The sequence below is a fragment of the Bacillus sp. Y3 genome (assembly GCF_008123875.1).
GTDB lineage: Bacteria > Bacillota > Bacilli > Bacillales > Bacillaceae > Bacillus > Bacillus altitudinis.
The window spans coordinates 692,059-922,744 of the sequence record NZ_VSSC01000001.1 but is presented as its reverse complement, the minus strand read 5'-3'; the positions used below and the strand labels follow the sequence as shown (position 1 = coordinate 922,744).

At 41.3% G+C, this 230,686-nt stretch carries 218 protein-coding genes, 4 tRNA genes, 3 pseudogenes, 4 riboswitches and 1 other annotated feature (2 of these 230 running past the window's edge); of the genes and pseudogenes, 162 read left to right on the top strand and 63 right to left on the bottom strand.

The window, feature by feature from the left end; genetic code table 11:
• The 4 genes from FXF70_RS04680 to FXF70_RS04665 all read right to left on the bottom strand — a co-directional run.
• Positions 1-352, bottom strand: the 5' end (the start) of a protein-coding gene (locus FXF70_RS04680; RefSeq protein ID WP_148779913.1) for an iron-hydroxamate ABC transporter substrate-binding protein. It extends 614 nt beyond the left edge of the window; the window shows 352 of its 966 coding nt (coding positions 1-352); its start codon is at positions 350-352; its stop codon lies beyond the left edge, outside the window.
• A 98-nt stretch (positions 353-450) separates the two neighbouring features.
• Positions 451-2,076 (bottom strand): ABC transporter substrate-binding protein, encoded by a 1,626-nt coding sequence (locus FXF70_RS04675; protein WP_148779912.1) that lies wholly within the window; start codon positions 2,074-2,076, stop codon positions 451-453.
• Between the two features lie 209 nt (positions 2,077-2,285).
• Complete coding sequence (locus FXF70_RS04670; protein ID WP_148779911.1) at positions 2,286-3,167, bottom strand: alpha/beta hydrolase; 882 nt, start codon at positions 3,165-3,167, stop codon at positions 2,286-2,288.
• Positions 3,168-3,665: 498 nt separating this feature from the next.
• Positions 3,666-4,523 (bottom strand): hypothetical protein, encoded by an 858-nt coding sequence (locus FXF70_RS04665; RefSeq protein WP_017359891.1) that lies wholly within the window; start codon positions 4,521-4,523, stop codon positions 3,666-3,668.
• A gap of 109 nt (positions 4,524-4,632) precedes the next feature.
• Here FXF70_RS04665 and FXF70_RS04660 point away from each other — a divergent pair, with 109 nt between their 5' ends.
• From FXF70_RS04660 to FXF70_RS04645, 4 genes are all read left to right on the top strand, one after another.
• Positions 4,633-5,580 carry a DUF4885 family protein gene (locus tag FXF70_RS04660; RefSeq protein ID WP_148779910.1) on the top strand — a complete coding sequence of 316 codons (948 nt, stop codon included), beginning with the start codon at positions 4,633-4,635 and terminating at the stop codon, positions 5,578-5,580.
• Positions 5,577-6,485: a DUF4885 family protein gene (locus tag FXF70_RS04655; protein ID WP_148779909.1), complete on the top strand. Its 909-nt coding sequence runs from the start codon at positions 5,577-5,579 to the stop codon at positions 6,483-6,485. The genes FXF70_RS04660 and FXF70_RS04655 overlap by 4 nt, the downstream gene beginning before the upstream one ends.
• Positions 6,486-6,815: 330 nt before the next feature.
• Positions 6,816-8,180, top strand: a complete 1,365-nt coding sequence (dnaB, locus tag FXF70_RS04650) for a replicative DNA helicase (protein ID WP_003214779.1) — start codon at positions 6,816-6,818, stop codon at positions 8,178-8,180.
• Positions 8,181-8,309: 129 nt separating this feature from the next.
• The gene (locus tag FXF70_RS04645; RefSeq protein ID WP_008347509.1) at positions 8,310-8,723 is read left to right on the top strand and encodes a VOC family protein; all 414 of its coding nucleotides are present in this window, start codon (positions 8,310-8,312) and stop codon (positions 8,721-8,723) included.
• Positions 8,724-8,755: 32 nt separating this feature from the next.
• On the opposite strand, the gene FXF70_RS04640 is transcribed toward FXF70_RS04645, so the two are convergent.
• Positions 8,756-9,961, bottom strand: coding sequence for a cytochrome P450 (locus FXF70_RS04640; RefSeq protein WP_148779908.1), 1,206 nt, complete (start codon positions 9,959-9,961; stop codon positions 8,756-8,758).
• A 137-nt stretch (positions 9,962-10,098) separates the two neighbouring features.
• Here FXF70_RS04640 and FXF70_RS04635 point away from each other — a divergent pair, with 137 nt between their 5' ends.
• The 4 genes from FXF70_RS04635 (at position 10,099) to FXF70_RS04620 (ending at position 13,681) form a co-directional block, all read left to right on the top strand.
• Complete coding sequence (locus FXF70_RS04635; protein ID WP_304414256.1) at positions 10,099-10,680, top strand: TetR/AcrR family transcriptional regulator; 582 nt, start codon at positions 10,099-10,101, stop codon at positions 10,678-10,680.
• A gap of 216 nt (positions 10,681-10,896) precedes the next feature.
• Entirely contained in the window at positions 10,897-12,192 is a 1,296-nt protein-coding gene (locus FXF70_RS04630; protein ID WP_007497400.1) for an adenylosuccinate synthase, read from the top strand.
• Between the two features lie 131 nt (positions 12,193-12,323).
• Entirely contained in the window at positions 12,324-13,457 is a 1,134-nt protein-coding gene (locus tag FXF70_RS04625; protein ID WP_148779907.1) for a DUF418 domain-containing protein, read from the top strand.
• Positions 13,458-13,471: 14 nt separating this feature from the next.
• Positions 13,472-13,681 (top strand): hypothetical protein, encoded by a 210-nt coding sequence (locus FXF70_RS04620; RefSeq protein WP_148779906.1) that lies wholly within the window; start codon positions 13,472-13,474, stop codon positions 13,679-13,681.
• A gap of 30 nt (positions 13,682-13,711) precedes the next feature.
• Here the strand turns inward: FXF70_RS04620 and FXF70_RS04615 are convergent, their stop codons facing one another.
• Positions 13,712-14,236, bottom strand: a complete 525-nt coding sequence (locus tag FXF70_RS04615) for a peroxiredoxin family protein (protein ID WP_148779905.1) — start codon at positions 14,234-14,236, stop codon at positions 13,712-13,714.
• 332 nt (positions 14,237-14,568) lie between these two features.
• On the opposite strand from FXF70_RS04615, the gene FXF70_RS04610 reads away from it, so the two are divergent.
• The 11 genes from FXF70_RS04610 to FXF70_RS04560 all read left to right on the top strand — a co-directional run bounded on the left by FXF70_RS04610 (position 14,569) and on the right by FXF70_RS04560 (position 22,702).
• Positions 14,569-14,644: transfer RNA gene (locus FXF70_RS04610), tRNA-Lys, on the top strand.
• Positions 14,645-14,650: 6 nt separating this feature from the next.
• Positions 14,651-14,722 (top strand) — tRNA-Glu (locus FXF70_RS04605).
• An 81-nt stretch (positions 14,723-14,803) separates the two neighbouring features.
• Positions 14,804-14,880 (top strand) — tRNA-Asp (locus FXF70_RS04600).
• A gap of 26 nt (positions 14,881-14,906) precedes the next feature.
• Positions 14,907-14,979: transfer RNA gene (locus FXF70_RS04595), tRNA-Phe, on the top strand.
• A 347-nt stretch (positions 14,980-15,326) separates the two neighbouring features.
• Complete coding sequence (gene yycF, locus FXF70_RS04590; protein ID WP_017359978.1) at positions 15,327-16,034, top strand: response regulator YycF; 708 nt, start codon at positions 15,327-15,329, stop codon at positions 16,032-16,034.
• Positions 16,035-16,041: 7 nt separating this feature from the next.
• On the top strand, positions 16,042-17,880 hold the full coding sequence (gene walK / locus FXF70_RS04585) for a cell wall metabolism sensor histidine kinase WalK (protein WP_007497390.1): 1,839 nt from the start codon (positions 16,042-16,044) through the stop codon (positions 17,878-17,880).
• On the top strand, positions 17,870-19,249 hold the full coding sequence (yycH, locus tag FXF70_RS04580; RefSeq protein WP_017368443.1) for a two-component system activity regulator YycH: 1,380 nt from the start codon (positions 17,870-17,872) through the stop codon (positions 19,247-19,249). Before walK ends, yycH begins: the two co-directional genes overlap by 11 nt.
• Entirely contained in the window at positions 19,236-20,099 is an 864-nt protein-coding gene (locus FXF70_RS04575; RefSeq protein ID WP_024718467.1) for a two-component system regulatory protein YycI, read from the top strand. The genes yycH and FXF70_RS04575 overlap by 14 nt, the downstream gene beginning before the upstream one ends.
• 6 nt (positions 20,100-20,105) lie before the next feature.
• A complete protein-coding gene (locus tag FXF70_RS04570; protein ID WP_007497388.1) occupies positions 20,106-20,900 on the top strand; it encodes an MBL fold metallo-hydrolase in 795 nt (264 codons plus the stop codon).
• Positions 20,901-20,978: 78 nt separating this feature from the next.
• Positions 20,979-22,169 (top strand): S1C family serine protease, encoded by a 1,191-nt coding sequence (locus tag FXF70_RS04565; RefSeq protein ID WP_395947857.1) that lies wholly within the window; start codon positions 20,979-20,981, stop codon positions 22,167-22,169.
• A gap of 68 nt (positions 22,170-22,237) precedes the next feature.
• Positions 22,238-22,702 (top strand): GNAT family N-acetyltransferase, encoded by a 465-nt coding sequence (locus FXF70_RS04560; RefSeq protein WP_017359973.1) that lies wholly within the window; start codon positions 22,238-22,240, stop codon positions 22,700-22,702.
• 39 nt (positions 22,703-22,741) lie between these two features.
• Here the strand turns inward: FXF70_RS04560 and FXF70_RS04555 are convergent, their stop codons facing one another.
• Positions 22,742-23,623 carry an ABC transporter ATP-binding protein gene (locus FXF70_RS04555; RefSeq protein ID WP_148779904.1) on the bottom strand — a complete coding sequence of 294 codons (882 nt, stop codon included), beginning with the start codon at positions 23,621-23,623 and terminating at the stop codon, positions 22,742-22,744.
• Positions 23,624-24,313: an ABC transporter permease gene (locus tag FXF70_RS04550; RefSeq protein ID WP_025208317.1), complete on the bottom strand. Its 690-nt coding sequence runs from the start codon at positions 24,311-24,313 to the stop codon at positions 23,624-23,626.
• Positions 24,314-24,505: 192 nt separating this feature from the next.
• Positions 24,506-24,776 (top strand) — a binding site (T-box leader).
• A 110-nt stretch (positions 24,777-24,886) separates the two neighbouring features.
• Here FXF70_RS04550 and FXF70_RS04545 point away from each other — a divergent pair.
• From FXF70_RS04545 to FXF70_RS04495, 11 genes are all read left to right on the top strand, one after another.
• The gene (locus FXF70_RS04545) at positions 24,887-25,747 is read left to right on the top strand and encodes an SAM hydrolase/SAM-dependent halogenase family protein (RefSeq protein WP_007497378.1); all 861 of its coding nucleotides are present in this window, start codon (positions 24,887-24,889) and stop codon (positions 25,745-25,747) included.
• Between the two features lie 14 nt (positions 25,748-25,761).
• Positions 25,762-26,319 (top strand): ECF-type riboflavin transporter substrate-binding protein, encoded by a 558-nt coding sequence (locus tag FXF70_RS04540; protein ID WP_024718471.1) that lies wholly within the window; start codon positions 25,762-25,764, stop codon positions 26,317-26,319.
• Between the two features lie 19 nt (positions 26,320-26,338).
• Positions 26,339-28,054, top strand: a complete 1,716-nt coding sequence (locus FXF70_RS04535) for an ABC transporter ATP-binding protein (RefSeq protein ID WP_144683164.1) — start codon at positions 26,339-26,341, stop codon at positions 28,052-28,054.
• Entirely contained in the window at positions 28,045-28,872 is an 828-nt protein-coding gene (locus tag FXF70_RS04530; protein WP_024718473.1) for an energy-coupling factor transporter transmembrane component T family protein, read from the top strand. The genes FXF70_RS04535 and FXF70_RS04530 overlap by 10 nt, the downstream gene beginning before the upstream one ends.
• A 164-nt stretch (positions 28,873-29,036) precedes the next feature.
• Positions 29,037-29,207, top strand: a complete 171-nt coding sequence (locus tag FXF70_RS04525; RefSeq protein WP_008360116.1) for a CxxH/CxxC protein — start codon at positions 29,037-29,039, stop codon at positions 29,205-29,207.
• 80 nt (positions 29,208-29,287) lie between these two features.
• The gene (gene rlmH / locus FXF70_RS04520) at positions 29,288-29,767 is read left to right on the top strand and encodes a 23S rRNA (pseudouridine(1915)-N(3))-methyltransferase RlmH (RefSeq protein WP_148779903.1); all 480 of its coding nucleotides are present in this window, start codon (positions 29,288-29,290) and stop codon (positions 29,765-29,767) included.
• A 79-nt stretch (positions 29,768-29,846) separates the two neighbouring features.
• Entirely contained in the window at positions 29,847-31,781 is a 1,935-nt protein-coding gene (locus FXF70_RS04515; protein ID WP_148779902.1) for an ORC-CDC6 family AAA ATPase, read from the top strand.
• 374 nt (positions 31,782-32,155) lie between these two features.
• Positions 32,156-33,709, top strand: coding sequence for a restriction endonuclease FokI C-terminal domain-containing protein (locus FXF70_RS04510; protein WP_041508067.1), 1,554 nt, complete (start codon positions 32,156-32,158; stop codon positions 33,707-33,709).
• Positions 33,710-33,806: 97 nt separating this feature from the next.
• Positions 33,807-34,976 carry a DNA cytosine methyltransferase gene (locus tag FXF70_RS04505; protein WP_041508066.1) on the top strand — a complete coding sequence of 390 codons (1,170 nt, stop codon included), beginning with the start codon at positions 33,807-33,809 and terminating at the stop codon, positions 34,974-34,976.
• A 412-nt stretch (positions 34,977-35,388) separates the two neighbouring features.
• Positions 35,389-37,218, top strand: coding sequence for a hypothetical protein (locus FXF70_RS04500; RefSeq protein ID WP_148779901.1), 1,830 nt, complete (start codon positions 35,389-35,391; stop codon positions 37,216-37,218).
• Positions 37,219-37,272: 54 nt separating this feature from the next.
• A complete protein-coding gene (locus FXF70_RS04495; RefSeq protein WP_007497345.1) occupies positions 37,273-38,121 on the top strand; it encodes an MBL fold metallo-hydrolase in 849 nt (282 codons plus the stop codon).
• A 69-nt stretch (positions 38,122-38,190) separates the two neighbouring features.
• On the opposite strand, the gene FXF70_RS04490 is transcribed toward FXF70_RS04495, so the two are convergent.
• Positions 38,191-38,433, bottom strand: coding sequence for a hypothetical protein (locus FXF70_RS04490; RefSeq protein WP_148779900.1), 243 nt, complete (start codon positions 38,431-38,433; stop codon positions 38,191-38,193).
• Positions 38,434-38,447: 14 nt separating this feature from the next.
• Entirely contained in the window at positions 38,448-38,696 is a 249-nt protein-coding gene (locus tag FXF70_RS04485; RefSeq protein WP_058214389.1) for a hypothetical protein, read from the bottom strand.
• A gap of 100 nt (positions 38,697-38,796) precedes the next feature.
• On the opposite strand from FXF70_RS04485, the gene FXF70_RS04480 reads away from it, so the two are divergent.
• The 5 genes from FXF70_RS04480 to FXF70_RS04460 all read left to right on the top strand — a co-directional run bounded on the left by FXF70_RS04480 (position 38,797) and on the right by FXF70_RS04460 (position 41,808).
• Positions 38,797-39,387, top strand: coding sequence for a Crp/Fnr family transcriptional regulator (locus tag FXF70_RS04480; protein ID WP_058214381.1), 591 nt, complete (start codon positions 38,797-38,799; stop codon positions 39,385-39,387).
• Between the two features lie 71 nt (positions 39,388-39,458).
• On the top strand, positions 39,459-39,797 hold the full coding sequence (locus FXF70_RS04475; protein WP_039962871.1) for a darcynin family protein: 339 nt from the start codon (positions 39,459-39,461) through the stop codon (positions 39,795-39,797).
• A gap of 108 nt (positions 39,798-39,905) precedes the next feature.
• Positions 39,906-40,412, top strand: a complete 507-nt coding sequence (locus tag FXF70_RS04470; protein ID WP_007497338.1) for an LURP-one-related/scramblase family protein — start codon at positions 39,906-39,908, stop codon at positions 40,410-40,412.
• A gap of 15 nt (positions 40,413-40,427) precedes the next feature.
• On the top strand, positions 40,428-40,934 hold the full coding sequence (locus FXF70_RS04465) for a hypothetical protein (RefSeq protein WP_025208302.1): 507 nt from the start codon (positions 40,428-40,430) through the stop codon (positions 40,932-40,934).
• A gap of 13 nt (positions 40,935-40,947) precedes the next feature.
• The gene (locus tag FXF70_RS04460; RefSeq protein WP_060781594.1) at positions 40,948-41,808 is read left to right on the top strand and encodes a LysR family transcriptional regulator; all 861 of its coding nucleotides are present in this window, start codon (positions 40,948-40,950) and stop codon (positions 41,806-41,808) included.
• Between the two features lie 39 nt (positions 41,809-41,847).
• Here the strand turns inward: FXF70_RS04460 and FXF70_RS04455 are convergent, their stop codons facing one another.
• Complete coding sequence (locus FXF70_RS04455; protein ID WP_148779899.1) at positions 41,848-42,744, bottom strand: PhzF family phenazine biosynthesis protein; 897 nt, start codon at positions 42,742-42,744, stop codon at positions 41,848-41,850.
• A gap of 257 nt (positions 42,745-43,001) precedes the next feature.
• Here FXF70_RS04455 and FXF70_RS04450 point away from each other — a divergent pair, with 257 nt between their 5' ends.
• Entirely contained in the window at positions 43,002-43,565 is a 564-nt protein-coding gene (locus FXF70_RS04450; RefSeq protein ID WP_187424754.1) for an Imm64 family immunity protein, read from the top strand.
• 38 nt (positions 43,566-43,603) lie between these two features.
• On the opposite strand, the gene FXF70_RS04445 is transcribed toward FXF70_RS04450, so the two are convergent.
• On the bottom strand, positions 43,604-44,314 hold the full coding sequence (locus tag FXF70_RS04445) for a GntR family transcriptional regulator (protein WP_008347432.1): 711 nt from the start codon (positions 44,312-44,314) through the stop codon (positions 43,604-43,606).
• A gap of 156 nt (positions 44,315-44,470) precedes the next feature.
• Between FXF70_RS04445 and FXF70_RS04440 the strand changes: the two genes are divergently transcribed.
• The 13 genes and pseudogenes from FXF70_RS04440 (at position 44,471) to FXF70_RS04380 (ending at position 60,587) form a co-directional block, all read left to right on the top strand.
• Positions 44,471-46,369, top strand: a complete 1,899-nt coding sequence (locus FXF70_RS04440) for a beta-glucoside-specific PTS transporter subunit IIABC (RefSeq protein WP_148779897.1) — start codon at positions 44,471-44,473, stop codon at positions 46,367-46,369.
• Between the two features lie 9 nt (positions 46,370-46,378).
• Positions 46,379-47,818, top strand: coding sequence for a 6-phospho-beta-glucosidase BglA (gene bglA / locus FXF70_RS04435; RefSeq protein WP_113746797.1), 1,440 nt, complete (start codon positions 46,379-46,381; stop codon positions 47,816-47,818).
• A 373-nt stretch (positions 47,819-48,191) separates the two neighbouring features.
• Positions 48,192-49,427 carry a TerD family protein gene (locus FXF70_RS04430; RefSeq protein ID WP_148779896.1) on the top strand — a complete coding sequence of 412 codons (1,236 nt, stop codon included), beginning with the start codon at positions 48,192-48,194 and terminating at the stop codon, positions 49,425-49,427.
• 240 nt (positions 49,428-49,667) lie between these two features.
• Entirely contained in the window at positions 49,668-51,221 is a 1,554-nt protein-coding gene (locus FXF70_RS04425) for a ribonuclease YeeF family protein (protein ID WP_148779895.1), read from the top strand.
• A 21-nt stretch (positions 51,222-51,242) separates the two neighbouring features.
• On the top strand, positions 51,243-51,560 hold the full coding sequence (locus FXF70_RS04420) for a hypothetical protein (RefSeq protein ID WP_017359949.1): 318 nt from the start codon (positions 51,243-51,245) through the stop codon (positions 51,558-51,560).
• 233 nt (positions 51,561-51,793) lie between these two features.
• Positions 51,794-52,800, top strand: a pseudogene (locus FXF70_RS04415) (pre-toxin TG domain-containing protein); the annotation flags it as partial.
• 31 nt (positions 52,801-52,831) lie between these two features.
• Positions 52,832-53,194 (top strand): hypothetical protein, encoded by a 363-nt coding sequence (locus FXF70_RS04410; RefSeq protein ID WP_046344848.1) that lies wholly within the window; start codon positions 52,832-52,834, stop codon positions 53,192-53,194.
• 157 nt (positions 53,195-53,351) lie between these two features.
• Positions 53,352-53,666, top strand: a complete 315-nt coding sequence (locus FXF70_RS04405) for a hypothetical protein (protein ID WP_017359944.1) — start codon at positions 53,352-53,354, stop codon at positions 53,664-53,666.
• A 249-nt stretch (positions 53,667-53,915) separates the two neighbouring features.
• Positions 53,916-54,410, top strand: coding sequence for a YxiF family protein (locus tag FXF70_RS04400; RefSeq protein ID WP_148779894.1), 495 nt, complete (start codon positions 53,916-53,918; stop codon positions 54,408-54,410).
• A gap of 413 nt (positions 54,411-54,823) precedes the next feature.
• Positions 54,824-56,698, top strand: a complete 1,875-nt coding sequence (locus FXF70_RS04395; protein ID WP_148779893.1) for a beta-glucoside-specific PTS transporter subunit IIABC — start codon at positions 54,824-54,826, stop codon at positions 56,696-56,698.
• A gap of 35 nt (positions 56,699-56,733) precedes the next feature.
• Entirely contained in the window at positions 56,734-57,582 is an 849-nt protein-coding gene (gene licT / locus FXF70_RS04390; RefSeq protein WP_048002019.1) for a BglG family transcription antiterminator LicT, read from the top strand.
• A gap of 13 nt (positions 57,583-57,595) precedes the next feature.
• On the top strand, positions 57,596-59,065 hold the full coding sequence (locus FXF70_RS04385; RefSeq protein WP_148779892.1) for a glycoside hydrolase family 1 protein: 1,470 nt from the start codon (positions 57,596-57,598) through the stop codon (positions 59,063-59,065).
• Between the two features lie 328 nt (positions 59,066-59,393).
• Complete coding sequence (locus FXF70_RS04380) at positions 59,394-60,587, top strand: MFS transporter (protein WP_148779891.1); 1,194 nt, start codon at positions 59,394-59,396, stop codon at positions 60,585-60,587.
• Between the two features lie 46 nt (positions 60,588-60,633).
• Here the strand turns inward: FXF70_RS04380 and FXF70_RS04375 are convergent, their stop codons facing one another.
• The 3 genes from FXF70_RS04375 to FXF70_RS04360 form a co-directional block, all read right to left on the bottom strand.
• On the bottom strand, positions 60,634-61,536 hold the full coding sequence (locus FXF70_RS04375) for a shikimate 5-dehydrogenase (RefSeq protein WP_017368407.1): 903 nt from the start codon (positions 61,534-61,536) through the stop codon (positions 60,634-60,636).
• A gap of 18 nt (positions 61,537-61,554) precedes the next feature.
• Complete coding sequence (locus tag FXF70_RS04370) at positions 61,555-62,736, bottom strand: MFS transporter (protein WP_144610840.1); 1,182 nt, start codon at positions 62,734-62,736, stop codon at positions 61,555-61,557.
• 529 nt (positions 62,737-63,265) lie between these two features.
• Positions 63,266-64,282 carry a LacI family DNA-binding transcriptional regulator gene (locus FXF70_RS04360; RefSeq protein ID WP_039164885.1) on the bottom strand — a complete coding sequence of 339 codons (1,017 nt, stop codon included), beginning with the start codon at positions 64,280-64,282 and terminating at the stop codon, positions 63,266-63,268.
• 276 nt (positions 64,283-64,558) lie between these two features.
• Positions 64,559-64,638, top strand: a riboswitch (glycine riboswitch).
• A 162-nt stretch (positions 64,639-64,800) separates the two neighbouring features.
• On the opposite strand from FXF70_RS04360, the gene FXF70_RS04355 reads away from it, so the two are divergent.
• On the top strand, positions 64,801-66,147 hold the full coding sequence (locus tag FXF70_RS04355; protein WP_008347408.1) for an amino acid permease: 1,347 nt from the start codon (positions 64,801-64,803) through the stop codon (positions 66,145-66,147).
• Between the two features lie 47 nt (positions 66,148-66,194).
• On the opposite strand, the gene FXF70_RS04350 is transcribed toward FXF70_RS04355, so the two are convergent.
• Positions 66,195-66,875 carry a DUF3169 family protein gene (locus FXF70_RS04350; RefSeq protein WP_148779889.1) on the bottom strand — a complete coding sequence of 227 codons (681 nt, stop codon included), beginning with the start codon at positions 66,873-66,875 and terminating at the stop codon, positions 66,195-66,197.
• Positions 66,872-67,078 carry a helix-turn-helix transcriptional regulator gene (locus FXF70_RS04345; RefSeq protein ID WP_008347396.1) on the bottom strand — a complete coding sequence of 69 codons (207 nt, stop codon included), beginning with the start codon at positions 67,076-67,078 and terminating at the stop codon, positions 66,872-66,874. Before FXF70_RS04345 ends, FXF70_RS04350 begins: the two co-directional genes overlap by 4 nt.
• Before the next feature lie 170 nt (positions 67,079-67,248).
• Between FXF70_RS04345 and FXF70_RS04340 the strand changes: the two genes are divergently transcribed.
• Positions 67,249-67,872 carry an NUDIX hydrolase gene (locus tag FXF70_RS04340; protein ID WP_138826757.1) on the top strand — a complete coding sequence of 208 codons (624 nt, stop codon included), beginning with the start codon at positions 67,249-67,251 and terminating at the stop codon, positions 67,870-67,872.
• Between the two features lie 10 nt (positions 67,873-67,882).
• Here the strand turns inward: FXF70_RS04340 and FXF70_RS04335 are convergent, their stop codons facing one another.
• Both FXF70_RS04335 and FXF70_RS04330 read right to left on the bottom strand, forming a co-directional pair.
• Positions 67,883-68,371 (bottom strand): DUF4188 domain-containing protein, encoded by a 489-nt coding sequence (locus tag FXF70_RS04335; RefSeq protein WP_148779888.1) that lies wholly within the window; start codon positions 68,369-68,371, stop codon positions 67,883-67,885.
• Positions 68,372-68,375: 4 nt separating this feature from the next.
• Entirely contained in the window at positions 68,376-68,927 is a 552-nt protein-coding gene (locus FXF70_RS04330; protein ID WP_065461415.1) for a PadR family transcriptional regulator, read from the bottom strand.
• A 182-nt stretch (positions 68,928-69,109) separates the two neighbouring features.
• Between FXF70_RS04330 and FXF70_RS04325 the strand changes: the two genes are divergently transcribed.
• The 5 genes from FXF70_RS04325 to FXF70_RS04305 all read left to right on the top strand — a co-directional run bounded on the left by FXF70_RS04325 (position 69,110) and on the right by FXF70_RS04305 (position 75,548).
• Positions 69,110-70,003: a hypothetical protein gene (locus FXF70_RS04325; protein ID WP_148779887.1), complete on the top strand. Its 894-nt coding sequence runs from the start codon at positions 69,110-69,112 to the stop codon at positions 70,001-70,003.
• Between the two features lie 111 nt (positions 70,004-70,114).
• Entirely contained in the window at positions 70,115-70,993 is an 879-nt protein-coding gene (locus FXF70_RS04320) for a hypothetical protein (protein ID WP_116306550.1), read from the top strand.
• Positions 70,994-71,337: 344 nt separating this feature from the next.
• A complete protein-coding gene (locus FXF70_RS04315; RefSeq protein ID WP_148779886.1) occupies positions 71,338-73,197 on the top strand; it encodes a beta-glucoside-specific PTS transporter subunit IIABC in 1,860 nt (619 codons plus the stop codon).
• A 4-nt stretch (positions 73,198-73,201) separates the two neighbouring features.
• Positions 73,202-74,668 (top strand): glycoside hydrolase family 1 protein, encoded by a 1,467-nt coding sequence (locus tag FXF70_RS04310; protein ID WP_148779885.1) that lies wholly within the window; start codon positions 73,202-73,204, stop codon positions 74,666-74,668.
• 31 nt (positions 74,669-74,699) lie between these two features.
• Positions 74,700-75,548 carry a PRD domain-containing protein gene (locus tag FXF70_RS04305; protein ID WP_008347382.1) on the top strand — a complete coding sequence of 283 codons (849 nt, stop codon included), beginning with the start codon at positions 74,700-74,702 and terminating at the stop codon, positions 75,546-75,548.
• A gap of 93 nt (positions 75,549-75,641) precedes the next feature.
• Here the strand turns inward: FXF70_RS04305 and FXF70_RS04300 are convergent, their stop codons facing one another.
• The 5 genes from FXF70_RS04300 to FXF70_RS04275 form a co-directional block, all read right to left on the bottom strand.
• Positions 75,642-76,820 carry a response regulator aspartate phosphatase gene (locus FXF70_RS04300; protein ID WP_056703965.1) on the bottom strand — a complete coding sequence of 393 codons (1,179 nt, stop codon included), beginning with the start codon at positions 76,818-76,820 and terminating at the stop codon, positions 75,642-75,644.
• A gap of 658 nt (positions 76,821-77,478) precedes the next feature.
• On the bottom strand, positions 77,479-78,240 hold the full coding sequence (locus FXF70_RS04290) for an ABC transporter ATP-binding protein (protein WP_041508039.1): 762 nt from the start codon (positions 78,238-78,240) through the stop codon (positions 77,479-77,481).
• A gap of 13 nt (positions 78,241-78,253) precedes the next feature.
• Positions 78,254-80,581 carry an FtsX-like permease family protein gene (locus FXF70_RS04285; RefSeq protein ID WP_148779884.1) on the bottom strand — a complete coding sequence of 776 codons (2,328 nt, stop codon included), beginning with the start codon at positions 80,579-80,581 and terminating at the stop codon, positions 78,254-78,256.
• Entirely contained in the window at positions 80,578-81,831 is a 1,254-nt protein-coding gene (locus FXF70_RS04280) for an MFS transporter (RefSeq protein ID WP_148779883.1), read from the bottom strand. Before FXF70_RS04280 ends, FXF70_RS04285 begins: the two co-directional genes overlap by 4 nt.
• A gap of 69 nt (positions 81,832-81,900) precedes the next feature.
• The gene (locus tag FXF70_RS04275; RefSeq protein ID WP_008347371.1) at positions 81,901-82,551 is read right to left on the bottom strand and encodes a TetR/AcrR family transcriptional regulator; all 651 of its coding nucleotides are present in this window, start codon (positions 82,549-82,551) and stop codon (positions 81,901-81,903) included.
• Positions 82,552-82,711: 160 nt separating this feature from the next.
• Between FXF70_RS04275 and FXF70_RS04270 the strand changes: the two genes are divergently transcribed.
• From FXF70_RS04270 to FXF70_RS04240, 7 genes are all read left to right on the top strand, one after another.
• Entirely contained in the window at positions 82,712-83,824 is a 1,113-nt protein-coding gene (locus FXF70_RS04270; RefSeq protein ID WP_148779882.1) for a CdaR family transcriptional regulator, read from the top strand.
• 117 nt (positions 83,825-83,941) lie between these two features.
• On the top strand, positions 83,942-85,213 hold the full coding sequence (locus FXF70_RS04265; RefSeq protein WP_035703981.1) for a GntP family permease: 1,272 nt from the start codon (positions 83,942-83,944) through the stop codon (positions 85,211-85,213).
• A 29-nt stretch (positions 85,214-85,242) separates the two neighbouring features.
• Positions 85,243-86,382 carry a glycerate kinase gene (locus FXF70_RS04260; protein WP_125589250.1) on the top strand — a complete coding sequence of 380 codons (1,140 nt, stop codon included), beginning with the start codon at positions 85,243-85,245 and terminating at the stop codon, positions 86,380-86,382.
• 91 nt (positions 86,383-86,473) lie between these two features.
• The gene (locus FXF70_RS04255; RefSeq protein WP_017359922.1) at positions 86,474-86,812 is read left to right on the top strand and encodes a zinc ribbon domain-containing protein YjdM; all 339 of its coding nucleotides are present in this window, start codon (positions 86,474-86,476) and stop codon (positions 86,810-86,812) included.
• Between the two features lie 328 nt (positions 86,813-87,140).
• Positions 87,141-88,070, top strand: a complete 930-nt coding sequence (locus FXF70_RS04250; protein ID WP_081038934.1) for an ABC transporter ATP-binding protein — start codon at positions 87,141-87,143, stop codon at positions 88,068-88,070.
• Entirely contained in the window at positions 88,067-89,017 is a 951-nt protein-coding gene (locus FXF70_RS04245) for an ABC transporter permease subunit (protein ID WP_035390029.1), read from the top strand. The genes FXF70_RS04250 and FXF70_RS04245 overlap by 4 nt, the downstream gene beginning before the upstream one ends.
• Positions 89,018-89,043: 26 nt before the next feature.
• Entirely contained in the window at positions 89,044-89,472 is a 429-nt protein-coding gene (locus tag FXF70_RS04240) for a DUF4064 domain-containing protein (RefSeq protein WP_148779881.1), read from the top strand.
• 43 nt (positions 89,473-89,515) lie between these two features.
• Here the strand turns inward: FXF70_RS04240 and FXF70_RS04235 are convergent, their stop codons facing one another.
• From FXF70_RS04235 to FXF70_RS04200, 7 genes are all read right to left on the bottom strand, one after another.
• Positions 89,516-90,844: a CitMHS family transporter gene (locus FXF70_RS04235; RefSeq protein WP_148779880.1), complete on the bottom strand. Its 1,329-nt coding sequence runs from the start codon at positions 90,842-90,844 to the stop codon at positions 89,516-89,518.
• 294 nt (positions 90,845-91,138) lie between these two features.
• Complete coding sequence (locus tag FXF70_RS04225; RefSeq protein WP_148779879.1) at positions 91,139-93,205, bottom strand: beta-galactosidase; 2,067 nt, start codon at positions 93,203-93,205, stop codon at positions 91,139-91,141.
• Positions 93,206-93,228: 23 nt separating this feature from the next.
• Positions 93,229-94,437: a glycoside hydrolase family 53 protein gene (locus tag FXF70_RS04220; RefSeq protein ID WP_008347353.1), complete on the bottom strand. Its 1,209-nt coding sequence runs from the start codon at positions 94,435-94,437 to the stop codon at positions 93,229-93,231.
• An 11-nt stretch (positions 94,438-94,448) separates the two neighbouring features.
• Positions 94,449-95,291, bottom strand: a complete 843-nt coding sequence (gene ganQ, locus FXF70_RS04215; RefSeq protein ID WP_007497274.1) for a galactooligosaccharide ABC transporter permease GanQ — start codon at positions 95,289-95,291, stop codon at positions 94,449-94,451.
• Position 95,292: 1 nt separating this feature from the next.
• The gene (locus tag FXF70_RS04210) at positions 95,293-96,531 is read right to left on the bottom strand and encodes a carbohydrate ABC transporter permease (RefSeq protein ID WP_045033662.1); all 1,239 of its coding nucleotides are present in this window, start codon (positions 96,529-96,531) and stop codon (positions 95,293-95,295) included.
• 145 nt (positions 96,532-96,676) lie between these two features.
• Positions 96,677-97,942 carry a galactooligosaccharide ABC transporter substrate-binding protein GanS gene (gene ganS, locus FXF70_RS04205; RefSeq protein WP_008347347.1) on the bottom strand — a complete coding sequence of 422 codons (1,266 nt, stop codon included), beginning with the start codon at positions 97,940-97,942 and terminating at the stop codon, positions 96,677-96,679.
• A 172-nt stretch (positions 97,943-98,114) separates the two neighbouring features.
• Positions 98,115-99,110 carry a LacI family DNA-binding transcriptional regulator gene (locus FXF70_RS04200; protein WP_060781579.1) on the bottom strand — a complete coding sequence of 332 codons (996 nt, stop codon included), beginning with the start codon at positions 99,108-99,110 and terminating at the stop codon, positions 98,115-98,117.
• 172 nt (positions 99,111-99,282) lie between these two features.
• Here FXF70_RS04200 and FXF70_RS04195 point away from each other — a divergent pair, with 172 nt between their 5' ends.
• Both FXF70_RS04195 and FXF70_RS04190 read left to right on the top strand, forming a co-directional pair.
• Positions 99,283-100,176: a LysR family transcriptional regulator gene (locus FXF70_RS04195; RefSeq protein ID WP_148779878.1), complete on the top strand. Its 894-nt coding sequence runs from the start codon at positions 99,283-99,285 to the stop codon at positions 100,174-100,176.
• Positions 100,177-100,244: 68 nt separating this feature from the next.
• The gene (locus FXF70_RS04190) at positions 100,245-101,276 is read left to right on the top strand and encodes an acyltransferase family protein (RefSeq protein WP_148779877.1); all 1,032 of its coding nucleotides are present in this window, start codon (positions 100,245-100,247) and stop codon (positions 101,274-101,276) included.
• Positions 101,277-101,313: 37 nt separating this feature from the next.
• On the opposite strand, the gene FXF70_RS04185 is transcribed toward FXF70_RS04190, so the two are convergent.
• The 3 genes from FXF70_RS04185 to FXF70_RS04175 form a co-directional block, all read right to left on the bottom strand.
• Positions 101,314-102,990, bottom strand: a complete 1,677-nt coding sequence (locus tag FXF70_RS04185) for a hypothetical protein (protein ID WP_148779876.1) — start codon at positions 102,988-102,990, stop codon at positions 101,314-101,316.
• A gap of 82 nt (positions 102,991-103,072) precedes the next feature.
• Positions 103,073-103,483: a hypothetical protein gene (locus FXF70_RS04180; protein WP_148779875.1), complete on the bottom strand. Its 411-nt coding sequence runs from the start codon at positions 103,481-103,483 to the stop codon at positions 103,073-103,075.
• Between the two features lie 12 nt (positions 103,484-103,495).
• Positions 103,496-104,983 carry a lipase family protein gene (locus tag FXF70_RS04175; protein ID WP_262368774.1) on the bottom strand — a complete coding sequence of 496 codons (1,488 nt, stop codon included), beginning with the start codon at positions 104,981-104,983 and terminating at the stop codon, positions 103,496-103,498.
• Positions 104,984-105,095: 112 nt separating this feature from the next.
• On the opposite strand from FXF70_RS04175, the gene FXF70_RS04170 reads away from it, so the two are divergent.
• From FXF70_RS04170 to FXF70_RS04130, 9 genes and pseudogenes are all read left to right on the top strand, one after another.
• On the top strand, positions 105,096-105,596 hold the full coding sequence (locus FXF70_RS04170) for a DUF1433 domain-containing protein (protein ID WP_041092634.1): 501 nt from the start codon (positions 105,096-105,098) through the stop codon (positions 105,594-105,596).
• Between the two features lie 61 nt (positions 105,597-105,657).
• Positions 105,658-106,141 (top strand): annotated as a pseudogene (locus FXF70_RS04165) (DUF1433 domain-containing protein).
• A gap of 81 nt (positions 106,142-106,222) precedes the next feature.
• Positions 106,223-106,702 (top strand): DUF1433 domain-containing protein, encoded by a 480-nt coding sequence (locus FXF70_RS04160; protein WP_146271823.1) that lies wholly within the window; start codon positions 106,223-106,225, stop codon positions 106,700-106,702.
• Between the two features lie 44 nt (positions 106,703-106,746).
• Positions 106,747-107,229, top strand: coding sequence for a DUF1433 domain-containing protein (locus tag FXF70_RS04155; protein WP_148779873.1), 483 nt, complete (start codon positions 106,747-106,749; stop codon positions 107,227-107,229).
• A gap of 93 nt (positions 107,230-107,322) precedes the next feature.
• On the top strand, positions 107,323-108,258 hold the full coding sequence (locus FXF70_RS04150) for a nucleoside hydrolase (RefSeq protein ID WP_035704018.1): 936 nt from the start codon (positions 107,323-107,325) through the stop codon (positions 108,256-108,258).
• A gap of 116 nt (positions 108,259-108,374) precedes the next feature.
• A complete protein-coding gene (locus tag FXF70_RS04145; protein WP_039165382.1) occupies positions 108,375-109,208 on the top strand; it encodes a MurR/RpiR family transcriptional regulator in 834 nt (277 codons plus the stop codon).
• Positions 109,209-109,393: 185 nt separating this feature from the next.
• Positions 109,394-110,938 carry a gluconokinase gene (gene gntK / locus FXF70_RS04140; protein WP_148779872.1) on the top strand — a complete coding sequence of 515 codons (1,545 nt, stop codon included), beginning with the start codon at positions 109,394-109,396 and terminating at the stop codon, positions 110,936-110,938.
• A 24-nt stretch (positions 110,939-110,962) separates the two neighbouring features.
• Complete coding sequence (locus tag FXF70_RS04135; protein WP_008347326.1) at positions 110,963-112,291, top strand: GntP family permease; 1,329 nt, start codon at positions 110,963-110,965, stop codon at positions 112,289-112,291.
• Positions 112,292-112,399: 108 nt separating this feature from the next.
• Positions 112,400-113,500: a DNA alkylation repair protein gene (locus FXF70_RS04130; protein ID WP_395947856.1), complete on the top strand. Its 1,101-nt coding sequence runs from the start codon at positions 112,400-112,402 to the stop codon at positions 113,498-113,500.
• Positions 113,501-113,718: 218 nt separating this feature from the next.
• Here the strand turns inward: FXF70_RS04130 and FXF70_RS04120 are convergent, their stop codons facing one another.
• Positions 113,719-115,056 carry an amino acid permease gene (locus tag FXF70_RS04120; protein WP_007498042.1) on the bottom strand — a complete coding sequence of 446 codons (1,338 nt, stop codon included), beginning with the start codon at positions 115,054-115,056 and terminating at the stop codon, positions 113,719-113,721.
• Positions 115,057-115,374: 318 nt separating this feature from the next.
• Between FXF70_RS04120 and FXF70_RS04115 the strand changes: the two genes are divergently transcribed.
• The gene (locus FXF70_RS04115; RefSeq protein ID WP_148779869.1) at positions 115,375-116,889 is read left to right on the top strand and encodes a methyl-accepting chemotaxis protein; all 1,515 of its coding nucleotides are present in this window, start codon (positions 115,375-115,377) and stop codon (positions 116,887-116,889) included.
• A 41-nt stretch (positions 116,890-116,930) separates the two neighbouring features.
• Here FXF70_RS04115 and FXF70_RS04110 read toward each other — a convergent pair whose 3' ends face one another.
• Positions 116,931-117,914 carry a Gfo/Idh/MocA family protein gene (locus FXF70_RS04110; RefSeq protein ID WP_148779868.1) on the bottom strand — a complete coding sequence of 328 codons (984 nt, stop codon included), beginning with the start codon at positions 117,912-117,914 and terminating at the stop codon, positions 116,931-116,933.
• Positions 117,915-118,058: 144 nt separating this feature from the next.
• Positions 118,059-118,418 carry a MerR family transcriptional regulator gene (locus tag FXF70_RS04105; protein ID WP_007498034.1) on the bottom strand — a complete coding sequence of 120 codons (360 nt, stop codon included), beginning with the start codon at positions 118,416-118,418 and terminating at the stop codon, positions 118,059-118,061.
• Between the two features lie 311 nt (positions 118,419-118,729).
• Here FXF70_RS04105 and yidA point away from each other — a divergent pair, with 311 nt between their 5' ends.
• The gene (yidA, locus tag FXF70_RS04100; RefSeq protein WP_146271032.1) at positions 118,730-119,542 is read left to right on the top strand and encodes a sugar-phosphatase; all 813 of its coding nucleotides are present in this window, start codon (positions 118,730-118,732) and stop codon (positions 119,540-119,542) included.
• A 35-nt stretch (positions 119,543-119,577) separates the two neighbouring features.
• Here the strand turns inward: yidA and FXF70_RS04095 are convergent, their stop codons facing one another.
• Complete coding sequence (locus FXF70_RS04095) at positions 119,578-120,585, bottom strand: helix-turn-helix transcriptional regulator (protein WP_148779867.1); 1,008 nt, start codon at positions 120,583-120,585, stop codon at positions 119,578-119,580.
• A 125-nt stretch (positions 120,586-120,710) separates the two neighbouring features.
• Between FXF70_RS04095 and FXF70_RS04090 the strand changes: the two genes are divergently transcribed.
• The 3 genes from FXF70_RS04090 to FXF70_RS04080 all read left to right on the top strand — a co-directional run bounded on the left by FXF70_RS04090 (position 120,711) and on the right by FXF70_RS04080 (position 123,977).
• A complete protein-coding gene (locus tag FXF70_RS04090; RefSeq protein WP_148779866.1) occupies positions 120,711-121,418 on the top strand; it encodes a class I SAM-dependent methyltransferase in 708 nt (235 codons plus the stop codon).
• Positions 121,415-122,512: a saccharopine dehydrogenase family protein gene (locus FXF70_RS04085; protein ID WP_148779865.1), complete on the top strand. Its 1,098-nt coding sequence runs from the start codon at positions 121,415-121,417 to the stop codon at positions 122,510-122,512. The genes FXF70_RS04090 and FXF70_RS04085 overlap by 4 nt, the downstream gene beginning before the upstream one ends.
• Positions 122,513-122,705: 193 nt before the next feature.
• Positions 122,706-123,977, top strand: a complete 1,272-nt coding sequence (locus FXF70_RS04080) for an MFS transporter (protein ID WP_148779864.1) — start codon at positions 122,706-122,708, stop codon at positions 123,975-123,977.
• A gap of 95 nt (positions 123,978-124,072) precedes the next feature.
• Here FXF70_RS04080 and FXF70_RS04075 read toward each other — a convergent pair whose 3' ends face one another.
• On the bottom strand, positions 124,073-125,896 hold the full coding sequence (locus tag FXF70_RS04075) for an acyltransferase family protein (RefSeq protein ID WP_148779863.1): 1,824 nt from the start codon (positions 125,894-125,896) through the stop codon (positions 124,073-124,075).
• A gap of 239 nt (positions 125,897-126,135) precedes the next feature.
• Here FXF70_RS04075 and FXF70_RS04070 point away from each other — a divergent pair, with 239 nt between their 5' ends.
• The 11 genes from FXF70_RS04070 to FXF70_RS04020 all read left to right on the top strand — a co-directional run bounded on the left by FXF70_RS04070 (position 126,136) and on the right by FXF70_RS04020 (position 136,624).
• Positions 126,136-127,011: an aldose 1-epimerase family protein gene (locus tag FXF70_RS04070; protein WP_148779862.1), complete on the top strand. Its 876-nt coding sequence runs from the start codon at positions 126,136-126,138 to the stop codon at positions 127,009-127,011.
• A 60-nt stretch (positions 127,012-127,071) separates the two neighbouring features.
• Positions 127,072-128,016 (top strand): DNA-binding transcriptional repressor DeoR, encoded by a 945-nt coding sequence (locus tag FXF70_RS04065; RefSeq protein ID WP_046526802.1) that lies wholly within the window; start codon positions 127,072-127,074, stop codon positions 128,014-128,016.
• An 84-nt stretch (positions 128,017-128,100) separates the two neighbouring features.
• Positions 128,101-128,772, top strand: a complete 672-nt coding sequence (deoC, locus tag FXF70_RS04060; protein ID WP_017358631.1) for a deoxyribose-phosphate aldolase — start codon at positions 128,101-128,103, stop codon at positions 128,770-128,772.
• Between the two features lie 167 nt (positions 128,773-128,939).
• On the top strand, positions 128,940-130,121 hold the full coding sequence (locus FXF70_RS04055; RefSeq protein ID WP_017358632.1) for a NupC/NupG family nucleoside CNT transporter: 1,182 nt from the start codon (positions 128,940-128,942) through the stop codon (positions 130,119-130,121).
• 24 nt (positions 130,122-130,145) lie between these two features.
• The gene (locus FXF70_RS04050) at positions 130,146-131,447 is read left to right on the top strand and encodes a pyrimidine-nucleoside phosphorylase (RefSeq protein ID WP_035702607.1); all 1,302 of its coding nucleotides are present in this window, start codon (positions 130,146-130,148) and stop codon (positions 131,445-131,447) included.
• 352 nt (positions 131,448-131,799) lie between these two features.
• Positions 131,800-132,243 carry a MarR family winged helix-turn-helix transcriptional regulator gene (locus FXF70_RS04045; RefSeq protein ID WP_045033720.1) on the top strand — a complete coding sequence of 148 codons (444 nt, stop codon included), beginning with the start codon at positions 131,800-131,802 and terminating at the stop codon, positions 132,241-132,243.
• 13 nt (positions 132,244-132,256) lie between these two features.
• On the top strand, positions 132,257-132,895 hold the full coding sequence (locus FXF70_RS04040; RefSeq protein ID WP_025208240.1) for a nitroreductase family protein: 639 nt from the start codon (positions 132,257-132,259) through the stop codon (positions 132,893-132,895).
• A gap of 25 nt (positions 132,896-132,920) precedes the next feature.
• Positions 132,921-133,214: a putative quinol monooxygenase gene (locus tag FXF70_RS04035; RefSeq protein WP_148779861.1), complete on the top strand. Its 294-nt coding sequence runs from the start codon at positions 132,921-132,923 to the stop codon at positions 133,212-133,214.
• Between the two features lie 189 nt (positions 133,215-133,403).
• On the top strand, positions 133,404-135,785 hold the full coding sequence (locus FXF70_RS04030) for an immune inhibitor A domain-containing protein (protein WP_007498008.1): 2,382 nt from the start codon (positions 133,404-133,406) through the stop codon (positions 135,783-135,785).
• 207 nt (positions 135,786-135,992) lie between these two features.
• Complete coding sequence (locus FXF70_RS04025) at positions 135,993-136,256, top strand: ORF6C domain-containing protein (RefSeq protein ID WP_008345710.1); 264 nt, start codon at positions 135,993-135,995, stop codon at positions 136,254-136,256.
• Positions 136,253-136,624, top strand: coding sequence for a DUF1304 domain-containing protein (locus FXF70_RS04020; protein ID WP_007498006.1), 372 nt, complete (start codon positions 136,253-136,255; stop codon positions 136,622-136,624). The genes FXF70_RS04025 and FXF70_RS04020 overlap by 4 nt, the downstream gene beginning before the upstream one ends.
• 143 nt (positions 136,625-136,767) lie before the next feature.
• Here the strand turns inward: FXF70_RS04020 and FXF70_RS04015 are convergent.
• Positions 136,768-136,962, bottom strand: a pseudogene (locus FXF70_RS04015) (hypothetical protein); the annotation flags it as partial.
• A 224-nt stretch (positions 136,963-137,186) separates the two neighbouring features.
• Here FXF70_RS04015 and FXF70_RS04010 point away from each other — a divergent pair.
• From FXF70_RS04010 to bglH, 11 genes are all read left to right on the top strand, one after another.
• The gene (locus tag FXF70_RS04010) at positions 137,187-137,843 is read left to right on the top strand and encodes a type 1 glutamine amidotransferase domain-containing protein (RefSeq protein WP_017358640.1); all 657 of its coding nucleotides are present in this window, start codon (positions 137,187-137,189) and stop codon (positions 137,841-137,843) included.
• 141 nt (positions 137,844-137,984) lie between these two features.
• Entirely contained in the window at positions 137,985-139,112 is a 1,128-nt protein-coding gene (locus FXF70_RS04005) for a hypothetical protein (RefSeq protein ID WP_008345703.1), read from the top strand.
• A 56-nt stretch (positions 139,113-139,168) separates the two neighbouring features.
• A riboswitch (TPP riboswitch) is annotated at positions 139,169-139,272 on the top strand.
• Positions 139,273-139,359: 87 nt separating this feature from the next.
• A complete protein-coding gene (gene tenA, locus FXF70_RS04000) occupies positions 139,360-140,046 on the top strand; it encodes a thiaminase II (protein ID WP_148779860.1) in 687 nt (228 codons plus the stop codon).
• Entirely contained in the window at positions 140,043-140,642 is a 600-nt protein-coding gene (locus FXF70_RS03995; protein ID WP_019743666.1) for an ECF transporter S component, read from the top strand. Before tenA ends, FXF70_RS03995 begins: the two co-directional genes overlap by 4 nt.
• Positions 140,617-142,209 (top strand): ABC transporter ATP-binding protein, encoded by a 1,593-nt coding sequence (locus tag FXF70_RS03990; RefSeq protein WP_148779859.1) that lies wholly within the window; start codon positions 140,617-140,619, stop codon positions 142,207-142,209. Before FXF70_RS03995 ends, FXF70_RS03990 begins: the two co-directional genes overlap by 26 nt.
• Positions 142,199-142,933 carry an energy-coupling factor transporter transmembrane component T family protein gene (locus tag FXF70_RS03985; RefSeq protein ID WP_041091251.1) on the top strand — a complete coding sequence of 245 codons (735 nt, stop codon included), beginning with the start codon at positions 142,199-142,201 and terminating at the stop codon, positions 142,931-142,933. Before FXF70_RS03990 ends, FXF70_RS03985 begins: the two co-directional genes overlap by 11 nt.
• 149 nt (positions 142,934-143,082) lie before the next feature.
• Positions 143,083-143,922: a methyl-accepting chemotaxis protein gene (locus FXF70_RS03980; RefSeq protein WP_148779858.1), complete on the top strand. Its 840-nt coding sequence runs from the start codon at positions 143,083-143,085 to the stop codon at positions 143,920-143,922.
• Between the two features lie 173 nt (positions 143,923-144,095).
• Entirely contained in the window at positions 144,096-144,911 is an 816-nt protein-coding gene (locus FXF70_RS03975; protein WP_148779857.1) for a YwqG family protein, read from the top strand.
• Between the two features lie 224 nt (positions 144,912-145,135).
• A complete protein-coding gene (licT, locus tag FXF70_RS03970; protein WP_017358647.1) occupies positions 145,136-145,969 on the top strand; it encodes a BglG family transcription antiterminator LicT in 834 nt (277 codons plus the stop codon).
• Between the two features lie 325 nt (positions 145,970-146,294).
• Positions 146,295-148,202 (top strand): beta-glucoside-specific PTS transporter subunit IIABC, encoded by a 1,908-nt coding sequence (locus FXF70_RS03965; RefSeq protein WP_148779856.1) that lies wholly within the window; start codon positions 146,295-146,297, stop codon positions 148,200-148,202.
• Positions 148,174-149,592, top strand: coding sequence for an aryl-phospho-beta-d-glucosidase (gene bglH, locus FXF70_RS03960; protein ID WP_135226474.1), 1,419 nt, complete (start codon positions 148,174-148,176; stop codon positions 149,590-149,592). Before FXF70_RS03965 ends, bglH begins: the two co-directional genes overlap by 29 nt.
• Before the next feature lie 54 nt (positions 149,593-149,646).
• Here bglH and FXF70_RS03955 read toward each other — a convergent pair whose 3' ends face one another.
• From FXF70_RS03955 to FXF70_RS03935, 5 genes are all read right to left on the bottom strand, one after another.
• Complete coding sequence (locus FXF70_RS03955) at positions 149,647-150,771, bottom strand: 5-methyltetrahydropteroyltriglutamate--homocysteine S-methyltransferase (protein WP_148779855.1); 1,125 nt, start codon at positions 150,769-150,771, stop codon at positions 149,647-149,649.
• 87 nt (positions 150,772-150,858) lie between these two features.
• Positions 150,859-150,971: riboswitch (SAM riboswitch) on the bottom strand.
• An 81-nt stretch (positions 150,972-151,052) separates the two neighbouring features.
• On the bottom strand, positions 151,053-152,372 hold the full coding sequence (locus FXF70_RS03950) for a gluconate:H+ symporter (protein ID WP_008345676.1): 1,320 nt from the start codon (positions 152,370-152,372) through the stop codon (positions 151,053-151,055).
• Positions 152,373-152,422: 50 nt separating this feature from the next.
• Positions 152,423-153,844, bottom strand: coding sequence for a four-carbon acid sugar kinase family protein (locus FXF70_RS03945; RefSeq protein ID WP_148779854.1), 1,422 nt, complete (start codon positions 153,842-153,844; stop codon positions 152,423-152,425).
• A gap of 6 nt (positions 153,845-153,850) precedes the next feature.
• Positions 153,851-154,744, bottom strand: coding sequence for a 2-hydroxy-3-oxopropionate reductase (gene garR / locus FXF70_RS03940; RefSeq protein ID WP_148779853.1), 894 nt, complete (start codon positions 154,742-154,744; stop codon positions 153,851-153,853).
• Between the two features lie 200 nt (positions 154,745-154,944).
• The gene (locus FXF70_RS03935; protein WP_187424753.1) at positions 154,945-155,802 is read right to left on the bottom strand and encodes a MurR/RpiR family transcriptional regulator; all 858 of its coding nucleotides are present in this window, start codon (positions 155,800-155,802) and stop codon (positions 154,945-154,947) included.
• 161 nt (positions 155,803-155,963) lie between these two features.
• Between FXF70_RS03935 and FXF70_RS03930 the strand changes: the two genes are divergently transcribed.
• The gene (locus tag FXF70_RS03930) at positions 155,964-156,641 is read left to right on the top strand and encodes a DUF3298 and DUF4163 domain-containing protein (protein WP_017368341.1); all 678 of its coding nucleotides are present in this window, start codon (positions 155,964-155,966) and stop codon (positions 156,639-156,641) included.
• A gap of 78 nt (positions 156,642-156,719) precedes the next feature.
• Here the strand turns inward: FXF70_RS03930 and FXF70_RS03925 are convergent, their stop codons facing one another.
• Both FXF70_RS03925 and pepT read right to left on the bottom strand, forming a co-directional pair.
• Positions 156,720-156,899, bottom strand: a complete 180-nt coding sequence (locus FXF70_RS03925; protein ID WP_008345664.1) for a hypothetical protein — start codon at positions 156,897-156,899, stop codon at positions 156,720-156,722.
• A 288-nt stretch (positions 156,900-157,187) separates the two neighbouring features.
• Positions 157,188-158,420 (bottom strand): peptidase T, encoded by a 1,233-nt coding sequence (pepT, locus tag FXF70_RS03920; protein ID WP_008345662.1) that lies wholly within the window; start codon positions 158,418-158,420, stop codon positions 157,188-157,190.
• Positions 158,421-158,646: 226 nt separating this feature from the next.
• On the opposite strand from pepT, the gene FXF70_RS03915 reads away from it, so the two are divergent.
• The 5 genes from FXF70_RS03915 (at position 158,647) to FXF70_RS03895 (ending at position 162,043) form a co-directional block, all read left to right on the top strand.
• Entirely contained in the window at positions 158,647-158,970 is a 324-nt protein-coding gene (locus tag FXF70_RS03915) for a WXG100 family type VII secretion target (protein WP_048001180.1), read from the top strand.
• Between the two features lie 4 nt (positions 158,971-158,974).
• Positions 158,975-160,171, top strand: coding sequence for a DUF6861 domain-containing protein (locus FXF70_RS03910; protein WP_148779851.1), 1,197 nt, complete (start codon positions 158,975-158,977; stop codon positions 160,169-160,171).
• 12 nt (positions 160,172-160,183) lie between these two features.
• Positions 160,184-160,942, top strand: a complete 759-nt coding sequence (locus FXF70_RS03905) for a hypothetical protein (RefSeq protein ID WP_039165050.1) — start codon at positions 160,184-160,186, stop codon at positions 160,940-160,942.
• Between the two features lie 21 nt (positions 160,943-160,963).
• Complete coding sequence (locus FXF70_RS03900) at positions 160,964-161,491, top strand: YfjD family protein (RefSeq protein ID WP_148779850.1); 528 nt, start codon at positions 160,964-160,966, stop codon at positions 161,489-161,491.
• A gap of 96 nt (positions 161,492-161,587) precedes the next feature.
• Positions 161,588-162,043, top strand: a complete 456-nt coding sequence (locus tag FXF70_RS03895) for a helix-turn-helix domain-containing protein (RefSeq protein WP_017368337.1) — start codon at positions 161,588-161,590, stop codon at positions 162,041-162,043.
• 51 nt (positions 162,044-162,094) lie between these two features.
• Here the strand turns inward: FXF70_RS03895 and FXF70_RS03890 are convergent, their stop codons facing one another.
• A complete protein-coding gene (locus FXF70_RS03890) occupies positions 162,095-162,442 on the bottom strand; it encodes a helix-turn-helix domain-containing protein (protein ID WP_017368336.1) in 348 nt (115 codons plus the stop codon).
• Positions 162,443-162,648: 206 nt separating this feature from the next.
• Between FXF70_RS03890 and FXF70_RS03885 the strand changes: the two genes are divergently transcribed.
• The 6 genes from FXF70_RS03885 to FXF70_RS03860 all read left to right on the top strand — a co-directional run bounded on the left by FXF70_RS03885 (position 162,649) and on the right by FXF70_RS03860 (position 168,373).
• Complete coding sequence (locus FXF70_RS03885; protein ID WP_017358664.1) at positions 162,649-163,638, top strand: asparaginase; 990 nt, start codon at positions 162,649-162,651, stop codon at positions 163,636-163,638.
• 28 nt (positions 163,639-163,666) lie between these two features.
• Positions 163,667-165,088, top strand: a complete 1,422-nt coding sequence (gene aspA, locus FXF70_RS03880) for an aspartate ammonia-lyase (protein WP_017368335.1) — start codon at positions 163,667-163,669, stop codon at positions 165,086-165,088.
• 143 nt (positions 165,089-165,231) lie between these two features.
• Positions 165,232-166,638, top strand: coding sequence for a Na+/H+ antiporter NhaC (gene nhaC / locus FXF70_RS03875; RefSeq protein WP_017358666.1), 1,407 nt, complete (start codon positions 165,232-165,234; stop codon positions 166,636-166,638).
• A gap of 295 nt (positions 166,639-166,933) precedes the next feature.
• Entirely contained in the window at positions 166,934-167,359 is a 426-nt protein-coding gene (locus FXF70_RS03870; protein ID WP_017358667.1) for a YwqH-like family protein, read from the top strand.
• A gap of 37 nt (positions 167,360-167,396) precedes the next feature.
• Positions 167,397-167,663: a YwqI/YxiC family protein gene (locus FXF70_RS03865; protein WP_008345634.1), complete on the top strand. Its 267-nt coding sequence runs from the start codon at positions 167,397-167,399 to the stop codon at positions 167,661-167,663.
• Positions 167,664-167,947: 284 nt separating this feature from the next.
• Positions 167,948-168,373 carry a YwqH-like family protein gene (locus tag FXF70_RS03860; protein ID WP_007497950.1) on the top strand — a complete coding sequence of 142 codons (426 nt, stop codon included), beginning with the start codon at positions 167,948-167,950 and terminating at the stop codon, positions 168,371-168,373.
• A 48-nt stretch (positions 168,374-168,421) separates the two neighbouring features.
• On the opposite strand, the gene FXF70_RS03855 is transcribed toward FXF70_RS03860, so the two are convergent.
• Positions 168,422-168,619 (bottom strand): hypothetical protein, encoded by a 198-nt coding sequence (locus tag FXF70_RS03855; protein WP_017358669.1) that lies wholly within the window; start codon positions 168,617-168,619, stop codon positions 168,422-168,424.
• A 137-nt stretch (positions 168,620-168,756) separates the two neighbouring features.
• On the opposite strand from FXF70_RS03855, the gene FXF70_RS03850 reads away from it, so the two are divergent.
• From FXF70_RS03850 to FXF70_RS03815, 8 genes are all read left to right on the top strand, one after another.
• Positions 168,757-170,715, top strand: a complete 1,959-nt coding sequence (locus tag FXF70_RS03850; RefSeq protein WP_148779849.1) for a BglG family transcription antiterminator — start codon at positions 168,757-168,759, stop codon at positions 170,713-170,715.
• 89 nt (positions 170,716-170,804) lie between these two features.
• The gene (locus tag FXF70_RS03845) at positions 170,805-172,115 is read left to right on the top strand and encodes a PTS sugar transporter subunit IIC (protein WP_007497945.1); all 1,311 of its coding nucleotides are present in this window, start codon (positions 170,805-170,807) and stop codon (positions 172,113-172,115) included.
• A 15-nt stretch (positions 172,116-172,130) separates the two neighbouring features.
• Positions 172,131-173,195 carry a mannonate dehydratase gene (gene uxuA / locus FXF70_RS03840; protein WP_041091556.1) on the top strand — a complete coding sequence of 355 codons (1,065 nt, stop codon included), beginning with the start codon at positions 172,131-172,133 and terminating at the stop codon, positions 173,193-173,195.
• Positions 173,192-174,625 carry a glycoside hydrolase family 1 protein gene (locus FXF70_RS03835; RefSeq protein ID WP_148779848.1) on the top strand — a complete coding sequence of 478 codons (1,434 nt, stop codon included), beginning with the start codon at positions 173,192-173,194 and terminating at the stop codon, positions 174,623-174,625. The genes uxuA and FXF70_RS03835 overlap by 4 nt, the downstream gene beginning before the upstream one ends.
• Before the next feature lie 12 nt (positions 174,626-174,637).
• Positions 174,638-174,961, top strand: a complete 324-nt coding sequence (locus FXF70_RS03830; protein ID WP_008345616.1) for a PTS sugar transporter subunit IIB — start codon at positions 174,638-174,640, stop codon at positions 174,959-174,961.
• A gap of 19 nt (positions 174,962-174,980) precedes the next feature.
• On the top strand, positions 174,981-175,310 hold the full coding sequence (locus FXF70_RS03825) for a PTS sugar transporter subunit IIA (protein ID WP_008345614.1): 330 nt from the start codon (positions 174,981-174,983) through the stop codon (positions 175,308-175,310).
• 65 nt (positions 175,311-175,375) lie between these two features.
• The gene (locus FXF70_RS03820) at positions 175,376-176,230 is read left to right on the top strand and encodes a polysaccharide deacetylase family protein (RefSeq protein ID WP_148779847.1); all 855 of its coding nucleotides are present in this window, start codon (positions 175,376-175,378) and stop codon (positions 176,228-176,230) included.
• 170 nt (positions 176,231-176,400) lie between these two features.
• Positions 176,401-176,766: a VOC family protein gene (locus FXF70_RS03815; protein ID WP_017368328.1), complete on the top strand. Its 366-nt coding sequence runs from the start codon at positions 176,401-176,403 to the stop codon at positions 176,764-176,766.
• Between the two features lie 69 nt (positions 176,767-176,835).
• Here FXF70_RS03815 and ribD read toward each other — a convergent pair whose 3' ends face one another.
• The 3 genes from ribD to FXF70_RS03800 are packed head-to-tail and all read right to left on the bottom strand — an operon-like array spanning position 176,836 to position 179,546.
• Positions 176,836-177,927: a bifunctional diaminohydroxyphosphoribosylaminopyrimidine deaminase/5-amino-6-(5-phosphoribosylamino)uracil reductase RibD gene (gene ribD, locus FXF70_RS03810; RefSeq protein WP_148779846.1), complete on the bottom strand. Its 1,092-nt coding sequence runs from the start codon at positions 177,925-177,927 to the stop codon at positions 176,836-176,838.
• On the bottom strand, positions 177,914-178,675 hold the full coding sequence (locus tag FXF70_RS03805; protein ID WP_008345606.1) for a GTP cyclohydrolase II: 762 nt from the start codon (positions 178,673-178,675) through the stop codon (positions 177,914-177,916). Before FXF70_RS03805 ends, ribD begins: the two co-directional genes overlap by 14 nt.
• Positions 178,653-179,546 carry a VOC family protein gene (locus FXF70_RS03800; RefSeq protein WP_148779845.1) on the bottom strand — a complete coding sequence of 298 codons (894 nt, stop codon included), beginning with the start codon at positions 179,544-179,546 and terminating at the stop codon, positions 178,653-178,655. Before FXF70_RS03800 ends, FXF70_RS03805 begins: the two co-directional genes overlap by 23 nt.
• 179 nt (positions 179,547-179,725) lie before the next feature.
• Here FXF70_RS03800 and FXF70_RS03795 point away from each other — a divergent pair, with 179 nt between their 5' ends.
• From FXF70_RS03795 to cydC, 15 genes are all read left to right on the top strand, one after another.
• Positions 179,726-180,058 carry a winged helix-turn-helix transcriptional regulator gene (locus FXF70_RS03795; RefSeq protein WP_007497926.1) on the top strand — a complete coding sequence of 111 codons (333 nt, stop codon included), beginning with the start codon at positions 179,726-179,728 and terminating at the stop codon, positions 180,056-180,058.
• 372 nt (positions 180,059-180,430) lie between these two features.
• Positions 180,431-180,889, top strand: a complete 459-nt coding sequence (locus FXF70_RS03790; RefSeq protein ID WP_007497924.1) for an NEAT domain-containing protein — start codon at positions 180,431-180,433, stop codon at positions 180,887-180,889.
• A gap of 20 nt (positions 180,890-180,909) precedes the next feature.
• The gene (gene isdC, locus FXF70_RS03785; RefSeq protein ID WP_035702537.1) at positions 180,910-181,566 is read left to right on the top strand and encodes a heme uptake protein IsdC; all 657 of its coding nucleotides are present in this window, start codon (positions 180,910-180,912) and stop codon (positions 181,564-181,566) included.
• A gap of 19 nt (positions 181,567-181,585) precedes the next feature.
• Positions 181,586-183,394 (top strand): NEAT domain-containing protein, encoded by a 1,809-nt coding sequence (locus FXF70_RS03780; protein WP_148779844.1) that lies wholly within the window; start codon positions 181,586-181,588, stop codon positions 183,392-183,394.
• A 76-nt stretch (positions 183,395-183,470) separates the two neighbouring features.
• Positions 183,471-184,358, top strand: a complete 888-nt coding sequence (isdE, locus tag FXF70_RS03775) for a heme ABC transporter substrate-binding protein IsdE (protein ID WP_148779843.1) — start codon at positions 183,471-183,473, stop codon at positions 184,356-184,358.
• 33 nt (positions 184,359-184,391) lie between these two features.
• Complete coding sequence (locus tag FXF70_RS03770) at positions 184,392-185,378, top strand: FecCD family ABC transporter permease (protein WP_007497915.1); 987 nt, start codon at positions 184,392-184,394, stop codon at positions 185,376-185,378.
• The gene (locus FXF70_RS03765; RefSeq protein ID WP_024719523.1) at positions 185,365-186,135 is read left to right on the top strand and encodes an ABC transporter ATP-binding protein; all 771 of its coding nucleotides are present in this window, start codon (positions 185,365-185,367) and stop codon (positions 186,133-186,135) included. The genes FXF70_RS03770 and FXF70_RS03765 overlap by 14 nt, the downstream gene beginning before the upstream one ends.
• Positions 186,136-186,161: 26 nt before the next feature.
• Entirely contained in the window at positions 186,162-186,911 is a 750-nt protein-coding gene (srtB, locus tag FXF70_RS03760) for a class B sortase (protein WP_017358682.1), read from the top strand.
• A gap of 18 nt (positions 186,912-186,929) precedes the next feature.
• Positions 186,930-187,868 carry an ABC transporter substrate-binding protein gene (locus FXF70_RS03755; RefSeq protein ID WP_008345587.1) on the top strand — a complete coding sequence of 313 codons (939 nt, stop codon included), beginning with the start codon at positions 186,930-186,932 and terminating at the stop codon, positions 187,866-187,868.
• Positions 187,865-188,878: a FecCD family ABC transporter permease gene (locus FXF70_RS03750; protein WP_099496941.1), complete on the top strand. Its 1,014-nt coding sequence runs from the start codon at positions 187,865-187,867 to the stop codon at positions 188,876-188,878. The genes FXF70_RS03755 and FXF70_RS03750 overlap by 4 nt, the downstream gene beginning before the upstream one ends.
• A 1-nt stretch (position 188,879) precedes the next feature.
• Positions 188,880-190,001 carry a heme oxygenase gene (gene isdG / locus FXF70_RS19335; RefSeq protein WP_035389921.1) on the top strand — a complete coding sequence of 374 codons (1,122 nt, stop codon included), beginning with the start codon at positions 188,880-188,882 and terminating at the stop codon, positions 189,999-190,001.
• A gap of 327 nt (positions 190,002-190,328) precedes the next feature.
• Positions 190,329-191,744, top strand: coding sequence for a cytochrome ubiquinol oxidase subunit I (locus FXF70_RS03740; protein ID WP_017368320.1), 1,416 nt, complete (start codon positions 190,329-190,331; stop codon positions 191,742-191,744).
• Complete coding sequence (gene cydB, locus FXF70_RS03735) at positions 191,731-192,747, top strand: cytochrome d ubiquinol oxidase subunit II (RefSeq protein ID WP_017368319.1); 1,017 nt, start codon at positions 191,731-191,733, stop codon at positions 192,745-192,747. Before FXF70_RS03740 ends, cydB begins: the two co-directional genes overlap by 14 nt.
• On the top strand, positions 192,747-194,483 hold the full coding sequence (cydD, locus tag FXF70_RS03730; RefSeq protein WP_048001165.1) for a thiol reductant ABC exporter subunit CydD: 1,737 nt from the start codon (positions 192,747-192,749) through the stop codon (positions 194,481-194,483). Before cydB ends, cydD begins: the two co-directional genes overlap by 1 nt.
• Entirely contained in the window at positions 194,473-196,209 is a 1,737-nt protein-coding gene (gene cydC / locus FXF70_RS03725) for a thiol reductant ABC exporter subunit CydC (RefSeq protein ID WP_148779842.1), read from the top strand. Before cydD ends, cydC begins: the two co-directional genes overlap by 11 nt.
• A 57-nt stretch (positions 196,210-196,266) precedes the next feature.
• On the opposite strand, the gene FXF70_RS03720 is transcribed toward cydC, so the two are convergent.
• Entirely contained in the window at positions 196,267-197,298 is a 1,032-nt protein-coding gene (locus FXF70_RS03720; RefSeq protein ID WP_017358687.1) for a pectate lyase family protein, read from the bottom strand.
• Positions 197,299-197,787: 489 nt separating this feature from the next.
• Between FXF70_RS03720 and sigY the strand changes: the two genes are divergently transcribed.
• From sigY to FXF70_RS03660, 13 genes are all read left to right on the top strand, one after another.
• Entirely contained in the window at positions 197,788-198,318 is a 531-nt protein-coding gene (gene sigY, locus FXF70_RS03715; protein ID WP_007497895.1) for an RNA polymerase sigma factor SigY, read from the top strand.
• Positions 198,318-198,629 carry a YxlC family protein gene (locus tag FXF70_RS03710; RefSeq protein WP_035702515.1) on the top strand — a complete coding sequence of 104 codons (312 nt, stop codon included), beginning with the start codon at positions 198,318-198,320 and terminating at the stop codon, positions 198,627-198,629. Before sigY ends, FXF70_RS03710 begins: the two co-directional genes overlap by 1 nt.
• Complete coding sequence (locus FXF70_RS03705; RefSeq protein WP_017368315.1) at positions 198,626-198,838, top strand: hypothetical protein; 213 nt, start codon at positions 198,626-198,628, stop codon at positions 198,836-198,838. The genes FXF70_RS03710 and FXF70_RS03705 overlap by 4 nt, the downstream gene beginning before the upstream one ends.
• A 308-nt stretch (positions 198,839-199,146) precedes the next feature.
• Complete coding sequence (gdhA, locus tag FXF70_RS03700; RefSeq protein WP_148779841.1) at positions 199,147-200,517, top strand: NADP-specific glutamate dehydrogenase; 1,371 nt, start codon at positions 199,147-199,149, stop codon at positions 200,515-200,517.
• A gap of 83 nt (positions 200,518-200,600) precedes the next feature.
• Entirely contained in the window at positions 200,601-200,714 is a 114-nt protein-coding gene (locus FXF70_RS19160; RefSeq protein WP_008345567.1) for a hypothetical protein, read from the top strand.
• Positions 200,715-200,825: 111 nt separating this feature from the next.
• Positions 200,826-202,208, top strand: coding sequence for a hypothetical protein (locus FXF70_RS03695; RefSeq protein WP_035702513.1), 1,383 nt, complete (start codon positions 200,826-200,828; stop codon positions 202,206-202,208).
• Between the two features lie 68 nt (positions 202,209-202,276).
• Positions 202,277-202,891, top strand: coding sequence for a class F sortase (locus tag FXF70_RS03690; protein ID WP_017368312.1), 615 nt, complete (start codon positions 202,277-202,279; stop codon positions 202,889-202,891).
• Between the two features lie 242 nt (positions 202,892-203,133).
• Positions 203,134-205,077: a BglG family transcription antiterminator gene (locus FXF70_RS03685; RefSeq protein WP_148779840.1), complete on the top strand. Its 1,944-nt coding sequence runs from the start codon at positions 203,134-203,136 to the stop codon at positions 205,075-205,077.
• 121 nt (positions 205,078-205,198) lie between these two features.
• Positions 205,199-205,504: a PTS sugar transporter subunit IIB gene (locus FXF70_RS03680; RefSeq protein WP_007497889.1), complete on the top strand. Its 306-nt coding sequence runs from the start codon at positions 205,199-205,201 to the stop codon at positions 205,502-205,504.
• Between the two features lie 14 nt (positions 205,505-205,518).
• A complete protein-coding gene (celB, locus tag FXF70_RS03675; protein WP_007497888.1) occupies positions 205,519-206,868 on the top strand; it encodes a PTS cellobiose transporter subunit IIC in 1,350 nt (449 codons plus the stop codon).
• Positions 206,869-206,894: 26 nt separating this feature from the next.
• The gene (locus tag FXF70_RS03670) at positions 206,895-207,221 is read left to right on the top strand and encodes a PTS lactose/cellobiose transporter subunit IIA (RefSeq protein WP_008345561.1); all 327 of its coding nucleotides are present in this window, start codon (positions 206,895-206,897) and stop codon (positions 207,219-207,221) included.
• Complete coding sequence (locus FXF70_RS03665; RefSeq protein WP_148779839.1) at positions 207,218-208,546, top strand: 6-phospho-beta-glucosidase; 1,329 nt, start codon at positions 207,218-207,220, stop codon at positions 208,544-208,546. The genes FXF70_RS03670 and FXF70_RS03665 overlap by 4 nt, the downstream gene beginning before the upstream one ends.
• Positions 208,547-208,663: 117 nt before the next feature.
• A complete protein-coding gene (locus tag FXF70_RS03660; RefSeq protein ID WP_048001158.1) occupies positions 208,664-209,062 on the top strand; it encodes a hypothetical protein in 399 nt (132 codons plus the stop codon).
• 320 nt (positions 209,063-209,382) lie between these two features.
• On the opposite strand, the gene FXF70_RS03650 is transcribed toward FXF70_RS03660, so the two are convergent.
• The gene (locus tag FXF70_RS03650; RefSeq protein WP_148779838.1) at positions 209,383-210,474 is read right to left on the bottom strand and encodes a branched-chain amino acid aminotransferase; all 1,092 of its coding nucleotides are present in this window, start codon (positions 210,472-210,474) and stop codon (positions 209,383-209,385) included.
• 359 nt (positions 210,475-210,833) lie between these two features.
• Between FXF70_RS03650 and FXF70_RS03645 the strand changes: the two genes are divergently transcribed.
• The 5 genes from FXF70_RS03645 to ywaC all read left to right on the top strand — a co-directional run bounded on the left by FXF70_RS03645 (position 210,834) and on the right by ywaC (position 217,085).
• Positions 210,834-212,261, top strand: coding sequence for a DUF1565 domain-containing protein (locus tag FXF70_RS03645; RefSeq protein WP_017358694.1), 1,428 nt, complete (start codon positions 210,834-210,836; stop codon positions 212,259-212,261).
• A 117-nt stretch (positions 212,262-212,378) separates the two neighbouring features.
• Positions 212,379-212,488: riboswitch (SAM riboswitch) on the top strand.
• Positions 212,489-212,660: 172 nt separating this feature from the next.
• Entirely contained in the window at positions 212,661-213,779 is a 1,119-nt protein-coding gene (locus tag FXF70_RS03640) for a sugar ABC transporter substrate-binding protein (protein WP_007497873.1), read from the top strand.
• A 72-nt stretch (positions 213,780-213,851) separates the two neighbouring features.
• Complete coding sequence (locus FXF70_RS03635) at positions 213,852-215,348, top strand: sugar ABC transporter ATP-binding protein (protein ID WP_007497871.1); 1,497 nt, start codon at positions 213,852-213,854, stop codon at positions 215,346-215,348.
• Positions 215,345-216,358, top strand: a complete 1,014-nt coding sequence (locus FXF70_RS03630) for an ABC transporter permease (RefSeq protein WP_148779837.1) — start codon at positions 215,345-215,347, stop codon at positions 216,356-216,358. Before FXF70_RS03635 ends, FXF70_RS03630 begins: the two co-directional genes overlap by 4 nt.
• Positions 216,359-216,452: 94 nt before the next feature.
• On the top strand, positions 216,453-217,085 hold the full coding sequence (gene ywaC / locus FXF70_RS03625) for a GTP pyrophosphokinase YwaC (protein ID WP_007497867.1): 633 nt from the start codon (positions 216,453-216,455) through the stop codon (positions 217,083-217,085).
• 52 nt (positions 217,086-217,137) lie between these two features.
• Here the strand turns inward: ywaC and FXF70_RS19005 are convergent, their stop codons facing one another.
• Both FXF70_RS19005 and FXF70_RS03620 read right to left on the bottom strand, forming a co-directional pair.
• Positions 217,138-217,287, bottom strand: a complete 150-nt coding sequence (locus FXF70_RS19005) for a hypothetical protein (RefSeq protein WP_017368302.1) — start codon at positions 217,285-217,287, stop codon at positions 217,138-217,140.
• A gap of 19 nt (positions 217,288-217,306) precedes the next feature.
• Positions 217,307-218,392: a response regulator aspartate phosphatase gene (locus FXF70_RS03620; protein WP_007497864.1), complete on the bottom strand. Its 1,086-nt coding sequence runs from the start codon at positions 218,390-218,392 to the stop codon at positions 217,307-217,309.
• A gap of 529 nt (positions 218,393-218,921) precedes the next feature.
• Between FXF70_RS03620 and FXF70_RS03615 the strand changes: the two genes are divergently transcribed.
• The 3 genes from FXF70_RS03615 to FXF70_RS03605 all read left to right on the top strand — a co-directional run bounded on the left by FXF70_RS03615 (position 218,922) and on the right by FXF70_RS03605 (position 221,126).
• Positions 218,922-219,686 carry a transporter substrate-binding domain-containing protein gene (locus tag FXF70_RS03615; RefSeq protein WP_007497862.1) on the top strand — a complete coding sequence of 255 codons (765 nt, stop codon included), beginning with the start codon at positions 218,922-218,924 and terminating at the stop codon, positions 219,684-219,686.
• Between the two features lie 70 nt (positions 219,687-219,756).
• Positions 219,757-220,401 carry an amino acid ABC transporter permease gene (locus tag FXF70_RS03610; protein WP_007497860.1) on the top strand — a complete coding sequence of 215 codons (645 nt, stop codon included), beginning with the start codon at positions 219,757-219,759 and terminating at the stop codon, positions 220,399-220,401.
• A complete protein-coding gene (locus tag FXF70_RS03605) occupies positions 220,398-221,126 on the top strand; it encodes an amino acid ABC transporter ATP-binding protein (RefSeq protein WP_025208197.1) in 729 nt (242 codons plus the stop codon). Before FXF70_RS03610 ends, FXF70_RS03605 begins: the two co-directional genes overlap by 4 nt.
• Positions 221,127-221,214: 88 nt before the next feature.
• Here FXF70_RS03605 and FXF70_RS03600 read toward each other — a convergent pair whose 3' ends face one another.
• Entirely contained in the window at positions 221,215-221,598 is a 384-nt protein-coding gene (locus FXF70_RS03600; protein ID WP_008345541.1) for a glyoxalase GlxA, read from the bottom strand.
• A 117-nt stretch (positions 221,599-221,715) separates the two neighbouring features.
• Between FXF70_RS03600 and FXF70_RS03595 the strand changes: the two genes are divergently transcribed.
• Positions 221,716-222,897, top strand: coding sequence for a class I SAM-dependent rRNA methyltransferase (locus FXF70_RS03595; protein ID WP_017360158.1), 1,182 nt, complete (start codon positions 221,716-221,718; stop codon positions 222,895-222,897).
• Between the two features lie 37 nt (positions 222,898-222,934).
• Here FXF70_RS03595 and FXF70_RS03590 read toward each other — a convergent pair whose 3' ends face one another.
• Positions 222,935-223,615: a CidB/LrgB family autolysis modulator gene (locus tag FXF70_RS03590; protein WP_007497850.1), complete on the bottom strand. Its 681-nt coding sequence runs from the start codon at positions 223,613-223,615 to the stop codon at positions 222,935-222,937.
• Complete coding sequence (locus FXF70_RS03585) at positions 223,609-223,992, bottom strand: CidA/LrgA family holin-like protein (RefSeq protein WP_017368298.1); 384 nt, start codon at positions 223,990-223,992, stop codon at positions 223,609-223,611. The genes FXF70_RS03590 and FXF70_RS03585 overlap by 7 nt, the downstream gene beginning before the upstream one ends.
• Positions 223,993-224,157: 165 nt before the next feature.
• Between FXF70_RS03585 and cidR the strand changes: the two genes are divergently transcribed.
• The 4 genes from cidR (at position 224,158) to FXF70_RS03560 (ending at position 227,252) form a co-directional block, all read left to right on the top strand.
• The gene (gene cidR, locus FXF70_RS03580; RefSeq protein WP_008345526.1) at positions 224,158-225,045 is read left to right on the top strand and encodes a cidABC operon transcriptional activator CidR; all 888 of its coding nucleotides are present in this window, start codon (positions 224,158-224,160) and stop codon (positions 225,043-225,045) included.
• A 17-nt stretch (positions 225,046-225,062) separates the two neighbouring features.
• Complete coding sequence (gene thiM, locus FXF70_RS03575; protein WP_148779836.1) at positions 225,063-225,887, top strand: hydroxyethylthiazole kinase; 825 nt, start codon at positions 225,063-225,065, stop codon at positions 225,885-225,887.
• Positions 225,874-226,563 carry a thiamine phosphate synthase gene (gene thiE, locus FXF70_RS03570; RefSeq protein ID WP_125589341.1) on the top strand — a complete coding sequence of 230 codons (690 nt, stop codon included), beginning with the start codon at positions 225,874-225,876 and terminating at the stop codon, positions 226,561-226,563. The genes thiM and thiE overlap by 14 nt, the downstream gene beginning before the upstream one ends.
• 314 nt (positions 226,564-226,877) lie before the next feature.
• On the top strand, positions 226,878-227,252 hold the full coding sequence (locus FXF70_RS03560; RefSeq protein WP_017368295.1) for a nuclear transport factor 2 family protein: 375 nt from the start codon (positions 226,878-226,880) through the stop codon (positions 227,250-227,252).
• Positions 227,253-227,601: 349 nt separating this feature from the next.
• Here FXF70_RS03560 and FXF70_RS03555 read toward each other — a convergent pair whose 3' ends face one another.
• The 4 genes from FXF70_RS03555 to FXF70_RS03540 form a co-directional block, all read right to left on the bottom strand.
• Positions 227,602-227,940 carry a DUF4288 domain-containing protein gene (locus FXF70_RS03555; RefSeq protein ID WP_046526774.1) on the bottom strand — a complete coding sequence of 113 codons (339 nt, stop codon included), beginning with the start codon at positions 227,938-227,940 and terminating at the stop codon, positions 227,602-227,604.
• Between the two features lie 296 nt (positions 227,941-228,236).
• Entirely contained in the window at positions 228,237-229,775 is a 1,539-nt protein-coding gene (locus FXF70_RS03550; protein WP_017360150.1) for a solute symporter family protein, read from the bottom strand.
• Positions 229,772-230,086, bottom strand: coding sequence for a DUF485 domain-containing protein (locus FXF70_RS03545; RefSeq protein WP_025208191.1), 315 nt, complete (start codon positions 230,084-230,086; stop codon positions 229,772-229,774). The genes FXF70_RS03550 and FXF70_RS03545 overlap by 4 nt, the downstream gene beginning before the upstream one ends.
• 335 nt (positions 230,087-230,421) lie before the next feature.
• Positions 230,422-230,686, bottom strand: partial view of a hypothetical protein gene (locus tag FXF70_RS03540; RefSeq protein WP_048001151.1) — the 3' end only. 407 nt of this gene lie beyond the right edge of the window; 265 of the gene's 672 nt are visible here — the last part of the coding sequence; its start codon lies beyond the right edge, outside the window; the stop codon is at positions 230,422-230,424.

The following is a 230,686-nucleotide window of genomic DNA, read 5'->3' as shown; positions in this document are numbered from 1 at the left end:
TTAGTTTTAAGATTTTTTCTAGGTTCGGTTCTGTTTTTTCCCCAATGCCTTCTGTTTTTGCTGTAATGTCTTTAAATAATTCAGGGAAAGTGCCGCCGACAGTAGAAGCACCAATAGGGTCGATACCAAGTAGTTTTGCATCTTCCATCGATTCTAGGCTTCCAGCAATGACGATTCGTTTCACTGGTGTTTTCAGTTTGTACGTTTGATCTAAGTATTTGATGTTTGTTTCTGCTGCTTCAGCTGACTTGCTTTTGGTTGTGTTTGAAGCCGGTTTATTTTCTGCAGCACCACAGGCTGCTGCGGTGATCGTCATGATACAAAGGATAAGCAATGCGAACCATTTTTTCATTTTTTTTCTCCTTTAACTGATAATTGTTCTCAATTAAAGATTGTAGTAGTCATTCGTCCTTTTATCCATAGACAATGATCTGTCTAGTGATGGACTTTTTACGGAAAAAAAGATAAAAGGTCCTGAATGACTCGTTGATGACTGGCTGCTGTGTATTCACGCCAAGGGTCAGAAGCGAGTGGATAGACGGCTTGTTGCGTCACAGCCTTGAGATTTTGCCAAGCCTCCTGTTGCTTTAATTTTTGATAAAAAGCAATCGTTTTTGGTTCTTTATGCAACAAAAGGAAGATGGCATCTGGGTCTAACTGCTGTATAGAGTGAATGCTGATTTTTTTTTCGATGAGCTGGCCATCATTCTGAAAAGCTGGCAGAAGGCCAATGTCATGAAAAATTACTTCTGACATGGTGCGATTGACAGATAAGTAGAGCTGATCTTGAAAGATACGAAGAGGCAGGACGGTTCTTGGTGGATGATCAATAAGGCATGCCTTTTTCGCTTGAATGACGAGTTCTTCGTAATGAAGGAGCCATTCTTCTGCTTCCCTCGTTTCGTTTAAGAACAGAGCTGTTTGTCTGAATTGAGCGCGCCAATCCAATTGTGTGAATGGAACAAAGTGAACAGGACAGATGGTTTTCAACACTTGTTTTTCTTCCTCTGTCACATGATCATTGGCAATGATCAGCTCAGGTTGTGCTTCCTTCAATTGCTGTAAATTGGCTTCAGCGTGTTCGTTGATACGATGTGCACTCAGATGAATCGGAATTTCTTCTGCATAATGCTCAAAATCATGTGCTGTCCATTTAGGGTGAAGAGGGGCAGCATATGGGATGATATGAATAGGTGTGAGCTGCCCGAGTATGGAATGGCCATAGGCAGCCATTTTCCGTTGACGGCTTTTCATATAAGCAGAAGGAGTGATACCCGTTTTTTTCTTAAAGATGCGGCTAAAGTAATAGGGGTCTTGATAGCCGATGTCCTGTGCAATGTCTTTGAGTTTTGCATGACCTTTCGCCATGAACTGTTTGGCTCTAGCCAGTCTTTTCTTGGTGATATAATCAGTGACACTCACATCAAAATGCTTTTTAAATAACTCGCTGTAATGATTGGCGCTGATACCAGCCATATGAGATAGACTTGTAAGGCTGAGAGGTTCTTCGGAATGTTGATCGATATATTGTTTTGTTTTGAAAAGGGCGTGTGTTGTGTCACAAATGTCTTCTTTATGCAGTGTGAAAAGCTGCAGGATGAGCTGTTGAAAAAGGGTTTGGCTTCTAAAAAAGCTAATGGATTCAGGTTTTTGCCATTTTGCTGTCATGTCGGACAGTAAAGAATGAATGTGTTCAATCGAGCTAATATCGATAAATTGCCATACATTCAGTAAAGATCGGGCTTGTTCAGTTGATACTTCTTCTATGCTTTGACCTTGTGGCGTGTACATCTGAAAGCGAAACAGATAGAGCTCGTGTTTTTGATGTGGCTCTGTTTTCAACATAAATGTTTCCCCAGGCATCATCGTATAGAGTGTCAGATTTTTCAATCGCCATCTTTGATCATTCAATGTAAGTAAACCGCTGCCGCTTATGTTAAAGAGGAGGCAGAAAGTATCTGAAAACTGCTGCTCCGTATGTGGAAGATCTGCATTATTTATTTTTTTAGTATATGTTAATCGATAAATGCAGTGTTCAGCATTTACCTTTGTACATAATTGATGATTGTTTCCCATAAAACCACCTGATCTCTTATTAATTGATAAATATTCTCAATTGAATTGTATCAGAAAGAGCTGGAAAATGGTGTGTTTATTCTGTCAAAAAAGCACCCTGATGGAGATCAGGGTGCGTAGGGTGTAGAGAAACACTTGTATTCGCTGTCTGTCCTGCGCCTGTGATAAGGGCAATCTTTTGAGATAGATCACTATGTTTCGTGTGTTCGCTAGCTTTTTTTCATGTCTGTGGTTGTTAATGGATCATCATGATAGAGTGCAAAACGAAAAGCATAATTCATCAGCACTGACAAAACGGACGTATGTCCTTCTTCAGGGAACTCGTGATAGGCCGTATGCAAGCCGTATGACGATAAAGGCAACATACGATTTGCTAGTGAATTGGCATGATCATTCATTTGACATGGATGATGTTTTTCTAACTCACCTACACCTACAAGCAGCCTGACATCCATAGTCACTTGACGTATATAGTTGGTGAATTGGTGTTCTTTTTCTAGAAATAATTTTTTGTTCCAGTGGATAGAAGGGCTCCCTGCAATATATGTCTGATAAGCATCAGGGTGCTCAAATAGTGTGTGTAATACAAAAAGACCGCCAAGAGAATGCCCAAACAGTGTTTGACGACTTTGGTTGATTGGAAAGCGTTGTTCGATATAGGGCTTTACCGTCTTTTCTAAAAAAGAAAAGAAAGTAGAAGCGCCGCCATATGTATGGTTGGAGAAGTCCTTTCTTTTCCTCCCAATGGAAGCATCAGGGGCGGTAAGAGTGAGATCATAATGCCTAAGCGGATGATAGGGCGCTTCTGTCTGATAGCCAATTCCAACAATGATAGCAGGTGCGACACCTGTTTTTTCAGGTCTTCTTGACTGTAAACGGATGGCTTCGACCATTGTGCCAAAAAGTGAATTCCCATCAAGCACGTACATGACTGGAAAACCAGCCGCTGGAGGAGTGGTAGTCGGTTTAAATATAAAAAGTCTGTATGGGTGTGCTGTGATATCTAGTTGCTCCGTCCCAGGTATAAAAAAGGGACGGCTTTCTCCGAAAAGTGAATTCTCAGTACCCATTCCTTCAGGGCGTTTCAACATATATAAAAATTCCCTTCCTCAAAATGATCCTCATATGGTGATAAAAGCAGACTTGTGAATATTAGTTGGATGAGAGTATTACTTGAAAACTTCAAATGAAAATGATTCTCAATTATCATGTGAGCAAACCAAATAATAATAGTTATTAATTATAAAGTCAAATGTTCATAAAGTTGTATAAATGTTAATTTTGCCCAATTGATTGATACGGCCTGCTCTGCTTCTATATTTTGCGTCGGCAGCCGGTCATCGAGAAGTTCCGCCATACCAAGCACCGTCCTTTCATACAAAAATACACTACTCTTCTTTTTAACATTTTCATTCATAACAAAATGAAATGTTCAGTCGGGGTTCTGCTAGAGAGCGTGTTGAAAGAGGAGGGGCTGTTTTAAAAGTGGCGAAATAACATATAACATCAAAAATGAGGCAATAAAAAAAGTAAGGGATGTGCCCTTACTCTTTGATCAATTGGTGCACATATCTGTTAACATCATTCACTTAAAATCCATCTGTGACATCATATTCGTAACGGATATCGGCTTTGACATTGCTCATAGTAGATCTCGCGGTAGCTTTTGCGTTGTACTTAAAGCTCCATTTTTGAGCGACTCTTAATTGATCATCCAGAGATATACGATAAGAACCACTTGTTGCAGAGGAGAAAAGTGATTGATACCAAATGTTACTTTCACTATCCATTAATTTGTGTGTGACATTCCCTTGGTTAGGTGTTTGAGTGCTAGTTGTCGTAATCGATTTAACGATTGCACTTTTAGGAATAGAAGAATTATTCGTTAAATCCATTGTAATGACAGAAGAATCAACTCCTAAAAAATTTAAAGAAGAATTCCCCAAGTTTGTAGCCGTCCCCGTAAAATTGAATGTCCCATTTCCAGATTTAATACGATCTTGAATGGAAACAGTAAAATACATATTCCCAGTATATGTACCACGGGTCACTTTCACAAAATAAGTTTCTGAAGTTGAAGTCACGTCACCAGTATTTGCAAAAATAAAGGGCGTTACTGAATCAGGATTAATGACTCTAGACCTCCCATCAGAATTTTTTGAATTATACACCTCGATTTTCATACCCGTATATTGCTTATTATACGAACTTCTGACATAAACTCTTTCCCCTTTATTGATCGTAAACTGATAATACGCTTCATTTTCACCTTCAGGTAAGATTGTCGTGTCTGAACGACTATTTTTCCAATATCCCATTGAACTTGCAGTGTTAGGACTGTTATTCCCGGTAATTGCTGCTTCTGCTGACGTAGGTGCGAAAAAACTAGTAACAAGCGCCAATAATAATGCTGGTAATAATAAACGTTTAAAGATAGTATTTGTCATATATTAACCCTCCTTGTAATAATTACTATATCGACATTAAACTAACAAATTTTAACTGAAATGCCGATATATTTAATAATCACTATTTTCTTAAAAAAGGAGAATCAAAATGAATATTAATACGTCATACACAGCCAGTTCTTCGAACAATTTGAACCAAATAGACTCTAAAGGCCAATCAGCTATTAAAAGTACAAACGAAGTGATGACCGAATCTGATAGACGAATGAAAATATTAGATGAAAAATACGAAAAAATAAATGAACAAAATAAACGATTTAAAGATCCTCATGGTCATATATACGATAAGTATCGAAATCAACACTCCCCTTATTTCAGAAGTGATTTAACCAAATCGGAAAGAGAAGCGGCTTACTCTATTGAGATTGGTTGGGCTAATAATGGAACAGGAGGACATTATAATTCTAATGATGCCGCCTTCCGTAATGAAAATCGGTACGACCCTACCCAGGAAAGTGTCGAAAAGAAACTATTAAATCGTCAAAAGGTGAACGAACAACTGCAAGCTTTGTTTTCTACCAATGGTTTGAATATTCCTAAAAACGCCAATTTAACTTTTACCATTGACCCAAATCATTTCAAATTAGTGGTGAGTGGATCAACTGATGAATCACTGATCAAACAAATAGAAGACATATTAAATACAAGCAACAATACAAGAGAACTATTTTTTCATATTATGAAAAGTAGAAATGATGATTCGACTCAATTCACGCCGGATTCACTTGCAAAGTTCCACCTTGTCAATCAAATCAAAACGGTGACAGGCTACAATTTAAAAGATTTAAGCATTGTAAACGGTCAATTTGTAACGGATACCGGAGCGAATATTTTTGATATCTACAAAGAAGAACTTCTGAAAAACCCATACACAGCAGAAAATGCCCGCATTGCTGCATCACATTATGGTGCACAGCTCTTTGATCTAGCGAAGAACGGGTATGATTCTATTCCCGATTTGGTGTTATCTATTGGGTATGAAAACGGGTCTTTATATGACATTGGACAAAAGGTGAATTATGGAGTATCAAAGTGAAGATCAATACATCAAACGCAGCAACTGTTCTAAACAATCAGAACTTTACCGACTTCAATAGCCAATCAGTTATTAAAAGTACAAACGAAGTGATGACCGAATCTGATAGGCGGATGAAAATATTAGATGAAAAATACGAAAAAATAAATGAACAAAATAAACGATTCAAAGATCCTCAGAGCCATATATATGATAAGTATCGAAATCCATACTCTTCTTATTTCAGAAGTGATCTAACTAAAGTGGAGAGAGAAGCTGCTTATACGATGGAAATGAGTTGGGCAAGGAATAATAAAGGTGGACAATATGACTTCAATGATGCTATCTTCCGTAATGAAAAACGGTACGATCCTACCCAAGAAAGTGTCGAAAAGAAACTATTAAATCGTCAAAAGGTGAACGAACAACTACAAGCTTTGTTTTCTACCAATGGTTTGAACATTCCTAAAAACGCCAATTTAACTTTTACCATTGATCCGAATCATTTTAAATTAGTGGTGAGTGGAACAACAGACGAAACCCTAGCCAAACAAATAGAAGACATATTGAATACAAGCAACAATACAAGAGAACTATTTTTTCATATTATGAAAAGTAGAAATGATGATTCGACTCAATTCACGCCGGATTCACTTGCAAAGTTCCACCTTGTCAATCAAATCAAAACGGTGACAGGCTACAATTTAAAAGATTTAAGTATTGTAAACGGTCAATTTGTAACGGATACCGGAGCGAATATTTTTGATATCTACAAAGAAGAACTTCTGAAAAACCCATACACAGCAGAAAATGCCCGCATTGCTGCATCACATTATGGTGCACAGCTCTTTGATCTAGCGAAGAACGGGTATGATTCTATTCCCGATTTGGTGTTATCTATTAGTTATCAAAATGGCTCCTTATAAGACATTGGGCAACAGGTGAATTATGGAGTTAAGAAAACGATAGATTAAAAAACGCACCTGATATTTTCAATATTTGATCATGTGCGTGTTCATGCCATGTTGGAGTATCGATCACATGTGTGAACAACAGCTACAAATTCCATTAGCGATACAAAGGACTCTATAACAATTTATGTTACAGAGTCTTTTCTATTTGAAGTGTGATGTTTCGCTGTTCAATGAAACAACCACATGGTAATTTTGACTATAGTTGATGTTTTTCACTTTTTTATTGATGAAAATGTTAAAATGATGAGTAGCGTATTTTTTTATGAAAGGACGGTGCTTGGCATGACGGAACTTCTCGATGACCGGCTGCCGCCGCAAAATATAGAAGCCGAGCAGGCCGTATTAGGTGCTGTTTTTTTAGAACCATCTGCGCTAACGCTCGCTTCTGAAGTATTAATTCCAGAGGATTTCTATAGAATGTCGCATCAAAAGATTTACAATGCGATGCTTGTACTTGGTGATAGAGGGGAACCAGTTGACCTTGTCACGGTGACATCAGAACTTGCCAATACAGACTTACTAGAAGAGGTAGGCGGGATTTCGTATTTAACAGATATTGCGAACTCTGTCCCAACTGCCGCAAACATTGAATATTATGCAAAAATTGTAGAAGAAAAATCCATTTTAAGGCGTCTGATCCGTACAGCGACAACCATTGCACAGGATGGATATACGCGTGAGGATGAAGTAGAAGATCTATTGAGTGATGCTGAAAAAACCATTATGGAAGTGGCTCAGCGTAAAAACTCAGGAGCTTTCCAAAACATTAAAGACGTTCTTGTTCAGACATATGATAATATTGAACAGCTTCATAATCGAAAAGGTGATATCACTGGGATTCCAACGGGTTTCTCAGAGCTTGACCGGATGACAGCTGGCTTCCAGCGAAATGACTTGATTATTGTAGCGGCTCGTCCGTCCGTAGGGAAAACAGCCTTCGCGTTAAATATTGCACAAAACGTTGCGACCAAGACAGATGAAAGTGTCGCCATCTTTAGTTTAGAGATGGGCGCTGAGCAGCTGGTCATGCGTATGCTTTGTGCCGAGGGAAATATCAATGCACAAAACCTAAGAACCGGTAATCTCACAGAAGAGGACTGGGGTAAGCTGACAATGGCGATGGGTTCGCTATCAAACAGTGGGATTTTCATTGATGATACACCTGGTATCAGAGTAAGTGAGATTCGCTCGAAATGCCGCCGTTTGAAGCAAGAAAACGGGCTTGGCATGATCCTGATTGACTACTTACAGCTCATCCAAGGGAGTGGACGATCAAGCGATAACCGTCAGCAAGAGGTATCTGAAATTTCTAGGGCTTTAAAGTCACTAGCAAGAGAACTTGAAGTGCCGGTCATTGCCTTATCACAGCTTTCTCGTGGGGTAGAGCAGCGTCAGGACAAACGTCCGATGATGTCTGATATTCGTGAATCAGGAAGTATTGAGCAGGATGCCGATATTGTGGCGTTCCTTTATCGTGATGATTACTATGACAAAGAATCAGAGAATAAGAACATTATTGAAATTATTATTGCGAAACAGCGTAACGGTCCAGTTGGAACGGTATCACTGGCTTTCGTGAAAGAATATAACAAATTCGTCAACTTAGAAAGAAGATTTGACGATGCGGGTGTTCCGCCCGGTGCTTAAAGCCCAGCTCAAGAAGCTGGGCTTTTTTTGATCCATCTACATCGAAAGAATGACTGAAAAACATTCGAAATGAGGAGGAGAGACAGAAATACAGATCGTATACTAAAGGGAGAAAAGGAGTGATGACTGATGAAGTTTCAACAATTCGAAGCCGCTCAATTACGCATCGCACGTCCGACCGTCAACATGAAAGAGGTTGTTTCTTTTTATGAAGAAGGTTTAGGGCTGAAACGAATTGGCTCATTTGATCAGCATGAAGGGTATGATGGGGTCATGCTTGGGCTTCCTCACCAGCATGTTCATCTGGAAATCACCAAACATGAAGAAGACGAAAGCTTGCCTGTTCCCCACCCAGAGCAGCTGCTTGTATTCTATATTCCGAATGAAGAAGAATTTCAGCAGATGAAAAAGAGACTGATCGCATTTGGTGGACGGCATGTCACCTCTACGAACCCGTACTGGGATCGAGGAGGCGTGACGATTGAAGATCCAGATGGATATCGAGTGGTGCTCATGAATACAGAAGGAATTACACCTGATTAAGAAAGACTCCCATCTCGTGGGAGCCTTTTTTGTTAGGAACGAGGCGTGACACGGAGCTTCAGTTCTTTTAGTCCATACATACCGCTGCTTGTCATTGGGACGTAAGAGAGAAGCTCTAGTGATTCATATCGTGACTGTATGGCTTTGATGGCAGTGCAGGCTTCTAGGCGAGCAAGTGGTGCGCCTAGGCAGAAATGAATGCCGTGGCCGAAGCCAATATGAGGATTAGGGTGCCTGTGTATATCGTACTCATGTGCGTTTGGAAATTGACGCTCATCCCGGTTCGCAGAAGCAAGAAAGACAATCACACTGTCTCCCTTTTTCAAGACTTTCCCTCCAAGTTCGGTGTCTTCTGTGACATACCGGACAATTGTAGGCGCAGGGGCACGAAAACGGACAGCCTCCTCCACAGCTCGAGGAATGAGGTCAGGTGATTGAGCGAGCGCTTCATACGACCCCGGATTTTCTAACAAACTAAAGATCATATTGGAGATCAGGTTGGTGGTCGTTTCGTTGCCTGCTAACAGGAGAAGATTGCAGAAAGGAATTAATTCGTCTGCGGACAGCTTATCTCCATCTTCCTCCGCTTGGATTAAAAGCGAAATCAAATCCTCACTAAGGTTCTGCCGCTTCTCTTCAATGATGTCAGCAAAAAACGCCATCATGTCCGCTTCGCTTTGATCCCGTGTTTTTTGCCATTCAACGACATCTTTTTCATGTTCACTTTTAGGCATGCTGACGAGGATATCGGACCATTCTTTAAAGGATTGTTTATGTTCTGTTGGCACACCTAAAAGCTCTGCAATGACTATCACAGGAAGCGGATAGGAGATGTCTTGAACAAGATCAATCTCTTCCTTACCTTCTATTTGTCCAATGAGATCATCCATTAACTCTTGAATGCGTGGTTCCCACAATTTCATCACCCGGGGTGTAAACGCTTTGCTCACAATGGAACGGATTCGTGTATGTTTTGGCGGGTCCATCATGACCATTGTTTTCATCAGTGAATGTTTCCGGTGGTCTTGAGGAGGTTGACTAGAAAAGGTATCTTTATCGATGGTGACGCGCTTTGCTTCTTCATAGGTGAAGACACTCCATGTTTGGCTGTGTTCATCAAAATGAACAGGAGATTCTTGACGCATTTTGGCGTACCAATCAAATGGGTGATACGGGTCCTGCTTATTTTTCCCTCTTAATAACGCTTTTTGAACGGCACTAGGTGTTGTTGTTTCCATGATCATCACTCCTTATGGGTTGTCAGATGATTCCTTTTTTTTACTGTGTTAGATTTAAAGGTAATTCATCAGGAGAAAGGATTCAACCAACAGAAAAGCGAAATCTGTTGAAGAAAATGGGAAGGGGAGAGCGGCTTGTGGCGGACTGCTACAGAGGGGATAAGCGCGCAACTGAATCAAAGCAACAATTAAGAAAAGCATTATTTCAGTTATTAAAGGAGAAGGAATGGGGGAAGATTTCTGTACAAGATTTGACGAACAAGGCAGGGATCCATCGCACAACCTTCTATCAGCATTATGAGGATAAGTTTGACTTAGCTCAGCAGGTCATGGATGAGATGTTTGATGTCATGAAAACCGCTATTTTTGCTCCTGTACATGAAAATGAGTGGAAGAGCGACCATGCAGCATATGTGTATATTTATCGCTTTTATCAGCATTTGCAGGAACATGAAGAGGAGTATCAGATTCTCTTGAAAAGGGGAAAAGAGCTTAATATTCATCAGACGGCCAGTGCTTTTTTTGAAGAAAGCTTTACTTTGGGGCTCGAAGAAGTTACAGGTTCACCACCTGATCCACAACACGTTCCTCTCGAAATGCAGAAGCAATTTGTCATTTCTGCTTATGTTGGAACAGCTGAGTGGTGGCTGAGAAAAGGTAGACCATATTCACCCGACTTTATGGCAAGTTCGATGATTCAATTGATTGAAAATCACTGAACAAACGGAAATGAGAAAAACAGTAATTTTGATCGAAATCTTCTTGTTTAAGCGTAGAATGAGCAATTAAAGCGCTTTTCCTCACATGTAAAACGAACAAAATTTGATTTCGAGATATTAATGTTCGGATTTCACGTTGACTTTTTCATTGTCCATTGATAAAATAAATGTGTTTGAAAGAGATAACGTTTTGAAAGGTTAACGGAGGTGCACGATATGTCTTCAGTAGTCGTAGTAGGTACGCAGTGGGGTGACGAAGGGAAAGGGAAAATTACCGATTTCCTTTCAGAAAATGCAGAGGTGATTGCCCGTTATCAAGGGGGAAACAATGCAGGTCACACAATCAAATTTGATGGAGTGACTTACAAGCTACACCTCATTCCGTCCGGTATTTTTTACAAAGAGAAAACTTGTGTCATCGGTAATGGAATGGTGGTTGATCCTAAAGCGTTGGTCACTGAGCTTGCGTATCTTCACGAACGGAATGTGAGTACAGATAACCTCAGAATCAGCAATAGAGCCCATGTCATTCTGCCTTATCACTTAAAATTGGACGAGGTAGAAGAAGAGCGGAAAGGGGCTAACAAGATCGGTACGACGAAAAAAGGAATCGGACCAGCTTATATGGACAAAGCTGCCCGCGTCGGAATCCGTATCGCAGATTTATTAGATCGTGAAGTATTTGAAGAGAAGCTTGCCCGTAATCTAGAAGAGAAAAATCGTCTTTTAGAGAAAATGTACGACACAGAAGGCTTCAAAATTGAAGATATTTTAGATGAGTATTATGAATATGGTCAGCAAGTGAAAAAATATGTCGTGGACACATCTGTTGTATTGAACGATGCTCTAGATGAAGGCCGCCGTGTTCTTTTTGAAGGGGCACAAGGCGTTATGCTTGATATCGATCAAGGAACATATCCGTTCGTGACGTCATCTAACCCAGTGGCTGGAGGCGTGACGATTGGTTCTGGTGTAGGTCCTACGAAAATTCAACATGTGGTCGGCGTATCAAAAGCTTACACAACTCGTGTAGGTGATGGCCCATTCCCGACAGAACTCCATGATGAAATTGGCGATCAAATCCGTGAAGTTGGCCGTGAATACGGTACGACAACTGGCCGCCCGCGCCGTGTTGGTTGGTTTGACAGTGTTGTTGTCCGTCATGCACGCCGTGTGAGCGGAATTACAGATTTATCTCTTAACTCCATCGATGTACTGACAGGGATTGAGAAATTGAAAATCTGTGTCGCTTATAAATTGAACGGAGAAATCACTGAAGAATTCCCAGCAAGTCTAAATGAATTAGCGAAATGTGAACCTGTCTACGAAGAAATGCCAGGTTGGACAGAGGATATTACAGGTGTGAAGAATTTAAGTGAACTGCCTGCAAATGCCCGTCATTACTTAGAGCGCATTTCACAATTAACAGGTATTCCACTTTCTATTTTCTCAGTCGGACCAGACCGTTCCCAAACGAACGTTGTCCGCAGCGTGTACCGTCCATCATTATAGACTGATCAGACACCAGTAAAATCACACATTTTACTGGTGTTTTTTTGTTTAAATATTCCTTAATTTCTACGGAACGCTCTTCCTGTCATTACCAAAATGTGATAACTGTATAAAAAGGAAGGAGCGTTCTAGTGAAAGAAAGAATACGATTATTAGATATTTTACGAGGTTTTGCGATATTAGGTACATTGGGTACAAACGTCTGGTTTTTTGCATACGCAGGGGATACCTTTGCGACAGATCAGATTGCGGATGAATATGAAAATGGTAGTTTTCTTGAAAGTCTTGTCTCTATGTTCGTTTATGGCAAAATGCTATCGCTGCTCACAATCATGTTTGGCGTAGGGCTAGAGCTGAAACACCAGCAGGCGAAAAGAAAAAATACGACTTGGCCGGGTACATATTTATGGATTCTTTTATTTTTATTTATTGAAGGCTTTGTCCATTTTGCGCTAGTGATGGAATATGATGTGCTCATGAGTTACGCCGTCACGGGTTTGCTTGTGGCGTTTATTGTCCGTGGAGGAAGTCGGCGCATCAAAAAAGGCATGATTGTCTCGGGTGTCATTCATTTGTTGGTGACGGCTTTTCTCGTTGTATTTTCTTTCTCCGAATTGGAAACTGAATCCTATGACGAGAGCAGTGAACCAGCGTACGAAGAACAACTGCCGGAGACATGGATATCTCAAGTTCAAGACCGATTACAGCACTTTTTGATGTACCGAGAAGAAGCGATCTTTATTATCCCAATGAATACCTTTTTGTTTTTATTAGGTGTGCGGATGATGAGAGCTGGTGTATTTTATGCAAATGAGCGTGGGCAAACTCTGCGGAAAACATTGTTCCGAATGGGTTTGTGGATTGGACTGCCGCTGAATGCGCTCGTCTTTGTACCAAATGACATAGTGGAATTCGTGGTGCGCTATGTGTTTTCGCCATTCCTCTCTATTTTCTATATTGCTGTCGTGGCGAAGCTTCTAGCACGCACGGAGTCATGGTTCATGTGGACTTGGTTTGAATATGTAGGGAAAATGGCGCTTAGCTGCTATATCCTGCAAAATGTCATCTGCTTGATCCTTTTTTACAGCTGGGGATTGGGTCTTGGCGGGCAAATCAACGCCCCCCTTATCGTCTTGTCATGGTTGTTGATCTCCCTGCTGCAAATCGCCATTTCAGCATGCTGCTTAAACGTCTGGGGAATCGGGCCAATGGAATATATTCGTTCACGGGCACTTCGCCGGGTGACGATGAAAAAAGCATCATAAAGGGGATAGACACAATGTTTTTTAAAAAAATGACGAAAAGAGAACAAGTCAATGCACAAAAAGCAGCAGGATCGGCGTTTGTTTTTTATCTTCTAGCATTAGGAGGACATGCGTCTTACGCTTTTTTTCAAGGTGAGAGTACACCTGTGACTTTTGTGATTTTAATGACAGGTCTTCTTGTGTTTTTCACCGCAGATTGGCTATACAACAAAAAACATTCATAAAAAAGAAGCCCTCTGATGAGAGCTTCTTTTTTATTTTAGGCTTTTATATTGGCCTTTTAAATTTTTACGAATGTATTGAATGATTTTGCGCAGTTCGTTTGCATGCGGTCTGCCAAATGGACTTGTTTGTCTTTGCTGATAGAGGACTTGGCCTTTTTCATTTAATAAGAAATAGGCAGGTTCTCCGTGCACCCCGTGGTCTTCGTATGGGGCATCTTCCCCGTGATAGAAGACTTCATAGGCTTTCAATGATGTGAGGTCTTGGTCAGACATGATGGGGAAAGAAAGTCCCTCTTTGTCTGCAAATTCTTTCAAGTCTTTAGGGTTATCCGTTGAAATCGTCATTAAGTGAATATCCTTTTCTTGAAAATAGGATTGCTGTTTTTCCAGCTCTTTTAATTCCTCGACACATACTGGGCACCATGATCCTCTAAAGAAAACGATAAGGTGCCAGCTTTGATGCTCCTCTAAATGTTTGTAAAACTCAATGTGATCGCCCTGCACTGTTGGCAGTGAAAAATCGGGCATTTTATCTCCTAATTTAAATGAACTCATCCTATGCTTCCTCCTTTTTCAATCACCATGCTGTTTGTTTCTTGTATAACCAATATTGGTCGGAATCAAACATTTCTGTGTGCTGGATTGGGCAGTAGCCATTGATTGAATGAAGGCGCTTTCGGATTTAGGCGATGTAACAGAAGATATCAAATCCGACACTTTTTTTAAAAAAATGTCGAAAAACGTATTGCCATATGTAATTACTCTATGATATTATAAATCTCGTTGTTGCAAAGGTCTCTGAAACTTGTTAAGATGCGATTTTCCAGCTTTTAAAGCGATTGGTTTGACGCAATACAGCTTCTTCAGATTCACTTTTCACAAACCGAGAGCCATTAGCTCAGTTGGTAGAGCATCTGACTTTTAATCAGAGGGTCGAAGGTTCGAGTCCTTCATGGCTCACCATGTTTTGGCCCGTTGGTCAAGCGGTTAAGACACCGCCCTTTCACGGCGGTAACACGGGTTCGAATCCCGTACGGGTCATTGATTTACTTTAGCGTTAAGCTAATTTTTCCTCACTTGCTTGAAGGAGCACCACGATTGCTTTTTCGGGCAAGTTACTGAGGTCCGGTAGTTCAGTTGGTTAGAATGCCTGCCTGTCACGCAGGAGGTCGCGGGTTCGAGTCCCGTCCGGACCGCCATTTATACATATTCATCTTTTGATGATGGCTCGGTAGCTCAGTTGGTAGAGCAACGGACTGAAAATCCGTGTGTCGGCGGTTCGATTCCGTCCCGAGCCACTTCCAAACGCATCTGCAAGCGCAGGTGCGTTTTTCTTATGAAAAGAAGGCATAAAAAGGGAGAAGCCGGACCTAGGTAGGGCCCGGCTCCATAAGAAGAAGACGTTACATGTATATAGACGTTTGGTGACTGGAAAAGTTTCAATAAAAAAGGAAAAAGTCATCAAATCTTTTGGGCGGGGTTCTTCTATCCAACGTTTACTAGCAAAGAAAGCCGTTATTATTTTTATCTTTGCCTCGTAAAACGTTATAATAGACAGTGAGCCTTTTTTTCGTAAATGAAAAAGGCGTAATGAGACATGCAAAATGGAATGACATAGATGCTAAAAATGCAGGAGGAAATCACAATGGAAAAAAAGATTCTTGTCGTAGATGATGAAAAGCCGATTGCGGATATATTGGAATTTAACTTAAGAAAAGAGGGCTACGAGGTTCATTGTGCGTATGACGGAAATGAAGCCCTTGAAATGGTAGAAGAAATTAAGCCAGACATCATTTTGCTCGACATTATGCTGCCGAACAAAGATGGCGTTGAAGTATGCCGTGAAGTGAGAAAGAAATATGACATGCCGATTATCATGCTGACAGCAAAAGACTCTGAAATCGATAAAGTCATTGGTCTTGAGCTTGGCGCAGACGATTATGTCACAAAGCCATTCAGTACACGCGAGCTGCTTGCACGTGTAAAAGCAAATTTAAGAAGACAGACGGCTGCTCCGCAATCAGAGGAAGAATCTGAATCAAATGATATCGAGATTGGTTCACTTGTGATCTACCCAGATGCGTATGTCGTGTCTAAGCGTGACGAAACGATTGAGTTAACGCATCGTGAGTTCGAATTGCTTCATTACTTAGCGAAACATATTGGACAAGTCATGACACGTGAGCACTTACTGCAAACGGTTTGGGGCTACGATTACTTCGGAGATGTCCGTACAGTAGATGTGACAGTCCGCCGTCTTCGTGAAAAAATTGAAGACAACCCTAGCCACCCGAGCTGGATCGTGACAAGACGAGGCGTCGGCTACTATTTAAGAAACCCAGAGCAGGACTAAGATTCTTATGAGTAAAGTAGGTTTTTTTCGCTCGATTCACTTTAAATTGACCTTGATTTATGTGCTGCTGATCATTGTCGCCATGCAGATCATTGGCGTGTACTTTGTGAAGCAGCTAGAGCAGTCCTTAATTAATTCCTATGATAATTCCTTGAATCAGCGAATCTACTCGTTATCGTATTACCTAGAACAAGATTCATCGAAAAGCAAGGCGGAATTAAAAGAGGATGCTCAAAAGATATTAAACGATTTTAACAACAAAGATGAGTCTAATGAAATTTCTGAAGTCAGCTATATTGACGAAAGCAGAGAGGTCATTGCCTCTGTGAATAACGGCAGTCAAGAGATTGCCGGGAAGAAAATCACAGATCAAATCATTAGCCGTATTTTCGCGGTTGGCAAAGACTACGAGAAAAAATTCTATGACCCAGAATCGAATAAACGAGTCCGCATATCAGCAACAGCCGTGAAAAATGAGAACCAAGAAACCGTTGGTGTCATTTATGTGGTCTCATCCATGGAAAGTGTTTTTAACCAAATGCGAACGATCAACACCATTTTGGCGACAGGTACACTCATCGCACTTGGGACGACCGCTCTACTTGGTATATTCATATTCAGAACCATTACACACCCAATTTCGGATATGAGAAAGCAAGCGATCGAGCTCGCCAAAGGGAACTTTTCCAGAAAGGTTCGGAAGTATGGACATGATGAGATTGGTCAGCTAGCGACGACATTTAACCATCTGACGAGAGAGCTGGAGGAAGCGCAGCTGATGACAGAGGGTGAGAGGAAAAAGCTTTCTTCTGTTATCGCCTATATGACCGATGGCGTCATTGCCACGAATCAAAACGGGGCCATTATTCTATTAAACAGCCCGGCACTAGAGCTTTTGAATGTTTCACGTGAAACAGCTCTAGAGATGCCGATCACGTCCTTGCTTGGCTTAGAAGAAACTCATACATTTGAAGATCTAGTCGAAAATCAAGACTCCATGCTGCTAGAAATTGAACGTGAAGATCAGCTGTCTGTTTTGCGTGTGAATTTCTCAGTGATTCAGAAAGAGCATGGGAAGATTGATGGTTTAATTGCAGTCATTTATGACGTAACCGAGCAGGAAAAAATTGATGCGGAACGTCGTGAATTCGTGGCGAACGTATCGCATGAGCTGCGCACACCGCTTACGACGATGCGAAGCTATCTTGAGGCTCTCGCTGAAGGTGCGATTGGTGATAAAGAGCTTGCGCCAAGGTTCCTCAGTGTCACGCAAAATGAAACAGAGCGCATGATTAGACTTGTGAATGACCTGCTCCAGCTGTCTAAGTTCGACAGCAAGGATTATCAATTCAATCGTGAGTGGACGAATTTTATCAGGTTTATCTCGCTCGTCATTGATCGTTTTGAAATGACGAAGGAGCAGCATGTCGATTTCATCCGCAACTTGCCGCAGCGTGAAATATATGTGGAAATTGATCAAGATAAAATCACTCAGGTGCTCGATAATATCATTTCCAATGCCATGAAATACTCGCCAGAGGGTGGACACATTACGTTCACTGTCGATTTGGATGAGGAGCAAGGTCTTGTGTTATTCAGTGTCAAAGATGAAGGAATCGGTATTCCGAAGAAGGATATGGATAAAATCTTTGAACGTTTTTATCGAGTGGATAAGGCAAGAACAAGAAAGCTTGGCGGAACCGGCCTAGGCCTTGCGATTGCAAAAGAAATGGTTCAGGCTCATGGCGGAGATATTTGGGCTGACAGCATTGAAGGAAAAGGAACAACGGTAACCTTTACCCTTCCGTACAATGAAGAACAAGAGGATGATTGGGATGAAGCGTGAGACCTTTAAAACCATTATATTGACAATCCTAATTGCGATCAGTCTTGTGTTTACGTGGAATATTTGGATGTTCCAGCCCGTCATGCAGGATCAGGCGGATGCCGGCACACAGGTCGTGGAAACGAAGAAGATTTCAAGCGACGAGCCTCGGAGTCTCATTGATGTCGTGAAACCGCGTGAGATGTTCATCCATTCCAATGGAGAGCATTTCAAAGTGGATCAAAAGGAACTCTTCCAAAACTTTTGGAATGATGTGAGCCTGTGGGATGTCAAAGAGATTGCCGATGTGTCGGACCAATATTCCGAGCAGAAATTTAAGAATTTCTTCTATGGACGCGAGGGGCAAGGCAAAACATTGGATCTTGTGTTCAATGATCCGATTCCGATTGATATTTTCCAAGCGCTGTTTAAATGGCCGAATAAATCCATTGAATACAACTCATTTGACCGGATGATTGTGCCGTTCGCTCAGCCGGATAAGGCCAATAAGAAAGTCTATTTGGTTTCATACAGCAAGGAAACGGTGCTTGAGCTGACGATTGAATCAGCCAACTATCGTAATCTGATGGATAGTATTGCAGCCGCTCAAAACGAGATGCCGCGCTATGATCTATATACTTTCTCTACGAATTCAAAACGAGATTTCCTTCTGCCGCAGAAGCAAAAGCAGCTTGAAGCGAAAATGTTCTTTATCGAAACGATTAAGACAAGCAAATTCAAGGACGCTTTGTTTACAGACCCAAGTCTAGTTGGGGAGGAATCTAATTTAAACCGGACGGTGTATACGGATGGAACGAGTCGTCTTGAAGCAAATCAAAAAGACCACCGCATCCAATATCAGCATCGTAATATCAATTCTAGTACCGTATTCCAAACGGGAGATTTGATCAAGCGAAGCGTGAAGTATTTCAATGATACCGGAAGTTTTACCGATAATTATCAATACTTCGGCATTAACAGCAACCAGCAGCTGTCCTTTAATATGTTTATGGATGGACTGCCGATCGTCAACAGCACAAAACATCCATTTGGTATGACATCACTTGAAGTACAATGGGCGAATGATGACATCTTGAGTTATAAGCGTCCAAACTACATTCTCGGCAACAAAGCGAGTCAGAGTGAACAGGTCAAACTGATGAATGGGACAGAGCTGAAAAACTTGATCATCAAGCAGACGAAGTATGATGATTTAGAGAAAATTGAACAGATTTTCCCTGCCTATCAAGCGACATCCACGGCATCAGATCAGGATCAAGCGATGTTTGTCTGGCTAGAGCCGGTATGGTGTATGAAATATAACGGAAAAACCGTCATTTTAACGAATGATTTGCTGACAGAGGGGAGCGAGAATCATGGAGTGGAATAAGACCAAAACGATCTTTATCCTAGCCTTTCTCGTTCTCGATATCTTTCTAGGTTTTCAATACTTTGAAAAGCGATCGACCGATCATTTTGCGATTATCGAAAAAACAGATACGCTGGAAGAAATGAAGGCAGACGGAATCAAATATGGCAATCTATCAGATGAAGCGAAGATTGGATACCGCATTACAGCTGAGAAAAAGCAATATACGAAAAAGGATGTCGACGGATTAGCTGATCAAAAGACGAAAAGCACATTCCCGAAAACCGAGAAAGATGATCCTGTCACCCTGCTTGAAATGACCTTCAATAAACCAGTTGCATTGCCGAAAAAAGATATGAAAACAGCAGCGACCAATCTTGTGAGCCAGCGTTTACTGGATGGCAAGAATTATAAGCTCTGGAGCATCGATGAAGAAACAGGTGAAATCGTCTTTTTCCAAACGTATAAAGGAAAATACATCTTCCAAGAAGGTCTTGATGACACCGAAACCATCGGGAAGATCACATTGGATGTGAACGATCAAAACGAGGTCGTCTCGTATCGGCAGTCGATGGTGACATCGATTAATGAAGTGAGAAAAGAAACCCTTGTCCCGGCGCTTGAAACGGTGAAGGACTTATATACACAAAATATGCTGAGCCAAAACACGACAGTGAAAAAAGTGGAGCTTGGCTACTACACGCAATACCCAGGTGCAAGCACTCAAGTCATGGTTCCTGTATGGCGAGTAGAGATTGAAGGCGTGGCAACTGGTTCAAAGAAAAAGACAGAAGAAGAATATTTGATCAATGCCATTGATGGCTCAACACTTGATCATATAGAGAAAGAAGACAAATCTTCATTGGAGTGAGAGAACATGAGCTTGCAGTTCAGTGTACTAGCGAGCGGAAGTACGGGGAACGCTTTTTATTTAGAAACAGACGAGCATGCTTTTTTAGTAGATGCGGGCTTAAGCGGCAAACAGATGGTGGAGCTGCTTGGTCAAATCGATCGCAAGCCTGAAGACTTGGACGGAATTTTTGTCACACACGAGCACTCAGATCATATTAAAGGACTCGGTGTGATGGCAAGAAAGTACAAGCTTCCTGTTTATGCAAATGCGAAAACATGGAAGGCGATGGAGTCACATATTGGGAAAGTGGATACGGAGCAGAAATTCCACTTTGATATGGAGACGGTTCAATCATTCGGCGGTCTCGATGTTGAATCATTTGGCGTATCACATGATGCGGCAGAGCCCATGTTTTATGTATTCCATTATGGCGGGCGTAAACTTGCCCTCATGACGGATACAGGCTATGTGAGTGATCGAATGAAAGGAATTATTAAATCAGCCAATACGTTCGTATTTGAGAGCAACCATGATGTCGGCATGCTGCAAATGGGGCGCTACCCATGGAGCATTAAACGCAGAATTTTGAGCGATGTCGGACACGTATCCAATGAAGATGCAGCTCTTGCTATGACAGACGTGATTGGAGACGCCACCTCACGCATTTATTTGGCTCACTTGAGTCAAGACAACAACATGAAGGACTTAGCTCGTATGGCGGTCCAGCAGACGCTTGAAATGAAGGGCTTTGTTGTAGGGGACGGCTTTGATTTATATGATACGGACCCGAAAAAAGCAACCCCGCTTTGCGCCGTATGATTTTTACAATCGTATGATTAAGATAAGAGCTTCTTACCAACACTATATACATCATCTATTCACTGAAAGGAAGGAAACATAGTGGATTATCGCGATGTAGAGTGGAAGCCGAGACGAAGCAGAAAAGGATATTTCCTATCTGGTCTGATCGGTGTATTGGTAGGAGCTTTTTTAATGGGATTCTTTTTCCCCTATGTATCTGGACAAAACGGCAGCCCCTTTGGCTGGCAGTCAGCTGGAGATCAGCAGGCATCAGAGGGCCCTTTAAAGACCGTCAATGTGAACGTGAATGATGCGGTCACAAAAGTGGTATCGAGTATGTCAGATACAGTTGTCGGCGTCATTAACATTCAAAAGTCGAGCTTCTGGGAAGAAGGCGGTGAAGCAGGCAGCGGGTCAGGTGTGATTTATAAAAAAAAGGGTGACACCTTTTATATCGTGACCAACCATCATGTCATCAAAGGCGCAAACCAGCTTGAAGTGAGCCTTCAGGACGGGACAAGGATCGGGGCAAATCTTGTCGGCAGTGATCAGCTGATGGATTTAGCGGTACTCACGGTCAAAAGTGATAAGATCAAGAAAACCGCCGCCTTCGGCAATTCAGACCATGTCAAACCAGGTGAGCCTGTCATCGCCATTGGAAATCCATTAGGCCTTGAATTTGCTGGCTCCGTCACACAAGGTGTGATTTCTGGAACGGAGCGTGCGATCCCTGTTGATTCTAATGGGGATGGACAGACGGATTGGAATGCGGAAGTTTTGCAAACGGATGCCGCCATTAATCCTGGGAACAGCGGCGGAGCTTTGATTAATATGGACGGCAAAGTAATCGGTATCAATTCAATGAAGATTGCTGAGTCAGAGGTGGAAGGGATTGGGCTGTCTATTCCTGCGAATCTGGTGATCCCTGTCATAGAGGATTTAGAGCGCTATGGAGAGGTTAAGCGTCCGTACCTTGGTGTTGGGATGAAATCACTAGCAGATATTGCGAGCTATCATTGGCAGGAAACGTTAAAACTGCCATCAAAGGTCACAACCGGAGTCGTCGTGATGAGTGTCGAGCCTTTGTCTCCAGCAGGAAAAGCGGGGTTAAAAGAGCTGGATGTCGTGACGTCGTTTGACGGCAAGGAAGTACAAAATATCGTCGATCTGCGTAAATATCTTTATCAAAAGAAAGTCGGCGACAAGGTAAAGGTGCAATTTTACCGAAGCGGAAAGAAAAAATCAGTCGAGATCAAACTCTCCCAAACCGATCGGTTCGGAGGCTAGCCAGTTCCTATAGGGGACTGGCTTTTTTGACATGCCCGGCATATGATAAAGGAAAGGGGGAGATACGTTTGGTCACATTACAGCCGATGTCACAAACGGATTATGACGTCTTGATAGAGGCATCCATTAAGAGGTACGCAGAAGAAAAGATACTCGCAGGGACGTGGGGTCAGGAAGAAGCGCAAAAGAACGCAGAGGAACAATTTGAGCGGCTGCTACCTGAAGGTCTTCAGACAGAGGATCATGAGCTGTGGACATTCATGCATGGAGACGAATCCATTGGGTGGGTATGGCTTTGCTATGATCCAGATCATCCCCAGCATGAAGGATTTATTTATAATTTTATTTTGTTTGAAGCGTATCGAGGAAAAGGGTTGGCAAAACAGGCCATGGCGGCATTAGAAGAGCAGGCAAAGTCATTAGGTGTGAAGAAACTATCGCTGCATGTCTTTGCCCATAATCAGATCGCCCGCTCACTTTATGAGAAAACGGGATTCGCTGAGACTGGGATTTACATGAGCAAGCCTTTATAAAAAAAGAGAAGTACCGTGCGGCGAGCGTACGGTACTTTTTTATGTGGACATCATGGCATCTTGCGCCGTGACTCGGTATAGATCGACTTTGCATTTCACAAACGCACGGATGATGGCTGGGACTTGAGCTTCTGAACGAATCAACAATGAGGTCTCGTCATCTCTGATCACAAGGTCTGTTCCCACACTTTGTAAGTACTGCGTGAGAACAGGCTTCACCTCATCATCAATCCATGCATGCTTGAAGGTGGCACGAATGGTTGAGGACGTGATGGTTTTCTCTTGAGGATGAGTACTTGAGGACACGATTTTTCCTTCAGATATGAAAGCTGTTTTGGTACAAATAGGCTGGGTGAACCTTGGCTCGTCTGCTGTTAAAAAGACAGTTTTTCCTTCAAATTTTAACGATTCAATCACCCGCTGGATATGTAAGATAGAATCTGCATCAATATCCGCAAAAGGCTCATCAAGTAAAATAAAGTCAGGCTGATGAGCGATGGCCTGAGCCATTCCGAGCCGCTTCTTCATCCCAGGTGTAAAGGCACCGACTTTCTCTTGATGATAACGATGTAAGCCAACAAATTCGAGTAATTCTTCATAATAGCTCGTTTTCTGGCGAGTACCCGTAATTTTCGATAAATAGGCAATATGCTCAATAGCAGTCAGCCCTTCATATAAATCCGTATATTCAGGCAGAACACCGATATGATGACGTACTTTTTTTAACGACGTCATGTTCATCATGATAAATGTGCCAGAGGTGGGGCGGGAGATCCCTGTAATGATATTAAAGAATGTTGTCTTACCAGCATCCTTCGGTCCAATGAGGCCGAAGATATCCCCTTGATGGATATCAAGATCAATATGATCTATTGCGACTTTTGTCCGATATTTTTTTGTCAGCCCTTTTGTGTGAAGCACTTAGACATCCCTCCTCTGAAACAGTAGTGCAGTTCCAATGAGTAAGACAACTGTCAATGCGGCATTCATCAGCACATAGGTCAGCGGTTCACTCCAGCGCGCATAATAATAAGGCGTCACGTATTGGAACCAGTGAATCAACCGTTCTGAAGAAAGAACAGACATCATGCTCATGATCGGAAATAAAAAGGAAAACAACATGCCAACAAACATCGATTTCTGTGGTGTTGGAAAGAGCATGGACAAAAACAAAGCACAGGAGATGCCGACACTGATAAATGTTAATATTTTTAAGGCATCGGAGAACAGAAAACGATGTGAAATCACCATATTTAAGATATATGTGGTCATAATGCAACTGAGCCAAAACAGCATCAGCCCAAGATATTTCCCGATGACAATGTTTAAACGGGTCGTTTTGCTGACGAGAAAACGAATGGTTTTTAAATGAATTTCGCGGCTCAAAATATCATGAGATAATAAAAAAATAAGGAAGAAACCAAATAACGAAATCACTAGTTCATTCCCAATGGAATAAGGGTCCTTTGCCTGTTCCCACTTCCCTTGATAAGCAGCTATAAATGGAAGACTTGATACAAAAGTAGATAAAATGAAAATAATAACAATTGTTAAGATGGATTTTGTGCTTTTGAAGAGCTGCTTAAATTCATTCATACAGATGGTCCACACACACTGTACCTCCCTTCATCTTTATTATACCTCTAGAAAAGAAAGACACCATATCTCGCTCTTTAACATTTGCTTAAATTTTATAAAAAAGAAGACTCTTCCAGAACAGTTAACTCATTTTTAGAAATGTTCAGAAAAATATCTTGATTTATCAAAAAACATCATGTATGATAGCTTTAATTCAAGATAGTTAAACAGGCAATGACGAGAGAAAGTACAATCATCAATTTTTCCACAGAGAGCTTCGGCAGCTGAAAAGAAGCAAAAATAATGATTCGAAAAATGGTCTCTGAGCCTCGTGCTGAACATATCCATGATATTAGTAGGTGACGACGAGAGTTGGTACTCGTTATCAAAACCACAGTATATGAGCCAAATTGGAGCTTTGTACTTGTAGAGGCTGTTTAGCGCGAGCAAACAGTAAATAAAGGTGGTACCACGAGACAAATACCTCGTCCTTATGATTCATAGATAAGGATGGGGTATTTTTTATTGTCCACTTTTTTCATACAAATGTTCAAATGTTCCACGTGAAACACCACAACCATTTTTTCAAATGAAAGGGAGATTAACATGAGTGAACATGCATTGGTTTTACAATCAGATTTCGGTATTGATGATGGAGCGGTCAGCGCAATGTACGGCGTAGCCAATACAGTGAGCAGCGGCATCCGCATTTTTGATTTAACTCACAACATTCCCCAATACGACATTTGGGAAGCGTCTTATCGCTTGCTTCAGACGGTCACATATTGGCCGGAAGAAACGGTATTTGTCTCCGTTGTTGATCCAGGCGTTGGATCAGAGCGAAAGAGCCTCGTCGTCAAAACAACAAGCTCACACTACATCATCACACCTGATAATGGGACACTTACGCATGTCGCACAGGATATTGGTATCGTGGAGGCTCGGTATTTAGATGAAACCATCAACCGTCTGCCGAAGTCAGGAAAATCACATACTTTCCATGGTAGAGACATTTACGCCTATACAGGCGCGAGAATTGCTTCAGGTGTGATTTCTTTTGAAGAGGTCGGGCCAAAGGCGAATATAGAGGACATTATTCACCTTCCAGTCGTACAAGCTTATGCGGAAGAAGAAGTGATCACAGGGACGATTGATATTTTAGATGTGCGGTTCGGAAACCTATGGACAAACATTCATCATACGTTATTTGAACAGCTTTCAATCAATTATGGGGATGCAATAGAAGTTACCATTGCCAACGGGCCAAAAAATGTGTATAAAAATATCATGACCTATGGACGATCTTTTGCCGATTTAAAGGTAGGCGAACCACTCGTATATGTCAATTCACTCGATCATTTAGGCGTGGCGATCAATCAAGGGTCATTTGCAAAGGCTTATAACATCGGTACAGGCACAGGCTGGCGCCTTTCGATTCGCAAAGCTCCGCGCATTATATACGAATAAGAGGAGGAAACATCATGGCAGGTAAACAACTTTCAACGAAAACTGTCGTTGCCATCGGGATTGGCGCAGCCGTCTTTGTCATTTTAGGACGCTTCGTCTCCATTCCAACTGGGATTCCGAATACACAAATTGAAACATCGTACGCGTTCCTTGCATTAATGGCCGTGTTATTTGGTCCTATTGCAGGCGCATTGATTGGATTTATTGGTCATCTCATTAAAGATGCCACCACATTTGGACCTTGGTGGAGCTGGATTATCGTTTCGGGTGTTGTTGGTTTATTGATCGGCCTCATTTCGAACCGTTTAAAAGTAGAAGAGGGCGACTTTGGCTGGAAAAAAATCACGCTCTTCAACGCCGTCCAAGCCGGCGCACAAGCATTAGGCTGGTTTGTCATTGCGCCGGTACTCGACATTGTGATCTATGCAGAACCTGCAAATAAAGTGTTTGTTCAAGGCATCGTAGCAGGAATCTCAAACATCATCACAGTCGGTGTACTAGGCACCATCATCATTGCGGCTTATGCGAAAACAAGAAGCAAAAGCGGCAGTCTATCGAAAGAAACATCATGAAGCAAGGTGGAACACATAAATGAAGAAACCGATGATTCAATTCGAACATTTCGGATTCAAGTATCGCAGTCAGGCAGAACCAACATTGAAAGATATCAACCTGACCATCTATGAAGGAGAAAAAGTCCTCATCGCAGGCCCGTCTGGATCGGGAAAAAGCACACTAGCCCATTGTATCAATGGGCTAGTTCCTGCGTCTTATAAAGGTTCTATGGAAGGAAGTCTCCACATCGGCGGAAAAAATGCAGAGAAAGAGAACATTTTCTCCCTCTCACAGCTCGTTGGGACGGTGCTGCAAGACCCTGATGGACAATTTATCGGGCTAACCGTAGGAGAAGACATCGCATTTACACTTGAAAATGATCAAGTCACACGCGAAGAAATGAAAACACGTGTCGAAAAAGCGGCAAAATTAACAGAGGTAGACGGCAAACTCGCATCGTCCGTACATGAGCTGTCAGGCGGTCAAAAACAACGTGTCGCCATCGCAGGCGTACTTGTCAACGATGTTGATATTTTGCTATTCGATGAGCCACTGGCAAGCCTTGATCCCGCAACAGGCAAAGAAGTGATCGATCTCATTGACCGTCTGCAAAAAGAAACGAAAAAAACGGTCGTGATGGTGGAACATCGATTGGAAGACGTCCTCTTCCGCCATGTCGACCGCATCATCGTTGTCAATGACGGCACGATTGCAGCGGATATGACACCAGATGAATTACTCGCCTCAAATGTATTAGAAGCGGCGTATTTACGTGAGCCTTTATATGTGAGAGCGATGAAATATGCAGGTATTCCGGTTGAAGCAGGAGATCAGATCGCTAATTTACAGCATCTCACCTTAAATGACGAGGCAAAAGAGAAAATCGAACAATGGATGGAAGCATCTGAGCCATCAGTCGAGCAGAATGAAGCGCCGGATTTACTAGAAGTGCGTGAGCTGAGCTTTGATTATCCGACAAGACCCAACACACTGAACAATATCTCTTTTACCGTCAAAAAAGGAGAAATGATCAGCATCGCCGGTGCCAATGGCGCAGGCAAGACGACACTATCCAAGGTGCTTTGTGCATTTGAAAAGCCAACAAAAGGGACAATCCTTTTAAATGGCGATGACATCACAGGAGACACCATCAAGCAGCGCTCCGAACGAATCGGCGTCGTCATGCAAAACCCAAATCAAATGATTTCGAAACAAATGATTTTTGATGAAGTCGCCCTCGGTCTCGTTTTAAGAGGCGTAAAGGAAGACGACATCAAGGATCGTGTAGAGCGGGTTTTAAAAGTATGCGGGCTGTATCCATTTCGAAATTGGCCGATCTCAGCACTCAGTTTTGGACAGAAAAAACGCGTCACCATCGCATCCATTCTTGTGTTAGAGCCAGAAATCATCATCCTAGACGAGCCAACCGCCGGACAGGATTTTAGACATTACACAGAGATGATGACATTTTTAGAGCAATTAAATCAGCAGGGCGTCACGATTTTGATGATCACCCATGATATGCATCTCATGCTCGAATACACAACAAGAACCATTGTCATTTCAGATGGAGAAAAAATCGCAGACGATACACCAGCTAAAGTACTGACAGATCAGTTGCTAGTCCAAAAGGCGAGCTTAAAGGAAACGTCGCTGTATGAACTGGCGCTAAAAGCAGACTGGCCAAATCCAAATGAACTCGTGGATCGCTTCATTGAGGTTGACAGAAAGGAACGAATGACATGGCTGTAGACATGCTGTCTTATATCGATCGCCCGTCGCCAATTCACCGGCTGACAGGGGCAACCAAACTCATTTGCTTTATCCTCTGGTCATCCGCAGCGATGCTCACGTATGATACAGGCGTATTAGTGTTTATGCTAGTTGCCAGTATCGTGTTCTTTCAGCTATCAAACGTACGATTTCGTGATATCTCTTTCGTAGTGATTGTCTTGGCGATTTTTCTTGTCATCAATAACATCGCCATTTACGTTTTTGCGCCTCAGCAAGGTGTCGCCATCTATGGAGCGAAGCACGAGTTGTTTCATATTGCAGGCTGGTACAACGTCACACTTGAACAGCTTTTCTATCAGTTAAACATTACACTGAAATACGTGACTGTGATGCCAGCAGCACTTTTATTTATCGTGACAACAAATCCAAGTGAATTCGCCTCATCGCTCAGCAGAATCGGGGTCAGCTACCGGATTTCGTATGCGGTAGCGATTGCGCTGCGCTACATCCCAGATATTCAGCGTGATTTTCGAACGATTGCCATTTCTCAGCAAGCAAGAGGCATTGATTTATCGAAGAATGAAAAACTGGGAAAACGGATTAAAAATGCGCTGTCGATTGTGATGCCGCTGATTTTCTCCAGCCTAGAGCGGATTGAAACGATCAGCAATGCGATGGAACTGCGCGGGTTTGGAAAGCATAAAAAGCGCACATGGTTTACGGCGAAAGACTTTCAAAAAGCAGATTATGCGGCGTTAATCTTTGTTGGAGCGGTACTGATTGTGTCGCTAGTGATTACATTTGTTAGAGGAACGAGATTTTACAATCCGTTTTGATAGAAGGAAGCCTTCACAGGAGTGGAGGCTTTTTTATTTGGTTTGTGGACAAAAGGTGTGGGAAATGGTAAAAGACTATTAACATGTGAATAAATCGGTTATATTGAACAATGAGCGAAACACTTGTGAATAACCAAACAACATATTGGAGGAATTAGAAACTTATGAACAAATCACTTTATGCTTGTGCAGAACATATAGAAACCGTACTAGACATGTACATAGATGATCACGAAACACCGCCAGAATTCAGAAAAATCGAACATACACACAGCTTATCCACAACCTGTGAATTGTGCGATGAACCTGCAATATATATAGTGGGGAACGAATGATCGGACACAAAATACACAAATTTTATCCACAATTGTTGATAACTTATATGAATAACTTGTTCTTAAGGTGGGGATGACCTGTGAATATATCAATTATCACAGTAGGAAAATTAAAAGAGAAATATTTAAAGCAAGGCATAGCCGAATACACAAAACGATTACAAGCATACGCAAAAATCGAGATCATTGAGCTCGCAGACGAAAAAGCACCCGAGAATCTCAGCGAGCAAGACATGAAAATCATCAAAGACAAAGAAGGCGAACGCATCCTAAGCAAAATCAACCCAGACGCCCACGTCATCGCCCTCGCCATCGAAGGAAAAATGAAAACTTCCGAAGAATTAGCCGATACAATAGATAAGCTGGCAACATACGGAAAAAGTAAGGTGTGTTTTGTCATAGGGGGATCCCTTGGGTTAAGCGATGCTGTGATGCAGCGTGCGAATGAGAAACTGTCGTTTTCGAGGATGACGTTCCCGCATCAGTTGATGAGGCTGGTGTTGGTGGAGCAAGTTTATCGGGCGTTTCGGATTGTGCGGGGGGAGCCTTATCATAAATGAGTGATAGAATCGCAATTGTTAACAGATACGATTTTACTTATTGAAAATTATATTATTATTTATGTAAGGGGAGGATATTTTGAATACTATTACTAAAGAGAAAACTAATATTAAAGATGCTTTTGAATCTATCTTAAGGGCAGATTATATTTCTATAGATGGATTTGATCAACTAGATAAATTAGAAAAGTATTATATTGATACATTTAATAACCTTGGATTACTTTTACAAAGACAAGATAATTATTTAGCTGGAAGACGTGGTACAGGAAAAACTACTCTTTTAATGCGTGGGTATTATGAATGTTTAAAGTCAATCTCTCCAAAGTTGAGTAAAAAAGAAAATTCTTTAGGGGATAAAAAGATATTACCCATTTACATAGATTTAACTAGTTGTAATGATCTATTTAATTCAGAAAATGAACTTGAATCATTAGAATTACATTTTATAAGACAAATTATAGCTAATTTAAAGAGTCAGCTTGAGGTTATGTTTGATGAAAAATATCTAATGATATTTAAAAAGGAAAATCCAGCATTAGATGATTTAGATTATATAGAAACAATATTAGTAGAAGGTTTAAAAATCAAGGAATCTTCTAATATCGCTGTTCAAACAACTATGTTTGACGCCAGGGAATCTAGTGTTAGAGGAAATTTAAATTTAGCTAATCCAAGTTTGCAATCTAATTTGAAGCAAAATTATAGTACTAACCAACAAAGAGAATTTAATGAGGTTAGGGGAATAAATATACAAGAGTTTCTAAAAAAAATTAGTGATATTAAAAAGAAAGCAAATATCGATTCAATCTTTATTTTTTTGGATGAGTTTTCAGATTTAAATAATGAAGCTCAATTAAAATTATCTTCAATAATTAAGAGTTTGCTAGGAAATAAAATAAATATGTTTTTCAAAGTCGGCGTTATTACAGACAGGTATACATTTGGCGATAAAATAATTTTAGGAAGAGATTTATATCCAATTTCTTTAGATTTAAATGATGTGGTTGAAAAATTAGATGGTGCAGTGAGTACGTTAAAAAAATTAGAATTACATATAGGGGATTTAATTGAGAAACGATTAAGTGCTTTTTGTTCAGGTGTTACATATAGTACTATTTTTGATATAAAAAAAGAAGTTTTATGCCATAGATTAGCTAGAGCATCGTTAGGTGTTACACGTACATTGGGTTGGGTATTGCAAAATGCATGGATGCAATGTACAAATTCAGATGGAACCTTTGGAAAAATAAAAATGCAAGATTTAAATTTTGGAATTAGAAGTGCTAGGAAAATGCATTCTAAGCAATTTCAAGGTAGCATTAAAGGAAATTTAATACCAGGTTATTACATGGATATGTGGAATAGAATCATAGAAAAAGCAATGAAAGAGAAAAACAAGCATCCTGATAGGCCGGCTAGTCATATCTTATTGGATCCAATTCGTAAAGATTATATGAATAAATTTTGTGAAAATTTTATGTTAACTCTTTTAGAAGAAGGGCGATCGTCTAAAGCTGGTGGGAATTATAATCTATATGCGATAGATTATGATATTTGCACAGATTTTAATATTAAATTTGCTGAGGAGAAAGATGAGTTCACAGCAATTAGATTTATTTATGATGATGTTTTAAGTGAATTTGATCCATATTTTGTGAAGGATAAAATAAAAAGTTATAAATGCCCCGAATGTGGAACTATTTATGAAGAAAGTGAAGTTGCACATGTTAAGGTAAAACGATGTCATGAAGATGACGAAAAGTTGGAAGAAATAATTCATAAAGAGGTCCCCATGAGTAAAGGGAACTTTGTTGAGGTAGAAACAAAAATATTGGGTTTAATAAATGATTTAGATGAGCAAGAGGCTATGAGTGCTCAAGAGATTGCAGATGTTGTAGGGTGTAGTAGACATAAAGTATCTAACTGGGGTTCAAAAGTACTTGCGAAACAAAATTTAATTAATATAAAGGTAAAAGGCAATAAAAACTATTATTTTTCCAATAATATTTAATAACCGCATTAAGAACAGTAACGGTAAGCCGTATCATAAGTAGCCTCAAGAGTATTTTTGAAAGAACGAGCCTCAACTTCCTGTGCCTCAAATCTAATGCAATATTGCTATTGGGTAATGATTTTTATGATTGAGTGAGGAAACTATTCTTAAGCTCTATTTCTGCTTTTCGAAAGTTCTTAACAGAGTTTAATAGTGTGTTTTTTGATTTTGGGTCTAATAAACTCCGGGTTAATTAGGATAATTTTGTATTAAATAAATATTGTAAAGTAAAAATGCCCCATAAGATACGAGTTCTACAAGAGAAAAGTAACTTAAATTTGGTGAGATTTGATACAATATAACTACAGTTTATATGAATCGGAGTGATATATATGATTAATAATTGGCAAGTACCTCGAAATAAACGAAGACTTTATCCTGTTGTAGATATATTATCATTATTCACATTACAAAATTTAGGTGAGAATTGGAGAGGAAGTTTATCACGTCAATTAGATTTTGAAACGGAATTGGAAAGATATGGATTGAAAAGAGTGGGACAACGTAGGGATAGGAGAGCTGGTGGGGCGAGAACATACGAATCGTGGTTATACAATTTAGGTCTTGTCTATATAGAAACAGAGACTAACATCACTCGTACTACATTAGCAGGAGATGCATTGCTTTCTGGTCAGCCACCAGTTCCTATTGTCACAAATCAATTAATGAAGTTACAGTATCCTTCTCCTTACTCTTTAAGAAGAAGAGTAAATATCAATAAGCGCTTTCAAATTCGACCATTTCGCTTTCTATTAAAACTCCTATTAGATAATCGTGTACATACTTTGTCTAAAGAAGAGATTGGGAGATTTGTAATTACAGAAGGAGAAAACGAATCACAAGGGTGCTTTGAAAACGTGGTACAACGTATTTTAGATTACAGGTTACTGGGGGATGCTGTTTTACCCGAGAACTTTGAGGAGCTATATCCAAGTAGTACGACTGGTGTTAGAAGTCGAGAGAAGACTATCAGTGGATTAGAGGATATTGCTAATACCCTAATCAATTACTTGGAATACACTCAGTTCATAAGCAGGAATGATAATGGAAGTATATTTATTTTGCCTGAGAGAATTGTAGATGTGCAATCGATTATGACTGACGGGACCACATTGAGAAGGTTAGACGCTAATCATCAATTTGGCATAGAAAACTTTCAAAGAAACTTTGGATTAGCTCCAGGTCAAAATCGTGATAATCGTAATTTTGGTGGGCAAAACATTACAGATAATATATACAGAGAGAGGCGAATTCGGAGTGAACTTCTGCACATAGCGGGTACGACTCCAATATCCACCATAACCGATGACATATTAAACAGGATTTCGTCTGCGACCGGTTATACGACAAATGAGGTAGCAAGAGCTCTAGATGGATTTCGACCGGATACTTTTTCGCTGTTTGAAGCTACCTATATGAACATGGCTGTCAGCGGAAGAGAACTTGCTACCGAGTTTGAGTTGGCTACCCAAAATGTTTTTGAAGAGTTAGGGTTTAATGCCCAGCATGTGGGGGCTAAACCACTACATCCTGATATCTATGTAGAATCACCGTTGAACTATTCGGGAATCATTGATACTAAGGCTTACAGAAGGTACTCGATTACAAATGACCATAGAAATCGAATGGTCAGGAACTACATACCAACCTATAGAGATGATGACTTCACATTCTTTATGTACGTAGCAGATGGATTTGGTTCTAATATTTCTTCACAGATACAAAGTATTGCTGAAGAAACAAATATCAATGGAACGGTGATTACTGCATCTAATATAATGAGGCTTCTACAAAGGAATCAAGTCGCTACAATTGATCACGCTTCTCTTAGAAACTTGTTCACAAGCAACGAGGTAGTCTCGATTTCTGATATTAATTCATTGTAATAGAGAGTGTTCGTACTACAATTATTTTCAACCGTTTAACTATGGTGTATAATAAATAAAAGCGAACAAAAGTACGAACACTTGGAGTTGTGAAGTAATGATATTTAAAAAAGGCGAGCTCTTTTGTGGGCCAGGAGGATTGACGCTTGGGGCAAGAGAAGCTCAGATTGAAAAAAATGGTGAAGTATTCAAAGTAGAGCACCAATGGGCTAATGATTACGATGAAGCGACATGTAATACGTTTAGACATAACATATGTCCTGGAAATCCTGAATCAGTTATTTGGGAAGATGTTAGACAGTTAGATGTCACAAAGTTACCAGCAATAGATTGCTTTGCATTTGGCTTCCCTTGTAATGACTACAGCATAGTAGGCGAATCAAAGGGCTTGGAAGGTGAATACGGTCCTTTATACACTTATGGTATAAAGGTATTAAAGCATCATAAACCCAAATGGTTTATAGCAGAGAATGTAGGTGGGTTGGAAAGCTCCAATGAAGGAAAAGCATTTATAAAAATAATGCAGGAAATGGAAGAGTCAGGGTACAACATTACTCCTCATTTATACAAGTTTCAAGAGTATGGCGTACCGCAAGCTCGACATAGAATTATAATAGTCGGAATTAGGAAAGATTTTGGTTGGAAGTTTAAAGTGCCTAAAGCTCCTTTTAAGAGTCCTACACAGTGGAAAACAACAAGAGAAGCACTGGAAAATCCACCTATACCAGCAGATGCTTTTAACCATGAGTATACAAAACATAAAGGCAAGGTAATAGAGATGTTAGAGTCAATACCACCTGGTGAAAATGCATGGTTTGAAGGTATTCCAGAGCATTTGCGATTAAATGTAAAAGGTGCAAGATTATCTAACATCTATAAAAGGCTTAATCCTGATACCCCTGCTTATACGGTCACTGGTTCAGGTGGGGGTGGTACTCACATGTACCATTACGATGAGCCAAGAGCTTTGACTAATAGAGAGCGAGCGAGATTGCAAACTTTTCCAGATGACTTTGAGTTTTTGGGTGGGAAAGAAAGCGTCAGAAAGCAAATAGGCATGGCAGTTCCTCCAGACGGAGCAAAAGTTATAGTTGAAGCAATACTCAAATCTTTTGCAGGTATTGAATACGAATACGAAACTTCAAAATGGGAATATGAACTAAGTGAGATGTTACTTACTGGTCAAACTAAAAAGAGCAGAAAAAAGTCAAAATCCATTGAAGAAAAAGTATTAGAAGATGTAGTGCAAACAAAATTGTTTAAGTAATCTCATTAAAAAGTATCGTTTGAGGTAGTGTCCTTAGACGATACTTTTTTAAATTTCGGTAATTGAAGAAATTATAAAAAACATAGCATTCATACTTAGTTAAAGGAATATTTTATCTAGAGATAATATTATTTCTTTAAGAGCCCATATCAGTGATCATAAAGTAGATGTCTTTACTATTGGTCCTGATTTCAAGTTTTCCCACTTTATATTCTATAATTTGAAATGAGTAAAGGTTTTTTAAGTAGTTTGGTAAATCACCTAGTAAAGTGAAGTGGTAATTGGTATGGTTAGTGTCTGCCAAATTTTTATAGTAAAGTATATATTGGAAGATAAGAAGAATTATTTATTGTTTAAAAGAATCTCTTATAACGGAGATTAAGGGAGATCAATAGAATTAAAGGAGACTTCCATGAGTTTTAAAGAAAACTTTAAACATGAAATACGTAACGTAATAAAAGACGTAGAAAAAGAAATAACTAAAAAATGGAAAATGGATTATAAAGGGCATTCTATAGAAATTACAAACCAGATAAAAGAAGAGCAACTAATCATTGATGGTGTGACAGTTGATAAAAAACAACGAAAAAGTTTATTGACTCATATGATCCCTTATTCAAAATTGTCAGGGATATTGGAGCTTCAAGATGGTACAAAACACAAAGTGTCCGTTAAACTTGGTGGGTATGTACGATTTCGTTGTATTGTGAAAGTAGATCATGAAACGGTTTTAGATGATTCAATGAAGATAGAATTTCTACCATGGGATCATAAAGAGAAAATCGTTCCCTTTATTCAACAACAAATTCAAACACATCATAAAATAGTAGATGATCGTTTACCCGATGAAGATTATTTATTTGACGAAAATGAACCACGATTGGCTCCCGGTTTATCTGATTATTATGTAGATGAACGACCTGCCCCTTTTTATGTGAAGAAACTATTGAAGCTTTTTGAAATACAACTGAATCATCCTACAAATGAAACTAGAAAAAAAACATATGAAAAAATCATTTCTAACAATATGGCGAGTCGCAACAGTGAGCTAATTGAACGATTTCAGCAAACACAATGGGATGAATCCCGTGTACAGCAAGAAGCGTTATGGCTTCTTGAATATGCGGCACATCGGGAGGTCGTCAAATTTGCAGTTATGATACTGGGATGTACAAACTGTGAAAAATACAAAGAGCTTTTATTCACAATAGGTATGCATGAAGAATTTACTTCTTATGTCGTGTTTGCATTGAAGAATGGCACAATTCAAGGAAACGAACATGTTTGGCGTCTTGCAAAGTCCGTCGATGGATGGGGGAAGATTTCGGCTGTTGAGCAATTGGAAGCATCGACGCCAGAAATAAAACGATGGCTCCTAACAAAGGGCTGCGAAAATACAATCATGAATGAATACTCAGCTTATACTTGCGCTCTTAATGGTGATCTGGAAACAGCTTTATCAGAAGATGAAATTTCCAAAGAATTATACGATGGAGCGAGTCTCATCATTCAAGCATTATTAGAAGATGAGGTATCTATCTACGGAATCGATGAGTATTCAAATGCAAGCTCAGTTCTCTGCCGATTTATTCACCATGCTCATATGCACTGCCAAACAATTGAGGGCTTTTATCCAATATTGAAAATAAATGAGTTTTTAAATGATGAACAAGAGATTTGGGACGACCGATTGAATGCTTCATGGAAACAGGACGATTATAAGGCTATCCAGGAAGCTGTTCAACCGTTTATCAATGACAGTAGATGGCCAAAGCTTGCAATCGATTCGTTACAACAGGGTTTTAGCTCCCAAGCACTTGAAATCGCTCTCTTTTATCGTTTAGATGTGATTGAGCATCTATTTGCTTTACTTGAGAAAGATCCGGCAAATAGTGAAATATACTTTGCTGTGATGGACACAAATCATCACCAGCATATTAGAGAGCTTTGCACATTTGCAGAAACACATTTATCGTTATCAAACCTCTCAGATGATGAAGTGGCTTGTCTACAATATATTGTGCAAGATTTATATGAACACGACGGTGTAGGATTGCCATTGATTCAAGCTGCACTTAGATCAAATGATGGAAATTTACAGTATCATGCTTTAAGTGTATTAAAAGAATGGTCTCCTTCGTATTCGCAGCAAGCGGCCACAAGAGAATTGATTGAACATATTGCCGTGAAGACAAAGGATAAGGAAGATCGAAAGTTAGCCAAATACTTATTAAAGAAATAGGCTTCGGTTTACCTTCGCACTACGAGAATAAAAATATTAGAAAGCAGGCACACCATGCACACAATCAAAAAAATAGGCAAAACCTTCTCCTACATCACACCAGTATCACTCACCGACCGCCCCATCCTAGGCATGGTCGAAGGCGATAACAAAACATTAATGATCGATGCAGGTAATTCAGAAGATCATGCGAACTATTTTATCCAAAAGACCTTAAAACAAGAGAACGCCACGCCGGATATGGTGGTCCTCACTCATTGGCATTGGGATCATATTTTTGGTCTGCCTGCGCTTCCTGATTCGGTTGCAATTGCTTCGGCAAAAACCAGAAAGGAAATGGAGAAGCTTCTTCCGTTTTCTTGGTCAGATGAGGCGATTGATGAGCGGGTGAGGGAAGGAACGGAGATTGATTTTTGCGCGAAGGCCATCAAAGAAGAATATAAGAATCATCGAGAGATTCAGGTCGTTTTACCGGATGTGACGTTTGATCGTCGGATGGAGATTGATCTTGGCGGGGTGACTTGTGTTGTGCAGCATGTTGGAGGCGATCATGCCGCAGATTCAGTGATCGTGTATGTGAAAGAGGAAAAAATCCTGTTTCTTGCTGATTGCATTTATCCGAAAATGTATGCTGAAAAAGTACATTATACGGTAAAAGAAATCTTGCGTCTTTTAGATGAGTTAGATGCATTTGATGCTGAAACGTATATTCCTTCACACCAAAGACCATGGACAAAAGAGGAGTTTCGTCAGGAAACAGATAAGCTTCGAATGATGGCGAAATACACGGATCTTTATGGTGGAGATCAGGAGAGAATCAAGAGTGAATATCAAACACATGTGAACAGAGAGCTAAAAGAAGATGAGTTAGAGACAATCGCTTATTTTGTAAATGGTTATTAAATAATTATGGTGACTAAAACAGAAAAAGTCTCATTTGAGTGATTTTCCTCAAACGAGACTTTTTTATTTCTATGGTAAACCTACAAAGTCTTCTGCATCACGAACTGTGATAGACATCTGTTTTGCATTAATAATAATGACACAATCCCAAGTGGGCTTTATTTGCAGTTCATCATTCTCATCAATACAAATAATTCCTTTAAATTCAACAGTCTGTTCTAGAAAGACCATTTTCTTTTCTGTATCATCTTTGACGGCTGTTAAATGTTCAGGATAGTGAACTGTCCAATCATAAAAAGTGGTTTTCTTCATAGTTCCTCCTATTTTCATTCGTACACATCTCCGAATACTTCTTTTGTTTGCCGGATTGTCAGTGATTTATTGGTTGGATCAATTGAAATGACACAATCCCAAGTAGGTTTGATTTGTAGCTCGTTGTTGTCGTCTATCCAGATGATGCTATTTAGTTCAATGGATGGCTCTAAAATAACCATTTTCTTTTCATGATGATCGGTAATCGCTGTTAAGTCTGCTTGTAAATGGATGGTCCAGTCAAAAAAAGTGATTTTTTTCATTGTTTCTCCTCTCATCATCGCTTATATTTCCATTATAACTTGCGTGTTTTCTGACACTATTTTATATCAAGTCTTCTATTACTAGAGAGGTAACTTACAGATGGACAAAATAACTAACCCATACGACACGTTCAAAACCAAAATATCGAAATATCCAATTGAACAAAATCATTGGCAAGTCTTCAAAGATGGAACAACGATTAAACAATTAAAAGCAGGTACATGCATGATCAAGGCTGGCAATCCAGTGAAGCATGCTTATTTCTGCATAACGGGGCTCTTCCGTCTTTACTATTTGTTACCGGATGGAAGGGAGTACAACGTGGCTTTTACGTTGGAAGATGATTTTGCTACTTCTTATGCAAGTATGATCAACGGGCAGCCTTCTCCTTATTCGATTGAAGCGATGGAGGATTCTATCGTGATTGAAATTCCGTATGATCTGCTTCAAATGTTGATGGACAGCAGTCATATGTGGGAGCGGTTTGTTCGGGTGAGTGTAGAAAGGCTGTATACGAGAAAGGAAGAGCGTGAGAGGGAACTGCTCTATTTGCCAGCCATTGAGCGATATCAGGCGTTTTTATTGAAATATCCCGGGTTACATCAGCGTATCGCTCAATATCATATTGCCTCATATATCGGTATTTCTCCGGTTTCGCTGAGCAGGCTGCTGCATCCTGCTGAACATTAACCTATGTTAATGCGCATTCTCTAGATCTGGCGTACAATCATCACATCATAGAAGAATCGAGGGGCTTGATGATGAAATATATGATGGTTGTTTTATTAGAGTTCTATCCATCTTGGCTTGCATTACCACGAGAGGAGCGAAGAACCCATGCGGCTTCGCTGCAAGAATTGATGCAGAAATATGAGGAACATGTGACGGTGCGCTTTTTTGATGCTGAAGCTCTTCCAGGTAAGGATTACACAGATTTTGTGATGTGTGAAACGGATGACCTGAAGTTCTATCATTTTATGTGGGAAGAGATTAGAGATTCTATTCCTTACACAAGTGGTTATGTCAAAATTAAAGAGGTCATCATGGGAATGGAAGATGCTTTTCAAACATATGAAAAAGAATCTTTGAAAATGGATTAGTAATCGAAAACCACCTGCTATCAGGTGGTTTTTTGCACATTCTATTTTTTGGTATAATCAGGGGTAAGGGAAGAACGGATAAATTTTTGAACTGAATCGGAGGTACTTATGAAGCAGCTGTATATGAAGCAAAAGGTATTTAGTCTGAGCGGCAGATTTACGGTAAAGGACCAACAGGAGAATGATGTATATGAGGTCGAAGGCAGCTTTATGAAGGTGCCAAAGACGTTCACCATTTTGAATACAGAACGAGACGTCATCGCTGTAATTACGAAGAAAATGTTTAGCTTTTTACCGAAGTTTTTAGTAGAAGTCGGTGGACAAGAGGTATTGACGATCAAAAAAGAGTTTACGTTCTTCAAAGCCAAATATTCAATTGATGCTGCTGGTATCGAAGTACAAGGGAACTGGTGGGATATGAATTTCCAAGTGCTGCAAAGCGGCGAAGTGATCGGCCAGGTGAAGAAGGAATGGTTTACTTGGGGTGACAGCTATAAGGTTGATATTTTGAAAGAAGAGATGGAGCCTGTGATGATTGCATTGGTTGTTGCGATTGATTGTGTGAAAGCGGATGAAGCGGCGTCTAGGTCTTCGTCGACGACAATGAATAATTAATTGGAGGGTTTAAAGTTGGACAATCTCACCCGCATTTTAAGATTAAGAGATGCAGAGATATGGGAGTATGAATTTCTCGATAATAAAGACATCATCGTTTATTTCTCGATTACAGATTTAAATAGAAAAGCAACGATTCATGATAACCCTCTGGCCACTCAAGAAGAACTGGATGAAAGAGATAATTACATATCAATGGATGTGCACAGCCATCTAGATCTCAAGAAAACGCTAGCAGAAGATATATTCGATGATTTTATCACCAATATCTCAGCTTTAGTAGAGCATATGCATGATTTTCACAATGCGCATGTTTTTATTCACATGCATGTTCATGACAAAATCGAATTAACAGATTTTCAGTTAGAAGAAGATGAAGAGATGCATGGCGATGAAAAAGAACAACTCTATACATTTAAACGTTTATGGATTCAGCAGGCATGTTTTCAATTGGTCGAACAACAATTAAATCGAAAAATCACAGACATGTCTAACAGTAGGTTTTGCCAAGATCTAAAGTGAGGTGAGCAAACGAATGACATTCCCATACAAAGTATTTCAAACAGTCGTCGAATGCGGCAGTTTTACAAAAGCTGGTGAGAAGCTTGGGCTGACGCAGTCTGGGGTGAGTCATAATATGGCGAAGCTTGAGTCAGAGCTTGGGATTGTGCTGCTTCATCGGAATCGAAACGGGCTGTCGCTGACAGATGCAGGTGAGCGGGTGATGCCCCATATTCGCCAAATCATTCATCATGCGTCATTGCTTGAGCAGGAGGCGGCGTTGATTCAAGGGATGGAAGTGGGGAGTATCAAGATCGGCACGTTCTCTAGTTTTTCTTCAAAAATGCTTCCGCAGCTCATTCATCGTTTTACGAAAAGTTATCCCAATATCCAATTGGAGTTATACGAAGGCGGCTATGAAGAGATTGAAGAGTGGATCGCGTCTGGCACAGTTGATCTTGGGTTTTTAACACAGCCATCTAGAGATTTGGAAACTGTTCCACTGTTTCAAGATGAATTGGTAGTGCTCATGCAAGAGAGTCATCGTTTCCATACAAAGAAGGTGATGGAAGTGGCTTCGTTCCAAGATGAACCATTTATTATGCCAAAAGCGGGCTGTGATCAACTCATTAAGAAATTATTAAAAGAAAGCGGCGTAAAACCCCATGTTTTATTTGAGATTGGGGACAACAATACGCTCATCTCTATGGTTCAGGAAGGCCTTGGGCTCACGATCATTCCGAAATTGATGTTGCCGCCTCAGGTGCCTCATGCGAACGTAATTCCACTTGAGACCCGTGTTTATCGCGAAATCAATATGGCGTTTAAATCTTTTAACGCAGCCTCTCCCTCTACTAAAAGATGGATTGAAGCAGTCAAAGATCATTTTAAATAGATTCAGCTTGAACGAGAGTCTCTATTCAAGCTGATCAATTTATAGCGTGACCACCCCGCGAATGGTAATAACCGCTGCACCTGCTACTTTAATGACCGGCTTTGTTTCATTCGGAATGACCGTGATACGAAGCAATCCTGGTCTGCTGATTGCATCACCTTGAGCAATGCGTAGATGAGTGGTTTCTTGCTGAGAAATGATCCCTTCCAAATACAGATATCCGGCCAATGCCCCGTTGGCTGCTCCCGTTACAGGATCTTCGGGTATACCAATGCCAGGTGCAAAATCCCTTGTATAAAGATCACAGTCTTTTGTGGATTGAAACGTATAAAGATGAGTCGTTGTGATATCCTGCTCTTTATTCATTTTTCCTAAAGCTTCCAAGTTTGGTGCTGCTTGATCAATGTCATTCTGGTGTTTCAGCGGAACCAGAAGATGCCAGTTTCCGGTGTTTGCTAATTTTATAGGATAGGATGGATCAATCCTGTCACTGCTTATACCGAGAATATCACTAAGCTCTTCTACATCGATGATAAAATCTCGCGTCTTTGGTGTGACCTGTGTCATCTCGACATCCACAACTTTGCCATTCTCTTCGTGCCATACAACGGGAACATGGCCGATCTTTGTTTCTAACACAACCCCTGATTTTTCTTTAGCCATCCCTAGCTCCGTCGCTAAAAGCCAAGTCAACCCAACCGTCGCATGCCCGCAGAAATTGACCTCTTCCGTTGGAGTGAAATATTTCACTCGATAATCGGCTTTCTCATCATGTGCCGGCAGCAAGAAAACGGACTCGGGTAAGTTCAACTCCTTGGCGATATTCTGCATCTCATCCTCCGTTAACCAATCCCCATCCAACGCCACCCCAGCGGCATTACCTCCAAATTTCTCAGTTGTAAACGCATCGACATGATACACCCTAATATCTTTCATCTGACGAATCCTCCTAAACATGTTGTTATGTTCATCATAAGTGTGTAGGATGCATTCGTAAAATGAATCTTTTGAATGTGATGAATTGGAATTGTTCATGCAATACAATATCAAACAACTAGGCGCTAAGGCTGAAAAAAATAATGATAGTTCAAAAGGCAGGTTCAAAGAGAATCTGCTTTTTGTAGTATGCTTGAACAAAACAAAAAGAAAGCGAGGGGGTCAGCATCGCTTTAGGAGGATATATCAATATTGGATTGGTATTCTATGATGACATTCATTTAACAACCACTTTCCACCAACTAATTGACTATTTAACAAAGAAAGGCATTTCAATAACGAAAGTAAAGTTTAGTCAAGATGCTAATGGCGAAGCATGGATCGAACATGATGTAAAAGAGAATAAAATCAAAAACAATTACTTGGAAGGCTATTATACAGAATTTGAATTGACGGGAACATGCCTAAAACATACGACTATCAACATACAAAAAGAAGCTGGTTTTGTGGGATTCGTTCTATATTTAAAGTGGACAGAGGTTGTTTCACATGATGTCGTTCGTATTCAACAGGAGATCGAACAGTGTCTTGTAGAACTTTATCATACTCTTCCGTTTGAGTATGCATTCATTGGTCATGAAATGGAAGTCGAGCTTCATCCAGATGATGTTGAAAAGAGTCTGCAAGAACACCATGCTTTTCCAGTTGTTCTTATAGGTAAAGGGGATTATTTAGTCACTTTTTATGGTGATACTGCCATTGACGGGCTAACTACTCAAGAGAGAGGGAAGAAATATTTAAAGGTTAAAAGAGAACAGTAGAAAAGCCTCCTGAATGTATCAGGGGCTTTTTCCTTTCATCACCCATAATAATTATTCGCCTGAATAAAAAATTGGGATTGCATGTAGTTATAAGTGATTTTCGAGAAGTCGAAAGGCTGGCCGTTTGTGAGATGAAAGACGGTTTCGACACGAAGAGCAGGATCATTTTGCTTAAGTCCGAGGTGCTTCGCTTCAGTTTCGTTTAGTTTGCCTACTTGTAAGTACATATCCGAGAAGCCCACTTTAAGACCAAGGCCTTCACTAATGAATTTAAATACAGAATCGGCTGCAATTTCTGTGTTGAGGTAAGGAATAATGGTTTTCCGGTAATAGGACTCTTCTAAACATAAAGTTTGTCCATTGATGTAACGAATGCGTTTAAGGTAGAAAACATCCTCATCTAGTTCAATGTTTAAATTCAGCGCAGCTTCTTCTGGCGGTTTGATGGTATCTAACGTGAGAACTTCTGATGTCAGTTGAAATTCCTCTAAATCTTTTTTGAACCCTTGGTTGGATAAAAGGCTGATATAGCCTTTGCGCCTGTGCCTTCTCACAAAGATGCCGCTGCCCCTCACCTGATAGACAATCCCTTTTCTTTCGAGTAAATCTAATGATTTGATAATTGTACTTTTGCTCACAGCAAATTGATTCATGAGCGTCTCAAGCACAGGAAGTTTGTCTCCTTGCTGTAGCTCATGTGTGACAATATATTTTTCAATATCGCTCGCAATTTGTTGATACTTTAACATAGCCATTCCTCTTTGTTTTCACGATTTATTGTCTTTGTATTATAGCACATCCCGATTTCTCTTTGATATGCAAACTAAAATTATATATGTATTGATAAATTGTACCGGTATAATTATAATGTACATATACTAGTAGTGATAAAGGGGGGGTTTTATATGTCAAAAGTGAGGGATTATCAAAAGCTTGCAGAAGACATCTTAGAAGCAGTTGGCGGAGAAGAAAATGTGGTGAGTGCCGCAAGATGCGCCACGAGGCTGCGTTTGGTGTTGAAGCGTTCTAATCCAAAGGCAAAAGAAGCAGTCAACGCCATGCCTGGCGTCATTACAGTGGTGGAAAATGGTGGTCAGTTTCAGGTTGTGATCGGTCAGCATGTAGGTGAGGTATATGAGCATTTTTCCAACCTTGTTCAGCTCCAAACGTCGGATGATGATCAGCCGAATGAAAACAAAGGAACGATACTGAATCGGGTCATTGCGACCATGTCCGCTGTGTTTGCGCCATTTGTGTATATTTTAGCCGCAGCTGGTATTTTACAAGGTGCACTTATCTTAATAAATTTGATATTTCCAAGCTTCTCGAAAACAGGAACTTATGAAGTGTTTAGCTTTATTTCTTGGGCACCGTTTACGTTCTTGCCCATTTTTATTGCGATCACTGCAGCCAAGCATTTCAAAACAAATATGTATATCGCGGTTGCTTGTACAGCAGCGCTTGTCAGTCCTTCTTGGACAGAGATTGCTGGACGTGTAGCATCAGGGGAAGGTGTGACCTTTTTAGGGATTGCGTTATCTGAAACGGTTTATACATCATCCGTCTTGCCACCGCTTTTCTTAGTATGGATTCTTTCCTATGTAGAAAAATTCTTAAACAAACGAATTCATGAGGTTGTCAAACCGCTATTTGTCCCATTTCTATGTATGGTCGTCATGGTTCCGTTAACCATTCTATTAATCGGTCCTCTTTCGACAGCAGGTGCAAATGGGATTGCAAACGGATACAATATCTTAGCTGAAAATGTACCAGCTCTGGCAGGGGCCATTATCGGCGGTTTCTGGCAAGTACTCGTGATTTTCGGTGTTCACTGGGGCATCACGCCAATGGTACTTGCGAACTTTGAACAATATGGACGTGACTCCTTTCAGGCATATCAAACCATCGCTGTTATCGCTCAAGTCGGTGCGGTGCTGGGAGTTATTTTAAAAGCAAGAAATCGGGAAACACGGAAAGTTGGGGTTTCAGCTGGAATCACAGGACTCTTCGGTATTACGGAGCCTGCGATTTACGGTGTCACCTTACGTTTTAAAAAGCCGTTTATTTTCGGGTGTATTTCAGGAGCGGTCGGTGCCGTTGTAGCCAGCTTCTTTACGCCTTATTACTTTGCATATGCAGGGCTGCCTGGTCCGCTGACCATTGTGAACGGAATCAGTGCAGATTATCCAACGTCTATCATTGGTATTTTGATTGGTGTGGCCATTGCGCTGATTTTACCAGTTGTGCTTATTCAAATGTTCGGATATGGAGAAGATACAGTAGAACAGTCAGCTAGTGAAACATCTATTAAAGATCAAGACGGAGAAACGACACAAGCTTCTATGAACAATGAAGAAATGATCACGGCTCCACTTACAGGAAAGGTGCTTTCGTTATCTGAAGTGCCAGATGCCGTATTTAGCTCTGGGGCGATGGGGAAAGGTTTTGCCATTCATCCGACCGATAACAAACTGTTTGCACCGTTTGATGGCAGTGTCGTCATGCTTGCACCAACAAAACATGCGATTGGTCTGCGTTCTGAATTTGGTGTAGAGTTACTTGTTCATGTAGGAATTGATACGGTCTCTCTAGATGGATCGGCATTTACACTCAATATCAAAGAAGGCGACAAGGTGAAAAAGGGTGACTTGTTGATGACATTTGATCAGGAAGCAATTGAAAGCAAAGGATTACAAACAATCACACCTGTTATCATTACCAATACCCAAGCATACGAAGATGTGATTGTAGAGGAACGTTCGACATGTCAGCCAACTGACGTCATGATGACAATTGTGAAATAGGAGGAATAGATAATGACTTTACCAAAAGATTTCTTATGGGGCGGGGCATTAGCCGCTCATCAATTCGAAGGTGGATGGAATGCAGCTGGCAAAGGGCCGAGTGTTGTAGATGTGATGACAGCAGGTGCTCATGGTGTACCAAGACAGATCACGGAAACGATAGAAGAAGGAACTTTTTATCCAAACCATGAAGCCATTGATTTCTACCATCGTTACAAAGAAGATATCGCCATGTTTGCTGAAATGGGATTAAAATGCTTGCGAACATCGATCGGCTGGAGCCGAATTTTCCCTAAAGGGGATGAAGAAGAGCCGAATGAAGCAGGCTTACAGTTTTATGATGATGTGTTTGATGAGCTGATTAAACATGGAATCGAGCCTGTCATTACACTGTCTCACTTTGAAATGCCCCTTCATTTGGCAAGAGAATACGGCGGATTCCGAAGCAGAACAGTCGCTGAATATTTCGCGAAATTCGCGGAAGTATGCTTCAATCGTTACAAGGACAAGGTTACGTACTGGATGACATTTAATGAAATCAATAACAAAATGGACGTCAACAACCCGTTGTTCCTTTGGACAAATTCAGGGGTATCTGTCAAAGAAGGCGAAAATGCCAAAGAAGTCATGTATCAAGCGGGACATCATGAATTGCTTGCAAGTGCATGGGCAGTGGCAAAAGGAAAAGAGATCAATCCGTCCTTTCAAATTGGAGCGATGGTGTCCCACGTGCCAATTTATCCATATTCCTCAAACCCAGAGGATGTCATGCTGGCAGAAGAATATATGAGACAGCGCTATTTCTTCCCAGATGTCCAAGTGCGTGGCTACTATCCAAGCTACGCGTTAAAAGAATTTGAGCGCGAAGGCTATCACATTCCATTTGAAGAAGGCGATGAAGAAAGTTTAAGAAAAGGAAAAGTAGATTACCTTGGCTTTAGCTATTATATGTCAACAACGGTCAAAAGCGATGCAGTATCTGATCACAACGGAGACATTGTCAATGGAGCACTGCCACATGGTGTAGAAAATCCGTATATCAAATCAAGTGACTGGGGCTGGTCCATTGATCCGACAGGTTTAAGGTATACATTGAATCGTTTTTACGATCGCTATCAAATCCCGCTATTCATTGTGGAAAATGGCTTTGGGGCCATTGATCAAGTGGAAGAAGACGGTTCTATTCATGACCCAGAGCGAATTCAATATCTCGCTTCTCATATTCAAGCACTGAAAAAAGCGATTGAATATGACGGTGTGGACCTCATCGGCTACACACCTTGGGGCATCATTGATATCGTGTCATTCACAACCGGTGAAATGAAAAAACGCTACGGCATGATTTATGTTGACCGCGATAACGAAGGTAATGGTTCAATGAAGCGTCTTAAAAAAGATTCGTTTACTTGGTATCAAAACGTCATCGCAACGAATGGTGAAGAAGTGTAATAAAGAAATGACTGGCCCGGATGAGCGTGGGATGCGCTTGTTCGGTTTTTTTTATTTCCTATGCTTCAATGTGGCCTGAATACAAAGAAAAAAGAGAGTGATCACAATAAAATAATTCATTGGATTGTGGAAGACATTGATACTAAATGCTAATTGAAGAAGAATCCAAAAACCGAATATCACTGTAACAGCTGGGATGATTTTTTTATACACATTGATTCTCCTTTCGAGAGTAGTTTGTTTTTAGGTGGCATTGTCTCATATCATTGTAGAGATGAAAAGAGAGAAAGATATTAATAGGTTCTATTGCACTATTTGGTATAATTGGTCTATAAAAACGATAAATGGTAGATAAAGAATAGGAGTTGTTGAAATGAATCAAACTCTGCAAATGGGTGCCAATACCGTACTAAACTCTCCAAAGGGGCAATTATTCATCAGTTATGAAGTGTCATCTGCAATTGATATTTCTTTAACGGCGTTTCTCTTAACAGGTTCAGATCTAGTTCAAGGAGATAATGGCATTATTTTTTACAATCAGCCGGAGAGTACTACGGGTGTCGCAACACTTTTACCAGCAGAGATATCAGATCAGTTGAAAAGACATCAATTGAATTTTGATATGAGCAAAGTGCCTGTCGGAATCACAAAGATGGCTATTACACTAACAGAGGATCGAGGAATCGGCTTTTCTCATGTGAAGAATCTGCAAGCAGAAATTCGAACAGGTGATGAGGTGCTATACCTAACACCAGTAAGCTTTACAAATGAAAAGGGTATTGTCGTAGTAGAGCTATACATAAGAAATAGTGAAACGAAAGCACGATCCATCTGGCGTGGCTTCGATTCTGGATTGGAAGGGCTATGCAAGCTTTATGGGGTGGAGGTTGAACCTGATGAACAGGATGTTTCTACACCTCCTCAAATGGTTTCTGAAAAACAAATTAATGAGCCTGCTCCAATGAAAACAGCCGCTAAACAGAAAGTCGCTGCACCTATTAGCTTAGAGAAAGTTCAAGGTAAAATTAGTTTAGACAAAGGTCATAAACCGATCATCATTGAAAAAACACCAGAGATTACGGCTACAGTATCTTGGGAGTCTGGCACCGATTATGATATCTACGCATTGGTCTATACGAAGTCAGGAAAACAAATAGATGTGGCCATGTTTGGCGCAAAAGGTGTTCCCGCTCTCAAAAGTTACGGTAACGGGGCTGTTGAGCATATGGGAGATGTCGGTAGAGATCGTGAATCAATGAAAACAGAAGTCATTAAACTAAGGTTAAATGATGATATCCTTGCGGTGGTACCCGTTGTTTACTCTGCTCAATCAAATGGAACAGGTTCTTTCTATAGATATAGAGTGTCTATGAGTATCGATAATCATCAAGGAACGTCTGTCACGATTCACGCAAAACATGCAAATGACAATGATCGAATTTATTCTTGTGTTCCAGGTATACTTCAAAACACAAATGATGGCGTGATCATCCGTCCCCTAGAGCTTTACAGTAAACCAAACTCTGAGCGTAGACCGAAGTTAAAAATGAAATATTCAAATGAGATCGATGTTTTGATGGATAAAGGACCAATCAATGACTATAAGTAACGTGAACATGTGGCTAGACAGAGTATAATGAACTGTCTGGCCTTTTCTATATCTCTACAATGGATAAACTCGTTTATCCAAATGAGAGGGTAAATTGAATAGAGAGTCCATTCCATTTTTTATGTCATTTAGCCTATTTTTCCGTTTTGGAGGTCACGGTAAAATAGACTTTATGATCAATAATGGAGGGAGTGGCTTCTTCTGGGCAAGATACTTGATGCAAAAGCACTAACCAGTGCCATGGATACAAGGGCAAAACACTATCAGGAACTCCGCGAACAAATGATAGATTTAAAAAAGGCATTACAAGGTGTTGCCAATCTCGGTGACGACTTCACTGGAAAAGGTGCCGATAACATTAAAAGCTTCTACAAAGAACTCGCCGGAAATGTGGACATGTTTATTAGCTTTATTGATAAACAAAAAGCCTTTCATGAAGGTGTTTCTGGGACACTTGATGATACAAACTTTGGCGGCGACACCTTTGTAGAAGAACACTTTTTAGACAACGCTGTACATATGGGAATCAAAAATGCCAAAAGTATTGTAAAGGATCAAAAAAAGGCACTCAAAACGATTTTTCAAGATGTTGATGACCTCATTTCTCTGGAGGTATTTGATAGTAAAACTTTTGACGAAAAGATTGCTGATGCGGAAGATGAACGGAAGAAAACGGTTAAAGATTTAATAGAACTTGATCAAAATCTAAAAGATGAATATGCTTTGTCAGAGACTGAGGAGAAGGCTACAATGGCATTGTACGCAGAAATGATCAATGCCACAAATGACGGAAAATCCATTTCGCCTATGAATTTTGACAAGAAAGCGTATCAAAATAGCGAAATCTACAAGGCAAAAAGCGATATTGAGAAGCAAACTTCTGAATATCTAAAAATCAAAAAAGATCAAGAAGAAGCCCGCAAGATCGCAAAGGAACAGGAAGCGCTCGCCAACCGTCCTTGGTATGAAAAAGCTCTTGATTACGGTGGGAATATCGTTAATGAGCTGACAGGCGTGAACGATGCAAAACGTGCCGCAACAGGTGTCGATCCGATCACAGGTGAAGAACTCACCGCAGGCCAGCGAGTCGCCGCAGGCGGCATGGCAGCAGCAGGCTACATCCCGATCGTCGGCTGGGCGGGCCGTATTTTCAAAGGCGGAAAAGCCGTCTATAAAACGACTCAAGCCACCTCAGCCGCAGTAAGAGCGGTCGACATTTACAAGACATCACAGAAGTCTTTCGATGCGTTGAAAACATCACAAAAAGGCTTATATGGCCTCACCGCAACAAACGGCTTCAGCGAAGCGATTACAGGTCGAGATATGTTTGGAAATAGGATCTCGAAAGAACAGCAGGAAGCGAGTATGAATGCGGCTTTGGGGATGCTTTTGCCATTTGGGGCGAAAGGGTTTCATGGTAAAATGGGGATTAAGGGTACGGGTGAAATTGGTTGGAATATGTCAAAAGGCGGAGGAGAAATAAATGGAAGAAGTTATTCTCAGCATGCTTTGGAAAGAATGGCACCTGATAGTCCTGAAGTAAAAGCTACTTTAACAAGTAGAGCAATTAAAAAAGCTGAAGAATTAGGGTTTAAACCACAAACAAAAGAATTTAGTGATTTCATCAAAAAATATGTTGATCCAAGAAATATTCCACCTTCAGTTATTGAAGACGCTATAATGAATACGAAAAAGATACCTGGTAATAGAAGTGGAACGTTTGTTCATGAAACACTGGATGTTAAAGTTATTATAAATGAAGCAGGCGATGTTATCACAGTTATACCGAAATAATTAATAAAAGGATGAATACGAATGTTTATTAAGTATGATGAATATGATCTATTAGAACTTTTCCAAAGTGAGCCGGTGAGTATAACAGGCAATATAGATGATGGAGAATTAATTTATACTTACAAAGATGACCAAAATTTCAAGGTGATTTTAACTTTAGATGTATATAAGCAAACGAGTAGTCTAAGTATTACATTTAATGATTCTATAGTATTTACAGGTGATTTTAATAATGTAACAAGTATAAAAAAAGATGAAAAAGCTATGGTAATGAACGTGGACGAAGAAGAGAGGTTAAAAGTTAAATTTTATAAACAAGTTGGAGTGGAGTTACTTTAAAATAGCCTTATTGTATTAGAAAGAAATATAAAACAATTATGATATTCTCTCAGATAAATCAGTAGGTGAAGTAGTTGTTACTTCTAAATATAATGTTATTGTTATCATACCTTGACTGGCTATATGCCTTTCAAGGTTTTTGTGTTTATTGGCCTTCATACCGAGAAAAAACGATAAAATGGGGATTTTTTTCCTGAGTGGATCATCGTATGATAGAGACAAGCAAAACGAACGCATTGAGCACTATTGAGAAGCACACTTCTGAATATCTAAAAATCAAAAAAGATCAAGAAGAAGCCCGCAAGATCGCAAAGGAACAAGAAGCGCTAGCCAACCGTCCGTGGTATGAAAAAGCTCTTGATTACGGAGGAAATATCGTCAATGAACTGACAGGCGTGAACGATGCAAAACGTGCCGCAACAGGCGTCGATCCGATCACAGGTGAAGAACTCACCGCAGGCCAGCGAGTCGCCGCAGGCGGCATGGCAGCAGCAGGCTACATCCCGATCGTCGGCTGGGCGGGCCGTATTTTCAAAGGCGGAAAAGCCGTTTATAAAACGACTCAAGCCACCTCAGCCGCAGTAAGAGCGGTAGACATTTACAAGACATCACAGAAGTCTTTTGACGCCCTGAAAACATCTCAAAAAGGATTAATGGACTCAACGCCACAAACGGATTCAGCGAAGCGATTACGGGTCGAGATATGTTTGGAAATAAAGTCTCGAAAGAACAGCAGGAAGCGAGTATGAATGCGGCTTTGGGGATGCTTTTGCCATTTGGGGCGAAAGGGTTTCATGGGAAGATGGGTGTAAAGAGTTCAGGTATACCTAATATTTCAAAAAGGCATGATGAAATTGCTCATAAAAGTTATTATGGTAGAAAAGATTTTAGAATAAAGATAAATAGCGCAGTGTATTCTCATCATGATAATAAGCATTTAAAGGCTAGAACTGCTGAAGAAGCGAAACGTTTTAGTGAAACCGGAAGACGAAATGCTCAATACCTACCTGAAATAAATAATAAAGTGATAGAAAAAGAAGCTCTTCAAAGAGGGCATATCATTGATAATGGCAATAATAATTTTTACTTCATTTATGATACTGGTAAAGTTGTTGGTTATGATAATGGAAAATCTACTAGTTGGATTAGAGGAGAACTAACGAGTGGTAATGTGTATCACGGTCATCCAATAGCTGGTGATAGATTAACTAAGTATTTAAACAAATTAGGAATAAAATAACTATAAAATTAACAAAGAGGTCGGATAAAGAATGAGAAAGCATGTGAAACTTGATATTCCGGAAGTAAACATTCATCCCTTGAGGATAACTGAAGGTTGGAATGTCCGTTATAATCATTTTTGGGAAATTGACCCTAGAAAATTAGAAACAGAAGATGAAAGATGGTTTATGTTCACTGAAAGTTTGTTACAGCTTTATCATGAGAAATCATCAATAACATTGGACTTAGGTTGGTATCCCGATTTATCTTCAGATGGCAACTATCTTGTTCTAATAGTTAAAAATACAGATTGGGACAATCCTATTCAGGAGTTTAGCTCTAATGACTATAGCAAAGTGATAGATTTTATAGAATTTCATTTAAAAGAAATTACATCTAACTGGTGGAAATAAAACTGTATGTATTTCTACGAGGTTAATAAGGCTAGTGCTTCTCTGTTTTGCCGTTTCTAAGAGCAGTACATGCTTGATGGTGGTGGTCTTATAATGAATAAAAACCAAACAATGCTTAAAAAGAAAAATATGTGGAACCATAATTGGAGCATTAAAAATGTATATAGAACTGGATAAACTTTTATCCGCTGATACAACGGTAGATTCTTGGTACGATGAAGGGTATATACTAGTAAGTGAGATACTCTCGTATTTTAGCCTAAACGATTGGGGAGAACTATCAAAACAGGTACTCAATAAACCGATAGAGTGGCAGCGAAAAATTGCGTACTGTCTCGATAATGAGTGCAATGAATATGAGTTTCATATTTTATTGGATTTGCTGAATACTAATGATGTTGAATTATTTGAGATTTGTATTGATACATTAAGAAGTTATCCTATTGAAGAGGGTACAAAAATAGTACTTTGATTGGTTTTATACTGATCAAGATTATTTAATTTACACTTTTATTCGGATTTTAAACAACATAAGATTCGTTATTACGTACATTTAATTATACAAAGTCCCCATTTATATTGATTTCCTAGATTTATATCCGGAAATTTTGAAAAAAAGCATAGTTATCTAGAAATCAGTTCATTCCACCGTGTAGCCTGGTGGAATTTTCAAAGGGGAGATGTCTAGAGAGCAATGTTTACGCATTGTGGAGGTGCTCCTATGAATAATAAAGGAAAAACTAAAATCGAAACCTTAAAAAGAAAAAGCAGAAGAAAGCACTTAATAAACGAATTAAGCTATATGACACTTCCAGAACCCCCTTTTTTGGAGGTCGAAGAGAATCAATTTTTTTGTCAGAAGGTATTTATTTTCCTGCAATCGAGAGAACATAAAAGTCAAATACATGGAGACAACGATCTAGAGCATATTGAAAAGTCTACACAAATGTTAAATGAAATGGTCGGGAGGATAAAAGAGACTCCTAAACAAGGGAGATTGCTTTTTTTCCGAGATCATGAAATTGAAGCGCTTTTAGTGAATGTGGATGAAGTGTTTCATCATTTAAATCAACTTCTTGAGCAAACCAAGTTTTTAAGTGGATACGGAGATTTCATTTTAATAGCAGAGGATTTTCATTTTGGATTATGCATAGAGCGTACAGAATATTTTTATGAGTTTAGTATTTGGGGCTGTGAGATTAAAAGTGGGATGTAGAGACGAAGAGATAAGGTTTTCTTGATAGTCAGGGTTTCTCAATGGTGTCAGGTTGACATCGTTTTTAGTTTGTTTTATTCTTTCTCACTCTATCAGTCATCTGAAAAGGTACATTTGGTTGATAAAAACAGACTCTTTGATCTATATTTATTCATTTTTTATTTGATTTTTAAGAAAAATGTTGCTTTTGTTTAAAAAATTACTTACTATAGTGATATTAACATGTTAAAAGCGGTTTCATGAAACGATGAAAATTTAAAAATAGAATAATGCGTACATTCAATAAGGCGTGTTACTGTTCGGCAGGCAAGACCTAGATTGGATGGGATATCTGTATTTGTATATTCCCACCCAATCCAGGTCTTTTTTTGTTGCCTGAGCTCCTATAATTAAAAATGAAAGCGGTGACTTTGATGAACCATAAAGACTTAGCTCAAGACATTCTAAAGCATATTGGTGGAAGTGAAAATGTTCAAAATGCGATCCACTGTATGACGAGATTAAGGCTGACTTTAAAAGACTCTTCACGTGCAAACTCTGAAGAAATTAGTCGTCTTGATGGCGTTATTCAAGTAGCTGATACAGCAGGTCAGTATCAAATTATTATTGGAAATGATGTAGGTTATGTCTATAAAGAATTTGCAAAGCTTATTGATCACAACCCAGAAGCAAGCGGGCAAATTGTCCAGAATAAAGATCATAGCTTCAAAGGATACTTCAATCGTTTTGCCAATTTAATCACTGGCATTTTTGCACCGATTATCCCTGCAATTGCCGGTGCTGGTATGCTGAAGGCTTTGTTGATTTTGTTGCCGATGCTGAATTTGATGAAAGAAGATAGCCAGACCTATTTGGTGTTGAAAATCATTTCAGATGCGGCGTTCTTCTTCTTGCCGATTTTGTTAGCCTATACAAGCTCGCAAAAATTTGGCACAAACCCTATGGTATCCATGGCTTTGGCTGGGGTTTTATTACATCCTAACTTAACAGCTTTGTTTAGCAGTGGCGATCCAGTTGCTTTTGCTGGAATACCATTGAAAGCTGTATCTTATGGCGCATCGGTTATTCCAATTATATTGATTGTTTGGCTTATGTCCTATGTTGAAAGGCTTGCGGATAAATTATCACCGGGACCCGTCAAAATATTTATGGTTCCTTTAATCACAATGATCATTGTCGCGCCGATTGGTTTACTGTTTCTAGGGCCGCTCGGTATGTATCTAGGCGCAGGATTAGCAGCGGGAGTGCTATGGATACAACAAACTGCGGGATGGGCGGCTGTTGCAATTTTAGCTGTTTTCTTACCTTTTATCGTGATGTTTGGCATGCAGAAGGTGTTCTATCCAGTTGTTATCGCTTCCCTTGCTTCGCCTGGATATGATGCGCTCATTGGAGTAGCCATGTTAGCGGCGAATTTTGCACAAGGTGGAGGTGCTTTGGCAGTTTCATTTAAAACAAAAGATCCTAAGTTAAAACAAATTGCGATGTCCGGAGGCATTTCTGCTTTATTTGGCATCACAGAACCTGCATTATATGGTGTCCATTTAAAGCTTAAGAAAACATTACTCGCATGTATGATTGGAGCAGGGGTTTCAGGTATATTTGTTGGATTAATTAAACTGAAAGCGTTTGTCATGGTTTCACCTGGAATTGCCACTATGCCGATTTTCATTGAAAAAGGGACTTCAAACTTTACGTTTGCCATTATTGGTGCAGTCATTTCAGCGGTAGTCGCATTTATTGCTGTTTACGTCATTGGCTTTAAAGATGCAGAAAATGAAGTCGTCCAGAAGAGCAATGAGCCTATCTCTACAACAGAAAACACAAGAAATCGTGAGGTCATTTATGCACCGATCAAAGGAGCTGTCATCCCATTAGCGAAAGTAAATGATAAAGTATTTTCTGAAGAAGTGATGGGTAAGGGGGCAGCGATCCAACCTAGCGATGGAAAAGTAGTAGCTCCATTTGATGGGCAAGTAGAAATGATTTTCCATACAAATCATGCGATTGGTCTAAAGTCAGACTTAGGTGTTGAAGTTCTTATTCATATTGGGATTGATACCGTTAACTTAAATGGACAATATTTTACTTCACATGTTCAAAAAGGTGATACAGTAAAGCAAGGCCAGCTTTTAATTGAATTTGATGATCAGAGTATACAAAAGGCTGGTTATGACACAACAACACCAGTGATCATTACAAATTCGGCTGATTATTTAGAAATTTTAACCCAAGAGGGAAAAACCAATCCTTCTGGTCATCAGCAGCCACTTTTAACTGTCTTATAAATAGATTTTGAATGTAACCAGGAAGGTGATATGGTATGGAAATTATAAAAGTGCTGAATACCAGTGTGGTTCTCGCTAAACGAGATGATGGAAAGGAAATCATCGTAATGGGGAAGGCGATCGGGTTTAAAAATAAGCCTGGCAGTCTTATTCAAGAGGAAGATATACAAAAGATTTATGTGCTAGAAGATCAAGGCACGTCAAATGATTTAGCTGAGCTCATGAGAGAGACTCCAGAGGAATTTTTAATCATAACGGATGAGATTATTTCCTATGCGAAGCATCGATTATCCACACACTTAAATGAGCATCTTTATATTTCTCTAACTGATCACCTTTTTATGGCTACAAAGCGCTTTAAGGAACATCTCACGATACAAAATCGCCTGCTTTGGGAAGTGAAGAAATTTTACCCTGAGGAATTTAGCATTGGTATGCACGCACTCGATCTAATAAAAAAACAACTAGGTATTCAATTACCTGAAGAAGAAGCAGCGAATATTGCTTTTCATCTAGTAAATGCGCAGCAAACCGAAGACAATTTGAATCAAATCGTGATGATGACCAATATGGTCAAAGATATTCTAAACATCATTAAAATGCATTATAAGATCGATATTCCAACAGATACAATTAATTACTCTAGGTTTTTAACACATTTACAGTTCTTTGTTCAGCGGTTGCTGGAGAACAAAATGCTTGAAACAGATGACCATGATTTAATCGATCAAATCATGAGGAAATACCCTGAAGAAGTGAAATGTGTGGAGAAAATCGAGAAATATATTAAAACAAATGTGGATTACACCATATCGAATGACGAAAAAATGTATTTAATTATACATGTCAATCGAGTGGTTTTAAGAAATAATGGATCGTCTTAAGGGAGGAAGAGAGATGTCTAATCAAGTTAGAAAGTTTCCAGAAGGTTTTTTATGGGGTGGCGCTATTGCGGCTAACCAAGCAGAAGGTGCATGGAATGTAGACGGAAAAGGGCTATCGACTGCTGATGTGGCGATTTTTAAAAAAGGCCTCAGCAAGTCTGACTATAAAAAGCACAATAAAGTGGATGAAGAACAAATTCAACAAGCGATGCGTGCAGATACCGCTGAAGGTTATCCGAAACGAAGAGGTGTCGATTTTTATCATCGTTATCCAGAAGACATGGCGCTCTTCAAAGAGATGGGATTAAAGACGTTGCGTGTCTCGATTGCCTGGACACGTATTTTTCCAAATGGAGATGAAGAAGAGCCGAATGAAGCGGGATTATTGTTTTACGACCGCTTATTCGATGAAATGAAGAAACATGATATTGAACCACTCGTTACGCTATCTCATTATGAAATGCCGCTATACTTAGTCAATCAATATGGTGGATGGTCTCACCGCATTGTTGTTGATTTCTTCGTGAAATTTAGTCGAGTGGTATTTGATCGATACAAACATAAAGTCAAGTATTGGCTGACTTTCAATGAAATTGATAGCATTGTTCGCCATCCGTTTACAAGTGGAGGAATCGTGTCAGAGCGTTTTGATAATGTAGAGCAGGCTGTTTATCAAGCGCTACATCATCAATTTGTTGCAAGTGCTCTGGCAGTGAAGTATTGCCATGAAATGATCCCGGGGTCAAAAATTGGCTGTATGCTGACGAAATTAACAACGTATCCTTATTCTTGTAATCCAAAAGATGTTTTAAAGGCATCGAAGAACAATCAATTTAATATGTTCTTCACAGATGTACAGGTGCGCGGGGAGTATCCACGTTTTATCCATCGACTGTTCAAAGAAAAAAACATTCACATTGAGAAACAGCTAGGAGATGACGAGTTATTAAAGGTTCATACCGTCGATTTCATTTCTTTTAGTTATTACAATTCACTTGTTGCTACTGAAAACAGTGAAGGGATGGAAACGGTCAGCGGAAATACGATAGGTGGCGTAAAGAATCCTTATTTAGAAGTGAGTGAGTGGGGATGGCAGATCGATCCTATTGGTATTCGTATTTCTTTAAATGATCTATACGACCGCTATCAATTACCGCTATTTATTGTTGAAAACGGATTAGGAGCAAACGATCAGGTGGAGCAGGATGGAACGATCAATGATGATTATCGTATTAGTTATCATGAACAGCATTTCCAGCAGATGTTAGAAGCGATTGAGGATGGAGTCGAATTGATGGGGTACACGAGCTGGGGGATTCTTGATTTAATCAGCTATTCATCGTCAGAAATGGAAAAACGTTATGGGTTTATCCATGTTGATCAAGATAACGATGGAAATGGAACATTAAATCGCACACCTAAGAAAAGTTTTTACTGGTACCAGAATGTGATTCGTCAAAATGGACTGGAAATGAAGGAATAGATGTGTCAGAAATCTTTTAAGGAGTGGTATACCCACTCCTATTTTTTATTGATGAATGTTTCAGCTCGTAAAAGAAAAGATATGCATATGGATATGCATTTCCCTCAAATTTAAGCAATTCACTATCATTACCTTTCACATTCATATAAAATAAGAGCTAGTGAAAATTTGAAGAGATGCTTGATAAATGAAGGGCATGTAAGCTGCATGAAATGATGAGATGTTTCAAGTACGTGAAGGTTGCAAAGCTGTTTCTCCTCACGCATGAATCTTGTAAGCGTAACCATTATTTGTCACTTCATTGCAATGTGTTGAGGGGTGTGTCAGCATGAGGAATCCGTATTTGAGAACGGCTTCTAGTCTTTATATCAATTATTTTTTATTAGGTATGGTCAATATTATTTTGGCTTCTAATATGCCATTTTTGATCAAACAATTAGATACAAATAGTGCGGGGATAAGTTATATGATATCTGCACTCGGTATTGGCAGGGTGCTCACGTATGGTTTATCGGGCGTACTGTCAGATCGTTTTGGACGAAAGCCGGTCATTTTGGTTTCGGGGGTGCTGATGGCGGTGTTCCTCATTGGAATTCCATTGTCTCCGAATTATCAAATTGCGTTTGCGTTTGCGATTTTGGCAGGGGTGGCGAATTCGGCGATGGATGCAGGGACGTATCCGGCTTTAATGGAAGCTTTTCCTCAAAACTCGGGATCTGCAAATGTGATGGTGAAGGCGTTTATTTCGATTGGGGCGACCATTCTGCCGCTCGCTATTTTCTTTTTAGCAGAGCATGATCTGTTTTATGGATTTGCGTTTTTTGTACCTGCTTTTATCTATTTAGTGAATGTGATCATGCTGTGGACATTGCCATTTCCGAATCATCGCAAGGTGGAGCAAGTTCAGGTGACGGAGCATGATGGACTTCCACGTTTCTCATCAGAGCCTACGTTTTGGAGAGAAGGGGTCGCACTGATTGTGATCAGTTTTACATCAAATGGTCTGTACGCATTGCCGCAAATTTGGCTGCCTACGTACGGTGAGGAAATATTGGGAATGGCTTCTGGCAGTGCTGTGAAGCTGCTTAGTTACTATAGCATGGGCGGTTTGCTGTCTGTCTTATTGCTCGCATTTCTTTTGCGCCGCATTGTTCGTCCGGTCACCGTGCTGCTACTCTATCCGATTATTACATTAGCCTCTATCTGTGTGCTATTGGTCGTGAAGTCTCCAGTCATCGGGACCGTCAATGCATTTGTATTGGGCTTTTCAACAGCGGGTGTCTTTCAGCTGACGTTAACCGTAATGGCTGAGTTCTTCTGGAAAAACAAAGGGACGATGACAGGAATTATCTCAACAGCAGGCGGAGTGTCCGCCATTGTGATTCCGGTCGTCACTGGTTTGATCGAAACCCACTCGACGATTTTGCAAATCTTTATATTTGATGCGGGTGTGGCTGTTGTGGCGATCCTTGGTGCGGTGTATATCCTTTATCGATATCGCCGTGTGATGATACACGAATAAAAAAGACGACTTCCAAAGCGGAGGTCGTCTTTTTTCTGTGTTTCGTTTAGAAACGGTCATTTTCAAATAGAATTTGTTTCACTTGTTCAACAGGCATATCCTCGCCAGTAAACAGTTTGTACGCAAGGGCACCTTGCCATAGCATCATGCCAAGACCGTTAATCGTTTTGGCACCAGCTTCTTGTGCTTGAGCAAGAAGTTTTGTTTTTTGCGGGTTGTAGACAACATCTGTCACGATTAAGTCTTTGCGTAATACATCAAGGGTATCGTCAATAATGCTAAGCTCATCTAATGGTTTCATGCCAAGGCTTGTCCCGTTTGCTAAGATCGCACTTTCAGCTACTTCACGACGGAAAGCGTCTTTGTCTTCAAGTGGGAAGATATTCGCTTTGACACCGAATGATTTCATTTCGTTGTTGATGTAATTTACATTTTCCTCTGCTTGAACAAAGTATTGATCATTACGAGCAAAAATACTAATTTCACGAATACCTGATTGTGCAAGCTGAATGGCAATCGGAGTTGCAGCGCCGCCAGATCCAACGAGTGTAACCTTTTGTCCAGCTAATTCAACGCCATGTTCAATTAAGTTTCTTACGTAACCAAGACCATCTGTGTTGTAGCCAACCAGCTTGCCATCTTTGTTTACAACTGTGTTGCTTGCTCGAGTATGTCTTGCAGAATCATCTAGTTCATCTAAGTAATCAAGTACTTTCATTTTGTTCGGCATGGATACGTTAAATCCAGCTGCACCCATTGCTTTCATCCCGTTTACTGCTGCTTCTAGTTCATCATTTCCTACCTCAAAAGCAAGGTAAGCATAGTTGATTCCTGTTAGTGTATAGCCAAGGTTGTGCATCCGTGGTGACAGGCTGTGCCCGATTGGTGTTGCAAGAAGACCGACTAATTTTGTTTTTCCATCAATATTACGTTCGTGTATGTTTGTCATGATTGACATCTCCTTTAATTATCTAAACAATTTTTTCATGCGTCGTAAAACAAAGACTGCTAACAATACGCTGATGACCGCAATGATCATATCGAAGAATAAAGTCATTTTAATATCGTACGTGCTAACGAGTCCGCTTGTAATCAGCGGAACAAGGATAAATGCTGAACTTGCCGCAATGTTGACATATGATGAAGCCGTTGCTTTGTTTGTAGGGAATAATTTCATCATGATACTCATCGCCAACTGGAAAATGCCGGCTGTAAATAATCCTAAGAAAAAGGTACTAACAATGACAATGCCGTATGTTTCGATTTGAAATAGTGAAAGCATGGCAAGGAATGCCCCAATTGGGTAAATAATGGCGACCATAATCGGTGAAATGAATTTATCTAATACGATTGAAAGCAATAGAACAGATACGAGTGCACCGATACTAAAATAAGAAAGAAGCTGTGTCGCTTGTCCTGAGCCAAGCCCAATCAATTTCAACCCGAGCTGTGGAAGCCAAGTTTGCCATACGACAAATAATGCAGTAGACGTGAATCCCATAAGTACAACAGCTAAACCTTCACCAAACATTTTCGGTTCTTCCTTCATTTGCTCTTGAACGGGAAGATCGTTTTGAGAAGCCGTTTGCTTATGATTTGGGAACGGCATAAAGATCAAGTAAATGCCTACAAGTAAATAAAGAAGTCCTAGCCCAAAGAATGCCCAGCCCCAGAAGATGTCATGTGCAATAAGGAATGCCAAGATAAATGGAAGAACAGTCGCACCAATTGATACAGACGCCTTCACTAATACAGAAGCTGAACTTGCTTTTTTAGGAAATGATTCTGTCAAAGCAGGATATGTTCCTGAATCAAGCAATGAGTTTGCAATCCCTGCGGAAATTGCGAAAATGAAAGCCAATGTATAATTGGTCGTTATTGGAATCCCCATTAAGAATAATAAGTAGAGAAAGTTACCTGTAATAATGACAGGTTTTCGCCCCCAGCTGTCTGCAAGCCGGCCAGAGAAAAAGAGAGCAATTAATTTACCGATCCCGATTGCTGATACAAGCAAGCTGATTTTTGGAATATCTACATGGTAGCGTTCAGATAAGCTTTCCATGTTTGATGCCACAATAATATTGATCATGCCTAGCATGAAATAGTTTAAGTACATGCCAAGTGATGATTTAATGTATGGATTTTTCATGTTCCCACTCCTATATTTGAAACCCTGTTCGGGCCAAATTCTTGTTACCCTTTGTTATTTCCTTAAACGTAAATAATAATAAGTCCATCACAACACCCCTTGTGTGATTGATGAAAAAATAATGAATATTCATCTGTTCTTCAAATAAGTACATCGTTCTACTAAATAATTAAAAATAATAACAGTTATCATAAGTTGATGGACTTCCTCGATTTGATCAGAATCAAAAGATCCATCTTTAACTGTAGTTGATATCATAAATAACGATATGTTCATAAAAGGTATAACGATATACTAAAAGAAGCAACGAGATAAATATACTCCTGTGTATAAAATGTGTCAAGTTTATGACTTTGTGATTTAAAAAAAGAAAAATGTAATAAAGAAATAGTTGACTTGCTCAATAAAAAAAGGAGAATCGCTTTGCAATTCTCCTTTCAGCGTGTAGACAAACCCTCGCATTCTTTGTCAGTCCTGCGCTCCGGTGCTCACGAATGTCAAATTCGCTCTGCAATTCTCCTTTTCATGATCATGTCGAGGTTTCTCGAATATGAAGTTGAGGCTTTAATATCAATCGCTGCAGTTCTTCATCCTGCTCGTTCATTTTATGATACAAAAGGTTGGCTGCTTTGACTCCAATGGATCGTGGAAATGATGAGACTGTGGTGAGCGGCGGGTGATACATCTCCGCTTCAGGGATGTTATCGAACCCAACTACATCAATGTCTTTACCAGGCTTGATGTCACGCGCTGCCAATTCTTGAATCACCCCAAACGCCACTAAATCACTGAAGCAAAAAATAGCAGTAGGTGGTTCGGGAAGGTCAATCACTTGGGCAAGGGCTTCTTTCCCGCCTTCTCGGGTAGGCACCATATCGATAATAAGAGATTCATCCATCGTTAGGTCTTCATCATCATGGGCTCTTTTGAACCCTTTCATCCGTTCAATCCAAGTTGAGGAGGATTTGACTCCGCCTAAGAAAGCGATGCGGCGATGCCCTTTTTGAAGAAGATGACGGACCGCCATCCAAGTGCCTTGTTCATAATCAACGCCGACATAATCACAATGGACATCTGCTAATTCACGATTTGCCAATACTTTTGGTGTGCGAATGTTGTTTAATTGTTTCACTGTTCGTGTCGAACTTTTCGATGCTGGATTTAAGATGATTCCACCCACTCGGTGCTCTACCATTGTGGAGATGAGACGCTCCTGCTTATCTACACTATCAAAGGTTGTCCCAAGTAAAACGGTATAGCCAAGTGACTCAAGGGTGGTTTGCACACCGATTAAAAATTCAGAAATAAAGGTGTTTGAAATATCCGTGACGATCACACCTACAATATTTGAACTTTTCGACCGCATGTTGGCAGCGACGCGATCGTACACGTATCCCAAATCCTCCATGGATTGCAGCACTTTTTTCCGGGTGGCTTCAGATATCCTAGGGTTGTTGCGAACAACGAGTGAGGCCGTTGAAGTCGATACACCGGCATGCCGAGCGACTTCTTGTAATGTCACACGCTGTTTGTTCATTTTTTTCATTTGTCTTCACCAACTTCATTGGATTGCCTAACTATGGTTCATCATCAAGATGGATGTCTCCACCAAACGAGCCGAACATTCTTTGTTTCATTATACCTTAATCAAGGGGTGTTGATGAAGTGATGTCATATCAGCTTCAGATAAGGAGGAAACAACATCTTAAAAGATTACCATTGACAGCTTTCTTTTAGAGGCGTAAAATATAAAATTATTCAGAAATAGCAACATTTAAAGTAAATATCGAAGGCTATGATTGCTGTGGGTCACACTATGGCAGGAGCAGCTTCTGGAGAGACCGCATGTATGTGCGGCGCCGAAGGGTTCACAATCTCAGGCAAAAGGACAGAAGAGTACGAAATATTGTATTTGTGATGCATGGATCATACTGTGTATTGCTTTTCTCTATTTTGCTATTCTTTTATGACCGTGAGATTGGAGCGCATCCAATCTCTTTTTTTATGGACTTTTTGATAGTTCATTATTTCAGTATAGGATCGTGTCGTAGGAGGGTGTTGAAATTGGCACAACAAGAGTTAAAGCGAGATTTATCAAACCGTCATGTTCAATTAATTGCCATTGGCGGAACGATTGGAACTGGGCTGTTTTTAGGGTCTGGAAAAGCCATTCAATTGGCAGGACCATCGATCATTTTTGCGTACTTAATTGTCGGAATGGCCATCTTTTTTGTCATGAGGGCACTTGGAGAATTGCTCTTATCTAAGGCGGGCTATCAGTCTTTAACGGATATAGCAGAGGATTATCTTGGACCGTGGGCTTCCTTTGTGACAGGATGGACGTATTGGTTTTGCTGGATTATGACAGCGATGGCGGATGTTATTGCGGTCGGGGTGTATGTGCAGTACTGGTTTGATATTCCGCAGTGGATTCCTGCTATTATTTGTTTATTGATTTTGCTAGGATTTAATTTATTAACGGTGAAGCTTTTTGGAGAAATGGAATTTTGGTTTGCACTGATTAAAGTGATTACGATATTACTGTTGATTGGCGTTGGAATTGTCCTGTTAATCATTGGTTTCCAAACAGATGCAGGGCCCGTGACGGTAACGAATCTGTGGTCACACGGAGGATTATTTCCAAATGGTGTGACAGGCTTCTTATTGTCATTCCAGATGGTGATTTTTGCGTATGTGGGCGTGGAACTTGTCGGTGTGTCAGCAGCAGAAACAGCGAATCCGCAAAAAAATATCCCGTCTGCGATTAATAAAATTCCATTAAGAATTCTCTTTTTCTATGTAGGTGCGATTTTTGTATTACTATGCATCAACCCATGGACAGAACTCAGTGCATCAGAAAGTCCTTTTGTGAAAACCTTTGGGCTCATTGGGATACCAGTAGCGGCGGGACTCATCAACTTTGTCGTCCTGACATCTGCGGCGTCTGCTTGTAATAGCGGTATGTTCTCAACGAGCCGAATTTTGTATAATCTCAGTCATCAAAAACAAGGACCGGCATCTTTTGGCCGACTAAATAAGCATGCTGTTCCAAGTAATGCCCTGTTTGTGTCGACGATTGTGGTGTCAGTAGGGGCTCTTTTAAGCAAGCTGATTCCTGAACAAGCCTTTGGTATTGTGACTACGATCAGTGCCATTTGTTTCATTTGGGTATGGAGTATTATTTTAATATGCCATCTGAAATATAAGAAGACACGTCCTGAACTGCATAAGGCGTCTACCTTTAAAGCGCCATTTACACCTTTTGTGAATATAGCGGTTCTTGTGCTCTTTGCTGCCATTCTTGTCATCATGCTTTTCGCTGATGCTACACGTCCAGCGCTGTTATTGACACCCGTATGGTTTGGGTTTCTATTTTTGATTTATGCACGAAAGAAACGCCGTTCAGCATAATGAACGGAAAAAGCACAGCCTTTTTAAATGGCTGTGCTTTTGCTTATTTAACGATTTCGAATCTTTAACATATAGTATGCATTAAGAATGATCAGTACAAGTCCAACGACGATGATGGAGAAGAGTTGAGAGTGATTGGCGCCAAGAGAATAGACAATCAAAATAAACATGGCACCGGTCAATAAAATATTCATCATTTGGAAAGTGTGAAAAAGTCCATCGAGCATCACATGCTTTTCGCCTTCATCAGAAATGGCGAGCAGTTTTTTGCCATAATCTTTATCGGTTGGACTAGGTAGTTGACGATTAGGATAGACGAGCTTTAGGACAGAGATCGATGCATAAGAAAGAATGACGGTGATCAAAAATAAGGCAGCATTTACGAGAATCAGCCAGAGTGGCTGCTCGGTTACGATGGAAATACCAATTGCAATGATCGATAAAATGGTACTCACCGTATTAGCTAACGTTACATCAGTAAAGGTTCGGTACTGTTTTACCTCTAGTTCATCTTCCTCATCACCAGATACTGAAAGAGAGACTCTTTTCTTCATGCGTGAAATGCCTGAAAAACAATAAATGATGAATAGAACTGTCAAGCCAGTGATGACAAGAGTTGCTTCAAATGCAGCTTGCAGAAGTGTCAGCTCAAATTCGGCTGCCAGCAAACAGTAAGCACCGAGAAAACCAAGGAGAGCACCTAAGAGCATTTTGTATACAGTTTTCATGTGAGTTCATCCTCCTCGAATAGAAAAATATGTTCAATGGGTTCTTGAAAAATACGTGAAAGCCTCATAGCAAGTAAGAGAGACGGCATTAATTCATCTCGTTCCATTAAGCTGATCGTCTGGCGGGAAACCTTTGCCCGTTTCGCAAGCTCCGTCTGGTTTAAACCATCACGTGCCCGCAACTCTTTTAGCCGATTTTTCATTCTGTCACCTCAACTCTGATCAAAATGTTATCTTGATTGTAAAGTATTATATTCATTTTGACAAGTATAGTTGTCAAAATGATAAAAATAATTGTCAGAAAGATCGTCTTTATTCAAAAGGGAATCAATGATACGCTAAAGAAAAGAGAAACAGAAAATAGGTGATGCCCATGTTCATTGATCAATTAAAAAGTGATTTACATCAATCACAGCCGCTATTTATCGGAGAAGAGACAGCGTTCAAAGCGGCAGTCCTTGTCCCTTTGGTGCAAGTAGACGGGGAATGGCATGTTTTATTTGAAGTGCGATCACTGACGATGAGAAAACAGCCTGGCGATATTAGCTTCCCAGGAGGCAAACTCGACGGCGGGGAAACCGCACAAGAAGCTGCACTGCGGGAAACATATGAAGAACTAGGAATTCCGCCCGAATCCATCAAGGTTTTAGGGCAGCTCAGCCCTTATATTGCCTCACCATCCTTTGTGGTATATCCATTTGTCGGGATTATTGATGAACAGCAGGTCAAACATTCCTTTAATCAAGAAGAAGTAGAGGAGACCTTTACTGTGCCTCTATCATGGCTCAGCCAATATGAGCCATACTTACACCATGTATCGGTGCAGCCAACACCAGGAGAGGACTTTCCTTATGAAAAAATCATGAATGGTGAAAAATACAGCTGGGGGAGTCGTTCGATTGAGGAGTGGTTTTATGATTACGATCGTTACACCATTTGGGGATTAACTGCCCGCATATTAAAACATTTTGTGATGGTTGCAAAAAGAAATTCCTAGAGAATCAGCTCTAGGAATTTGTTGTAGAAAGGCGTTCTTTTGCGGTTTCTTTTCCTTTCCCTTTTCCAATTAGGATGGGCGCTTTCGCTTGGCTCAATCCATATGAAGGCATGTTCACGTAGATAGATTCATATGAGCCGGCTTGAATTTGATACGTTTCATGATAAATTCCGACCGCGTCATTATGTCGTGCTCTTTGGTTGAATCCTTTCCAAGCAGTCAAATGCTTCTCCATCTTGGCGTAGGCAAGGAGGTCCTCTGTTGATTTCCAATATTGGATCATGGTGGTGGTGCGTAAACCGAAGTAATTTTCTGTCCCGAGAAAACCAAGTTCATCTTGATGTGTATAAAGTTCTTTGATCATCCCCGGCATCGCCTTAAATACTGGCAGCCATTGATGGACAGCCCAGCGTTTATTGATTCTCATTCCGATAATGAACACAACAATCGGCTCAGAATTGTCTGTTGTATACCTGCCAGCACGTATATTTTTTTTCATTTGTTCACCCTTCTTCCTTCATCGATTCACAGGTCTCCACGCACCAATCAATTCCAGCCTGCGCCACTTTCTTTCCGTAATCTAACGTATACAGCCAATACTTCGCATCAGCTTCATCTGGATACAGCTCTTGAATGTTTTGTTCAATCGCAACATATGTCTCATAACGGATACGGAGCTGCCTCTCATAATCCTGTAAAAGCACCAATTTTTTCTCAAACGAAAGATATTGACCAAAAAATAACTTTAATAACACCTCATTTCGTTCTGATGGTACTTGATCGAGCGGCTGCGCCAGCCATTGCCTCAACGTGTCCAGCCCTTTTTCAGTTAGATGATATTCTCGCTTGTCTGAGCGGCCAGTTGTAGAAGTGGGTGAAACCTTCGCAAGCCCTTCCTCGACTATTAACTTTAAAGCTGGATAAATTTGTCCATAACTAATTTTCCAAAAGTGATGCAAGCTCCTATCAATTAATTGCTTCACTTCATACCCAGACTTACAATCTGTCGTTAAAATCCCCAAAATCGCATACGTCGTATCATTGTATTTTTTCATTGATCAACACACCTATCTAAAAGATATATCATTTAGATATATAATAAACGATGTATAACTGCAGATACAAGAGGTATGAGAAAAAAATAAATGCTAGAAAGGAGGTGAAGAGATCACTGATTTGTTAATCAATGAGATGAATCCTTCATATAGAATGAACGATCATAGTTTGGAGGGGACATATGAGTAAATCGAAAATCTGGATCATGACTATTCTGGCGGTACTACTGATTGGTGGAGGCGGCTGGATAGCCTATCAAGCAATCGCAAAAAAGAGTGGTTTGAATCATCCCTACGCCTTTGCATATAAGACTCATGATCGTGTGAACTGGTTCAAGGTAACGGAGAGAAACGGAAAAGTAACAGGCCAGCTGAACGAAACCATTTTAGAGGAAAATCCGAAAAGGCATTATGATCCCAATCTATTTATCAACAAATATCAATTAACCGGAAAATCAATTGAAAACGGTTACGAATTTTATGTGAAGCAAGGGAAAGAAACGGTCACATATGAAGTTCACCTTGCCGAAAAAGATCTTTCTGTGAAAAAACAAGGTGAAAAGCACAGCATCACATACAAAGCAGTTGATCAAAAAAACCTACGTGCTGTTCAACAGGACATTCATACTCGATATGAGAAACTGATGGATGACACGGAAAATAGATTTCATGATTATGTACGAAACTTCATTAAGAAAGTAACAGGCGCTTATGGTTATCTGTATACAGCAGAGGATGGTTCATACCAACTATTTTTAAAAGTAAAACGAATGTATATGCAGTCTGAATGGGCAGGTTCTTTTCTAATGAGAAAGGTTCCAGGAGATGGTGGTGAACCATATAAAGAAACGAAACATACAGCCGGTGGAGTTTCAGATGGGATAATGTTTGATTTGAGTACTTATCCTGCAATTGAAAAGGGTTTTATTTTAGGGGAAACTGACCGAGACGCAACATACATTAAATTTCCTTTTAAAATGGCAGGCGGGATTATAGAATTTAAAGCGGTCACGAAAGAGGAATATCAAGAACAAACGGAAGCATTCAAAAAGAAGGCGAAAGAATGGCAAAAATAGATCGTGTTGGAACAGATGATTGTTGTGAATGGCATTTCAGGACGATCAGAATTTAGTTGAATAAATAGGGATAATGAAGATTTTTTAAATCATATATTAGTGGAGGTACCTATGAGTAAATTGAAAATGTGGGTCGTGTCTATCCTGGCAGTACTCGTCTTAGGTGGAGGCGGCTGGACAGCATATCAAGCAATCGCACAAAAGAATTCATTGAATCATGCCTATGCATTTGCGTATAAAACGAAGGATAAAATGAGCTGGTTTGAGATATCGGAGAATAAAGGCAAAGTAACGGGGCATTTGAATGAAAAGTATATAGAAGAAGTAAGGTGGGATCCGCAAATCTATAAAAAACAATTTGTCGTATCTGGCAGTTCAAAAGAAAATGGGTATGAATTCAAAGTCACACAAGGTAAAGAAACGATCGTATACGAAGTTCACTTTTCAGGAAAAGACCTTTCAGTAAAAAAACAAGGCGAAAAGAAAAGTATGATATATAAGGCAATCAATCAAAAAAAGCTAGATAAATATCATAAAGAGATTCAAAAACGATATGATTATCTATTCGATACCGCTGAAGATAGGTTTTATGATAGTATGAGAAACTTCAAGGAGAAAGTGGCAAAGGTATATGGCTTTCTCTATACGGCAAAGGACAAACAATTATTTTTACAGGTGAAAACCATGCATATTGAGATTGGATGGACCGGCTCCCTTCTAATCACAACTGTTCCTGAAGAAGATTGTAAGTCTTATAAAGAAATGAGATTAGAAGTCTCGGGTGAAACGGATGGAAGAACTTTTTTTATGGGCTATGAGCCTTCAATTGAAGATGGAATCATTATAGGTTCCACTGATCGAGATGTAAAATCAATCAAACTTCCATTTAAAATGACAGGCGGTACTGTAGAGTTAAAAGCAGTTACGAAACAGGAATACCAAAAACAAGCGAAAGCATTCAAAAAGCAGGCGGAAGAAAGAAAAAAATAGATGATAAGAAACCAGATGAGTGAACTTATCTGGTTTTTTATTAATAAAGAGTTCTTATTGATGATAAAAAATATTGGTGTATAAAAAAAGTGAGAAAGGTTGCTTCAACTAAATTAAAGAAAATTAATTTAGGTATATAGACCTTAATAATTTTTAGAAAAATAAATGTTGACGCTTTCATATAATCAATATATACTAAAAACAAATCCAATATAAATAAATTAGACATGTGACTGGTCATGCAGGCAGGATCTAAAAACGATGAATTTCTTTAATTTGTCGTTTTAGATCCTTTTTTTATTGCCAAAATATAGGTCCCGTGTATGAGAAAAGGAGGAGAAAAAATGGATTACACACAAGTCGCCAAAGACGTTTTACAGCATGTAGGTGGTAAAGAAAACATTGCGCACCTTGAGCACTGCTCAACAAGACTTCGCTTCACACTAATTGATCAGAAAAAAGCAGATGTGCCAGCATTAGAAAAAACACCAGGTGTCATAGCTGTCAGAATGTCAGGACAATGCCAAGTGGTCATTGGAAATGACGTGATTGAAGTGTATCAACAGGTAACAAATTTAATGGGAGGCAGCTCGTCTGGGCAAGGCGTGCCATCCAATCAGCCAAAAGAAAAAAGAAAAGTAGGCACAGTTCTATTAGATTTCATTGTGGGTGTCTTCCAGCCGCTTGTTCCGGCTATCGCAGGCGGAGGGATTTTAAAATCATTTCTTCTCCTTTTCTCTTTATTAGGCTGGGTTGATGCAAAAGGCCAAACCTATCAAATACTGAACATGGTGGGTGACGCACCACTATACTTCCTGCCATTACTAGTCGCTGTCACAACGGCAAATAAACTAAAGGTAAACCCACTGGTCGCATTATCAGCAGTCGGTGCACTCCTTCTTCCGAACATGACAGCCATGCTTACTGAAGGTGCGCAATTAATGTCATTCGACGTAAAAAATATAGCTTATGCGTATCAAGTGTTTCCAGCAATCCTTTCTGTATTGCTTTACGCTCAAATGGAAAAATTCTTCACACGATTTTCACCAAAACCAATTCGGATTTTCTTTGTCCCAATGATGTCATTAGTCATTACTGTACCCGTTACGTTACTGTTATTAGGACCACTTGGTTTTACAGCAGGACAAGGGTTTTCATCCGTTATTCTTGCGATGTTTAATACAGTAGGTTGGGTAGCTGTCGCAATTTTAGCAGCGGTACTCCCGTTTATGGTTGCATCAGGCATGCACAAAGCAATGGTCCCTTATGCAGTGACAACGATGGGGAACCTCGGGAAAGAAGCACTTTATTTACCAGCATCACTTGCGCATAATATTGCGGAAAGTGGAGCATGTTTCGCAGTGGCACTACGCACGAAAGACAAGGTACTCAGATCAACAGCCATTTCGGCAGGAATTTCAGCATTTTTTGGCATCACAGAGCCTGCTTTGTATGGTGTGACACTTCAAAATAAACGCGTACTTGGAAGTGTCATGATTGGTTCATTTGTTGGTGGGATATTCATTGGATTAGTTGGTATACAAGCATTTGTACTTGTTGGCCCTGGATTAGCCAGTATGTCGATGTTTATATCAGATGAGCTTCCACGAAATCTAATGTTTGCTGTCATTGGAGCTGTCATTTCCTTCGTTGTTGCTTTTATCGCTGCTTTTGTATTAGGTAAGGATAAAAAAGTAGAAGAAAAGTCAAATGATCAAGAAGCATTTGCTGAACAAATTGGAGCAGGGGAAACTTTCAAAAGCCCTGTGATTGGTCAAATGATCTCTCTAGCTGAAGTAAAAGATGATATTTTCTCTTCAAAGGTCATGGGAGACGGAATTGCCATTGTTCCTTCAGAAGGAGCGTTATATGCACCAGTAGATGGTGAGGTCACCTTGCTGTTCGAAACAAACCATGCACTTGGTATGAAAACGGACAAAGGGGTGGAAGTATTATTCCACATTGGCATTGATACTGTACAGTTGGAAGGACAGTATTTTTATCCAAAAGTGCAGGCAGGAGATCGTGTACAAGCAGGGGATTTACTCATTGAATTTGATGTAGGAAAAATCATGGAAGCAGGATACGATCCAGTTACGCTTGCTGTCATCACGAATACAGATCAATATGATATTAAGGTACAGCCATTACAAGAGGTCAATCGCCAAGATACATTGATGGTTATCACCCAATTAGGAGGCTAAACATATGACGACAATAAAAGGTTTTCCAAAAGGATTTTTATGGGGCGGCGCCATTGCCGCCAACCAAGCAGAAGGCGCTTGGAATGTAGATGGAAAGGGCCCGTCTGTTGCTGATATTGCGATGTACCGGTCTAATTTGAGTGTAGAAGATTATGAAGGGCATCTAGCTGTTACTTCTGAAAATATAGATCGATCGATGAAAGACCCAGATGATAAAAAGTACCCAAAACGCAGAGGTGTTGATTTCTATCATCACTATAAAGAGGATTTGGCTCTATTTGCAGAAATGGGTTTTAAAACTCTTCGCATCTCTATTGCATGGAGCCGTATCTTCCCAACTGGAGAAGAGAACGAACCAAATGAAAAAGGACTCCAATTTTACGATCGTTTATTTGCAGAAATGAAAAAACACAACATAGAACCGATTGTGACGCTGTCACATTATGAAATGCCGTTAGCACTGAGCGTGAAATATAATGGCTGGGTTGAAAGAAAAGTCGTTGATCTCTTTGTTAAGTTCGCCAATGTATGTTTTGAACGCTATAAACATGATGTGAAATATTGGCTGACCTTTAATGAAATAGATAGTATTCACCGCCACTCTTTTATTACAGCAGGAATTATTCCTGATCGCTGCCCAGAAGGGAAAGAGGAAGAGACGGTTTATCAAGCACTCCATCATCAATTCATTGCCTCTGCACTCGTAACAGCAGATTGTCATCGCATCATACCAGGCAGTCAAGTAGGGTGTATGCTGACAAAATTAACAACGTATCCGCACACTTGTCATCCGAATGATGTGGAGCGGGCATTGAAACAAAACTTAGAAAACTATTTCTATGCAGATGTTCAGGTATTTGGTGAATACCCTCCGCTTATCAAGCGCATGCTTGAGAGAAAAAACATTCATATCCAAATGGAATCAGATGATCTTTCTATTTTAAAAGAAAATACAGTAGATTTTATCTCGTTCAGCTACTATATGTCTTTAACTGAATCAGCTGATGAAGGATTAGAAAAAACGGATGGAAATACCATCCGTGGGGTCAAAAATCCTTACCTTCCATCTACTGATTGGGGATGGCAAATTGATCCGGTTGGTCTGAAAATTTCTTTAATAGAATTATATGATCGTTATCAAAAACCACTGATCATTGTAGAAAACGGCATGGGTGCAAAAGATGTTGTTGAAAGTGATGGATCAATTCACGATGATTATCGTATTAACTATTTCAAAGAGCATTTCCGCCAAATGAGAGAAGCGGTGGAAGAAGGCGTTGACCTCTTCGGATATACGAGCTGGGGCTCAATTGATATTATTAGTGCAGGTACATCACAGATGTCAAAACGATACGGGTTTATTCATGTAGATCAAGATGACGATGGAAACGGTACATTAAAACGTTCTCGTAAAGACTCATTTTATTGGTACAAAAAGGTCATTGAAACAAATGGTGAATCGCTTGATTGAAAAACCACAATCATGAAAACAGGTGATGACGATGTTTAAAATCAAAAAAGTTTTAAACTCGAGTGTGGTTCTGGCTGAAGATCAGAACCAACAGGAGATGGTTCTATTCGGCCGGGGGATTGGTTATGGACAAAAACCAGGTCAAATGATTGAAGAAAAGAAGGCAGATCAAGTGTTTATGTCTGTCGATAACATGAGAGCGAAGGAATTTCTCCAACTGTTAGATTCAATGCCGCAAGAGTTTATCGATTTAACTCAGCATATTGTTCAATATGCTGAAAAACGCTTAAACTCAAGTCTGAATTCTGGTGTCTATTTTACCTTGATGGACCATTTGAATTTTGCAGTAGAACGGCACAAGAAGAATATTAATATTACAAATCGAGTATACTGGGAAATCAAAAACTACTATACCGAAGAATTTGAAGTAGGTAATTATGCGCTTGAGTTAGTCAACAATACATTGGGCATACAATTACCAAAGGAAGAAGCGGCCAATATCGCCTTCCATTTAATTAATGCGTTAGGTGAAGAGTCCGATTCCAAAGATGGCATGAAGTATGCCAAGATGATCGGAAGTATTGTGAATCTCGTCCGCTATACGTTGAATATGAAAATGGATCAAGAGAATATTCATTACAGCCGATTTATTACACATGTGAAATTCTTTGTTGAAAGATTTTACGCAAATAAATTATTATCAGATCAAGAAAATGAGTTGTTTGAACAAATTGCACACTTGTATCCTCAAGCGATGGATGTGGCTTTCAAAATCAAAGATTATATTAAACAGGTGCACAGTATTGTTATTCCAAATGACGAACTTACGTATCTGGCGGTACATATTCACCGCCTCATTTCTTATCAAGAACTGAAATAAATGTGGACCACTTGCCTTGTAATGAGGCAAGTGGTTATTTGTATTGTATCGGTTTATGTTCCGATAGGTCGTTCTGTTGGGCCAAGATTTGTATCATTTAACGAATTGTAAGACACCGTTTGTCCGAAAACAACGATGGCTAAAGCGAAAATGAGTAAACTCACTTTTTTCATCATAATTCCTCCAATTAAGTGTAGTGTGTTCCAATTGATAGGCATCCTTCAAAAAGAGGTATGCTTGGTGAATTGAACCCAGCTCTTCAAAGTGTTTGGCAGCTAGTGCACTTAATTCACGGGCACCTTCAACATCCTTTAATTCTTTCAGAATACTGATGTCATCGAAACAGGTTTGAGCTTTTTTGGATATGTCTTCAGTGAAATATAGGTGATAGAGAAAATTCATTTTTGCTGTATAGATGGGGTTTCTGTCTATTTCTTGTTTTTGTTTGACTAATTCAAAATAATAGAGAGCTTGCGACTTTTCATCAATGGAGAGCAGCTCTTTTAGTAACATAAACATGGAGTGTTCGAAATAACAAGATGAAAGGTAGTCATCATCACTAAGAGCCTTTTCTAGGGCATCAATACATTTTTTTGATTCTCCAGCTTCGGCATATAGAATACTGATATTGTGATAAAGCTGTGATGCTAGAAAATGATCGTTTAATTGGTTTGAGATGTGTAATGCTTTTGTGTAGTAATTCTCAGCTCTTTTGAAATCGCCAATATCCATGAAGTTGGTGGCTGCGATCACAAAAGCTGCTGCCAGTCTTCTTTCATAGCCATCATGACCTTTGAAAATATCGATAGCATTCTGAATATAATGAAGTGAAATCAGGCTTTGGCGAAGCATCATATATAGGTTTGCGACCTTCGTATGGAATTCTGCTACTTCTATTTCATCAGGAATGTTTTGTAGTTTTTTCTCAGCAATTTTAAACAGTCCGATGGCTGATGCATAGTCTCTGTTATATGAAGCGTAAAGAGCTTTATATAGGTAAAAATAGTATTCAATTAAGTCGTTTGTTTTAGAAGGGTATTCTAGCACTGTCGGTTCATTTAGTTTTTTACCTCTTCGTTCATATAACATGAGCTTAAACTTGCCTTCTAGCAATGAATAGTAGGTCAAGACCTCCTGATTCTCTTCCATCTCTTGAAGTAATTCCTTTAATTCTGTGTAGATTGTCTTTGCATTGTGTACATCATGCTTACGAATGGCAATTCGCCAATCATTTAAACGATTCCCCACCTGTTCAGCTGAAATGATTTTCATGGAAATTTCACCTCTTTAACATCCTTTCGCCTGTTTCAATAAAAAACGATATCACAATTTTTGGTAAAATATAATCGTTTCTGGGAGGTGATTGACAGGAGGTAATAAAAAGGACCTTATGTCATGAGATGTACGTTATTGTAATGATGATTGATTGTTTATTCAAATGAGTAAAATCTTTTTTTGGAAGTCTAAAAATGTGATAGGTACTATTAGTTTTAAGTTTATGGTCGAAAATACCATCCGAATATATGAAATAAAGCTATTTTAGCTATGAGAGAAGAACAATGAAAGGTCGATCTAGAAGGGAAAATCAGTTATGATGTTGCTAGATGATTTTGGAAAAGAAACTGGTAGTTACTGAGAAAGGTGAATATCCGAGACAAGTGTTGACCTTTCAGAAAGGATGTTGAAATGAAAAAAAGATTTCAAATGTTAAACTGGCAAATGACAATTGTGATGACAACGCTTTTACTTGTTTTAGTCACTCTTTATATCTCAAAGAGATACTTTTATAGCAAAGAAATTGAGTTGCTGACAGAATCTTGTCAACAAGAAGACGGCAAAATCATACTAGAAACAAATACTTTGACTATGGATTACTCCTTTGAGTGTAAGAAAAAATAAAACAGGCAGAAAGCTGCCTGTTTGACACCAATTAAAACCCTAAGTTTTGTAACCACTTGTTTAACAAGGCCTCTCGTTTCTCAGCGGTGAAGCGATCGTATTTTCCTAAATTTAAATGGGCTGAAATTTCACCGTCATTCATAAACAAAATTCTTTCAGAGCAAAGGGCCACTTTTGGATCATGGGTGACGAGAAGCAAAGTTGTTCCTTCAGAATTGATTTGTGAAAAAATATCCATGACTTCCTTTGTCGTGCTTGAATTAAGAGCACCTGTGGGCTCATCGGCAAAAAGAATGTTTGGTTCATTCATAAGAGCTCGACAGATAGAGGCTCTTTGGAGCTGTCCTCCTGATACTTCTGATAAATATCTATCAGCTAAATGATCAATATCAAGTTTCTCCATTAAATATTTCGCTCGTTCATTGATTTCTTTTCTCGGCATTTTCTTCGCTAAGTAAGCTGCAGCAATGATGTTATCAAATAGATTGAGGTTTTTTAGTAAGTGGCTGTGTTGAAAGACGAATCCCATCTCTGATAAGCGCAAAGCTGTTAACTGTTTGTCTGTCATTTCTGATAGCAGTTGACCTTTATATTTGATTTCCCCTCTGGAGGATGTCTCTATACCGCTAAGTTGATAAAGCAAAGAGGTTTTTCCGCACCCTGAAGGTCCCATAATGGTGACAAATTCTCCACGTTTAATGGTTAAGTGAATATTTCTAAGAATGGTCTGTTTTTGTCCTTTTAATGAATCAATTTGTAAAGACAATTGTTTCGCTTCAATTAATTGTTCCATGTGAAACATCTCCTTATGAAAGTGTATGACGGCTGATTTTACTAGAAAAAAAGGACTTCAATAACCACGAGATGACAGTTAAATTCACCATAAACAGCAGGAGAGGATACACGATCCAAACCCATTTCGGGGCTAACCACTGAAGGCTGGACGCTCCTAATGATGCGCCGCCTGCACTCATCAACGCCGGACCAATAGTATGAACAGCGATTGCTCCAATGAAGGCACCAATAGAGAGAACGACGATAAAACTTGTTAAGTATTGATAGGTTAAATCTTTTTGAGAAAAACCAATCGTCCTTAACAAGTGAGTACGATTTAAATCTTTCGCCCTTAACATGTGCAGAAACATCATTAACATGAGGCTGGCTGTTCCAAAAGCTGCGATGGTTGAAAATAATGCAATCACTTTTACTAGAGATGCGGTGCTTCCTATTGTTTGATGCACATATTCTTTCATATCCGTCACTTTTGCAGGAGACATATTTGTTTCAAGTGTTGCTTTTTTCCCTGCCATATCTATTCCTTGTTTTAATTGTATTTGAATGGTTTTCCAAAGGGATGAATGAGGAAAAGGCTGAGATAATGATTTAGCTGTTTTCCCTCCGTTGGTGACGTCTTGATAAATGCCGGTAACTATTTTTTGAACTTGCTGTCCATTTGTGGCGAGAGTGACTTTTTCGCCTATCTTTTTATGAAGTGAGTCAGCACTTAACACCGATAAAGCAATCTCTTCCTCCTTCAACGGTTCCCGTCCTTGTAAATAGGTGAGAGGGAATGCTGATAGATCACCTGTTTCTAAATAGAGCGTTTCTAGTGTATTCTCCATTGTTTTGGCTTGTAGAGAAGTTGTTTCATAGACGGCAGATGTTTGAATGTCTTGGTCTACGCTAATCATAGACTCTATTTTATTTGTACTTTTCTCTAAATGGTTTCCCTGCCGAATATCAATTCGAAGGTCACTTTTTCCTGAGCCAAGATATGTGACGAAATCGGGTGATTGTAATGTGTACCATAACTGAATCGGCATTAACATTAAAAATGTACAAAGCGCAATAATACAGGTAATTGTTGAATACATCTTTATTCGCGAGAATAGATCTTTCAAACCAAACCAAAAATTGACTGGGAGGAATCTGTTTTTCTGGAGGTGCATAGGAATTTGTTTTTTATGGCTTGGTGAGCTTATGCCGCCTTGAATGGCTTGAGCTGCTGATATTTGACCAAATCTTCTTAGGACAGTATAGCTGAATGAGATGACGATCATTGCCGTCAAAATTGACACCAAAAGCGGGATCACCTGATGAATAAAAGAGAGGCGATTCCCCATATATTGCTGAATATTGGCTGTAAACAAATCACCAAACATGAGTGTCATCAAATATCCTGCTATACATCCTATACAGGCAAGCACAGCATACTTCCCAACGTATAATTGTTTGATTTTTGATAAAGGGATTCCTAGTACTTTTAAGATTCCAATTTCACGTTCATCCTCTTCTATAGCGGCCGTCATAGCGAGACGAAGAGAGAGGAGGGAAATGCTAATGAGCAGAAAGCAGACAAGAAGGAGAATGGCGATCACCATACCATCTGTTAGGGCATTCAGCATGCGAAGCAGGGATAATGTGACAGCAGGGCCCTGTTGTGGCAGCTCAGATGATTGATAGAGTGTTTGAAAAGCATCTGCTTGACTAGCATCATGCAATAAGAATTCAATTAAGTACTCCTTTTTTTGAAACACTTGATTCAGTGTCGCCCAGTCCGCATCATGCAGAAGAAATCTCTTTGAACTGACAAGACTTGGATTCATTTGGACATCTCGTAAGAATGTTTTGATTTGAAAAGAGAATTGATGAGAGCCTTTTGTAATGAGTAACCTTTCGCCAATCTTTAAATGGTATTTTTGTTGAAAATAAATAGGGACTGCTACTTCTCCTTTATTGACAGTGAGCTTTTCATTTCGTTCGTTTAAAAGAAAATCAAAATAGCGATTTTGTTTTACAAATAAATGATCCATCACACCCGCTTGAGCAGGCTCCTGCCCGAACTTGATGCTGACATGTTCGATCGGAATCATTGGAACAATTTGATGTGCCTTTACCATCGACTGTTTATTTGAAAATATATCGACCGCTTTTTCATCTAAGCTGCCATCGTGCATTTGGACAAAGTCTGGTGCTTTGGCTGATTGGAGTAGATCAGAAATGGAACCATTCAACTGAACTGTCATTTGCGCAGCGCTTGTTGCTAAAAATGATGTCATCATGATGCAAAGGGTTAAGCCGATTGAAATGAGACGGTGGCGGGTTAGGTCTTTCTTGATAAACGTCAATCTCATGAGGCTGATTCTCCTTCATGTCGAAGCATATTTTTTGTAAGGAAGGCAAGTGCAAACATCAAGGCACTGACGATTAACACGGTCACATACATGCTGGCGGAAAAAGTGTTGAACAAGAACCCGTACATCATTTGACCGAGCGGTGCAGCACATTGAGAGACCATTGTCAGATTGGCCATGACTTTTCCTAATTGAGCATTGGGTGTTTTCTTTTGCACATGTGAGATGACAACGATCGAAATTATGGTGAGCAGCATGGCAATTGGGAGACACCCTGCTAAAAAGAGAAAATAGGCTGGAAATGTCCCAAATTGAAGAGCCACCTTGGATGTTGAAAAAGCAACAGGCAGCAAAATGACTGCGATGACGAGCAGCCAGCGATACAAAGTAGGAATGCGCCAATGTTTCGCTACAAGCCCAACTAGCAGGGCGCCTGCGATGACGGCAAACTCAATGATGCCCATTCCTATTCCATACATGATGTCACTGCTTTTCATTGTGACCCTTAAAATAATGGGACCTCCAACGATAAAAAATGGTGTGAGGATGAAATTTAGCAGCGCTGCAAGCAGCATGGCTCTTTTTAAAAATGGCTGGCTTCCGATATAGGAAAATCCTTGTTTCATATCTTTCAAGAGTACTTTGGTCATCGGTTCTGCGAGTGGGCTAGGTGAGAAAGAGATATTTAACCGTAAAAGCATGCATGCTGATAGAAAAAATACAATGCTACTAGCACCTATGATGACCTGGCTCCCAATGAGTCCGTATAAAACGCCGCCAATGATAGGAGCGACAACACCTGAAAGGGCCTGCACGCCATTCACGATGCCATTTGCTTGTTCTAATTTTTCTTCTTTCACTAGCTGAGGAATACTGGACATCACAGCAGGAGCATAAAATGTACTCATGACACCAAGGAGAATCATGACGGCTCCAATCATATAAAGTGAATCATGACCTGAAAATAACCAGAAATAAAAAGCCAGAATCATAATGCCAGTAAGAACATCGAATAAAATCATCAAATTTCTTCTGTTAAACCGGTCAGCAATTGCTCCTGCTAATGGCGAAAGGAGGAGCGGGATATTGGATAAAGCGAAAAGCAGAGCATATAAATCAACACGATGTGTTATATCCAAGACGTGTAAAGATAGAACAAAACGAATCAAGGAAGACCCGAAAACGGAAATAATTTGCCCGAGAACGAGGTAGATAAAGTGGGTGGAACCATTTTTGGCTGATGACGACATGAAAATCACTCTCCTTTTAGACCGACCGTCAGTCTATAATGTATGCAGGATTGGTATTGAAGTGACCAATCACTGATTATTGTCTTCCGGTTCTCCAGTTAAACGTTGGAGAAGGAAGGAGAAACTTCCCTTTTCTGCATGTAAAGAGGCTTCAAGGATTGCGATAAATGCTAGCGCCCGTTGTATGCTTTCCGCTGTGGTCCATTGGAAAAGTCCCTCATCAAAGATAACCTGTGCAGAAGCGAGGAGAAATTCGACAGTTTCTTGTGGGTAATCCGTTTGAAATATCCCTTCTTCTACACCTTGCTGAATGACTTCTGCTAAAACGGGTGATAGCTCTGTAATGGCTTTGATCAAGCTTTTTTGATGCATCTCTGCATTAGCAGGCTGATGAAATTGTTCGATCATGCCTTCTTTATGGCTGCCCTGTTTAGGAGATTGTGCCATGATGATGCGAAATAATTTATCGACCACTGAGATATCTGGATCAGCGGCAATACGCTTTGCCTCGATGATATCTGCTTTTATGATCCGGTCAATGATTGCATCCATCACTTCTTCTTTGGAAGTAAAGTAATAATAGAATGTGCCTTTTGCAATGCCAACGGCTTTGAGGATGTCAATAATTGTGGTTTGCTGATAGCCTTTGGTTGAAAAAAGCTTCTCTGCTGCATTTAAGATGTCATTTTTGCGTTCCTCAGGATGTTTAACGGTTCTCATAAAGCCATCCTTTCTTTTGACTAGACTGTCGGTCGGTCCCTTGATTTGATTAAACACTTTTTGGCGTATCCTTGTCAATGGCTGTTTTTTTCAGCTTTGCATTTATTGTGCAATGACACTATGATACATTGAATGAAAACCCCTTCAGGAGAGATGCAGAATGCAATTTTTAACCAGTGAATTGGCGCAAGAGATGGTTGAACGTACGATGCATATTTTACATCAAAACATCAATGTCATGAATGCAGATGGTGTCATTATTGGGTCTGGTGAACGAAAAAGGATTGGACAAAAACATGATGGAGCACGTCTAGTGCTGTCAAGCGGAGATAGTGTGGAGATTGATCAGGAGACGTCCCGCCGCTTAAAAGGCGTGAGACCTGGAATCAATCTGCCTATTTGCTTTCACGAACAAGTCGTTGGTGTCATTGGGATTACGGGTGAGCCAGGGGACATTCGTCATCATGCCGAGCTGGTGAAAATGGCAGCTGAACTCGTATTAGAGCAGTCTTTTCTACTTGAACGCTTCCAGTGGCGGCAGCGAATAGAGAGTGAAATTGTGAATCAGCTCATCTCCGAGTCTGACATGGGTGATCATCAGTTGAAGCACCGTGCTGACTGGCTTGGAATGGATCTAGACAAGCGGCGAATGGCTATTGTTTTTCAGCCGATTCCATCGTCCGAGGATACTGTACACAAAATGATGCATGCCATTCAATACGATAAGAATGCGGATGATTTACTAGGCATGACCTTCCGTCATGAATTAATCCTGTTAAGACAGCCGATATGTGACCATCAATTCAAGCATGTGATCGAACAGCTGCAACAAACAATGGCAGGTGCAGTTGATGGACAAGTGCTAGTGGGTGTAGGAACTGTCGCTGAGGACATGAGTCAATTACCGTTGTCCTTTCAGCATGCGAGAGAGGCCCTGCGGTTAGGAAAGGTGCTCCATCCAGAGGAAAACATATATGTCTTTGAATCTTATCAGCTTGAAAGCTTGTTTATAAAAGCGAGAGCCGCCAAAGAGGGCAAACGGTGGAGTGATTTTTATCATCCGCTGATACAAGAAATGGAGCTCGTTCAAACGTTAAAGGTTTACATTGAAGAGGGCGGGGATTTACAAAGAATCGTTGATCGTCTATTTATTCACCGTAATACACTGCGATATCGTTTAGATAAAATCCAGACATTGACCGGAAAAGACCCTCGTCATGTGAAACAGTTGATGGAGCTGTACATAGCACAATTGGACAATCAATTGTCTTAATTGTGCATTTGCACAACTGGAAGAAGAAATAAATAAAAGAAGTTCATCTGGATTCACAACTCGATCCCAATGAGTAAACGCTTACAATTAAGAAAAGACAATCAGGAGGGATGGAGTATGGGTGGAGATGTGACAGTGAGTACATTGGGCGCATTGACTGCGCTTGTAATCGCTATTGTTCTTATTCTAAAAAAAGTATCACCTGCTTATGGCATGCTGGCAGGTGCATTTATTGGCGGTTTGGTTGGCGGTGTAGATGTTGTGCAGACCGTGAACGTCATGATGGAAGGCGCAAAGGACATGATTCCGGCTGTTCTCCGAATCATGGCGGCAGGTGTACTGGCAGGGGTTTTAATTGAGTCGGGTGCTGCGTTATCTATTGCGGAGGCCATCGTGAAAAAGCTTGGAGAGGCGAGGGCACTTTTAGCACTCGCACTTGCAACAATGATTTTAACAACGGTGGGTGTTTTTGTAGATGTAGCAGTCATTACAGTAGCACCGATCGCACTTGCCATTGCCAAGCGTGCAAAACTTTCTAAAACGGGGATTTTACTTGCGATGATTGGAGGAGGGAAGGCGGGGAATATCATGTCACCGAATCCGAATGCCATTGCAGCCTCTGATGCCTTTGGTGTACCGCTTACTTCCCTGATGGCGGCAGGTGTCATACCGGCTATTTTCGGGATAGCCGTCACGTATGTATTAGCCAAAAAGCTTGCGAATAAAGGGACACCTGTTTTGGAAGAGGGAGCTGACCAAGGCGAGGTTCAAGTACCTGGTTTTCTACAAGCGCTTATAGGCCCGCTGGTGACCATTCTCTTGTTAGCCTTAAGACCGTTGTTTCAAATAAATATTGATCCAATGATTGCCTTACCAATAGGAGGAATTGTTGGCGCTCTTTTCATGAAAAAAGGGAAGTTTCTCAATGATTATGCGATGTCAGGGCTGCATAAAATGTCAGGTGTAGCGATCATGTTACTAGGGACAGGCACATTAGCTGGAATTGTATCGAATTCTTCCATGAAAGAGGTATTTATTCAGGCGCTTGACGCTTCGGGATTACCTCCTTACTTGCTTGCACCAACGTCTGGAATTTTTATGTCGGCAGCCACAGCTTCGACAACTGCAGGGACGGCAGTTGCAAGTGGTGTATTTAGCGGAACTCTTATTGGACTTGGTGTATCTGCCCTTTCAGGCGCAGCTATGATTCACGCTGGCGCAACTGTTCTCGATCATATGCCGCACGGAAGCTTTTTCCATGCAACGGCGGGAAGTGTTCAAATGGATATAAAAGAACGGTTGAAATTAATGCCCTTTGAATCGTTAATTGGTTTGACATTAACTGTGGTATCGACCATTATCTTTGGTATTTTCCAGCTGTTCGGCTGAGGACTTAATGAGAAACGAGGGGTTTTTGGATGAAAATTGTGATCGCACCAGATTCATTTAAAGAAAGTTTATCTGCTTATGAGACAGCATGTGCCATCGAACGAGGATTTCGCTCTATTTTGCCATATGCAGAATATATGAAAATCCCAATGGCAGATGGAGGAGAAGGCACAGTTCAATCGTTAGTGGATGCGACAGGCGGAACCATTGTCCAGCAAGTGGTCACAGGCCCGCTTGGCAAACCTGTAGATGCCTTTTTTGGTATGTTGGGAGATGGGCAGACAGCTGTCATAGAGATGGCAGCAGCATCAGGATTACATCTTGTCCCGCCAGAAAAACGGAACCCCTTATTCACGACGTCTAGAGGGACAGGAGAATTAATGCTTGCAGCGCTGGATAAAGGAGCGAAGCATTTAATCATTGGGCTTGGCGGAAGCGCAACAAATGATGGCGGCGTTGGCATGATGCAAGGTTTAGGTGCTTCTTTTCTCGATAAAGCAGGCCAACACCTCACGCCGGGCGGTGGATCACTGAATCAATTAGCTTCTATTGATCTATCTCGACTGGATCCAAGATTGCGATCCGTCCGTCTGGAAGTGGCGTGTGATGTGGACAATCCTTTAACGGGTGAAAGAGGAGCGTCTGCTGTGTTCGGTCCTCAAAAGGGAGCAGATGCAGAAATGGTTCAACTGTTGGACAAGAATTTATCTCATTTTGCACAAGTGGCTAAGCAGCATCTTCATGTCTCCTTTGGTGATGCAGCAGGTGCAGGAGCGGCAGGAGGACTGGGCGCGAGTTTATTAGGCTTTTTACAGGCTGATCTGCAAAAGGGAATCGATATTGTACTGAAAGCCGTACATTTTGCTGACGTACTAAAGGACGCTAACCTAGTCATTACAGGGGAAGGCCGGATTGATCAGCAGACCATTTACGGCAAAACGCCGATCGGTGTAGCCAAAGCTGCGAAACAATATGGACTCCCTGTCATTGGCATCGCTGGGTCCCTCTCAAAAGACAGTGCAGTCGTACATGATCATGGCATTGATGCACTTTTTAGTATTGTCCCTGGCGTCACGACTCTGGCTGAAGCCATGCATGATGCTAGTGTGCATGTAGAGAGAACAGCGCGGAATATTGCGGCCGTCATGACATTTGGAAGAGATAAGTAAATGATGAAAAATGTTTCCTTTTCTATCACATTTCTTTCTATAGAAATGTGGTAAAATGGTTCTAAATGAAAAAAAGTTGGAGGAAACACAAATGTCTAATCTACCGAATTGTCCATCGTGCAGTTCAACCTATACATACGAGGATGGCAGCATGCTTATTTGTCCAGAATGTGCGCATGAATGGTCGCTAGAACAAGAACAAGCGGCAGAGGAGCAGCTTGTTGTCAAAGATGCGAATGGAAATCTATTAAGTGATGGTGACACGGTCACTGTGATTAAAGATTTAAAAGTCAAAGGTTCTTCTTCGGTTTTAAAAATAGGGACGAAGGTCAAAGGGATTCGTTTAGTCGAAGGCGATCATAACATTGATTGTAAAATTCCTAGCTTTGGCGCGATGAAGTTAAAATCGGAGTTTGTGAAGAAAGTATAATATATGAAAAGAGGCTGTCGATCATCAGCCTCTTTTTTATTTCGATATTTATAGGTGAAAGGTATAATCTTAAACATCATTTCATACATATGTACCTGTTGAAAATGATTCTTTTTTTAAAAAATCAAGCCTCTTTTCTTATAAAAATTCACGCTTTTCTTAACCCTACCTTAAAAAAGGCAGATGACTCTCTAAATTTTGCCTAATCCCCTTCACAACTTTTGGGCATTGCTGTACCATATGGAAGTGTTCTTCTATTTTTGACGGATCATGGTGTTTATCAGGAAATAGATGATAGATGATACTTAGACAAAGAAGGAGAGGTAACGTGACGAACGTTTTAGAACTGCAAAATGTATCTAGGCATATTCGCGGGAAAAAGATTGTTCAAGACTTGAGTTTCTCTGTCCAAGCGGGCGAAGTCTTTGGCTTCTTAGGGCCGAATGGCGCAGGAAAAACGACAACCATTCGCATGATGGTCGGTCTTTCTCCCATTACATCTGGTGACATTCTGATTAATGGTCATAGTATTCAAACCTCATATCAGCATGCCATCCAAGATGTCGGTGCAATTATTGAAAATCCAGAAATGTATAATCATTTAACGGCGAGACAAAACCTTGTTCATTTTGCCAGAATGAATGGAAAAGTGGATGAAGGTCGAATTGATGAACTGCTAGAACTAGTTAGTTTGCAGCATGTGAAACATAAGCGTGTCCGTACGTTTTCATTAGGAATGAAGCAGCGTTTGGGGATTGCTCAGGCATTGATACATAAACCGAAACTGCTAATCTTAGATGAGCCGACCAATGGACTAGATCCAGAGGGAATTCGTATGATACGAGATTACTTGAGAAGGCTGGCAAAGGAAGAAGGGCTTGCTGTCATTGTTTCAAGTCACCTCATGTCAGAAATGGAATTGATGTGTGATCGTTTCGCCATTATCCAAAAAGGAAAGCTGATTGCGATTGAGGATCAGCGTGCAGAAACGAAGCAGGATGATTTGGTCAACTATCGTATGAAAGTAGCATCAAGTGAGCTAGAAGAAACTCAAAAGCTCATTAAAGCATTTGAGGAAGGCATCACAGTTAGAGAAGAGGAGCAGTACTTATTCTTCTCCATCCTAGAAGAGAAAATGCCACAATTGATTCGTCATTTGAGCGAGGCTTCTATTCATTTGTACGAAATCAAAATAGAAAAACAAACCTTAGAAGATAAGTTCTTAAGCTTAACAGGTAAAAAGGAGGCAGACGTATGATTCGCCTCATTCAAAACGAGTGGATGAAAATCAGTTATCGTGTGGGTACTTGGATTATGGTGGGGCTTCTTGTTTTAGGTATGATTGCGACGTTGATTTTTGCTGTTAAGACAAATGACGGAGATCAAGCATCCGGTGATTGGAAAACTGAGTTGCAAGAAATCAATAAAGCAAAGAAGCAAGAATTGAAAGAGGATAATATAAGCTTTTATAAGAGATCCCTTGAAACCGAAATAGCGATCAATGAGTATCGAATCAAACATGATTTACCTCCAGCCGATCAATTCGGTAAAAATGCATGGACTTATGTGGAAACAAATGCTAATTTGCTTCAGCTGGTCGGTGTATTTGTGATTATTATTGCAGCCACAATTGTCTCGGCTGAATATAAGCATGGTACAATTAAATTATTATTGATTCGTCCACCATCCAGGTTGAAGGTTCTTTTGTCTAAATACTTTACCGTTCAACTATATTCACTTTTCTTGATCGCTGTCCTATTTATCTTATCCTTTATCTTAGGTGCGATATTCTTTGGACTAAACAATGATTATGTGTATTTGGCTTATCAAAATGGTGAAGTCATTGAACGGTCTCAGTTTGCAAATATGGTCTCTTATTATTTGGCGCATTGTGCTATGTTTGTTGTATTAGGGACACTTTCTTTTGCCATCTCAACGGTGTTTAGAAGTGAGGCCATTTCCATAGCGATTAGTGTATTAGCCTATGTTGTGGGAGCATCCATCACAAGCATTTTGATGTTCTTCTTTGATTGGGCGAAATATTTATTGTTTGCCAACGATCCTGCACAGTATTTCGCAGAAACACCTACTTTTATCGAAGACATGTCCCTAGGTTTCTCACTAACGGTCCTAGTCATTTATTGGGCTATCTTCTTGGCGGTTGCTTTAATCGTCTTCCAAAAGCGAGAAGTAAAAACAGGTTAATTTAACTTTTTAGGAGGTTTCTATCAATGATTAAGCGTAAAGGTGAAAAAATTATGGGGATTATCAGTATTGTCCTCAACGTAATTGGTGTTGGTTTTGGGGCATTGATGCTCTCTGTGGACCCAGCAGTTTATGAAGAATTGAATGAAGTGTTAAAAGAGGAAGGCAGCGCCTTGCCAGTTGAAACACTTGAGGCATCGGTTTATGCCTTTGGCGTTCAGTTTATGGTTGTTTCCGCAATTGCGGCTGTCTTAGCCCTTGTTGGTGTGATTGTTTTGAAAACAGACCGCCGTGCCGTGCTTTCTGGTATTCTTTTCTTGGTTTCGGCTGTGACTCTTTTAATTGGAACTGTTGGTCTTGCTTTCGTTCCGATGATCTTGTTGCTAATCGTTGGATTGATGTCACTAATTAGAAAACCGAAAACAGACATTCACACAAGTGAATATCCTTCATAATTCAAAGAAAAAGACATGCGCTGGTTTGCGCATGTCTTTCTTTTTATATGATGCCAATCAGTTTGGCGATGATGAGTAAAACGATACTGAACCCCCACATCCAAAAGAAGGAGTAGCGGATATGTTTCCCCATATCGACCCCTGCAAGACCGATGGCAAGCCATACAGCAGGTGCAAGGGGGCTGACAAAGGTGCCGATGATATTTCCAATCATCATGGCGTATGCCGCAGATGTCCCTGACACACCAACCTCTGATGTAATCGATTCGACAATCGGCAAGAGTGCATAATAATAGGCATCCGTACTTGTCAGCATATCAAGCGGAACCCCAAATATCCCCACAATGATATGTAAAAATGGCAGTAAGAAAGCTGGCAAAATGTGAATACTGTCCACTGCAATCGCCTTCAGCATGCCCGTTCCTTCAAGAATTCCTAAAAAAGAACCTGCGGAGAAAATTACAGCTGCCATCATTAGTGCACTCGGGGCATGCGCCTTAATTCGCTCCATTTGTACATTCACATTTGGAAAGTTAATCAGAAGTGCTAGTGAAAGACCAATCATAAACATATAACTAGCAGGAATCACGTTCAGCACGAGAAGGACAACAACAGCTAAAAATAGAATGAAGTTGACCCAGATTAAGTGATAACGCTTTAAAGACGCATCGCCTGTTTCGCTGATCGATTGAATAGCACGATCCCAATCGGCGCCTTCTAATTGGACAGCAGCTATTTCATTTGCCGCGATTTTCACCCGAATTCGTTTTTCTTCTCTTTTTCCTAAAATGAATGCCATTCCTAATACGAGCACGACCCCGATCAGCTGAATGGGAATAAGCGGTACCCACAGTTCAGATGGGTCCATATTTAGGACACTAGCTGCCCGTCCTGTGGGGCCAGCCCATGGAATCATATTGGTTAATCCAGCACTCGTTCCGATTAACAATAGCAATAAATAAGGACTCATATGTAATTTTTTATAAAGCGGAAGCAGTGCAGGTACAGTTAATAAAAAGGTTGTAGCGCCTGCTCCGTCTAAGTGTGCGATGACCCCAATCAAGGCAGTTCCCATCGCAACTGTGACAACATTCCCTTTTGTCAGCTTGATTAACGCTTTAATTACAGGTTCAAAGAACCCTGTATCTTGTAAAATGCCAAAAAATAAAATGGCGAAGATAAACATGGTCGCCACTGGCAATACTTTGATAATCCCTTGTTCAAAGAAAGTTTGAATGTCATTGATACCAAATCCTGCGATGAGCGCCCCTATTAAAGGCACCATGACCATGGCGACAATTGGACTTGCTTTCCCCCAAATCAGCAAAACAACAATCGTTAAAATAATCAACAATCCAACAAACGTTAACATAAGCCCCTCCCCCTACAATAAACCGTTTACATTTGTTTGTTTTTTTACCAATGCAATCCCACATTTGCATTGAAAAAAAGAGTATCAAAAATATGAGTATTAGGCAACCGCTTTCATACCTATACAATGGTAAAAAAGGATGGCGGGGCCAATCATGGTGCGGTGTTCAATATGTCAAAAAATTTAGATAAAAAATAATACTTCTATTGATAATCTACTGCCTGGAGATGTTTTATAGGTATTTAGATTCACTTAAAAGTAAAAAGCGCCCTTTGGATGGACGCTTCTTTCACACTATTTTTTCAAAATAACATATTCGTAAGGATTCAGTTGTAACCGTTGAGATGTATGCTGTCCAGTCAGCATATTTTCATAGCTTTCCGCTGAATCTAGTGAAATGTTCTGTTGCTGTTCTGTAAAATTCATCATAAACACAAAGTCCTGCGATCCATCTGTTCGTTTCTGGACACTGACTCCCTCTGGAATCGAAGAGGATAGGATGGGTTGTATGCCTATTCCTGTGATGAGATCTTCGTAAAAATCATCATAAAACGCTTGCTCATTTTCAGAAGCCATATAGTATGCTTTCCCTTTGCCAAATGGACGAACAGTAAGGGCGGGCTGTCCTTCGTAGCAGCCATTCTCAAAATGCCCTAACACAGAGGCTGATTCTGGGTGAATGGATTCGCAATATTGCCCGACATGGTAGGTGCGTCCATTTCCTGTGGTCATTAAGACGTGTTCATCTGGCATCAATGTGTTGATTTCCTCTGCCCAAACACCAAGTACATGGCGGAGAGGGCCAGGGAAACCACCGAGGAAACAGAGGTCGTTTTCATCGACCATGCCGCTCCAGTATGTTGCCACAAAAATGCCGCCCTCTTTGACAAATGCTTCGATCTTTTCTGCCACGCCTGGTTTGATCATGTAGAGCATTGGCCCAACAAGCACTCGATAGGATGAGAAATCCTTTTCCATCCCGACAATATCAACAGGGATGCCCTTTTTCCAGAAACTGCGATAGTGAGTTTGGCAAGCCTCTATATAGCGTTTGTTGGTATTATTTAAGCCTTGCGCATCATCAATCGCCCAATGGTTTTCCCAATCATATATGATGGCGACTTCTGGTTGAACGGATGTACCCGCAATCGGCTGAAGCTGCTCCAGCTGTTTTCCTAAATCAGCGACTTCTTGAAACACGCGCGTGTGTTCATGTCCAGAATGATCCACAACGGCGCCGTGGAATTTTTCAGAGGCGCCTCGGCCTTGTCTCCACTGGAAATAAAGGACGGAGTCGGACCCGTGGGCAATCGCCTGCATGGCAGAGAGGTGTGCCATTCCTTTATGCTTCACCTTATTCACTTCATGCCAGTTCACGAGGCTTGGTGTGCTTTCCATCACAAGAAACGGCTGACCGCCCTTTAATGAACGATACAAATCATGAACGAAGGCGACGTTTGACGCTAATTCTGCAGTGGTTTCTCTGCCGCTATGCCATGCTGGATAGCTATCCCATGAGATCACGTCGACTTCTTTTGCAAATTGATGATAATCCAGTCCAAGGAATGGACGCATATGCGGATAGTCGCCCATAAAATTGGTGGTTACTGGCACATGAGGTGTTAATTCTCTCAGCGGTTCAATTTCATTTTGATAAAAATTGATCGTTTGCGCTGTGACAAAACGCTTCCAATCTAGGTTCATGCCATGAATCATGTGCTCGCCATGAGGGGCTGGTGACTCGATTTGCGACCAATCGGTAAAGGTGTGGCTCCAAAATCCCGTCCACCATGCTTGATTCAAAGCTTCAAGGTCATGGTTGTATTTGTCTTTCAAATAGTCTCTAAATGCTTCTTGGCAAAGATCACAATGACATTCGCCGCCGTATTCATTTGAAATGTGCCACATGATCAGCGCTGGATGGTCCTTGTAGCGTTCAGCAAGCAAACGATTGAGTGTATTCGTTTTTTCTCGATAAACTGGTGAGGTAAAGCAATGATTATGGCGAAGTCCGTGTAAGTTGCGCTGGCGGTTTGCTTCAACGCGTAAGACTTCTGGATATGTTTGCGAGAGCCAAGCAGGTCTTGCTCCGCTTGGCGTGGCGAGAATGGCGTGAGCTCCCTGCGCTGCCAAGCGGTCCATGATATCATCCAGCCAGGCAAAATCATATTCCCCTTCTTTTGGCTCGAGCTTGCTCCAAGCGAAAATGTTGATAGAGAATGTTTGACAGTGTGCAAGCTTCATTAATCGAAAATCTTCGTCAATGATCTCCGGCATATGAAGCCATTGATCAGGATTATAGTCGCCACCATGCAAAAAGCCTTTCACATTTGGGTGAACGAGTGGGTAACGCTTTCCCATTTTGTCACGTCCTATCTGTTTAATTACGGTGTCATTTGTTTAAATACATCAAGAGAAGGCAGGGCTTTTCCGTTGAAATCAAACATGGCCTGATTTTCCCAAGCATTCCCGACTGTGCCGGTTGTTTGAATGTAAGCGAGCCCGTATTGACTAGACCACGGAGCACCTTTTGCTGGAATCCAAAGCGGCTCCCAATAAAAGAACCCTTTCCCACGATTGTTTTTCACTTGTGAAATTTTTTCTGATAGATCTCGTATAAAAGATGCCTGCCCTTGTGGTGATGCTGGATAACCGGCCGTATTGACTGAATCTTGGTTAAATGAGTTATCGAGATTGTCACCATTTGCTGTTGTAAAGCCGTAGGCGGTTTCTACCACAATGACATCTTTGTTATAGCGGGCGCTAATATCATTCATATTGGTAGTAAGACCGCTAAATCCCCCGTCCCAATACGGGTAGTAAGATAAACCGATCGTATCGAACGAAACGCCTCGTTTGGTGATTTCATCAAACCACCAGCGAGATGCGCCATTGTCCCCTCCATGTGCAAGGTGAAGCATGATTTTGATGTTTGAATCGACAGAGCGGACCGCATTTGTTCCCGCTTTTAGCAAAGCAGCGAGCCGGTCAAATTCACCGCCGCCTTCACCCCAGCTCTTTCCGTTCGGCCAAAGCATACCTGAATTCAATTCATTCCCGACCTGTACCATATTTGGTAGGGCATTTTGTGCTTTCATCGCTTTGAGCACATCGTTTGTGTAAGTGCCAACCGCTTTTTCTAAATCGCTTTGCGAGAGATTGGTCCAAGCTTTCGGTTTGAACTGTTTACCGGGATCGGTCCAGAAATCACTGTAGTGAAAATCAAGCAGCACTTTCATATTTTGTGCTTTTGCACGTTTCGATAGAGCAATGGCGGTATTTAAATCGTTTGTCCCGCCGTTATAGGCACGGCCTTGGTTGTCGTATGGATGGTTCCAGAGTCTGATGCGCACATAGTTGACACCTTTCTCTTTTAATAGCTTGAGCGGATCAACCTGCTGCCAGTTTTGGTTGTAGTATTTGCCGCCGCTTCGCTCCACTTCTGCGAGCATGGAGATATCGGCTCCTTTGATGAAATCACCTTGCAATCCATTGATCGGTTTCACCGAAATCGTATCAGCCTTTGCTTCAGGCAGAATACCTAACCCCATCAGAAAGAAAACGACAACAGTGACAAGCAACCATTTCTTCATCAAATCTCCCCTTATCCTTTTGTCCCGCCTTGTGTGAGGCCGGATACAAATTGTTTTTGTAAAACAAGAAACAATAAAGCAACTGGAATCGCAATGAGTAAAGCCCCGGCTGCAAAGGTCGTGTAGCTGGCACCCATTTTGTCTGATACAAGATTGTATAGACCGATTGGGAGCGTATACATTTCGGGTGAACGGACAATGACACTGGAGATGATGAAATCACCCAGCGGTCCTGTAAATGAGTTGATGGCAACAACGGCTAAAATCGGCTTGGCAAGTGGCATAATAATTTGGATGAAAATCCGGAAATGCCCTGCGCCATCCATTCTGGCTGATTCATCGAGATCCTTTGGAATCGCATCAAGATAACCTTTCATTAAATACGTATTCATCGGGATTTGTCCGCCTGCATAAATCAAAATCAATGCGAGGTGGCTGTTAATGAGTCCAAGCATTTGAGCCAATACAAAAATGGCAATCAGCGCTGAAAATTGAGGAATCATTTGCAGCAGCAAAAAGAGCATCAGTCCATTCTTGCGTCCTTTGAATCGGAACCTAGAAAAGGCATAACCTGTAAAGCTAACAAGGATCAACGTTAAGAGCATAGTCGCAATACTGATTTTCATTGAGTTCCAATACCATTTTGCATAAAGTGCTCCCTGACCGAAGAAGAGTTCTGTAAAGTGGCTGAACGTTGGATTCTTCGGAAACATGCTTGTGCTCATCAGGCTGTTCCCAGGATTAAAGGAAGCACCGATCGTCCAAAGGAGTGGATATAGAATACATACGGAGGCGATGAAAAGGATGAAATAAGTGATACTCAGACGAATGAGCTTATTTTGTTTTGATCCCATATCACATCATGTCCTCCTCTTTGAATGAATTCGTTCTCTTAAACTGCCAAAGTGCAATGGCAATGACGAAGATTGACAGTAAGATCGTAACAGCGGCAGCGAGTGCATATTGAGAAGACTGCATCGTCAGTTTGTAAATCCAAGACACTAAGATGTCCGTTCCCCCAGCAGTTGAGCCAGCCACAGGCGGTCCTCCGCCATTAAATAAGTAGATGATATTAAAGTTGTTAAAGTTAAACGTATATTGCGTGATTAATATAGGTGCAATTGAATAGAGGACAAGCGGTAATGTAATGGAACGGAATTTCTGAAAGAAATTTGCCCCATCAATGGTTGCAGCCTCGTATAAATCTTCAGGAATGGCCTGCAAAACGCCGGTTGTCATAATGAACACAAAAGGAAAACCAAGCCAAGTCTGCATCGCAATAAGAGCAATTTTGCTCCAAAATGGATCTGTCAGCCATGGTTTTGGATCAATTCCAATCGATGCAAAAAGGGTATTGTTGATCGCACCAAACGTGTCGTTAAACAATCCAGCAAACACCAAAATGGTCACAAATCCTGGAACAGCCCACGGCAGAATCAAAATCGTTCTGAAAAACCGTTTTCCTTTTAAATCTTTTTGATTGAGCAGAACCGCTAGAAAAATGCCGACAGCACATTGAAGGGTCGATGCAGCCAACGTCCATACGACCGTCCAGCCCAGTACATCAATGAATGTGTCTCTCCAAATATCGATTGAAAAGATATTTTGAAAGTTTTTGATGCCTACCCAATCAATGAGATTGGCAGGAGGCGAGTGGTATAAATCATAGTTTGTAAAGGCCAGCGCAAAGCTGAACATAATAGGAAAGACAACAGAGAATAGAAGTAAAAAGAAAGCAGGAGTGCTCATTAAATAAGGAAAGCCTTGGTCGATGAGCTGATGGTATTGAGCACGGATGGAATGAAGCGGAACCCCTTGATCACGTTTCTTTCCGTTCATAAATGCATCTCGTATCATGAGTACATAAAAACCGATGCCAAATCCAGCTGTTAAAAGTGCAATAATTCCTTTTGCTAAAAGGAAAACAGAGTTGTCACGAGGCAGCATCGTACCAAGTGTGAACAGCCCCCAGAAGCCAATATTGAATAAATCATAAAACACAAGTAGAAAAGAAACGCCAAACAGGAAAAAGAGTGCCCCTTTGCCATACTGTTTGTTGTATATTTGCCCCATCCCGGGTATAAGAGAGAACATTAGCGCCCGTCTCCGGTGTGTCTTTGATTCCACTATGTGTGTGCGGTCTAGTTCAAGGTTACCCGTCACGTCTAACACCTACTTCATATGAAATTAGATCAAGTGCAGGCAGCATGATAGATGAACAGCTACCTGCGCTTGATGTTTATTTGGAGTGATTCGCTTTAATTTGCGAGTCGATTTGTTTGACCGCATCATCAAATGCCTTTTTCACATCGGTACGGCCGGTCGCAATCAGTCCTAATGCACTGTCAATCGGCTTCCACACCTCTGCCATTTCTGGATTGTTCGGTGTCAGCGTGGCATATTTCGTTTGCTTTGAAACAGCATCCGCATTAGCGTTTTCAGTAATGACTGGGTCTTTCATCAGCTTTTTCACTGGTGGAATTTCCTCTGTGACTTCAAAGCGCTTTTTCGAATTTTTTTCGTTCGTGATAAACTCAACAAATTTCTCGGCAAGTTCTTTATTTTTAGAATAAGAGGAGACGTTGTAGCTCTTTACACCTAAGAACGAGCTCATATGTTTTCCGTTAGGGAGTGTTGGCAATTCCGTTACGCCATAGTCGATACCCGCTTCTTTATAAGGACCAAATGACCATGGACCAGAAATCACAGCCGCTGCCTTTTTCTCAGTGAATAAGGAATTGAGGACATTGATTCCTTGCTCACCAATGATGCCTTTCGGGAAAAGACCTTCGCTAAAGAATGTCTGAATGTATTTTCCGCCTTCGATGGCACCATCGTTATTAAGACCAATATCATTGACGTCATAAGACCCATCGTTTTTCTGTTTGAAAATATAGCCGCCTGAACCGCCTAATACACTTTGTGCGTAATAAATTTCATCCCACTTCGCAACAAAACCGTATTTCCCGTCCTTTGTCAGCTTTTTCGAAAGGTCATACCAGCCATCGAGTGTCGTTGGTGCCTTTTTCACAAGGTCTTTGTTATAGAAAAGCACAGTGGTTTCAACGGATTTTGGCAGGCCATACAGCTTACCATCTACCGTTTGTGATTGAATCGATTCGTCTGTGAAGGAATTGATCACTTTTTGATCTGGTTTGATTTCTTGTAACAATCCCTCTGTGACAGCTGATCCAATTTGGTCGTGAGGCATGGTGATGACATCTGGACCAGTGCCGGCTGCGCCATCAAGACGAAGCGCTTCAATTTGGTCGGCATATGCTTTTTCGACTACTTTGACTTTCACGTCGTTTTGTTTTTCAAATTCTTTGACAGCGTCTTGAATCCCATCAGACTTTTTGACATCCTCCCACACTAGCAAGGTCTTTGTACCTGTAGATGCCGGCTGTGTACCGCTTGAATTGTCATCTCCTGGTCCGCATGCTGACAGCAGCAGCACAGCAGTACCAACGACTGCCGATAATGTCGCCCATTTTCCCTTTTTCATTCGTAATCCCCTCTCGTTCTTTTTTCACAGATGATAAGAAAACGCTTTCTTAATGTGAGAATATCAACTTGAGTAAAAAAAGTAAACACATTTTATTAAATTTATTAAGTAAAATTTTTTACTGAAATAAAGAGAAAAGAAGCCCACCATATACGGCAGGCCTTCCAGCTGTTTATATCGTGCTTTTCCGAAAGACAGGTTCTGAGGCAATCAGCACGGTTTTTGGTAATGTTCTGCCATCAACAAGTCTTTCTAAAAGTAAATCGACAGCTGTTTCGCAAAGTAAAGAGGTATGGATGTGATAAGTTGTGAGCGGTGGTGACACATATTGAGAGACGTGAATATCGTTGATACTAAAGACACTCACTCGATTTGGTAAAGAAAAACCGCGTTCATTTAATGCTTGTAAACAGCCTATCGCAAGAGGATCACTTGCGACACAAAAAGCGGTTGGCAGGTGATCGCCGAGCTCGTCGATCGCCTTCATCATCAATGAATAGCCTTCATCTACAGAGAAGTGGTGACCGATATAGACCAATTGTTCATCCAGTTTGTTGTGTGCTGTCATGTACTGGCGGAAGGTCGTTTCACGAATATCTGGAATACGTCTATTTGTATTGAGATCAAGATCTGTCCCGCCAATAAATCCGATGGATGTGTGCTGTTTTTCGATAAAAGAATCAATAATCTTTTCTACAATTCGTTTCAGGTTTGGTTTTACAGAATCAAAGCGGTCTTCATCTGGTGATGTATCAATAAAGACGATATGTTTTGTGATCGCATATAATTGATCCAGCTCAGTTTTTTTAAATCGACCGATGGCGATGATGCCTTCTGTAGAAGGATCAATAGAATGAAGACCATCAGATGGGTTGTAAGCGGTAACATTTAAGCTTCGGGTATTGGTGAGTTCCTCGATGCCTAGACGAATGGATTTAAAATAAATATCTTCAAGCTCTTCTTTTTCGGTCATCCAATAGAGAAAGGCAATTTTTTTTAGTGAATGTTTGAATGTCTTTTTTTGATAGGACAAAGCTTCTGCTGCCGCGTATACTCTCTCACGTGTTTGATCTGTAACAGATAGGTTGGGATCTTGGTTCAATACGCGAGACACGGTAGCGATGGATAATCCGGCTTTTTCCGCAATGTCCTTTATTTTAGCTGCCAAGTCAGCACCTCCTATAGAAAATATCTCCTTTCAGTATAGAGTCTTTAAAAAAATTAGTAAATATTTTTATTAAATTGATTGCGTTTAGACTGTTCTTTACGATCTCGAAAGGAATTAGTAAGATATATGTATTGAAGATGTAGGATTAAGATTTCTGATAGGAGAGGGACAGATGTATTATGATGCACTGAAGACATTTGTGACAGTGGTAGAAGAGAAAAACTTTACAAAAGCAGCTCAGAAGCTACGGATTTCTCAACCGAGTGTCAGTCTTCACATTAAGAACTTGGAGCAGGAATTTCAGACGGTTCTGCTCAATCGTTCGCCAAAGCAATTAACGGTGACGCCAACTGGGGATATGCTGTACCATCGATCAAAACAAATCATTCGTTTATATGAACAGGCGAAGCAGGATATTTATGAGCATCATCATCTGGCACGAGGGAAGCTCACGATTGGAGCGAGTTTTACCATTGGGGAGTATGTGCTGCCGCAAATCTTGGCACAATTTCATCAGCTTTATCCGCATGTTGATATTGAGGTAGTCATTGATAATACAGAGGCGATCGCTAGACATGTTCGGTTGTTCCATGTCGACATCGGACTGATCGAAGGACAAACCAATGACAAAGAACTCTCTGTGGAAACGTTTCTAGAGGATGAACTGTATATCGTTGCCCCATTAGACCATCCGTTTGCAAAGAAAAAGGATGTCACCATTGATCAATTGCAAAATGAAACATGGATCACAAGAGAAGAAGGATCTGGGACAGGAGAATACTTACAGCACGTCTTGAAATCAAATGGACTGAAAGCGCGGACTTTTGTGACATTTAGCAGCAATCAAGCGATTAAAGAAGCTGTCATTCATGGAATGGGGCTGTCTGTTTTATCTAAATATGTGCTCCAGCGGGGCAGCATTGGCGGAGAATTGGCTGTCATTTCTGTGAGGGGAATGGACTTTAAACGGACATTTTCCTATGTCGAATCCCCGATGACAGGTGGGAATAAGAATAAGGAATTGCTTGTTGAGTTGTTGAAGGAGGAGAACACGCGAGTGAACTAACATTTTAGATGGAGATGTTGAAAGTAAGCAAGGATCATTGAAATTATAGTATATAGGAGATTAGTTAATTGATACGTAATAGAGATTATAAACTAGATAATGTAAAGGCACTACTTATTACTTTAGTAGTAATAGGTCATCTGGCAGATTTTTATGTGTATACTTCTACAAATATGAAATTTATATATTTTTTTATTTATATATTTCATATGCCGCTATTTATATTTTTATCAGGTTATTTCATTAAAACGACTATTAATGGTGGCAGATTTAAAGTTGAAAAAGTAATATCGTATTTTTTGCTATATTTATTATTTGAAGTGATCATGTATGCTCTTTTTAAATATGTATTTTCCGTTGAAGAAACAAGATTTAATACATTCAACGAGATTGATGCCCCATGGTATTTACTTGCTATGTCTATTTGGATTATTTTAACCTATGTGTTAAAACAAATTAAACCTTTATTTTTAGTATTATTATCAGTGTTATCAGGAATTTTAATTGGATATGACTCATTTGTTGGTGATTATTTAGTTTTATCAAGAGTTATTGTATTTTTCCCGTTTTTCCTACTGGGTTATTACATAGACCAGAATAAATTCGTAACTTTTCTTTCTTCGCAAAAGCTGAGAATTTTATCTCTGATGGTTTTAATAATCTCTTTTTTATTTGTGTTTTTTAATATTGAATATATATATCAATTTAGGGGTTTCTTAACCGGACGCAATTCTTATGAAGTTTTAAAACAACCTATATACGGTGGTTTTTACCGTATGGTTTTTTATCTTTTAGCCGTTATATTATCAACAGCGTGCTTGTTTATTGTCTCTAAGTCGAAAACAATTTTCACTATAATTGGGCAGAGAACCTTACAAATATATATTCTACATATGCCTTTCATATATATATTACATCATTTTCATTTCACCGAGTGGTTAGTGTCCATCTCTCAACAACATTGGCTAAAGTTATATATTCTTTTTTCTATACCGATGGTAATATTTTTATCTTTCAAACCTTTAGGTTGGCCTTTTCACTTCATAATGCGATTGAAATTTAAAAGTTTATTAAAAGCAGATAATAAAAATCCGGGCTAGAGTGTTAGCACCGGATTATTTTAATAAGCGATTCTGTTTATAGTTCTTTGATCTTAAGCAGGTCAACTGGGAGGAAAATCTCACCTGTATCTGTGTACTTCATGGTGACTTGATCGCCTTCTTTTAAATAAATAATAAGAGGCTCTTTTTCAGAAGACATCGTGTAGTTTTTCCCATCGTCTAGTAAGAAGGTGACGGTTGTATAATCACCGGTCTTTTCCTTATACACCCTCTTCACTTTGCCTGTTGACTCTTTCTTTTCTTGCTTTGATGAACTATTGACGGTACCGCCGCCTTTTTGAAGAGCTGTTTTATAGGCTCTTAGTGCTTCGTTTGGTGTAGAAGCGTATGCGGCGATCTCAGGATTGGCTGCCGAAACAATAAAGTAGTTTTGCAGGAACCCGTTTGAATCAAGAACAGGTGTAAGCCAGCTGGCTTCCCCGTAGAAATTATAAAGAATCGGCATGCGGCCCTTCCATTTCTTCTCGATAAATCGTTTCTCAATAATTTGCAAAGCTCCCTGTGAATCCATGTAGGATTCTTCAAGATTACCCGTATAATACGTAGCTTTTCCTGTTCGGGCATTTGTCAGTGCATACCCGAGCATGGAATCAACGCCCTCTTTTGGACTGGTGAAATCTGTGAAGTAATACATATCCCCTTTGGCATCAAACACTGGACTTACATTGGCTTCCGTTCCCTCGTCTGAAGGCAGCTTCACATCTGATTTTCCAAACATACTGTTCCAGAAACCATGAACATAGTTGCCGAAGTAACTATTTTGCAGACTGACGGCCTCTGGCGAAACAGCGCCATCAATAAAGGCTGGTACTTTGTCTAAGGAATATTTCTTCGTTTCACCCGTTTTGGCATCCACAACAACCACACCTGAAGCTTTAAACCCGTTTCGTGCAGAGATGAAATCTCCAAATGTTTGGATGTAATAAGGCTTGCCATCATCATTGATCTCCAGCTGCGTATCTCCATAGAAAATCAAGTCTGGGTACTGAAGACGGATATGCCGCTCAATTTCCTTATTGAAATAGGAAGAAGGCGTATAGACCATCTCGGTTTTCACAAACTTTGGATTGGCAGATGAGTCGGTCGCACTTAATGTAAAGTAACCTGGTGTGCTACCAGAACGAATCCATTTAAAGAAATCGGAGAACTCGACGGGTGCGATATACACATACTCACCATTGACCTTCTGAATTTGCAAGCTGCCAAGCTCGTAGTAGCTCGTGTTTGGCACCTGTCCGAACGATTTCTTCATCTTATTGCGAGCAAATTGCGGTGGTACACTCGCAGGTGTTTCTGTCTCATCAAACGCTTTGATTTCGACTTTTTGATCCATCTTAGACACGTCGAATTTCTCATTTGCATTGAATAGAAAAGCGGTTGCCATATAAACACCGAGCAACAATAATATGAGAAATAAAACGCCCTTGATCTTCCGCTCCAATCCCACTGATAAAAAGGCACCTGCTGCTGTCACAACAAGTCCAATGAGCCACAGTGATGATGGGTTGCGGTCTAAATTGGTGATGTAGTAGAAGCCGAAAATCCCGATGATGAACAGCAGTGCCAGTCCCGCAATCCACATAAGCGGCACCTGTTGTTCAGTTCCTTTCTTTCTAACGATTAACCTGAGTGGTGTGAGCAAAAGGGTCAGGACAAGACCGATCACAACCGAAAATAACAACATATATCCCACAAACAGATCTCCTTTCAAATCAATCACTCTTTTAGTATATACGAGTGAGGCGGGGAAAAGATTCACCGGATGGAAGGTTCATTTAAATGCCGATCGAGTCGATGGCGGATTGAACATCTTCTTTCAGCTCAAAAAATGTGAGTCTTTTTTCGATTTTTTCGATTAAGGCGTCAATGGCTTCACCTGACATATGGGTTTGGATGTTCCTTTGATGTTTGTACACGTTAATCAGAAGGTCATCAATCAGATCTACTATTTTTTTGGCTTCTTGGCGATCCTCTGCAAATTCATTTTGAAGTTGATGCCGGATGGCTCTAATCAGCGCTGTTTTCTGTTCTTCTTTGATCTTTGCCTTCAAAGCAGCTAGCTCTGCTGGTGTCATGTCTTCCGTGTTAAAGTTTGTTTTTGAGAAGATGGAGCTTGATGTATGCGTATCTGTCATTCTTTGCAAAAAACGATCTGCATCTGTTGGTTGTTTCTTTGAAAATTCCATTTGTCGTACTCCTTAAGAAATACCCATGTTCTTGGCTAGGGCCGTATCTGCATCGTGGTATTGTTTTCCTAGCTGGCTCATATCATCTGATATTGAGTCCAACCACCTTTTCATATTCATCGCATGATCAATCGCTGCATCATACTTTTTGACCGAATAGAACTCATTTTCAAGACCCTCTGTTTTTAAGTGGCGAATGACAGCATCCACATCTGAAGCCGTCAGCTGGTCATACGAACCAAAACCGACAATTTGTTTGTATCTTGAACGTACTCGTTCTACCGATTGATCCACTTTGTCATCGAGTTTCTCAATTTTGCGAATGATTTGCTGCGTATGGTGCTCGGCATATGTGGAGAATGTACGACCTGTGTTCATGAGAACATGCGACTTGATTAAAATCGCTACCACACTTTGCGGGTGAACATTTGATTGGCTCAATTGATGTAACATGGCGGCAGTGAGAGAAGGGTTTTTTCTCAACATATCATCAATGGTTTGAACGGAGCCATCTGACGAAAAGGAATACCGGTCTAAGCCATGGCTGCCGGCGAGGGCTTCAAGAAATAAATTCGCATCAAGTGAAGGATTCACACTCATTGCTCGATTGAGGAGATTTTTCATAAATTGGACGGCTTTTGAGGAGTCCTCAGTGTAATCGACGCCTTCAGGTAAAGCGGCATCATACATCAATTTCACACGACCGATTTCTGTCGTATGACGATTTAAGAGAGATAGCCCGTCATTGAGATTGATATATTCTGTTAATCTACTACGGTAATCACCTTTTAATGCTTTGGCTTGCAGACCATCCGATAGATTTGGGTAAATATTCGGATTCTCAAAGGTGACCCCGCCTTTAATAAAATCATTTTTGACAAGAACATAAGAAGCATTTGACCCGCCAAGTGAATGCCCTGTCACATACATCTTCGCATTCGGCATTTTCTTATGGATCTCTTTCGCATACCGGTCCGCTTGCACCATTTGATTCTCTGCACCGTGTTCAAAAGGAATATTTTTAATTAAATACTTCGTATCTGAAATCAACCAATCTTGTACAATCTCATTTGTATAGGTCGTTGTCCCTGTCGTCACCTTCGTCGTCACTTCCTTTGACGTCTCTGACTGGCTAAAAGGAGGCAGCTTTGTCAAAATGGTAGAAAGAAGATCATCTGACTCTTTTTTTCCATGTTTTTTAATGGTATCTTTATATTGGCCTGCGCCAATTGGTTCTGACCCGCGGTAGGCGATGACGGCGTTTTTGATTTTGGTGAGGTCTTTGCCGCCATCGGAGCGCTCGAAATCTTCTTCTGATACAAGGGTTAGTGAGTTAAGCCCTTTTTTTGTTTCTTGGTGGTCAACAACATACATTATTTTACCATTTTTCAAGTGTATATCTTTAGAATTTTCATAGTTGAAGATATCATAAGAGGCTGATGATATTTCATTATATTCTTTATCGCTAAGTTGATTAATTGCATATTTTTTGGCCAACATTTACACTCCTGTAATAATTATCATGTATATTATAAGATATTGTATGGTAAATATCTATAAAAAAAGGTATAAAAACCTATCGGTTGAATATTTAAAAGGTGGGATATTTTTTGTGAAAAAGACATTTAAGGTTGTACTGATTGTTTTGATTACTATCGTTTTTATTCTAGTATTATCACTTGTTTTTCAAAAAGATAAAGAAAAAAAATTGAATGAATCAGAAGGTGAAACAATCGTGAAAGAGAAGAACGATTTAGAACAAGCAAAAGAATTCGCAGAAGAAATGAAACCGAAAGTAGAAGAACGTTTACATAAAATAGATATTCACAACTTTATTAAAACCATTACGTTCGATAAGGGAGTAAATGTTAATCCAATGGGTTATATAATAATTAGAGGGTATATTAATGGTAACCCAGAAAAGTATGACTTCTCTGCATCATTAGAATATCGATCTAAGGAAGTAGGTACCATGACTTTTTCTCCTGAATTATCTTATCGATTTAAAGACTGGGATAAATTCAAAGATGAACCTGAACTAAAGGAAAACTATCTTAAAAGACTCTCCGAAAAAGAACGTGAACAGTATCTTAAAGATATTGGAGAAAAATAATAAAGCAGGTAATCACCTACCTGTTTTTTATTTTGTAATCCATTAAGGAGTTTTGCTTTTTATGAGAAATACAATGAAGTTTTCTATTATAATTGTGGCCGTCATCATTTCAGTAACTGTTTTTATTGTAGAGTACATTAATAAGAGTCTGTCAGATGAAGTAGTGGAAGAGAAAAGTGATCAGGAAAAAGCAGAAGATTTTGCAAAGAAGATGAAACCTAAGGTTGAAGAGCACTTACACAAAAGAGATATTCATCACTTTATCAAAACCATAACGTTTGAAAAAGATGTGACCATCAATCCTATGGGGGGATATTATAATCGATGGCTATATAAATAATGAACCGGAGAAGTTCGGATTTTCAGCTTCTTTACAATATAGAGCTAAAAAAATAGGTTCAATGAGTTATGATCCTGAGTTGTCATATCGTTTTAAAGATTGGGACAAATTTAAAGATGAACCAGAATTAAAGGAAAACTATCTTAAACGACTCTCTGAAAAAGAACGAGAGCAATATCTAAAGGACATTGGAGAAAAAGAGTAGAACAGGTACTAGCCTACCTGTTTTTATTTTGTCAAATTCAATAGTCAGCTGATTAAAGTTCATCAAGGAGTTTTGCTTTTTATGAAAAATATCATGAAATTTTCTATTATAATTGTGGTCGCCGTCATCTCCGTAACTGTGTTTGTTGTAGAGTACATTCATCAGAGTTTTTCAGATGAAGTAGTGCAAGAGAAAAGCGATCAAGAAAAGGCCGAAGAATTCGCAGAAAAGATGAAACCAAAAATTGAAGAATATTTACATGAAAAAGATATTCACAATTTTATTAAAACCATCACATTTAAAAAAAATGTATCTATAAGCCCTATGGGTTATGTCACAGTTGATGGATATATAAATAATGATGCAGAAAAATATCATTTTTCTGCATCATTAATATACAAATCTAATGAAATAGGTTCGATGAGTCATTCTCCTGATTTATCATATCGCTTTAAAGACTGGGATAAATATAAAGATGAGCCTGAAATAAAGGAAAACTATCTTAAAAGACTCTCTGAAAAAGAACGTGAACAGTACCTCAAGGATATTGGGGATAAATAACAAAAAGTTAATTTTTCATTATTAAGAAGGTGGCAACGGTAGACATGAAAAACACAATAAAACTTGTATCTGTTTTGGTCGTTATCATCATTGTCTCAGTGACTTCGTTAATCACTCAGCACAATAAGCAAAGTAAAACAAATGATGTGGTAAAAGAAAAGAGCGATCAAGAAAAAGCAGAAGAGCTCGCAGAAAAAATGAAGCCTAAAATAGAAGAATGTTTACGCAAAGAAGACATCCATCACTTTATTAATACCATAACGTTTAAGAAGAGGGTAACTATTAATCCTATGGGCTACATCGTAATTAGAGGATATATAAATGATGAGCCAGAAAAGTACGAGTTCTCCGCTTCATTAAAGTATAGAACAAAAGAAATTGGTTCAATGAGTTATTCAGGAGAACTAGGAGATCGTTTTGAGAACTGGGATGATTTTGATCCTCAAGTGAAAGAAGACTATTTAAATAGTTTATCTAAAAAAGAACGCGAACAATATTTGAAAGACATTGGAGAAAAAGTGAAATAACAAGTCGACAAAGCCGATTGATTCCCTAAATCAATTTCAAAATATGCTATCATTCCCCTAACAACACTTACAAACAAGGGAGAGCTTTCAAACATGGCAAATAAAAAGAAATTGATCTTGGATGTAGACACTGGAATTGATGATGCGATTGGTATTTTGCTTGCAGTGAAAAGTAAGCGATTTGATATGTTGGGGATCACAACGGTGTGCGGGAATGTGTCTGTTGAAGCGGCTACGTTGAATACGTGTAAAGTGCTTGAGCTGGTTGAGGCAGAGGAAATCCCTGTCATCAAAGGTGCAGCGACGCCTCTTTTGAGAGCCCCTCATTATGAACATCGGGTGCATGGGGAGGATGGAATTGGCGGCGCTTTAAAGGACGCCCGGCCTAAGAAGACCGCGGATGAAGGTTTTGCGCCTGATTTTATCATTGACCAAGTGCTGAAGTATTCGAAGCAGGTTACGCTCGTGTTGACAGGACCGTTAACGAATTTAGCCCTTGCGGTAAAAAAATGCCCTGAGCTGATTCATCACGTAAAAGAAGTCATTTTTATGGGGGGTGTCGTGCAGGGACAGGGGAATGTCACACCGGTTGCGGAATTTAATACATATGCAGATCCAGAAGCGGCGAAATTGGTGCTGGAGGCTGGTTTCCCTTCATTGACTCAAGTAGGGCTGGATGTCACGAGACAGGTCTTGTTAACGGATGAGAGAATTAATGCCATTCAAAATGAAACGTTAGCCAGTTATATCAGAGAGAGCACAAGCATTTACCGCCAGCGCTATTTTGAGCGGAATGGGGTGTGGGCATGTGCCATGCATGATCCGCTTGCTGTAAGTCTTGCAATTGATAAACAACTTGTGAATACACAGGCTTTTCATGTAGAAGTGGAGACGAAGAGTGAGTTCTGCGATGGTCAAATGATATGTGATTTTCAGCATCAATGGGGAAAAGATCGTAATCTTCAAGTGTGTATGGATGTAGATGCTGAAGGGTTTTTTGATTTAATGATCAAAGTCTTGAATTCTTAAAAAAGAAGTCTGTGCAAACAGGCTTCTTTTTTATAAGATGGGAACATGAGGAAATGTATGCGCTCACATGAATGAGGAAGGAGTGAAGTCAATTGGCTTCTGTCAGTTTAAGTAGTATGGATAAGATAAGGGCAGCAAGCAGAGGATTGCCGCCAAAACTGAAAGCAATTGCTGAGCACATTACGAGTGAGCCCCGCGACATCATCCATTTGTCGATTGTCGAGCTTGCCAAAAAGACAGCGAGCTCAGAGGCAACGATTTTTCGTCTTTGTAAAAGGCTTGGATTTGAGGGGTATCAAGATTTGAAGATTGCTATTGCCCAGGAAATAGACCAAACGAAGCCTGATTATGTAGATGAAGAGATGAGTCTTGACGATGATACTGCCGTTTTTATGCAAAAGGTATTTCAGGCAAACATCACTGCATTAAAGGATAGTTTTCAATTGTTGAATCCAGAAGATGTAGAAAGAGCCGTACAATTAATCCATGAAGCAGAGCGCTTAGAGTTTTATGGCAGCGGTGGGTCTGGTCTCATCGCCACAGATGCTTTTCACAAATTTATGAGGACAGGCATCAACTGTATTGTTCATACAGATTCTCACTTTCAAGCGATGTCAGCAGGTCTGCTTGATCAAAAGAGCACAGTGCTTGGTATATCTCATTCTGGTCGAAATAAGGATTTACTGGATGCGATGAAAACAGCTAAGGAAAAAGGAGCGAAAACCATTGGCATTACAAGCTATCAGCGTTCTCCATTGAGTCAGCTTGCAGATGTCACGCTGTATACATCAACGCAAGAAACGGCTTTCCGAACGGAAGCGATGTCTGCTAGGCTTGCCCAGCTTACTGTGATTGATGTGCTATATTTTGCGCTTGCACATTTAAGGCAGCAGGAAACATTAACAAACTTAAAGCAAATGAGAGAAACCATTTCTCAAAAAAGAGTGTAATGGTTTCAAAAATAAATTTTTCTATTAATGAAAAATGCTGTTGTGGTAACGATTCTAAGGTTTTAAATGAAAATTATTTTCTTTTTGGTCGTTGAATGTCGAAAAAAATATTCCTATAATGGGATTTATCAGGTACACCGGCACCACGACACTTTATTTCAAATCAATGATTGGGCGTGATACAGATGAAGGGAAACCAGGCGGTAATTGGTTTGGATATTGGAACAACAAGTACAAAGGCGGTTCTATTTGGACCACAGGGGAAAGTCATATCAAAGCATTCTGTTCCTTATGACCTCATTCACCCCCAGCCAGCATGGGTTGAGCAGAACCCTGAACATATTTTAGATGCTGTGATTGCGAGTGTAAGAGGCGCATTGACGAAAGCAGCATTTGATGCAAAAAACCTCATAGGTGTGGGAATTAGTACGGCGATGCATTCCTTAATCGTCATGGATGAGAATGGAAAAGCATTAACAAACAGTATCATTTGGGCTGATAACAGAAGTGCAGAACAAGCGAAACGAATCATAACGGACTTAGATGGCTTTCAAATTTATAAAAGAACCGGAACACCGATCCATCCAATGTCACCGCTTTCAAAAATACGATGGATCAAGGAAATGACACCTGACGTCTTCAATCAGGCAGCAAAATTCATTTCCATCAAAGAGTATGTCCTTTATCATTTCTTCGGTCAGTATGTGGTCGATTATTCAATCGCATCAGCAACAGGACTGTTCCGATTGGAAACGCTTCAATGGGACGAGGAGGCACTACGTATTGCAGGAATTCAGGTGAATCAGCTGTCTGAACTTGTTCCAACGACGCATCAGCTACGTGGTCTTCAGCCAGAAATTGCGCTGCGAATGGGCATTGAAGAAGATACACCATTTGTTGTGGGTGCAAATGACGGTGTACTAGCGAATCTTGGTGTTGGTGCGATTGGCAAAGGTGAGGTAGCAGTCACGATTGGGACAAGTGGTGCAGTACGTACAGTCGTAAATCAGCCAATTACAGATGAGCAATCAAGAACATTTTGCTATGCATTGACGGACAAGCATTGGGTCGTCGGAGGACCGACCAATAACGGCGGAATTATGCTGAGATGGCTCAAGGATGAATTTGGGTCTTCCGAGGTGGAGGTAGCAAAGCGTCTAGGTGTAGACCCTTACGATCTGATGATTGATATTGCAGAGAAGGTTCCAGCTGGCTCAGAAGGACTGCTGTTTCTTCCATTTTTAACAGGTGAGCGTGCACCTTATTGGAATCCAAACGCAAGAGGCACGTTCTTCGGGATCGGTCTTCAGCATAAGCGCGAGCACTTTATTAGAGCCGTGTTAGAAGGCGTCATTATGAGTGTTTTCTCGATCGGTGTGGCACTAAGAGATTTAACAGGTCCAGCGAAGGATGTCAGGGCTTCTGGTGGATTTGCGAGATCCCCTCTATGGCGACAGATTTTGGCGGATACGATGGGCAGAGAAGTGCTCGTTCCAGAAAGCTACGAGGCTTCCGCACTTGGGGCGGCTGTCCTTGCACTTCATAGTTTAGGTCATATGGAAGAGATAGAAGAGGTGCAGGAATGGATTCGTATTTCTGCCCGCCATGAACCAAATATGAAGAACAATGAAACATACATAGAGCTGTTTTATTTATATGAGCGTCTCTATGACAAACTGAAGGATGAATTTGATGTCATTAGTGCGTTGCAATTAAAACAAAATCGTTAAACATCGGGGAAAAGGTGGGAGAACATGCTTTTATTCATTGTGATTGCGGCGATTGTCCTTTTACTCATTCTCATTACAGTCGCTAAGTTGAATCCGTTTGTGAGTTTGATCATTACCTCTATGCTAGTAGGCTTTGCTACAGGAATGGATTTACAGGAAATCATTCAATCGATTAAAACGGGATTAGGGAACACGTTATCGTTACTGGCGATTGTACTAGCGCTTGGGACCATGCTTGGGAAAATGATGGCTGAGTCAGGGGGCGCTGAGCGGATAGCTCAAACACTCATCAGTCGTTTTGGGACGAAGAATGTGCATTGGGCGATGATGTTTGTAGCCTTTATCGTGGGGATACCTGTCTTTTTCCAGGTCGGATTCGTTCTTCTCATTCCTTTACTCTTTACCATTGCGATTGAAACGGGCATTTCGCTCGTGACGATTGGGATTTCATTAATCGCAGGATTGTCTGTTGTGCATGGGCTAGTTCCGCCTCACCCAGCTGCCATGGCAGCAGTAGGCATCTATCATGCCAACGTGGGAAAAACGATTTTCTTTTCAATCATCGTCGGTTTGCCAACAGCTATTATTGCTGGACCGCTGTACGGTAAGTGGATTGGAAAACGGATACATAAACCAGTTCCAGAGCTGCTCAGAAAGCAATTCACGGAACGACATGCTGATCGAAAGCTTCCTGGTTTTGCGAATACGATGTTTACCATTTTGGTGCCGGTCATTCTTATGCTGCTTGCCACGTTGGCGGATATTATTTTGCCAGAGGATAGTATGTGGTATCAGATGTTCAAGTACATTGGAGATCCCATAACAGCTTTATTGATTGCGACAGTGTATTCTTTCTTTAGTCTTGGCTTTATACAAGGGATGAGCCGTGACCGAGTGCTGTCATTCAGTAACGATTGTTTGGGACCGATCGCTTCCATTCTGCTTGTGATTGGTGCAGGCGGAGCGTTCAATAATGTACTGATCGATTCAGGCGTTGGGGATTATATTGCTGATTTAGCCAAACACTCCCCAATCTCACCGATTTTACTTAGCTGGCTGATTGCTGCGGTTATTCGTGTGGCAACAGGATCAGCTACAGTATCCATGATGACAGCGGCCGGAATTGTAGCCCCAATCGCTGCATCCATGCCGGATGTGAGCAGAGAGCTGCTTGTTTTAGCAACAGGAGCGGGTTCACTGATTTTGTCTCATGTCAATGACTCTGGTTTTTGGCTGATCAAAGAGTATTTTGGTATGACCATTAAAGAGACGTTCTTGACATGGACGGCTATGGAGACCATCATTTCCGTTAGCGCCATTGCATTTATTATGATTATTAATATGTTTATATAACGGGACAACAGCTCAATTCTTCGGAATTGGGCTGTTTTAGCTTGTTGTTATGCCGCTTTTGACAATTTAGGATAAAATAATGATATTGAGCTATGGGAGGCGGACACGATCGAACCTTTAAAACATGTATATAATGAAACATTTATTCAACATTTAGCAGAAAAACTGGCGCAAGCGTCAACTGTATTTGATGCTGATCACTTTCAGCAGCTCGTGTTTCAAGAGGATTGGGAGCAGCTGGAGTTAAAAGGACGAATGAGAAGAGTGACTGAATCGATGCACGCCTGTCTGCCTGAGGATTATGAGAAGGCAATCGATGTACTGCGTCAGACAGCACCGCATTTTACAGGGCTCAGTGCGCTCGTATTTCCAGACTACGTGGAGACATATGGTGTTGACCATTGGGATATCTCGATCAAAGCACTTGAATTCTTTACACCGTTTTCCACTGCTGAATTTGCCGTTCGACCTTTTCTCATTCAAGATCAAGAGAAAATGCTGGCGCAGATGCTTGTGTGGTCACAGGATCAAAATGAACATATTCGCCGTCTCGCTAGTGAAGGATGCAGGCCTCGTTTGCCGTGGGGATTATCCGTCCCTGCGCTGAAAAAGGACCCTTCTGTCACGCTGCCCATTCTAGAAAATTTGAAGTCAGATTCGGCCAAGTATGTGCAAAAAAGTGTAGCGAATCATTTAAATGATATTTCCGCAATTCAGCCAGACCTCATGAAGCAAATGGTCAAAAGCTGGTATGGAACCAATGAACATACAAACTGGATTGTCAAACATGCATCCCGTACGTTATTGAAAAAAGGCGATCCAGATATCATGGCTTTATTTGGCTATGGAGATGATCCGTCTATCCAAGTAACGGATTTGAAGGTGACGCAAGACCCCATTCATATTGGAGAGAAGCTGACGTTTCATTTTATTCTTCAAACTGATAAGCCATTAAAGCTGCGCGTAGAGTATGCCATTGATTACGTGAAAGCTCGTGGTACACGCAATCAAAAGGTATTTAAAATCACAGAATTTGAAACAGAATCGGCGCTGCACAGAGAATTTGTCCGGTCACAGTCGTTTCAAAATATGACAACGAGAAAGCACTATGAGGGCATTCATACATTAACCATCATCATCAACGGCATCCCAAAAGCGTCTGTTGATTTCGAAGTCACAGCAGCTGCTCATGAAAAAACCCGCCACTGAGGCGGGTTTCAGCGTGTAGACAAACCCTCGCATTCTTTGTCAGTCCTGCGTGCTGGTGCTCACGAATGTCAAATTCGCTCTGCGCCAGTACTCGTCCTTCCTGGACTGCAAAGGTTTTCTATCACGCTGAAAAGAAGACAAAGGGCTAAAATCAAGTTCATTTTAGCCCTTTGTCAACAATTTGATACCCGCCATTGTGGCGGGCTTTGCTTGCGTTTCTAAGCTTTCTTTTTCATTAAGAATGAAGCAATGATGGCGGCTGCTAAGAAACCGATACTGATAATCGAGCTAGGTAAGTTCTCTGGTCTGAATAGGAACAGAACAAAACTGACACTGAGTACAAGACCAGCAAATAAAGTGAAATACGGAAATAACCATACTTTGAAATACGGCTCCTGCGGATATCTTGGACGCAGTTTCAAATGAGCCAGACAGATGCTGATCCAAATAAGAGAAACCGCAAAACCAGGAATAGCCAGCATATAGCTGAAAATTTGATCTGGGTACAAGTAAGCAAAGAATGTTCCGATTAAAAGAAACAGAACGGTCACCCATAAACTTAAAATAGGTACACCTCTTTTGTTGACCTGTGCCAGCTTTTTTGGACCGCCGTCTGATTTAGATAGAGAATGAATCATTCTCGTCGTGCCGTAAATACCAGAGTTGGCGGCAGATAGAACGGCTGTAATTAAGACGAAATTAATGAAGTGAGATGCCCCCTGCATGCCAGCTGCTGAAAAGACTTGGACAAAAGGACTGTTATTCGGATCAATTTGATTCCAAGGAATGAGTCCACAAATAATCAAAATCGGCAGTGTGTAAAACAAGATAATGCGCCACATCATACTTTTGACAACACCAGGTAATACCTTTTCTGCATCCTTTGTTTCTGTAATGGTCAGCCCGATCAATTCAGAGCCTCCATACGAGAAGATCACCACTAATAATGAGGCAAAGACAGCACCCCATCCGTTCGGGACAAAGTTTTGGTAATTGGTGAGAACAGGCGTGCTTTGTTCGCTCGGAATGATTCCAAATAATAATGCAGCACCGAGAATAATAAACACAATAATAACGAAAATCTTCATTCCAGCGAACCAAAACTCAATTTCACCGAAGTATTTTACATTATTTAAATTAATTCCGATGACTAAGAGTGAGCAAAGTAAACATAAAGACCATAAAGGTACGTTTGGCATCCAATATTGAAGTAAACTCCCCGCTGCAATGATTTCAATGACACATACAGTGAGCCACATAAAACAGTAAACCCATCCGACAACAAATGAAAAACGTTGACCAAGCGCAATCTGTATGAGGTCGCGAAGGTTGTTCCCCGGGTAGACGATGGCCATTTCAGCTAAAGCCGCCATGACAATGAGAAGAAGCAATCCAGCAAATACATAGGAAAAGATAACTCCAGGACCTGCTAAGCCGATTGTATCGGCACTTCCTTTAAAGATTCCTGTACCAATGACCCCGCCCATCGCAATCATGCGAATATGACGCGGCGATAAAAGCTTTTTTAATTCGTGTTGTTCCTGATTCGCGCTCATGACGTTCTCCTTTTTTAAAATGCTTATGTTCCATTTTCTTTTTTCGAGAGGCCAGTGTCAATATAAAAAAAGAGATTTTTCAGACAAAATAGGCGGTTGATTCTATCAAATGAGCCGTTTTCTTCCATAAATCCTTTCCATGACCCATCCCCAAAATCTGAAACTTCGTGAAAAAATGATCATTTGCCTTCATTCTGACATAAACAATTTTCAGTTTTTGTCGATATATCTTTTGTGTTACTAAAGTCCTAATAAAGAATTGTTTATAACTGTAAAATATTTCAAAAAAGTATGGAAGAATGAAAGGAGTTATTGAAGATGTTTATGAGAAAAGTAAGTGATTCATCGTCGGGGGCCCTTCTTAGTGAAAGCAGTCAATTAGTTGAACGAATTGAGAAGGGAGATTTTTCAGCCAGAATTGATACTGCTGCATTCTCTTCTAGTCAAACAATAGAAGCTGTGGCTCAAATAAATGAAGCGTTACAAAAGATGCAAGAAGCGCAAGAAGATATTCATATGCGTATGAATTTAGTGACAAAAGCGATTCAAGTGGGTCTATGGGATATGACGGTTGTAGCAGGAGATCCTGTGAATCCAAAAAACGAATTCACATGGACAGATGATTTCCGCAAAATGCTAGGTTTTCAAAATGAAAACGATTTTCCGAATGTCTTAGACAGCTGGGCATCTCGAATTCATCCAGATGAGCAGGAATACACTTTGAATGCATTCTCTACGCATTTATTGGATCATTCTGGCCGTACACCGTATGATATCGAATATCGTCTGAAGTTGAAAAATGGCGAGTATCGTTGGTTCAAAGCAACCGGAACGACGATTCGAGATCGAAATGGGGTACCTCTTCGTGTGGCAGGAGCTCTTTTTGATATTCATGATCAGAAATTGAAAGAAGAAGAGCTGCAAGCATTCGTGACAAGATATGACTTGATCAACCGTGCGCTTGTGGAAGCGCCTTGGGATATGGTTGTAGAGGCTGGCGATCCTGTCAATCCAAACAATGAATTCTGGTGGTCTCCGCAGTTTAGAAAAACGCTTGGTTTTATAGATGAAAAGGATTTCCCGAACGTGTTGAGCAGCTGGAGTGATCGTTTGCATCCTGAAGATAAAGAATCGGCTCTCCAAGCTTTTGCGGATCACTTAAATGACCATTCTGGCCGTACACCATTTGACATTGATTATAGATTGCAGAGTAAAAATGGCGAGTATCGCTGGTATCATGCGGGCGGTGAAACCATTCGTGATGAGAAGGGTGTCCCTTTACGTGTCGCAGGAACGATTCGTGATATTACGTTAGAAAAAAATAAAGAAAAAACAGCCAATGAAATGGCTTCCCAAGTAGAGCAGCTTTCAAGTTCTATTAGTGAAATGGTATCTGGTATCAGTTCTGTAACAAACCAAGCACAAGAGCTTGCTGTCGCTCAAGAGCAGTCAACGTCTGCTGCTAATTTGGCGAAAAACAGTGCAGATGAGACGAAGAACATTTCAGACTTGATCAAAGAAGTGGCAAACCAAACGAATCTGCTTGGTTTGAATGCCGCAATTGAAGCAGCAAGAGCAGGCGAGCAGGGCCGCGGTTTCTCAGTCGTTGCTGATGAAGTACGTAAGCTAGCGCTTCATAGTGCCAATGCGACAGAAAATATCGAATCTAGTTTAACTGAAATGAAAACACAAATCGATCAAATTCTTGAAAATATCTCCAATATGACAGCTCTTACGCAAACACAGGCTGCTTTGACAGAGCAAGTGAACGCTTCAGTTGATGAAGTGAATCATATGTCTCAGCGTCTGGTGGCATATTCAAAGAGTATCTAATGTCAAAAAACCGCCTTTTCATCAGAAGGCGGTTTTTTTATTTAAGCATGATCCGCTGGGAAAACAATACCGGCGTCTTTCCTAGCGGTTTCAAGAACCTTCATGACAGAAAGGCTGTCATCAAGCCATTCATAACACTTTTCGACATTTCCTGTTTCAATGATATGCTGAAATGCTTCTGCTTCATAAAACAGGCGGTTTGAATTGGTTTGTGCATTGAGTGAAGTGACTTGGTCTCCTATATGCAGCAACACTTCCTCACAGCCATTCGCACCATTTTTCACATGCAGGAACCCTTTTTCCCCTTGAATCAAAGCGAAATTCATACTGCTTGTATCTTTGCTGCCAACACTTGTGGCGATGAAATCATTGTAAGTAAAAGTTAAAACACCAGATGTGTCGATGCCGTTTGGATGGCGGTTGGCCTGGTAACGAATGTCTTTCGGTGAACCAAATAGATTCATAATGAAATGAACATTGTAGATGTTAATATCCATTAGAGCACCGCCAGAAAACTCTGGGTTAAAGACATTCGGCGTTTCCCCGGCGAGCAGCTGATTATATTTACTTGAATATTGACTATAGTTACATTGAACGAGTTTGATTCTGCCTAATTGATGAAGGTGTTTTTTGATTAAATGATAGTTGGGCATATGAACGGTCGTAATGGCTTCAAATAGGAAGAGCTGCTTTTCCTTTGCGAGAGCGATTAAGGCTTCTAGCTCTTTCACATTAGAGGTAAAAGGCTTTTCGCAAATCACATGTTTTCCGTGTTTCAATGCAGCCGTGGCATGCTCGCTATGTAAACGATTGGGTGATGCGATATATACCGCTTCTATGTGGGGATCTTCTAACATAGCGGTTAAATCCGTATAAGTCGTTTGCACCCCAAATTGATCTGCGAGTTTCTTTGCCGTAGCTTCCTTTCTTGAATAGACAGCGTGGCAAGAAGCACCTTCAAGCTGTTCAATTGCCTGGAGGAAACCTTCCACAATCACACCTGTTCCAATGGTTGCTATTCTCATTCTATTCATAACCCCTTTCATGCGATTGATGTCACGTCAAGCTGTCTCTAGTATACCTGATGTTTTCATACAACGTGTACTTAACAGCTAGGCGCAGAGGGGTGCCAGTAAAAAATACCGGCACATCTTTGGCAGCCTCTACAATTAACTAATGTTAGCTAATGTTTGTTTCGTTAACAGTTGAATGGCCGCCTTCCTCTTTTTTAACTCTTGAATGGATTTTTGAATATCTTCTACTTTTTGTTCGAGCAGCTGTTCCGCTTCTGTTTTCGACTGTTTCTCGAATAGTGACGTGATAATTTCTCGAATTTCTTTGAGTGAGAAATCTAGCTTTCTTGCTTCAGTGATAAAGGATAGCATGAGTACATATTTTTTATCATATAAACGATAGCCGTTATGTGCTCTCTTAGGCTCGGGGAGCACACCCTCATTTTCATAAAAACGAATGGTTTCAATATGTACACCAGACATTTTTGACAATTTTCCTCTCGTAAATGTAATCATTCCCTGCACCTCCTTTCTTTGCTATCCATCATACAATTAGATTTGCTAGTTTCAAAATATTCTCCGATGAACATTTGTTCCTTTTCATACTGTTAAAATGACAGGTCTGTCCTATTCACAGCGGATTTCATAGAATAGGTTATAATAGATGAGGATGAAGTGATTTTTTGTTACAGATATGAACAAGTAGACAGTGTGAGAAAAAAACGATAGGCTAAAATAGGTACATAGTATGATGAACAGCATGTGATCATGTAGATGATCACTCAAAATAGTGACAGCATGTTTTGCTGAGAAAAGGGGAGCAGTGAATGTATAAATTAGTCGCAATTGATATGGATGGTACGTTATTAAATGATCAGCATATGGTGCCGGATGAGGTGTTTGAAGCCATTCAACAGGCGAAGGCAGAAGGCGTTAAAATTGTTTTATGTACAGGCCGGCCGATTGGCGGGGTGCATCGCTATTTAAAAGAGCTGCAGCTTGATCAAGAGGGGGATTATGTCATCGCCTATAATGGAGCGCTTGTACAAAACAGCCATACAAATGAAGTCGTATCAGAATTAACTTTATCCTATGATGATTTGACTTCTTTATATGAACTGAGCCGTCAGCTGGATACACCTATGCATTATTTCGATTCAGCTCATCTATACACACCAAATCGGGATATTAGTGAATACACGGTACTTGAATCGTACTTAACGAAATTGCCGCTTAAGTATTTACCTGTCGAAGAGGCAGACCCATCCATGAGACTTCCGAAGATGATGTATATTGATCAGCCAGAACGTTTGGAAAAGACGATACAAGCCATTCCATCTGAAGTGAAGGATCAGTACATGATGGTAAAAAGCACAGATTTCTTCCTAGAAATTCTTCATCCTGATGTGAGCAAAGGGAATGCCGTGAAGCTTCTAGCGCATGAACTGGGAATTTCTCGTGAAGAAGTGATGGCGATTGGTGACAATGGGAACGACGTGTCGATGCTGAAATTTGCAGGTTGTGGCGTTGCGATGGGAAATGCCATTGATGATGTCAAAGCAGTTGCGGATGTTGTGACAAAATCCAATAACGAAGCAGGAGTCGCACATATCTTGCATGAGCGAGTCATCGGAAAATAAAGAAAGAGCGGTCTACCAATGAGGTAGCCGCTTTTTTATATGTGTGAGAAAAAGTAAACAAGTATACGTCTGCTGTTCAAATTTGTTTTTTCGAGCATCGCCTTTACATGATCATGCACCGTATGAGGCGAGATAAATAACGTACTGGCAATTTCTTTTGTGGATTGTCCTTTTATTAAGCAGTCAAGGACGTTCATTTCTCTTTCTGTTAGCCGATATGTTTTCGCTATATAAGGAAGGATGTCACTTGTTTGAGCTCGTTTAATATGAATCATGACAGCCTCTTCGTGCCCGGCTGCTTGTGCTAAACGAAATGCTTGAAGAGAGAGAAAACGCCCTGTCGGCATTCTGGTGATGCTGACCGCTGTTTGGTCACCGCCGCCATATAAAAGCTTAGCACCTAATGCTCTAAACGGACGGGGCATGATGGCACCGTCATGAATTTGCTCAAAGGTTTGGAAGGTGTGGAGCCAATGAAGTCCGGTTTCATTTCCATAAAGAAGATGGTAATCGTGTGAAAGAATGAGGAAGCCTTGGTGTTCCGCCGTTTCATCTTCTTCCGTTTCTCTTCTTTTAAAAAGTTCATCTCTTAGCTTGGCTGCGAGTGCTGGTGTTTGGCGACTAACCGCTTGTATATCTTGTTCATGAAAAGGTTCCTTCTCCTTTTTTCGATAAAGGCTGGCAATTCCCCAGCATTCACCTTGAATCACAAGGGCTGCCCGCAATTCATCTGCCCATCCGTTAGGCAACAAAATGTGCTGGTATCGACCACTATTGATGTATTCTCCGCTTTGGACGAGACTGGCAGCGTGGACAGGACCTTTCGCTAGATCTTCATGCTGGTGCACATCTTTTTTTAAATATTCATTTTGAAACAGCTCGTTATGTATGGCTTCAATCGGTTCATCTGTAAAAGAACCCGTCGAGAGGAGAGTAGCTGGATCAATGGTTGTGATACAGGCAGCATCAAAATCACAGATAGCAGCAAGTTCATCTCGAATGCTTTTTCTCAGCTGCTGAAAATGAGCGGCTGGATTGTTCATTTGATCTCCTCCTCAATATCCCCACTTTTAGGGATCGTTTTTTCTCATCTATCTTCTTACAATGAAGATAACATACCGTTAGTGTAAAGGGAACGAAGCAAAGCGGAAACTGGAGGAGAAGACATATGAGTGTAAATCAACATTGGCATGATCCTGTTGCTGAATCCTATGCAGCGACAATTGCACATAAAGTACCGGGCTATCATCTTTTGCATGAGCTGACAGTGGATAGAGTAGAAATCGAATTAATGGGATCGGCTTCTCGCATGTTAACAGTCGGAGCAGGTGGGGGCGAAGAGATCATCAACATACTTCAAAGAAATAAAGACTGGCATATCACAGGGGTTGATCCATCTCCAACCATGCTTGATATGGCCAAGCGCAGAGTGGCACAGCTTCATATGCAAGATCGCGTCACATGGTATGAGATGGCCTTAGACAAAGTGCCGGTTGAAAAGTTGTACGATGCAGCAGTAAGTTTGCTTGTCATTCATTTTGTAAAAGATCAGCTGACCTTTTTACAGGAGATCGCCCGCCGGCTTCAACCAGGGGCACCGCTCGTGTTGGCGTTTATTCAAGGAGACCCAGAAACGCCTGCATTTCAGCAGGAGCTTCATATGCTTTCTCTCTTCATGAAGCGTCAAGGCTTGGGAAAGGAAGTGTTTACGTCCTTCCGAGAAAGGCTGGGTGTCACAACATATCCCGTGTCTGAAGAAAAGATGACAGCACAATTAACAGAAGCGGGATTTCAAGACATCAGACCTTATTTTCAAGCTGGCATGATCAAAGGGATTGTTTGTAAAAGAGGCGATAGAAAGGCGGTTGGAAAATGAGGTCAAAAGTGATGGTGATAGGCGGTTATGGACATGTGGGGCAGCAAATATGTCTTCAATTAAGTGACGTGTATCCTGGGCAAGTCTTTGCGGCTGGCCGAAGTTATGAGAAGGCTGAACAATTTGCACGCCAAACGAATGGGCGTGTACGTCCATTTCAGATAGACGTCAGACAACCAATGGATACGGACTGGATGGATGAAACGAAACTCGTGATCATGTGTCTTGATCAAGATGACACGTCATTTGCTGAAACATGCTTACGGTCAGGTATTGATTATCTCGATATTTCAGCAAAAGGAGCCTATATTGAGAAGCTGGCAAAGGTCCATCAACAGCAATTGAACGCAACGGCTGTGCTGAGCGTAGGTCTTGCACCTGGTCTCACCAATTTGCTTGCAGCGAAGGCGGCATCTATTCTGACCTCTGTGGAGCAAATTGATATTAGTATCATGCTTGGGCTAGGTGACCAGCATGGAAAAGCAGCTATTGAATGGACGCTTGATCATGTGCATACGGATTATGAGCTGACGAAGAATCATCAGCGAAAGAAAGTCAAAAGTTTTACTGGAGGGAAACGCATTGATTTTGGCAAAACGCTTGGAAAGCGGCAAGCCTATCAGTTTCCTTTCTCTGACCAGCAAACATTGCCTTCAACGCTCCATGTGCCTTCTGTGACAACAAGGCTCTGTTTTGATTCTGGCATAGCGACACGTGCATTTGCTCTCACAAGGAAACTCGGAATGACGTCCCTTCTCACGATGCCGAAAATCAAGGAACGAGCCATTTCACTGATTCAATCTGCTCAAATGGGTACAGATCAATATGCAGTGAAAGTGGAAGCGGTAGGATTGAAGGGTAACGAAATTCATCAAGCAGCGCTTGGAATAAAAGGTCGCGATGAGTCTCAAGCAACGGCTCAAGTCGCCAGTGCTGTGGCACTGCATGTATTGAGCAAGCAGTTTCAGGCAGGTGTCTTTCATATCGAAGAATTATTTTCATTAGCGTATGAGAATGGTGATTTTGCGTTGGTGGATCAAAAAACGAACGAAAAGCACGCATTAGCATTGAGAGCCAGCCCTTTAACGGCATAAAAGAAAACGACAAAAGATACGCATCAGCTCAAAAGTACAGGTCAGTCATGTGGGCGCTTTATTCATGATCCGAAAACAATAGCTTGCTCGCCATGTAAATGGCCGAGAGGTGGAAGAGATTTAATCAAGGATTGTAGTCGGAGCTGATATAATGGTTACATTGGGCAAATAAATCTCAAGTGGGTGTTTACAAGTGTTAGATACAGAACAAGATGTAGTGAAGAATTATATAGATTCACCCCAAAAATTGAAAAATTTATATAGACGAGTATTGTTCGTTGTCAGTCTATCGCAAATATTTGGAGGGGCTGGAATAGCTGCAGGAATTACGGTAGGTGCCATTTTAGCGCAACAAATGCTTGGAACTGAAGCCTATGCAGGAGTCCCAATCGCTTTATTTACTTTGGGGTCAGCTGGGTCAGCTTTCATTGTAGGAAAGCTTTCGCAACGTTATGGACGACGCATCGGTTTATCGACAGGTTTTGTTGCTGGAGGGCTCGGAGCAATTGGCGTTGTGCTGGCAGCTATGATGAATAGTGTCATTTTATTATTTGCATCGCTCTTCATTTACGGAGCAGGAACATCCACGAACTTACAAGCGCGTTATGCTGGGACGGACTTAGCGAATTCTAAACAGCGTGCAACTGCCATTAGTACAACAATGGTCATGACAACATTTGGAGCAGTAGCAGGTCCGAATTTAGTTGAAGTGATGGGTAAATTTGCAGTGTCCATTGGTGTTCCAGCACTTGCCGGTCCTTTTATTTTATCAGCAGTAGCATTTATTGTAGCTGGTCTTGTCCTTTTTATTCTGTTGCGTCCTGATCCATTAGACATTGCCCGAAGAATAGCAACTTACAAAGCAGAACATGGTCATGGAAATAAAGCAGATGCTGCTGATAAAAAAACAGATAAAAAAGGGCTTACAGTAGGTGCCACAGTGATGATCTTAACTCAAATTGTCATGGTGGCACTCATGACCATGACACCGGTGCATATGCAGCATCATGGTCATGGATTAGCCGAAGTGGGCATTGTGATTGGTTTTCATATAGGTGCTATGTATCTTCCTTCACCTATCACGGGTGTACTTGTAGATAAACTAGGACGAACAGCTATGAGCATAGCGTCGGGCATCACATTGTTACTTGCTGGTTTATTGGCAGCATTCGCACCAAGTGATTCAATGATTCTATTAATCATTGCTTTGTCTTTACTTGGATTGGGATGGAACTTTGGTTTAATTAGTGGTACTGCTCAAATAGTGGATGCTACAGAACCATCATCCCGGGCAAAAACCCAAGGAACACTCGATGTTTTTGTTGCGTTAGCAGGTGCTTCTGGCGGTGCCCTTTCAGGAATGGTCGTTGCGAATACGAGTTATGCTACATTATCTTTAAGCGGAGGAATTTTATCGTTAATTCTCATCCCTGTCATCATTTGGTCTTTTAAAAGTAAAACATAATGCAGCTCTGTGCTCATCCATCACAAAAAAGACATGCCTCCAATCATAGGAAAGCATGTCTTTTTTGAATCTCTCTTCACAGGATGCTAGTCTTCTTATGATGCTGAGGACACATCTCCTTTTTTCTTGATACTGGCTTTAATGAGCTCAGTCAATGTGTCAGAGCCTTTTGTGGAAAGGTGAACACCATCTGGCTGAAAATAGGATGGCTGTCCGGTAGCGGCTGAATGCCAATCGACTAAGCTCACATTGTGATGTTGATTGGCCACACGCTCAATGACTGCATTCACATCATTTTCCCAAGATCTTGGAACGCGAGTGTTCACAAGGAAAATATGTGCTTTCGAGAAATGTTGAATGAATGAAGTCAAAGTTCCCTCTGTAAAATAACCATTTGTGCCAAGCTCAATAATAACAGCGGCATCAGCCTTGTTAAAAGAAGCATATTGAGGGGCGATGCGGATGGCTTCGTTCATTTGCCTTCCGACCCTTGCGTCAATGGTGATTGGTTCATAGGCCTTTTCTAAATTTGAAGCAATGTCTAACATGACGGAATCACCAATGGCAAGAACTTGGTGAAATTGTTTAGGATCCGCTGCTTTTTTCTCATGTTTGTCTTTCTTTTTCTTCACTTTTGATTCTGTCTGACCGCCTGCCTTTTGGGGCGCTGTCTTAATTTGTGTTACTTCTTGTGCATGCGGGGATGTATGAGACGAGCTAGACATGCCAATGGTAAATAAAATCAAAAGGACTGCGGCAATCCCAAGAAACACTTTATTGGACATAGACCATTGCTTGATTCCTGTTTTCCAAATCGACCAAGAGGCAAAATAGTGTCTAAACCCGAGTTTACGAATCGGCTGTTCGATCAAACGATAGGAAGCCTCTGATATGAGTAGAATTGCGATGAGCTGCAATGTGACACGTCCCATAGAAGGCTGTCCAATCTCAATGACCGGTGTGGTCAGCACGATAATTGGATAATGCCATAGGTAGATGCCATAAGACCGCTTCCCGAGCCAAACGAGTGGTTGAAAAGACAGCCATTTCCCAATAAGACTGGCAGGATGGCAGACACACGCAATTAAGATCGCTGCATTCAGACAGAATAAAAGCATACCGCCTTGGTAGAGAAAGCCGTCAAATTCGTCGACTGCATAAACACATAAGAGGAAAATGACCATCGAACCGAATCCGGCTATATGTAGTATACGTCTGCCGACAGGAAGTAATTTTCTGCTGGAAAGTCTGTGCATGGGCCAGACAAATGCAAGACTGCACCCGATGAGGAGTGCAAACGCACGTGTGTCTGTTCCATAATAGATCCTGCTCGGGTCAGTATCCGGTGAATAGAGATTGGCCATCCATAAAGCAGATACAAGTGCCAGACCAAAGGTGATCATAGGAAGATGGGATCTATTTTTCACCCATTTCAGTCCAGCAATCAACAGTACCGGCCAAATGAGATAAAATTGCTCTTCAATCGCCAAAGACCATAAATTTTTTAGTGGAGATACAGCATTGAAGCTGTCAAAGTAAGAGAGCTGATGAAAAATGTACCACCAGTTACTCACATAAAAAAAGGACGATAAGGCATCGCCGCGAATGGACATTAATGCATTTGAACCAGCAATGGCGCACCAGCTGACGATTAAAAAAATCATGACGTAGGCAGCTGGAAGCAGCCTTCTGATGCGGCCCATCCAAAAAGGCAGAAGCTCTTGATAACCCAAATCCTGCTTATGCAGCAAGATGGTTGTAATCAAGTAACCAGAAATCACAAAAAACAAATCAACGCCAAGAAACCCGCCGCTTGCGGGTTCAATATGTAAGTGATAAGCAATGACCGCCAATACGGCAACAGCTCTCAGCCCATCTAATCCTAATATGTAACGTAAACGGTTTTCCTTGCTGTTCATGAAAAAGAATCCCCCATCAATGTCAAACGCGTCTTTTTTGTTGTCACTCCAAAAGAACAACGATTCTTTTATTTTATATAAGATTAGACGAATCAGCATTACATTTTGTTGGCGAATTTCTGTCTTTTTTAAAATTTTTTTATATGAAGAAACTTTCTAAGGCTTGAGGGATTCTTATTTTTATACTCAAACCGAAAATCCCTGTCATAATAAAAGAAGAAGGAAAGGGGATGTGTTGAATGAGAACGATTGAAAATGATCTGTTATTGGTTCAAATCAGTGAGAGAGGTGCCGAGGTGAGAGAGGTGCTTCATAAAGAAAGTGGACGTCAATATATGTGGTCTGGTGACCCTGCTTATTGGGGCAGAGTGTCGCCCGTCTTATTTCCGATTGTCGGACGGTTGAAGGATGATCAATACAAGATAGACGATCAAACGTATCAACTCTCGCAGCATGGATTTTTGCGTGATGTTGATTTTGAACTATTTGAAGAAGCAAAAGATCAGGTGGTTTTTCAATATCAATCAAATGGCCGTCACACGTCACAATATCCGTATGAATTTACAGCGCGCATCAGTTATGCACTGTCGGAAAATGGACTAACGATTTCCTGGGAAATTGTTCATGAAGGAGATGGCACGATGTATTTCTCGATTGGCGGGCATCCGGCATTTCATGTCCCGCTTGTTGAAGGCGAGCAGACAGCTGATTATTCACTCACATTGGCACCTTCCACCGAACATGATCCAGTCCAATATGAACTTCATGATTCACTTGTGAGAGAGAAGGAGAAAGGTGTTGAGTTTGAGCCGATTCAACTTCGCCCAGAACTTTTTCAGAACGATGCAATGATCTTTAGTCATATTGATCAAGTATCATTGATTTCTCAAGCAGGTCACGGCGTTGAGGTCGATCTCAGTGGTTTTCCGTTCGTTGGTATTTGGTCTCCATATGATCAAGAAAAGGGAACAATGGCTCCTTTTGTTTGTATTGAGCCTTGGTATGGGATCGCTGATATGGAAGGGACAAATGGGCAGTATAAGGAGAAATTCGGCATTCAAACCTTAGAGAAGCAAGAGACCTTTCACGCAGCTTACACCATTTTCTTTAAATGAACATTTGTGCATGGTGAAGTGAACAATTTGTTATGATAGAGGAAAAAAGGAGGCGTACGAATGGATCGGGACAAACAGCAATTAAGTATTGAAGCAGCAAGGCTCTATTACTTATCTGATTACAGTCAGCAGGAAATCGCCAAGCAGCTTGACCTGTCGAGGCCAACGGTGTCTCGTCTGCTTCAGTATGCGAAGGAAAAAGGGTACGTCCAAATTACAGTGATGGACCCATTTGAGGATTTAAATGAGCTGTCCTTATTGCTGAAAGAAAAATATGATCTGCTCGAGGCTCATGTGGTATTTTCACCAAAGGACGATTATCCAACGATTACGGATTACTTGAGCCGGTTTGGTGCAGATTATCTTCAGAATACGGTGAAAGACGGCGATATCGTTGGAGTGAGCTGGGGCACCACGATGTATCAAATTGCTCAAAAGATGCAACCTAAACAGGTAAAAGGGGTAGAAGTTGTTCAGTTGAAAGGTGGAATCAGCCATTCACATGTGAATACATATTCTGCGGAAACGATTCAGCTGTTTGCATCAGCTTTTCAAACGGCACCACGCTATTTGCCACTGCCTGTTGTGTTCGATAGTGCCGCCGTTAAAGAGATGGTCGAACAGGACAGACATATTCATCGCATTATTGAAATGGGCAAACAGGCAAATATCGCTGTGTTTACTGTTGGGACGGTAAGAGATGAGGCGCTTTTGTTTAGGCTTGGTTATTTCCGTGAAGAAGAAAAGGCGTTGCTCAAGACATCCAGTGTCGGAGATATCTGTTCACGTTTTTATGATCAAGAAGGACGCATTTGCAGTGAAGCGATTAACAATCGCACAATCGGTGTGGAGCTGGATGATTTGAGAACAAAAGAGCGCTCCATTCTTGTTGCTGGTGGACATCGAAAGGTTGCCTCTATCCATGGGGCGCTGAGAGGAAAATATGCGAACGTATTGATGATCGATCAGCACACAGCAAGAGCTCTTTTAAATGTCACAAAATAGATGAACAAAATTTCATAACTATATTTACAATTGTTCAATAGTCATTTAAGATGAAAGTATCATATTTAAAAGGAAGTGTGAATCATGACAATAGCAAAGCTCATTGATCATACAGCACTAAAACCAGATACATCTAAAGCTGCGATCATGCAGTTACTAGAAGAAGCAAAGACATATCAATTTGCTTCCGTTTGTGTGAACCCAACTTGGGTATCTCTTGCGGCGAAAGAACTAGAAGGAACAGGCGTTGATGTATGTACAGTCATCGGTTTCCCGTTAGGTGCAAACACAACAGCAGTGAAAGCATTTGAAACAAAGGATGCCATTGAAAACGGTGCAACTGAAGTGGACATGGTCATCAATATTGCGGCATTGAAAGATGGCGAATATGATGCAGTTGAACAAGATATTCGTGCCGTTGTAGACGCAGCAAAAGGCAAAGCCTTAGTGAAAGTCATCATTGAAACTTGTCTACTCACGGATGAAGAGAAAGTACAAGCTTGTGAACTTTCTGTAAAAGCTGGCGCTGATTTCGTCAAAACATCGACTGGATTTAGTACAGGCGGTGCAACAGCTGAGGACATCGCATTAATGCGTAAAACAGTTGGACCTGACATCGGTGTCAAAGCATCAGGCGGCGTAAGAACAAAAGAAGACGTAGAAGCGATGACAGCTGCAGGCGCAACCCGTATTGGTGCCAGTGCAGGCGTTTCCATTATTAAAGGGGATCAATCAGCTCCTTCTAAAGACTATTAATTCATACGATCCTATGGTAGGATAACATTCATGACTGATTAGATGATGAAAAAGTCATATGCGGAAGGATCTCATTTCTGGGATTTTCTTCCGCAATTTGTTTGCGAAATAGGGTTTGTTCTATACAAGCACATTAATGTAAACGAATTCATTCAAGGAGGAAAAACATGAAATACGTCATTGGTATTATCGGTTTGCTGGTGATTCTCGCCATTGCATGGCTGGCAAGTAACGGGAAAAAGCGAGTGAAATTCCGTCCAGTCATTGTCATGATTGTACTGCAATTTATTTTAGGTTATATTCTGCTCAATACAGGTGTTGGGAACTTCCTAGTCGGTGGCTTTGCAAAAGGATTCCAAATGCTTCTAGGCTATGCTGGTGAAGGGATCAACTTCGTATTTGGCGGTTTAATGAATGATAATGCGTCAACTTTCTTTATCAATGTCTTGCTGCCGATCGTCTTCATTTCTGCCTTGATTGGTATCCTGCAGCATTGGCGTATCCTTCCGCTGATCGTACGCGGAATTGGGTATTTGCTTAGTAAAGTCAATGGAATGGGGAAACTAGAATCTTACAACGCCGTAGCGTCAGCGATTTTAGGTCAATCCGAAGTGTTCATTTCCATTAAGAAACAGCTTGGATTATTACCTCAACAGCGTCTTTATACATTGTGTGCATCTGCGATGTCGACTGTATCAATGTCCATTGTCGGTGCGTATATGCAAATGATTAAACCGGAGTACGTTGTTACAGCACTTGTGCTGAACCTATTTGGTGGATTTATTATTGCGTCTATCATCAATCCATATGAAGTGTCTAAAGACGAAGACATGCTTGAAGTCGTAGAAGAGGAAAGACAATCTTTCTTCGAAATGCTCGGCGAATACATTATGGATGGTTTCAAAGTAGCCATTGTTGTGGCTGCGATGTTGATTGGATTCGTTGCATTAATTGCGATGATTAATGGCATTTTCACAGCTGCCATCGGTGTTTCTTTCCAAGATGTACTTGGATATGTGTTTGCACCATTTGCTTTCCTTGTTGGTGTACCTTGGAGTGAAGCGGTACAAGCAGGAAGTATTATGGCGACCAAAATGGTATCTAACGAATTTGTAGCGATGCTTGCTCTATCTGGCGACGGTCTTCATTTCACTGCTCGTACAGAAGCGATCATTTCTGTATTCCTTGTGTCATTTGCGAACTTCTCGTCTATCGGTATCATTGCTGGAGCAGTGAAAGGCTTAAATGAAAAACAAGGAAACGTTGTCGCACGCTTTGGATTAAAGCTGTTATTCGGTGCAACACTCGTCAGCTTCTTAACAGCAGGCGTTGTCGGTTTGATTTACTAAACTAAAAAAGGAATGGTGAAAACAATGAGAATGGTAGATATCATTGCGAAAAAACGTGACGGAAAAGAATTATCTTCAGAGGAAATTTCTTTCTTTGTCAAAGGTTATACGGACGGAACAATTCCTGACTACCAAGCAAGTGCCTTGGCGATGGCGATTTTCTTCCAAGATATGACGGATCAAGAACGTGCAGATTTAACACTCGCTATGGCAAACTCAGGGGACACAATTGACCTGTCTGCTATCGACGGCATTAAAGTAGACAAGCATTCAACAGGCGGTGTAGGCGATACAACAACGCTTGTACTCGCTCCTCTTGTTGCAGCACTTGATGTACCTGTTGCAAAAATGTCTGGGCGTGGTCTTGGACATACGGGTGGAACTGTCGACAAGCTAGAGGCAGTCAAAGGCTTCCACGTTGAAATTACAAAAGACGAGTTCATCGAGCTGGTGAACCGTCATAAAGTAGCGGTCATTGGACAATCAGGCAACCTGACACCTGCTGATAAAAAACTGTATGCCCTTCGTGATGTAACAGGAACTGTTAACTCCATCCCGCTCATTGCAAGCTCGATTATGAGTAAGAAAATCGCTGCTGGCGCAGATGCAATCGTATTAGACGTGAAAACAGGCGCAGGTGCTTTCATGAAAACACCTGAAGACTCTGAGAAGCTTGCAAAAGCAATGGTTCGTATCGGAAATAATGTTGGCAGACAAACGATGGCTGTCATCTCAGACATGTCTCAGCCGCTAGGATTAGCGATTGGAAATTCCCTTGAAGTGAAAGAGGCGATTGACACGCTTAAAGGCGAAGGCCCTGAAGACTTAAACGAGCTTGTGCTCACATTAGGAAGTCAAATGGTCGTTCTTGCGAAAAAAGCAGAGACACTTGATGAAGCAAGAGAAAAGCTAATTGAAGTCATGAAAAACGGCAAAGCACTTGAGAAATTCAAGGAATTTTTAGAAAACCAAGGTGGAGACGGCTCGATTGTAGATCAACCGGAAAAACTGCCGCAAGCACCTTATCAAATCGAAGTGCCGGCAAAAGAATCAGGTGTGATCGCTGAAATCGTCGCAGACGAAATCGGTGTTGCAGCGATGATTCTTGGAGCAGGACGTGCAACAAAAGAAGACGATATCGACCTATCTGTTGGCATTATGCTAAACAAAAAAGTAGGCGATCGTGTAGAAAAAGGTGAATCTCTCGTGACGCTGCATGCAAACCGTGAAGATGTTGCGAATGTCATGGAGAAAATTTATGACAACATCCGCATTGATGACCATGCCGATGCTCCGACTTTGATTCATACAGTGATTACAGAATAAAGAGAAAAAGACAAAAGTGATGAATCGCTTTTGTCTTTTTTTATGTAAATTTTAGGTAGCGCTTCTTCTAGATATGATAAGTTAGATGAGTGGGAGGGGATAAACCATGAGAATGCTCAAACTCATTCTCTTTATTTTTGTTGTCTTGATGATCATTGGATTTATCAGCTACTATGTGGGACCAACAACGACACCAAGTTCTTAAGACGAGCAAAAGCTCGTCTTTTTTGATTGAAATAAAAAATTTCACTTTATGAAACAAACCTCTTGCAATCATGAAACAATGGGTGTATATTAGTTGACGAGTCAATGATTGATATATCAAATAATTGATCTGAATAGAAAAGAGGGGATGGCATTGACTGCATTTTGCTCTGAAGAAGCAGAGGTATTATATCGTTTGCAGTGCGTGAACCGTATGATGGGTGTGAAGTTCGAAGCATGCACGGGCATCAGCCAATCAAGACTGGAGTTGCTATCACTGTTATTCCAAGCCGACGAAATCAGCCAATCCGATTTGCAGAAAAAAGTAAATATTGATAGTGCGGCTGTGACGCGTCACTTAAAACAGTTAGAAACAAAAGGAATGGTCACGCGCAGAAGAAAGCCGGAAGATAATCGAGTCACGCTTGTTCGTCTGACAGATGAAGGCAGAACAAGAATCGAAGCTTCTAAAAAAGAAAAAGAACGATTTATCTCAGAAATGCTTGAAAACGTAAGTGATGAAGAACGAAAGCTTCTCACTGATGTGCTCATCCGTATACAACAAAACATCGAAAAGATTCAAACAACCTAAAGGAGTGTTACACATGGCTACAACTTTAAAAACAAACGATTTTATGGATATTATGAAAGGGCGCCGCTCCATTCGTAACTATGATCCAGCAGTGAAAATTAGCAAAGAAGAAATGACAGAGATTTTAGAAGAGGCAACCACAGCACCATCATCAGTGAATGCACAGCCTTGGCGCTTCATGGTCATTGACAGCCCAGAAGGAAAAGAAAAGCTTGCACCACTCGCAAAATTCAACCAAACACAAGTAGCTACATCATCAGCTGTCATCGCTGTGTTTGCAGATATGAAAAACAATGAATACTTAGAAGAAATTTATTCAAAAGCAGTAGAACATGGCTACATGCCGCAGGAAGTAAAAGAAAGACAAATTGCTGCATTAACTGCACATTTTGAAGCTCTTCCAGAGCAAGTGAATCGTGAAACGATCTTAATTGACGGTGGACTTGTGTCAATGCAGCTGATGCTTGCTGCTCGTGCGCATGGCTATGATACAAACCCAATTGGCGGATATGACAAAGAAGTCATCGCTGAAACATTCGGCTGGGATAAAGAGCGCTATGTACCAGTTATGCTTCTATCCATTGGGAAAGCGGCTGACGAAGGTTATGCTTCTTACCGTTTACCGATCGACCGCATCACAGAGTGGAAATAATTTTTAAAAAAAGGGAGACGATCATATGATTATTATTCATGCAGGGATGACCATTCATCCAGAGAAAGAAAACGTATTTCTAGAAGAAATCAACGGGTTAATGAAAGCTTCACAGGAAGAAGAAGGCAATGTGTCCTACAAGCTTTTCAAGAATACAGAGAAAGAAAACACCTTTTTAATGGTCGAAGTGTGGAAAGATGAAGCAGCGGTTCAAAGCCATAATGCAAGTGCACATTTCCAAGCTTTCGTCGCAAAGGCAAAAGAATTTTTAGCCGCCCCACTTGATGTTGTTGCATATCAAGGAGAGCAGCTTTCATAGAAAAAGAACAAACACCCTAGGCATTTATAGCCTAGGGTTCTTTTATTTTCGACAATTCGTTCCACCTATTTCAATCTCGTATTGTGCATTTTCCACAAAGTTTCTGAAAATAAAATGTTTTTCGACTTAAGTATATTGGAATATGCTAGAATTAGATATTATTTATTACCAAATTAGGGAGGAACCAATATGAAAAAAGGGAAATGGACGAGCATCGCACTAACAGCTGTCCTCAGTTTAGGCACATTGACAGCTTTCAGCACCCCTCTATCTGCCCACACCTCAGAAAAGTCAACATCCTCAGATGGCGGTCATTATTCAGGTATTCCATTCGACGCAAGTGTTGTCAATGAAGACCGCCTCATCAAAGCCTTGAAAAAACAAGGAAAGATCAAAAAGAATGCCAATGAGGCAGAAACCCAAAAAGCATTAAAGAACTATCTAAAGAAAAAAGAAGAAGCAGCGATGAAACAAAGCGCAAGTACCTTAACAGAAGAACCTGAATTCCTAAAAGAATACAAACAAAATGTACATAATAAATTAGCCAAAAAGAAAAAGTTAAAGAAGCATAAAGGAAAAGAAGGCAATCAAGTAAAGCCGGTGAAAAAGGAAAAATATAAAGGCGACGTCCGTAATGATAAAGTTTTGGTCTTATTAGTAGATTTTAAAGATTATAAGCATAATAGTATTAAAAAAGAAGAGACTGATATGTACTATGACAAGTACGATCAGCAGCATTACCAAGATATGCTTTTCGGAAAAAATGGCTACATTGGTCCAGATGGTAAAAGAAAAGTATCTATGAAGCAGTATTATGAAAAGCAGTCCGGTGGAAGCTACACGATTAGTGGAACAGTAGCTGGATGGTATACAGCCAAGCATGAAGCAGCATATTATGGTGGGAACGTACCAGACGAATCAGGAAGTGACGGCAGACCGCGCGAATTGGTGAAAGAAGCCCTCGAAGCAGCGGCAAAGGATCCAAACATTGACCTTGGTGAATATGATCAATGGGACCGCTATGATATGGATGGGGACGGTGTTTATAATGAGCCGGACGGTATCATTGACCACCTCATGGTTGTACACGCTGGCGTAGGTGAAGAAGCTGGCGGCGGACAGCTTGGCTCTGACGCGATTTGGTCACATCGCTGGTCACTTGGTGATGTATTTGAGATTCCAAACACTGAATCAGAAGTGGGTCAAGGCGGAAAGTTAGGCGCTCTAGATTATACGATTGAGCCTGAAGATGGCGCAGCAGGTGTGTTCACACATGAATTTGGACATGATCTTGGTCTGCCTGATGAATACGATACACAATACACAGGCAGAGGAGAGCCCGTTTCTTATTGGTCTATCATGTCAAGCGGAAGCTGGGCAGGTAAAGTACCTGGTACGGAACCAACAGGTTTTAGTCCATATGCAAAAGAAATGCTTCAAAACTTGCATGGCGGCAACTGGCTTTCTGGAAAAACCATTGATGGTAAGACATTAACAAAAAGCAAAACAGTTTTAATCGATGAAGCAGCAACAAAAGGAACCAACCATGATGCGGTTCGAGTCGATTTGCCAGATAAAGAGATTGTGGTCACTCAGCCTGCACAAGGGCAATATTCATACTTCAGCGGAACAGGTGACAATTTGAATGCTACCATGACGACATCAGGGATTGATTTGTCGAAGGGAAGCAAAGCCGAGCTTACGTTTAAAGCATGGTACGATATCGAAGAAGATTATGACTATGCGTATGTAGAAGTTCGTGAAGCTGGGACAGACAAATGGACAACCATTGCTGGTAATATTACGAATGATCGAAATGAGGCAGGAGCGAATGAAGGCAATGGCATCGATGGAAAATCAGATGGCTGGGTAGATGCATCCTTTGACCTTTCTGCTTATGCAGGGAAGAAGATCGATCTGCAATTCCGCTATACAACCGATGCAGGATATTCACTGCCAGGTTTATTTGTAGATGATCTAAAGATTACAGCAGATGGAGCAAAAGTGTGGTCAGATGATGCCGAGGGAACGTCCACGTTCACTTTTAATGGATTCTCTCAATCTAATGGAAAACAATATGCCGCTCAGTATTATTTACTAGAATGGCGCTCTTATGCTGATGTCGATAAAGGCTTAAAGCATATCAAACGAGGAGCAAGTCTGATGAGCTATAATAACGGTTTGGTCGTGTGGTACGTCGATCAATCGTACAGTGATAACTGGGTTGGAAAACATCCAGGGAACGGCTTCCTTGGAGTCGTAGATGCAGATCAACAAGTGTTGAAATGGAGTGACGGCTCTATTGCAGCGACAGGTTTCCAAGTACATGATGCAGCATTCTCTTTGAATCCAAGCACGAAGCTGAATATTGATTATACAGCGACAACAGGCTTAACCTTAGAGGATCGCTATATCCGCCCAACGCGTACATTTAGTGATAAAAAGAACTATGTGAATCCAAATAACCCGGATGCAGGACGTGATGTGCCAACATACGGCCTATCCTTTAAAGTCGTCGGACAAAGTAAGGACCGTTCTGTTGGAAAGGTATTAATTTCTAAAAGCAACTAAACAAAAAGCCGGATTCTATCCATGAATCCGGCTTTTCGATACGTTAAGACATGGATTTTTAGAGTAGGACGCGTCTTTGATCGAATGTTTGTTCTTTTTTATTTTGATATCCGAATGAAACCATTATATAATAGAGATTGGAAGGTTTTTCTTTCATTCAATGTTCTTTTTAGTTGTTAAAAAACCAAGAAAGGATGAGCGTTACCAATGAGTTGTGTCACTGCCAAGCAATTAAAGGTGATTCGAGGGACGATGCAGACTTTTTGCAGCCATTTAGAGTATGATGGCCACGGTAAGCTTCATATTAATACCATCATGGCTTTTATTAAAAAGGAATTTGGTGTAAGAAAAATGAAAGACATTCCACAAAGTCGTTTTCATGAGGCGTTAGAGCTAATCCAAGACTTTGATTTATACACGGACAAAATACAAATACGAGACCGTCTATCAGAAAGGAATTCACTAAATTGAATATTTTAGCAATGATTTTAGTAGGAATTGTCGCTTTAGAGCACATTGTCATCATGTTACTAGAAATGTTTTTTATGGAATCAAAAATGGCGAAAAGATCTTTCAATCTGCCTGAACACTTACAAAAGGATCCAAATGTGAAAGTGATGTTTGCTAATCAAGGGCTATACAATGGCTTTCTAGCTGCTGGACTCATTTGGGGGCTCATTCTTGGTTCGAATACCGTAGGATATATGATTCAGCTATTTTTCGTTCTTTGTGTGTTCATCGCAGCAGTATTTGGTGGTGTGACGTCTAATAAATCGATTATCATCAAACAAGGGTTACCAGCTTTTCTTGCATTAATTGCACTTATCCTGGCTATATAATCCTATCATCGTGATAGAAAACCTTTGCAGTTTAGGAAGGACGAGCATCGGAGCGAATTTGACATTGGTGAGCACTGAAGCGCAGGACTGACACCGAATGCGAGGGTTTGTCTACACAGTAAAGCCGCCCCAGAGGGCGGCTTTTATCTTTTACGCATTCCCATCAAACGAATAATGGACGTAAGACAAAGGGCAACAGCGACAGCCAATATGATTTTTCCATACATGACGCCCGTAAGATTCATTAAAAAGACAGCCAATATGATACAGAGCGTGATGATAATCATCACAATCGAATAGGTTTTCATCTCTTTTTCCACTCCTTTTAAATTCCCTCTAGCGCAAGAGGTCTGTCAATTGTTTCTCATATTATATCATTTCATCACAATTTTACATGAAATTCCCTGTCAATAGAATGTGACAGAATGATTAGATTTGAAGTGAGGCTATAATTTTTAAAAAATCGGGTATAACATAAAGAGTTGTATCTAAGTCTGATTGCTTGATATTTAATTGTGCAAAATATAAAATAGCCACATGATAAATAGAAAGGATGATCAAGTTGAGCAAGAACGTTTTATTAGTATCAACAAGCAGCTCAGAAATGAACGGACACCCTACAGGCTTATGGCTAGAAGAATTGGCCGAGCCATTTCATATTTTTAAAGAAAATGGACTCAACGTGCAAATTGTTTCAATAAAAGGTGGAACAGTACCGATCGATAAAAATTCAATTCCTGAAGGAGTTCCAGCACAATATCAAGATGTGTATGAATTACTTCAAGACACAAAGGCACTGACAGATGTAAACCCAGCTGAGTATGATGGCATTTTCTTTGCTGGAGGACATGGCCCAATGATCGACTTTGCGTCCAATCAATTGGTTGCCGATGCGATCTTAGCGATTTCAGACAAAAATGGAGCCGTTGGGGCAGTTTGCCATGGCGTTTCTGCCTTTGTTGATGTGAAGGATCGTGATGGAAAATCATTTATCGACGGCAAGAAAATAACAGGATTCACAAACGAGGAAGAGGATGCTGTTCAGCTGACATCTAAAGTTCCATTTTTATTGGAAACAAAACTTCGCGAGCAAGGGGCAGCATTTGAAAAAGGCGATGCATTTGCGCCATTCGCTGTTGTAGACGGACAAATTATTACTGGACAAAATCCAGGATCAAGTGCAGAAACAGCACGCTTATTTGTCAAAACCATTGCATAAATCATCAAATAAACCAGTCGTGACTCATACGGCTGGTTTTTTGTTATGAAAATTTCCTAAAAAAGTCCAAAACAAGTATTAGAAAAATGGTAAAATAATCACAGGGTAAAAAACCCAAATTAGGGAAAAGGGGATGTTCCTGTGAGAGCATTTTATGTCAAAATCACCGCCGCCTTACTGTCTATTTTATTGGTCACAACAGGTTTATTTTCACCAGCAATCAAAGCAGAAGATGCACCAAAATCAAGTGAAAAAGTATCGCCACTGACTGAAAAAGCCATTCAGCAAGTGCAAGAGTCGTTTGAAAAGCAGGATAAAGGGACTGCGGTTCAACAGAAGGAAGTAAAAAAATCATTTAAAGTAGATAAGAAAAAGGGAATAAGTATTAAACGAAAAGCGGCTGCAGATGGAAAGATGCGCACGTCTGCCGTTCGCTCTATTGATGGACTAGCTATTAATCAATCGGCAGTTTTAAACGAGGAAGATCCAGTTGATTTATGGTTCTTAAGTACATCGTCCCCTCAGGCGCTCATCAGCCGGATTACCTCTCCAAATGCTGATTATTTCGTTCAGTTATTTGTTATTGATTATGAAGAAGGACAAGCTTATCCAACGGATCTGATTCAACCAGCAGGCAGTCTGCTTGCGTTAAGCAATTTACCAGCGGGTGATTATGCGTTTGGTATTACTAGCGGTGGAGACTTTGGAGACTCATATACATTACAGGTGAATGCAAAAAACCCACCAAATTTCACAGGTGCTGAATCCCTGTCATCAACGTTGCAATACTTTGTTGCTTCGTATGCCAATGGGGATGTTTTCGCAAATGGTACAAAAGTGTATAACAAACAATCTAAGACCGCTGATTATAAATGGGAGCGTGTATTTTATTTCTCATATGATGGAAAATATCAACAGAGAACGCATTCTGTTGACAGTGTAAAAGTGAAAAGTATTTCGGCACCAGTATCGTACTCTGCTCCATACGCGAGTTCCTCTGAGGCCATTCTTGTCTACTTAGATGTGGAGACATTATTTATGTATCATGAATCATCGTTTGCTAGTGGGCAGTACTACCATAGCAGCTTTGTTGATACTCTCGGAAAGACAACGCCAAGGCGTTTAGACATTGATGACCTGACAAATTACGGCGATCATATTTTGGCTGTTGATTTAAAGACAGGAAAGCCAATTGATTTCTTCAGTGTCCTTAATTTCTACTATGCAGCAGGGATCGAGAAGCTGCCAACGATCAATACATTGAATTAAGATCGGCGGTTGACATCAAATCGCCACATGTGTAGAGTAAAGATAATTAAATGACAAAAGTCCACTAGGGGAGTCATGTATGACTGAGACAAGAGAAAATCTTGGACCCTTTGAACCTGATCTAGTTTGTACTAGCGGAGGGAAGTGGAGCTGGACCTTGTCTTATTCATGATTGAATCGATAAGAAGGCCGCTCCATTTGGGGTGGCTTTTTCATTTATTCAACTGAAAAAGAGGAGGCTTTTTTTATGACATTTTCAACCCAATTAAGGCAAGAAGCAGAACCATTATTTGAAACGATTTATCAGCATCCGTTTGTGAGAGGACTCGCAGCAGGAGAACTCGAAAAGGAACAGATCATTCATTATGTCAAACAGGATGCAGAATATTTAAATGCCTTTATTAAAATTTATGCGGCAGCCATTAGCAGATGTACAGACAGAGAGGACATTACCTTTTTCCATCAACAAATGGCTTTTGTCCTTGATAGTGAGACACATCCTCATCAAAACCTTTGCCGGGTGGCAGGTGTCGCTTATGATGAACTGCAAGGTGCATCTTTGGCGCCAAGTGCTCATCACTATATTCATCACATGCTGCAAGTCGCCGAGGAAGGGACGCTAGGAGAAATCATTGCGGTTTTGCTCCCTTGCCCTTGGACCTATTGGGAAATAGGCAAACGAATGCTTAAAGATGTTGAGCCCGACCCTGCCCATCCATTCTATGAGTGGATCACGTTTTATGGCGGGTTAACGGACTCTGTTACAGTGGAGCTTTGCAAACGGCTTGATCAGTGGGCGGAAGGAGCAAGTGAGAAGGAAAAGGAGAAAATGAAACAGCACTTCATCTTAAGCTGTCAGCTTGAGTATAAATTTTGGGACATGGCCTTTATTGTCGAAGAGTGGCCTGTCCGAATGGAGGTGCATTCTTCATGACATGGAAGATGAAAGAAGTAGTTCTTGCTGTCATTTTATCAGTGGCATGCGGAGTCATCTATTTAGGGTGGTCGACTCTTTATTTACCGATTACAGCCCTTGTCGGTCCAGCAGGAGGCAACATCATGTTCGGAATTTGGGTCATTGCCAGTCCAATCGTTGCTTACATTATCCAAAAGCCTGGCGCTGCCCTCATCGCAGAAACAGCTGCCGCTGCCGTGGAATTACTGACAGGCAGCCACTTCGGTCTTTCTGCGCTTTTGATTGGTGTATGCCAAGGACTTGGAGCAGAAATCGCCTTCGCTCTATTTGGCTATAAGCGATATCGCATGTGGACACTCATGTTGTCTGGTGCCTTTGCAGCAGTAGGGGCAATGGCATATAGCCTCATTGCCAATGGATTCGGCTATTACACGCCTCAAGTGTTACTCATGACACTTGTCACTCAAGTCATCAGCGGTATGTTACTCGGTGGTTGCTTGGCAAAGGTTGTGGTGGATGCTTTATCTAAAACGGGTGTGCTGAATCAATATGCCATCATGAAAGAAAAACGAAGTAAGGGTGACCAGCATGGATTCATTTCTCGCGTGCAGTAATCTCACTGTCCGTTTTTATGAACAGGCGAATCCCGTTCTTCATCAAGTATCTCTTTCTATTCAAAAGGGGGAAAAGGTGCTGATATTAGGACCAAGTGGAAGCGGGAAATCTACGCTGATTTCTGTGCTTGCTGGCATTATTCCAGAGCATATGGAAGCTGAAGTACAGGGAGAAGTGATGCGGCAAAGGCATACTGGTGTCATGTTTCAAGACCCAGATTCGCAGTTTTGTATGCACCGAGTCAATGAAGAAATTGCGTTTAGCTTAGAGAATCGATCTGTCCCTCGTGAACAAATGGATGATATGATTCAGCATCTCATGAAAAAAGTACAGCTAGATGTCGACCCAAATACAGATATTCATACCTTATCTGGCGGAATGAAGCAGCGGTTGGCGCTTGCTTGTTTACTAGCATTAGAGCCAGATGTCCTGTTCTTTGATGAACCGACTGCACAGCTTGACCCAGCAGGAAGAATGGAGATATTTCAATTGCTTCAGCAGCTTTCGGCTGAACAGAATCAGACGATGATTTTTGTGGAGCATGTGTTAGACGGTGTCATCGAGTGGATGGATCGGGTGATCTTATTAGATCATCAAGGCCGTATCATAGCAGATGGAACGCCAAAAGGCGTGATGAACACATTTGAGGGAGAAATGAAAGAAGCCGGCATTTGGCGTCCGAAAATATTTCCCGAGAAATGGTCCACTATCGTACAAGATCCGTTTCATCCACTGAGTCAAACACTCTTGCAAACCTTTGAGGCGAGAAAAGAACGTCACGAGACATCAACAAATCGAGAGACAATCATTCGCACAGATCATCTACAACTAAGCTACGGAAAAAAAAGCATTATAGATGACCTGCATCTGGATATAAAAGCAGGAGATTGGGTTGCGATCATCGGTGAAAATGGAAGCGGAAAAAGTACGTTTCTTAAACATGTCATACGTTTAGAACCAATAAAGAAAGGTCACATTTTCTTAAAAGGAAAACACCTGAAAAAGTGGTCTGACCGAACATTATATGAAAAAGCAGGCTTTGTATTTCAAAATCCAGAACTTCAATTTATACAGGACACAGTGTTTGATGAAATCGCATTTGGTGGGAGACAGCGAAATTGGCCAGAGTCTGTGGTGCAAGAAAAAACGAATCAGCTATTGGCAGAGTTCGGCCTAGAGAAGCATAGAGACGTGCATCCTTTCACCTTAAGTTTAGGACAAAAAAGAAGATTAAGTGTTGCCACGATGCTTCTTTTTGATCAGGATGTTCTCATTTTAGATGAGCCGACCTTCGGGCAGGATGAGAAAACGGCGAGGGAGTTAATCCGGCGTTTAAAAGAACGGCAACGACAAGGCACCACCATTATCATGGTCACACATGATATGGAACTCGTTGATGAGTGCGCTGATCAGGTGCTTGTTTTTCATCAAGGGGAGCATGTATATGATGGTTCGCCTTTTGATTTATTTTCTCATCAGGAACTTGTCACTTCGTGTGAGCTGAGAGTGCCGTTACATTATCGCTATATGGCTGAAAGAAAGGAAGTGATGACGATTGCAAAGTAATCACTCCTTTCTATCCACTGTAAATCCAGTCATGAAATTACTCGCCCATCTCCTTGCGATGTGCTGTCTGATGGCGATTTCTGATCCTAAAACGACGTTCATCATCTGGCTGTTTGCACTTGGAATTGGACTTGTCCTAGGCGGCTGGAATTTGAAATACCTCATCACCAGACTTGTACCTTATCTGCTCTTTTTCATTCTCGTGTTTTGGATGATGGCGGCCTTTGGCAAGGGAGATCATACAGTTTGGAAGTGGGCATGGTTTCATATCACAGAGGAGAGTTTAAGAAATGGGCTGACCATTTCTTTTAGAATGCTTGGCTTTGTGACATTTGGTCTCCTTTTTACATCAACAACTGATTTGACGGCCTTTATGATGAGCTTAATCCATCAATGCCGAATGTCACCCAAATGGGCATATGGGATGCTGGCAGGCTTCCGGTTTATCCCGTTGTTTCAAAGTGAATTGAAGCAAATGAAGGCTGCACATAAAATTAGAGGTTACAAGCAAAAAAACAGCTGGAAAGCCTTTATACGTTATGCACTCCCCCTTTTCACGCAAGGCGTACGGAAATCTGAACGACTAGCCATTGCGATGGAAGCAAGAGGCTTCACAGGGACGAGGGAGAGAACATATTATCATGTCATCAGCACTTCATGGATCGACTGCATGTATCTTTTTTTCATCGTCATTAGTGTGTTGATATGCATCTTCTTCTTTTAAAAACAGCCACATTCTCTTGATAGAATGTGGCTGTTTTATATGTCTTAGGTCATTTGGTTGATATTAGTACACATTGCAGGCTGTAATAGATCATATAAAGAACCGATAAAGAGAGTGTACTGAGAAAAAGAGAGGATGAACGTGAGCGAATGTCACAGAGAATTGATAACATAATAGACGTTTTACCAATCGTTGGACTAGCTATGAGAGAGCAGCTAACCTTTTCTGTATTAGGGAAAGAGAAGGTTCTTTATTATCAGCAGCACGGGAACATTGACTTAGGGTTTAAAGCAGGGGACGTTGTAGCTCCCGGGTTCCAAAACTTTTCGATGTTGAAAAATGGGAGAGAGCCATCATTTATCCAGATTCCTAAAGAGGTGTACGGTATTCCTATGGACATCGTCGCCGTCCCGATTAAAGATGACAATGGTCAAGTAATCGCTGCCTTCTGTGTAGCATATGACCAAACGAATCAACAACGATTAGAACACATTATGACGGAAAGTAACGATGCTTCCGAAAAACTGGTCGCGATGGTACAGCAAGTGGCTGCACATTCAGAGGAACTACAAGCGACAAGTGAACAAATTCTACAAAATACAAAAACCACTGTCGAAAATTCCTCTAAAATCAATCAAGTGTCTAATCTCATCAAAGGTATCTCTGATCAAACGAACTTACTTGGACTCAATGCATCCATTGAGGCTGCAAGAGTCGGTGAAGCAGGAGCAGGCTTTGGGGTGGTTGCTACAGAAGTGAGAAAGCTGTCTACTCACGCGAAGCAGGCAACGACTGATATTGAAACAGCGCTAAAAGATGTGCAAGGCTCTATCAAAGGAATGGAAGAAGAAATAGCACAAATCGTGGCTTCATCTGAACATCAAGCAGAACTCGTTGGCACTTTCACAAAAATTATTGAGGGGCTGCACGAAACGAACGAAACGATGAAAGCATTGGCAACAGACTTAGTGAATTATCAAGTGAAATAAATAAACGAATCACAAAACCTCCAGCCGTATCGGAGGTTTTTTAACGTGTTAAAGTGAGTTTTTTGTCATGATATTGACCGGTTTTTCACTGACAGGGAAGTTACACTTCTGTATGATAGAAAAAGAGAGACCTGTTTTGATCATTAGACCTATACATAAGGAGGAAGCCCATCTTGACACAATCAGCAAAGCTGCAAGAAGTACTTGCGTCTTACCGTCCATTGTTAGATCAAACTGAAAAACCACTGATTCAATTACAGATAAAACAAGGAAAAACAGGACCATATGACAGCAAAATATCAGGTGATCCTTATTTCCCAAAAAACGACGAATATCCCGTTGATGGAGAAGGCCATCCTATGAAGCTGCTGGCACAAATCAATTTCGGCCAGCTGCCAAAGCTGAAAGATTACCCAGAAACAGGACTTTTGCAAGTGTTTATTTCTGTACATGATGATCTTTATGGGATGAATATTGACCATAAAACAGAGCAAAAAGATTTTCGGATCAAATTTATTGAGGAACCTTTCTTAGCTGAAGAAGACTTATTGACTGATTTTTCATTCGTGAAAATTCCTGACGATTTTTATTTTCCAGTTACGAAGGAAGGCGCGATTACAGGTGAATTATCAAGCGAAACGATCAGTGTAGAAGATTTCCGCTTTGAAAAAGTCACAGGAAAGCGAAGCTGGGATCTATTCGAAGATGCTGTTGGTATTGATGGTGATGAAGCAGATAATTTACTAGATGAATTTTATGAGACAGCAAGTGGCTTTGGCCACAAAGTAGGCGGATACCCAGGTTTTACACAAGAAGACCCGCGTACCTATGTAGACCAAGAACATAGTGTGCTATTATTGCAAATTGACTCAGATGATGAAGTGGACATGTTATGGGGAGATTGCGGCATTGCTAACTTTTTTATCAAACCAGAAGACCTCAAACGAAAACATTTCGAAAATGTCGTCTATAACTGGGATTGCTCCTAATTTTGTAAAAAACACTCTTTTTGAAGAGTGTTTTTTGTCTATTTTTAGCCTTTTTTCCCCTAAATCGTCATTTCTGAGAGGTAATATGTCATTCTTTCTAGTTGACCGTATCAAAAAAAAATGTAAAATCATCTTAAAGTCCTCTTTTTTGAAAATAATAATAAAATGACATATCAATCAACAATGAAATGCTCGAAAAAGCGGAATGTACTGGGGGGGATCAATTGATCATTTCGAAAGTAATCAACAATAATGTGGTCAGTGCGTATGATGACGAGCAGCATGAGCTGGTCATTATGGGCAGAGGGATTGCGTTTCAAAAGAAAAGCGGAGACCCAATTGACGAAGAACGTATCGAAAAAGTATTTTCCATTCAAAATAAAGATATATCAGAAAAATTCAAAACCCTGCTTTATGATATTCCGATCGAGTATATGCAAGTGTGTGAGGCAATTATCGATTACGCGAGAACGACCCTTAACAAAAATTTAAATGACAGCATCTATGTCACATTAACGGATCATATTACCTTTGCTATTGAACGTCATCAAAAAGGAATGGACATTAAAAATGCCTTGCTTTGGGAAATCAAACGGCTGTACAAAGAGGAATTCATGTGTGGTGTAGAAGCGATTCGGATCATACAGGACAAGCTCAACATCCATCTTCCCGAGGATGAAGCAGGCTTTATTGCGATGCATATTGTCAATGCAGAACTGAATGAGGAAATGCCGAATGTCATTCAAATTACAAAACTGATTCAAGATATTTTGAACATCGTAAAGTATCATTTCCAAATTGATTTGGACGAAGAATCATTAAATTATTTCCGTTTTGTCACGCATTTGAAGTTTTTTGGGCAGCGTCTGTTTAACGAAACACAAATGGAAAATCAAAATGAGTTTCTGTATGAAGTGGTAAAGGAAAAAAATACAGCCGCTTTTCAATGTGCGGAGAAAATTAATGACTATGTTCAAAAAGAATACAACCGAAGTCTCATAGAAGATGAGATGTTATACTTAACTTTGCACATCGATCGAGTCATAAAAAGAAAATAAATCAAAAAGAAAGCGTTGACATATCAAAATTAACATGCTAATTTATAACTATAAACTCAATAACCCACAATCTTTTAGGATTGTTACTGGTCAAGCAGGCAAAACCTAAATCATTGTCCCTATCTTTGATAAGGCGTGATTTAGGTTTTTTTGTATCTAAAGGCTTATAAAATTGAATAACGATCAATCGCTATAAAGGATTGTTACTGGTTAAGCAGGCAAAACCTAAATATCGATTAATGTCTGAATCGCTATTTTTCGGGCATTAATGGATGTTTAGGTTTTTTCTATATCAAGATGAAATCAACGATTGGAGGGTAACACAATGAACCACAAACAAACAGCAAAAGAAGTTCTAGAGCTTGTCGGCGGTGAAAAGAATGTAAAGCAAGTCACGCATTGTATGACAAGGCTCCGCTTCAACCTATACGATGAAAGCAAAGCGGATAAAGAGAAGCTGCAATCAACAGACGGCGTCATGGGCGTGAATCAAAGCGGCGGTCAATACCATGTCATTATTGGCAACGACGTATCAAACGTCTATCAAGCAATGATTGCTGATTCTGGGTTATCAACAGATGTAAAGTCAGGCGATTCAGAAGAAGCATCAAAACAAAATGTGATTTCTAAACTTTTCGATTTTATCTCTGGTGTTTTCACACCGATTCTTCCAGCCATCGCTGGAGCTGGTATGATCAAAGGGATCTTGGCATTAATGCTGACGTTCCAATGGATCTCAGATAAAAGCAGCACATATGCGATTTTAACAGCTATCGGAGACGGAGCCTTTTACTTCTTACCGATTCTGCTCGCTGTAAGCGTAGCCAAAAAAATTGGCACAAATCAGTATATCGCCGCTGCCATTGCAGCAGCCGCACTGCACCCGCAGCTCACCGCTTTACTAGGTGCAGGAAATACAGAATTTCTAGGCTTGCCAGTGGTTGCCGTTGTGTACTCTTCATCGGTGATTCCAATTCTACTCACTATCTGGCTCGGCTCATATGTGGAAAGATTCGCAGAAAAATATAGTCCGAAATCACTAAAAATCATTCTTGTTCCAACAGTTACACTTCTTGTCGTGGTACCAGTTATGCTTATCGCGGTTGGACCGCTTGGTGGGATTATCGGAAATGGCCTTTCAGGTGGAATTGATTTATTGTTCAAACATGCAGGTATTTTGGCCGGACTCTTAATCGGTGGCTTTATGTCACCATTGATCATTACGGGCATGCACTATGCACTACTTCCAATCATGATCAACAACATTACATTAAACGGTTTTGACTTCATTCTTCCAATGATGTTTGTAGCGAATATGGCACAAGCAGGCGCAGCATTCGGTGTCTTCTTAAGATCAAAAAACAAAACATTCAAATCATTGGCGATGTCTACAAGTATCACTGCATTAATGGGTATTACTGAACCTGCTATGTATGGTGTGAACATGCGATTGAAAAAACCGTTCCTTGCAGCCCTCATTGGTGCAGCAGCAGGCGGCGTGTTCATGTCCATCTTCAAAGTAAAGTCGTATGTGATATCTGGATCAGCAGGTCTCCCAGGTCTCCCAACGTTCATTGGACCGACATTTGTTTACTCCATCATTGGATTAGTGATCGGCTTTGTTGTAGCAACCATCATGACACTTGTTCTAGGATTCAAAGATGTACCAGTGAAAGATGATACAAAAGCAGACAAACCAGAAGAAAAGAAAGATACAGTAGCGCTTCAAAATGAAGTGGTACAAAGCCCGCTTGAAGGTCAACTAAAGCCGCTCAATCAAGTAAATGATGCAACATTCTCTAATGAAATCATGGGGAAAGGAACAGCCATTGTCCCAACAGTTGGACGTGTAGTAGCACCGTTCAACGGCAAGGTTGAAACCATTTTCCAAACGAAACATGCCATTGGTTTAAAGAGTGATCAAGGCACAGAGCTTCTCATCCATGTGGGGATTGATACAGTAAAACTTGGCGGTAAACATTTCACAAGTCATGTGCAGTCAGGTGATCTCGTTCAAGCAGGAGATCTGCTAGTTGAATTTGATATCAAGGGCATTCAGCAAGATGGCTATGATGTAACAACGCCAATTATCGTCACCAACACAAATGATTTTGCACAAGTTGATGTGAAAACAGATGGGGCGATTACAGTAAAAGAGACATTGCTTACAGTCAGTGTAGAAGAAAATGAGGAGGGCATTCAACATGACCAATTTAGAAAAAACATTTCCTAAAGGTTTCTTATGGGGCGGCGCAGTAGCAGCCAACCAAATTGAAGGCGCTTATAACAAAGATGGAAAAGGCTTATCGACAGCGGATGTATCACCACACGGGATTATGCACCCATTCGATGAATCAATGAAAGACCTTAACTTATATCATGATGCGATCGACTTCTATCATCGCTACAAAGAAGATATTGCCCTGTTTGCAGAAATGGGATTCAAGTGCTTCAGACTATCCATTTCTTGGCCACGTATTTTCCCAAATGGCGACGATGCGGAACCGAATGAAGCTGGCCTCGCTTTCTATGAAAAAGTATTTGATGAACTGCATAAGCATGGAATTGAGCCAGTTGTCACGATCTCTCATTATGAAATGCCACTTGCACTTGTGAAAAACTATGGTGGATGGAGAAACCGCAAGCTTGTGGGTCTTTATGAAACATACGCTAAAACATTGTTCACTCGTTTTAAAGATAAAGTGAAATATTGGATGACCTTCAATGAAATTAACGTCGTCTTACATGCTCCTTTCACAGGGGGCGGTCTTGTATTTGAAGAAGGCGAAGACGAGAAAAGCATTCAATATCAAGCAGCGCATCACCAATTTGTTGCAAGTGCTCTAGCTGTTAAAGCAGGACACGAAATCATTCCAGATGCGAAAATCGGTTGTATGATTGCAGCGATGACCACATATCCGTACAGCTCAAGACCTGAAGATATGTTTGCTGCGATTGATCAAGATCGTAAAACATTGTTCTTCTCAGATGTACAGGCAAGAGGCTATTACCCTGGATACATGAAACGTTATTTCCTGGAAAATAACATCAACATTGAATTCCAAGACGGTGACGAAGACATTCTAAGAAACCATACAGTCGACTATATTGGCTTCAGCTATTATATGAGTTTTGTGACAAGTACAGATCCAGAGGTTCTTGGACAAGTTACTGGTGGCAACCTATTTGAAGGCGTGAAAAACCCTTATTTAGAAGCAAGTGATTGGGGCTGGCAAATTGATCCAAAAGGACTTCGTACAACACTAAACCAACTATATGACCGCTACCAAAAACCATTGTTTATCGTAGAAAATGGATTGGGTGCTGTGGATCAAGTAGAAGAAGACGGCTCCATTCAAGACGATTACCGAATTGATTACCTAAGAAGTCATTTGCTTGAGGCTAGAGAAGCGATCGCAGACGGCGTTGATCTGATCGGCTATACAAGCTGGGGCCCAATTGACCTTGTCAGCGCATCAACAGCTGAAATGAAAAAACGCTACGGCTTCATTTATGTCGACCGTGATAACGAAGGAAAAGGTACATTAGATAGAAAGAAAAAGAAAAGCTTTGATTGGTATAAACAAGTGATTGCGACAAATGGAAAGCATTTAGACGCATAAAAAAAAGAGACAAACCGCTGATCAAACGGTTTGTCTCTTTTTATTGTGAGTGGACTATGATGTCCACACTTGATCCGCAATCTCAATCACATGACGCAGCTTTTCCCATTGCTGTTCTTCTGTTAACAAATTGCCTTCCTCTGTTGAAGCGAATCCGCATTGTGGGCTCAAACAGATTTGGTTGATGTCCACATATTGAGCTGCTTCCTCGATTCGTCTTTTGATCTGATCAACGGGTTCAAGTTCCCCATACTTTGAAGTGACAAGACCTAGTACGATTTGAAGGTTTGGATTCTTCACATAACGCAGGGGTTCAAATCCGCCAGAACGGTCATCGTCGAATTCTAAAAAGAGACCATCCAAATCGAGACCGGCAAAAATCGTTTCTGCCGCTGCCTCATAACCACCTTCGGCTGCCCAAGTTGATTTAAAGTTACCGCGGCAAATGTGCATGGTGATCACTAAATCATCTGGTCGATCGGCAACCGCTTCATTGATTGTTTTCGCAAACGATTCACGCAGTTCATCTTCCTCGCGGCCAAAAGCTTTGATTTGTTCATGTCCTTTTTCAGAAAAGAACACAGCCCAAGCTGTATCATCTAGCTGTAAGTAACGGCAGCCTGCATCATAAAAAGCACGGATGGCTTTTTTATAAGCTTGTGCCACGTCATGGTGAAAATCATCTAAGCTGTCGTACACACCTTCTTCAAGCTTTCCACGGAAAAAGAGCATATTCGGACTTGGAATCGTCATTTTAGCCGTATGATCACCCGCGATGCTGTGAAGGAAGCGATAATCCTCCAGCATTGGATGATCAGTAAAATCAATCTTACCTGTTACTTTGATGCCTCTCGCTTTTGTTGTCGTATTGTGGAATTGAATGCCTCGGTCTGCTTCAAATCCTTCGACCCCATCAAGCCCTTCTAGAAAGTCAAAATGCCACCATGCACGTCTGAATTCTCCATCTGTGACAACCTCTAATCCAATTTCCTTTTGCTTCTCTACAATACGAGTGATTTCTTCGTTTTCAATTTGTCTGAGCTGTTCTGCTGTCAGTGTACCGTCTGCTTTTTGCTTGCGGGCTTCTTTGATGCGTTCAGAACGAAGTAAACTCCCTACTTGATCTGCACGAAATGGCGGCTTTGTTGTTTTCTTACCAATGGTTTGTACTTGTGTCATGCTGAATCCCTTCTTTCTTCAGGTTATAAATCAAATAAAAAAGCTCTTCCTTGGATAAGGAAGAGCATCATATACTGTGAGATCTCTGCCTTATCTTCAAACAAGCTTCAGCTTGCTTAAGGAATTAGCACCATTCTGTTCCTAGGAACAGCGGTTGCCGGGTTTCACAGGGCCAGTCCCTCCACCACTCTTAATAAGGTTACCTTTGATTCAATTTTCTTAATAAACACAATTATTCAATCTTTTCGAGAAAAAGTCAATGGTTTTTCCTATTTATTTTCCTACATAAACAAATCAGCGACGAGAACACCGGCTAATCCAACAAGTGATAGAACAGTCACCATCAATGTCCACGTTTTAAAAGTTTGAGCCATCGACAAATTAAAGTATTCTTTGTAAATCCAGAAACCTGCATCATTCACATGAGAGAATGTTATACTGCCGGCGCCTGTTGCAATCACCATTAGTTCTGGGCTGACTCCCGTCAAACCAATTAGCGGTGCAGAAATGCCAGCTGCTGTGAGACCCGCGACAGTTGCTGACCCTAAAGAGACACGAAGGACAGCTGCAATCAGCCAAGTGAGGAGCAGAGGAGACAGTGTGCTTCCTTGCATAATCCCTGCAATGTATTGATCAACACCGCTGTCAATGAGCACCTGTTTAAAGGCGCCGCCGCCAGCAATGATCAATAGAATCATCGCAATGGAGCCAATTGAATCCGTAATCGACTTCATGACGTCCTGCATGCTCTTTCCTCTGCCAAGACCAAATGTGTAGATGGCAAGCAACACAGAGATTAATAGGGCAATCGCCGGCTCACCTAAAAACTCAGCCGCCGGTAGCAGCGGGGAGGACGGGAAGAAAATTTCTAAACATGCTCTGAATGTCATGAGCAATACAGGTAAAATAGCGGTGAAAATACTAATGCCGAAGCTTGGCATTTCCTCTTCTGTAAATTCCTTTGGATTAAACAAGTCCTTTGGAATGTGTGCATGCAGTTGGTCTTTCTTAAATAGTTTCGTAAACAGAAGTCCGCCTACTAAAACAGCAGGAATGGCTAAAATAATTCCAACCAATAAGGTTTGTCCCATGTTGGCTTGAAATACATTGGCAATGGCTGTCGGCCCTGGGTGAGGAGGGAGGAAGCCATGTGTGGTAATGAGTGCAGCGACGAGCGGCATTCCCACATACAACACAGGGAGTCTTGCGGCTTGAGCAATGGTAAAGACTAATGGAATAAGAATAATGAATCCGGTTTCATAAAATAGAGCAATTCCGATAACAAATCCAGTCAGCATCGTCGCCCATTGGATTTTCCCGATACCAAAGCGGTCGATGAGTGTCATGGCAATACGCTGAGCACCGCCAGAATCAGCCATCAATTTACCAAGCATCGCTCCAAAGCCAAGAACCAACGCCAGATGGCCGAGTGTACTTCCAAGCCCTTTTTCGACTGAAGCAATCGCTTCAAGTGGTGACATGCCTTCTAAAACGGCAACGATTAAAGAGACAATAATCAACGAGATGAAAGCGTTTAACTTAAAGACAACCATGAGTAAAAGTAATAACAAAACGCCAAGTCCGATAAAAACTAACGACATGATCTTTCCTCCTTTGTGCTGCATCAGGGAGCGTGAACGCTCCCTCTGCTTTATCCTTCAAGTATGTCTACTGCTTCTTTTAACGTATCCTTTGAGCCAACATTTCCCGGGAAAATCACATAAGACATGAATGGGAATTTGCTTTCTTCTCCTGTTTGCCAAACGGGAATACCTGGTTTGATTTGACCTGCGACAGTCGCACGTTTGACGCTGAGTCCTCTTGTTCCAATATCGCTTGAGGTGATTCCACCTTTGGCAATGAGGTACTTAGGGCGAATGGAGAGGCGCTGGACAATGCTTGTCACCGCATCACTAATCTGAACAGAGAGCTTCAATTCTTCCTCTCGGCGATTGTCTCCAAGATCAAGCCGTTCTCTCCTTGTATAAACAGCAACCGATTGCCCGGTTGTTAAAATCCTTTCAGTTTGTTGAATTACGCGGTCAATTTCCTCTTGAAATGCTTCAGGTTCTAACACGAGGTGTGTATCAAATTCAATAAATGCGATGTCTTTATTTTGCTGCAGCGCTCGCAATTGTTCCGTTGTTTTTTTGACATGGGAACCGACCATGATGAGGCCACCGTGCGTGCTTTCTTCCTGTATTAAGTCTTGTCTAGCTAAAAGTGCTTGATCCTCAACACCGCCAAGCACTTTTGTGAGAGCGGCCGCACTTCTAAATAGAAAGTGCTGACCTGCTTTGATGGCATCTATGAGGGCAATGACAAAGACTTTGACATCGTCATAGTCTACTGCATTTACAACCACTTTTTGAAAATCCTTCACGGTCATCAGCTGATCCTTGATTTGTTCAATACGTAAAGCCCGGATATCTTCTAAAGAAATATAAGTAGTGTTTTCCTTAGTGAACGACCCGTTTGATTTCTCTTCGATCCATTCTCCGAGGTGAGAAGATTGAAATCCGAATGTACGATCCAATGCAAATTCTGTGTCACCAGCAGGAATTAATTCGTGACCTTCCTGTACGTAGTGAATATTGCCAATCGTAAAGCGACCGCCTTCTTTAAAAAAGGGAAGAAGGATTTCGCCGTCAAATTGGTGGGAGCTTTGCTGTTCAATGGTCGTTCTGAGAATGTCAGTCTCTAGCGGGAAGTGTCCACGCAGGGTGGAGTCCCCCCGGCTGACAATGATGAAATCTTGATCAAGCCGTTCAGCCGTTTTCACAATCGTTGATGCGATCGTTTCATGAAGAACCGCCGTTTCTTTCTCTGTCATACTGCGAGAGTTGGTTAAGATAAAGAACATACGGCTGTCTTCAAGAAAACCAGCTTCAATGCTTTTCTCTGACCAATCGGTGAAAACAGAGACGCCGTGTACGGTTTGAATGCCTGTTGGGTCATCGTCTAATACAATCACTTTATGGTGAAAATGGTTTAGTGCTTGTTCGTATGCTGATTGAATGCGGTCTGAATCCGCTTTCGGAATGGCATTTAGTAACTCAATGCTTTGTTTCATAGAACCTCATCCTTTCTTCACTTCAACATGAGCCATTTTTTCGTAATATTGAACGATTCCGCCGTGATCAAGTCCAGACTTTCCGTCCGCTTTGAGGGCGTGGAAGATTTCTAGCAGCTGACTAGAAAGCGGGAGAGGAACGCCGATATCGTGGGCAGTTTCCATGACATTGGTTAAATCCTTTAAGTTGATGTCAATACGTCCGCCAGGCTCAAAGTTTCGTTCTAAAATGAGAGGAACCTTCGCATCGAGTACAGCACTTCCTGCCAGTCCACCTCGGATGGCTTCATACATTTTATCAATCGCAATGCCAGACTTAGCGGCAAGAACGAGTGCCTCGGACATGGCAGCGATATTTAAGTTGACGATGATTTGATTCGCAAGCTTAGCGGTTGTCCCGCTTCCATTTGAACCAACTAATACGACATCTGTGCCCATGGCATAGAGGACATCCTTTACTTGTTCAAAGATCTCTACTTCTCCGCCCGCCATAATCGCAAGTGTCCCGTCTATCGCCTTTGGCTCTCCGCCACTGACAGGAGCATCGATAAATTCGACCTGATGCTGTTTTGCCAGTGCCGCTAAAGCTCTAGAAGTAACAGGTGAAATAGAGCTCATATCTATAATGATCGTGCCAGGTTTTGCTGTAGCCAATATGCCTTGTTCACCTGCTACGACTGCTTCTACATGCTCACCTTTTGGAAGCATCGTGATGATGATATCGCTTACAGATGCTGTCTCAGCAGCTGATGCAGCGGCATTTGCGCCCACTTCTTTTAATGCTAGAACAGCTTCTGTATGAATATCGAAAACAGTCACAGTATGACCGGCTTTTAATAGATTAAAGGCCATAGGTTTCCCCATAATGCCTAATCCAATGAATCCAATTTTCTTTGCCATTTTGTCCGCCTCCTATTTAGAAACCCCTTACAAAAAGCGCTTTCTTTTCTTTTTGTTAGTATATATACTATCGATTTAAATTAATAGTAGGAAATAAACTATTGTTCATTTAATGTACATGACGAAATAGGAATGTGTCAACGGAAAATATGAGAAAAGTCACAAAAAAAAGACCGGAAACAGCTCCGGTCTATGGTCGATTATGTTTTATTTTTAGCTACAGCTAATCGAGAACGTTTGACGTTGTCGATTGCATTTGATCCTAATTCTAAAACAGCTGTGACGTACAAAACATCAATAATCACAAGCTGATTAATACGAGAAATCATTGAGTCAGAACGATAGGTTGTTTCTCTCGATGAACTGAGCAGATGAAAGTCGGATTTCTTGGCGAGCTCTGATTTCGGATAGCTCGTGATCGAGGCGACCGTTGCACCTTTTTCCTTTGCAAATTGCACGGCATCAAGGATTTCTCTACTTTCCCCTGAATGTGAGATCGCGACGATAAAATCATGTTCCGTTGCATGTGTTGCAATCATATTCATCATATGAGGATCACTACATAGACTCACTTCAAAGCCAAGCTGGAGAAACTTATGATAGGCATCTCCGGCAATAAAACTGGAGGCACCTGCTCCAAAGAAGACGGTTTTATGAGCCTGTTTCATTTGATCAATAAATTGTGTCACAGCCTTGTCTTCTAAAATATGTTTCATATCCTGAATAGAGTTGGTTGTTAACTCTATGACCTTATGTTTAATATCTGCGACACTATCAGATGCTTCGATCTCGCCGTATATGGATTGAGGCGTATTGGTCGCAATATCCTGCGCGACATGGACACGAAACACTTGATAGGACTCATAGCCAATTTTTCGCAGAAAACGGAAGATCGTCGTTTCACTTGTGTTGCATTCAGTAGCGAGTGCACTAATCGAATGAAGCACAACTTTCTGAGGGTTTTGTAAAATGTAATTGGCAATCTTTTTCTGGGTAGGGGACAAACTATGAAATGTTGTCCGGATATGACTGAAAATATTCTCTTCTATGATAAACACCACACTTCATCTAACATTCTATCTTAAGCATACAGGAACTTATGAAAACGGTAAACAAACCTCACATGAAAAATAAAGAATAATATGGAAAAGAACACTTCTTTTGGTTCTTTTGTCATGGTATACTCAATTGGTAATAGACAAAAATGGGGGTTTTTACTATGACAATGAAAAAAGGCCTAACGATCAGCCTGCTCATTTTTTCGCTGATTGTTTCATTGTTTGCGCCAGTTGGATCTGCGGATGCTAAACAAGTGAAAAAAGCAAAAGTAAGCACACACTATTATAAAAAGAAAAAAACGTTTAAATATGCACAGGTGAAAAACCTTAGTAAAGCGCATATGAAAACCATCAACCATGATTTAAAAGAAGATATCGCATTTTCCTATTCTACGTATTTGTTCTTAAAGGACGAAGCGAAAAAAGAAGGCATTGGGAAGATCACATACGAGAGATCGTTTAAAACGAAATTTAACAATGGGAAGAAACTAAGTATCCTAAACTATGATTACATGAATGACGGTAGCATGCACGGGGATACGATGGTTACGAGCATGAACTATGTGTTAACAAAGAAAAAAACAAAGCAACTGTACTTTACAGATGTGGTGAAAACAAAGAAAAAGCGTACAAAAGTAAGAGATTATATCTATAACTACACAAAGAAGCATAAAAGTAAATTCTATGCGAATCTGAAAAAAAGCGATATTCAAATCGGCTACGACACGCAGTACTACTTCACGAAAAAGGGAATCGCTGTTGTCTTCCAGCCATATGAAATTTCACCGTACTATGTAGGAATTCCTATGATTCAAGTACCTGCGAAGGTGTATAAATAAACAAGAGAAACGGCCATGAATTTGGTCGTTTTTTATACATAAAAAGAGCCCCTGGTGATGAGGCCCTTCTTTTTACATTTATACTTGTTTGGGTGCATCGTTTAGTGGGTGACGGCGTTTGCCGTTGTAGTGGCGGCGCATACGAAAGATTTCAAACTCCGAAAGCTCTGCGCTTTTTCGTTTTTGGGTGCGGTTATCTTTTTTGAAAGAGAATAGTAAGTAGCAGCAAAGTGAAGCGATAATCAATAAAATCATCATATGACATTCCTCCAATTCATCCTATTCTTTAAGTGTAGACAGGGTGAGTGATGTTTATAACTGAAAATAGTTAGCAAATAGCGTTTAGTTCTAAAGGTTTATTCTGGCTGCTTTTTTAGGTCTAAAATACTGGTTGTTTTTAACTATTATATTTCCAGTTATTTCACTCGTCAAGAAGAATTTTTCTGGGGTTGTCTCTATTAGTACGATTAAGTGTCATAAAAGTTTCAGAAAATTGTAAACTTTTATTAAAAAACCGTTCCCGAACAGGAACGGTTGTAAACATGTTTATGCTTTTTCTTCAAATAAACGTGCAATTTCCACGATCACTTCTGACGCTTTCAGCATGTTCTCTACAGAGATGAATTCATATTTACCGTGGAAGTTTTCCCCGCCAGTAAAGATGTTTGGCGTTGGAAGTCCTTTATATGAAAGCTGTGAGCCATCTGTACCGCCGCGGATTGGTTCAATGACAGGTGTCACTGAGCGGTTTTCCATGGCTTCATGAGCGATGTCTACGATATGTTTGACTGGCTCAATTTTTTCTCTCATATTGTAGTATTGATCCTGAATGCTAAGGGTGATGCTGTTTTCGCCGTAGACCGCTTTTAAGTCGTTTGCGATTTTTTCAAACAGTGCTTTGCGCTTGTTGAATTTCTCTTTATCAAAATCACGAATAATATATTGCAGCTCTGCTTCTTCTACTTCTCCTACAAACCTCGTGAGATGGAAAAAGCCTTCGTATCCTTCTGTGTATTCTGGAGATTCATCTGAAGGAAGTTTGTTGTGAAAGAGCATGCCGATCTTTGCAGCACTGACCATTTTGTCTTTTGCTGTCCCTGGATGGACGTTGTTTCCTTTAATTGATACTTTTGCACCTGCGGCGTTGAAGCTTTCATATTGAAGCTCTCCTAGTGGGCCACCGTCAATCGTATAAGCATAAGAAGCGCCAAAGGCATCAACATCGAATTTGTGAGGTCCTCTGCCGATCTCTTCATCTGGTGTGAAGGCGACACGAATTTTTCCATGTTTGATTTCTGGATGCTCAATCAGGTAATGCATGGCGGTCATAATTTCTGCGATACCTGCTTTGTTATCTGCACCAAGCAGGGTCGTGCCATCAGTCGTGATGAGCGTATGTCCTTGGTATTTTTGTAAATTTGGAAACTGTGCTGGAGATAATACGATATGTAGATCTTCGTTTAACGTGATGTCCCCGCCTTGATAGTTCTCATGAATCTGCGGTTTCACGTTCTTGCCAGTGAAGTCAGTGGCTGTGTCGATATGAGCCAGGAAGCCAATGGTTGGCACTTCTTTGTCTGTGTTAGATGGGATCGTGCCCATGACATAACCGTTTTCATCCATTGTCACTTCTTGAATGCCGATGGATTTCATCTCTTCAACTAGCTGCCTTGCTAGGTTTAGCTGTCCTTCAGTGGATGGGCAGCTCTCTATGTCTGCATCAGACTGTGTATCCACTTTTACATAACTTGTGAATCGCTGGATCATTTCCTCTTTCATCAATACGTCACTCCTTTTGTAGAATATGTTCATTTTATCATGTCTTGAATGCGCTTCATAACAAGAAAGGCTTTCTCTGACAATTAGAGAGGAAAAAGACCTACTTTTATTTTGCGATGTGCTGAATGGTTCTTTAGGGTGATTTTTTTGGGTGTCTTTTTATTTATAATGAGGACATATAAAATCATCCATTTGTACGTTAATTTGGGAGAAAGGGGTGCGAAAGTTGGATTCTAGTCAAACACTTGCACTCGCTCAAAAGTTCCAAGAAGCCGCTGATGGCATTCGGCAGTCGAAGCAGCTACTTGAGAATCGGCTGAGGGCAGTTGGATCAGGCTGGCAAGGGGAAGCAAGAGATAAATTTGATCAAAGCTTTGAGGAAACAGTGACACGCTATGATCAATTTGAAAAGGACTTGCTTGAAACAAGTCAGGAACTGCGGGATGCTGCTGTCAAAATCGAGGAACGTAAAGCTGAAATCGCCAGAATGGAAGAGCTTGAGCGAAAAAGGCGAGAAGAACGGAGAGAAAGAAACCGAGAAGGGAGATGATGTGATGGCGCGTGACATTGTAGTAGATCCAGATCAGCTGACAGGGCTGGCGAATGATTTTGTAGGGGAGCTTTTGGCCATCGAAACAAAGCACCACGATTTACATAGTGAACTGGATGGCCTCATCCTAGGCTGTGATCCCCGTTATCGAAGCTGTTTTTCTGGAGTAGGAGATGCATGGGGTTCTGGACAAGCCTTAATGAGAAAATTGAGCAGTGACGACATTGCCATTCGTCATGCAACGGATAAAATGGTCGAAGCTGATGATATTTTAAGGAAAATGTACAGTTTGTATGATCAATATGGTACACTCACGAGCTTAGCTGGTATTGTGATGATGCAGGCGAAATACTATGGGCTTGGCATGACAACCTTTATCAAAGAAAATGGCCGCTATGCTGCGCAGCATTCAAAGCTCCTTCTTGATGTGACCGGACGGGTAGAAGGAACGAGATTTGACCGGCTGGCAAGGATTTGGCTGAGCAAAAAAGAATTATTAAAACGATCGAATTGGTCGATGGCTGACCTAGTCCATAAGAAATTTACGAAATTTTATCCTAGCGATACAGTTGCGTTCACGAACAGTGTACGTGATTTCACAAAAGGAAGTATCAATTGGAAAGACACAGCTGGCATCAAGTCTGTTCTGAAAAATGGTGCAAGGTTTGCGAAAGGAAATGCCATCATTGCAACGGTCGTCACGGGTGCAACAGAAACGGTTGGCTGCGGTCTGAAAATTGCGGAGAACTATGCGGAATTTGGGGATCAGCCAGAAGTTCTCAAGCGTGAAAATGCAAAGGCTGTTGGAAATGCAGTGAATAATACGGTCTTTATTGCAGGCGGATCTGTTGCAGGTGCCGTTGTGGGCGGCGCTCTTGGAAGCTTTGCAGGACCGATTGGAACAGTGGTTGGCGGTGCGATAGGATCAGCAGTAGGTGGCTTTATTGGTGAAAAAGTCGCCAAGCTTACTTCTGGTTTTGCAGAACAGGTCGCAGTGAAATTAAAAGACCCAATTCATGCGGTTGTCGATAAAGGAAAAAAAGCATTTGAACTGGCAGGTCAAGGTGTTAAAGCAGTCAATGACACCATTGATCAAGCAAATCAGGTGATACATAAAGGAATAGAAAAAACAAAAGAAACCGCAGATTCGCTGTTGAAAGGTGCAGGTGATTTCTTGAAGGGCGCATTTTCTTTTGGATAAGGAGAGATCAAGTTGGATCAGCTAAGTCTAAGTATCGAGGAACTCATCTTTAGTTTTTACAGTGAAGGCTATTTTGAGCAAGGGATGTCTTTAAAGGAAGCCTATTATCCAGATGTAGAGGATGAACGTCTTGGATTTTTATTTGAAATTGCATGCCGCTCTTTGCTGGCAAAAGACGTGCTGGAATTTCGAAATAGACAATACCGTTATAAAGAAAAATACCGGCATTTCATTCAAGCCATGAACGATGCATCACATACCGTGAAAGCTTCAAGGTTTGGTGCATTAGATGAAGAGGTCAGTACGTCCTTTCATACGACTCAGGCAGGTGTGTATTCACACCATACGCTTTATGATCAACAAGTGCATCAGATTCACAAACTAAAAGACGATCAGCAGACTGTGGAGCAAGTGACAACCTTTTTGAACATACACATGAGTGAACACCTCACACCAGTCATCAATTTGCAGGCGGAAGAATTTGAACTGCTGTTAGAACAAGCCAGTCAAGGGAATGATGATTGGCCTTCTTTTCTAAATAAAGCAGAGAACCAAGAGCTTGTGAGGGCATTTGTTTCTGATGTAAGGGTCAGAAAAGGAAAAATGGATTCTTTGATGAAGGTCACTTATGATAAAAATAATACGCCGGATGTAGAGTCTATGATATTTGTTATTCCGGGGCAGAAGCATTCTTGGCTAGTGTCGGGCATGAAGGAAAATGAATTTCGGATAGAGACGGCTCATAGGGACGGATTACGTTCTATATTCTAATGGAGAAAAGGAGAATGGCGCTTGAATCCAAGTGAAGTAATAGAAGTGAGGAGCAGACCCTTTCTAAGAGTATGGGCATTCTTAGCAACGGGCGGGTTTGGCATCATCGGTATTTGGTTATTTTCAGAAGCTCTTACATTTGAATCGAATTATACGTTGTTTTTATTTTTAGGCGGATTATTAGGCATTGTCTATGGGTGGATCTCTTTTTTGATGATTCTTCCGGCTTTTACGAAGAGGGGAAATGTGATTTTTCGCATTCAGCGTGGAGAGAATGGCGCTGTTTTATACCGGCAACAAACAATCCCTTTTCAAGACATACAATCTATTGATATGCGCAGGCATCGTTACAGTATTAGGGGATTTCTGTTCATGGATGTGCTCATTCGGAAAATTGATGGGAAATTGATCAAGATTCCGGCGTACAGTATTTTAGATGAAGAAGTATTTGAGCAAACGGTGAAACAAGACATTTATCCATATTTACATGAGACCGCCCAAGAGAATTGGAAACACCAGCATGGTCATGGTGAAAAGCAGAATCAATAGATGTTTTCGTCATCATTCCATGAGGTGAGACGCCACTTTTTTTAAGAAATCGTGTATGATGTCAGTAAAGACTGAACAATCAAGAGGTGATGAGAGATGGACAAAGAAATGGTAATCGACCTCGTCACAGAACAAATGGCACGAATTCGAAAAGAAAAAGACTATACGCAGGACCGTATGGCTGAGGTGCTTGGTCTATCCAAGCGGCATTTGCAGCAGGTAGAAAAGAATCGTCTTCGCCTCAACTGGACGCAATCTGCGGCCGTATGTGCATTATTCAGGGATAGTGACATTTTAAAAGGGACACTTGGGGATGATCCGCTTGAGATTTTGGAAGTCGTCGCCCACGATGAATTGCATTTATCTGTTGAACGTACGATTGGCGGAAAGGTTTGGTGGCGGACGTCTGTGAAAAAAGGTACGTTTCGTCTCCAGCAAAATGTACTAAGCCAGCATTACCGCATCTTAGATGATGAGAATTATCGCTATTATAGTTCCTTTAATAAAGAAGAAGCGAAGCGGCGGTTAGAGGAATTAAGTGAGCTGTCGTAAGCAGAAAAAGAGAGGTACCTCTATGACAGGGACCTCTCTTTTTTGTGTTGTTTATACTTTCAGAGTGTTTTTCGCCCGAATAAAGGCAACAAGCTGTTTAATTTCTTCATCTGTTAGTGGAACGCCGTCTACATGGATGGTTCCTTCTTTTGCTTCCGTCAGCTCAATTTTGATATCAGAGATTTTGCGTTGTATCTCTGGCTCGTCCGTTCTACCAAGTAAAAAATCAATGGACGTATCATACAAATCAGCCAGCAGTTTCACTGCTTCAAGCGAAGGTCGTCGGTACCCAGATTCGTAACCGGCATAGGTGCTTTTGGCGATACCTAGGCGATCTGCCGTATGCTGGAGAGACCATTTTTTCTTTTTTCTAAGGGTGGTTAAACGATCGAGTATCATACATGAACGCTCCTTTATATACAACAACAGTATATCATATTTTGACAAAGAGTGTACGCGTTATGCGTAATAATTTCTTGATTAATTCGCGTTATGTGACTATAATGGCAATGAAGGTACGCGTAAAGCGTATATTATAGAATAGCACAAGCTGGCTTATAATATGTGTGACAAACGAAGTAATTTTACTGAAAGAGGTGGACCTGTTGAAGAAATTATTGCTTTTAACCACTGGTGGGACGATTGCATCTGTAGAAAGTGAAAATGGTTTAGCTCCAGGTGTTAAAGCTGAGGACCTTTTAAGCTATTTAAACGAAATTAATGCAGACTACACAATGGACACAAAGTCCCTAATGAGTATAGATAGTACCAATATGCAGCCTGAATACTGGGTTGATATCGCAACAGCCATTTATGAAAATTATGATCAATATGACGGATTTGTCGTCACGCATGGTACGGACACAATGGCCTATACATCAGCAGCACTATCGTATATGTTGCAAAATCCTGATAAGCCAATTGTCATTACAGGATCACAAATCCCAATTACGTTTAAGAAAACAGATGCGAAGAAAAACATTACAGATGCGATTCGTTTTGCATGTGACGGTGTTGGCGGCGTATACGTCGTGTTTGATGGCAGAGTCATTCAAGGAACTCGCGCAATCAAACTAAGAACGAAAAGCTACGATGCATTTGAAAGTATTAACTACCCATATATTGCATCGATTGAAAATCATCAAATTGAATACAATAGCAAAGTAAAAAGATCATCAATGAAACCGCTTAAATTAGATGCATCCTTGAACACAGACGTTTGTTTATTAAAACTGCATCCAGGACTGAAGCCTGAGTTTTTAGATTCAATCAAAGGTTTGTACAAAGGGGTCGTCATTGAAAGCTACGGCAGCGGCGGAATTCCTTTCGAAGGAAGAAACCTTTTAGAAAAAATCAACGAATTGCTGGAAGAAGGCATTTCTGTTGTGATCACCACTCAGTGTCTCGAAGAAGGAGAAGACATGAGTGTGTATGAAGTAGGACGTAAAATCAATCAAGAACTGGTTGCTCGTTCAAGAAACATGAACACAGAAGCCATCGTGCCAAAGCTCATGTGGGCATTAGGTAAAACAACAGATCCACGAGAAGTGAAAAAGATTATGGAAACGCCAATCGCAGAAGATTTAGTGATTTAACTATTCTATAGAAAGCAGGTCATACGAGATGGTTCAAGCAACTTATCGTTACGAGAAGGATTTTCTAGGTGAAAAAGAAATTCCCGCAGACGTGTATTATGGTGTTCAAACGCTTCGTGCAAAAGAGAATTTCCCGATTACAGGATATCGCATGCATGAAGAACTCATTCGAGCATTTGCCATTGTCAAAAAAGCAGCAGCTCAAGCCAATATGGAAGTCGGACGTTTATATGAAGGAATTGGAAATGCGATCGTTCAAGCTTCAGATGAAGTCATTGAAGGCAAATTCCATGAATATTTCATCGTAGACCCGATTCAAGGCGGCGCAGGAACGTCTATGAATATGAATGCCAATGAGGTCATTGGAAACAGAGCCCTCGAGATCATGGGACATCAAAAGGGAGAATACATTCATTTAAGTCCAAACACACATGTGAACATGTCACAATCGACAAATGATTCGTTCCCAACGGCGATCCATATTGCAGTGCTCAAGCAGTTAGACATTTTACTTGAGACGATGCAGGCCATGCATGACGTATTTCAAAAGAAAGCAAAAGAATTCGATCATGTCATCAAAATGGGGCGTACTCATTTACAAGACGCTGTTCCGATCCGTTTAGGACAAGAGTTTGAAGCATACAGCCGTGTGCTCAGCCGTGATATTAAACGAATCAACCAATCAAAACAGCATTTATATGAAGTAAACATGGGTGCGACCGCTGTTGGGACAGGCCTCAATGCAGATCCTCGCTACATCGAAATCGTAGTGAAGAAGCTTGCTGATATTTCTGGACTGCCATTAGTAGGCGCAGAGCACCTCGTAGATGCGACGCAAAATACAGATGCATATACAGAAGTATCTGCTGCCTTAAAAGTATGCATGATGAACATGTCTAAAATTGCGAATGACCTTCGCTTAATGGCATCTGGCCCACGTGCAGGTCTTGCTGAGATTGCATTGCCAGCCCGTCAGCCGGGATCATCCATTATGCCTGGGAAAGTCAATCCAGTCATGGCAGAGCTCATTAACCAAATCGCATTCCAGGTCATTGGGAACGACCACACCATCTGTCTTGCTTCTGAAGCAGGCCAGCTTGAGTTAAATGTGATGGAGCCTGTTCTGGTCTTTAACTTGCTTCAATCTATTAGTATAATGAATAACGGATTCCGCTCATTCACAGATCATTGTTTAGCGGACATCGAAGCAAATGAAAAACGTTTGAAAGAATATGTCGAAAAAAGTGCAGGTGTCATTACTGCGGTAAACCCTCACTTAGGCTATGAAGCCGCGGCTAGAATCGCAAGGGAAGCCATTTTAACAGGACAATCGATCAGAGATCTTTGCCTGCAAAATGATGTGTTAACAGAAGAAGAACTTGATATTATTTTGAATCCTTACGAGATGACAAAGCCTGGCATTGCGGGTGCAGAGCTCCTAGAGCGATAATAATATCAAAAATTTTATTTTATTAATATGTGGAATTGCCTGTGAAATAGAGAAAAACAGGCAATTCACTTTCTTTCGAATTGACACACTTTTTTCACAATATTTTGAAAACGCTTAACGCACGCACAAAGGGAGGAAACAAAATGAAAACACCACGTCTACCGTCTATTTTAGAAGTCGTGTCTGTACTTGGCTTATTTTTAGCAATTGTTTTATCATTCACTCTTTACTTCAAATTAGATATTCAGCTAGCATTGTTCATCTCATGGTTTATGGTTATTGCTTTAGGAATTCGTTTAGGGCATTCGTACAAAGACCTTCAAAATGCGATCACAAAAGGGATATCAAATGGATTAGAGGCTGTTTTAATCTTAATTGCAGTAGGTGCACTTGTTGGTACATGGATTGCTGGCGGTGTTGTACCCACGTTAATTTATTACGGACTGGAATTTATTCATCCTAATATCTTCTTATTAGCTACACTGATTATCTGTTCTATTATGTCTGTTGCTACTGGTACGTCTTGGGGTACAGTTGGAACGGCAGGTATTGCGATGATTGCGATTGGTGAAGGATTGGGTATCCCATTACCGATCGTAGCTGGGGCTGTTTTATCTGGCGCTTATTTTGGTGATAAATTATCTCCTCTATCTGATAGTACTGTGCTCGCTTCCTCTCTTTCAAAAGTGGACGTGCTGGCGCATGTAAGAGCCATGATGGTTTTATCCATACCGGCCTTTGTTATTACGGCTATTATGTTTACAATTACTGGATTTATGTATGGTGGAAGAAATATTGATCAAGATAAAGTAGAGTTTTTGAAACAAGCATTGCAGGATACATTCACGATTAATATTTGGATGATCATTCCGGCAGTCATTGTTGTCCTATTACTTGTATTGAAAAAACCGTCAATGCCTGTTATCGCAATTGGTGCACTGCTTGGGGCAGTCTGGGCGATGGCATTCCAAGGAATGAACCCAGCTGATGCGCTTGGTACAGCTTATAACGGCTTCTCTATTAATTCAGATGTAGATTTCTTAAATACACTGTTGAACCGTGGCGGTATTGTCAATATGTTAGGATCTCTAGTGGTCATTATTCTTGGACTTGGTTTTGGTGGAGTTCTTGAATACTTAGGCGTGTTAAAAGTGATCGTCGCAACATTCGAGAAAAAATTGCACAATGCAGGAAATGTGACACTGTCTACACTTGTAGTAGCATTCTTTGCGAATATCTTTGGTTGTGCAATGTATGTCTCATTAATTCTTACACCAAAAATCATGGAAAAAAGCTATGACAAATTAAAATTAGACAGACGTGTGTTATCTAGAAACTCTGAGGTTGGTGGAACACTTACGTCTGGTATGGTTCCATGGTCAGATAACGGAATTTACATGGCAGGGATTCTAGGCGTCTCGACATTCTCTTATTTACCATTTATGTGGCTGAGCTTTGTTGCCATTGGTCTTGCCATCATCTACGGATATACAGGGAAATTCATTTGGTACGTGAAAAATCAACAAGACTCAGAAGAATCGGCATCATAAGCCACTGCAAAAGCCGCCCCTCCCCCGGGCGGCTTTTGTTTGTCCTAGGACCGTAAGACTATGTATGTTTCCAGAAGGGTGGTTGTGTATTTTGACCCCCTATAAAAGAGGGCTTAAGGTGTGGTATGAAGCAGATTGAAAGCATATTTATACCATAAAAAGGGCACAAATCCCTATTCAAACATGAGTCTTTGAACCTTATAATAACAATATTGGAAAAAGTGCGATTCACCATTACGCTCGTTTAGAGGGACTCTAAGCAGCGTTTTTATTTTTGACAGGAGGAGGAACCCATATGAGCTTATCGGATATGCTGTCTGCCCTTAACGGTGGCATTTCAAATAAAAAGGCAGAGATCGAAGAGAAAATTGCTCGACTCAAAAAGGCAAAAAGTAAGATTGAACGTGAACAAGATGCCGCAGAAACAGACCTAAAACAAATCAAGCAGCCAAAGCTTGGGGCCTCTTGGAAAGGTGAGCGGAGCCAAGATTTCAAATCAGAACGAAATGAAGCGCATGATGCGCTGCAAACGATCGTAAGCGATAAATATCCACGCTACGTGAGCCGAATCGAATTCAAAATCAGTACACTAGAAGCAGAGCAGGCTGCCTTATCCTTTGCCAGCTCTTTAGCTGGAGATGCCGCACGTTTGGCTGAAAAAGGAGAAGACGCAGTAGAAGACGCAAAACGCTTGATCTCAAAAGCATGGAGCAGCTTGTAAGCGAGCTTCATGCTGAACCAATCTGGAGGATATCATAATGGGACAAATTAAGTTAAACTACCAAACAGTGATGGATAAACTAGATGAAGTCTCCCAAGCAGTTGAAGCTTTAACAATGAAAAAAGCAGCAGATAAAGCTGGTGAAAACAGCCTTGAATTTGTAACCAAATGGACGGCACGTGAAGCAGAGGTGGGCGAAATGGTCTCAAGCTTTAAAGAAGCCTTAATCAAAAACGTTCAGGATACACGTTCAAATGTGAAGACGCTAAAAGAACAGGATGAAGCGATTGCGGCAAAATCATAAGCCCCAATCGTTTTATTGATAGCGTAGCTGAGTACGATGTAAAATATAGTCGTAAAGACTCATATATAATTCGGGATTTATGACCTTAGATTATTCCGTTTTTCTTCCAAACACCATGTTAAAAGGACACCTTTTCCCTATTTAAGCCTAAGGCTTTTCACCTTATACTATACTTAATGAAAGCGAACGGTAGAAATGTCAGGACTGGAAAAAGCAGATGATCTGCCCGGTTTCAAAAATGCTGACGCCGTGCTTTCTTATGAGGTCTAATAGAGGTGGATGACATGAGTTTATCCGAGATGCTGCACCATCTGCATATGGGGATTGAAAACAAACGTGCAGAATTTGACGAAATGATCTCTCGGTTAAAGACAGCCAAAAGTAATATTCGAACAGAACAAGATCTTGCGCAGTCTGACATAAAGGAAATCAAGAAGCCTGCTCTAGATTCGTCATGGAAAGGTGAGAGAGGAACGGACTTTCACCGTCATCGGAAAGAAGCCTATCACGTGCTGCACGACATTGTGAACAATGAGTATGAAACCTATATTACGGAGATAGACCAAAAAATTATGCACTTTGAGTTAAAAAAAATGGAACTCGCTGTCGCTAGTAATTTTGCAGGAAGAGCCCAAGATGTGATGGAAAAAGGCGAGGATTTTGCAAAGGACGTCAAACATTTAATTGAACGGGGCTGGAAAGCTCTTTAATAAAATAAACGAAACAGCCGGCTGAACAAGCGGCTGTTTTTTTGGGGTTTAGTCACATCCGCCGCTACCACCTGAATCACCACCGCAGGAGGCATCAGAAGCGTGATGTGTATACGAATCAGTATAGTTACTGGTTGTTGAACTGTGATGTGCAGAATGCTTAGAAGATGAACGCTTATCTTTTGGTGTAAACATGTGAGCGGTAATGGCGCCTAAAGAAGCTAGTATGATGATGATAACAAACATGATGTATCCCTCCTCTTGTTTCATATTCATACGTTTGAGCCATAACAAAGTTCCCGGCCGGAAAGAAAAACTGGGCAAAGAGTTCTATTTTCGTTTATGATGATAGGCAAAAGTAATTGACCAAGGGAGGGGAGTCTATGTTATCTCTACGTCAGGAGGAGCTGTTGAGGCGGTTAATGCAGGCAGAGCAGGAGCTGACAGGTGAAGAAATTGCACGCCTGATAGGCGTCACATCACGAACAGTTCGAACAGATATGAAAGCGCTTAAATCAGTATTAGAAGCACATGGGGCAACACTTCATATGAAACGTGGAGCAGGGTATACATTGACTGTCGAAGATTATGGAGCATTTCGTACTTTTTTGAAAAACTCAATGAGAGAAAGAAATGAAAAAAAGAATCGAGTTATTCCAAATCAGCCGGAGGATCGCATCTCTTATTTATTGAGAAGGCTTTTATTGTCCGAAGACTATATGAAATTAGATGAATTGGCCGAGGAATTATTTGTGAGTGAATCTACTGTGAAAAATGACCTGAAAGCAGTCAAGCATATTTTCTCTTTACATGGTCTCTCTGTTGCACATCGACCTAAATATGGACTGAGGCTGACTGGAGATGAAATGAAATTAAGGTATTGTCTAGCTGAGCATGTGTTTCAGCAAGAGCATCCGAACCCTGCCCTTTTACCTGAAGAAACGTATCAATTGATTCAAGATATGGTGCGTTCACGTACAAAGGCAAGCGGCCTTCATGTCTCAGAGATCGGTTTAAGCAACTTAGTGACACATATCGCCATTGCGTGCAAACGAATTGAAGAGAAAAAATTGGTGATGATGCCGGAAGGAGAACTCAAAGACATTCAAACACAGCCCGCTTTTCAAGTGGCGAGGCAAATGGCAGAAGATATGCGTCACGTACTCGGTATAGATTTTCCATTATCTGAAATGGCCTATATTGCGATTCATTTAATGGGGGCAAAAATGATGGCGTATGGAGAAACGGGACACACGCTATTTCACATGCTTGATGAAGAGCATTTCCGTTTAACTCATCAATTACTTGGTTATGTCGAAGAGCACATGTCACTTGATATTCAGACAGACAAGGAATTGATTGTGGGACTAAGTCTTCACCTGAGATCAGCGATTCATCGGTTCCGATATGATATGAACATCCGTAACCCCTATTTATCAGACATAAAAAGGCATTATCCGATTGCTTTTGAAGCAGGTGTCTATATGGGAAGATGGTTGAAGGAAAATGAGAATGTAGAGATTCATGAAGATGAAATCGGATATTTGGCGCTGCATATTGGTGCTGCCATAGAGCGGACAAAAACTCAGACTGTGAGAAAAAAATGCTTGATTGTGTGCGCAACGGGTGTCGCGAGCAGTCAGCTTCTTCTCCATAAGCTGAAGGCCGCCTTTAGCGAAAGGCTAGAGATTGCTGGTACTGCAAGTGTCAGTGACCTTTTGTCGTATGACTTGAGAAGTATCGATTTGATCATTAGTACCATCCCTCTTCAGAACACACTACCTGTGCCAGTGATTGATGTACATACGATCCTCAGTGAAGACGATATGTTGAGGCTGAAACGATTTGTACAGGGGTCACAAGAAATGGGTGTCTTGCGATATATCAGTCCGAAGATGACTTTTTTTCAGCAAGATCTACAAACAAGGGAAGAGGTGCTTCAATTTTTCGTGACTGTATTGCAGGAACAAAACCGAATCCCGGATGATTTTGAACAGCTATTGTTGGAAAGAGAGGAAGTGTCGCCTACGTCGTTCGGTCATTTGGTCGCGATCCCTCACCCAATCAAACCGGCAACAGATGATACGTTTTGTGCGATCTGTACGTTGAGGAAACCAGTGCTGTGGGGCGACGATCGGGTACAGGTCGTCTGTTTGTTAAGTATACAGAAGACGTATCAGAAAGAATTGCAGTCACTTTATCAATTTCTTGTGCGTTTGACAGAGCAGAAGGAAGTGGTGGAGCAAATCATCAAAGCTGCTTCATTTGAAGAACTGACGGCGGCGCTGCACGTGTTGGAACAGCCAGATGAAAAAAAAGGACACCCATTTCCGCATCTGTGAGGAAAAAGATTGGATGTTAATGAAAGCGCTTTTAAAATAACATCAAAAAGGAGGATGATCACGAGTTTTTGTAAAGGGGGAGACGGATCATGAGCTTTAAAGAGAGAGCGGCCGACGTCATGGGACATGTCGCTTATCGTATTACAAATCAGAAATATATTATGGCGATTAAGCAAGCATTTGTCACATTAATGCCAATTATCATTACGGGGGCATTTGCTGTACTGGTCGCAAATATGATCATGAGCCCGGAAACGGGGCTTGCCCATTTTGAGATATTCAGGTTTTTAGCAGAGCTTCAGCCAATTATGAAGGCAATCAATTATGCCACGCTGAACTTTTTAACGATCGGGGCTGTGTTCCTTATCGGGATTGAGCTCGGGAAAATCAATGGACACAAATCATTGTTCCCAGGATTAATGGCATTGATTTCATTTATATCCGTTATTCCGACGACACTTCTTCTTGAAGTCGATGGATCAATGCGTGAGGTTGTCGATGTGTTGGCGAGGCAATTCTCCGATCCAAAAAGCTTATTTTTGGGTATGATCATTGCCATCGTCTCTGTAGAGATCTTTTGTAAGCTTACCGAGGTGAAGTGGCTGCAAATTAAGATGCCAGATTCTGTTCCATCAAATGTGGCGACATCTTTTTCTTCACTTTTCCCATCAATTATTACGATTACAATCATTAGTTCATTCGGATTTGCGTTTCACCGTCTGACAGGCATTTATTTGCATGAAGCGGTATATAACGTCGTGCAGCGTCCGCTTGAAAGTGTTGTGCAGGGACTGCCTGGTATTTTAACGTTAATGTTTGTGGCTCAATTTTTCTGGGTGATCGGTATTCATGGCAACCAAATGATTAAACCGATTCGCGAGCCGCTGTTATTAGGATCAATTGCAGTGAATATGACAGCATTTCAAGAGGGCAAAGAGATTCCAAATATTATCACGATGCCATTTTGGGATGTGTATATGAGCATTGGTGGTTCGGGTGTGACGATTGGTCTGTTGATCGCCATTTTTATAGCAGGAAGAAGAGAAGAGATGCGGAGCATTGCCAAGCTTTCATCAGGACCTGGACTGTTTAACATCAATGAACCAGTTATTTTCGGATTACCTGTCATGTTGAACCCTGTGATGGCAATTCCGTTTATCGTTACACCACTCGTGACAGGTACGATTGGTTATATCGCAACCGCTACAGGTTTTGCGGGGAAAGCGGTGGTGATGGTGCCGTGGACGACACCTCCGATTGTGAATGCTTGGCTGTCTACCGCTGGCAGTATGGGGGCTGTCATCACACAGCTTATCTGTATTGTTGTCGCTGTTTTCATCTATTTACCTTTTGTCCTCTTATCCAACCGGAAGCCAGAAGCAGCACCTGATTCAGAATAGAAGGAGGGCTCATGAATGAACATGCAATTTAGATGGTATGGCAAAGAAGATCCTGTCTCCCTTTCATATATTCGGCAAATTCCAGGCATGAAAGGGATTGTCAGTGCAGTCTATGATGTGCCGGCTGGTGATCTGTGGCCGGAGGAAAGTATTGCTCATTTAAAAGCGGAAATTGAACGTCACGATCTTGCTTTTGAAGTCGTAGAAAGTCTCCCGGTTCATGAAGATATTAAGCTGGGAAAGCCTAGCCGGGATGTTTATATCGAGCATTATCAAGAAAATATTCGGAGATTAGCAAGGCATGGTGTGAAGGTCATTTGTTATAACTTCATGCCAGTCCTTGATTGGACACGAACAGAGCTTGATTTCCCACTAGCCGATCAATCGACGACCCTTGTTTATTTTCAGCATCAGCTTGAACAGATGGATATAGAAAAAGATCGACTTTCCTTACCAGGGTGGGATACGTCTTATACGCAGGAAGAAATGAGAAAGTTGATGGCTGCATACAGGGCATTGGGGGAGGAAGGGTTGTTTGAGAACCTAGACTATTTCTTGGGAAATATCCTTCCAGTTGCAGCGGAAGAGAACATGAACATGGCACTGCATCCAGATGACCCTCCTTGGAACATATTTGGTCTGCCCCGCATTGTCAGCTGTGAAGAACAAATAGATCGTATCCTTCAGCTCGATGAACGCTCACAGCATGGACTGACCTTTTGTTCCGGTTCCCTAGGCTGTAATGCGAAAAATGATGTTCCTTCACTTGCGAGAAAGTATGCTAAAAAAGGGCGTATACACTTTGCTCATTTACGCAATGTCAATTTGTATGAAAACGGTGATTTTGAAGAGTCGGCACACCTGTCGTCAGCAGGTAGCCTCGATATGGGAGCGATTGTGAACGCATTGTTTAAGGAAGGATTTGCTGGATATGTTCGGCCAGATCATGGACGAATGATCTTTGGTGAGACGGGCAGACCTGGCTATGGATTATACGACCGAGCACTTGGAGCTATGTATTTACAAGGGATGTGGGAAGGACTTCAAATTCACACGAAGAAAGGTCAGGTGGCAACATGAACAAAATCGACATACCCAATGACTTTATTCTAGGTGCTGCGGCTTCTGCTTGGCAGACGGAGGGTTGGAAAGGGAAGAAACCGCATCAGGATTCGTATATAGACCTTTGGTATAAGGAGGGGTATCACGTATGGCACGAAGGATACGGACCAGCAGGAGCAACGAATTTTTACGAGCGCTATCCTGAAGATGTAGCCCTTATGAAGGAAATTGGGTTATCTCATTACCGGACATCGATCAATTGGTCGAGGTTTCTCATCGATTACGAGAATGGAATTGTAGATGAGACCTATGCTCGTTATATTGATGATTTCATCAATGAATTACTTGAAGCAGGTGTAGAGCCAATGTTTTGCTTAGAGCATTATGAGCTTCCTGCCGTTTTGCTTGAAAAGTACGGCGGCTGGTCATCTAAACATGTTGTCGAGCTGTTTGTTCTCTATGCAGAAAAGGTGTTTGAACGCTATGGAGACCGGGTCAAACATTGGTTTACCTTTAATGAACCAATTGTTGTTCAGACTCGTGTGTATCTAGATGCTATTCGTTATCCTTTCGAGCAAAATACGAAGAAATGGATGCAGTGGAACTATCATAAAGCCTTGGCGACATCAAAAGTGGTGAAGCTTTTTCAGGAAATGGGCTTGAAGGAATCAGCCGGTGCAAAAATCGGGGTCATTCTCAATCCAGAAGTGACGTATGCGAGATCGACTGCCTCGCATGATCAAGAAGCTGCCCGCATGTATGACTTGTTTTTTAATCGCGTGTTCTTAGATCCCTCCATTAAAGGCGAGTATCCAGAAGAACTGCTTGATGTATTGAAAAAGCATGACATTCTTTTCGATGCAACGGAAGAAGAGCTTCAGATCATTAAAGATCATACAGTCGATGTGGTCGGTCTTAATTTATACTATCCGCATCGCGTTAAGGCACCTAGCAAGGCTTGGAACGAAAACACACCGTTTCATCCATCTTATTATTACGATCTATTTGAGCTCCCAGGGAGAAAAATGAATCCATTCAGAGGCTGGGAAATCTATCCGAATATCGTCTATGATATGGGCATGAGAATAAAAGAAGAATACGGCAATATCGAGTGGTTTGTGGCTGAAAACGGTATGGGGGTCGAGCAGGAAGAGCGGTTTAAAAACGAAGACGGCATCATTGATGATCAGTACCGAATTTCATTTATCAGTCAGCATTTGAAAAAAGCCCTTCAAGCGAAAAAAGAAGGTTCAAACTGCAAGGGATATATGCTGTGGGCTTTTACGGATAATGTCTCACCGATGAATGCATTCAAGAATCGCTACGGATTAGTAGAGATCCAGCTGGATAATGAACGGAATCGTCAGATGAAAGCGTCAGGGTACTGGTACAAGACATTAATCCAAACGAGGAAATTAAGGGATGAACCAGATGTCATTTATCAATAGGAGTGATGGGATATGAAGCGAATCATTCTCGCTTGTGCAGCAGGAATGTCAACGTCGATTGTGGTATCTAAAATGAAGGCAGCCGCAGAAGGAAAAGGGCTGGATTATGAAATTTATGCGATACCTGAAGGGGCCATTGCGGATGAATTAGAAGAGCATGGGGACGATGTAAAGGTCATTTTGCTAGGACCGCAAGTTAGCTTTATGAGAAAGGCAGCAGAAAAAACAGCGGCACCTTATCATATACCTGTCGATGTGGTAAATGTAAGATTATATGGAACAGCGAATGGAGAAAAAATTCTAGAACATGCACTGAAACTAGCAAATGAATCTTGAGCAATCGGAGGAGAAGCAGATGACGGTATTAGAGGAAATGCAGGGAGCAGCCTTTCAAATCATTGCCCATGCAGGTGAGGCACGAAGCCATTATGTAGAAGCCATTCGTCTAGCAAGAGCGGATGACTTTGAAGCAGCGCAGCAGTTGATTGAAAAAGGGGAGGAAGCGTTTCGAAGCATCCATGACCTTCACTTGTCGCTGATACAAAAAGAGGCGGCGGGGGAACAGCTTCCCTTTTCTTTACTGCTCATACATGCAGAAGACCAAATGCTCACAACAGAGACCATCCATCTGCTTGCCATTGAAATGATCGAAATGTGTAAAAAAATGAATACCCTGTCAAAATAGATATCCGTTATTAACCAATTTCTGTTATAATCATTCGGTAGATAAAGAGAAAGCGGGATTGGTGAATGAAAAAAACATGTATGTGGCTTGCAGTTGGTCTAGTCATGCTGCTCATTTCGGGCTGTATGGGTACGAAACAGCAAACAGAAGGAAACCAGCAAGCCATCAAAGAGGTAAAGGGTCAAGTACAAACGAAAGAAACAACAGAAACGCAGCAAATTGAAGCAGCAGAGATAGACAAACAAAACTGGATTCAGCAAAAGGAACCCGTTGCACTTCCAATCTTGATGTATCACAGCATTTCTAGTGGTAATTCTTTACGTGTGCCAAAAAGCGAATTTGCGGCTCATATGAAGTGGCTGAAAGACAACGGCTATGTCACGCTGTCGCCGAAAGAGGCATATCAAGTTCTCGCGACGAATTCGACACCAAGTGAAAAGTATGTTCTTATCACATTTGACGATGGATATACGGATAACTACACAAAGGCATTTCCGATTTTAAAGGAATATGGAATGAAAGCCACGATTTTTATGATCGAGCAGTCCATTGGCCGTCCGCATCATTTAACCGATGCCCAAATGGATGATATGGTGGCGCATGGTATTTCAATAGAGAGTCACACCATTCATCATTTAGAGCTCAATCGTTTATCACAGAAGCAGCAGGAAGAAGAATTAAAAGGATCGAAGGTATTCTTTGACCAGCGGTTTTCCCAACAAACGGTCATGGTCAGCTATCCGGTCGGTCGCTATAACGAAGACACGCTGAAGCTGGCGAAGGAAGCAGGATATGAAATGGCTGTGACCACTGAACCAGGACATGCGAAAAAGGAACAAGGCATGATGTCCTTACACCGCCTGCGCATTTCACCGGGACTTTCACCCGAAAGCTTTGGCAGGCTGATAAAGGGAAATTGATCAATATTAGATCACAGATGTTTCACATGAAACATTTTACGACACGTTTCGTGGAGATGATTTGTGGATCGACAACATCATAGGGCTTGAGTACACATCTAGATATATTCTTCAGACGTGATCGTCACACATAATGTTTTTTAAATGATGTGAAAAGGGAGAGAGCAAAGATGTCAAATTTTCTTGGAATTGATCATGTCCAGTTAGCTGCCCCAAAGGGGAGTGAAGAGAAGGCACGTTTGTTTTTTGGGGAGATTCTAGGAATGAAGGAAATCCCTAAGCCTGTTCACCTAGCAAAACGTGGTGGTGTTTGGTTTCAGTGTGGCAATCAACAGCTTCACATTGGCATTGAAGATCAGTTTCAAGCAGCGAAAAAAGCTCATCCAGCTTTTCAAGTAAAAAAATTATCAAATGTAAAAGAGACATTAATGAAACATCATATTCTTATAAAGGAAGATCAGCCGTTAGATGGAGCCATCAGGTTTTATGTAGATGATCCATTTGGAAATCGAATTGAATTTTTAGAGAGACTGTAGAAAATAAATCTTGTGAGAAACAATAAGGATGTCGAGAAAATCTCGACATCCTTATTTTATGAAAGTATGTTATTGATAAACAGGATAACCCGTTATCTTTATATCTTTTCCCAGCGGTTCAAGAGAGAGTTGATCCAGTTCAATTGCATCACTCATGAGGCGTATGCCTTCGCCTCCGAAAAAAGAAGGAGAGAGTCGTCCGCCAATGAGCTTAGGTGCCATGTAGATGACGAGTTTATCGACAAGCTGCTGCTCCAAAAATGAGGCATTGATTTGTCCGCCGCCTTCAATCATCAGGGAGGAGACATTTCTTTCTCCGAGCACTTGAAGTACTTCTTGTAAGGGCACCCGGATATCGCTATCCGTCATGATGACACTGACGCCAGCTGCTTCTAAAGCGGCTCGTTTTTCTTCATCGGCTTGTTTTGTTGTAAAGATCCATGTTGGCGCCATTTGATCCGTGACCACCTTTGCTGTCAGCGGGATAGACAGTTTAGAGTCTAAGACAATTCGAATCGGATGATGACCGTTTGGAATGCGTGCTGTTAATGAAGGATCGTCGTGAATGACGGTTTGCGCACCGACCAAGATCGCATCGTTGATACTGCGAATGTGATGTGCATCATAACGGGACGTCTCTGATGTAATCCACTTGCTGTCAGACGTAGCAGATGCAATTTTTCCGTCTAACGTAATGCCTGCTTTGAGTGTCACGAAAGGCGTTTTTTTCGTAATAAAGTGGTTGAACACTTCATTCATGAGAATGGATTCCTGCTCCATGACGCCTGTGATGACTTGAATGCCTGCATCTTGTAAAATGGCAATCCCACGCCCGGCAACAAGCGGGTTCGGATCCAGTGCAGCAACGACGACTTTTTCTACGCCAGCTTTCACAAGTGCTTCAGCGCATGGGCCTGTGCGGCCATGGTGGGAACAAGGCTCTAGTGTCACATAGATCGTGGCACCTCTTGCCTTGTCTCCAGCCATTTTAAGTGCATGAATTTCTGCATGTGGTTCGCCGGCCTTCATGTGCGCCCCGACCCCAACAATTTCATTTTCTCGCACAATCACAGCCCCGACGAGCGGATTGGGAGATGTCTGACCTTTCATTGCTTCGGCATTTTCAAGGGCTAGTTTCATATATCGCTCATGATGTGGCAATCGTACGCACCTCTTGATCCGCCTTCATATGACCTGAGCGGTTAATTTTTGTCTGCAAGTATTTTTCATTGAACTCAGAGACATCACCCCAAAGTGGAATCCGTCCAGAAAGAGAAAGGCCTGCATGACTGATAGCATCGGTCTTTTTCGGATTATTGGTGATCAGTCTGACTGGCTTTGTACGCAATGTTTGAAGAACAGCAATCGCTTCTTCATATTGACGTGTATCATCTTCAAAGCCCAGTGCTTCGTTTGCTTCTACAGTATCGTAGCCGTTTTCTTGCAAGATGTAGGCCATGGCTTTACTGAAAAGACCGATCCCGCGTCCTTCATGGTTGGCTAAATAAAACAGTGCGCCTGCTCCATTGTCCTCAATCATTCGCATAGACTGTTTCAATTGGAACCCGCAATCGCAGCGTTTGCTTCCGAAAATATCGCCGGTGTGGCAGATGGAATGCATGCGGATCAACGCTTCATCAGCATGTTCGAAATCTCCGTAAACAAGGACGCTTGATTGCTGGTGATCTGCAAGCTCACGGGAGGAAAGGCTTTCGATTAAAGCTTCATCTGATAATGGTTCTTTCCCGTCATCTTTTAACCATGAATACCAGTTAAACATGACCGTTCTACCGTCTAAATTCACTGGCAGTTTAATAGGTCCAGTGATATATATAAATCCGTCTTCTTGCTGTACTCGTTTGATTTTATCTTTTAAAATGGCTGTTTTAACCTCTGTGTGTTTGTCCATATTCTGCACCTTCTTTTTTGTCTGTTTCTTCAATCTGTAAACGAACGAGAACGCCAAATGGATCAATAAATTCGTTACTTTTTCCTGTCGTGTTCATGTGAACGTCTGCTTTTGTCAGACGTTCGACGACGGATGTTCTATCGCTTTCTTTTGGGAAAACCAGTGTATAGCTTCTAATTCCTGAAAAACGTGGATCAATGGCTCCTTTTCTCCCGCGTCCCCATGCATTAAAGGCAAGGTGATGATGATAGACGCCACCAGCAACGAATAAGCTGGCTGGGGGAGCCATTCGGATATGGAAACCGAGCGTGTTCACATAAAAGGAATCGGCTTCTTCTGGGTTGAGATGGAAATGCAAGTGTCCCATGACTGTACCAGCCGGGAGTCCATCCCAGGTGGAATCAGCGGCTTCTTGCAGGAGACCATCTCCATCAAGCGGAGCATTTCCGCCACCTTTCAGCTCTCCATGCTCACCTACCCATATGTCCTGAGGACGATCAGCATAAATCTCAACGCCGATGCCATCTGGATCACTTAAATAAATGGCTTCACTGAAAAAGTGATCGCTCGCTCCAATTAAAGGATAGCCTTTTTTGATCACATGCGCCAGCCATGTGCCCAGGTTTTTTCTGGTAGGTAATAAAACCGCAAAATGATAAAGTCCTGGCTCATGATCCGGCTTCTCTTTCAGCTGCACATCTTCTTTCAGCACAAGGATTGGTTCCTTTGCGTTGCTGCCAAGCGTGACAGTAGAATCCGTCTGTTCTAATAAAGTAAAACCTAAAATGTCTGTATAAAAAGGCAAAGAACGCTCAAAGCTGGACACATGTAATTCTGTTACACCTAATCTTACCTGCTCTATTGTATTCAAAGCTCGGTCATCTCCTTCATGTTATATGCATCTGCATGTTCAATGGTTTATTGAAAATTGATAAAAATGATTACCTTGTTACTTTTAGTAACTAAACTATATAATAGTTAGTGACTTATTTCAAGTAATTAATTATGTTATAATGAAAAAAAGTAGAGAAAAGCAGGAGGGAGTAAAGTATGGCTCAAGTAGATGGCTGCCCAATTACAGATGCCATGGAGATTTTAGGGAAGAAGTGGGTGATTCTCATCATCAATCAGCTTTTGACAGGGCCAAAACGTTTTTGTCAGCTAGAAAATGAAATGAACATCAGCGGACGGTTATTATCAGAAAGGCTGAAAGATTTAGAAGCTGAAGGTCTTGTTGAGAAAAAAGTATATCCCGACATTCCCGTGCGGATTGAATATGAACTAACAGAACAAGGAAAGAAAATTGAACCAGTCATACGGGAAATGTATGCTTGGTCTTTAGAGCGAAAAAATAGTGAAAAGGGTGAACATGTCCCTTCTTAATCGATTTCGATCAGTGCCCCTGATCGATTTTTTTTTTGTGATTTTCCAGAAATCTAAGTCAATAGTATGAAAAATGATGTTGACAATAAATTCATTCATCATATAATATCAAGGAGAAGAGGGTTCTTTTCCCTGTAATGGAATGGGGAGGTTATGCCATGGTATCATGAATGGGACAGATTACCTAAACCGTGTATCACTACATCATGTAGCAGCAGACATCTTTGACTTGTCGAAAGCAAAGATTTATTTTTTAAACTCAATTGATAATGATTATCATAATCATTTATGAGTGTGATTCATACGCTGATAAAGGTTATTTTTTTTATTATTTATTGAGAATAATTATCAATATCAATTAGGAGGATATATATGAAATCACTTCGTTCAGCATCACACGTTTTATTATTCTTTAGCTTTGTCCTATTGTTTGCTCTAGCCCCGGTTAGCTCTGCCTCAGCAGCAGGCTTAGCAGATGGTCAATATTCAGCACAATATGTGGTATGGAAAGCAGACAGTGATTCAACGTCAACAGCAAATACGTATTTTGAAAAACCAGCTAAGCTTGTTGTGAAGGACGGAAAAATCAAAGCGCAAGTTACGTTAACGAATAGCTCTTGGATTACAAGCTTTAAAACATTAGATCAAGGTGTCTACAAAGATGCAAAGGTGATCAGTACAAACACAGCTGCTAATAAGAGAACGGTAGAGTTCAATGTCAACAGCCTGACAGATGTTGTACCAGCTAAAGTGAGTGTGACTGTACCGGTCATTGGATATACAGGCAATTACGATATTCGCGTCAAGTTTGATGCAGCAACTGTTCAATAAAAAGGGAGGAAATTCATCTGATGAAAAAATGGATCAGGATGCCAGCCTTTGTGGCTGCATTATTGCTGGCACTTATACTGCCTTTTTCAAATGCACAGGCTGCCTCATTAAATGATGGTACATACTCCGTCAATTACACTGTGATGAAGGCCGAAGGAACTGCCGTTTCGATGGCAAATGATTACTGGCTGAAGCCGGCAAAAGTGATCGTGAAAAATGGCAAGCTGACTGTGCAAATGACCATTAAAAACAGCAGCTGGGTAACGGAATTTAAAGTGCCGGGAAATGGTGGCTATGTCGATACGACGGTCCTATCAACGAATAAGAAAGCCAATACAAGGCTTGTTCAATTCCAAGCACAGAGTTTGTCTAAACCAATCAAGTCAAAAATCCATGTCACAGTCAAATCGGCTGATTATGATCACGACTATACCATCCAGCTGAAATTCGATGAAAGCAGCATCAAGTCACTTTCTTCTGACAGTTCAAAAGAAACAGCAGGTGCAGCAAAACATCAAGAATCATCAAAAGAAACAACCAAAACAACTGATTCATCCACCAAAACAAAACAAGAAGAAAATCCTCAAACTGGTGATACAAGCCAGATGGGATGGCTCCTTGTGCTTGTCTTATGTTCAGGCGGGTTTTTAGCAAGAAAGTGGATCATCAAGCATTAACGGAAGGAAGTGTCATCTTTTGAAACGTCTTTTTCATCTACAGACAGCTATTCTGCTCGTTTTATTCAGTTTGTTGACTGCGTTTCAGCTGCCTCAAGGAACGGCTCAGGCGGCATCATTGGTTGATGGTGAATATACGGCCGGATTCACCATTTTAAAAAATGGCAGCACTGAAGCATCCATGATGGATACGTATACAGAAAAGCCAGCTAAGCTCATCATCGAAAATGGCAAGACGACTGCCTATCTTACGCTGAAGCAAAGCAAAGAAATCACAGATTTCAAGGTCGAACAAAATGGCTCTCTCGTCACCACTGAAACGGTCAGTGAAGATGAGACAGCGAATACGCGTGTGATCAAATTTGATGTAGCCGATGTATCAGCCAAATTAAATGGCTGGGTCAAAATTTACTGGGACTTAGGCGGCTTTATTTATGATGAGGCGTATGACGTACAGCTCGCTTTCGACGAGAGCAGTCTCACACTTGTCACGCCTGCGAAGCCAGACGATAGTGAAACAACACCAGATGATCAAAACGGTACGACGCTAGGCGACAGCGAAACAACACCAGATGATCAAAATGGTACGACGCCAGGCGACAGCGAAACAAAGCCGGATGATCAAAGTGGCACGACGCCAGGCGACAGCGAAACAAAGCCAGATGATCAAAACGGCACAACACCAGTTGATTCGACGCAGAACCAATTAAAAGATGGTGTGTATCGTATCAACTACAGTGTGCTGAAGGGCGATGAGGATGAGGCATCTCGGATGAGCCAATACTTCTCACATCCAGCATCGTTAACCGTTAAAAATGGAACGCAAACCGTTTCCTTTACGGTGAAGGATCATACGTCAGTTGATTCTTTGAAAATAGAGAAAAACGGTTCTTATCAAGAAGTGAAAAACGTGAGCACAGATCAAGCAAAGAACACAAGAGTGGTTTCATTTGAAGTGTCTGATCTGAAAAAAGCAGTTAACGGAAAAGTACACATTGTAGTAGCAGCAGCTCACTATGATCAAACGTACGATATTCGTTTTCAATTTGATTCAAAAAGTATCGTTCCACTGAAGGACGGTCAAATAGAGGAAGAAACACCGGCTACACCAGAAACACCAAAACCAAATAAACCAGCACCAGACACAACGAACGGCGGAACGAATCAAGAGACAGTTCAGCTAAAAGACGGGGTGTACAAGCTTCCTTTTTCAATGAAGAAAGCAGACAAAGATGAGCTTTCTCGCATGAACGATTACGTCGTGAGCCCTGCGACATTGGTGGTGAAAAATGGCCGCCATTTCGTTTCATACACTGTCAAGAACAGCTCAGCCATCACGTCGTTCCAAGTAGGAACCGGCGGTAAATTTGAAGAGACGCTAGTTGCAAAGGCTGATCAAAAAGCAGATACACGAGTGATTCAATATGAAGCAAAAAGTTTGAGTAGTGCTCAGGCAGCACGCGTGAAAATTGACATTCCAGCTGCCAATTATCATGAGCAGTACGATGTCAAACTTGTCTATGATACGAAAGGCATCGCAAGTGGTGAAGGAAGCGGAATTGCGACGGTGATCGGAGACGATGAGAGCATCGGCTTTGTGAAAAATCCGAATGATCACGATTCTCAACCAAACCAGCTTGCGAATCTCGCACCAGAGGAAACGGGCGCAGAGCAGATGACCTTTACGCCATCAGATGACCAAACCAAGTCTGAGACAGGTCAGCTGAACCCGAAAACAGGAGATACTTCACTTCTTTGGGTGTACATTCTTTTATTCGGCGGGTCACTATTCGTGCTCGTCAGAAAGTATCAAACTCGTACAAGATAAAGAATCTATTTTAAGTGAGGTGCGCCATTCATCTCGGCGCATCCACTTCCTTTTTTCGAAAGGAGGCTTCCGTTTTTTGAAGCATCGAATGTTATGTACCCTGATCACGGCTCTATGTGTGTGCGTCTTCTTAGCAGGCTGCTCACAATCAGCTGAAAGCTCAGCGAAAGGCAAAAAAAGCCCAGCATCAAGTGCCCGCATTGTGGCAACGACTGTAGCTGCTGCTGAGATCATGGATGCGCTAGAGGTGGATCTTGTCGGGGTGCCAACAAGTCAAAAATCCTTGCCGGCTCGATACAAAGGACTCCCAGCAGTCGGTAACCCAATGAGCCCGGACATGGAAATCATCCAATCACTTCAACCGACAGATGTCCTGTCTGTCACGACCCTTCAATATGATTTAGAAACGCCTTTTCAACAAGCTTCTGTCCCTGCGACATACCTCAACCTTGAGAGCCTGGACAAGATGGAGAACGCCATCACAAAGCTTGGAGAAAAATATGATAGAAAGACACAAGCGAAACGCATTGTGGATGATTTTGAACAAAAAAAGAAAGGCATACAAGAGAGAACGAAGGGAAAAGCGAAGCCATCCGTTCTCATTTTGCTTGGTGTACCAGGCAGTTATTTAGTGGCAACAGAGAATTCGTATATCGGTGATCTTGTGCGTATTGCAGGAGGAAAGAACATCGTAAAAGGTGAGAAAATGGAGTATTTGGCATCCAATACGGAGTATTTACAAAAAGCCAATCCAGATATCATTCTCCGAGCCGCACATGGGATGCCGGATGAAGTCGTCAAAATGTTTGATCAAGAATTTAAAACAAATGATATTTGGAAACATTTTAATGCGGTCAAACAAGACCGGGTGTACGACCTCGAAGAAAGCTTATTCGGGACAACAGGCAACTTAAAGGCAGCAGAGGCATTAGATGAATTAACTCGTATGTTGTACCCGTCATAAGCGGCGAATCTTAATGATAAAAGGACGTTCAAGATGAAAAAAACAGGGATTTTATTTCTGATAGTCAGTCTCTTACTAGCCGGCGTATTTATTTATTCCGCCATTACGGGGAGCATTCATGTTACACCGATTGAATTATTGGAAGGGCTTATGACCGGTCAACATGCACAGGTAGAAATCATTAAAGATTTAAGAATCCCCCGCATGCTCATTGCGATGTTTACAGGGGCGGCTTTATCTGTCTCCGGTGTCCTCTTGCAGTCTGTGATGAGGAATCCATTAGCAGATGCCGGTGTTATTGGTATTTCATCGGGAGCTAGCTTCTTTTCTTTAATGGCAATTACAGCGCTTCCTCAATTTTATTTCTACTCTCCTTTATTTTCAGTTTTAGGCGGGGCAATTGCCTGCTTCCTCGTATACGTGTTGTCTTGGAAAGGCGGCTTAAGCCCGATTCGAATGATTTTGGTGGGGATCGCCATCAATGCCATGTTTACAGGGATGGCAGAAGCGTTTGTGACCATTTGTAGCTATTTCAATATCACCATTAATCAGTCGGGACAGTCGAATCTGACGATGAAAACGTGGGGAGATGTCCGTTTAATCGGTGTCTATGGCGTCATTGGGCTTGTGGTTGCGCTTTTCTTTAGCAGATGGTGTAACTTGCTTGCCCTTCAGGATAAGACGGCGAAAAACTTAGGATTGCGTGTGACCAGAATGCGCCTTTTGATTTCAATCACGGCGGTGTTATTAGCAGCGGTGACTGCTGCGGTAGCGGGCGTGATTGCCTTTGTCGGCTTGCTCATTCCCCATATCTCTAGAAGGCTTGTCGGCTCTGACCACCGGGTACTGATTCCATTTTCTGCGTTAAGCGGGGCCTTGCTCATTTTGACGGCTGATACGCTCGGCAGAACGCTTGTGGCACCAAATGAAATCCCTGCTTCTACAATCATGGCTGTCATTGGCGGGCCGTTTCTGATCTTTTTATTAAGAAGGGGGGATCGTCTGCATGGACATTCGTGAGGTGTCGTTTTCCTATGATCGACAGAGGGACATTGTTCAATCGGTCACCACGAAGATCGAAAAAGGGAAAATTACGACCATTATCGGTCCAAATGGCTCGGGCAAATCCACGCTGCTTTCTTTGATGGCACATAACCATTGTCCACATAAAGGACAGATTCATTTAGATGGACAAGAGCTGAATGCGTTCAAGCCAAGGGAACTGGCGAGAAAGCTGGCAGTCGTACATCAGCAAAATGAAGCGCCGCTCGATTTAACGATCGAAAGAGTGGTGGCATTTGGGAGAACGCCCTACCAGACGATGCGCGGCAGTGACAAGGAAGAGGATGAGAAAGCAATTGAGTGGGCACTGTCCTGTACCAAGCTGACGGATAAGCGAAAGGTGCCTCTCGCCTCATTGTCAGGCGGAGAACGGCAGCGTGTATGGATTGCGATGGCTTTAGCGCAAAAAACACCGATCCTTTTCTTAGATGAACCGACGACTTATTTGGATATGTATTATCAATTTGACATTCTTGAGCTCATTCGAGAGCTCAATGTCGAGCATGGATTAACCATCGTGATGGTCCTGCACGATATGAATCAGGCGATTCGCTATAGTGATGTCATCATCGCCATGAAAGATGGACAAATTATCCGCGAAGGGCGGCCCAATGATGTGTTAACCGAAGAAATGGTGCGGCACATTTATCATGTGTCCGTCACGATTAAGCAAGATGCAGAAACAGGGATGTATATCGTGCCTGTAGGCATATAAGTTGTGCAAAAAGCAGGTGAGACAGTGTGAAACGAGGGAAAAGGATCGGGCAGCGAATGCTGACGATCGTCTGTTTAGGTGTTTTCCTATATAGCGGTACGGCCATTGGCTTGGAGCTCTTTGGCTATTATCAAAATCGTCAGGTGCTTGCAAAGGCTCAGACACTTTACACACACGAGGATGGAATGAAACAGCGAAAACCTGGAGAAATTCGTCAGTCATTTGATGATTTGCGAAAGGTGAATGAAGACATTGTCGGTTGGATTGATATGAAGGACACGATGATTCAGTATCCAATTGTTCAGTCAAACGATAATGCATTCTATTTAACTCGTAATTATGTAAAGGATGACACACGGGCAGGCAGTATCTTTATGGATTATCGTAATGACGTCTTGCATGAAAGTCCCAATACAGTGGTGTACGGTCATCGGATGAGGGATGGGTCTATGTTTGCTGGTCTCACAAACTATTTGAAAAAAGATTTCTTCCAAGATCATCGCACATTTCAGTACGATACGCTGTATCAAAGCTATGAAGCAGAGATTTTTGCTGTGTATGAGACGACAGTCGATTTCGATTATATTCAGACTGATTTTCAGGATCTTGGTGAATATGCGCACTACTTGCAAGCTGTGCGTAAGAAGTCCATCTATCAAACGAAAACAGACGTATCCACAGATGACTTGATTCTCACATTATCGACCTGTGATCACGTGCTGGCACCTAAAAACAAGCGTCTCGTGGTACAGGCGAAGCTAAAGAAAGTTTACTAGAAAAGGAGAGACAGACGGTTGAAATGTTTACATGTGATTTGGGCAGGACTCGTCGTCGTGCTTCTCCTCGGCGGATGCAGCCAGGCGGCGCCTGTCGAGAATGGGAGCGGGCAAGGTGCGCTCAACATTCAGGATTTTGCCGGCAGAACATTATCGTTTCATGAATCACCTGAACGGATCGTCTCGTTGTCAACTGGCGACATGAGCATCATTTATGCCTTAGGTGGCCAGGTTGTCGGCCGGCCAACTGCCGAATTGCCAGACAATCTACAAAAGGCAAAGTCCGTACAATCAATTGGCACAACCCATCAATTTGATGTCGAGTTGATCACGAGCTTAAAGCCCGATGTGGTGCTTGGGAATGAATCATTAAACAGCAAGGATATCTCTACTATAGAAGGGATTGGTTCACAGCTTCTTTTGACAAGTGCCAACTCAGTGAAGGACATCCAGCGTCAAGTTACTTTATTTGGTGATTTACTTGGAAAGCAGCAAAAGGCAAAAGCGCTCAATGCTCAAATCGATCAGCGGATCAAGCAAGTGAAGCAGCCTGAGAAAAAAGTAAAGACACTCGTTGTATATGGTGCGCCCGGCACATATATGGCGGCACTTCCGCAATCTTTAAGCGGTGATCTGCTGCGGATCGCTGGTGGGGCGAATATTGCTGAAAATGAACCAGCACTCGAAAAGTTTCCGCAATATGCACAAATCAATGCAGAAAAGGTAATCGAGGCCGATCCAGATCTCATTTTGCTGATGACACACAGCAATCCTGAAGATGTCAAAGCAGGCTTTATGAGTGAAATGAAGCAAAATGCGGCGTGGCACGATGTATCAGCTGTCAAAAATGGACACGTTGAGATTCTACCAAGTGACCTATTTGGGACAAATCCAGGCGCAGAAGTCATCAGAGCGATCGATGAATTAGAGAAGAAATTGAAGCGATTGTCATCATGAAGATGAATGCAGAACTAGATTTTCAAAAAAGGCAGTCAAGACGAAAATGGCTGTTACCAGGATTGTTTCTCACTTTATGTGTGGGCGTCTGTCTAGGACTTGCGGTAGGTTCTGTCCAATTATCGCTGACGGATTTAATGGCTGTGTTCACGGGATCAGGTCTGCCTGTTCATGAAAAAATTGTTATGGATTTACGGCTGCCCCGTGTGCTCATTGGTTTTCTCGTTGGGGCCTGCCTCGCTGCATCAGGGGCGATTTTACAAGGAGTTGTCCGAAATCCACTGGCTGACCCTGGGATCATTGGTGTGACTGCGGGCGGCGGGTTAGCTGCTGTACTCAGCATGATTGTTCTTCCACAATTCACGTATTTGCTTCCGGCAGCCGCTTTTCTGGGCGCCTTATTAGCAGCTCTTGTCGTGTATATGCTGTCATTTGATCAAGGGGTTTCACCGCTTAAATTGATCTTGGCAGGTGTTGCCGTCAATGCCTTGCTTGGTGCGGTGATGAATGGGTTTATGGTGCTTTACAGTGAGCGTGTGCAGGCTGTTTTGCCTTTTCTATCAGGGGGATTAAACGGGCGGAGCTGGCATCATCTTAGCTTTGTGTCGCCATATGCGCTGGCTGGTTTATGTCTTTGTTTTTTCGCCATTAAACCGTCCAATCTCCTTTTGCTTGGCGATGAATCGGCTCAGCTATTAGGCCTTCGAGTAGAGAGGACTCGATTTTTTCTCATTGCGCTGGCCGCTCTTTTAGCTGGAGCGGCTGTCAGTGTCAGTGGTTTAATCGGTTTTGTCGGGCTTGTTGTACCCCATTTTATCCGTCTTTTAATCGGAGATGATTACCGGTATTTGCTACCGATTTCAATGCTTGGAGGGGGCGTGCTTGTGGTCTTTGCCGATACAGCAGCACGGGTCTGGTTTACACCGGTTGAATTGCCTGTAGGGATCTTGCTTGCCTGCATCGGTGCACCTTTCTTCCTCTATTTATTAAAAAAGAAAGGGAGGGGTTAAGATGGATGTCATTGCAATGGATGACGTGAGTCTCAGTCAAGGCGGCTTTCGGCTGTCTTCCATTTCAGCAGCTGTTCCTAAAGGGAGTGTGACCGGAATCATTGGCCCGAATGGGTCAGGTAAGTCGACTTTTATCAAAGCGGCCGCACGACTGACCTCAATCGAAAGCGGCATGATTTACATTCACGACATCCCGCAAAAAGAGATGACGGCACAGGAGATCGCCAAGGAGGTGGCAGTTCTCATGCAAACAAGAACCGCCATTCCATCGATGACAGTACGTGAGCTGGTCGCACTTGGACGCAGTCCGCATCGTTCCATCTGGAAAAAAAGCACCACGTCAGATCATGAAGCGATTGAGTGGGCGCTTGAGGTGACGAATAGCCGCACCAATGAAAACAGAATGCTCCATACATTATCAGGCGGAGAAAGACAAAAGGCATATATTGCAATGGCACTGGCTCAGAAGACAGAGACTATCATTCTGGATGAGCCAACCACTTATTTAGACATTGCGCATCAGCTTGAATTACTGGAGCTGCTCAAACAGCTGAATCAAACACATGGCATCACCATTTTAATGGTTCTCCATGACTTGCAGCAGGCCGCAAAATATTGTGACCGTCTCATTGCTATGAAGCGAGGTCAAGTGCATCAAATTGGCTCACCAAAAGAAGTGTTAACAGAAGACTTTTTCAAGGAGGTTTTTGGGATTCAGGCGGAGGTTCACTTAGACGGACCGCATCCGCTCATTATCCCCATTGCCTCCATTCAACAACAAAAGGGAGATGAACCAAACATGATTATTGTAAACAACCAAGTAAGAGTAGAAAAAGGCAGTGCAGACCACCTTGTTAAACGGTTTAACAAGCAGGGACAAGTAGAATTTATGGAAGGCTTTTTAGGAATGGAAGTATGGGTCACTCAACAGACAACTGATTACGATGAAGTGACCATTCACACCCGCTGGAATCGAAAAGAAGACTTTGTGAATTGGACAAAATCTCAGGCATTTGGTGATGCGCACGCTCACGGAAAGGCGAAACCTGAAGGCCTGTTAAAAAACAAAATTACGTACTATGAAGTGCAAGTCACAAGACCCGCTTTACAGAAAAAAGCCTAAATATTCAAAAGCGCTGCAGCGAAGAAGCAGCGCTATTTTTTTGTGATTGTCTCTTTCCGTCACATATTTTTGACAAAGTATTCAAACAACTGACACAATCCTATCCAAATTTTAGGTAAAATTTACTTTATTTTTGAAGCGCATGGGTGTAAAGTACAGGTATAAATAACTAACCGAATGAAAATCAAGAGTGAAATTTCACCGAGTGAACTATATCAAATGGACTTCCACTTGTGAATCATTGAACAAATAGTGAACTTTTTGTGAAATGGTGAGCATAAATATCTCGAATCATTCGGCATGCGAAATAAGGGAGGATGTAAGGCTGTGAGTGAGCTGTTTTTAGCAAGATTTCAATTTGCCTCAACGACATTATTTCATTTTATTTTTGTTCCTATGTCTATAGGTTTGGTATTTATCGTTGCATTGATGCAAACCCTTTATGTCGTCAAGAAAAAAGAGATTTATAAAAAGATGGCGAAATTTTGGGGTCACCTTTTCTTAATTAACTTTGCAGTAGGTGTGGTGACAGGGATTCTGCAAGAATTCCAGTTTGGGATGAACTGGTCTGATTATTCAAGGTTTGTCGGTGATGTCTTTGGTGCACCGCTTGCCATTGAAGCGTTATTGGCCTTTTTCCTTGAATCGACCTTTATTGGTCTTTGGATATTCGGCTGGGACCGTCTACCGAAAAAAATTCATTTGTTATGTATTTGGCTTGTTTCTCTTGGTACGATCTTTTCGGCGTTTTGGATTTTACTCGCCAACTCATTTATGCAGGAGCCAGTTGGATTTGTGATTAAAAATGGCCGTGCAGAAATGAATGACTTTGGGGCGCTCGTGACAAATCCGCAACTTTGGGTAGAGTTCCCGCACGTTCTGTTTGGTGCATTGGCAACCGGTGCTTTCTTTATCGCGGGTGTCAGTGCCTATAAAATGATCAAAAAACAAGAAGTCGCCTTTTTCAAAAAATCTTTCCAGATTGCCATGGTGCTTGCTTTCATTTCTGGCTTAGGTGTGGCGTTCTCTGGACATGATCAAGCGAAGCACTTAATGGAATCACAGCCGATGAAGATGGCAGCAAGTGAAGCCCTTTGGAAGGATAGTGGAGATCCAGCGGCTTGGACACTATTTGCTAACATTGACACAGATAAAAAAGAAAACTCTGCGGAGATCAATATTCCGTTTGCTTTAAGCTACTTGGCTTATTCGAAGTTTAGTGGAGATGTGCCAGGCATGCTAACCCTTCAAAAAGAATATGAAGCCAAGTTTGGTCCTGGAGATTACATTCCTCCAGTCAAAACAACCTTCTGGAGCTTTAGAATCATGGTGGGTGCCGGCATGTTGATGATTTTTGCTAGTATGATTGGTTTGTATTTGAGCTTTAGAAAAAAACTAGAATCAAACAAATGGTATTTACGCTTCATGGTATGGATGATTGCGTTCCCGTTTATTGCAAACTCAGCTGGCTGGATCATGACGGAAATTGGGCGTCAGCCGTGGACAGTCTTTGGTATGATGACAACCGCACAATCCATTTCACCAAACGTATCTTACGGCATGTTGCTATTCTCAGTCATTAGCTTTACGACCATTTATCTGATTCTTGCCATCGTGCTTGCCTACTTATTCATTCGAGAAATTAAAAAAGGTGCACATTCTGAAGAGAATACAGATCAAAAGGATGAAACGGACCTGTCTACAGATCCATTTGATGGAGGCGCATATCATGGCATATCTTAACGAGATTTGGTTTATTCTTGTCGCAGTATTGTTTGTTGGATTTTTCTTCTTAGAAGGATTTGATTTTGGTGTCGGGATGTCCATGCAGCTTCTTGGAAAAGATGCACATGAGCGCCGCATTTTAATCAATACGATTGGCCCTTTCTGGGATGCAAATGAGGTCTGGCTGATTACAGCTGGCGGCGCTATTTTTGCCGCTTTTCCTCACTGGTACGCTACGATGTTCAGCGGATACTATATTCCGTTTACGGTTCTCCTACTAGCGCTCATTGGGCGGGGGGTCGCCTTTGAATTTAGAGGGAAGGTCGAGAAGGCTTCATGGATCAAAACGTGGGACTGGGTGATCTTCTTTGGCAGCCTGCTTCCGCCATTTTTACTAGGCGTGCTATTCACAAGTATTTTACGAGGAATGCCCATTGATCAAAGCATGAATATGTACGCTGGATTTACAGACTTTGTGAATCTTTATTCAGTGATCGGCGGGGTAGCCGTGACGGTTCTTTGCCTTCTGCATGGATTGATTTTCGTCACACTCCGCACTGAGGGTGATTTAAGAAATCGTGCAAGAAAGCTCGGCCAGCGTGTTTTATTGATTGCACTGCCGGTTCTTGTTGTGTTTGTCGGTGTGTCTATTCTTGAAACAGACATTTATACCGTGCGTCCGATCATTACGATCCCTTTAACTGTACTCATTGTGGTTTGTTATGTAGCGGCTCTATTCTTTATGAGAAAAGAGCGTGATGGATGGACATTTTTATTCACAGGTGCAGGTATTATGGTGACGGTGACCATGCTTTTCACAGCATTATTCCCGCGTGTCATGATTAGTTCGATCAACCATGCATTCGACCTCACCATTCAAAATGCTGCATCAGGATCTTATTCACTGACGGTCATGACGATTGTTGCCATTTCTTTGCTGCCTTTTGTGCTTGGGTATCAAATCTGGAGCTACTATGTCTTCCGTAAACGTGTAAGCGGTAAGGAGCCAATGACCTACTAATGGATAAACGTTTGCTTCAACTAAAAGGAATGAGGGGGCTTCTTGCCCTCTTAGGTATTGTGTCAATCATCCAAGGAGCAAGTATTATTTTTCAAGCACAGTGGCTGGCACATGCCATAACAACGCTGTTTGACGGGAAGAGCCTCATGCAGGCAACGCCTTATGTCTTGCTGTTTCTTGCTGCCTTTCTGGTGCGGCACGGTCTCACCTTGATGCGGGAGAAGGTCATGTTCACCTATTCTTCCCGAATTGGAGCAGACGTCAGAAAGCAGCTGTTGGACCAGCTGTTCCGTTTAGGTCCAGCTTTCACGAAGAAAAAAGGAACAGGAAAGCTTGTGACATTGGCGATGGAGGGCATTGCCCAATATCGTCAGTATTTACAGCTGTTTTTGCCGAAAATGGTGAACATGGCAGTTATTCCGGTGATGGTGCTTGTCTATGTTTGGACATTAGATGAAACATCTGCTGTCATTCTCATTGTCACGCTGCCGATTTTAATTGTTTTTATGATTTTGCTAGGACTTGTCGCTCAGCGTAAAGCGGCCAAACAATGGAGATCGTATGAGAAATTATCTAATCATTTTACTGATTCTCTCCGTGGCCTTGAAACGCTTCGCTACTTAGGGATTAGCAAAAAGCATTCTCGTAATATTGGAGAGGTCTCAAAGCGTTATCGAAAGGCGACGATGAGCACACTGAAAGTCGCCTTTCTTTCTTCTTTTGCTCTCGATTTCTTTTCTATGCTGTCCATTGCGACTGTCGCTGTATTTCTCGGCTTGCGCTTAATTGAAGGAGATCTTTTGTTATTGCCGGCTTTGACCGCACTGATGCTCGCGCCAGAATATTTCTTGCCAGTACGTGAAGTAGGTAATGATTATCATGCGACGTTAAACGGAAAAGAAGCGAATGAGGCGATTCAAGTGATTTTAGAGGAAAAGGGCTTCCGAGAGCAGGAGACACAATCCGTGCAGCTGAACGAGTGGAATGAGCAATCTGAGCTCACACTGCAAGATGTCAGTGTCTTGCATGATGAGCATGCACCATATTCGATTCAGGATGTGGACCTCACTGTGAAAGGAAAGAAAAAGATTGGGATCATCGGTGCCAGTGGTTCGGGGAAATCGACGTTAACGGATGTTCTCGGTGGTTTTGTTGAACCGTCTGCAGGTGAAATCATCCTAAACGGAAAGCCGCTTGCTCATTTACAGCTGGCGGCATGGCAAAAAGAAGTCGTTTATATGCCGCAGCATCCTTATTTATTTCACATGACACTGAGAGAAAACATTCGTTTTTATGAACCGAATGCAACCGATGAAGACGTCGAAAGAGCGGTGCAAGAGGCAGGTTTGTCTCAGCTCGTAGCGGATCTCCCCAATGGACTGGATGAGGTCATTGGCGAACAGGGCAGAGGACTGAGCGGTGGACAAGCGCAGCGGATTGCACTCGCTCGCACAGTGCTCGGCCAGCGATCCATTATGCTGTTAGATGAACCAACGGCTCATCTGGATATTGAGACAGAGTATGAATTAAAGAAAACAATGCTTCCATTGTTTGAAAATAAACTTGTGTTTTTAGCCACACACAGACTTCATTGGATGACGGATATGGATGAAATCATTGTGATGGATCATGGGACGATTGCAGAGATGGGGACTCATGAATCATTAATGGAAAGAAAAGGTGTGTACTATCAATTGGTACAGGAACAAATGGGGGCGGTCACACATGGTCAGTAAAGGCTGGTTTATACCTTATATCAAGGAGAATCAAAAGCTGTTTGCCTTGGTGCTTTTTTTAGGGGCGATTGCGGTGTTTTCTGCTTCTATGCTCATGTATACGTCAGGGTTCCTCATTTCAAAAGCTGCCACAAGACCTGAGAATATCTTGATGGTCTATGTCCCAATCGTGGCAGTACGTACCTTTGGTATTTCACGCTCAGCTGCTCGTTATGCAGAAAGACTGGCGAGTCATCAACTCATTTTGACGATGATTGAAAAAATGCGGGTACGTCTTTATGATATGGCTGAACGAAGTGCCAAACAGACGAAGCTTGGAACAGGTGAAATGCTTGGGCTGTTATCAGAAGATGTGGAGAGATTACAGGATGCGTATTTAAAAACAATTTTTCCATCCATCGGTGCGCTGCTTTTATATGCCGCTTCGATTGGAGCACTTGGGCTTTTTTCATGGCCTTTTGCCGGATTGATGCTGCTTTATATGGCGCTGCTCGTATTTGTATTCCCATACATCACAGTGCTTGTGAACCGGGCGAGACAAATTCAAATGAAGAAAGGCAGAAATGAACTGTACAGCCATTTAACAGATGCCGTCATGGGCGTGAGTGACTGGTTGTTTAGCGGCAGACAGAACGATTTTGTTGAAGGCTATGAACGAAAAGAAGCAAAGCTATTAGCACTCGAAGCGGCAAAGCATCGGTTTATCCGTCTGCGCCAATTTTTAGCACAGCTAGTCATTGGAGGAGCAGTCGTCTTTGTCGTGTATTGGAGCGGCTCAGTCGTTCAGGCTGGTTCTATGCCGCACACGCTCATCGCAGCCTTTGTGCTTGTGCTGTTTCCATTAACAGAAGCTTTTCTTCCGCTGTCAGATGCAGCAGGTGATATTCCTGTTTATCAGCATGCCGTCAGCAGATTAAATCATTATGAAGAGCAGTCGTATGAAGGATTAGTGGAGAGGAAGGCAGCAGACGAGACACCCGTCTCTGATGGCGTTGAAGCGGTCTGTTTTGATCAAGTCACCTTCGGATATGAAGTAGATCAACATGTACTAAAGCATTTTTCGTTTTCCCTGAAGCAAGGTGAATCGCTCGCTCTCTTAGGAAAGAGCGGTGCAGGCAAATCGACCATTTTAAAATTGCTAGAAGGGGCAGTCGTGCCAAATCAAGGGGGCGTCAGCATTCAGGGGAAACCGGTACAAAGCATTCAAGAGGAGTTATCCTCTTATGTGTCTGTGCTCAATCAACAGCCCTATTTATTCGATACGTCTGTTTTAAACAATATTCGCTTAGGCTCTCCAGAAGCGACAGAAGAGCAAGTAAAAGAAGCCGCGCGGCAAGTGCAGCTGCACGATTACATTGAGTCTTTGCCAGAAGGTTATCACACAGGTGTACAAGAGACAGGGGTTCGTTTCTCTGGTGGAGAAAGGCAGCGTATGGCTCTAGCTCGGATTTTGCTGCAAAACACACCGATTGTTGTATTAGATGAACCAACCGTTGGGCTTGATCCACGCACAGAGCGTGAACTGCTTGAAACAATCTTCCGTGTGTTAAAAGGAAAAACAGTCATTTGGATCACCCATCATCTCACTGGCTGTGAGGCATGCGATCGTATGATGTTTATTGAAGGTGGACGCATTGAGATGCAGGGGCAGCATCATGATTTGCTGAAAGAAAATCTGCGTTATCAAAAGCTGTATGAAATGGACCGTCCATTTTCGGTCGTGTAAAAAATGGATGACAAGAACGTTCGGACAGAAGATTTCTGCCCGAACGTTTTTTTGAGATTAAGGATTTACTTTTCCTACACCCGCATTTGATACAACTTCTGATTTCACATTGTTCACGTTAAGCAAAGAGTAGTTATAAGGAGGGTTGTACGTACCTGTTGAAGACGTTGGCAGGCTACCTGTGCTGTTAATATAAGAGTTGTTGATGACATGCCAAGTACCGACTTGACGGCTGTCCCAGCTGCCGATGGCATTTTTCGTGTTTTCAAATACGTTGTGTTCAATTCTCATTTTCGCGCCCATACGTGAATTAATCGCTGTTGTTAGGATGTTTTTGTAATAGTTGTTATACACATGGCCTTCCCCGAAGCGCATAGACGGTACACGAGAGTTCAAGTTTTCAAAACGGTTGTTGTGGAACGTGATTTTTCTGTTGTAGTTATCGTTATCGGAGCTGCCCATCAGCATCGTTTTCCAGCTGTCATGGACATAGTTCCATGAGAACGTAATGTAATCAGAGTCATTTTTCACATCGAATAACCCATCATAGTCATCTTTATCAGAGTTTAAAGTGTTGTAGAGTTCATTATGGTCGACCCATACGTTTTTAGAGGCACCTTCGATTCCGATGGCATCTTTATCACCGATTTTGCTGTGATGGATTTTGAGGTTGCGGATGATGACGTTATTAGCGCGCCATACTTTAATACCAATCCCGTTAAATTCGCCGTTTGTCCCTTTACCGACGATGGAGACATTGTTTGTATCTTTCACATCAATTTTATTGGCTGAAGTATTAGAAGGAGTAATCGTTCCGTCTACCACGATTTTCAATTTTTCATTTGTTCCTTTGCTTTTGAGGGCAGCTAATAGTTCATTTCCGGTTTTCACCGTCACCGTTTTACCGCCTTCACCGCCTGTTGTACCGCCATTTAATGTGGAGAATCCTTGCTGATTAAAATTGGCCATAATCGAAGGGCTTTCTGGATATTTCGTTGCTGCTTTTGCCTCCCCATTTGGTGCAAATAATGACGTCACGAGACCAACCGCTAACACACCAGCTAACATTGGAACTTTTTTCTTCAACATGAACATCTCCATTCTCTATTTTGTTTTAATGTAAACGTTTCCAAAATAAGCTGCGATTCAACCGCTCCTCCTTCCTTCGCCAGCATCGCCTCTTTCGGAATGTAGGAAGAGCATAGCACGCAAAAAGGTATCATCGGCTAAGAATTGGAACGAAGTATTCCACGATTTTCAAGGAAACTAAGGCAATGATTATTTCAATTTATCTAAATGAGACAAGGATCATTGACGATAGGTATTGGGGTAACCTAGTGATTATGAAAAGGACGTTCTTCTTTTTAAGGAAAATCAAGATGATTACGAAAGCGTCATTTTGTTAGAGACAAAGACCTGTCATAATCATTACATAAGAAAAAATTGGATATCAAATAGATCCGTGCGCTAAACAACAGGTAGACAAGGCTCCAATTTAAAAAAAGAAGGTCTATTTTAAACGATGCGATCACCGGTGTCGTCTAATCAATAAGAGATAGAAAGGAAGGAGGGACGTGTTTGGAGCAGACCGAGGAGACTTTATGGATCAAGCGGGCAAAACAGGGGGATGATGCCGCATTTACCGCCCTTTATCGGCATCATTATTCGTTTCTTTACCGTTATTTGATGAAATTGACCCTTCAACAAGAGCTGACAGAGGAGATCATGCAAGAAACGATGCTCAAAGCGTACATGAAACTTTCTTCTTTTAGAGGAGATTCATTATTTTCAACATGGCTCATGTCCATTGCATCTAGACAATTTTTAGATCATCAAAAGAAAAGAAAACGTGAACAAACGAGAGAAGGAAAGGCGAATCAAGAAGCCATCCGCCGGTTCAAATGGGATGTTCAGCAAAAAGGCCATACTTGGCATGACATGTGGGATGCTTTAAATGAGTTAAAGGCTCAGGAGAGAGCACCGATCCTTCTCCATTATTATTATGGCTTTACTTACCCTGAAATCGCTTCGATGCTCGGGGTGAGAGAAGGTACGGTGAAATCGAGGGTTCATCATGGGATCAAGAAAATTCGAAAGGAGTGGGACTGATGAAAGAAGATCGTTTCGCCGATCGTTTAAAAGAGGAGCTGCAGGAGCTCGATGAACAAATTGAAGTAGAAAAGCCGAGTGAACAAGCTTTGATGTTGATGCTAAAGCAGGCAAAGGAAAAAGAGAAAAAACGTTTTAAACAAGAAGTGCTGGCGTACATCCTCGTCAGTCTGACCATCATGACACTTTTTGCAGCTGCCATTACTCATTTGCCCATCATCTTCATTCTTCTCCAAGTGGTGAGCGTGCCACTCTGTGTGGTTGTCGGCATCAAGGAATATCAACAGATTAAAGGAGGGTCTTCCTTATGAGTCAGACAGATATGATCATCTTATTGTGCGTATTGCCGTTACTGTTTGCACAAGGATTTCTCTTATTTATGGATGCCAAGAAAAGAGGGCGTTATAAATGGTTCTGGGGCATCATTGGGTTAATCAACTTCCCATCTTCTTCTATTTTATATTGGCTGTGTGTTGTCTTACCTGATCGGAAAAGAGGAGAAAAGCTCAGAAAAGATTGAAAGACATTGTAAAACTTTTGACCTTTTTTTTGAATGATCATCATCTAGAAAAAGTGAAAGTTTCATGAATGTGTCAAAGAAAGCGGGATGTTGAACGTCCAGTTCGTCATTTCTAGCACGATAGTCATTCTTTGAGCGGGTCATTTTCATGACGGAAGGTGATTCTGCTTGATCTATCTCATTTCGGCATCGTTTTCATCTGTTATCAATATTGATCAGTTTTTACAAATGGTGTTAAATTAATCTCAATATGCGTTAGAAAATCTAACAACCAAAGAGTGAGATATTGACAAGGAGGCAGATGAGACATGTTGACCTTAGATCGAGCAGCACAAACAGCACAAAGCTACATCCACCGTGTGCTAGAGGATGTAGAAAAACGGAATCCAGGCGAGGCGGAATTCCAACAAGCCGTAAAAGAAATTCTGGAATCCCTCGTCCCGGTTTTTGCAAAACACCCAGAGTATGAAAAACAGGGGATCTTAGAACGCTTAATTGAGCCTGAGCGGCTTGTGATGTTTCGTGTACCGTGGGTAGACGATGAAGGCAAAGTACAGGTGAACAGAGGATTCAGGGTTCAATTTAATAGTGCCATCGGTCCTTATAAGGGGGGCATTCGGTTTCACCCATCGGTCAATGCAAGCATCATCAAGTTTTTAGGATTTGAACAAATCTTTAAAAACGCACTGACAGGTTTGCCGATCGGCGGAGGGAAAGGTGGATCAGATTTTGACCCTAAAGGGAAATCTGATGGAGAAATCATGCGTTTTGTTCAAAGTTTTATGAGTGAACTCAGTCGTTATATTGGACCTGATCAAGATGTACCGGCAGGAGATATTGGGGTAGGTGCACGCGAAATTGGCTATATGTTCGGACAGTACAAAAAAATGCGTGGTGCGTATGAAGCAGGTGTCCTGACAGGAAAAAGTCCTGGTTTTGGAGGCAGCTTAGCGAGAAAAGAAGCGACAGGCTATGGACTGGTGTACTTTATGGAAGAAATGTTAAAAGCCCACGGAATGCAATTTGAAGGGCGATCTGTTGTTGTGTCTGGCTCAGGGAATGTATCGATTTATGCGATGGAAAAAGTATTGGAATTAGGCGGAAAGGTTGTGGCTTGTAGTGATTCAAGCGGAGCCATTTACGACCCTCAAGGCATTTCACTTGAGACAGTGAAGCAGCTGAAGGAAGTCGACAACCAGCGAATTGCTGCCTACATAGACATTCACCCGCATGCTGAATTGATTGAAGATTGCGAACAAATTTGGTCTCTTCCTTGTGACATTGCGCTGCCATGTGCGACCCAAAATGAAATTTCAGAGTCGCAAGCACAGCAGCTAGTGGCAAACGGTGTCATCGCTGTAGGAGAAGGGGCCAATATGCCGTCCACACTTGGGGCCGTCAAAGTATTTGAACAACATGATATTTTGTTTGCACCAGCAAAAGCGGCAAATGCTGGCGGAGTGGGTGTTTCGGCGTTAGAAATGGCGCAAAACAGTGCGAGAATGTCTTGGTCTTTTGAAGAAGTAGATGGTCAGTTGAAACAAATGATGCAGTCGATTTATCGTCAGTGTACTGAGACAGCTGAAGAATACGGATACGCTGGAAACTTAATGGTAGGCGCAAATATTGCAGGATTTCGCAAAGTGGCAGATGCCATGATCGCACAAGGCGTCATTTAACTCCTGCTCTCCCGCACCTGTTTATTTCATCACAAGATCGGGAATCGTCTTGTAAGAATGACAATAAGGAGGCGCGGGAGAAAATGAAAAAGTGGCTGAAACAAATTGTCAAATGGGCACCAGTGATTTATCCAGTGGTGAGGAAAATATACAAAGAACGAAAAGCATCCAAAAGTCGTAACGTATCAGCCGGGTAATCCGGCTTTTTTTTATGAAATGAATGAAACAAAAAAATATGCTGTGGGAATGATCCATTTCACTTCTCTCTCCGTTAAGTACATAACAAACGGAAAGAGGAGGCAAAACAGATGAAAATGAAAAAAGCATTTTTAACGATCCCGCTTAGTGCAGCATTATTATTACCAACTGCTCAAATGGCAAGTGCACACGAAGGACATATGCATGGGGATGCAAAAAAGTCGTCATCATCACAAGAGGTGTCAAATAAAGCAACGGATCTTCGCGCAGCGCTTGATCAGCTCTTCTCAGAACATGCTTATTTAGCAGTGATCACGATGCAAAAGGGAATTGACGGCAGTAAAGATTTTGATCAAGCAGCAGCAGCGTTAAATGAAAACACGAATGATCTATCAGATGCGATCGCCTCTGTGTATGGAAAAAAAGCAGGGAAACAATTTAAAGAGATTTGGTCAAGCCATATCGGCTACTTCGTTGATTATGTACAAGCAACAGCGAAAAAAGATGAAGCAGGTAAAAAGAAAGCGGTCAAAGAGCTTGATCAATACCGCATGAAACAAGCTGATATGCTTGATAAAGCAACAGGTGGAAGATTGAAAGCAAGTGAACTTGAAGAAGGTTTAAAAATGCACGTCAATGAACTGCTAAAAGCTTTTGATAGTTACACAGAAAAGGATTTTGATACAACCTATGAAACGGTCAGAAAATCCATTCATCATATGTTTGAAGTAGGTAAAGGTGTATCATGGGCGATTACAGATCAATTTCCTGGGAAATTTGATCAAAAATCAGTCGATACTCCAGCCGCAGATCTTCGTGAGGATTTAAACTACTTGTTCTCAGAGCATTTGGCACTCGCGGTAGTGGCTATGCAAAAAGGGAATGATGGCAGCAAGGACTTTGACCAAGCGGCAGCAGCGTTAAATGAAAACACGAATGATCTATCAGATGCGATCGCTTCTGTTTATGGAAAAGATGCAGGAAAACAATTTAAAACGATCTGGTCAAGTCATATCGGATATTTAGTTGATTATGTTAAAGCGGATGCATCAGGAGACGAGCAAGCAAAAGAGAAGGCTGTTAAAGATTTAGATGCTTACCGTATGAAACAAGCAAAATTTTTAGATCAAGCGACAGATGGCCGCTTGAAGGCGGCTGACTTAGAAGCCGGGTTGAAAACCCATATTGATGAGCTCATCAAAACGTACACGTCTTATCACAATGGCGAATATGATCAGCTGTACCCGACTGTCAGAGAAGCATACGGCCATATGTTCATGGTTGGTCAAGATGTCGCATCAGCTATTGTCGATCAGCATCCTGAATTATTCAAATCCAACATGCCAAATGAGATGCCGAAAACAGGTATGGGAGGCACAGCCGGTCCATTAGGTATGTCATATGAAGCATTTGCTGGGATGATGGCAAGTCTCATCTTAGCCGGAGGTGCAGTGGGCGCGTTCTTCCTCATTCGCCGTAAACCATCAAATTAAACAATATCAAGACAAGAGGGAACGTGCACAATCGTGCCGTTCCTTTCTTCAAAAGGAGGTCGACTTGCGTGAAAAGGTGGCTGTTTAGTATTCTTACGCTTCTCATCATCACGGGCTGCGCATCCCAATCAATAGATGAAAAGTCATCCTCTGAAACTGCATCATCTCCTGAGCCAATGACAGCAAAACAAGCCAAGAATCCATCTCATTCACACGACACGTTAAAAGATGAGCCATCGGGTATTGTCCCCGCTGACATCTCCATTCCAGCGATTGATGTCCAAGCAAAAGTGGAGAAAACGACTTTATCAAAGGATGGCAGTATGGGTGTTCCGCAAAATACAGATCACACGGCTTGGTTTGAAGATGGTCCGAAGCCTGGTGATAAAGGGAATGCTGTCATAAATGGTCATGTTGATAATAAATGGGGTCCAGCTGTTTTTTATCGACTAAAGGAGCTAAAAAAGGGAGACAAAGTCATTGTGACATCCTCGTCAGGGGAAAAGCGAACCTTTGAGGTTCTCAAGGTGAAAAGCTATCCGCGCGAAGAGAAACCAAATGCTTTTTTCGGGTACGCCTTTACACGGAATCTCAATTTCATCACATGTACGGGAACTTTTGATCATGCAGCCGGTACACATGAAAAAAGATTGGTTGTCTTTACACAACTGATTTCCTCATAAGAAAAAGGCGGATACACGGAGGTGTAACGCCTTTTTTTCATGATTTCCACAACAGCATCTTAGAAGAAGATTCATAGGTCATTAGATATGGTTGGATGTATAAATAGGGGCGTTTGTCATATAAATGAGTTGGCAATTTTTATTTCTTTTCAGTAGAATATGAGTAATGAAGAGAACTGTAAGAGTATACAACCTGTCCAAACAAGGCAGATTCTCCACCCTAAATGAAGGAGGCCGACCTAATGCTGAGTAAAAGACTGGCGCACATTTTAAGTCAGCTGATGGCAGCTGAGACTCCTCTCACGAGCGCTGCGCTTTCTGTCAGTTTACAAGTGACAAGCCGCACCATCCGAACAGACATCAAGGAACTGAATGAGCGTCTAGCCCCTTATCAAGCAGCTGTATCAGCTGTTAGGGGCGCTGGCTATGAGCTGTTGATCAACGATGAGAATGCCTTTCGCCGTTTTATGAAGGAAGAAGTCGAACAGGAAGAACCGCTTGCTGTTCTTCCAGAAGAGCGAGTTCGATTTATTTTGAAAAAGCTGCTTCTAGCGGAATCATATGTGAAGCTGGAAGACTTACAGGAGCAGCTGTTTATTAGTAAATCGACGATGAGTAATGACATGAAATGGGTCAAACGTAAGCTCGAACCCTTTGATCTGAAGCTGGAAGCAAAGCCGAATAAAGGCTGCCGGATCAAAGGATCTGAGATGAAAATCCGTTATTGCATGTCAGAATATTTATTCAATGAACGGCGTTCCTATCAAACAATGCTGAACACGGCGGTTACGATTTTGCCAAAACAGGAGCTGGAATTGATTCAGAGAACCATGATTGATTATATCAACGAGGAAAAAATGAATCTATCAGACATTTGCATGAATAATTTAATTGTTCATATTGCTATTGCCTGTAAACGGATTAGACACGGAAACTATGTATCTGTGCTGCCTGAAGAAATCAACGAAATCCCAAGGGCAAAAGAATACAAGGTAGCCAAAAAAATGGTTGAGCGTCTTGAAGGGTTGCTGGATGTCTCATTCCCACAAGAGGAAATCGTTTATATCACCATTCATTTGCTAGGAACAGCCAAAATGGTACAGTCTTTTTCAACGGGCGGTCAAAAACAAATTGTGGATGATGACACGAGCCGTCTTGTTCAGCTGATGCTGAAAGCCATTGATCAAAAATTGCAGCTGGATTTAGCGGGAGATGCGGAATTGCTGATTGGCCTCAGTTTGCACTTAAAGCCAGCGATCAATCGGTGTAAGTATGGAATGAATTTAAGAAATCCAATGCTTGATGAGATCAAAGCGGGCTATCCAATTGCCTTTGAAGCAGGGATTGTGGCGAGCAGGGTCATTGAAGAAGAGACAGGTTTGTCCATTCATGAAAATGAGATCGGCTATATGGCACTTCATTTTGGTGCGGCCTTAGAGCGCAGGAAAATGGAGATACCACCGAAGCGATGCCTGATTGTCTGTGCGTCTGGTGCAGGGAGTGCAAGGCTACTTCAAGATCGTTTGCGGTCACAATTTGGGTCAAAGCTGACCATTTTAGGCACAGCAGAGCTTTATTCGCTTCCGCATGTCTCTTTACATGCATTGGATTTAATTATTACAACCATTCCCATTCATATGGATTTACCGATTCCGGTCATTCAAGTGAACACGATTTTAGGAGGCAGTGATTTTTTAAAAATAGAAGAAGCTTTGACAAGTGAAACAAGAGTGACATTAGCCACGCAATATATGAAAAAGGAATTGGTCTTTACAAAACGCGCCTTTCAAACAAAGGAAGAGGTCATACACTTTCTCACGCAAAAGGTCATTGACATGGGCTTAGCGCCAGCAGAACTTACACAATCTGTGATGGAAAGAGAAGAGTCTGCACCGACTTCATTTGGGCATTATACAGCGATTCCGCATCCGATGACCCCGCTGACAGAAGAGACGTTTTGGGCGATCTGTACATTAGAAAAACCGATTATTTGGGGAGAGAAAAAAGTTCAATTTGTGTGCTTGCTTTGTGTCGAAAAAGAGAACGCCAAAGACTTAAAAGGCATGTACCGTCTACTTGGAGAGCTTGTCCATCATGTGAAATTTATTCAGCACCTCATCACCTGTGACACCTTTGAAGACATGCTGGATGTCATGGATAAAAAAGCGCCTTCGTACAAGAACTAATGGTGTGATATTAACTTTTTCCGCTTCCTAAAGGAAAAAGTATGGGTGTTTATGAAAGCGGTTTCATAATATGATGAATGTGTAAAGAAAAGCTTCATACTTCAAAAAGGGGGCGTTTACAATGAACATTTTATTAGTTTGTGCAGCAGGTATGTCAACAAGCTTACTTGTCACAAAAATGGAGAAAAGTGCACAAGAACAAGGAAAAGACTATCGTATTTGGGCAGTATCTGGAGATGCTGCAAAAAATCATATTGATCAAGCCGATGTGCTTTTATTAGGACCTCAAGTTCGTTATTTATTACCGCAAATGAAAAAACTCGGAGAAGACAAAGGAATTCCAGTAGATGTGATTAATACCGTGCATTATGGCGTATGTAATGGCGCTGAGGTTTTAAAATCTGCTGAACAGTTAGTGAACGGATAAAGGGGGCGGAAGGGATGAATGGATTCAACCGATTTCTAGAAGAGAAGGTTATGCCGTTTGCAGGGAAGATTGCCGCTCAAAGACATTTACAAGCATTGCGTGACGGAATTGTTTTAACCATGCCTCTCATTATCGTCGGTTCACTGTTTCTTATTTTAGCCAACCTTCCGATTCCAGGATACAGCGATTTTATGGCAAGTGTCTTCGGAGCCGAATGGGCCACGAAACTATCCTATCCTGTGAATGCCACCTTTGACATTATGGCACTTGTTGCGACCTTTGGGATCGCATACAGGTTAGCTGAAAAGTATGCAGTCGATGCACTGTCATCTGGTGCAATTGCTGTCGCAGCTTTCCTCCTAGCCACACCTTATCAAGTACCGTTCACACCTGAAGGATCAACAGAAGCTATCCTAGTGAATGGCGGTATTCCCGTCACACTGATGGGCAGTAAAGGGCTATTCGTTGCCATGATTATTGCCATGCTTTCCACCGAAATTTACCGCTTTATTGTACAGCGGAATATCGTCATCAAAATGCCTGATGGTGTACCGCCAGCAGTTAGTAAATCGTTTATCGCACTTATTCCAGGTTTTGTGGTCATCACGCTGATCTGGGTCGCTAGGCTTCTGATTGAGATGACACCTTTTGAGAGTATTCATAATATCATCACGGTCTTAATTGGCACACCACTATCCATTCTTGGTGGAAGCTTAGGCGGAAGTATCGTTGCCATCGGTGTGCAAATGCTCCTCTGGGCATGTGGTATTCACGGAGCCACCATTGTCGGAGGAGTCATGGGTCCGATTTGGCTCGGTGCGATGGATGAAAACCGTCTTGCCTTCCAAGCAGGAGAAGTGCTGCCGAATATTTTCACAGCGCAGTTCTTTGAAATCTTTATCAATGTCGGCGGAAGCGGCGCGACGCTTGCTTTGGTACTGACCATGATCTTGCGTGCGAGAAGTAAACAAATGAAACAGCTTGGCCGTCTTGCGATTGGGCCAGCCATCTTTAACATCAACGAACCGATCATTTTTGGAATGCCGATTGTGATGAACCCAATGCTTCTCATTCCGTTTATCCTTACGCCAATTATGATGATCATCACCACATATATCGGAATGAGCACAGGACTTGTAGCAAAACCGGCAGGGATCGCTGTCCCGTGGACAATGCCGCCAATCATTTCAGGCTATCTCGCAACAGGCGGGAAAATCTCTGGCGCGGTCATGCAGCTGATTAACCTTGCCTTGTCATTTGCGCTATACTATCCATTCTTTAGAATGTGGGATAAGCAGAAATTGAAAGAAGAAAATGAGCTTGAAGCAAAAGCATCAACAGATGAAAATGTCGTCAGCATGTAATAGAGGGAACAAGGGGGATGCGGCCGATGGAAATGGAACAAATTGTGTTTCAACTCATCTTGCACGGTGGTAATGGCAGAAGCTCGGCCATGGAGGCCATTACATGTGCAAAGCAAGGCAATTTTGATGAGGCGAAGCAAAAATTGCAGGAAGCACAAGACGCGTTAAATGAGGCGCATCACGCACAGACAGAGCTAATCCAAGGAGAAATCAGAGGAGAGAAAACCGACGTCAGTCTCTTGATGATTCATGCACAGGATCATCTGATGAACGCTATGACCGTCAAAGAGCTTGCAGCTGAAATCATTGAGCTCCATGAAAAAATGAAGCAATTCGGAGGTGTCAATTCATGAAAGACGGAATCAAAATTGTCACAATAGGCGGTGGATCAAGCTATACGCCTGAGCTCGTCGAAGGGTTTATTAAACGATATCAAGAATTGCCTGTAAAGGAGTTATGGCTTGTGGATATTGAAGCAGGTCAGGAAAAGTTGAACATCGTGGGTGCTCTTGCAAAACGTATGATTGAAAAAGCGGGTTTGCCGATTGAAGTGCACCTCACCCTTGACCGCCGGGCAGCTCTGAAAGATGCGGACTTTGTCACGACACAATTCCGTGTAGGACTGCTCGAAGCCAGAGCCAAGGATGAGAGAATCCCGCTTAAATATGGCGTCATTGGACAGGAAACGAATGGTCCAGGCGGGTTATTTAAAGGTCTACGCACCATTCCAGTCATTCTAGACATTGTGAAGGATATGGAAGAGCTTTGCCCAGATGCCTGGCTGGTGAACTTTACAAATCCAGCAGGCATGGTCACAGAGGCGGTGTTACGCTACACGAATCTGAAAAAAGTGGTCGGTCTATGCAATGTGCCGATTGGAATCAAAATGGGCATTGCAAAAGCGCTGGATGTCGATGTCGAACGCATTGAAGTACAATTTGCAGGCCTCAATCACATGGTCTATGGCTTAGATGTGTATTTAGACGGGGTCAGCATTATGGATCAAGTGCTCGATGAATTAGGAAATCCAAATAGCCAGTGGTCCATGAGGAATATTGAAGCGAAAAACTGGGAGCCTTCTTTCGTCAAAGGCTTAGGGGTCATTCCATGTCCGTATCATCGTTATTACTATAAAACGAAAGATATGCTGGAGGAAGAACAAAAAGCAGCTCAAGAAAAAGGAACAAGAGCAGAGGTTGTGCAGCAAGTCGAGCATGAACTATTTGAGTTATATAAAGACCCAGATTTATCGATTAAACCGCCGCAGCTCGAAAAAAGAGGCGGGGCTTATTACAGCGATGCAGCATGTAATTTGATCAGTTCCATCTACAATGATAAACATGACATTCAACCGGTAAACACAGTGAACAGAGGAGCGATTGCCAGCATTCCGGCCGAATCAGCGGTTGAAGTGAACTGTATCATTACAAAGGACGGACCAAAACCAATCGCGACAGGTGATCTGCCTGTGGCTGTGAGAGGACTCGTTCAACAAATCAAGTCCTTCGAGCGTGTGGCAGCTGAAGCAGCTGTGACAGGAGATTACGAGACGGCTCTTGTCGCCATGACCATCAATCCACTCGTTCCATCTGATGAAATTGCAAAGCAAATCTTAGATGAAATGCTTGAAGCGCACCGTGAATATTTACCGCAGTTCTTCAAATCAGTGAATGCGTAAAATAAAATGGCCCCTTTATGGGGTCGTTTTTTATGATTTTTTCATATGGAAACCGGAGAAAGCAGTGTATGATAGAAAAAACAACATGTACTGCTTCAAAGAAAGGACGGTTAGAATATGGTGGCAATTGGTTTAATGCTTTACGGCTTTATCGTTCAACCTCTACTTAGTTACGGCACAGTGGTTTTGTTTTTGTATGGAATCATCGCTTCATTTATTGGTCTGATTCGGCATAGACAGGATGTGTGGATGTATGTTCTCCGCTTGCTCGTTTGTTTTACCATTCCAGTAACCAATCTGTTAATGTATTTCGCAACCATCGGTGGAGATGAAAGAGACTTTGATTTTCAGCCGATGCCGCCAGTTTATCATCTTGTTTTTATCCTAGAAATCATCATCGTCTTTTTACCAGAGATCTTTTTACTGATCGAGAGAAAGCGGAGTATCAAAAGGAAACAGTGGATATATGCAGGGGCCATTGTGGGGATCTCGGTCTTGTTTTGGTGCACGATTTAATTGAAGACTGACATCTAAGTCTTTTTCGCCTTTTTGTTGCGTAACCTCTTTCGCCTCACTTTTACAAAAGTAATGGAAAGAACAAAGATAGAAATTCCGAGAAACTTAAATAGAAAACGGGTGAAGAACGATGAATCATCGAAACCTGTAGCGATGATGATCGATCCGATGCAAATCCCAAAGAACGCTAGTAAATAAGTAAAAAACATACCATCACTCCTAAAGTGTGGAATAGATCTATATTTTCCATTATGAGGTAGTGAAGGGGATAAAGAAACAAAAAAAGAACCCTTCATCAAATGAAAGGTTCTTTCGCTTGCTTATGCCTGCTTGACAACCGAATCGACTTCTACTGTCCAGCCGAAGATGTCTGGCTGAGTTCCTTTTTGGATTCCAGTAATCGCTTCGTACAATTTCTTCGATACTTCGCCTGTTTGACCATTTTGAACGACGTATGGCTGATCGTGATAAATTAATTCACCGACAGGAGAAATGACGGCTGCCGTTCCTGTTCCAAAGATTTCTTCCAGTTCACCTGATTGATGTGCTTCAATTAATTCATCAATTGAAATTTTACGTTCTGTCACAGGGATTTCCCAATGCTTTAACAGCTCAAGCACAGAATTCCGTGTGATCCCTTCTAAAATGCTGCCGTTCAGTTCAGGCGTCACGATTTCTCCGTTGATTTTAAAGAAGATATTCATACTGCCGACTTCTTCAATGTACTTTTTCTCGATGCCATCAAGCCACAGGACTTGTGAAAATCCTTTTGTTTCAGCAACTTGCTGTGCTTTCAAGCTCGATGCATAGTTTCCAGCTGTTTTGGCATTTCCTGTTCCGCCTTTAACAGCGCGGACAAATTCGTTTTCCACCGCAATTTTGACCGGATGGATGCCTTCTTTATAATAAGAACCTACTGGAGATAAAATGATGATCAGCTTGTAGGTGCTTGACGGTGCAACACCTAAATAGGGCTCAGTAGAAATAATGAATGGTCGAATATACAAAGAAGTGCCCTCTGCATCAGGTACCCAATCCTTATCAATGCGAATGAGTTCATTTAAGCCTTCTAAAACCGTTTCTGTATCAATTTGCGGGATACATAGGCGGTCATTTGATCTGTTTAAGCGTTCCATATTTTTTTCAGGACGGAATAAGAGAATCTTTTGATCCTCAGACACATACGCCTTCAAGCCTTCAAAAACAGATTGGCCATAATGATAAACCATAGAAGCTGGGTCCATTGGAATCGCCTGATAAGGAATAATTCTCGGATCATACCAGCCTTTATCAATTGAATAATCCATCACAAACATGTGGTCTGTGAAGATTTTTCCGAATTCAAGTTGATCAGATTGAGGTTTTGGTTTTTTTGTTGAACTAAGTTCAACGCGGATGGGTTGTTTTGGCATCGTAAATCTCCTTGCTGTTTGATTATTTGAAAATTCTAATAATATGAAATAATTATGATTCTATTCTATACCTTCACAAAATATTAGCAATAGGTTTTCTGGAATTCAGACAAGAAAAATCTGTTAAAGCGCTTTCCTCCTCTCTGTCGTGGTTTTACTGAAGTTTCCCCTTAGAAATAAAATCCAATTTCGTTATTAACTGATTAATCTGACAATTTAAAAGCGATTTATTTTCCTGTAAGATATTCTTTCAACCATACACCTTTTGACTAGTACATTGCAAGGGGCATTGCCATATTTTAATCCTCTTTTTTTTAACCGATAAAGGTAGAAGAGAGTGGAAGGGAGCAAACAACGAGATGAAACGAATGATATCAGGCGCCTTATTGATTTTATTGATGACCGCCATTAGTTTTGGCTGTCAAGCGATGACGGAGGAGGCTGGTGCGAAGCAAGGTACTGCCTATTACGTCGCAGCAAATGGGAACGACAAACATCCAGGGACAAAGCAAAAGCCTTTCCGTACGCTGAAAAAAGCGGCAAGTATCGCGAAAGCTGGAACAACAGTTTATATGAGAGGCGGTACATACAAAGAGAAATTGATTGTCCGCCATTCTGGAACAAAGAAAGCACCAGTTGTTTTTCAAGCGTATGGAAAAGAGAAGCCTGTCATTAGCGGAGCATCTCTTAAAGGAAATCAAGCAGACGGTGGTCTTGTGAAGATTGATCAAAAAAGCTATATCACCCTGAAAGGGCTGACAGTCGGTCATATTAAAACGAATCAAGAAGATGTGACACCCATCGGTATATTCATCACAGGAAGCGGCAAAGGCGTCAAACTGCTTAACAACCGTGTGTACGACATTCAGACGACACATCAAAATGGGAATGCTCATGGCATTGCGGTCTATGGAACGAAAGCACCTGCAGCCATTGAAGACATTGAAATCAAAGGAAACACTGTGGAAAAGTTAAAGCTAGGTTTTAGTGAAGCCCTTGTGCTAAACGGAAACGTTAAAAAATTCCGCGTGACACATAATACAGTCCGGCATACGGACAATATCGGGATTGATTTAATTGGTTTTGAGAATGTCGCACCTTCTAAAAAGTATGATCAAGTGCGAAATGGTGTCGTATCTAGAAACAAAGTTTATGAGATTACGAGTGTTGGGAATCCAGCGTACGGCAAGGACATCTCCGCAGGAGGAATCTATGTGGATGGCGGGAAAGACATCGTGATTGATCATAACATCAGCCATCATAATGACCTTGGGATTGAGGTCACAAGTGAACATAAAGGGAAGATGGCCGAACGCATTCGCATTGAGCACAATCAAGTATATTTAAACCGTTATACAGGCATCTCAATTGGCGGATATGACAAGAAGCGCGGCGGAACCACAAACACAACCATCTCCCATAACATTTTGTACAAAAATGACACAGCCGGCTTAGAAGGCGGTCAATTGCTCATGCAATATCAATCGGTGAACAATCGAATCACGAATAATATCATGACAGCCAGTGCTTCGCATTACTTAGTCGTGAATCTCTACGAAGTGAACAAGAAGAATACATTCCAAAAGAATGTCTACGATGACCGCAAAGGTGCAAAAGCCTCACAGTGGGTATGGCGCGGGAAATGGCTGGAAGGCTACAAAACGTATCGCTCGAAAAGCGGTCAAGATAAAGGATCAGCACACCTCAATCCCCAATTTGTGAATGAGAAAAAATATGATTTCCGTCTTAAGGCATCATCACCTGCTAAGAAAATCATCGGCAGTTAAACAAGGTATACGGTGTAAATGATCATTTTAGAAATTTTCAAAAAAGTCATTGACATTGATGAGACATCACATTAAAGTAAAGAAGACATTTCAACTAAAACAAATTTCATAACGGATCTCTTATCAAGAGAGGCAGAGGGACTGGCCCTATGACGCCCAGCAACCGTTTCTATCTAAGAAATTGGTGCTAATTCCTGCAAAGCTGTTACAGCTTTGACAGATAAGAGAGGAAGACTTCCCGATACATGTTTCATGCAACGGTGATCAAGCCTCTCTTTATCAAGAGAGGCTTTTTTGATCTCTTTTTTTAGAATCAAAAGACTGGGTTCACAGGCATATTTCCACTTTTTTACCTAGTTTTCCGATGTGAAAAATAAAACAACTTGAGGAGGAACAGCAATGAAACGTAAATATTGGACATCATCTCTTGTATTATTGACGGTCCTGACCGTGCTATTATCTGGCTGCGGTACGGGATCAAGCGCAGGCTCAAAAGCCAATGCAAACGAAAAGGTCTCCTTTGACAATGTCCCGAAGCGATTTGCAAAAGGACAGGGAGCAAAAATTAAAGTCATCCGTAAAATTGGCGGGGACGATCATACCGCTCAGTTTTTAGCAGGAACGAAGGCAGAAGGGGAAGCGCTAGGCTTTACAGTAGATGTCTACACGGCAAATGGTGATACGGCGAAGTTTCATGATGCCATTTCTCAAGCACTAGAAGAAAACTATGATGGCTTTATCATCTCTCATGGGGATGATGAGGCGACAGTCGCTGATGTGAAGAAGATCACGGCGAAAGGCATTCCAGTTGTGGCGTTTGATTCAAATCCGAAGCTGAAGGATATCAAAGGAGTCACAGTGACGTCTCAAGATGATGAACAATTAGCGAAAAAATCATTAGACGCGCTAGTGGCTGATTTTAAAGGGAAAGCAAATATTGCGTATCTTTGGGTAGACGGATTCCCTCCAATGGTGAGACGAAACAAGGTGTACCAAGAAACGCTCAAACAGCATACAGGAATCAAGGAACTTGACCGATTTGGCGTTGCGGCCTCTGATACATCAGTTCAAACACAAAATGCGGTTGCGGCTATGCTGAATAAATATCCAAAGGGTAAACTGGATGCGATTTTTGCCACGTGGGATGCATTTGCGATTGGTGCCGCAAGAGCTTTAAAAGAAGCAGGAAGAACCGAAGTGAAAATATACGGTATTGATGTGTCTAATGCCGATCTGCAAGAAATGACTGCGAAAGACAGTCCTTGGAAGTACACTGCCGCTGTCGATCCGAAGCTCATTGGCGCAATCGACGTAAGGATTCTTGCGAAGAAACTAGCTGGCGAGAAAACGCCATCTTCCTATGACCTTGAGGCCTCTCTCATTTCACAAAAGCAGCTTCAGGATGCAGGAAAGGCCATCAATATGGTCAATCTTGCAGATGAAGTAAAAGGATTCGGATCATCGACTGCTTTTGAAGAAGACTGGATGAAGACCTTGAAGAAGCATTATGCAAAATAAACAACGTGCACTCTCTTTTCATAGAGGGTGTTTCGTTTTTCAATTGACGATCAGGAGATAAGGAGGACACCTATGACAACGCCGCTTGTTCATATGAAAAACATTTCGATTGAATTCCCAGGAGTCAAAGCGTTAGATCAAGCAAATTTCACATTAAAAAAAGGCACAGTCCATGCCCTGATTGGGGCTAACGGTGCTGGGAAGTCAACGTTAATGAAAGTTCTCTCTGGTGCTCATTCACATTTTGAAGGAACCATCCACATCAATGGCGAGGAGGCGACCATTCATACACCAAAGGATGCGGCCTCATACGGTGTGCAGACCGTACATCAAGAAGTGGATACAGCTCTAGTGCCATATTTAAGTGTTGGCGAAAATATGATGATTCATGAAATTGAGAAAAAACCATTCGTCCGTTGGAAAGAGATTCACCGCAAGGCAGCACAGCTGTTACAAGAGATGAATATTGACATCTCGACGAAGCGTCTTGTGAGTGATTTGACACTGGCAGAAAAACAAATGGTGCTCATTGCCAAGGCTGTGTCGATCAAATGCAGCATTTTAATTTTAGATGAACCAACCGCTCCACTTAGTCATGCAGAAACAAGCAAGCTATTCTCAATGATTCATCAATTGAAAAAGAACGGCACAGGCATCATTTTTATTTCGCATCGCATGCCAGAAATTTTCAACATCTGTGATGAACTGACTGTGATGAAGAATGGAACCGATGTGGCGGCGCATCTCATTAAAGAAACCGATCCAAAGCAGGTCATTGAAGAAATGCTTGGCGCGCCATTAGAGGATCAATTCCCATCCCGTACACCGCTTGAGGATGCACCGATTGTGCTTGACGTGAAAGAGTTGCATGACCAGCATAAATTAAACAACATTCATCTTCATGTGAAAAAAGGAGAAATTCTTGGGATTGCAGGATTAGTCGGTGCTGGTAAAACAGAATTGTGCAAAGCCCTATTCGGCGCCTCAGAAAAAAAGTCAGGCACTGTGCAGTTGCATGGTCAAACCATTCATATCAAGTCGCCTCATCACGCTGTGAGAGCGGGTATTGCCCTTGTGCCTGAGGAACGGAGAAAAGAAGGGATTCTAACAGAAGAAACTGTTGGATGGAACGTAACAGCTGCAAGTCTACGTTCGTTTACACGGCCGTTCAGCTTCTTACATCGTTCTAAGGAACGGAAGGCAGCAGATGGAATCGTCAAGCGGCTTGGCGTCAAGACACCTTCTCTTGAAGCGAAGGTGAAGCATCTCTCTGGTGGAAATCAGCAAAAGATTGCGATTGGTAAATGGCTGTTGGCTGAGGCGGATGTCTATCTCTTTGATGAACCAACCAAAGGTGTAGACGTTGGAGCCAAAAAGGACATTTTCTCCCTCATTGCAGAACTAGCTGCAAGAGGAAAAGCGGTTATTTATGCTTCAAGTGAGCTTTCAGAAATTGCAGGAATTGCCGACCGAGTATACGTCTTATATGATGGCAGCATTGCCCGGGAAATGACGGCACCAATGACTGAAGAAGAGCTTTTATATCATTCAACAGGAGGACAATCATGAGTGAACGACAAGTTTCAGCCCCAGTTCAACAAATCAAGAAACAGCGGCCATCCTTTCATCTGTTTGATTTCTTTTATCAATATGGCACCATCTTAACGATTGTTGTATTGATTGTTGTCTTTGCGGCAGCCAATCCGGCATTTTTACAGTCAGGAAATATCATCAACATTTTACGATCGATCTCGATTGTAACCATCATTGCAGTAGGGCTGACGATCTCATTAGCAGTGAATGGCTTTGATTTATCCGTAGGTTCAGTTGCAACGTTATCAAATGCAATTGTGATCTCCATGTTTGTATGGTTCTCGCAAAACCCACTCATTGCGATCCTTTCTGCGCTGGCGGCTTCTCTTATTGTCGGTTTGCTGAATGCTTGGATGATTGTCAAAATGAAGATTCCAGATATGCTCATGACACTAGCCATGATGTTTATCATTCAAGGGCTGGCACAAACCTATACGAAAGGTGCGACCATTTCTGAAAATATGGTGCTGCCTGATGGTACTTTTTCAACTGGCACCATCCCTGCCTTTTTCAGCAAGATTGGGCAGGTCCCCTATATCATTTTGATTATGGCGGCCATTGTGCTTTTTGCACATGTTTTTATGACTTACACAAAGCATGGGCGGTTGATGTATATCATTGGTGGAAATAAAGAAGCCGCTCGATTGTCTGGTATTCATGTGAACAAATACAAAATCGCAGCATATCTGTTGTCTGCTTTATTTGCGGCGATCGGTGGTATCGTGCTGGCATCAAGGGTGGTGACAGCAGAAATTAACGCAGGAACGCCATATTTAATGGATGGGGTAGCTGCTGCTTTTATCGGGTTTTCAGTCATGGGAGCAGGTAAACCAAACGCATTCGGTACGTTTATTGGTGCGGTGCTCATCGGTATTTTGCAAAATGGACTTGTGATGATGTCTGTCCCGTATTATGCAATGGATATCGTGAAAGGATCTGTACTTGCACTGGCACTCGCGCTGACTTATTCCAAACAACGGGGCTAAGATGTATTTTTTTAAAACCATTTGCGTCCTCTCTCCGTCTAGTAAACGGAAAGCAGTGTAACAGCTGTTTGCCAAAAGGAGATGACAAAAAGAAATGAATATGTCAGCAACTCATGTAGAAGATTTGAAAAGTGTCATGGAAGACTGGAAAAATGAATTATTAGTATATAAATTTGCATTAGATGAAATGGATACAAAGTTTTCGATTATTAGTCAGGAATATAATTTAATCCATGGGCACAACCCAATAGAGCATACAAAATCACGGATCAAATCCTTTGAAAGCATCGTGAATAAACTAGCGAGAAAAGGATGTGACATCACCACACAATGTGCCAAGGAGTACATACATGATATCGCTGGTGTCCGCATCATCTGCTCGTTTATTCAAGATATCTATAACATCATTGATGTTCTGAGGCAAAGAGAGGATTTAAAGATCCTTGAAGTGAAGGATTACATTCAGCATCCGAAACCAAATGGCTATCGAAGTCTTCATTTAATTGTTGAGATTCCTGTTTACTTAACGAATCGTGTGGAGCATGTGAAGGTTGAAATTCAGGTGCGGACCATTGCGATGGATTTCTGGGCGAGTCTCGAACATAAAATCTATTATAAACTGCAAAACGATGTTCCTCATCAGCTCACCGATGAACTAAAGGAAGCGGCAGATATCGCTCACTACTTAGATGAAAAAATGCAAAATATCAAACGAGAAATTGATTAACCCCAATAAAAAGAGTAGCTGTTTTGAATGACAGCTACTCTTTTCAGTCTTATTAAGGGTTGGTGCCTCGATCTCTCTTTTGAATGATCGTACCGTCATCTTGCGATTGTGCAGACGGGCTGCCTTTTTGTGTAGAAGTACCAATCCAAACACCTGTGAACAAGAGCGCAAAAATCGCGCTTGAGATCAGCCATTTTTTCATCATACATCACTCCATCTTCTTAACAAGTTTTGAATGACAATGCCTTGTTCTGAAAATACATTGCTTCTTTCGGAAGACCATTTTCAGTTAAGTAGGCGGCTACATCCTGACAGATAGCCTCAAGATCAACAAGGAAATTCATAGATTCTAATTGATCACAATAAGAAATGATCTGCTCAATCATGTTGTTTGGCTGGAGCATCAATGTTTCTAAAATGGATAATTTAAGTGAAATGTTTCGTTGTTTTAAATTTTCTGCTTTTTGAAGTGAAAGCTGTACATAATAGTGGAACAAACCAGGCTTTTTCAGCTTAAATAGCGCTTTCGTGTAGGCATACAAGGCCAGTAAATAACCGCCTGGAGAAGAAGTTTCGAATGCCTCAATCAATAAAGCTTTTTCTAGGAGCGGCACAGCTTCACTGTATTCACTTCTTAGACTTTTAATAAAGGCTGCATTGCAATATGCGTGACCAAGTAAATCTGGATCCTCCATCTGTTCTAGTGAGTGAATCACCTGTCCAAACAAAGTTTCTGCCTCTTCATATTTCGATTGATCCGCATAATTCAAAGCAAGCATCATTTGACAGCTGATTGATTTTTTCACATAACATGGATCTGCGTCGTAAATAGACGAAGCCTTTTTTAAGTGGTGGATGGAGAGAAGTGTGGATCTTATATTATAGTATAGACAGCCTGTTTTATAATGGAATTCTGCTTTTTCAATGTCATCATGTACGAGATCTAATTTATCCTCTGCCAATTTCAAATGGTGGAATGCTGAATCTTGATTCCCTCTGCGCATTTCATACATGCCTTTAAAGAAATAGAAATAGTAGCTGAGCATATCATCTGTACGAATCGCATTTTCATCCACAAAAAGACTGTGATCTAACGAAGCTGTATCTTCGACTAAATCTTTGAAACGGTATTCTAAAAGTTGATAGTAGAGTAAGACGTCTTGATTCTCTTCCATTCGATCAAATGCTTGAAGAATCTCTTCTTTTAGCTGTATGGCTTCTTGTATGTCTCTTTTTTTCATCAAGACATACCAGTCATTTAGCATATTTGCTACATCAACGGATGACAAAACACCTGTTTCTGCCAATTGGTATCCTCCTTTCTTCACCTATTCATTTCTGCGGATTCTTATTTGTCTGAATCATCTTTCCATATTAAGTATCTTCTTATATTTTAAGCGGTCTATCTCAATTTGTAAAACATGTTTTTTGATGTAAATTCAACCAGTAGTGAAAAAAATAGGGAGTAGCGATCAAATTGTATACGCTTACATTTTTTTAGGTAAAAAGAGGATGTTGGAAAAAATATATCAGGATATCAATAGAGGAAGAGAGACAGTGAAAGAGGTTTTTTTCATAGGTGAGAAAGAAGTGGTATTTATAAAGGGGTGTTCTCGGTTTTTTGTGAGATTATATCACATGAATATTGTGAAACATGATTCTTTCAGAATAAAATGAGTTATTCGCAAAAAAGTAAAATTTAAAGAGACTATCGATCTAGAATTGTATGGATCTTTGGTATTGATAAAAAATATCACACAGTATAGCTTTAGCGTGGTATAGTAAGATTGTTGTTGCGAATATTTAGACAAAACTGACAATTGGGGGTCGTGTTTTATGAAGAAATCGATGTTACTGATCATGGGACTAATTGTTGTGCTCGTCATGGCAGCCTGTGGTTCAAAATCAGACAGCGGTTCGGGAGAAGGCAAAGGCACATATAAAATCGGGATAGATGTAACATATCCGCCATTTGAATTTGAAAAGGGCGGCAAAACGGTGGGAATAGACGTTGATTTAATTAACGCCATTGCGAAAGATCAAGACTTCAAAGTGAAACTTGAAGCAATGGATTTCTCAGGGATTATTCCAGCGATGCAAGCAGGTCAGCTTGATGTTGGAATGGGTGGTATGAGTATTACAGATGAGCGTAAAAAGAAAGTGGATTTCTCAGATCCATACTTCGACGCTGGTCTGACAGTTGTTGTGAAAAAGGACAGCAGCATTAAATCGATTGATGATTTAAAGGGGAAAAAGCTAGCTGTTAAAAATGGGACAACAGGTGCAAAATTTGCAACAGATAACGCAGACAAATATGGGTATGAAGTAGTTCAATTCAATGACAGTCCATCTATGTTCCAAGAAGTATCTAACGGAAATGCAGATGCTTTAATTGAGGATTATCCTGTCATTACGTATGCGATCGCACAGCAAGACTTGAAATTGAAAACAGTTGGAGATCGCTTGAATGGAGACCAATACGGGATCTCAGTGATGAAGGGGAAAAACCAGGACTTATTGAAGAAAATCAATAAAGGGCTGGAAAACCTAAAGAAAAACGGTGAATATGACAAAATTATTGAGAAATATTTGAAGTCATAACACAAGCGAGGCGCGCTCAGAGCGCGCTTTCTTTATGTGTCAACCGTATGTGAATTAGGGAGGGAGAAACATGGATACGATTGTTAATGCATTTCCGTATTTAATGGATGGTTTGCAAACCACTTTATATATCTTTGTTGTTGCTATCATTTTAGGTTTTATCATCGGGTTGATTGTGGCGCTATTCCGCCTGTCACCATTTAAAATCTTGAACTTTATTTCACTCGTTTTTGTCAATGCCATTCGAGGTACGCCATTTATCGTACAGCTATTCTTCATTTATTTTGGGCTAAATACACTTGAATTCATTTCACTTGACCGAGTACCGGCAGGGATTATTACAGTAGCAATTAACGCAGGAGCTTATTTCTCAGAAATTATTCGTGCAGGGATTCAGTCCATTGATAAAGGACAAACAGAAGCCGCACGCTCTTTAGGATTCACAGGTGGACAAAACATGCGTTTTATCGTTCTTCCACAGGCATTCCGCCGTATGCTTCCAGCCATTACGAACCAAGCCATCATCAGTTTGAAGGACACCTCTCTCTTATCGATTATCGGTATTGCTGATATCATGCAGAGGGGACAAGTTCAAGCATCGGCTACATTTGATCCTTTGAATGTCTGGCTCATTGTCGGTGTCATTTATTTCGTGATCATTTATTTACTTTCTCTACTGGCTAGCTACGCAGAAAGGAGATTTGATGTGAAATGAGTATGATTACGGTGAAAAACTTGAAGAAATCCTTTGGTGATAACGAAGTCTTAAAGGATATTAATGCAGTCATCGAGGAAAAAGAGGTTGTATGTGTCATTGGTCCTTCAGGATCAGGGAAAAGCACATTTCTAAGATGTCTCAATAAATTAGAGGATATTACGGCTGGAGAAGTTGTTGTCCACGGACATACGATTACAGACCCAAAAGTGAATATCAATAAAGTACGACAAGAAGTTGGTATGGTGTTTCAGCACTTTAATTTATTTCCTCATAAAACCGTGTTAGAAAATATCACGATCGCACCGGTGAAAGTAAAAGGGATGGAGAAGAAAGCGGCAGTCGATAAAGCATTAGACTTGCTTGAAAAGGTCGGCTTGAAAGACAAGGCCAAAAGTTACCCTAACCAATTATCTGGTGGACAAAAACAGCGTGTTGCCATTGCAAGAGCCTTGGCGATGGACCCGAAAGTGCTCTTATTCGATGAGCCGACATCTGCTCTTGACCCTGAGGTCGTTGGGGATGTTTTAGCTGTTATGAAACAATTAGCAGTCGAAGGAATGACGATGATTGTCGTCACACATGAAATGGGCTTTGCAAGAGAAGTGGGAGACCGAGTGATCTTTATGGATGGCGGATATATCGTCGAAGAAGACAAACCAGAAGCACTCTTTGGAAACCCGCAGCATGAGCGTACCAAATCATTTCTTAGTAAGGTGCTATAAAAAAAAGAGTAAGAGCAGGTATGCTCTTACTCTTTTTCTTTTGTGACGAGAATGAATATACCGATTCGCATGCATTTCCTAGGAAATATTATCGTTGGAAGAACTCAATCCACTCTTGGTCTGGCCCTCGGAAAAAGAAGTAGCAATAGCCATTGGGCAATGTTGTGATTTCTTCATCTATTAGCTCAATTTGCAGCTTTTGAATACGGTTGAATTCCGCGTGGATATTATCTGTTGTGAAGGCGAGATGGTGGACCTTTCCTTCAGATGGAAGGTCACTGCTATACCCTTGAATGAGTTCGATTTCCGTTTCTGCTTCGTCTTTAAAGCCAAGAAAGGCAAGTTCAATGACTCCGTTTGTATGAGTGATGCGATCCTTTAATTTCATGCCCACCACTTTTTCATAAAAATCAATGGACTGATCAATATTTGTCACCATAATCCCTGTATGATCTAAGCGTAATGTTGTCAAAAAAGAGCCTCCTCTATGTCGAGTTGATATTTTTCTCCTCATCTTATCATAATAGAAGTAACGTATACATTCATATGGTAGGATAGAGAGAGTCAATTTAGGATAAGGATGACACAAATGAAAAAAATCTCATTAAAACAAACATTTGCAGAACAAGTGAAAAAGGGATATCCGCTTATTTCAAAAGATGCTGTGTCGCGTGTGAACGGTGTACAGGAAGGCGAGCTCATTGAATGGGTAGATGAAAGAGGCTCTTTTTTAGGGAAAGGATATTATGGTGTGCAAAATAAAGGCATCGGTTGGGTACTTTCCTTTGACGCTAACGAAAAAATAGATCAGCCCTTTTTTGTTTCTAAACTTGAACAGGCATCCAAAAGCAGAACGCATCTATTTCGTGATGCACAGACGACGGCTTTCCGTGTGTTCAATGGGGAAGGGGATGGAATTGGTGGAATCACGATTGATTATTATGATGGATTCTATCTCATCCAATGGTATAGCGAAGGTGTTTATACATTAAAAGAAGATGTATTGGCTGCGATTGAGCAGGTGTACCCTGACTATAAAGGCATTTATGAAAAGAAACGATTTGATACGTCTGGACAATATATCGAAGATGACGATTTTGTAAAAGGGGAGAAAGGTGAATTTCCTCTTATCGTCAAAGAAAATGGGATGAACGTGGCGGTTTATCTAAATGATGGTGCGATGACAGGTATTTTCCTTGATCAGCGTCATGTGCGAAAAGCAATTCGAGATCGCTATGCAAAAGGAAAGACCGTCCTTAATACGTTCTCCTATACTGGCGCTTTCTCTGTAGCAGCAGCGCTTGGCGGGGCAAGCCGTACGACAAGTGTAGATGTTGCAAACCGCAGTTTGAAAAAAACATCTGAGCAGTTTGAAGTGAATGGCATTGATGTAGACGGGCAGGATATCAAAGTCATGGATGTCTTTAAATATTTCCCGTTTGCGGCGAAAAAAGGCTGGAGCTATGATGTTGTGATCTTGGACCCACCATCCTTTGCACGAACGAAGAAACACACATTCAGTGCAGCGAAGGATTATAAGAAACTATTAAAAGAAGCCATCCAGATCACAGCTGAGAACGGCGTCATTGTGGCGTCAACCAATAGCAGTGCATTTGGGATGAAAAAGTTTAAAGGATTTATTGCACAGGCCTTTAAAGAATCTGGGAAAACGTATCGTATTCTTGAGGAATATACACTTCCTGAGGACTTCCGTACAACGAAAAATTATCCTGAGGGGAACTATTTAAAGGTTGTCTTCATCCAAGCATAAGAAAAAGCCATTTTCCGATAGAGGGAAATGGCTTTTTCTATAGGGCAAACGACATCAGGATAGGCGCTGCACATAATGTAATAATGGCCGAAATGATCATGGACACACTTGAGATCGTGCCTGAGACCGAGCTCAGTTCAAAGGCCTTCGATGTGCCTGCACCATGTGCTCCTGTACCAAGCAGAACGCCCATTGCAATGTCATTATCAATACGGAAATAACGGATAACCAATGGTCCAATGATTGAGCCAAATAATGCTGTTAAAATGACGAATACAGCCGTAACGGACGGCATCCCGCCAATCATTTCAGACACACTCATCGCAACGGGTGTTGTGACGGATCTTGGGACGAGGCTCTCGATCAGACTCGTATCCAAATGAAACAATTTGGCGATAAACGCTGTTGATAAAATCGCAACGATAGAACCGCAAGCCACATTTAAAATAATTTCTACTGCATGCTTCTTCAGAATGTGAAAATACTTATATAAAGGAATGGCAAATGCCACAGTCGCAGGTTGAAGCATATTTGTCAGCCATTTTCCGCCTTGATTGTAAGCATCGTAAGGAATGTTCACGATTAACAGCAAGACCACAAGAACAACCGGTGTCACAAGTAAAGGGGAGACATAGACTTTCGGATGACGTTTATAAACCGCTTTTGATCCGAGATAGATCAGAATGGTTAAGATCAAAAATAGTCCGCCAACTAACATAGCTTTTTTCGCTCCTTTCTTTTCGCAATCATCTGCGTCATTATGCCAGTCGAGAGCATGACTACAAAGGTACTAAGTAAAACCACAAGGACAATACTTGTGCCAGATTGAGAAAGTAATGTTCCGTAATCAATCACACCTACTGCTGAAGGGATAAAGAAGAGCAGCAGTTCTCCGAGCAGCCATACGGCGCCAAGTTCAATCCATTTTAATTTAATGATGTTAAAATGAAGTAATAAGAAAATGACAAGAATGCCTAAGATCGTGCCCGGAATTCTTAAATGCAAAAAGGCCGCTAGCACATTCATCAATTTCGCAAAAGCAAATAAAGCCATAATCTGAAGGGTAGCAATCAGCGACGTTTTGAGCAATTGCACTTTCTGTTCACTCCTTTTTCTATATAAATTGTTCACTGTTTCACAAAAACAACACAACGTTCTAATCGGTGAGCTTACTTTAAAGTGTACAGCACGTTCTATTATAGGTAAAATACATATATCGAATAGTTAGTATTCCTTTTGTCTATAGAAAGGGTGAACCATGTGGACATCAGACATTTAACATATTTCTTAGAAGTGGCACGGTTAAAGAGTTTTACGAAAGCATCGCAATCGCTCTATGTGTCGCAGCCGACCATTTCCAAGATGGTCAAAAATCTGGAGGATGAGCTAGGTGTACAGTTGTTTTACCGTAATGGCAGACAGGTTGAAATGACAGATGCTGGACAAACCATGTATACACAGGCGAGTGAAATCACACAATCCTTTCAGAATTTAACGAGTGAATTAAATGATTTAATGAATGTGAAAAAAGGACATATCCGAATAGGACTGCCGCCCATGATTGGATCAAGCTTTTTCCCAAATGTGATGGGAGAATTCCGCCAGCAGTATCCAGATGTCACCTTTCAATTGGTGGAGCACGGCTCCATTAAAGTAGAGGAAGGGGTAGAGGATGGATCATTAGATATTGGTGTCATTGTTCTGCCTGCAAATGATAAAATTTTTCATACATACACCATCATTAAAGAGAATATGAAGCTTGTCACCCATCCATCACATCCGATGGCAGGACGTGATGAGGTTCATTTGGCTGATTTAAAGGAAGAGTCTTTTATTTTCTTTCGAGAAGATTTCGTTCTGCACAGCCGAATCTTAAATGAATGTATGAATGCTGGATTCAGGCCGAACGTTATTTATGAAACGTCACAATGGGATTTCATCAGTGAAATGGTTGCTGAGAATCTTGGGATTGGGCTTCTGCCTGAACGGATTTGCCGTGATCTAGATCCAGATAAAGTGAGGATCATTTCCTTAAATCCGTCTATTCCGTGGCATTTGGGTGTCATTTGGCGAAAGGACCGCTACTTGTCCTTTGCTGCAAGAGAATGGTTAAAGCATACAAAATCCTATGTGTGGGATGCAGAGTAAAAGGGAGGACGATACAGATGAAATTAAGCTGCGTGTCTCATCTTTTGGAAAAGATTCGAGCGGAAAATCCGCTTGTCCATAATATCACCAACCAAGTTGTGACGAACTTTACAGCGAATGGACTGCTTGCTTTAGGTGCTTCTCCAGTCATGGCAAACGCCAAAGAAGAAGTGGCAGAAATGGCGCAATTAGCGGATGCACTTGTGCTGAATATCGGCACACTAACAAAGGATACAGTGGAGGCAATGGTCATTGCTGGACAAGCGGCCAATGAAAAAGGTGTACCGGTTCTATTAGATCCTGTTGGTGTTGGTGCGACAACGTTTCGGACGAGTGCGGCGAAACAGCTGTTACAGCAAGTGGACATCACTGTTGTCAGAGGGAATGCTGCTGAAATAGCTCATTTAATTGGAGTGAATGGTTGGCAGTCAAAAGGGGTTGATGCAAAAGGGGCAAATGGAGATGTATCGTCTTTAGCAAAGCAGGCGGCAAAAGCCCTTCAAACCGTTGTGGCGATTACGGGAAAAGTGGATGTCGTGTCAGATGGAGAAGAGGTTCTATCTATTCATAATGGACACGAATGGTTAACCAAGGTGACAGGGACCGGCTGTTTACTCACCTCTGTCATAGGGGCATTTTGTGCAACAGGGGAACGTCCCATTCATGCGTCGGCATCAGCTCTGCTGTTTTATGGTGTCGCTGCAGAAAAGGCAGCTCAGCAGACAGAAGAGAAAGGGCCAGGCACCTTTCAAATCGAATTGTTAAATGCGCTGTCCAATACAAATGGTCAAGATGTGATCACTTTAGGGAAAATAGGGGGAGTTTTGCATGACGAAGGTTGATCAGCAGCTAATCAAACAGCAATTATCGGTTTATTTTATTATGGGAACAGCGAATACAAGCCGGCATCCGCTTGATGTGGTGAAAGAGGCTATTCAAGGCGGGATCACGATGTTTCAGTTTCGTGAAAAGGGTGAAGGTGCTCTGCAAGGTGAAGAAAAGAAAAAAATCGCTCAGCAGATTCAAGCACTTTGCCAAGAAGCGAATATTCCCTTTATCGTAAATGATGATGTACAGCTTGCAATAGATCTTGATGCAGATGGTGTCCATGTTGGGCAGGAAGATACACTTGCACAAGATGTACGGCAAAGAATCGGGAATAAAATATTAGGCGTGTCCACGCACAATCTAGATGAAGTGAGGCAAGCGATGAAGGACGGGGCAGACTACGTTGGGATGGGTCCAGTCTATCCTACAGAAACAAAAAAGGATACACGCAGTGTCCAGGGTGTTTCTTTAATCAACGAAGTACGTCAACACGGTCTTCACATTCCTATTGTGGGCATCGGCGGGATCACGTATGAAAATGCGGCACCAGTCATCCAAGCGGGAGCCGATGGCATTAGCATCATCAGCGCCATTAGCCAAAGCGCTGATCCGAAAAAAGTTGCGGAAGAACTAACATCTCTTGTCGAGTCAGAGAAAGCAGCTCTTTCATCTGTAAAAGACATGGATTAACTCATCCATGTCTCAGCGTGTAGACAAACCCTCGCATTCGGTGTCAGTCCTGTGCGCTGGTACTCACGAATGTCAAATTCGCTCCGTGAAAGTAGCTGTCCTTCCTAGACTTCAAAGGTTTTCTATCACGCTGAAAAGAAGACAAAGGGCTAAAATAAAGTTCATTTTAGCCCTTTGTCAACAATCTGAGACATGGATTAACTCATCCATATCTTTTCTTATCTACGTGAAAAATAGACAGAAGAGATACAATTGTGTACAATCTAATTGTTCGATTGTTTTCGAAATGACAGGTAAATAAAGGAGAATGAATGATGGAAGTGCTCGATACGTATTTTCGTCGATATGATGAAGCGGGAAAAGGGCAAGAGCAAATGAATGAATTGTTGGCATTGTTTTCAGATGATGTCATGATTGTCTTAAATGGTGCTGAAAAGCCTGGCATCCAATCGTTCACACAGTTTTTGAACACATTTTTCCACGTACATGAAGACATTAAGCATATGTGGGATGGCTGGGTGAAACGTGAAGATGGGAAGTATGAAACAAACTGGGCTGTTTGCGGAAAGTTAACAGACGGTCGTGTATATACAGCAGAAGGCATTGATATTGCGGAGCTGGATGATCAAGGAAAGATCGTTTATTTAGAAAACGTCCCGAAAAATCCAGAGTTATTCCAGCGATATTAAAAAGCCGGCAGAGCAGATATTATCCCCCTCTAATTAGACAGTATGAGATAATAAGCAAGCATGAGGCTTGCTTATTATTAGATTTATTTATCCGTAAATAGCTTATCAATCAAACTTATAGCAACAAAACAAAATGGAAATGCAATGAAAATGTACAGAACATTTTTAGGTACAAACATATTGTAATAATAGAAAAATACACTCATAAATAAAAGCATCACTGCATACTTGATCATACTCTTCACAACATTCCTCCTAATATATATCTACCAACCATTATTAGCGCGCTTATCCCTCTTATCTAACTGTATAGCAATTTGAGTTCACACACTGGTAGCTTAGACTTCTTTTATTTGTCTAACGAATAAGCGTCAATCGCTTCTTTAGCAGATGTTTCGTGATCAAATAGAAGATATCGGCTGTACACTTCGCTTAAATGCAGGGGACCTTCGTCTAAGTTTTCAACTAGCTCAAAGATATCTAGTACGGCTACTAGTTTTGTGGTTGTTTGTCCATGATCTCCATTTTCAAATGTCTCATCTGGAAAATGGTCTTTGACGATTTGTTTCACTTTTCGATTGTTTTTTGCTCTCACTAAAATGATTCGTTCCTCAAAGATTTTATCCGGTCTCACCTTTGGTGAGGAGCTAGATTCAAATAATAATTTTGCTGAGTACAATTTATGCATATGTTTCACTTCTTCCTTGTGGGGTGAATTTCTAGTATGTGTTTAAAATGATAACATAGGAATAACAAGAGAAGTCTATGGGGGTAATAGGGTTGAAAAGAATCATTGATAACAGAGGAGAAGTTCATGAAATTCTGTTGATCATCATCACATGCTGTTCGTTGATCACGTTGAGGAAATGTGACAAGTTAGAAAGATATAAAGAGAGATTAAAAGGCCAATTTATCCCATATTGAGTACAGTTTTGAAATAGCAAGAACACTGAAAAAGCCGGCAGAGCAGCCGGCTTTTTCTCATCAATCTGTATCCATATGCATGCCTGTGTGTGCTTTTACTTGAATTTCTGTAAAGGTGTCTTCATCTGCTTTTTCAGAGGAGAAAATGGTGCCTAAGTAAGCCGCAAGGAATCCGAGCGGGATCGAGATAATCCCAGGGTTCGATAGTGGGATAAGCGGCTCTCCTGTGAAAATGGCTGCCCCTGATGGGTCCCAGACGCTTGGGCTGAGTGACACGATCAGGAGTGCGCTCAGAAGACCTGTTAAGCTTCCTGCGATAGCACCTGTTGAGTTAAATCGTTTCCAAAAGACAGTGAAGATAATCAACGGTAAATTCGCACTTGCTGCCACTGCGAAGGCAAGTGACACAAGAAAAGCAACGTTTAAAGATTGCGCAAATAATGCAAGAATGATGGAAAGGATGGCCACGCCGATGGAAGCAAAGCGTGCCGCCTTCACCTGTTCCCGTTCACTCGCTTTTCCTTTGCGGATAATCTGGCTATAAAAATCATGGGCAAAGGCAGACGCGGCGGATAAAACAAGACCGGTCACCACTGCCAAAATGGTCGCAAAGGCAATAGCGGAAACAAAGGCAAATAATAAATCTCCCCCTAGGGCCTGTGCAAGCAGTGGTGCTGCCATGTTTCCTGCTGCATCGGCTGCCGTAATTGCATCTGTTCCGACAAAAGCAGCGGCACCGAAGCCGAGGAAAACCGTCATTAAATAAAAAATCCCGATAATCCATGTAGCGGATAGAACAGATTTACGCGCAGAAATGGCATCCTTTACTGTATAAAAACGGATCAAAATATGCGGCAAACCTGCTGTTCCTAGCACAAGGGCAAGGTTCAGAGACAAGGTCTCTAAAGGCACATCATATTTATTTCCCGGGTGAAGAAATGCCCCACCAAGCGGGGTCGCTGTTTTCATCTGCTCAAACATCTTCAGCAGGCTAAAATCAAACTTGGCAAACACAAGCAGCGAAATAATCAGCGTGCCCAGCATGAGAAGCACAGCTTTCGTGATCTGTACCCAGCTGGTTGCGATCATGCCGCCAAACACGACATAAATGGTCATCAAGACACCTACGATCAGCACCGCAATCCAGTAATCAATGCCAAGAAGCAGTTTGATTAATGCACCTGCCCCAACAAGCTGTGCAATCATATAAAAAGTAGAGACTGTGATTGTGTTAAATGCGGCTACCCCTCGAATGGCAGGACGCTTAAATCGTGCAGCAATCATATCAGCCATCGTATATTTTCCTAGATTTCGAAGCGGTTCAGCCACGACATAAAGGACGACAAGATACGCTACAAGAAAGCCAATACTATAGAAAAAGCCGTCAAATCCATTTAAGGCGATCATGCCGGCGATCCCTAAAAATGAAGCAGCAGACATATAGTCCCCGGCGATGGCAAGGCCGTTCTGAAATCCAGTCAGTCCGCCGCCTGCGGTGTAAAAATCACTCGCATTGCTTGTTTTTTTCGCAGCAAAATACGTGATGACCAATGTGAGCCCTACGATCGCTATGAATAAAATAAAAGCGGTCATACTCATTCGTCATCACCTCTAGATTCGGTTTTTAAAGCGCTTACATATTTGTCGAACTGAGCTGCTTTTTTTGCATAAAGCCCACATAAAACCCATGTCATCACAAATTGCGTGAGGGCAAATAACCAAGCCCACGTGATCGCTCCAATTGCTGGCGTGTTCAAAAAGGTGAAGTAGGATGTAGCAACCGGAAGTGAAAAGTAAAAGAGAAAAAAGAAAATCGTCATAGGTACGATAAATCTGCGTTTTTCCTCAAGAAGTTTTCGAAAATCCTTTGAAGCGGCAACCTTCTTATAATGAACGTTTTTGTCTGCCATTGTTTCCTCCTTTGTACGAATTAGGGACAAGGTACTCCAATGCATATGAGACGATCTGGTTGTTTATGACAGTATATCATAAAAAAGGCACCCGAAAAGGGTGTTTAGCCTGATCAATTGTGGATATAAATATTGGGAAAATGAAAATAAACACAAGAAGCTGGAAATCAAATATAAGATCAAAGAAAAAAACTCTATGATATCCATTGTCACATGGTCTGTAGATTCGATTTAGCAAATGAAACATTTGAGGTCATAATGCGTTGGCATATTAATATCAAGAATTACATTACATAAACATGTAGAGAAGCAGGCTGATGGAGCCTGCTTCTCTTTTAATATTTTTTCCCAAGACGTGTCGTATGTGAAACTGTTTTAACATGCTTTTTACGCTTGGAATCTTTGTAGACAGATAAGACAAATTTGTTGTTCCAGTATCCATTTTTCGGGCTGTAGTATGTTTTGAATGTGTAATGAAAGACTTTTTGACCGGTTGATCCTGAAGCTGTAGTTACTGTTGTAGCGAGTATGGCTATTACTTTTAGTGTCAAGACTGCGCCAGCTACAGCACCGGTCCCTGTCGGTAATGCCAAAATTGTT

Coding starts and splice junctions, on each gene's coding strand:
- FXF70_RS04675 (WP_148779912.1), bottom strand. CDS start 2,076: ATGGGAAACAATCATCAATTATGTACAAAGGTAAATGCTGAACACTGC.
- FXF70_RS04670 (WP_148779911.1), bottom strand. CDS start 3,167: ATGTTGAAACGCCCTGAAGGAATGGGTACTGAGAATTCACTTTTCGGA.
- FXF70_RS04665 (WP_017359891.1), bottom strand. CDS start 4,523: ATGACAAATACTATCTTTAAACGTTTATTATTACCAGCATTATTATTG.
- FXF70_RS04660 (WP_148779910.1), top strand. CDS start 4,633: ATGAATATTAATACGTCATACACAGCCAGTTCTTCGAACAATTTGAAC.
- dnaB (WP_003214779.1), top strand. CDS start 6,816: ATGACGGAACTTCTCGATGACCGGCTGCCGCCGCAAAATATAGAAGCC.
- FXF70_RS04645 (WP_008347509.1), top strand. CDS start 8,310: ATGAAGTTTCAACAATTCGAAGCCGCTCAATTACGCATCGCACGTCCG.
- FXF70_RS04640 (WP_148779908.1), bottom strand. CDS start 9,961: ATGGAAACAACAACACCTAGTGCCGTTCAAAAAGCGTTATTAAGAGGG.
- FXF70_RS04630 (WP_007497400.1), top strand. CDS start 10,897: ATGTCTTCAGTAGTCGTAGTAGGTACGCAGTGGGGTGACGAAGGGAAA.
- FXF70_RS04620 (WP_148779906.1), top strand. CDS start 13,472: ATGTTTTTTAAAAAAATGACGAAAAGAGAACAAGTCAATGCACAAAAA.
- FXF70_RS04615 (WP_148779905.1), bottom strand. CDS start 14,236: ATGAGTTCATTTAAATTAGGAGATAAAATGCCCGATTTTTCACTGCCA.
- yycF (WP_017359978.1), top strand. CDS start 15,327: ATGGAAAAAAAGATTCTTGTCGTAGATGATGAAAAGCCGATTGCGGAT.
- walK (WP_007497390.1), top strand. CDS start 16,042: ATGAGTAAAGTAGGTTTTTTTCGCTCGATTCACTTTAAATTGACCTTG.
- yycH (WP_017368443.1), top strand. CDS start 17,870: ATGAAGCGTGAGACCTTTAAAACCATTATATTGACAATCCTAATTGCG.
- FXF70_RS04575 (WP_024718467.1), top strand. CDS start 19,236: ATGGAGTGGAATAAGACCAAAACGATCTTTATCCTAGCCTTTCTCGTT.
- FXF70_RS04570 (WP_007497388.1), top strand. CDS start 20,106: ATGAGCTTGCAGTTCAGTGTACTAGCGAGCGGAAGTACGGGGAACGCT.
- FXF70_RS04545 (WP_007497378.1), top strand. CDS start 24,887: ATGAGTGAACATGCATTGGTTTTACAATCAGATTTCGGTATTGATGAT.
- FXF70_RS04540 (WP_024718471.1), top strand. CDS start 25,762: ATGGCAGGTAAACAACTTTCAACGAAAACTGTCGTTGCCATCGGGATT.
- FXF70_RS04535 (WP_144683164.1), top strand. CDS start 26,339: ATGAAGAAACCGATGATTCAATTCGAACATTTCGGATTCAAGTATCGC.
- FXF70_RS04530 (WP_024718473.1), top strand. CDS start 28,045: ATGGCTGTAGACATGCTGTCTTATATCGATCGCCCGTCGCCAATTCAC.
- FXF70_RS04525 (WP_008360116.1), top strand. CDS start 29,037: ATGAACAAATCACTTTATGCTTGTGCAGAACATATAGAAACCGTACTA.
- FXF70_RS04510 (WP_041508067.1), top strand. CDS start 32,156: ATGATTAATAATTGGCAAGTACCTCGAAATAAACGAAGACTTTATCCT.
- FXF70_RS04505 (WP_041508066.1), top strand. CDS start 33,807: ATGATATTTAAAAAAGGCGAGCTCTTTTGTGGGCCAGGAGGATTGACG.
- FXF70_RS04500 (WP_148779901.1), top strand. CDS start 35,389: ATGAGTTTTAAAGAAAACTTTAAACATGAAATACGTAACGTAATAAAA.
- FXF70_RS04495 (WP_007497345.1), top strand. CDS start 37,273: ATGCACACAATCAAAAAAATAGGCAAAACCTTCTCCTACATCACACCA.
- FXF70_RS04490 (WP_148779900.1), bottom strand. CDS start 38,433: ATGAAGAAAACCACTTTTTATGATTGGACAGTTCACTATCCTGAACAT.
- FXF70_RS04485 (WP_058214389.1), bottom strand. CDS start 38,696: ATGAAAAAAATCACTTTTTTTGACTGGACCATCCATTTACAAGCAGAC.
- FXF70_RS04480 (WP_058214381.1), top strand. CDS start 38,797: ATGGACAAAATAACTAACCCATACGACACGTTCAAAACCAAAATATCG.
- FXF70_RS04475 (WP_039962871.1), top strand. CDS start 39,459: ATGAAATATATGATGGTTGTTTTATTAGAGTTCTATCCATCTTGGCTT.
- FXF70_RS04470 (WP_007497338.1), top strand. CDS start 39,906: ATGAAGCAGCTGTATATGAAGCAAAAGGTATTTAGTCTGAGCGGCAGA.
- FXF70_RS04460 (WP_060781594.1), top strand. CDS start 40,948: ATGACATTCCCATACAAAGTATTTCAAACAGTCGTCGAATGCGGCAGT.
- FXF70_RS04455 (WP_148779899.1), bottom strand. CDS start 42,744: ATGAAAGATATTAGGGTGTATCATGTCGATGCGTTTACAACTGAGAAA.
- FXF70_RS04445 (WP_008347432.1), bottom strand. CDS start 44,314: ATGTTAAAGTATCAACAAATTGCGAGCGATATTGAAAAATATATTGTC.
- FXF70_RS04440 (WP_148779897.1), top strand. CDS start 44,471: ATGTCAAAAGTGAGGGATTATCAAAAGCTTGCAGAAGACATCTTAGAA.
- FXF70_RS04430 (WP_148779896.1), top strand. CDS start 48,192: ATGAATCAAACTCTGCAAATGGGTGCCAATACCGTACTAAACTCTCCA.
- FXF70_RS04425 (WP_148779895.1), top strand. CDS start 49,668: ATGGATACAAGGGCAAAACACTATCAGGAACTCCGCGAACAAATGATA.
- FXF70_RS04420 (WP_017359949.1), top strand. CDS start 51,243: ATGTTTATTAAGTATGATGAATATGATCTATTAGAACTTTTCCAAAGT.
- FXF70_RS04410 (WP_046344848.1), top strand. CDS start 52,832: ATGAGAAAGCATGTGAAACTTGATATTCCGGAAGTAAACATTCATCCC.
- FXF70_RS04405 (WP_017359944.1), top strand. CDS start 53,352: ATGTATATAGAACTGGATAAACTTTTATCCGCTGATACAACGGTAGAT.
- FXF70_RS04400 (WP_148779894.1), top strand. CDS start 53,916: ATGAATAATAAAGGAAAAACTAAAATCGAAACCTTAAAAAGAAAAAGC.
- FXF70_RS04395 (WP_148779893.1), top strand. CDS start 54,824: ATGAACCATAAAGACTTAGCTCAAGACATTCTAAAGCATATTGGTGGA.
- licT (WP_048002019.1), top strand. CDS start 56,734: ATGGAAATTATAAAAGTGCTGAATACCAGTGTGGTTCTCGCTAAACGA.
- FXF70_RS04385 (WP_148779892.1), top strand. CDS start 57,596: ATGTCTAATCAAGTTAGAAAGTTTCCAGAAGGTTTTTTATGGGGTGGC.
- FXF70_RS04380 (WP_148779891.1), top strand. CDS start 59,394: ATGAGGAATCCGTATTTGAGAACGGCTTCTAGTCTTTATATCAATTAT.
- FXF70_RS04375 (WP_017368407.1), bottom strand. CDS start 61,536: ATGACAAACATACACGAACGTAATATTGATGGAAAAACAAAATTAGTC.
- FXF70_RS04370 (WP_144610840.1), bottom strand. CDS start 62,736: ATGAAAAATCCATACATTAAATCATCACTTGGCATGTACTTAAACTAT.
- FXF70_RS04360 (WP_039164885.1), bottom strand. CDS start 64,282: ATGAAAAAAATGAACAAACAGCGTGTGACATTACAAGAAGTCGCTCGG.
- FXF70_RS04350 (WP_148779889.1), bottom strand. CDS start 66,875: ATGAAAACTGTATACAAAATGCTCTTAGGTGCTCTCCTTGGTTTTCTC.
- FXF70_RS04345 (WP_008347396.1), bottom strand. CDS start 67,078: ATGAAAAATCGGCTAAAAGAGTTGCGGGCACGTGATGGTTTAAACCAG.
- FXF70_RS04340 (WP_138826757.1), top strand. CDS start 67,249: ATGTTCATTGATCAATTAAAAAGTGATTTACATCAATCACAGCCGCTA.
- FXF70_RS04335 (WP_148779888.1), bottom strand. CDS start 68,371: ATGAAAAAAAATATACGTGCTGGCAGGTATACAACAGACAATTCTGAG.
- FXF70_RS04330 (WP_065461415.1), bottom strand. CDS start 68,927: ATGAAAAAATACAATGATACGACGTATGCGATTTTGGGGATTTTAACG.
- FXF70_RS04325 (WP_148779887.1), top strand. CDS start 69,110: ATGAGTAAATCGAAAATCTGGATCATGACTATTCTGGCGGTACTACTG.
- FXF70_RS04320 (WP_116306550.1), top strand. CDS start 70,115: ATGAGTAAATTGAAAATGTGGGTCGTGTCTATCCTGGCAGTACTCGTC.
- FXF70_RS04315 (WP_148779886.1), top strand. CDS start 71,338: ATGGATTACACACAAGTCGCCAAAGACGTTTTACAGCATGTAGGTGGT.
- FXF70_RS04310 (WP_148779885.1), top strand. CDS start 73,202: ATGACGACAATAAAAGGTTTTCCAAAAGGATTTTTATGGGGCGGCGCC.
- FXF70_RS04305 (WP_008347382.1), top strand. CDS start 74,700: ATGTTTAAAATCAAAAAAGTTTTAAACTCGAGTGTGGTTCTGGCTGAA.
- FXF70_RS04300 (WP_056703965.1), bottom strand. CDS start 76,820: ATGAAAATCATTTCAGCTGAACAGGTGGGGAATCGTTTAAATGATTGG.
- FXF70_RS04290 (WP_041508039.1), bottom strand. CDS start 78,240: ATGGAACAATTAATTGAAGCGAAACAATTGTCTTTACAAATTGATTCA.
- FXF70_RS04285 (WP_148779884.1), bottom strand. CDS start 80,581: ATGAGATTGACGTTTATCAAGAAAGACCTAACCCGCCACCGTCTCATT.
- FXF70_RS04280 (WP_148779883.1), bottom strand. CDS start 81,831: ATGTCGTCATCAGCCAAAAATGGTTCCACCCACTTTATCTACCTCGTT.
- FXF70_RS04275 (WP_008347371.1), bottom strand. CDS start 82,551: ATGAGAACCGTTAAACATCCTGAGGAACGCAAAAATGACATCTTAAAT.
- FXF70_RS04270 (WP_148779882.1), top strand. CDS start 82,712: ATGCAATTTTTAACCAGTGAATTGGCGCAAGAGATGGTTGAACGTACG.
- FXF70_RS04265 (WP_035703981.1), top strand. CDS start 83,942: ATGGGTGGAGATGTGACAGTGAGTACATTGGGCGCATTGACTGCGCTT.
- FXF70_RS04260 (WP_125589250.1), top strand. CDS start 85,243: ATGAAAATTGTGATCGCACCAGATTCATTTAAAGAAAGTTTATCTGCT.
- FXF70_RS04255 (WP_017359922.1), top strand. CDS start 86,474: ATGTCTAATCTACCGAATTGTCCATCGTGCAGTTCAACCTATACATAC.
- FXF70_RS04245 (WP_035390029.1), top strand. CDS start 88,067: ATGATTCGCCTCATTCAAAACGAGTGGATGAAAATCAGTTATCGTGTG.
- FXF70_RS04240 (WP_148779881.1), top strand. CDS start 89,044: ATGATTAAGCGTAAAGGTGAAAAAATTATGGGGATTATCAGTATTGTC.
- FXF70_RS04235 (WP_148779880.1), bottom strand. CDS start 90,844: ATGTTAACGTTTGTTGGATTGTTGATTATTTTAACGATTGTTGTTTTG.
- FXF70_RS04225 (WP_148779879.1), bottom strand. CDS start 93,205: ATGGGAAAGCGTTACCCACTCGTTCACCCAAATGTGAAAGGCTTTTTG.
- FXF70_RS04220 (WP_008347353.1), bottom strand. CDS start 94,437: ATGAAGAAATGGTTGCTTGTCACTGTTGTCGTTTTCTTTCTGATGGGG.
- ganQ (WP_007497274.1), bottom strand. CDS start 95,291: ATGGGATCAAAACAAAATAAGCTCATTCGTCTGAGTATCACTTATTTC.
- FXF70_RS04210 (WP_045033662.1), bottom strand. CDS start 96,531: ATGTTCTCTCTTATACCCGGGATGGGGCAAATATACAACAAACAGTAT.
- ganS (WP_008347347.1), bottom strand. CDS start 97,942: ATGAAAAAGGGAAAATGGGCGACATTATCGGCAGTCGTTGGTACTGCT.
- FXF70_RS04195 (WP_148779878.1), top strand. CDS start 99,283: ATGTATTATGATGCACTGAAGACATTTGTGACAGTGGTAGAAGAGAAA.
- FXF70_RS04180 (WP_148779875.1), bottom strand. CDS start 103,483: ATGGAATTTTCAAAGAAACAACCAACAGATGCAGATCGTTTTTTGCAA.
- FXF70_RS04175 (WP_262368774.1), bottom strand. CDS start 104,983: ATGTTGGCCAAAAAATATGCAATTAATCAACTTAGCGATAAAGAATAT.
- FXF70_RS04160 (WP_146271823.1), top strand. CDS start 106,223: ATGAAAAATATCATGAAATTTTCTATTATAATTGTGGTCGCCGTCATC.
- FXF70_RS04155 (WP_148779873.1), top strand. CDS start 106,747: ATGAAAAACACAATAAAACTTGTATCTGTTTTGGTCGTTATCATCATT.
- FXF70_RS04150 (WP_035704018.1), top strand. CDS start 107,323: ATGGCAAATAAAAAGAAATTGATCTTGGATGTAGACACTGGAATTGAT.
- FXF70_RS04145 (WP_039165382.1), top strand. CDS start 108,375: ATGGATAAGATAAGGGCAGCAAGCAGAGGATTGCCGCCAAAACTGAAA.
- gntK (WP_148779872.1), top strand. CDS start 109,394: ATGAAGGGAAACCAGGCGGTAATTGGTTTGGATATTGGAACAACAAGT.
- FXF70_RS04135 (WP_008347326.1), top strand. CDS start 110,963: ATGCTTTTATTCATTGTGATTGCGGCGATTGTCCTTTTACTCATTCTC.
- FXF70_RS04120 (WP_007498042.1), bottom strand. CDS start 115,056: ATGAGCGCGAATCAGGAACAACACGAATTAAAAAAGCTTTTATCGCCG.
- FXF70_RS04115 (WP_148779869.1), top strand. CDS start 115,375: ATGTTTATGAGAAAAGTAAGTGATTCATCGTCGGGGGCCCTTCTTAGT.
- FXF70_RS04110 (WP_148779868.1), bottom strand. CDS start 117,914: ATGAGAATAGCAACCATTGGAACAGGTGTGATTGTGGAAGGTTTCCTC.
- FXF70_RS04105 (WP_007498034.1), bottom strand. CDS start 118,418: ATGATTACATTTACGAGAGGAAAATTGTCAAAAATGTCTGGTGTACAT.
- yidA (WP_146271032.1), top strand. CDS start 118,730: ATGTATAAATTAGTCGCAATTGATATGGATGGTACGTTATTAAATGAT.
- FXF70_RS04095 (WP_148779867.1), bottom strand. CDS start 120,585: ATGAACAATCCAGCCGCTCATTTTCAGCAGCTGAGAAAAAGCATTCGA.
- FXF70_RS04090 (WP_148779866.1), top strand. CDS start 120,711: ATGAGTGTAAATCAACATTGGCATGATCCTGTTGCTGAATCCTATGCA.
- FXF70_RS04085 (WP_148779865.1), top strand. CDS start 121,415: ATGAGGTCAAAAGTGATGGTGATAGGCGGTTATGGACATGTGGGGCAG.
- FXF70_RS04075 (WP_148779863.1), bottom strand. CDS start 125,896: ATGAACAGCAAGGAAAACCGTTTACGTTACATATTAGGATTAGATGGG.
- FXF70_RS04070 (WP_148779862.1), top strand. CDS start 126,136: ATGAGAACGATTGAAAATGATCTGTTATTGGTTCAAATCAGTGAGAGA.
- FXF70_RS04065 (WP_046526802.1), top strand. CDS start 127,072: ATGGATCGGGACAAACAGCAATTAAGTATTGAAGCAGCAAGGCTCTAT.
- deoC (WP_017358631.1), top strand. CDS start 128,101: ATGACAATAGCAAAGCTCATTGATCATACAGCACTAAAACCAGATACA.
- FXF70_RS04055 (WP_017358632.1), top strand. CDS start 128,940: ATGAAATACGTCATTGGTATTATCGGTTTGCTGGTGATTCTCGCCATT.
- FXF70_RS04050 (WP_035702607.1), top strand. CDS start 130,146: ATGAGAATGGTAGATATCATTGCGAAAAAACGTGACGGAAAAGAATTA.
- FXF70_RS04045 (WP_045033720.1), top strand. CDS start 131,800: ATGGCATTGACTGCATTTTGCTCTGAAGAAGCAGAGGTATTATATCGT.
- FXF70_RS04040 (WP_025208240.1), top strand. CDS start 132,257: ATGGCTACAACTTTAAAAACAAACGATTTTATGGATATTATGAAAGGG.
- FXF70_RS04035 (WP_148779861.1), top strand. CDS start 132,921: ATGATTATTATTCATGCAGGGATGACCATTCATCCAGAGAAAGAAAAC.
- FXF70_RS04030 (WP_007498008.1), top strand. CDS start 133,404: ATGAAAAAAGGGAAATGGACGAGCATCGCACTAACAGCTGTCCTCAGT.
- FXF70_RS04025 (WP_008345710.1), top strand. CDS start 135,993: ATGAGTTGTGTCACTGCCAAGCAATTAAAGGTGATTCGAGGGACGATG.
- tenA (WP_148779860.1), top strand. CDS start 139,360: ATGACATTTTCAACCCAATTAAGGCAAGAAGCAGAACCATTATTTGAA.
- FXF70_RS03995 (WP_019743666.1), top strand. CDS start 140,043: ATGACATGGAAGATGAAAGAAGTAGTTCTTGCTGTCATTTTATCAGTG.
- FXF70_RS03990 (WP_148779859.1), top strand. CDS start 140,617: ATGGATTCATTTCTCGCGTGCAGTAATCTCACTGTCCGTTTTTATGAA.
- FXF70_RS03980 (WP_148779858.1), top strand. CDS start 143,083: ATGTCACAGAGAATTGATAACATAATAGACGTTTTACCAATCGTTGGA.
- FXF70_RS03965 (WP_148779856.1), top strand. CDS start 146,295: ATGAACCACAAACAAACAGCAAAAGAAGTTCTAGAGCTTGTCGGCGGT.
- bglH (WP_135226474.1), top strand. CDS start 148,174: ATGACCAATTTAGAAAAAACATTTCCTAAAGGTTTCTTATGGGGCGGC.
- FXF70_RS03955 (WP_148779855.1), bottom strand. CDS start 150,771: ATGACACAAGTACAAACCATTGGTAAGAAAACAACAAAGCCGCCATTT.
- FXF70_RS03950 (WP_008345676.1), bottom strand. CDS start 152,372: ATGTCGTTAGTTTTTATCGGACTTGGCGTTTTGTTATTACTTTTACTC.
- FXF70_RS03945 (WP_148779854.1), bottom strand. CDS start 153,844: ATGAAACAAAGCATTGAGTTACTAAATGCCATTCCGAAAGCGGATTCA.
- garR (WP_148779853.1), bottom strand. CDS start 154,744: ATGGCAAAGAAAATTGGATTCATTGGATTAGGCATTATGGGGAAACCT.
- FXF70_RS03930 (WP_017368341.1), top strand. CDS start 155,964: ATGACAATGAAAAAAGGCCTAACGATCAGCCTGCTCATTTTTTCGCTG.
- FXF70_RS03925 (WP_008345664.1), bottom strand. CDS start 156,899: ATGATGATTTTATTGATTATCGCTTCACTTTGCTGCTACTTACTATTC.
- pepT (WP_008345662.1), bottom strand. CDS start 158,420: ATGAAAGAGGAAATGATCCAGCGATTCACAAGTTATGTAAAAGTGGAT.
- FXF70_RS03910 (WP_148779851.1), top strand. CDS start 158,975: ATGGCGCGTGACATTGTAGTAGATCCAGATCAGCTGACAGGGCTGGCG.
- FXF70_RS03895 (WP_017368337.1), top strand. CDS start 161,588: ATGGACAAAGAAATGGTAATCGACCTCGTCACAGAACAAATGGCACGA.
- FXF70_RS03890 (WP_017368336.1), bottom strand. CDS start 162,442: ATGATACTCGATCGTTTAACCACCCTTAGAAAAAAGAAAAAATGGTCT.
- aspA (WP_017368335.1), top strand. CDS start 163,667: ATGGTTCAAGCAACTTATCGTTACGAGAAGGATTTTCTAGGTGAAAAA.
- nhaC (WP_017358666.1), top strand. CDS start 165,232: ATGAAAACACCACGTCTACCGTCTATTTTAGAAGTCGTGTCTGTACTT.
- FXF70_RS03870 (WP_017358667.1), top strand. CDS start 166,934: ATGAGCTTATCGGATATGCTGTCTGCCCTTAACGGTGGCATTTCAAAT.
- FXF70_RS03865 (WP_008345634.1), top strand. CDS start 167,397: ATGGGACAAATTAAGTTAAACTACCAAACAGTGATGGATAAACTAGAT.
- FXF70_RS03860 (WP_007497950.1), top strand. CDS start 167,948: ATGAGTTTATCCGAGATGCTGCACCATCTGCATATGGGGATTGAAAAC.
- FXF70_RS03855 (WP_017358669.1), bottom strand. CDS start 168,619: ATGTTTGTTATCATCATCATACTAGCTTCTTTAGGCGCCATTACCGCT.
- FXF70_RS03850 (WP_148779849.1), top strand. CDS start 168,757: ATGTTATCTCTACGTCAGGAGGAGCTGTTGAGGCGGTTAATGCAGGCA.
- FXF70_RS03845 (WP_007497945.1), top strand. CDS start 170,805: ATGAGCTTTAAAGAGAGAGCGGCCGACGTCATGGGACATGTCGCTTAT.
- uxuA (WP_041091556.1), top strand. CDS start 172,131: ATGAACATGCAATTTAGATGGTATGGCAAAGAAGATCCTGTCTCCCTT.
- FXF70_RS03835 (WP_148779848.1), top strand. CDS start 173,192: ATGAACAAAATCGACATACCCAATGACTTTATTCTAGGTGCTGCGGCT.
- FXF70_RS03830 (WP_008345616.1), top strand. CDS start 174,638: ATGAAGCGAATCATTCTCGCTTGTGCAGCAGGAATGTCAACGTCGATT.
- FXF70_RS03825 (WP_008345614.1), top strand. CDS start 174,981: ATGACGGTATTAGAGGAAATGCAGGGAGCAGCCTTTCAAATCATTGCC.
- FXF70_RS03820 (WP_148779847.1), top strand. CDS start 175,376: ATGAAAAAAACATGTATGTGGCTTGCAGTTGGTCTAGTCATGCTGCTC.
- FXF70_RS03815 (WP_017368328.1), top strand. CDS start 176,401: ATGTCAAATTTTCTTGGAATTGATCATGTCCAGTTAGCTGCCCCAAAG.
- FXF70_RS03805 (WP_008345606.1), bottom strand. CDS start 178,675: ATGGACAAACACACAGAGGTTAAAACAGCCATTTTAAAAGATAAAATC.
- FXF70_RS03795 (WP_007497926.1), top strand. CDS start 179,726: ATGGCTCAAGTAGATGGCTGCCCAATTACAGATGCCATGGAGATTTTA.
- FXF70_RS03790 (WP_007497924.1), top strand. CDS start 180,431: ATGAAATCACTTCGTTCAGCATCACACGTTTTATTATTCTTTAGCTTT.
- isdC (WP_035702537.1), top strand. CDS start 180,910: ATGAAAAAATGGATCAGGATGCCAGCCTTTGTGGCTGCATTATTGCTG.
- FXF70_RS03770 (WP_007497915.1), top strand. CDS start 184,392: ATGAAAAAAACAGGGATTTTATTTCTGATAGTCAGTCTCTTACTAGCC.
- FXF70_RS03765 (WP_024719523.1), top strand. CDS start 185,365: ATGGACATTCGTGAGGTGTCGTTTTCCTATGATCGACAGAGGGACATT.
- FXF70_RS03750 (WP_099496941.1), top strand. CDS start 187,865: ATGAAGATGAATGCAGAACTAGATTTTCAAAAAAGGCAGTCAAGACGA.
- isdG (WP_035389921.1), top strand. CDS start 188,880: ATGGATGTCATTGCAATGGATGACGTGAGTCTCAGTCAAGGCGGCTTT.
- cydB (WP_017368319.1), top strand. CDS start 191,731: ATGGCATATCTTAACGAGATTTGGTTTATTCTTGTCGCAGTATTGTTT.
- cydD (WP_048001165.1), top strand. CDS start 192,747: ATGGATAAACGTTTGCTTCAACTAAAAGGAATGAGGGGGCTTCTTGCC.
- cydC (WP_148779842.1), top strand. CDS start 194,473: ATGGTCAGTAAAGGCTGGTTTATACCTTATATCAAGGAGAATCAAAAG.
- FXF70_RS03720 (WP_017358687.1), bottom strand. CDS start 197,298: ATGTTGAAGAAAAAAGTTCCAATGTTAGCTGGTGTGTTAGCGGTTGGT.
- FXF70_RS03710 (WP_035702515.1), top strand. CDS start 198,318: ATGAAAGAAGATCGTTTCGCCGATCGTTTAAAAGAGGAGCTGCAGGAG.
- FXF70_RS03705 (WP_017368315.1), top strand. CDS start 198,626: ATGAGTCAGACAGATATGATCATCTTATTGTGCGTATTGCCGTTACTG.
- gdhA (WP_148779841.1), top strand. CDS start 199,147: ATGTTGACCTTAGATCGAGCAGCACAAACAGCACAAAGCTACATCCAC.
- FXF70_RS19160 (WP_008345567.1), top strand. CDS start 200,601: ATGAAAAAGTGGCTGAAACAAATTGTCAAATGGGCACCAGTGATTTAT.
- FXF70_RS03695 (WP_035702513.1), top strand. CDS start 200,826: ATGAAAATGAAAAAAGCATTTTTAACGATCCCGCTTAGTGCAGCATTA.
- FXF70_RS03685 (WP_148779840.1), top strand. CDS start 203,134: ATGCTGAGTAAAAGACTGGCGCACATTTTAAGTCAGCTGATGGCAGCT.
- FXF70_RS03680 (WP_007497889.1), top strand. CDS start 205,199: ATGAACATTTTATTAGTTTGTGCAGCAGGTATGTCAACAAGCTTACTT.
- celB (WP_007497888.1), top strand. CDS start 205,519: ATGAATGGATTCAACCGATTTCTAGAAGAGAAGGTTATGCCGTTTGCA.
- FXF70_RS03670 (WP_008345561.1), top strand. CDS start 206,895: ATGGAAATGGAACAAATTGTGTTTCAACTCATCTTGCACGGTGGTAAT.
- FXF70_RS03665 (WP_148779839.1), top strand. CDS start 207,218: ATGAAAGACGGAATCAAAATTGTCACAATAGGCGGTGGATCAAGCTAT.
- FXF70_RS03660 (WP_048001158.1), top strand. CDS start 208,664: ATGGTGGCAATTGGTTTAATGCTTTACGGCTTTATCGTTCAACCTCTA.
- FXF70_RS03650 (WP_148779838.1), bottom strand. CDS start 210,474: ATGCCAAAACAACCCATCCGCGTTGAACTTAGTTCAACAAAAAAACCA.
- FXF70_RS03645 (WP_017358694.1), top strand. CDS start 210,834: ATGAAACGAATGATATCAGGCGCCTTATTGATTTTATTGATGACCGCC.
- FXF70_RS03640 (WP_007497873.1), top strand. CDS start 212,661: ATGAAACGTAAATATTGGACATCATCTCTTGTATTATTGACGGTCCTG.
- FXF70_RS03635 (WP_007497871.1), top strand. CDS start 213,852: ATGACAACGCCGCTTGTTCATATGAAAAACATTTCGATTGAATTCCCA.
- FXF70_RS03630 (WP_148779837.1), top strand. CDS start 215,345: ATGAGTGAACGACAAGTTTCAGCCCCAGTTCAACAAATCAAGAAACAG.
- ywaC (WP_007497867.1), top strand. CDS start 216,453: ATGAATATGTCAGCAACTCATGTAGAAGATTTGAAAAGTGTCATGGAA.
- FXF70_RS19005 (WP_017368302.1), bottom strand. CDS start 217,287: ATGAAAAAATGGCTGATCTCAAGCGCGATTTTTGCGCTCTTGTTCACA.
- FXF70_RS03615 (WP_007497862.1), top strand. CDS start 218,922: ATGAAGAAATCGATGTTACTGATCATGGGACTAATTGTTGTGCTCGTC.
- FXF70_RS03610 (WP_007497860.1), top strand. CDS start 219,757: ATGGATACGATTGTTAATGCATTTCCGTATTTAATGGATGGTTTGCAA.
- FXF70_RS03605 (WP_025208197.1), top strand. CDS start 220,398: ATGAGTATGATTACGGTGAAAAACTTGAAGAAATCCTTTGGTGATAAC.
- FXF70_RS03595 (WP_017360158.1), top strand. CDS start 221,716: ATGAAAAAAATCTCATTAAAACAAACATTTGCAGAACAAGTGAAAAAG.
- FXF70_RS03590 (WP_007497850.1), bottom strand. CDS start 223,615: ATGTTAGTTGGCGGACTATTTTTGATCTTAACCATTCTGATCTATCTC.
- thiM (WP_148779836.1), top strand. CDS start 225,063: ATGAAATTAAGCTGCGTGTCTCATCTTTTGGAAAAGATTCGAGCGGAA.
- thiE (WP_125589341.1), top strand. CDS start 225,874: ATGACGAAGGTTGATCAGCAGCTAATCAAACAGCAATTATCGGTTTAT.
- FXF70_RS03560 (WP_017368295.1), top strand. CDS start 226,878: ATGGAAGTGCTCGATACGTATTTTCGTCGATATGATGAAGCGGGAAAA.
- FXF70_RS03555 (WP_046526774.1), bottom strand. CDS start 227,940: ATGCATAAATTGTACTCAGCAAAATTATTATTTGAATCTAGCTCCTCA.
- FXF70_RS03550 (WP_017360150.1), bottom strand. CDS start 229,775: ATGAGTATGACCGCTTTTATTTTATTCATAGCGATCGTAGGGCTCACA.
- FXF70_RS03545 (WP_025208191.1), bottom strand. CDS start 230,086: ATGGCAGACAAAAACGTTCATTATAAGAAGGTTGCCGCTTCAAAGGAT.